The sequence below is a fragment of the Stutzerimonas sp. LR2 genome, from assembly GCF_055755175.1.
In genome coordinates this window covers 447,547-675,287 of record NZ_JBVTRR010000001.1, presented here as the reverse complement: position 1 = coordinate 675,287, position 227,741 = coordinate 447,547, and the positions used below count along the sequence as shown (strand labels likewise).

Below are 227,741 nucleotides of genomic sequence, written 5' to 3'. Positions count from 1 at the left end.
GGTCCAGCAGATCGGGTCCGGCAGGTAGCGGATGCGGTAGGGGATGCGCTTTTCGCGGTGATAACGGTGCAGCCGCACCACCAGTTCCATATCCTCGCCGACCGTATCGGTGCGATAGCCGCCGACCGCCATCACCCGCTCGCGATCGAACAGGCCGAAGGCGCCGGAGATGATCAGCACGGCATTGAGCGGCGACCAGCCGAGGCGGCCGAACAGAAAGGCGCGCAGGTACTCGACGATCTGGAAGCGCGCCAGCCAGTTGCGTGGCAGCCCGGCCTGGATCAGGAAGCCGCCACGCACTTGCGAGCCATTGGCGATGCGCACCGTGCCGCCCGCGGCAATGGTGCGCTCGTCCTCGAGGAAGGGCTGAACCACGCGCAACAGGCTGTCGCGCTGCAGGATGGAGTCGGCGTCGACGCCACAGAACAGGCCGTAGCGCGCGGCATTGATACCGGCATTCAACGCATCGGCCTTGCCGCCGTTGGCCTTGTCGACCACGCGCAGGTTGGCGTAGCGGCGCGAGCGATAGATGGCCTGCACCGGCTGGTGGGCGACGGCCTGGCGCAACGGCTCGGGGTGCGGCACCAGGTCGAATTCCTCGATCAGCACGGCCAGGGTGCGGTCCTTGGAACCGTCGTTGATCACCACGATCTCGAATTCGGGGTACTGCAGCTGCAGCATCGAGCGCACCGAGGTGCGGATCGTCGCCTCTTCGTTGAAGGCCGGCATGAGCACCGACACCGGCGGTTCGACGCCGAGATAAGGCGCCAGCTCGCCGGTTTCTGCGCGCTGGCGGATGTAACCCATCAGGCTGCCCATCGACAGCAGGTTGAGCAGCAGGTACATGCCGTTGAGCAGCAGGAAATAGAGGATGAAGGCGACCTGCAGCCACCACAGCCAGTCGACCGTCACCGGCGCACCTCCGCGATGGCCCGGCGCAGGGCGTCCCTGCCGTAGCGGTCGTGCACCTGCTCGAGCAGCTGCTGCAGCGCGTCCGGGGATGCGCCGGGCAACGTCGCCAGGCTATCGGCGGCGGCCTGGCGCACCCACCAGCTGCGGTCGGCGAGCAGCGGCAGGAACAGCTCGCTGTCTTCCCGGCGTGCCTGCTTGTGCAGCGCCAGCAGGGCGGCCAGGCGCACGCCCTCCTGCTCGTGGCCGAGGGCGCGCAGCAGGCGTGGGCGGTCGCGTGGGTCGCCAAGCTCGCTGAGGCAGCGCAGCGCCACCTGCAGCTGCTCGACAGGCGCCCCCTGGTCCAGCCGTGCCCGCGCCCAGGGCGCGGCATGGCGCGGGTCGCCATGCACCAGCAGGCCGACCAGTCGCTCGCGGCGCGGGTCTGGCGAGCTGGACAGCACGATCAGTAGCGGCGTGGTCACTGCCTGCTCACCGGCCTGCTGGCACAGGCTGACCAGGCGCGGCAACGCCCAGTCGGGGCGTTCCACCGCCGCCGGCAGGATCAGCTGCATGGCCTTTGCCGGGTCCATGGCCACCAGCGTCTGCGCGGCGGCCAGGGCGACGATGGCGTTGCGGCTGAGCAATAGCGGCTGCACCGCGTCCCAATGGGTGGGGTCGGCCAGATGGCGCAGGCAGGTGAGGCCGATCAGCTTGCTGCGCACCCGCCCCCGTAACAGGAGCAGCGCCTGACGATCCATCCCCAGGGCGACCAGTGCGCGGTTCATGCGCTCGCGGGCGGCGCCGCGCAACTGCAGCTGGGTGCGGTTCCACTGCAGCAGAAACCAGAGCTGATGCCGCCGCGGCAGCGACGCGTGGGATGTCGGCACGTCATCGCTGAGGCTGCAGAGGGCGAAGTAGGGGCGCCACTGTTCGTTGAACTGCTGCCGGCGCACCGCACGCCGGCGCGACAGTTCGCCGAGCAGCAGCACCTGCAGCAGCACCAGCAGCGTCAACGCCCCGAGGCCGAAGGCGCAGTACAGCGCCAGCTGCAACATGCGGTCCTCAGGCCAGACGTGCAGCCAGAGCCGGGCGGGCGCCTCGCACAGCCAGGGAGGGCAGCCGGTCAGCAGGTCAGAACGCATGGCGCAGGCCGATCTGCAGCCACTGTCGGTCGTAGTAGCTGCCCTGCTGGTGATAGCCGACTTCCCAGCTCAGCGCCCAGCGGCTGTCGAACCAGTGACGACCCTGCAGGCTGACGGCGCGCACGTCGCTGGTGATCAGCTGCTGCTCTTCCACCGCTTCTTCCTCGCCCACGGTCAGGCGCAGGCCGGCGTAGCTCAGCCCCCGGTAGTAGTAGTCCAGCGCCAGATCGTGGCCGATCGGCGTGCCGGCGTTGGCCACGTCGGTCACGTTCAGGGTGTAGCCGGCGCGCCAGGCGTTCCAGTAACGCTCGGCGCTCAGCGCGAGGCGGTCGACGCGGGTGGTCTCGTACTCGGTGCGGCGAACGCTGACGGCACCGAGGTAGCCGTCCGGCAGGCGCCGTTGCAGGCGCAGATCGGCATGCCACTCGGGCAGGAAATAGGGTGAAGGCTGATAGCCGACCTCCGGCTGCAGCGTCCAGTTGTCGTCGAGCGGAATCACCGCGCCGGCCTCGACGCCTTCGTCCCATTCGCCGAAGCGCTGCTCACGCAGCAGCGCACCGTACCAGCCAAGGCTTTCCGGCCGGGTCGAGGTGTAATCCAGGCGCTGGCTGCGCCAGTTGTCGAAGCCGCTGTCCAGCCAGTCCTGACGCGCCGAGATCTCCAGCTCGTGACGGCGCTTGGTCGCGGCGGCCGTCACGGGTAGCGGGGCGGTCGCCGTGGTGGGCACGGTCAGCGCGGCGCGTGCCTGCTGGATCACCTGCTGCACCTCGGCGTAGTCCGGCGCGATCCTGGCGGCCCGTTCCAACGACGCCAGCGCGCGTTGCGGGCGCCCGGCCCAGAGCAGTGCCTGGCCCTCGCCGAGCAGGTAGTCGGCATTGTCCGGCTGCTGGCGCAGCAAGCGCTGGTAGATCGGCAAGGCCTGTTCCGGCCGGCCCTGCCAGCTCAACACCCGGGCCAGCAGGAACTGCGCGTCGGCGTCTTCCGGGTGCTGCGCCAGGTGTGCGCGCAGGGTCGCTTCGGCAGCGTCCAGTTGCTGCGCCTGCACCTGGCGCTCGGCCGTGGCGATATCCGCCAAAGCCGTGGTGCAGGGTATCGCCAGGGCAAGCAGCAGCAGCGCGCGCTTCATCGGCGCCCCCTCAGCAGACGACGAATGCGTGCCAGCAGTTCCTCCGGCTGGAAGGGTTTGGTCACGTAGTCGTCGGCGCCCAGTTCCAGCGCGCGGACGATATCCACCTCGCGTGCCTTGGCGGTCAGCATCAGCACCGGCACGTTTTCCCAACCGGCCTGTGCCCGTAACCGTTCGATCAACTCCAGACCGTCGTGATAGGGCAGCATGATGTCCATCAGGGTCAGGTCCGGTGGGGCGGCCTGGGCGAAATGATCGAGCGCCTGGCGGCCATCGGCGGCATGGTCGACGACGAAACCGTGGCGTTCGAGCATGTAACGGATGAGGAAGGCGATGTCTTCTTCGTCTTCCACCATGAGGATGCGCTTGCTGGCGGATTCGCTCATGCATGAACCTCGTCAGAGTGAGTGTGGCCCGGTGGCCAGTGCTGCAACAGGTGCTGGATCAGCCTGGCCAGCTCGTCGCCGTCGTGACGGGACTTGACCAGCTGGCGCAGCGCCAGGCGGTTGTCCTGGATCGGGGTGTCGAGCGCGGAAAAGATGATCACCGGTGGGGGCGGAATGCTCTGCGCCAGCTGGTCGAACAGCTCGGTGCCGTCGCCGTCGGGCAGCATCAGGTCGATGATGGCGAGATCGAAGGGCTGCGCGCTGATCAGCTGACGCGCCTCCTGCAGGGTGGCGGCGCCGGCCAGGTCGACGTCGAGCATGGCGATCTGCTTGGCCAGCAGTACGCGCAGGTCGTCGTCGTCCTCCACGTGCAGGATGCGCGGTTTCGACCCGCCGAGCTGCAGGCAGGCGCGAATCACCTCCATGACGCGGGAGGGGTCGATCGGCTTGTGCAGCCAGTCGATCACGCCTACCGCACCGCCGCGCAGCAGGCCGTCATCCTCATCCCGGCGCTGCGGCTGCACGCTGACGATCAGCACCGGCAGGTTGCGGTAGTGGTGTTGGCTGCGCAGGCTCTGCAGGAAGGCCACGCTGTTCTCGTCGTCCAGTGCCGGGCTGAGGGTCAGCGCCTGGACACGGTGCTGGCCGAGCAGTTCGCGTGCTTCGGCGGCAGCATGGGCGATCAGCGTGGCATAGCCGTGCTGGTGCAGCGCCTCGGCCAGCTGCTCGGCGGCGTGGCAATCGGGTTCGAGGATCAGAATAAGGGGCGTCTGCTGCGGCGCCGAGCCGAGGCTGAGTGGCTGCGCCGGTGCCTGCGGCTGGAGCGGCTGGGCGTGTTCCTCCAGCGGCAGCTGCAGCCAGAAGCGCGTGCCCTGGTCCGGCTGGCAATCGAAGCCGATCTTGCCGTTCATCTGCTGGACCAGCGAGCGGGTAATGGCCAGCCCCAGCCCGGTACCGCCGCGCTGACGCGCATCGGACGAATCGGCCTGGGCGAAGCGCTCGAAGATGCGCGAGCGGAAGGCTTCTGGTATGCCGGGCCCGCGATCCTGCACCCCGATCTCGAGCCTTTCGCCGCTGCGTCGCAGGTCGACCGTCACGCGTCCGCCGGCGGGGGAATGCTTGATCGCGTTGGACAGTAGATTGGCCATCACCTGAGCGAAGCGGTCAGGGTCGAGGGTTGCTTCACTGGAGGCCAGCTCGGGGGCGTCGAGGAATTCCAGGGTGACGCCGTAGTCCTGCCCGTACGGCGTGATGTCCGACAGCGCCTGCTGGACGAGCGGCCGCACGTCGTGCCGGCCCAGGTTGAACGCCAGGCGGCCCGCTTCCAGCTTCTCGATATCGAGGATGTCGTTGATCAGGCGCACTAGCCGCTCGCTGTTCTTGTGGGCGATGGTCAGCAGCGGACGGGCCTCGTCGCTGAGCTGCCCGGCGATACCGCCGATCAGCATGCCGAGCGCGCCGCGAATGGCGGTCAGCGGGGTACGTAGCTCGTGGCTGACGGTGGAGATGAATTCGGTCTTCATCTGCTCCATGCGCCGGCGCAGGGAGACGTCCACCGCCACCGTGACCACATGGCAGGTGCGCGCGGAGATGCGCAGCGGTCGCTTGACCACCTGGAACCAATGCTCGGTGCCGTGGGCGTCGGTCAAGGCGACCTCGGTGGTGCGCAGCTCCCCGCTGCTGCTCGCCAGGGCCGCCAGTTCGTCGTCGCCCAGCAGCAGCGGTCGCAGCAGGCGAGCGGAAGGCACCTCGTCGGGGTGGCGCTGCTCGATATCCTGCGGTCGCACGTCGAGCAGGGCGGAAAGCGCGGTGTTGCAGAGCAGGAAGCGGCCCTGGGCGTCGCGGACGAAGATGAGGTTGTCGTCGGTGTCCACCACCCGGCGCAGGAACAACTGCTGGTCGTGCAGGCTGTCACGGCTGCGCTGCAGCTCGCTGATGTCCCGTGCAATCGCCAGGTGGTCGCCCAGCCCGGTGGGCATCAGGCGAACCTCGAAGGTGCGCCGGGTCTGCACCTCGCACCAGGTGTTCTGCCGCAGACCGCTGTCTTCGTGCTGCTGGAGCAGGTCGTGCAGCAGGGGTTCGATGGCCGCGGGCTGGGGCGCCCGGCGAGCCGTTCCCGCGGCCAGGCTGGATACCTGCTGTCGGTGGTCCACCGCATAGAGGTAATCCGGAATGGCCTGCAGCAGCGCTCCGAGCCGAGCCTCGCCTGCCTGCGCCGCGCCGGCCAGCTGCTGGCGGATGCGCAGATTACGGTGTACCGCCCAGAAGGCGATGAGAAGCAGCGCGACCACCACCAGGCTGCCGATGAGGGCCAGACGCTGGGCCCGCTCGGTCGTCTGGGCAACGGCGCTGCTGGCTGCTTTCAGCTCGCGCCGCTCCTGTTGTTCCACTGCGTTGAGCAGCGCCCGCAGGCGATCCATCAGCAGGTTGCCGCCGGCGCCGCGCAAGCGCTCGGCGGCCGCCTGCAGGCCGGCGTCGCGGCGCGCCTGGACATTGCCGGCAGCCACCTGCAGGCGTTCGGCAATGGTTGCATCCAGCGTGCGGAACCAGCGCTGGTCGGGATAGCTGCGGCCTTCGACCAGTTGTTCCAGGCTACGCCGATAGCCCTCCAGCTGATTCAGGCCGCGCTCGTAGGGTTCGAGGTAGCTGGCATCGCCGGTCAGGATGAAACCGCGCGAGCCGGTTTCGATGTCCTGCAGGGAGGAGAGGATGGCCTGGACCGAGGTGATGACCTCCAGGCTATGGCTGACGGCCCGATTGGTCTGCAGCAGCGTTTCCTGGGTTCGCTTGCCCTGCCAGCCGAGGGCGGCGAGCAGCGCGAACGCAGCCAGAAATGCGATTGAATGCCAACCGATCGCGAGTCTTGCGGGCAAACCGGACTCCTTCCGCGGGGGAGACTGCATGGAACCCTGGCCGCCGCGCGATAGCGGAAACACCGGGACTCCCGAATATAGTCAGACCCCACAGACGCGGAGCGGTTCGCGACGAACGGTAGCGCCCTCAGCGCTCGGCGACCTGCACCTGATTACGGCCCTGGTGCTTGGCCAGGTACAGCGCCTGGTCGGCGCGCTCCAGCAGGACGCTGGCGGCGCTGTGCTCATCGGTTTCGCAGATGCCGGCGCTGAAGGTGACGCGAAACTCCTGATGGTCGCCCGCATTGAACGTCAGGGCGGCGAAGCGCACGCGTATCTCGTCGAAGATGCGCCTGGCCTGCAGCGCGCTGCATTCCGGCAGTACCGCGACGAACTCCTCGCCGCCGTAGCGGCCGAGGCTATCGATGCGACGCAGGCGCTGGCGCAGCAGGTTGGCCAGGGCGCGGATCACGTTGTCGCCGGCGGCGTGCCCATAGGTGTCGTTGACCTGCTTGAAGTGGTCGAGGTCGAGCATCACCACGCTTGCCGGTTTGCCGCTGCGGCTGCTGCGCTGCACCTCCAGTGCCAGCTGTTCCTTGATGTCGGCGTGCTTGAGCAGGCCGGTCAGGCTGTCGCGGGCCAGCGCGGTGCTCAGCGAGCGGGCACGCTGGGCATGCGAATAGACACCGGCCACCAGCGCGCTGTCGCTGATCGGCTTGGTGATGAAATCGTCGCCGGCCTTGAGCAGGGCGGCCATCTGCCGGTGGGTGTCGGTTTCCGCCGACAGGTAGATGATCGTCACCCGCAGCCACTCGTCATGCAGGCGGATCATCTGCGCCAGCTCCGGGCCCGAGCATTCCGGCATGTTGACGTCCAGCAGCACGACCTCGGGGTTGAAGCTGCGCATGGCGTCCAGCACGCGGGTCGGTTCGGTGAGGGTCTGCACCTGCATCTGCGCGTTGCGCAGCACCAGGCTGTAGCGCGCCGCCAGCTCGGCGTCGTCGTCGACGATCAGCACACGGAAGGGCTCGCCCTGCTGGCGGTCGAGGCAGCGCTCCAGGCTGTTTTCCAGCTGAGTGATGTCCAGCGGGCGGACGAAGAAGCCCTGGGCACCGGCGCGCACCGCAGCCAGCTGGCTGGCGAAGTCGTTGCGATCGTGGATCACCAGCAGCGGCAGGGGTTGCTCCAGGCTCTGCTGCAGCGCGGCCAGTGCATCGAACTCGCCTTCATGTTCGATGCCGACGATCAGCGCATCGGGCAGCTCGTTGGCCAGGGCCTGCTCGAGTGCGGCGAAATCATGCCACTGGCTGACCATGTAGCCGAAGTTGCGCAGGGTCACCGCCATGCTGGTGGCGGCGATCGGGTCGCGCTTCATCAGGTAGATGCGGCAGCCCGGCGCCGGCTCTTCGTGGTGCACCGGCAGCGCCGCTGCGCCTTCGCGCTCCTGCCCGGGTGTCTCGCTGGCCAGTTGCAGCAGGGCGGCGGCGAAGGCATCGGCGGCGCGGCTGCCGGGCTTGGCCGAGTCCAGCCAGCGATCGGCGCGCTGTTCGAGCTGCCGGGCGTTGTCCCCGAGGCTGGCGAAACCGAAGGTCCCGGCCGCGCCAGCCAGGCGATGGAGTCGCTCGCGCACGCTCAGCATCAGCTGGCGGCGGCTGCCGGTGGCGCGGGTCTGCTGCAGGTCACGGGCGAGCGTTGCCAGTTCTGCCAGGTCCGCCTGCAGGCGTTCGCCAAACTGCTGCTCAAGCTGGGTGAGCTGTTCCTGCAGCGCCAGGCGGGCACGCTCATCCATGCTCGGCCTCCCACACCTGCTGTAGCTGGGAGGCCAGCTGCAGGGGGTCGAAGGGTTTGTTCAACACCTGGCGCACACCGAGCTGGCGCAGCTCCTGCAGCCGCTCGGGCTGCAGATGACCGGTGAGAAAGACCACCGGAATCTGCTGCAGGTCCACCAGATCGCCGAGTTGGCGGACCAGCTCGATGCCATCCATCTGCGGCAGCATCACATCGAGCAGGATCAGGTCGGGGGCGAAGGCCTGAACCTGGTCCAGGGCCGCCTGGCCGGACGGACAGCTGAGCACCTCGAAGCCGCCGATCTTTTCCAGGGCGATGCGCGTCACCACCTGAATGGAAGGAACGTCCTCGACGTGCAGGATGCGCTTGAGCTGTCTGTTCACGAACTCTCCTTGGTTTCGCCCCGGACGGGCAGCTCGAACCAGAAGCAGGCGCCCTGGCCGGGTGCGGATTCGAAGCCGATCTGTCCGCCCATGTGCTCGATCAGCTCCTTGCTGATCGCCAGACCGAGGCCGGTGCCGCCCTGCTGGCGGCTGTCGGACGAATCGGCCTGGGCGAACTTCTGGAATACCCGTTCACGGAATTCGTCGGAAATGCCTGGGCCCCGGTCTCGGACGCTGACCCGCACGTGGCCGTCACGCATGCGGGCCGACAGTTCGACCTGCTCGCCGGGCGGCGAAAACTTCGCGGCGTTCGACAGCAGGTTGCTCAGCACTTGCTGCAGGCGCATGGCGTCGATTTCCACCTGCACCGCCGGGCAGTCGCCCAGGCGCAGCTGCACGCCATGGCGTTCGGCGTAGCTGCCATTACTGCGCAGGGCCAGCTCCAGCTGCGGCAGTAGCGGCTGCTCGAGCAGGTCGAAGCGCATCTTGCCGGCGTGCAGCTTGTCCATGTCCAGCAGGTCGTCGATCAGTGCCCCGAGGCGCTGGCTGTTCTGCTGGGCGATGTCCAGCAGCTCGCGCATCTGCCCGGGAACCTCGCCCATGACATTGGAGCAGACCAGCGCCAGCGCGCCGGTGATGGAGGTCAGCGGCGTGCGCAGCTCGTGGCTGACCGTGGAGATGAATTCGCGCTGCAGACGCTCGATGCGCTTGCGCTCGGTGATGTCGTGCAGCACGGCGACAGCGCCCAGCAGCTGGCCATCGGAGGTGTACAGCGGATCGGCGTTGGACAGCACATGGCGCGGCGTGCCCTGGCTGAGCAGGACCATCTCGTGATCGATCACGTGTTCGCCGCCAAGGGCGCGGCGCAGCGGGATCTCTTCCGGCTGCAGCGGCGTGACGCCATCGGCCCGGTACAGCTGGTAATGGCTGGCCCATTCGTCCGGTGACACCGGCGCGGCATCGGCGCCGTGCCATTGCTTGGCCTTCTCGTTGAACAGGGTCAGATTGCCCTCGGCGTCGCAGGCGATCACCGCCTCGCTCAACGCTTCGAGCAGACGCCGGTTCATTTCCTGCTGCTTGTCCAGCTCCAGCTGCTCGGCCTTGCGTGCGGTGATGTCGGTGACGAAACCGTGCCAGAGCACCGAGCCATCGACCTGTCGCAGCGGTGTGGCGCGCGCCTCGACCCAGATCAGGCCCTTGCGTGGGTGGTCGACGCGGTGCTCGCTGTGCCACGGCGTGAGCTCGGCGGCGGCCTTGCGGATGCTGCTCAACAGGGTGCTGCGATCGAGTGCGTGCACGCGCCCGACGATGGGCGCGAAGCTGCTGGCCAGCTGCCCCGGGCTGAGGCCGTAGATCTGCTCGACCCCTTCGCTGACGTAGGGAAAGCAGGAGCTGCCGTTGCCGCGCCAGTGAAACTGGAAAAGCATGCCCGGCACCTGCGCGGCGATCTGCTGCAGGCGCAGCTGCAGTTGTTCCTGGTAGGCCAGGTCGTAGGCGTTGATCAGGTAGCCACGCAGCTGTTCCTGTTCATCGTGGATGGCGGTGACGCCCAGCAGCACCGGCACTTCGCTGCCGCTCTGGTGGCGCAGGCGCCACTCGGACATCTCCCGGCGGCCAAGGTGCAGCGGCGCGGTGAGCACTGCGAATCCCGCTTCCACCGGCATCTCGAGTTCGCTGGAGAGCAGCTTGGCGCGCCGCTCCAGCGCTTCGTGGCGAAAGAGGGCAGTGGTCAGCGGGTGGCCGGCCAGCGCCTGCTCGCTGTAGCCGAGCAGGCGTTCGGCGGTCGGGTTGACGCTGGTGACGATGCCGTCCGGGCGGGTGATCAGCACGGCGCTGGAGGCGCTGTCGAGGATCGCCTGCTGCAATGCCGCCTGCTCGGCATGCCGGTGCGCCAGCAGGTGCTGCTCGAACAGGCGGATCACCTGGCGGCCCAGGCGTTCTAGGGTTTCCCGCTGTTCGCTGCTCAGCCGCCGCGGCTTGCGGTCGATGACGCACAGCGTGCCGAGGTTGTGGCCGTCCGGCGAGGTCAGCGGCGTACCGGCGTAGAAGCGGATGTGCGGATCGCCCTGCACCAGCGGGTTGTCGCGAAAGCGCGGATCCTGCAGCGCGTCGGGTACCTCGAAGATCTGCTCGCCGGTGATGGTGTAGGTGCAGAAAGAGATGTCACGCGGGGTTTCGCTGACGTCCAGGCCGACCCGGCTCTTGAACCACTGGCGGCGGTCATCGACCAGCGAGATCAGTGCAATCGGGGTGTCGCACATCTGCGCGGCCAGCGCGGTGAAGTCGTCGAAGGCGCTTTCTTCGGGCGTATCGAGGATTTCGTAACGCAGCAGGGCCGCCAGGCGCGAGAGTTCGCGTGGCTGCGCGGCGGATGGCATCGGCGCCGGGATTGCTTGCGGTGACTCCATCGTCGGTGCCTTGCTGGTTCGGTGAGTGGCGCACGAGCGGACAGCGTGTCGCGTCCCGGCGGATGTGCTCAGGGCCTTAGTATCGGCCAGTCAGCCAAATGCTGCGAATCTGCCCGGCCAGCTGCATCGGGTCGAAAGGTTTGACAATCACGTCGCGCGCGCCGAGCTTGCGCAGGTGCTCGATCTCGCCCGGCTGAACCTTGGCCGTCATGAATGTTACCGGAATCCGCTCCAGGTCGATTCGCTCGCGCAGCTTGAGCAGCGTCTGCGGGCCGTCCATGCCGGGCATCATCACGTCCAGCAGGATGAAGTCGGGCGCAAACGCCTCGACTTCTTCCAGCGCCTGGGCGCCGGACGAGCAGGACAGCACCTCGTAGCCGCCGATGGCTTCCAGGGCCAGTTTGGTCACGGCCTGGATCGACGGGTCGTCTTCGACATGCAGGATGCGCCTGAGCTCTGCCATTGTGCCTCCGGGGGGTCGGTTTGCCTGTGCGTCGGTCGTCATGCGCGCATCAGGGTTGGTCGGTCGCAGCCGGTGCGAGCGGCAGTTCGCACCAGAAGCAGGCGCCATGGCCGGGCTCCGAGTCGAAGCCGATCCGGCCATGCATGTGTTCGATCAGCTCCTTGCTGATCGCCAGGCCCAGTCCCGTCCCGCCCTTCTGGCGCGTGTCCGAGGAATCGGCCTGGGAAAACTTCTGGAAAATCCGTGCGTGGAACTCGGGCGCGATGCCAGGCCCCTGGTCGCGCACCCAGATCCGCACCCAGGCGCCGCGTTGCTGCGCGCCGAGCGAGACTGTTCCTCCCTCGGGTGAAAATTTGACCGCGTTGGAGATCAGATTAGCCAATACCTGCTGCAGGCGATCGTCGTCGGCGATCAGCTGCAGAGTCGGCAGCGGCTCCAGCTGCAGGTATACGCCATGCTTGGCGGCGTAGCCCTGGTTTGCCTCGGTGGCCAGCTGCATCTGCCGGACCAGTGAATGGCCGTGCAGCTGCAGCGTCATCTTGCCGGCGACCAGCTTGTCCATGTCCAGCAGGTCGTCCACCAGGCGGCCCAGGCGCAGGCTGTTCTGGTGGGCGATGGTGAGCATCTGCAGCATGGTCGGCGACGGCTCGCCCAGGGCACCGCCGACGATCAGGCCGAGGGCACCGGAGATGGAGGTCAGCGGTGTGCGCAGCTCATGGCTGACGATGGACACCAGCTCGCTCTTCATCCGCTCGATGCGTTTGCGTTCGGTGATGTCGCGCACCAGGCCGATGAACCTGCGCTCGCCGTGGTGGCTGATCTGCGAGACGCGCAGTTCGATGGTGAAGGTCTCGCCGTTGCGCCGCAGAGCGGTGAGTTCGCGGTTCTGCTCCAGCGCGCGGGAGGTGCCGCGCCGCGTGTAGTGGTCCAGGTAGCCGTCATGGGCCGAACGGTCCGGTTCGGGCATCAGCATCGAGAGGTTGCGGCCGATCACCTCGTCGCTGCGGTAGCCGAAGATCTGCTCGGCGGCGTGGTTGAAGGTTTCGATGATGCCGCGACCGTCGATGATGATGATCGCGTCGATCACGTTGTCGATCAGCATGCTCAGGTAACGCTCGCGCTCTTCCATCTCCTGCTTGGCCAGCGCCTGGTCGGTGACATCCCAGATGAAGCCGTCGCACCAGCCCACGGGGTCGTCACGCTCGCGCAGCACACGGGCCTTTTCCCGTACGTAGACGGTGCGCCCCTCGGCATTGGTGATGCGGTAGATGCGCTCGAAGCTGTCCTGCGCCGGAGATTGCTCGGCCTGCGCCTGGTCGTCCGGGTGGATCAGGCTGCCGTAGCTGCGCACACGGTCGCCGACGAAATCGCTGGCCGGGTAGCCGGTCAGGCGTTCGATGCCTTCGCTGAGGTAGCTCATGCGCCGGCGGCCATCGTTGCGGCAGCGGTAGACCACTCCCGGCAGGTTGCCAACCATGGCGCGGAAGCGGCTCTCGCTCTTCTGCAGCGCGCGGGTGGCTTCCATCAGCTCGGTGATCTCGGTGACGAAGCCGTGCCAGAGCACTGTGCCGTCCGCCAGCCGTTCGGCACTGGCGCGGCCCTCGGCCCAGAGCAGGCCACGCTGCGGATGCTGGATGCGGAACTCGACCGCGCCGCTGCCCGGATGCACGGCCAGGCGCAGCAATGCGCGATGCAGGCGTGGCAAGTCCTGCGGGTGAACGTGGACCAGCGCCTGGGCGGCGTCCTCCAGCAGCCGTTGCGGCTCGATGCCGTACAGCTCGCGGGCGCCTTCGCTGGCGTAGAGAAACGCATAGCGGCCATTGGCGAAGCGCTTGAGCTGGAACACCATGCCCGGTAGCAGACTGGCGATTTTCTGGGCGCGGTCGAGCAGGCGCTGGCGTCGGCGGTTCTGCTGCTGCTGGGCGAACTGATACTGCTGTTGCACGCTGATGCGCCGTTGCAGGAGGAACGCGAGCACCAGCAGCAGCGCCTCGGCGACCAGCCAGGCCAGGCCCCACTTGATCAGCAGACGGCGTTCGGCCTGCAGGTGTTCGCCCTGCATGGCGCTGATGTCGCGCCAGGCCAGCGCTGCCGCCAGGGGTGGCGTGGACGGCTCGGTCTGCTGCTCATCGTGCAGGGGAATCTGGTTGAGTATGTAGCTGCGCCCGTCGGCATCGAGCAGTCGCGAATCCTTGCCGCTGCCCGGCTCCGGCAGCACGCCCGCCTGGGCCCAGTGCAGCACCTGCGTCGCCGAATGGCCGATCAGCAGCCAGTCACTGCCCTCGCTCAGCTGGACCCCGCTGGGAGGTGTCGTCTGGCTCGCCTGCAGCGCCTCGCGGTTGACGATAAGGGCCAGGCCGGCGGCCAGCTGCGCACTCAGGTCGGGCAGTTCCGGCAATACGTTGTAGCCCACCTCCAGCGCACCGATGACTTCGCTGTCCTGCCGGTCCACGGCGCGCAGCGGCACGATGGCCCGGCTGCTGGCGCCGAGGGCGTCGACTTCCAGGCCGAACTGTTCGATGCCGTCGCGCAGTACCCGTTGCAGCATCGGTCGCTGTGCGGCCTGAGTGTCGCCGAAGCGCTCCGGTTGCTGCATGCGCAGTACGGTGACCCCGGCGTCGCCCCAGAATAGCTGCAGCTGCAGCGCCTGATGGCGCTGCATCGAGCGCCAGGCTGGGGTCAGCGCCGCACGCAGCCGCTGGCGCGAGCGCTCAAGGCGGGGATCGTCGAGGGAGCGGCCATCACGTAGCGCGGCATCGATCAGGCGCATCTGGCGCAGCACCTCAGCGTTGCCGGCCAGGGCGGTGGCGACCATGTCCGCCTGGCGCCGCTGATTGAGCTGCGCGCTCTGCAGCGCCAGGCTCTGCAGCTCGCCGTGCGTCTCGATCTCCAGATGCCAGGCGACATCGCGGGCGCGGTAGTCATTGAACGCGAGGCTGCCGAACAGCAGCACGAGCAGCAGACTGCCGAGGCCGAAGATCCATCTGGGGGTGGAGAGGTCGGCGCTGTTCATCCGCGGGCCGGCCATGGGTGCGAGGTGCTGCGCTCGACGTACGACATAGGCATGAGCCGCAACTTTCCAGGGAAAAAAAGAAACAATGATAGCTCTATGCCAGCATCGCCGATAGCGCCTTTCCCGCTCGGTCGTCGGCGCTTCGGCTGCCCACCTCGAGCGTAGCGATTGCAGCCGAAGCTGGCTAAAAAAGCACCAGTTTTTAGACGGTCGGTCAGCCCTCGTTCTGGACTCGTGATGGGCTGATGTTAGTCTGCAGGCAGGTGAACGCCGGCGAAGGTCTCGTCAGCGCACCGTCATCATGAGGCACCCCGTTACCATGTGGCATACCGGCTTACTCGACCTGTCGATCTGGCAGCTCATCGCGACCACGCTGCTGCTGACTCACGTCACCATCGTCAGCGTCACGGTCTACCTGCATCGCTACTCGGCGCATCGCGCGCTGGAGCTGCACCCGGCGCTCAAGCACTTCTTCCGTTTCTGGCTGTGGCTGACCACGGCGATGAACACCCGCGAGTGGACCGCCATCCACCGCAAGCACCACGCCAAATGCGAAACCCCGGACGACCCGCACAGCCCGGTGCACAAGGGCCTGGCCACGGTGGTGCGCAAGGGCGCCGAGCTGTACATGGCCGAGGCGAAGAACGAGGAAACCCTGCGCATCTACGGCAAGAACTGCCCGGATGACTGGGTCGAGCGCAACCTCTATTCCCGCTTCCCCAACCTCGGCATCGTGCTGATGCTGGCCATCGACCTGGCCCTGTTCGGCGCCCTCGGCCTGACGGTGTGGGCGGTGCAGATGATCTGGATTCCGTTCTGGGCCGCCGGCGTGGTCAACGGCCTCGGCCATGCGGTCGGCTATCGCAACTTCGAATGCCGCGACGCCGCGACCAATCTGGTGCCCTGGGGCATCCTCATCGGTGGCGAGGAACTGCACAACAACCATCACACCTATCCCAACTCGGCCAAGCTCTCGGTACGCAAGTGGGAGTTCGACATGGGCTGGGCCTGGATTCGCCTGTTCAGCCTGCTCGGCCTGGCCAAGGTCAACCGCACCGCGCCCATCGCCCATCGCATCGAGGGCAAGCAGCAGCTGGACATGGACAGCGCCATGGCGATCCTCAACAACCGCTTCCAGATCATGGCGCAGTACCGCAAGCTGGTGATCGTGCCGCTGGTGCGCCAGGAGCTCAGCCGAGCCGACGCGACGCTGCGGCACCAGCTGCGCCGTGCCAAGCGCCTGCTGACCCGCGAGCCGAGCCTGCTGCAGCAGGAGCAGCAGGCGCATATCGATGTCATGCTCGCGCAAAGTCAGGCGCTCAAGGTGATCTACGAGAAGCGCCTGGCGCTGCAGCAGATCTGGAGCAAGACCAGCGCCAACGGCCACGACATGCTCGCCGCGATCAAGCAATGGGTGCACGAGGCCGAGGCCAGCGGCATCCAGTCCCTGCGCGATTTCGCCGAGCACCTGCGCACCTATTCCCTGCGACCGTCCGTCACCCCCGCCTGACCTCTGATCGGCTCCTTCGCCGGGCGCTGCGGCGCCCGGAACTTTGCGCCTTGGCGCCTCTCTGAACAGCATTCTTTAATCCATGCAGTACCGCTGCCACGCGCGGCGGTCGTTTCAGGAAGAAGGCTATGCGGCTTGCGAGCAAGCAGGGTGAGGCGGGAATGAGAATGTCGCCGGGCGGGGATGCGCAGACGTTGCTGGCGCTGATGCACGCGCGGGCAGAGGTCGCCCGGCTGGGTGAGCGCGAACAGCTGTTCAGCACGCTCATGGGCGGTGTGAATGCGGTGCTCTGGGCGTTCGACTGGCAGGCGCAGCGGATGATCTACGTCAGCCCGGCCTACGAACGTATTTTCGGCCGCTCACCGGCCCTGCTGCTGGCCGATTACGGCGAATGGCGCAACGCGATCTACCCCGACGACGTGGAGTACGCCCAGAAGAGCATGCTCGCCGTGCTCGACGAGGGCGCCGTGGAAACCCGCGAGTACCGCATCATTCGCGGTGACGGGCAGCTGCGCTGGCTGAGCGACAAGTGCTTCCTCGGCCGTCCGGGCGAGAACGGGCAGAGTCCGATCATCGTCGGCATTGCCGAGGACATTACCGAGAAGAAGCAGCTCGAGGGCGAGCTGCAGCGCCTGGCGACCACCGACGTGCTGACCCAGAGCAGCAACCGCCGGCACTTCTTCGAGTGCGCGCGAATCGAATTCGAACGCGCCCGGCAGTTCGCCTCGTCGCTGGCGTTCCTGCTGCTGGACATCGACGACTTCAAGCGCATCAACGATACCCACGGCCACCAGATGGGCGATCAGGTGCTGCAGAAGGTCGCCCGCTGCGGCGCCGCCGTGCTGCGCCAGAGCGACCTGTTCGGCCGTATCGGTGGCGAGGAGTTCGCCGCCGTGCTGCCGGGTTGTCAGCCGGACCTGGCCGAGCAGATCGCCGAGCGTCTGCAGCGCGAGATCGAACGGGTGGTGTTCACCGCCGAGAACGGCGAGCGCTTCCGCGTCACCGCCAGCCTGGGCCTGACCTACCTGAGGGCCAGCGACGCAGAACTCAGCGCCGTCTTCGCCCGTGCCGATGCGGCGATGTACACCGCCAAGCGCCTCGGCAAGAATCAGGTCATCGTCGGCTGAACCGCATCGCGCTCGACGGCTCTAGTCGAGCCGCTCGTCATAGCCGCGACCGAGAAACTGGATCAGGCAGAAGCCGTGACCAAAGGGGTCGGCCAGCAACGCCAGCCGGCCCCAGCTTTCGGTCGTGATGGGCTTCTCCAGCCGCGCACCCAGGGCCATCGCCTTCGCGGTGACGGACTCGATATCCTCGACGACGAAGTCCAGATGCACCGGCGTCCAGTGGCGTCCGTAATGGCGGTGCTGGTTGCCCTCGGGCGTCGCAGCGCTGCCGGCGTCCTTGTGCAGCAGGTAGATGGGCGCCGGCCCGCCGAGCAACTCCACGGCGAACCCGCCGAGTCGGCGCCCGACCTGCAGGCCGAACAGCGAGCTGTAGAAGTCCACGCCCCGCTCCAGGTCGTCGACGTCCAGGTTGACCAGAAAGTCCATCGGACCCTCCCTGCCTGGGCCAGCGCCCAGGCGCGTCGTTTCGCCCTCAGCGTACGAAGGGCGCCGGTTGCTGCTGGGTGATGCAGTGGATGTTGCCACCGCCCAGGAGAATCTCCCGGCCCGGTACCATGACCACGTCGTGCTCGGGGAACACCTCGCGCAGGATGCGCTCGGCTTCGCCGTCCAGCGGATCGCCGAAGGCCGGTGCGATGATGCCGCCGTTGACGATCAGGAAGTTCACGTAGCTGCCCGCCAGACGGATAGACGGATCGCGCAGCTGGCTGCCATCCAGCGCCACGACACCGGCGCACTCGGCGTCCGACGCATGCAGCGGGCCGGGGATCGGGATCTTGTGCACGATCAGCGCGCGACCCTTGGCGTCGCGTGCGCGCTGCAACACCGCCATGGCGGCCTGGCAGCGTGCGTAGTTCGGGTCGTTGGCGTCGTCGGTCCAGGCCAGCAGCACTTCGCCCGGGCGGACGAAGCAGCAGAAGTTGTCGACGTGGCCGTCGGTTTCGTCGTTGAACAGGCCGTGGGGCAGCCAGATGATGCTGTCGACCGCCAGGTGCTCGCGCAGGACCGCCTCGATCTGCTCGCGGGACAGATGCGGGTTGCGGTTGCGGTTGAGCAGGCACTCCTCGGTGGTGATCAGCGTGCCTTCGCCGTCGACGTGGATCGAGCCGCCCTCCAGCACGAAACCTTCGGTGCGATAGCGATCGCAGTACTCGATCTCGAGGATCTTGCGCGCCACCTCGTCGTCGCGTTGCCAGTCGGCGTAGAGCCCGCCGTCTTCGCCACCCCAGGCATTGAAGGTCCAGTCGACGCCGCGCAGGCCGCCGTTGTCGTCGATGACGAAGGTCGGCCCGGTGTCACGCACCCAGGCGTCGTCGGTGCTCATTTCCACCACGCGGATGCGCGGGTCATCCAGTGCGGCGCGCGCCGCCAGGTACTGCTCGGCGCTGGCGCAGACGGTCACCGGCTCGAAACGGGCGATCGCCTTGGCGACGGCGGCGAAGGCCGCCTGCGCCGGCGCCGCGTTGTCCCGCCAGTTGTCCGGGCGCTGCGGCCAGACCATCCAGGTCTGGCTGTGCGGCGCCCATTCGGCGGGCATGTAGTAACCATCTTGGCGAGGGGTGCTGGTCAGGGTGGTCATGGCGATGTCCGTGAAGGGTGGAAACGGCCGCGGGCCTTTCCACCGCCGAAGTCCGACGGTGGAAAGTGCGGCGCGCTTTCGAGCTATGAAGGTCTGCTGATCACTCGGACGGCAGCGAGCCGTCGAGGGTCTTGATCGAGCCGTACAGGTTCGGCCGGCGATCGCGGAACACGCCCCAGGCGCTGCGGATGTGCTCCAGCTGGTCGAGGTCGAAGCTGTGCACCAGCACGCCCTCGCTGGTTTCATCCATCTCCTCGACCTTGGCGCCGAACTGGTCGGCGATGAACGAGGAGCCGTAGAAGGTGATGTCGTAGCCGTCCTGCTCCTCGCGGCCGATGCGGTTGCTGGCGATCAGCGGCATCAGGTTGGCGCCAGCATGGCCCTGTTGCACGCGCTGCCAATGGTCGCGGGACGTGATGCTCGCATCGTGCGGCTCGCTGCCGATGGCGGTCGGGTAGAACAGCAGTTCTGCACCCATCAGCGCCATGCTGCGGGCGGTCTCGGGGAACCACTGGTCCCAGCAGATGGCCACGCCGATCCTGGCGTAGCGGGTGTTCCATACCTTGAAGCCGGTGTCGCCCGGGTTGAAATAGTACTTCTCGTGGTAGCCGGGGCCGTCCGGGATGTGGCTCTTGCGGTAGACGCCAAGCAACCTGCCGTCGGCATCGATGATGGCGATGGAGTTGAAGCGTGCCCGCCCGGCCAGCTCGAAGAAGCTGATCGGCAGCACCACCTGCAGTTCGGCGGCGAGCTTCTGGAAATGCTGGATCGCCGGGTTCTGCTCCACCGGGGTCGCCAGCTGCAGGTATTGCGGATTGGGCTTCTGGCAGAAGTACGGGGTCTCGAACAGCTCCTGGATCAGGATGATTTGCGCGCCCTTGGCGGCGGCCTCGCGCACCAGCCTGTCGGCATTGGCGATGTTGGCCTGGCGATCCCAGGAACAGGCCATCTGGGTGGCGGCTACGGTAACGACTCGGGACATGGAAACCTCGCGGCGTTGATGGGCGGCTATCGAAGGCGCAAATTTATTCGATAGTTATCCGGATTGATAGAGGCTTTGGAGCTCAGAAGATCAAATGAAGCGGCCGTTTATCGATATTTATCGGTCAGCGTTCCGCCTGTTCCCGCTTCGGCAACCAGGGCGGCAGGTACAGGCCGAGATAGGCATCGAACACCCGCATGCCTTCCTCGGCCATGCGCGGCGTCAGGCTGCCGTACAGCTGTATGGATCGAGCATAGACGCGGTCGCCAAGTTCCAGGGCCAGGGCGAATACATCGATGTCCTGCGGCAGCGGAGGCAGGGCGAAATGCCGCTCGAACACCGCCTGCATGGCCTGGCCGAGTTCCAGATCCAGGCGCTGGTCGGTCTGGGTGACTTCACCGAGACCGTGTTGCGCCAGAATCAGCTGGCGCGCGGCGCTGTCCTGCTGATAGATCGCCAGCATGCGCTGTTCGATCAGGCGAGAGAGGTCGTGCCAGCTGCCCAGGCTGTCATGCTCGATGGGCCGTTCCAGGCTGGCCCGGAAGGCGGCGTGCACGTCCGCCGTCAGTGCGGCCAGCAGCGCCGGCACACCGGAAAAGAAATGATAGACGGAAGAGGGGGGAATGCCGGCGTGCTCGGCCACGGCATACACCGATAGCGTCGCAGCGCCCTGCTCGGCGAGCAGTTCGCGGGCGCTGGCGAGGATCTGGCGAATGCGCGCCTGGCTGCTGGCGCGCGGTCGGCGACTGGCGGTCGCGGGGCTGGGCTTGGTCATCGGCCTATTTGAAGCCAGCCTGGCGGCGGATGCAAACCGCCATGGCGGTCGCTCCGCAGCACGCCGGCTCGCGGCTAGACGGTATGCAGATACCAGTTGTACTCGAGGTCCGAGATCGAATGCTCGAACTCGGCGAGTTCGCTCTCCTTGCAGGCGACGAAGATGTCGATGTAATCGGGGCTGATGTAGCGCGCCATGATCTCGCTGTCGTCCAGCTCGCGCAGGGCGTCGCGCAGGTTGGTCGGCAGGCTCTGCTCGACCTGCTCGTAGGAATTGCCTTCGATGGGGTCATCCGGCTCGATCTTGTTGGTCAGGCCGTGGTGCACCCCGGCGAGAATGCCGGCGAGCAGCAGGTAGGGGTTGGCGTCGGCACCGGCGACCCGGTGTTCGATGCGTACCGCGTCCGGGCTGTCGGTCGGCACGCGCAGTGCCACGGTGCGGTTGTCCATGCCCCAGCAAGGCGCGTTGGGCACGTAGAACTGAGCGCCGAAACGGCGATAGGAATTCACGTTGGGGCAGAGGAAGGCCATCGAGGCCGCCATGGTCTGCTGCAGGCCGCCGATGGCGTGGCGCAGCGGCTGGCTGTCCAGCGGATTGTCGGTGGCGAATATATTGTTGCCATTCTTGTCGAGCAGCGAGATGTGCACATGCAGACCGTTGCCGGCCTGGCCTGGGTAAGGCTTGGCCATGAAGGTCGTGTCCATCTCGTGGTCGTAGGCGATGTTCTTGATCAGCCGCTTCAGCAGCACCGCGTAGTCGCATGCCTTGATCGGGTCGGCGACGTGGTGGAGGTTGACCTCGAACTGCGCCGGGGCGCTTTCCTTCACGATGGCATCGGCCGGGATGCCCTGTTCCTTGGCGCCTTCGAGAATGTCCTGCAGGCAGTCGACGTACTCGTCCAGGTCGTCGATCAGATAGACCTGGGTCGAGTGCGGGCGCTTGCCGGAGATCGGCGAGCGCGGCGGCTGCGGCCGGCCGTTGATGTTCTCCTGGTCGATCAGATAGAACTCCAACTCGAATGCGGCGCAGATGGTCAGGCCCAGCTCGTCGAACTTGCTCACCACCTGGCGCAGCACCTCGCGTGGGTCGGCGAAGAACGGTGCGCCGTCGCGCTCGTGCATGGTCATCAGCAGCTGCGCGGTGGGGCGCTTCTGCCAGGGTTCCTTGGACAGGGTGTTGGGAATCGGGAAGCAGATGCGGTCGGAGTCGCCGATGTCCATGCCAAGGCCCGTGCTTTCCACGGTGATGCCGTTGATATCCAGGGCGAACAGCGAGGCGGGGAGGTTGATGCCCTTCTCGTAGACCTTGTGCAGGCTGGCGCGCTCGATGCGCTTGCCGCGCACGACTCCGTTCATGTCGGTGATCAGCAGATCGACGTACTGAACCTCCGGATGTTCCTTGAGAAATGCGTTAGCTTCGTTGAGCTGAACGGCACGCGGCGGGGCCATGATGAATTACCTTAATTGTTAAAAATTTCAATCATCAGATGCTTGTCTGGGAGTCAATCGAAAAGCCTGTTCACTGTCAATAGTAGCCGGCCGGCGCCCCATGAGTGCCCATGCTGGGCCTTTTTTGGGGCATCTGCCGTGTGTGTCGAGCGTGGCGCACGCGGCTGAAGTTCGGGCTATTGTCTATAAAAATGAACAAGACTACTCTCCGATATGCCCCATTCGAACGACGAGTATCCCATGTCGCGTAAGCCTCTGATCGGCGTATCGGCCTGTACCAAGCAGATCGGCCACCACAGCTTTCATATCGCCGGCGACAAGTACCTGCGTGCCGCGGCGATCGCCGGCGTGCCGCTGGTGATCCCGGCGCTGGACGAGCTGATCGATCCGGCAACGCTGCTGGAAAGCTTCGACGGCCTGCTGTTCACCGGCTCGCCGTCCAATGTCGAGCCGCATCACTATGGCGGCCCGGCGAGCGAGCCGGGCACCCATCATGATCCGTTTCGCGACCGCCTCACCCTGCCGCTGATTCGCGCGGCGGTGGATGCCGGCATTCCGGTGTTCGGCATCTGCCGAGGATTCCAGGAGATGAACGTGGCGTTTGGCGGCAGCCTGCACCAGAAGGTTCACGAAGCCGGGCTCTATCAGGACCACCGCGAGCGCCCGGACGATCCGCTGGAGGTGCAGTACGGCCTCAGCCATGCGCTGCACGTGCAGCCTGGTGGGCTGCTCGAGCGCCTTGGCTTGCCGGCGCAGATCCAGGTCAATTCGGTGCATGGGCAGGGTGTCGAGCGTCTCGGCGCTGGTCTGCGCATCGAGGCGCTGGCTCCCGACGGGCTGATCGAGGCATTTTCCGTCGAGGCTGCACAGAGCTTCGCCCTTGGCGTGCAATGGCATCCGGAATGGCAGGTCCAATCGCATCCACATTATCTGGCGCTGTTCCGCGGCTTCGCCGAGGCCTGCCAGGCACGCGCACGACAACGCTGAGGCCGACCCTGTACGGCCATTTCCCAGCAACCCGAGGTCAACATGAGTATCCAGCTCGACCAGCTCACCGGCTGGCTGAAAGAACGCAAGATCACCGAAGTGGAATGCCTGATCAGCGACCTGACCGGGATCGCCCGCGGCAAGATTTCACCGACCAACAAGTTTCTCGACGAGAAGGGCATGCGCCTGCCGGAAAGCGTGCTGCTGCAGACCGTGACCGGTGACTATGTCGAGGACGATATCTACTACGAGCTGCTCGACCCGGCGGACATCGACATGTTCTGCCGGCCCGACCCGAACGCGGTGTTCCTCGTGCCCTGGGCCATCGAGCCCACCGCGCAGGTGATCCACGACACCTACGACAAGATGGGCAACCCTATCGAGCTGTCGCCGCGCAACATCCTCAAGCGTGTGCTGAAGATGTATGCCGATCGTGGCTGGCAGCCCATCGTCGCGCCGGAGATGGAGTTCTACCTGACCAAGCGCTGCGAGGACCCGGACCTGCCGTTCCAGCCGCCGATCGGCCGTTCCGGTAGACAGGAGACCGGGCGTCAGTCGTTCTCCATCGACGCCGCCAACGAATTCGACCCGCTGTTCGAGGACATGTACGACTGGTGCGAGGCTCAAGGCCTGGATCTGGACACCCTGATCCACGAAGAAGGCACCGCGCAGATGGAGATCAACTTCCGTCACGGCGAGGCGCTGCACCTGGCCGACCAGATCTTGGTGTTCAAGCGCACCATGCGCGAGGCGGCGCTCAAGCACAACGTCGCCGCCACCTTCATGGCCAAGCCGATGACCGGTGAGCCGGGCAGCGCGATGCACCTGCACCAGAGCGTCATCGACCTCAACACCGGGCGTAACATCTTCTCCAACGACGACGGCTCCATGAGCCAGCTGTTCCTGCACCACGTCGGCGGCCTGCAGAAGTACATCCCCGAGCTGCTGCCGATGTTCGCGCCCAACGTCAACTCGTTCCGCCGCTTCCTGCCCGATACCTCGGCGCCCGTGAACGTGGAATGGGGCGAAGAGAACCGTACCGTGGGCCTGCGCGTGCCGGATTCCGATCCGCAGAACCGCCGTGTCGAGAACCGCCTGGCAGGCGCGGACGCGAACCCCTATCTGGCCATCGCCGCGAGCCTGCTGTGCGGCTACATCGGCATGGTCGAGCAGCTGCCACCGAGCCAGCCGGTCAAGGGCCGCGGCTACGAGCGGCGCAACCTGCGCCTGCCGCTGACCTTGGAAGCGGCGCTGGAGCGGATGGAAACCTGCCGCGAGCTGGAGAAGTACCTTAGCCCGAAATTTATCACTGGCTACGTCGCGGTCAAGCGCGCCGAGCAGGAGAACTACCACCGGGTGATCAGCTCCTGGGAGCGGGAATTCCTGATGCTCTCGGTGTAAGCAAGCGCAGGGTGGGCCGGCCCGTTGCCGGTCCACCGACCCCACAATACTGGCTAAGAGGTGACTGATGAGCGATTCGCAAACCCTGCACTGGCAAGCGCTGAGCCGTGACCACCACCTGCCGCCCTTCACCGACTACAAGGCGCTCAACGCCAAGGGCACGCGCATCATCACCCGGGCGTCCGGCGTCTACCTGTGGGACAGCGAGGGGCACAAGATCCTCGACGCCATGGCCGGGCTCTGGTGCGTCAACGTCGGTTATGGCCGCGAAGAGCTGATCGAGGCGGCGACCCGGCAGATGCGCGAGCTGCCTTACTACAACCTGTTCTTCCAGACCGCGCATCCGCCCGCCGTGGCCCTGGCCAAGGCCATCGCCGACATTGCCCCGGCCGGCATGAACCATGTGTTCTTCACCGGTTCCGGCTCCGAGTCCAACGACACGGTGCTGCGCATGGTGCGCCATTACTGGGCGGTCAAGGGTCAGCCGGAGAAGAAGGTGATCATCGGCCGCTGGAACGGCTACCACGGCTCCACCGTCGCCGGTGCCAGCCTCGGCGGCATGAAGGCCATGCACGAGCAGGGCGACTTCCCGATTCCCGGCATCGAGCACATCGACCAGCCCTACTGGTACGGCGAAGGCGGTGACATGAGTCCGGAGGAGTTCGGCGTGCGTGTCGCCGATCAGCTGGAGCAGAAGATTCTCGAAGTCGGCGAGGACAAGGTAGCTGCCTTCATCGCCGAGCCGATCCAGGGCGCGGGCGGCGTCATCATTCCGCCGGCCAGCTACTGGCCGCGAGTCAAGGAAATCCTCGCGCGCTACGACATCCTTTTCATCGCCGACGAGGTGATCTGCGGCTTCGGCCGTACCGGCGAGTGGTTCGGCAGCGATTATTACGGTCTCGCGCCCGATCTGATGCCCATCGCCAAGGGCCTGACGTCCGGCTACATCCCCATGGGCGGGGTCATCGTGCGCGACGAAGTGGTGCAGACGCTCAACGAGGGCGGCGAGTTCTATCACGGTTTCACCTATTCGGGGCACCCGGTGGCCGCCGCGGTGGCGCTGGAGAACATCCGCATCCTGCGCGAGGAGAAGATCGTCGAGCGGGTGAAGAGCAAGACGGCACCCTATTTGCAATCCCGCTGGCAGGAACTGGTCGAGCATCCGCTGGTGGGCGAAGCCCGCGGCGTCGGCCTGCTCGGCGCGCTGGAGCTGGTGAAGAACAAGAAGACCCGCGAACGCTTCGCTGATGCCGGCGTGGGCATGCGCTGCCGCGAGCACTGCTTCCGCAACGGCCTGGTGATGCGCGCGGTCGGCGACACCATGATCATCTCGCCGCCGCTAGTGATCAGCGAGGAGCAGATCGACGAGCTGATCGGCAAGGTGCGTCTGTGTCTGGATGCGACAGCCAAGGATGTGCTGGGCTGAGCGGTGCGGCCGGCGCTGGCTGGGCTAAGGTTGACGAATGCCGGCCGTGTGCGTTCGGGTTGTTGAAAAGACGGCCCCGACCTTGCCAGACTGCGCGCGTGCTGAAGGCTAGCCCTGCCCAGGGGTGTGTCGAGCCGGCACACCGCCAGGCCGCCGCGCGGTACATGGCCTGTTCCACTGCCCCGACATTAATGATGACAAACAGGAGCTGCACGGATGAATCTCTTCGCCAAGACCCTACTTGCCATGACGCTGGCCGGCACCGTTGCCGGGGCTGCGCAGGCCCAGGAAAAGGTGCTGCACGTCTATAACTGGTCCGACTATATCGCCGAAGACACCCTGGAGAATTTCACCAAGGAAACCGGCATCAAGGTCGTCTACGACGTCTTCGACAGCAACGAGGTGCTGGAAGCCAAGCTGCTGGCCGGTAGCTCCGGTTACGACGTGGTGGTGCCGTCCAACCCGTTCCTCGCCAAGCAGATCAAGGCCGGTGTGTTCCAGAAGCTGGACAAGTCCAAGCTGCCGAACTGGGAAAACCTCGACAAGGACCTGCTCAAGGCGCTGGATTCGAGCGACCCGGGCAACCAGTACTCGATTCCCTACATGTGGGGCACCATCGGCATCGGCTACAACGTCGACAAGGTCAAGGCCGCGCTGGGCGACAACGCGCCGGTGGACTCCTGGGACCTGGTGTTCAAGCCGGAGAACATCGAGAAGCTGAAGTCCTGTGGCGTCGCCTTCCTCGACTCGCCCACCGAGATGCTGCCGGCGGCGCTGCATTACCTCGGCTACGCGACCGACAGCGGCAAGGCCGATGAGCTGAAGAAGGCCGAAGACCTGTTCATGCAGATCCGTCCGCACGTCGCCTACTTCCATTCGTCCAAGTACATCTCGGATCTGGCCAACGGCAACATCTGCGTGGCGATCGGCTACTCCGGCGACATCTATCAGGGCAAGTCGCGCGCCGAGGAAGCGGCCAACGGCGTCAACGTCGGCTACAAGATTCCGAAAGAAGGTGCCGGCAGCTTCTTCGACATGCTGGCGGTGCCGGCCGACGCGAAGAACGTCGAGAACGCCCACGTCTTCCTCAACTACCTGATGAAGCCGGACGTGATGGCCTCCATCACCAACTACGTGCAGTTCCCCAACGGCAACGCCGCGGCCACTCCGCTGCTGGATGAAGCCATCCGTACCGACGAGGGCATCTACCCGAGCCAGGCGGTGCTGCAGAAGCTCTACACCTTCCCCGATCTGGATCCGAAGACCCAGCGCGCCATGACCCGCAGCTGGACCAAGATCAAGTCCGGACGTTGATACCGCCAGGCTTTCGCGCCGGGCTCGCGCCCGTCGTGAAAGCCGGCCAATCGACCGGCAGCGCCGGTGCCGTGAGGTTCGCACCGGCGCTGCCAATGCGAGGAACAACAATGACAACGACTTCCCCGCTGCCCGTCGCAAGCCCCTGCGTCTGCGCATGCATCGCGCCGACCGCTTTCGTCATCTCAAATTTGTTGATTTTCAGAGGTTTTTCCAATAAATAGCCCGCCTTTCCCGCCGGGATCATGCGCGGCCGCAAAAGAAGAGGACTCATCCCATGCGCTCGACCCTCAAGTCGCTGATCGTCGCCGCTGCCGTCGCCGGTGCGGCCACCGCCCAGGCCGCCTCGGTGCACGTCTACAACTGGTCGGATTACATCGGCGAAACGACGCTGGAAGAGTTCGAGAAGGAAACCGGTATCAAGCCGGTCTATGACGTCTTCGATTCCAACGAAACCCTGGAAGGCAAGTTGCTCGCCGGCCGCAGTGGCTATGACGTAGTGGTGCCTTCCAACCATTTCCTCGGCAAGCAGATCCGTGCCGGTGCATTCCAGCAGCTGGACAAGAGCAAGCTGCCGAACTGGGAAAACCTCGATCCGTCACTGCTCAAGCAGCTGCAGAAGAACGATCCCGGCAATGCCCATGCGGCGCCCTATCTGTGGGGCACCAACGGCATCGGCTACAACGTCGAAAAGGTCAAGGCCGCGCTTGGTGTCGACAAGATCGACTCCTGGTCGGTGCTGTTCGAGCCTGAAAATGCGCAGAAGCTTGCCAGTTGTGGCATCGCCTTTCTGGACTCGGCGGACGAGATGATTCCCGCCATGCTCAACTACCTGGGCCTGGACCCCAACAGCGAGAATGCCGCGGACTACCAGAAGGCCGAGGAGAAACTGCTGGCCGTGCGTCCGCATGTGCGCTATTTCCACTCGTCGAAGTACATTTCTGATCTCGCCAATGGCAATATCTGCGTCGCTGCCGGGTTCTCCGGTGACGTGTTCCAGGCCGCCGCCCGCGCCGAGGAAGCCGGCAAGGGCATCGAGATTGCCTACGCCATTCCCAAGGAGGGCGGCAACCTCTGGTTCGACATGCTGGCGATCCCCGCCGATGCCAGCAACGTCGAGGAAGCCCACGCATTCATCAACTACCTGCTGCGCCCCGAGGTGATTGCCGCGGTGAGCGACTACGTCGGTTACGCCAACCCCAACCTCAAGGCGAGCGAACTGATGGATCAGGAAGTCCGTGAGGATGCCTCGGTATATCCGCCGCAGGAAGTACTGGACCGTCTGTATGTCTCGGCCGAGCTGCCGCCCAAGATTCAACGTTTGATGACCCGCACCTGGACCAAGGTGAAATCCGGCAAGTGAACCCCGGAGCCCGACCCGTCGAGCGCCCCATGGCGGCCGTGACGCGGGAAGGACATTGAAGGGTGCGTCTGACGACGCGCCCGCAGCAACGACTCATAGATAGCCCGGCTCTGGCCGGCCAACTTTTTTCATTTCGGGAGTTCGCGCATGGCCGTTGCCTCCAGCGCCTACAAGAAGGCCCTCAGTGGCGAGAGCAAGAACAAGCAGGTGCTGCTGAAGATCGATCGCGTCACCAAGAAGTTCGACGAAACGGTGGCGGTCGATGACGTCTCGCTGAGCATTCATCAGGGCGAGATCTTCGCGCTGCTGGGCGGTTCCGGCTCGGGCAAGTCGACCCTGCTGCGCATGCTGGCGGGCTTCGAGCGACCCACCGAAGGGCGCATCTTCCTGGATGGCCAGGACATCACCGACATGCCGCCGTACGAGCGGCCGATCAACATGATGTTCCAGTCCTATGCCCTGTTCCCGCACATGACCGTTGAGCAGAACATCGCCTTCGGTCTCAAGCAGGACGGTCTGCCGAAGGCCGAGATCGAGGAGCGGGTCAAGGAAATGCTCGGTCTGGTGCAGATGACCCAGTACGCCAAGCGCAAACCGCATCAGCTCTCTGGTGGCCAGCGCCAGCGCGTCGCCCTGGCGCGCTCGCTGGCCAAGCGCCCGAAACTGCTGCTGCTCGACGAGCCGATGGGCGCCTTGGACAAGAAGCTGCGCTCGCAGATGCAACTGGAACTGGTACAGATCATCGAGCGCGTCGGCGTGACCTGCGTGATGGTGACCCACGACCAGGAAGAGGCCATGACCATGGCCGAGCGCATCGCCATCATGCATCAGGGCTGGATCGCCCAGGTCGGCAGCCCGATGGACATCTACGAGACGCCGGCCAGTCGCCTGGTCTGCGAGTTCATCGGCAACGTCAACCTGTTCGAGGGCGAGCTGGTGGAAGACATGGGCGACCACGCGATCATCGCCTCGCCCGGACTGGACAATCCGATCTACGTTGGCCACGGCATCAGCACCCGTGCGCAGGACAAGCACATCACCTACGCCCTGCGCCCGGAAAAGCTGCTGATCGGCACCGAGCTGCCGGAACTGGAGCGTCCGGGCTACAACTGGGCCAAGGGCGTCGTGCACGACATCGCCTACCTGGGCGGTCATTCGGTGTACTACATCAAGCTACCGTCCGGTGGTGTGCTGCAGGCCTTCATGGCCAACGCCGAGCGCCATGTGAAACTGCCGACCTGGGAGGAAGAGGTGTACGTCTACTGGTGGGATGACAGCGGCGTGGTGCTGCAGGCATGAGCCGCTCGCCCTTGAATACCGGACGCCGACTGGTCATCGGCGTGCCCTTCCTGTGGCTGTTCCTGTTTTTCCTGCTGCCGTTCGCCATCGTGCTGAAGATCAGCTTCGCCGAGGCCGACGTGGCGATTCCGCCGTACACGGAAATCTTCCGTTACGCCGAGCAGCAGCTGCAGGTACTGATCAACCTGGGCAACTACATCTTCCTCAGCGAGGACGAGCTGTACCTGGCCGCTTATCTGGGCTCGCTGAAGATCGCCTTCTTCAGCACGCTGCTCTGCCTGGTGATCGGTTACCCCATGGCCTATGCCATCGCCCGCGCGCGCAAGGATCTGCAGACCGTGTTGCTGCTGCTGATCATGATGCCGACCTGGACCGCCATCCTGATCCGCGTCTACGCCTGGATGGGCATCCTCAGCAGCAATGGCCTGCTCAACAGCCTGCTGCTGGGCATGGGCCTGATCGACCGGCCGCTGCAGATCCTCAACACCGACGTGGCGGTGTACATCGGTGTGGTCTATTCGTACCTGCCGTTCATGATCCTGCCGCTCTACGCCAACCTGGTGAAGCACGACCCGAGCCTGCTGGAGGCCGCCTCCGACCTGGGCGCGCGCAACCTCACCAGCTTCTGGAAGATCACCGTGCCCCTGTCGAAGAACGGCATCATTGCCGGCTGCATGCTGGTGTTCATCCCGGTGGTGGGCGAGTTCGTCATTCCCGAGCTGCTCGGCGGCCCGGAGACGCTGATGATCGGCAAGGTGCTGTGGCAGGAGTTCTTCAACAACCGCGACTGGCCGGTGGCCTCGGCACTGGCGGTGGTGATGCTGGCGATCCTGCTGGTACCGATCATCCTGTTCAACAGGAACCAGGCTAAGGCGCTGGAGGGCAAGCTATGAAACGCTGGAGCTTTTCCAACCTGATCCTGGTCCTTGGCCTGCTGTTCATCTACCTGCCGATGGTGATCCTGGTCATCTACTCGTTCAACGCCTCGCGGCTGGTGACGGTGTGGGGTGGCTGGTCGCTGAAGTGGTACACCGGCCTGCTCGACAACTCGCAGCTGATGGGCGCGGTGATGCGCTCGCTGGAGGTCGCCGCCTATACCGCAGTCGCCGCGGTGGCGCTGGGCACCATGGCCGCCTTCGTGCTGACGCGCATCCCGGTGTTCCGTGGCCGCACGCTGTTCGGCGGGCTGGTCACCGCGCCGCTGGTGATGCCCGAGGTGATCACCGGTCTGTCCCTGCTGCTGCTGTTCGTGGCCATGGCGCAACTGGTCGGCTGGCCGGCCCAGCGCGGCCTGGTGACCATCTGGATCGCGCACACCACGTTCTGCTCGGCCTACGTCGCGGTGGTGGTGATGGCGCGTCTGCGGGAGCTGGACCTGTCGATCGAGGAAGCAGCGATGGACCTCGGCGCGCGGCCGTGGAAGGTGTTCTTCCTGATCACCATGCCGATGATCGCGCCGTCGCTGGCCGCGGGCGGCATGCTCTCCTTCGCCCTGTCGCTGGACGACCTGGTGCTCGCAAGCTTCGTCTCCGGTCCCGGCTCGACCACCCTGCCAATGGAGATCTTCTCCGCCGTGCGCCTGGGCGTGAAGCCGGAAATCAATGCCGTGGCCAGCCTGATCCTGCTCAGCGTGTCGCTGGCGACCTTCCTTGCCTGGTACCTCACCCGGCGCGCCGAAAAACGCCGCATCCGCGCCATGCAGCAGGCGATGGATGAGACCGCTGGCAATCCCACCTGGCGCCAGGTGATCGACAGCCGCAAGGTGCTGGTACCGCCTTCGGCGCATACCTGATGATGGTTTGAGCAGCAAAACGAAAAGGGCGCATCGATGCGCCCTTTTCGTTTCAGATGGATTGTCCCCTGCCGCAGAGCGGTAGGGTGAATAACGCGAAGCTTATCCACCGCCGCGCCTTTTCCGTCCCCGAGCTCGCATTCACGGCTCGGTTGTCTGTTCGCCTGCAGCGAATGCCGCGTCCAGTTGCCGATCACCGCTCAGGTCCGGCAGCCCGACCCCGTGCTGTGTTCATCCATCGGCTCTTCACATCCGGTACCACCGTCCGGGCGCGGACGCAGCCAGATCGGTGCCATGTAGCGTAGCGCCAGGCCAAAGACTGTCAGCCAACCGAGCCCGGCGAGCATGTTCAGCAGCGGCACGGGAGCGCCCGGCAGCCCCGCGCTGGCACGCAGCAGCGCGGCGAGCACCAGCAGGCAGGTTGCGATCGGCACCCAGCGCCGCTGATCCAGTGCATAGCCACTGTGGGTACGCCCGGCGATGCACAGCACCGCGAGAATCGAGACGCCCATGGCCCCGACTGTCAGCAGATGGCGCCCGGCGCTGTTGGCAAAGCCGTCGGCTAGCAGCGAGACACCCAGTGCGCCATAGCCCAGCGCCATCAGCCAGTACACGCTGTAGAGCATCAACGACCAACGCTCCAGCAGCGCGCGGCCGATGTGCCAGTCGTTGAGCAGGTTGAACATCGCGGCGGCTGTGGCCAGGGCCAGCCAGCCGTTCAGCGGCGCCGGGAGGGCCAGCCATTCGGCGAGGGTGAACAGGCTGATGCAGAAGATCGCCAGGTTGCGTCGTGGCGGGCGCGCGCGGTAGTCCTCGTCCACGTCGTGCCCGGCATCCCGGCGTGCCTGAATGGCGTCGTTGAGAATGCGCATGGAGATTCGGCTCATGGCCACCACGATCAGCACCATCATCACGCCAATGCCAGCGTACAGCCAGCGCATCGGGTACTGGCCGGCGACGGCATCGACATGAAAGCCCACGGTCACCAGCGCCAGCGCGCTGAGCCCGCCGAAGAAGCCGTACTGCCGGCGCAGCGGGTCGCCCAGCAGGCGCGGTGTGAGCAGCACAACCAGGGCGATGGCGAAGGCACTGTTGAACAGCGCCGCCGGCCACGGCCCAATGACGCCGGAAAGCCAGAAGCTCAGCCTGGCGGCTAGCCACAGCAGTAGAAAGCCGAAACCTACCTGCCGACCGAGTGCCGCGGTAGAGGTAAATTCCGGCACCGCAGTGAGGACGAAGCCGGCGACTGCCGCCAGGCCGAAGCCGAACAGCATTTCGTGGGCATGCCAGACCAGCGGACCGCCCGGCACGCTTGGCAGCGGCAACCCGAACCCGAGAAAGCCCAGCCAGAGTGCGATGCCGGCCACGGCCAGCAGCACGGTAGCGAGAAACAGCGGACGGAAGCTGCACAGCAGCAGCGGCCAGTTGGCGAGTCGCGGTGATAAGGTTTTCAGCATCGTGAGCGTGCTCTGCTGGCGAGGGGTAAGGGTGCCGCCTCGCGAATGGCGACTTTGGCAGCGTTAGGCAAGGTCTGCGGCGCGCGGCTGGCCAGGCCGAAACTCTCTCTTACGGCCGGCAACTGCAGCAACTCGGCGGTGTGCTGGTAGATCCAGGTATCGCTGCGCTGCACGGCTGGCAGATCCAGCTCCAGGCGGCTGACGATGCGCCCCGGCGCCGCCGCCATGACCAGGATGCGGTCGGCCAGGCGCACGGCTTCCATCAGGTCGTGGGTGATCATCAGCACGCCCATGCCGCGTGCGGCCTGCTCGGCCAGCAGCAGGGCATAAAGGTCTTCCTTGAGGCCGATATCCAGCGCGGCGAAGGGTTCGTCGAGCAGCAGCAGATCCGGCTGCAGCACCAGCGCCCGCGCCAGGGAGACGCGGCTCTGCATGCCGCCGGAAAGCTGGTGCGGAAACTTGCCGAGATCGCCCGCGGCGAGGCCCAGGCGCAGCGCGAGGGAGCTGGCCTGCTGCATGCGTTGCTGCCGCGCCATGCCGGCCGCCTTGAGCCCTAGGGCGATGTTGTCGACAGTGGTCTTCCACGGCAGCAGCCGCGGTTGCTGGAACATGCTGGCGGGGTTGCCGAAACCGTTGTCGATGCGTCCTTGCTGTACGTCCAGCAGTCCGGCACAGAGGTGCAGCAGGGTGGTCTTGCCGCAGCCGGAGGGGCCGACCAGGGCGACCACTTCACCCGCTGTCAGGTTGAAGTCAATGCCGCTGAAGATCTCGTTGCGGCCGAAGGCGTGGGCCAGGCCGTGGATATGCAATTGCGTCATGAAGGTACCTCGCGCCAGCGCTCGACTTCGCGCTTGATCGGTTCCAGCAGCAGGTATTCCACCGCCAGCAGCAGGCCGACCACCGCGGTAATCCAGGCCATGGTCGCGCTGGTGTCCAGGTGCGAGCGTGACACCGCTAGGGCGGCGCCGACGCCATCCTGGGTGGCCAGCAGTTCGGCCATCACCACGATCTTCCAGGCCATGGCGAGCGCGGTGATCCACGCGGGGAACAGGTAGGAGACGACGTGCGGCAGATAGACATCGAGCAGCAGCATCCGCCGCGGCAGACGGAATGCCAGGGCCATGTCCTTGAGCTGGTTATCCAGCGTGCGGGTGCCTTGCAGTGCGCCGACGAACACCAGCGGAAAGCTGGCGATGAACACGGTGAACACCGGAGTGCCGTCGCTGGCGCCGAACCAGAGCATCGCCAGTACCAGCCAGGCGATTGGCGGCATGCCCATGAGCACGGTGACCAGCGGCCGCGCCATCATCGAGGCGGTCATGGAGACACCGGCGGCGAGCCCGAGCACGCTGCCGACTGCCACGGACAGGGCAAAGCCGAGCAGCCCCCGGCGACTGGTGGCCAGCAGCTCCGGCCAGGCGGCACCTTCATCGATCAGCTGGAGCAGGCGGGAAAAGGTCTCCAGCGGCGCCGGCAGCACCAGCGCGCCATAGTGACTGGCCACTGCCTCCCAAGCGGCCAGCAACAGAAACAGGCTGGCCAGCGCGCCCCAGCCACTCCACAGATAGCCGGGCAGGCTGGTCAGCCAGCTGCGCAGGAGGCTCATGGCTGATCGCTGACTGGCGAGTAGAAGTCATCGGCCGGCAGCTTGCCGCCGATCAGCGCCGGATTCTTTTGCAACAGCAGCTCGAACAGATACTCCACTTCTGCCCGCGCCTCGGCGGCGGGCACGGCCTCCATCTGCGCCACGGCCAGCGAATCGGTTACCGCTTCGGCGCTGAGCATCGGCAGATGCCTGGCGACCAGTTGGCCGCAGCGCTCGGCGTTGATGCTGCACCATTGCAGCGAGTCGGCGTAGGCCTGGGCGATCCGTGCGGCGATCTGCGGCTGGTCCTTCACGCTGGCCATCAGCGCGATACCGGCCTGTGGGATGCGTGCTTCGCGTTGCAACAGACGGCCCCATTCCTGTTGCAGGTCGACGCTGCGATACAGGTCCGGTGCCACCAGTCCCAGCGGCCCTTCGCTGGCCTTGCGCAGGGCCATGGAGATGGCCGGCTCAGCGAGCAGGGCGTGGTCGGTACGGCGCATCAGCAACAGCTGCATGGCGTCGATGGGCGTGGCGACGTAGCGCAAACGCAGGTCGTTGCGCACAACGATGCCGGCACGCTCGGCCAGCAGGCCGAAGAGGATGTCCGGCATGTCGCCGCGGAACGGCATGGCGATTTCCTTGCCGCGCAGGTCGTCGAGGGTGCTCATGCCCTGTTCGCGGGAGACCAGCCAGAGCAGACCCCAGGTCGAAACGTTGAGCATGCGCAGCTTGGCGCCGCGGTTGTACAGGTTGGCGGCGACGTTGACCGGCATGGCCAGCACGTCCGCCTGCTGGTTCAGCGCCAGCAGGCGCAGTTGGTCGGGATCGCGCCAGCTAACGAATTCCACCTTGTCCGCCAGGTCGTCCAGTGCTCCGGATTCGACCATGTGGATCAGCGGGTTCGATACCGACGAGGAAGGGCCGGCCAGGACCAGGCGCGGCAGCTTGTCCGCCAGCGCTGGTGCTCCAGCCGCCAGCAGAATGGCCATCAGCAGGTGGCGCAGCATCAGAAGCTCCCGCTCAGCGCGACGGTGATGCCGCGCCTGGGTGCTTGCAGCTCGTTGCCGCTGATGCCGTCAGCCAGATGCTCGTGGTAGGCCTTGTCGAACAGGTTGCTCAGGCGCGCGTCGAGGTTAGCGGTCTGCAGCACGCCGATCTTGCCGAAGCCCCAGCCGAGGCTGGCATCGGCAGTAACGAAGCCTGCGGTACGATCCTCGCCACCGCGGGTGAACTCGGTCGCTACACGATCCTGCTCGGCGACCGCACGCAGCTGCGCATGCCAGTAGAGGCCGCGCTCGGCTGGCTGGCCGATGCCTAGGGTCAACTCGTGGGCTGGCATCTGGTGCAGTGGTTCGTCGTCCTGTTTGTTCTCGCCGCGCAGCCAGGTGAAGCTGCCGTCCACCACGAAGGCGCCGACGCCCTTGCTGGCGCTGCCTTCGAGACCGTAGATCACCACCTTGTCGAGGTTCTCGGTGCGCTTGATCGGCAGTCCATTCGGGGCGTTGGTGCCGGTCACGCGGCCGGCGATGTAATCGTCGATGCGGGTGTGGAAGGCCGCCAGATGATAGGTGAAATCGCCATCGCTACCCTTGAGGCCGAGCTCGAAACTGGTGGAGCGCTCCGGGTCCAGCTGCGGGTTGCCGACGTGGAAGTAGCCGTCGCCGCGCGGCGCATCGTCGTAGCGCTCGCGCATGTCGGCGGCGCGGTAGGCCTGGCCGACGTTGGCGTAGAGGTTCAGGGTGTCAGTCAGCGGATGCAGCGCGCCCAGCGACCACGACAGGTTGTGGTCGGTGCTGTCCAGGCCGCTGGTTGTAAATGAAGGACCGTTTCCCTTGGCTCGGGCGTCGGCGCTGATGCGGTCGTAGCGGGCGCCGGCCGTCAGGCGTGTCTGGCCGAGGTCGAATTCGTCCTGCACGAACAGCCCGTAGGATTCGATCTCGGCATCCTTGAAGGGGTCGTTGCGCTGGTTGTTGTTGAAGGTCGGCGGGCCATCCACGTAGCGTTCCGGATCGCCGGTCATCTTCCAGCCGTCGACGCCCACCGTCAGCAGGTGATCGGCGACCGGCACCACCCAGCTCGAGCGCAGCCCGTGGGTAATGAAGCTGACGTTGTTGCGTACATAGTCGCGGTCGAGCCGCTCGGAGTAGGCACGTATCTCCCGGTACACCTCCTGACGATAGAGCTCGGTGGTCAGGGTGCCTTCACCGAGGCCGTTTTCCAGGCCGATCTGGAATAGCTCGCGTTGCTGTTCCGGCGAATGGATGGTCGCGGTGCCGAGCGGTACCGGGATGCCGGCACCGCCCGGCTGGCCACCGGTACGCGCCGAGCCCGGGTACCAGACGTCGCGGTCGGTGTGGCGCTGGACGTTCAGGTTGACGCTGACATCCTCGGCCAGGCGCTGCTTGTACTTGAGCAGCAGGGTATCGGAGCTATAGCCGGTGTTCTCTTCGTTACCGTTGGGGCTCTTGTAGTCGTTGACCTTGCGCCCGGCTACGCCCAGCACCAGCGCATGATCGCTGCTGGAGTCGCGCAGCAGCGTAGCGCCGGTAAAGCCCTTGTCGACGCTGCTGGCGCTGGTGGAGAAGCGTCCGCCGCGTTCGTCCTGCTCGGTGAAGCGTGCCTGTGGCGTGATCAGGTTGACCACCCCGCCCATGGCGCCGCTGCCGTACAGCACCGAGCCCGGACCCTTGACCACTTCGGCGCGTTCCAGCAGGCCGAGATCGAGCATGGAGGCCAGCGAGCCCTGCGGCTGGCCGGAATTGACCCGCACGCCGTCGACCATCAGCACCACGCTTTCCTTCTTCATGCCGCGCAACACCGGGTTCTGCCCCCAGGCGCCGTCGCTATGCACGGCGAGCCCGGGCTTGCCGCGGAACAGGCTGCCGGCCGGCGCTGCCGTTTCGGTTGGCTGAGCCTGCAGCACCTCGATGGCTTGCGGAATGTCCTGCGTCGCGGCCTCGTAGCCCTTGGCGGTGACGACGGTTTCCTGCAACTCCAGGGGCGCGGCGAGTACGGAAGAGGTGCTGACGGCCAGGCAGGCCAGGGCGAGCGGGTGAAGGCGGAAAATCATCGAACGGCTCCCGGATATTTCGTCGGCGGTGATGCCGACTTGGATGGGAGCAATTCTCGTTTAACTGATAATAGTTATCATTTGATTGCGATCAAGTTTACCTGTCGCAAGCGCGCTACTGCTGCCAGTCGCAGAAACAGGCCACCGCCAGCGAATGCGTGGCGCGCACCTTGCGCCCGGCGAGTACCGCATCGAGGATCGGCTCGACGAAGCTGTTGTCCGAGGTGCACACCGCGCCCTCGCTGTAAGGGCCGATGTAGACCAGTTCGCCGCTCTGGTCCCAGATGCCAACTGCCGGGCTGGCCGGTAGCTGCTCGGCGCCGATGAGCCCGTCGAGTGGCTTCAAGGCCGCCAGCGGTTGCGGCAGGCGACCCTTGCTGCCGGGCTTGCGCACCTCGTAGAAGTCCACGGGCTGACCGGCGAAGCGCTGCAGCAAATCCTGCAGGTGCTGCTGGTTGCCGACGTTGCACGGGCAGCCAGGGTCCCAGAAATGCACGAAGCGCACCGGCCCCGGGCCCTGCAGCGCGGCGGGTAGGCGCAGGGCGTCGCCGGAGAAGAGTTCGGCGCGCTCGCCCTCGAAGGTGCGCAGGTAGCGCGCCTCGAACCACCAGAACGCGGCGAGCATGGCGGCGCCCCAGAGCAGGGCGATCAGGGCGGCGATCAGGTATTTGCGACGTGCGCTCATGGCAGGTTCCTAGCTGGGTGCGCAAGCTTGCCATGACGCGCTGCAGAGCTGAATATCCGGAGTACCAGCCAGCCGAAGAAAGTCGATGTCCACGCTCATCCAGCCCGATCGATTGCGCAACAGCCTGCCCGCCCTGAGCGAGGCCACCGAGGCTTCGGCCGAGGCGCTGCACTATCAGGCCTACTACGGGCTGGACCTGCCACACCGGGGCAAGGTGCAGCGGCGTCTCGGACGCTTTCGCGTGCACGACTACGACGTCGTCGCCCAGGCCTGGTGGCCCGAGCAGCCGCACGCCAGTCTGCTGGTTCTGCATGGGTATTACGATCACATGGGGTTGTACCGGCACGTGGTCGACTGGGGCCTGGAGATGGGTTTTGCGGTGCTCGCCTGCGACCTGCCCGGCCATGGACTGTCCAGCGGGCCGCGCGCCAGCATCAACGAATTCGATGAGTACCAGGCGGTGCTTTCCGGACTCTTCGAGCAGGCCCGTCGGCTCGATCTGCCACGGCCTTGGCATCTGCTGGGCCAGAGCACCGGCGGCGCCATCGCGCTGGATCATCTGCTGCATCAGGAGCCGCTCGGCGACCTCGGGCGGACCATCCTGCTGGCGCCACTGGTTCGCCCGCGGGCCTGGCTGCGCTCGCGCATCAGCTACGAGCTGGTGCGGCGTTTCGTTCAGCAGATTCCGCGGACTTTCAGCGAGAACTCCAGCGACCCCGGCTTCCTCGAGTTCGTGCAGACCCAGGACCCGCTGCAGCCGGACATCCTGCCCACCGCCTGGGTCGGTGCGCTGTCGCGCTGGATTCCGCGCATCGAGCGGGCCGCGGACAGTGCTCAGGCTCCGCTGATCGTGCAGGGTGAGGCGGACATGACCGTGGATTGGCAGTACAACCTGCCGGTGCTGCAGCGCAAATTTGCCGGTGCCGAGGTGCTGCGTCTGCCGGAGGCACGGCACCATCTGGTGAACGAGCGCGAGGAGCTGCGCCGGGCCTACTTCGACTTTCTGCGCGAGCGCCTGAAATAGCCCGACGCGGCGGTCAGATACCCTGCTGCGGCTCCAGCTCGGCGCCGCTCATGCCCACCGCCAGGCCCGCACGCAGGGCTTGCAGCGCGGCCTGGTAATAGGCCTTGCCATCCTCGGACTGGGCGAACTGTACGTACTCCTCCAGCTCGGCGTCGGACAGCTCGCGATAGACGTAGAGCAGGGTATTGTCCAGATCGGCCTCGATCTGCTGGATCATTCGCTGACGCTGGCTGCTCAGCAGGTTCTGCGCCTGATTGCCGCCCAACAGGCCGGGAATCATCTGGCTAAGGCTGTCGGCGGCGACACCGGCCAGCGCCAGGCTGACTTCCGCACCCGCCTCGCTGGCCGGGATGTCCTGGGCCAGATGGCGAATCAGCAGCTGCCGGTTGCTTTCGGCCGTTACGCGCGGCAGGCCGTCGGTATGGCGCGCCAGCTGTTCCCGGCGTGCGGCCAGCACCTCGGCCGAGACGATCTTGCGCCCCAGCGGGGACTGGAAGAATTCCAGCGCCGGCTGCGGGTCGGCCAGATGCTCGCGCAGCGCGCGCTGCGCCCGCTGGTCGATGGCATGGGAGGCGAAGCGGCGATTGCTGTTGGTCACCAGGGCCTGGAATACCGCCGGTGGCAGGGTGTCCTTGTAGCGCTGCTGCGCGGCAGTCAGGGCATCGGCGAAATTGGCCCGCTGTTCGGTCCAGCCGGCGGTTTCGTAGAGCTCTTCATAGGTGTCGGCGAAGCTGGCGAGGCTGAAGGTCAGCAGTACACAGGTCAAGAGGGCGCGCATGGAAGCTCCTGTCTGGCGGGCGGTTCATTTTCCGTGCCCCGACGCGTGCTTGTCGAGGCGCGCGAGTTGCTGCTGCCATTTGGCGCAGCATCGCTGCTTGTGGCGGAGTCTCAACAGACCCTAGACTCGTTCGGTATCCCATCGGAGTCACTTCCTTGCAGTTCTCTTCGATCATCGACGACCTGGCCGAGCGCGGCTGGTCGCTGCAGAGTTCTTTCCTTCCCAGTGATGTGACCCACAAGCTGGCCGACGAGTGCCGCAAGCGCGAGGCCGAGGGCGCGCTGGCCCCCGCTGGCGTCGGCCGCGGCGACGCCCAGGCGGTGCGCGAAGGCATTCGCAGCGACCATATCCAGTGGCTGGAACCCGGCCAGTCGCCGGTCTGCGACGACTATCTCGAAGTCATGGATGGTCTGCGCCAGCAGCTTAACCGCGAGCTGTTCCTCGGACTCGAGGAGTTCGAGTGTCACTTCGCCTTCTATCCGCCGGGCGCCTTCTACCAGACCCATCTGGACCGTTTTCGTGATGACGACAGCCGCTCGGTGACCGCCGTGCTGTACCTGAATCCGGACTGGCAGCCTGCCCATGCCGGCGAACTGCGCATGCACATGCCGGACGGTTCGCAGCTGGACGTGCCGCCGCTGGCCGGCAATTTGGTGGTGTTTCTTTCCGGCGAGTTTCCCCACGAGGTGCTGGTCACCCAGGCCGATCGCCTGTCACTGACCGGCTGGTTCCGTCGTCGCCCGGCCGACCCGCTGGCAGTCTGACCCCCCGCCCGAGGTTTCTCCCGGCGAAAAAAAAGCCCGGCGCGAAGGCCGGGCTGAAAAGCAGGAAGGCTGTGCTGGCGGGCTACATGCCCAGCCAGTTCGGCAGGGCCAGGGAGATCGATGGCACGTAGGTGATGATCACCAGGAAGCTCAGCATCAGTGCCAGCCATGGCAGCACCGCGCGGATCACCTGGGTCACCGGCATGCCCGTCACCGCCGAGGCGACGAACAGGTTCAGCCCCACCGGTGGTGTGATCAATCCGATCTCCATGTTCACCACCATGATGATGCCCAGGTGGATCGGGTCGATGCCCAGCTGGACGGCGATCGGGAACAGGATCGGTGCCAGGATCAGGATGATCGCCGACGGCTCCATGAAGGCTCCGGCGACCAGCAGCACGATGTTCACCACCAGCAGGAACATCCACGGCTGCAGGCCGGCTTCGATCACCCAGGCAGTGATCGCCTGCGGGATCTGCTCGGTGGTCAGCACGTGGGCGAACAGCATGGCGTTGGCGATGATGAACATCAGCATGATCGACAGCTTGCCGGACTCCAGCAGCACTTTCGGGCAATCGCGCAGCGTGATGTCCTTGTAGACGAACAGCGCGACGAAGGCCGAATACACCGCCGCCACCGCCGCCGCTTCGGTCGGGGTGAACATGCCGGAGTAGATACCGCCGAGGATGATCACCATCAGCAGCAGGCCCCAGATCGCCTTGCGCGCGGCGCTCAGCCACTCGCGGAAGCTCGCCCGCGGCAGGGCCGGCAGGTTCTTCTTCACCGCGATGATGTAGATCGCCACCATCAGCGCCAGGCCGAGCATGATGCCCGGGACGACACCGGCCATGAACAGCTTGCCCACGGAGGTCTCGGTCGCGGCGGCGTAGACCACCATGACCACCGACGGCGGGATCAGGATGCCCAGGGTACCGGCGTTACAGACGATGCCGGCGCCGAAGGCCTGCGGGTAACCGGAGCGCACCATGCCGGCGATGGCAATGGAGCCGACCGCAGCCACGGTGGCCGGCGACGAACCGGACAGTGCGGCGAACAGCATGCACGCCAGCACCGCACCGATGGCCAGGCCGCCACGGATGTGGCCGACGCAGGCATTGGCGAAGTCGATCAGACGACGGGCCACGCCGCCGGTGGTCATGAAGGCGCCAGCCAGCAGGAAGAAGGGAATGGCCAGCAGGGTGTAGTGCTCGGAGGTCTCGAACAGCTTGATCGCCAGCGAGCGCACCGAGTCCTGGCTGAAGATCATGATGGTCAGCGAGCCGGCCAGGCCCAGGGAAACGGCCACCGGCACACCGATGAACATCAGTGCGAAGAGGGCGACGAACAGGAACAGGATGGTCATTGCTTGGGCTCCTCTTCGCCGTGCTTGAGCGCATCGGCCGCTTCATCGGCGAGGCCGAGGCCGGTCTGCTCGTTGCGCAGGATGCGCACGAAAATTTCGGCGAAACGGATGAACACCATGGCGAAACCGAACGGCACGATCAGGCCGATGTGCCACTGCTTGACGCCGATGTGGCCCAGGTCCTCGGCGCCGATGTTGGCGATGAACAGGGTCTGGATCCACTCGAAGCTGGCCACGGTCAGCAGACCGGCGTAGCCCAGGCAGAACAGGCAGGCGATGATGCCGATGACACGCTGGATATGACGCGGCGCCAGCTTGACCAGCGCGTCGACGCCGATATGGCCGGCGGTACGCACGCCATAGGCCAGGCCGGAGAAGATCAGCCAGGCGAACAGCGCCTTGGTCAGCGCGGTGCTCCAGGTCATGGACTGGGCCAGACCGATGATGAAGTCACCGATGGCGAACCAGAAGTCGGCGGTGCCTTCGAAGCGGTCGCCCAAGTCGTAGAACAGCGTGTAGAGGTTGTTGAGGATCACGTAGACGAAGGTCACCAGTGTCATGGCGGCCAGCAGAAAGGCGATGAAGCCTTCCTCGAAGTGGTCCCAGACGCGCCAGAGGGCGTTCATGGATGACATCTCCCGATGGACTGCGGTTGTATCGAAAGGCAGCACGGAGGTGCGCCGTGAACCAGCCGGGGCAGGCTGGGAGACAGAGCAATGAAAAACTCTTGTTGTGGCCAGTGAAGCGGCCCAGCCCGGGATCACCTCGGCATGGCCTTCCTGCCCTTGGTGCGGGCCTGGTCTTCGCTAGCGGCTTTGTTTTTTCACTGAGCTGTCGGGTATCGCTGGGTGGTACAGCCGAGGAGCGGGGTGGCCGCCCCTCGGCAAAGGCTTAGTTAGCCTGGTTGGCGGCTTCGGCGGCCTTGATCAGGTCGGCACCGATTTCGCCTTCGAACTTCTTCCAGACCGGCTTCATGGCTTCGCGCCACATTTCGCGCTGCTCCGGAGTCAGGTCGATGATCTCGGTGGTGCCGGCGTCGATGATGCGCTGCTTGTCGGCCTGGTTCAGCTCGTCAGCCTGCTTGTTCACCGCGACGGTCACTTCGTCCAGGATCTTTTCCAGCTCGCCGCGTACGTCAGCCGGCAGACCGTTCCAGAACTTGGTGTTGGTGATCACCATGTAGTCCAGCAGACCGTGGTTGGACTCGGTGATGTACTTCTGCACTTCGTGCATCTTCTGCGAGTAGATGTTCGAGTAGGGGTTCTCGGCACCGTTGACCACGCCAGTCTGCAGGCCCTGGTAGACCTCGGCGAAGCTCATCTTGCGCGGGTTGGCGCGCACGGCCTTGAACTGCTCGTCCAGCACGGCGGAAGCCTGTACGCGGAACTTCAGACCACGGGCGTCCTTCGGCTCGCGCAGCGGCTTGTTGGCCGACAGCTGCTTCATGCCGTTGTGCCAGTAGCCCAGGCCGGTGATGTTCTTGTCTTCCATCGAGCGCAGCAGGCTCTGGCCGGCTTCACCTTGCTGGAAGCGGTCGACCGCTGCGATGTCGTCGAACAGGAACGGCAGGTCGAAGACCTGAACGCCCTTGGAGTAGTGTTCGAACTTGGCCAGCGACGGCGCGATCAGCTGAACGTCGCCCAGCAGCAGGGCTTCCATTTCCTTGCCATCGCCGAACAGCGAGGAGTTCGGGTAAACCTGTACCTCGACCTTGCCGGCCAGACGCTCTTCCACCAGTTTCTTGAACATCAGGGCGCCCTGGCCTTTCGGCGTGTTCTCGGCGACCACGTGAGAGAACTTGATGGTGATCGGGTCAGCCGCGTGGGCCAGACCAGCGATGCTCAGCGACAGGGCGCATGCCAGCGCCTTGGCAGTCAGTTTGAACATTGATGTTTCCTCTTGTTGTGGGTGGGAGGCCTCGGGGCATCCCGGCAGTAACCAGCTGGGCAAGTCTAGGCGCAATGGCCTGGATGCGATGCACGATCGCGACTCGATCCATCCGGTTCATCGGGTTTCAGGAGCAATGCCTGTGCCAACCGCTGGCACAGGCACCTGAAGCCAGCGAGTTTACCCAGCAATAGATGAAGGTTTGAATGGCCAATTGCCAACAAGCGCGTCTAGGTCGCACCTTTGCGCGGGGTGAGCAGGCCATCCGCGGTTGGCATTGCAGGGAGGGCCGAAATTGGCAGTCGAGGCCCGATGCGGCGGTCAAGGATGGCGGATTTCCGCCATCTAGTCGTTTTCGTCGGGCGAGCTTCCGCCAGCATCGGTAAAGCTCAGGCCATGCTTGCGCAGCTTGTCATGCAGTGTCTTGCGCGGCAGGCCGAGGGCTTCGGCAACGCTGCGCAGCGATCCGTGGGGACGGTTCAGTTCAGCGGCGATCAGCGCGCGCTCGAAGGCTTCGACCTGTTCGCCCAGGCTGCCGCCGCCGGCCAGGCCGGCGCTCGGCTCGCTGCCTGGCCGCTCCAGGCCCAGGCCGAGCCCGAGGGCGAAGCGCTCCGCGGTGTTCTGCAGCTCGCGCACGTTGCCCGGCCAGGTGTGCTGCAGCAGCGTGGCACGCTGCTCGGGCTGCAGTTCGCGAACCGGCAGGCCGTGGCGCTGGGCGGCGGCCTCGGCGAAGTGCTGAAACAGCAGAAGGATGTCCTCGCTGCGTTCGCGCAGCGAAGGAATGCGCAAGGGTGCGACGTTTAGCCGGTAATAGAGGTCGGCGCGGAAGCGGCCCTGGTCGGCGGCGACGCGCAGGTCTTCCTTGGTTGCGGCGATGACACGGATATCCAGGGCGATCGACTGGTTGCCGCCGAGGCGTTCGACCACGCGCTCCTGCAGCAGGCGCAGCAGCTTGACTTGCACATCCAGGCTCATGCTCTCGATCTCGTCGAGAAACAGGGTGCCGCCGTTGGCGAACTCGAACTTGCCGATCCGGCGTTTCTGCGCGCCGGTGAACGCGCCGGGCTCGTGGCCGAACAGCTCGCTTTCCACCACCGACTCGGCCAGGGCACCGGCGTTGATCGCCACGAACGGGCCGTTGCGGCGGTTCGACAGGTCGTGCAGCGCGCGCGCCACCACCTCCTTGCCGGCCCCGGTCTCGCCAAGAATCAGCACGTCGGCCTGGGTTCCGGCCAATGCGCCGATCTGCTCGCGCAGGCGCAGCATCGCCCGGGACTGACCGAGCAGGCGTGCCGACAGCTGCTGGCGGTCGGCCAGGGCCAGGCGCAGCGAGCGGTTGTCCAGCACCAGCTGGCGCAGCGCCAGGGCACGCCGCACACTGTCCAGCAGCGCCTCGCTGGGGAAGGGCTTTTCCAGGAAATCGTAGGCACCGGCGCGCATGGCCTGCACCGCCAGCTGAATGTCGCCGTGACCGGTGATGAGGATCACCGGCAGCTCGCTGTCGCGTGTCCGTAACTGTTGCAGCAGCTCCAGTCCGTCGATGCCGGGCATGCGGATGTCGCTGACCACCACCCCCTGCCAGTCCGCCGGCAGACGTGCGGCCAGATCGCGGGCGTCGCCCAGGCTGGCCACCTTGAGCCCGGCCAGGTCGAGGGTCTGGCTCAGTGCCTGGCGCAGATGCGGATCGTCGTCGATCAGCACCACCTGGGCCTGGGTACTGATCGGGGTGTCGCTGCTCATTGGAAATGGTCCTCGGTGGGAAAGGCCACGCCGGGTTCGGCGCTACGTAGGAACAGACCGAGCTGGGCGCCGCCCTCGGCATGATTGCTCATGCGCAGCTCGCCGCCCAGGGCGCGGGTGAGGGTATCGCAGATCGCCAGGCCGAGGCCCAGCCCCTGGGTGCTGGTCTTGGTGGTGAAGAAGGGTTCGCGGGCGCGCTGCAGCGCCTCGGCGGAGAAGCCCGGACCGTTGTCGCGCAGGGTCAGCAGCACGCCGTCGCCCTCCAGCTCGGCGCGCAGCCAGATGCGCCGCGGCTGGGGCCGTTCACCGAGGGCGTCGAGAGCGTTGGCCAGGAGATTGGCGAGGATCTGCCGCAGCCGCGTTTCGCCAGCCTGCACCCACAGCGTCGCCTCCGGCAGGTCGCGGATCAGCTCGACGCCCATGGCCTGGCGGCGCTTGGCCAGCAGTGCCAGCGCATCGTCCAGCGCCGGCTGCAGCGCGACCCGTTCCGGTGCGTGCTGATCGCGACGGGCGAAGGCGCGCAGGTGGGCGATGATCGAGGCCATGCGCGCGGTCAGCTCGCTGATCAGCCGCAGATTGTCGCGCGCCTCGTCGACACGCTCATGGTCGAGCAGTACGCGGGCGTTGTCGGCATAGCTGCGGATCGCTGCCAGCGGCTGGTTGAGTTCGTGACTGATGCTCGCCGACATCGTGCCCAGCGCCGATAGCTTGCCGGCCTGCAGCAGTTCGTCTTGGGCGCGCACCAGCTCCTGCTGGGCCTGTTCGCGCTCGAGCACCTCGACCTTGAGTCGGCTGTTCAGCGCCTCCAGGTCGCGGGTGCGCTCGAGCACGCGCTGCTCCAGCTGTTGGCGTGCCTGGCTGTCCAGCGCCAGCCGTTCGAGGAAATGTCGGCGACGCTGCATCAGCAGGCCGAGCCAGAGCAGCAGCGCCAGCAGGGTGGCGGCGCCGATCGCGACCACGGTGCGCACCGGGCGCTCGACCAGGCTGACCGGCGCGAGGATGCGCACCGTCCAGCCGGTCTCCTTCAGCTCGCGGCTCTGGATCAGCCAGGCGTCGATGTTCAGCGTCAGGTCCTGCGGGTAGAGCGTCGGGTAGGGCTGATCGAAGGCGATCTGCTCGCGCTCGTCCACGCCCAGCCCGCGGGTGGCGCGGAAACGCCAGTCGGGCCGCGAGGTGAGGATCACCACGCCGAAATTGTCGGTCACCAGCAGCTGCTCCGGGGTGCTGCCCCACAGCGTCTCGGTGTGATCCAGATCGACCTTGACCACCAGCACGCCGAGCAACTGGTCGCCGTCGCGCACCGCCGCGCCGAAGTAATAGCCGCGCTTGCCGGAGGTGGTGCCGAGGCCGAAGAAGCGCCCAAGACGTCCCTCCATGGCCTGGCGGAAGTAGGGGCGGAAGGCGAAGTTGCGATCGACGAAGCTGTCTTCCTCGTCCCAGTTGGAAGCGGCCAGGGTGTTGCCGTCGGTCGCCATCAGGTAGATCACGTCGGCGCCGGTCTGGTTGCGCAGGCGCTTGAGCAGCCGGTTGGCGTTGTCGCGGACCTGGGGCGAGTCCTGCTGCAGCACGGCGCGCAGGGCGGGCAGGTCACCGAGGATGCGCGGCAGCACCTCGTAGCGGTTGAGCGTGCCGAGCAGGTTGGCGACGTACAGGTCCAGGGTCTGACGGTTCTGTTCGGTCAGCTCGTTGCGGTAGTAACGCTCGGCGAGCTGCTGCAGCGGCCAGAGCAATGGCGCCAGCAACAGGGCCAGCAGGGCGAGATTGCGCCAGCGGGGGCGGTGGGGAGCGAGAAGTGCGGTCATGCATGAGGCGCCTGGATGTCGGGCGCATTATGCACGCTGCGCGAGCCGACGTTCAGCGTCGCGGCTCGTGGCGACCCGATGGAGCGAGCCGCAGGCGCAGTCGGCTCAGCGGCCGACGGCGACCGGCTGGCGCGCGTTGTCGGCTTCGAGGTCGCGGGCCCGGGTGCAGCACTCGTGCAGGGCGGTTTCCCAGTCCGGCAGCTGGACGCCCCAGTCCTGCTGCAGCCGCGCGCAGTTGAGCCGCGAATTCAGCGGCCGCTGCGCCGCGGTCGGGTAGTCCTTGGACAGGATCGGGGTGATCTCGGCACGCAGGCGTCCTTCCTGGCGCAACCGCTCGGCGATGCTGCAGGCAAAGCCGTACCAGGAGGTCTCGCCGCTGGCGGTGAGGTGATACAGCCCGCTCGGCCCGGCCTGCCCGGTGTTGCGCTTGCGCACCAGTTCGGCGGTGACGCGGGCGATGGTCGCGGCCCAGGTCGGCGCACCGACCTCGTCGCTGACCACCGACAGCGCATCGCGCTCCTGCAGCAGGCGCTGCATGGTCAGCAGGAAGTTCTTGCCATGTTGCGAGTAGACCCAGCTGGTGCGCAGGATCAGGTGTTCGCCGCCGACGGCCTGGATCGCCTGCTCGCCGGCCAGCTTGCTGGCGCCATAAACGCCCAGCGGGTTCGGCGTGTCGTGCTCGTCGTAGGGTTCGGTCTTGCGGCCGTCGAACACGTAGTCGGTGGAGTAATGGATCAGCGGCACGCCGAGGCGCGCGGCTTCTTCGGCGAGCACCTGCGGGCCACGGGCATTGACCGCGAAGGCCTGCTCGCGGTGGGTTTCCGCCGGGTCGACGGCGGTATAGGCCGCCGCGTTGATGATCAGGTCCGGCCGCAACAGGCGTACCTGCTCGCGAATCTGCTCAGGTACGGCGAGGTCCAGCGCATTGTGCCCGAGGGCGAGCAGTTTGCCGGTACCCGCCAACTCCGACTGCAGCTCGCGGGCCAGCTGGCCCGTGCTGCCGGTGATCAGGATTTTCATGGAAACAGCTCCGCATCGCGCAGCAGCTTGCCGGCCTGGTCCTTGGCGGACAGTTGTGGCGCCTCGTCGAACGGCCATTGGATGCCGAGCTCGGGGTCGTTCCACAGCAGGCTGCGCTCATGCTCAGGCGCGTAGTAGTCGGTGGTCTTGTAGAGGAACTCGGCGCTTTCGCTGAGCACCACGAAGCCGTGTGCGAAGCCTTCGGGTATCCACAGCTGGCGCTGGTTCTGCGCGCTCAGGTGGGTGCCGAACCAGCGGCCGAAGCTCGGCGAGCTCTTGCGCAGGTCGACGGCGACGTCGAATACCTCGCCGGCCACTACCCGCACCAGTTTTCCCTGCGGCTGCTGGATCTGGTAGTGCAGCCCGCGCAGCACGCCGCGTTGGGACTTGGAGTGGTTGTCCTGGACGAACTGACGCTTGAGCCCCGTGGCCGCTTCGAAAGCGGCCGCGTTGAAGCTCTCGTAGAAGAAACCGCGTTCGTCGCCGAAGACCTTGGGCTCGATGATCAGTACGTCGGGAATGCTGGTTTCGACGACCTTCATGCGTCTTCACCCGCCAGCTTGAACAGGTACTGGCCGTAGCCGGTCTTGCCCAGGGCGTCGGCGCGGCGCAACAGCTGCTCGCGGTCGATCCACTTGTTCTGGTAGGCGATCTCCTCCAGGCAGGCCACCTTCAGGCCTTGGCGGTGCTCGATGGTCTGCACGTACTGCGAGGCTTCCAGCAGGCTGTCGTGGGTACCGGTGTCGAGCCAGGCGAAGCCACGGCCGAAGCGTTCTACATTGAGATCGCCGCGCTGGAGGTAGGCCATGTTGACGTCGGTGATCTCCAGTTCGCCGCGTGGCGAGGGCTTGATCGACTTGGCGATCTCGATGACGTCGTTGTCGTAGAAGTACAGGCCGGTCACTGCGTAGCTGGACTTGGGCTTCTTCGGCTTCTCTTCGATGGACAGCGCCTTGCCGTTCTCGTCGAAGTCGATCACGCCGAAGCGCTCCGGATCCTTGACCCAGTAGCCGAACACCGTGGCGCCCTTCTCCTGACGCGCGGCGCGCTGCAGCTTCTCGGTGAAGTGCTGGCCGTGGAAGATGTTGTCGCCGAGGATCAGGCACACCGAATCGTCGCCGATGAACTCTTCACCGATCAGAAAGGCCTGGGCCAGGCCGTCCGGCGAAGGTTGTTCGGCGTAGCTGAAGTTGACCCCGAACTGGCTGCCGTCGCCCAGCAGGTTCTGGTACTGCGGCAGATCCTGCGGTGTCGAGATGACCAGAATGTCGCGGATGCCGGCGAGCATCAGCACCGAGATCGGGTAGTAGGCCATCGGCTTGTCGTAGATCGGCAGGAGCTGCTTGGATACGCCAAGGGTGATGGGGTGCAGACGGGTGCCGGAGCCTCCGGCGAGGATGATTCCTTTCATGCGTTCTCCAGGGCGCCGAGGCGCTCGCGTTGATAGCTGCCGTCCTGGACGCGACGGCACCATTCGAGGTTGTTCAGGTACCACTGCACGGTCTTGCGCAGGCCGGTCTGGAAGGTTTCCTGCGGCACCCAGCCGAGCTCGCGCTCGATCTTGCTGGCGTCGATGGCGTAGCGCAGGTCGTGGCCCGGGCGATCCTTGACGAAGGTGATCAGGTCTTCATAGCGGGCCAGGCCGGCGGGCTTGCTCGGCGCCAGCTCTTCCAGCAGCGCGCAGATACCGCGCACCACCTCGATGTTCTTCTGCTCGTTGTGGCCGCCGATGTTGTAGGTCTCGCCGACCTTGCCCTCGCTGACCACCTTGAACAGCGCGCGGGCGTGGTCCTCGACGAACAGCCAGTCGCGGATCTGCGAGCCGTCGCCGTATACCGGCAGCGGTTTGCCATCCAGCGCGTTGAGAATCACCAGCGGGATCAGCTTCTCGGGGAAGTGGAACGGCCCGTAGTTGTTCGAGCAGTTGGTGATCAGCACCGGCAGGCCGTAGGTACGCTGCCAGGCCCGGACCAGGTGGTCCGACGAGGCCTTGCTGGCCGAGTAGGGCGAGCTGGGCGCGTAGGGGGTGGTCTCGGTGAACAGGTCGTCGACGCCGTGCAGGTCGCCGTACACCTCGTCGGTGGAGATGTGGTGGAAGCGGAACGCCGCGCGACGCTCGGCCGGCAGCGTCTGCCAGTAGGCGCGGGCGGCCTCCAGCAGCTGGTAGGTGCCGACGATGTTGGTCTGAATGAATTCGGCCGGGCCGTCGATGGAGCGATCGACGTGGGATTCGGCGGCCAGATGCATGATGGCGTCCGGCTGGAAGTCCAGCAGCGCCTCGCTGACCCGCTCACGATCGGCGATGTCGGCCTGAAGGAACTGATAGCGCGGGTTGCCTTCCACGCTGGCCAGCGACTCGAGGTTGCCGGCGTAGGTCAGTTTGTCCAGGTTGAGCACGCTGTGCTCGGTATCGAGGATGAGGTGACGGATCAGTGCGGAACCGATGAATCCGGCACCGCCAGTAACGAGAATGCGCATAGTGATAGGGCTTCCTTGGCGCGCTGTCGAGCATCAGGCTCTTAGCATGTCGGCACGATAGACCGGCCTTCGATACAAAAATTCCCGAAGGGTGCCGGCGGCCGGGTAACGGCTTGGTTACAGAGGTAAACACGGGCTGCTGGCCCGCCGCCAGCCCCCGTGCTGCAGGGGCCGCACGGCGCGGCGTTGTTGCCGGCTAGCGCAACGACACGCGCAGCCGCGACAGCGCACCGACGAAGAACACCGCGCCGATCACCGCCAGCGCCAGCAGCTGCGGCCAGACGATGGCGGCGTCGGCATTGCGGAACAGGATCGACTGGGCCAGTTCGACGAAATGCGTGGTCGGCGCCACCAGCATGATGTTCTGCACCAGCTCCGGCATGCTCTCGCGCGGCGTCACCCCGCCGGAGAGGATCTGCAGCGGGATCAGCGTGAGGATCACCAGCAGGCCCAGCTGCGGCATGGAACGCGCCACCGTGCCGAAGAAGATGCCCATCGAGGTGGCGGCGAACAGGTGCAGCGCCGCACCGCCGGCAAACAGCCACAGCGAGCCCTGGATCGGGATATCGAGCCAGCCCTCGACGACGAAGCGCAGGGCGAACGCCGCAGCCGCCAGCACCACTAGACCCATCGCCCAGACCTTGCCGACCATGATCTCGAACGGCGTCACCGGCATCACCAGGAGGTGCTCGATGGTGCCGTGCTCGCGCTCGCGGATCAGCGCCGCACCGGTGAGGATGATCGCCAGCATGGTGATCTGGTTGATCACCTCGTTCACCGCGCCGAACCAGGCGCGGCTGAGGTTGGGGTTGAACGCGGTGCGCACCACCGCTTCGACCGGCAGCGCGTCTTCGCTGCGGTAGCGACGAACGAACTCGGCGGTCTCGCTGGCGATGATCTGCTGGATGTGCCCGGCGCCGGTGAACGCCTGGCTGACCTGGGTGGCATCGACGTTGAGCTGGATGGTCGGCTGGCGGCCGGCGAGCAGGTCCTCCTGGAAGCGCGGCGGGATGTTCAGGGTGAAGGTGTAGAGGCCGTCGTCCATGCCGCTGTCCATCTCTTCGTGCGTGATGGCTTTCGGCTCGATGAAGTAGGGCAGCTGGAAGGCATTGACGATGCGCAGCGAGGCCTGCGAGCGGTCCTCGTCGACCACCGCGATGCTGGCCCGGTGCGGCGCCTCGGGAATCGCCGTGGCACCTTCGTAGATCGCCACGGTGAACGAATAGATGATCAGCACCAGCATCGCCGGGTCGCGGTAGAGGCTGCGCAGCTCCTTGAGGCCGAGCTGGAAGATGTTGCCGAGCTTGCGTCGCAGGCCGCCCATGTCATTTCTCCTGCTTGCGCAGGCCGGCGACGCTGAGCAGGGTCAGCAGCGGAATGGCCAGCAGCATGGGAATGAAATAGGGATACAGCTCGGCCAGCCCGAGCGCCTTGGAGAATACCCCGCGGCTGATGATCAGGAAGTGGCTGGTCGGGTAGAGCTTGCCGATGAAGGCGCCGGCGCCCTCCATCGCCGAGACCGGGTGGATCAGTCCGGAGAACTGGATGGCCGGCAACAGGGTGACGATGGTGGTGCCGAAGATCGCCGCGATCTGGCTGTTGAGGATCGATGACATCAGCAGCCCCAGGCCGGTCGCGCAGGTGACGTAGAGCAGCGCGCCGAGGCAGAGCGTGAGGATGCTGCCCTTGATCGGAATGCCGAAGACGAACACCGCCAGCAGCGCCAGGGTAGCGAAGTTGAACATCCCCAGCGCGATGTAGGGCAGCTGCTTGCCGAGCAGGAATTCCAGGCGGGTGGTCGGCGTGACGTAGAAGTTGGTGATCGAGCCCAGTTCCTTTTCGCGCACCACGCCGAGGGCGGTGAGCATCGCCGGGATCATCATCAGCAGCAGCGGGATCATCGCCGGCGCCATGGCCGGCAGGCTCTGCACGTCAGGGTTGTAGCGGTAGCGGATGGCGACATCGGCCGGTGCCAGCTGCCCTTCGACACCGGCCTCGCGGGCCAGCTGCTGCAGGTAGTTGAGGTGGATGCCCTGCACATAGCCCTTGATGGTGTCGGCGCGCATCGGCATGGCGCCATCGATCCAGAACGCGACTTGCGGCACGGCGCCTCGCTTGAGGTCGCGGCCGAAGTTCGGCGGAATCTCCACGGCCAGACTGATGTCGTTGCTGCGCATGCGCTGGTCCAGCTCGGCATGGTTGGCCAGCGGAGCCTTCTCGATGAAGTAGCGCGAGCCGGCCATGTTCAGCAGGTAGTGCTGGCTGGTGGTGGTCTGGTCGCGGTCGAGCACGGCGTAGGTCAGGTTCTCGACGTCGAAGCTGACCCCGTAACCCATGATGAACATCAGCAGCACGCTGCCGAGCATTGCCAGCGTCGCGCGGATCGGGTCGCGGCGCAGCTCCATGGCTTCGCGGCGGGTGTAGCTGAGCAGACGGCGCAAGCTGAAGCGGGCCTGGCGTCCGTTGTTGCCTGTGGCCTGGGAGGGCTTGCTCGGTGCGGCGGGCGGCGTTGCCGGCTGCTCCCCGGCATGTGCGGCGGCGGCTTCCTCCAGGTAGGCAATAAAGGTCTGTTCAAGCGTCGGCAGCCCGCGCTTGGCCATCAGCGCCTGCGGCGTGTCGCTGTCGAGCACTCGCCCGGCGTGCATCAGCGAGATGCGGTCGCAGCGCAGCGCCTCGTTCATGAAGTGGGTGGAGATGAAGATGGTCACGCCGTCCTCGCGCGACAGCTGCACCAGGAGTTCCCAGAAGCCGTCACGGGCGACCGGGTCGACCCCGGAGGTGGGTTCGTCGAGGATCAGGATCTCCGGGTTGTGGATCACCGCCACCGCCAGCGACAGACGCTGGCGCACGCCCAGCGGCAGGCTGCTGGGCAGGCTCTCGGCATCGCCGGTGAGGTCGAAGCGTTCGAGCATTTCCTGGATGCGCGCGTCGCGCCGCTCTGCCGGCAGGTGGAACAGCCGCGCGTGCAGGTCGAGGTTCTGCCGCACGCTCAGCTCGCTGTACAGCGAGAAGGCCTGGGACATGTAGCCGACGCGCTGACGGGTCTGCATGTCGTGCGGGTCCACCGGCTTGCCGAACAGCAGCGCCTCGCCCTCGCTGGCGGGCAGCAGGCCGGTGAGCATCTTCATGGTGGTGGTCTTGCCGCAGCCGTTGGAGCCGAGGAAACCGAAGATCTCGCCGCGGGCGATGCGGAAATTGACCCGGTCCACCGCGACGAAATCGCCGAAGCGCATGGTCAGCCCGTGGGCCTCGATGGCGATGCTGTCGCTCGCCGGCTGCGGCGGGATGATCAGCTCGCGGTGCTGGCTGCGTTTGGCTTCCGGCAGCAGGCGGATGAAGGCCTGCTCCAGGGAGTCGCTGCCGGTGCGCGCCAGGAGTTCGGCCGGCGTGCCGGTGGCCAGCACCTGGCCGGCGTCCATCGCCACCAGATGGTCGAAGCGCTGCGCCTCGTCCATATAGGCAGTGGCCACCAGCACACTCATCTGCGGGCGTTCGCCACGGATGCGCTCGATCAGCTCCCAGAACTGCGCACGCGACAGCGGGTCGACGCCGGTGGTGGGTTCGTCGAGGATCAGCAGGTCGGGGTCGTGGATCAGCGCGCAGCAGAGGCCGAGCTTCTGCTTCATGCCACCGGAGAGCTTGCCCGCCGGGCGCTCGACGAAGGGCGCCAGGCCCGTGCTGCGGGTCAGCTCGGCGATGCGCCAGCGGCGCTCGGCGGCGTCCTGGCCGAACAGCCGGCCGAAGAACTCGAGGTTCTCGAACACCGTCAGCGTCGGGTAGAGGTTCTTGCCCAGGCCCTGGGGCATGTAGGCGATGCGCGGGCAGACCGCGCGGCGGTGGCCGGCATCGCCCATGTCGCCGTCGAGCACCTGCACATGGCCCTGCTGCAGCTTGCGCGCACCGGCGATCAGCGCCAGCAGGCTGGACTTGCCGACACCGTCCGGGCCGATCAGGCCAACCATGCAGCGTGCCGGCAGGCTCAGGCTGAGGTCATCCAGCGCGCGGGTCTTGCCGTATTGCAGGCTGACGCCGCTGATTTCGGCGACCGGGGCAGATGACGGGTTCATTGGCCGACATTGATCTGCAGGTGGGCCGGCCATTCGGCGTCCGCATCCAGCTTGAGGTAGGCGACGCCCGGCAGGCCGGTCTTGACCTGCTCCATGTGCTTTCTCAGCAAATCGGGATCGATCCGCGCCTTGACCCGGAACATCAGCTTCTCGCGCTCGCTTTCGGTTTCCACCGTCTTCGGTGTGAACTGCGCGACGCTGGCGACGTAGGTGATCCGGGCGGGAATCACGTACTGCGGTGCGGCATCGATCACCAGGCGCGCCTCCGAACCCATGGCGACACGGCCGGCCTGGCGCTCGGGCAGGAAGAAGGTCATGTAGACGTCGGCCAGGTCGACCAGATTGAGCAGCTTGCCGCCGGCGCCGAGCACCTCGCCCGGTTGCGCCACGCGGTACTGCACACGGGCCACGCGGTCGGTCTTCAGCTCGCTATCCGTGATGTCCGCCTGCAGTCGCACCACGCTGGCCTGGGCAGCCTCCAGCGCCGACTGCGCCTCGATCACCTGCGACCTGGCCGCCGCGATACCGGCATCGGCGGACAAGACCTGGGCGCGCGAAGCGGCCAGCGCAGCCTGGGCGCTCTGCATGGCGGCGAGGTCGTCATCCAGCTGCTGGCGCGGCATGGCGTTACGGCCGACCAGCGTCTCGGTGCGCTGATGGCGCTTCTGCGCGGCGGTCAGTTCCGCGCGGCGCTGAAGGACCACGGCCTCGGCGGTGGCCTTCTCGCTCTCGCGCTGGGTAACCAGGGCCTGGGCAGTGAGGATGGCGTTCTCCGCCTGGCGTACCTGGGCGCGGGCCTGGTTGAGCTGGGCCTCCAGCACTTCGGTGTCCATGCGCGCGATGACCTGGCCGGGCTGGACGAAGTCGCCTTCGTCGACGCTGATCTCGCGGATGCGCCCGCCGAGCTTGGTCGCCACGTCGATCTCGGTAGCCTCGATGCGCCCGTTGCCGCTGGCGAATCCGTCGCCCAGGCCATCGGTGCGCAGCTCGGACCAGGCCAGCAGGCCGATGACGACCAGCGCGACGAGTGCGAACAGCACCCGGCGAAGGGTTTTCTGGGCTGGGGCTTTCATGGGCGTTCCCTTATCGTGAAGCAATGTTGGCATGCTAAGCGATGGGCTGGGCGCTTGCGCTTAGCCTGAATCAATAAAACTGCTGTTTAGCGCGTTTACATGACCGTTTCGCCGGACTTCACTGCGCAGACTGGCTTTTTGCTATCTCGATCGTCCAGCGCTGCAGCTGGCGGCTCAGCTCGTCGCTGGCCTCGCCGAAGGCTGCCACCACGCTTTCCAGCTGCGGACTCGCGCTGGGCTGACGAATCTCGAAGCGGCGGCTGGCGAGGATGCGCTGATCGGTTGCCGAGGCCAGCTGGGCATCCAAGCGGACCAGTACCTGCGGCTGGCCATCGATGTACTCGCTCTGGAAGGCGCGCAGTTCGCTGAACAGCTCCAGCTCGGCGAACAGATTGCTGTCCTCGTTGCTCACCGCCACCGGCCCGCTCTGGCGGAACTGTTCGATCAGCCGGTCGCGCAGCAGGGTCGGCGCTGCATCGCTCCAGCGTGCGCCCTGATAGCTGCTGATCTGGTTGCCATCGGGCACCACGGCGATGCGCGGCCCGGCAAGGATGCGGCTGGCATGCGGGGTGTGGATGCGCAGTGCCTGCTGCAGTCGCTCCCCTTGCTGACCGGTCGCCTCAGCGGTGGGCAGCAGGTACACGCGGATCGGCTCGGCCTCGGGCAGCAGGGTGCAGGCCGCGAGCGTGCCGAGCACGCACGCGAGGGCGAGGGGGCGGAACAGCGCAAGGCGGCTCATGGGTTGAACTCCTGAATCTTCTCGCGGCCAAGCAGGAAGCCGCTGGGATTGTCTTCGAGGCGCTGGGTGACGCGACGCAGCGCACCGAGGGTGCCGCGCAGTTCATTGATCGCCGGGCCCAGATCGCTGAAGCCCTGCAGGCCATTGTTCAGCGCGCCCTGGTTGTCGCTCAGCAGCGTGTCCAGGCGCGACGTGGCACGCTCCAGCGCGGCCATGGAATCCCCGGCGCGGCTCAGCAGCTGGCGACCTTCGTCATCGATCAGACCGTTGGCGTTCTGCGTAAGGCGGGTGATTTCCGCCAGCGCGCTGTTGGTCTGCTGACCCAGCTGACCGAGCTGGGTCAGCGCCTGGCTGAGGTCGCCGCGCTGTTCGGCCAACACGCTGGTCGCCTGCTCGAGATTGGCCAGGGTGCGGCCGATGCGCCCGGCATTGTCCTCGGAGAGCATCAGGTTGGCGCTGCGCAGCAGGTTGTTGATGTTGGTCATCAGGTCCTCGCCATTCTCCAGCAGTGCACTCAGCGGGGACGGGTCGGCGATGATCAGCGGCGGCTCGCCACGCTTGCCTTCCAGCGGCGGGCTCTGCGGCGTGCCGCTGTGCAGCTGGATGATCATGCTGCCAGTGATGTTGGCCAGCGCCAGACGTGCGCGGGTGTCCTGCTTGATCGGCGTGCCGGCATACACGCGGATGCGCGCGCGCACCTTGCGCGGATCGTCCGGCTCAAGCCACAGCGCTTCGACGTCACCGACCTTGATGCCGCTGTACTCCACCGAGCTGCCATTGGACAGCCCGCTGACCGCACGATTGAAGCTGATCTCGTAATAGTTGTACTCGCGATCCATGCTCGACTTGCCCAGCCAGAGCGCGAACAGCAGCGCGCCGCCGACGGCAAGCACCGTGAACAGGCCGATCAGTACGTGGTGGGCGCGGGTTTCCATGTCAGTTCTCCTGCAAGTCGGCAGCCTGTTGCGCCGCCCGGCCACGCGGGCCATGGAAGTAGTCGCGGATCCAGGCGTCGTCGGTGGCTTCCACCACCTCCAGGCGATCGGCCACCAGCACCCGCTTGCGCGACAGCACGGCGACCCGGTCACAGATGGTATAGAGCGTATCCAGATCGTGGGTTACCAGAAACACGCTGAGGCCCAGCGCGTCGCGCAGGGTCAGGATCAGCTGGTCGAAGGCTGCCGCGCCGATGGGGTCGAGGCCGGCGGTGGGCTCGTCGAGGAACAGCACCTCCGGGTCCAGCGCCAGCGCGCGGGCCAGGGCGGCGCGCTTGACCATGCCCCCGGATAGCTCGTCGGGATACTTGCAGGCGGCATCCGCCGGGAGACCGGCCAGCGCCAGCTTCAGCCGCGCCAGGTGCTCGGCGTCGCGGCGCTCGAGGCCGGCGTGCTCGATCAGCGGCAGCGCGACGTTCTCCTGCAGGTTCAGCGAGGTGAACAGCGCGCCCCGCTGGAACAGTACGCCGAAACGTCGTTCCACCTGCGAGCGGCGCTCGGCCGACAGTTCCAGCAGATTTTCGCCGAACACGCTGACGCTGCCGGCATTTGGTCGGCGCAGGCCGACAATGCTGCGCAGGAGCACCGACTTGCCGGTGCCCGATCCGCCGACCACACCGAGAATCTCGCCGCGACGGATGTCCAGGTCGAGACCGTCGTGCACGGTCTGGCTGCCGAAGCGGTTGACCAGTCCGCGTACCTGGATCAGTGCGTCGTCGCTCGTCACCAGCCCATCTCCATGAAGAACAGCGCGGCGATAGCATCCAGCAGGATCACCATGAAGATCGCCTGGACCACGCTGGAGGTGGTGTGCTCGCCCACCGACTGCGCGCTGCCGCTGACCTTGAAGCCTTCCAGACAGCCGATCACCGCGATGACGAAGGCGAATACCGGCGCCTTGCCCAGCCCGACCAGAAAATGGCTGACGGCGATGTCGCGCGCCATGATGTTGAAGAACATCGTCGGCGAGATGTCCAGCGCCAGCACGCAGACCACCAGGCCGCCGGCGATGCCGCTGAGCATGCCGACGAAGGTCAGGATCGGCAGGGTGATCAGCATCGCCAGCACGCGCGGCAGCACCAATAGCTCGATCGGGCTCAGGCCTAGGGTGCGGATCGCGTCGACTTCCTCGTTGGATCTCATCGAGCCGATCTGCGCGGCGAAGGCGCTGGCGCTGCGCCCGGCGAGCAGGATCGCCGCCAGCAGCACGCCGAATTCGCGCAGGAAGGAAAAACCCACCAGGTTGACGGTGTAGATGGTCGCGCCGAAGTCGGCGAGCACCGTCGCGCCAAGAAAGGCCACCACCGCGCCGACCAGAAAGGTCAGCAGCGCGACGATCGGCACCGCGTCCAGCCCGGTCTGCTCGATATGTACGGCCAGTGAGGTCAGCCGCCAGCGCCGCGGCCGCGGTAGCGTCAGCAGCAGCGTCTGCAGGGTCAGGCCAATGAAGCCGAGCAGCGCGCGCTGCTGCTTCCAAACCGCCGCGACCGTGCGGCCGATATGGGCCAGCACATCGCCGAATTCATAAGCACGTGGCGGCTCGGCGGCGTCCCCCTGATCCAGTGCGGTGGCGACCGTGCGCAGCAGCGCCAGGCGTTCGGCTGGCAACTGCGGCGCCCAGGCTTCGATGGCGGCGATCCGCTCGGGCCCTAGCAGCTCCACCAGCAGGCCGGCGCCCGCCGTATCCAGCGCACCGAGCCCGCTCAGCTCGATCTGGCTGCGCTCGTCGATCCGCGCCCTGAGCCGCTGCACCTCTCGGCGCAGTGCCGCGTAATGGGCGAGGGTCCAGTCACCGACGATGCGCGCCCGCAATGGCGAAGCCCCTTGATCGAGGGTCACCGAACCGGGAGACGAGGACAGGGTGGCGCTCATCTTCTGCAAACGGGTGCCTATGTCGGGCGATGGAGTCCTGATTGATGCTAGCAGGGCTCCGCCCGGCAAGACAGGACCGGGTGGCCCGTGGTCGGCAACAGGCGGCGCGCGTCGGCTGCTGATCCATGGACCACCACGGTGGCGTCAAAGTGCGCCGTTACGCTCGAGCCGGTAGCTGCTGATCGCCTCGTACACTGCCTTGCGCAGCCGGTTGATGCCGCCGATGGGGCGATGCTCCGGCAGTGCATGCCAGGGGTTGAAGCTGAGGTTGTCGCAGGCGAGGTTCTGCTCGGGGCTGTCGAAGTCCTGCGGCGGCAGGCGGATGTCGGCGACCGTCTCGAATGGCGCGATGGCCTCGTCCCACTCGATGCTGGTGTCCTCGATGGGCATGTAGTACTCGGTGTTCTGCCGCTGCACCTGCAGGGCGAAGCAGGCGGGTGCGCGGTCGAGGGACAGCTGTTGGTAGAGCGCGCTGCGCAGGAAGTTCGGCAGGTCGCGGTTCTGCTCGGGCAATTGGTAGGTCGGGCAGTTTTCTGGCGTCGGGATAACCCGGTACTTGATGTTGTGCGGGCCGAGCTTGTATGGCGCCACCGAGCTGTAAGTGGTCGCGACCGGGCTTTCCGGTGCCGGCGCCAAGGTCTGCAGCGCGATGAACAGGTGGCGCAGCTCCCAGCTGCGCGGATCGATGCTGGGGAAGAACGCCAGCGCCTTCTTGCCCTGCGCCTGAGCAGCGAAGTTGCTGCGATATTCGGCAACGTCACGGACGAAGAACACCGGGTGGTTGAACATCACGAAGTCCTGCTCGCCAGCGTGGTGCGGGTCACGCGTGAGCTTTTCCCCGGGCACGTCGAGTAGCTTGATCGCCATGCCGCGGGCGTCCCGGATGCGGTCGAACTGCGGGTAGGCGTTGCCGTTGGATAGCCTTACCCAGGCCTGCCAGGCCTTGCCCGGCTCGCTGAATACGCCCTGGCGCAGTGCGGGTCGCAGGTCGGCGCGCACACTGACTTCGGCGCGCACGCAACCGTGGGCCTTGGCGTGGGCGTCGCGCAGCACGCGGGTATTCTCGCTGTGCTGTTCCACCACGGCGATGGCGTCGGCGATGATCGCCTGGGTGTCGCCCGCTTCGCTCGGCGCGACGACCTCTTCGCTGGATACGGGGCCACGATGGGTGAAGTGAGCGTGCACGGCGGCAATCGCCCAACCTGCCAGGCCCACGGCGGTGACGGCGAGCAGCAGCCGGCCCAGCAGGCGGCCGATCCAGAGCCAGAGTCTTGTCAGCATGAGGCAGATCCTTGTGCGAAGGGCAGTTCAGGGGCAGCGTGGGCCGGGGTTGTGGGGGCGCGCCGGCAGTTCCTCGAGGCGTGGTTCGAAGCGGGGGTCGCCGAGCACCTTGAGGTACTCGACCAGCGCCCAGCGCTCGAGCGGCGCCAATGCCCGGCCGATCACGCCATTGCCGCGACAGCCGGCGCGGAATTCATGGCCGCGGTTGCTGTTGCCGGTGATTGCGGTATTCAGCAGAAAGCCGCCGTCGAAGCGCTCGGTGCGAATGCCCAGGTGCTGCGGATCGTACTCGCGGCTGCCGACCCAGAACTGCTTCTGCCGTTCGGCCACCGGCGACAGCAGCTGGAACAGTGTCGGCACCGAGCCGTTGTGCAGGAAGGGCGGCGTCGCCCAGATGCCGTCCAGCGGGCGTGCCTTGTAGCCGCGCAGTTCCTGCACGCCGATCGGCAGGCCGAAGCCGTCGAATTCCGCGCGCTCGGCCTCGCCGATGCCGGCGTCACGGTAGGCGCGCTCCTCGACATAGGCGGTGATATAGGCCAGCCCCTTGGCGCTGGACAAGCTGGCGAGATCGAGCGGGCCGGATGACGCGCCATACAGCTGCACATCCAGGCGATCCAGCTCATCCTGGGTCCAGCCCAGGCGGGTCAGGTCGAAGCGGTGGTCGGCAATATTGTCGGCTGTGGTTGGATCGGTACCGACGAAGGAGGTGGGGATCACCTTCATGCGCCACTCGGGGTCGCGTTCGGCAGCGAAACGCTTGTCGACCGGCTTGGGCCTGGCGTCGTGGCAATGCGCACAGTTTTCCTTGTACAGCGCGCGACCGAGGCTGGCCTGCTCTAGATCGATCGCGCCCAGCACGTCTTCGGGCCAGCGAGGCGGGGTCAGCTGCATGAGCGTGGTTTCCAGCCTGTGCAGGTCGCGTACGCGAACGCCCGATGCGTAGCGCTCGGCTTCGGCGACGGGCTGGCCGTTCTCGTGTAGCAGCCGCAGTGTGGCGCCAACACCCAGCGCCTCGCCGATATTGCGTGCCATCGGCTGCATGGCCGAGCCGTTCCACTGCACCCAGTCGAACTTCCAGATATCCCACAGATGCGGGTAGCTCACCGGCGCGTTGGCCACGCGGTAGTTCGCCGGATCGATGGCATCGCCGAACACGCTGTTGGCGATGCGACCGAACGCATCGGTACGGCCGAAGCCTTCTTCGGTGGGGTAGAGGCCGCGGTGCCAGTCGTTGTAGGCGGTGCCGAGCAGACGGTCGAGCACCTGCTTGAAGTCGTGGCGCAACTGCGCGCGGTCCTGCTCGTAGCGCTCGCCCAGCACCTGCTCGGCGAAGCGACGGAACTTGAGCGGGTTGTAATAGGTGAAGGCCATGCTCATGCCCAGCGCCTGGCCAAAGGCGCCCCCGCGCAGGGTCGGTACGGTGGACGCCAGCGAATGCATCGCCGCGCCACCGTCGATACGAATGGCCTGACCCCCGTAGCGCAACTCGCCGGTGTGGCAGGCCGCGCAGGTCACATCCAGATAGGCGCGACCGGTCTCATCATCCTCGTGGCGGGCAAAGCCGACCGGCAGGTTGCCGGGGTTCAGCACAGTGGCTTGTTGCGCGGGATCGACCAGAAAGCCGAAGCGGGCAAGGTAGTCGGGCGTGGCGAACTTATCCCGGCTGAAGGGCAGTTCCAGCGCACGGAACCAGTCGTACTCCAGCCCCTTAACCTGAGTGCCCTGCGGCGTGTAGTAGTAGGTCTGTCGCTGCGTGGCGTCCCACTGCTCCAGATAATGCAGCGCTTCGGGCGCTTCATACTCTGGAAGGTTCGGGTAGGCCACAAAATACAGCCCGACCCCCACGGCCAGCACGGCCAACAACAACACAGCCCCCAGGGCTCGGCGCAGCAATCGCATCGGTACATCCTTGTAGCGTCATGGCGAGTGCGCGTTTATGGCAGGGTTGTGGGGTGATGGCAAATAAATGGACCAAGGAGCACTTATTGATTGCCGGGAAGATATCAAGGATGCGTCTAAAACGAGCGTGAGGTCAGGTTGAGGCGGCCCGGTGATGCTGCGCGGCGGGTTTAACTTGCGCCGACCGGCCGTTTGCTGGCAGGCGATCCGGTTAGGCGGACGGACCTGCAGAAACGCAAAAGCCCGCAGCGAGCGGGCTTTTGCGGAGCGCTTCGAAGGGGCTCGAAACGACTATCTAATATGGCGCATCCGGCGGGATTCGAACCCACGACCCCTGCCTTCGGAGGGCAGTACTCTATCCAGCTGAGCTACGGATGCGTTGCGGGGGGCAATCATACGCATGTCGTTGACGGGCGTCCATGCTGGTGCGGCTGGGCGGATATGCCCGGGTGCGGCTTTTTCGCAGCTGCCAGTGGCCGGGCCGGCTGGTACCCTTGCGTGTCGCGGCCGGGGGCCGTGGGTGTTCGATGGCAAGGGGATGGAGATGTCAGGCCATATCAAACTCTGGGACGCGCCGCTGCGGCTGTTTCACTGGCTGTTCGCCGGGGCGGTGATCGCGGCCATCGTCACGGGCTGGGTCGGCGGCAGTCTGATGCCCTGGCATGGCCGGCTCGGCCTGCTGGTGCTGGGGCTGCTGGTGTTCCGTCTGATCTGGGGCTTCGTCGGTTCGACGTATGCCCGCTGGCCGCGCATCTTCGCCGCGACGTTCGGTGTGAAGGACTATCTGCAAGGCAACTGGCGCGAAGCTGGGCACAACCCGCTCGGCGCATTCTCGGTACTGGCCATGTTGCTGCTGGTGAGCTTCCAGGTCGCCAGCGGCTTGATGGCGACCGACGACATTGCCTTCCAGGGGCCGCTCCATGCGCTGGTCAGCAGCGAAACCGGCAGCGCGCTGAGCGGCCTGCATCGGCAGGCGAAGTGGTTGCTGCTGGTGCTGATCGGCATGCACATCGCAGCCATCATCTATTACACGCTGGTAATGCGCCGGCCATTGGTGCGGGCGATGATCGCGGGAAGGACGCAGCGCGAGCATCCGTCCCAGCAGGATGCGCGGGGCGGCTCGCTGCCCGCCGCGGTTCTGGCGATCGCTCTGGGTGCGGCTTGCGTCTGGGGCGTGCAGGCGGTGGGGGACTGGCTGCGGCCTGAGCCGGCGGCGGTGGCGCCCAGCCTGGACTGGTAAGCCAGCCGACGGCAGGTGTCGGCTGGCTGCGCGCGATCAGTCGGCGCGGAACTTGTCGTGGCAGGACTTGCAGCTGCCGCCGACGTCGCCGAAGGCCTTCTTGATCGCGGCCTGATCGCCTTCTGCAGCGACCTTGGCAAGCTGGTTGGCGGCGGCGGTGAAGTTGCGGCCGATCTGACCGGCTTCGTCGAGGTTCTGGAAGAACTCAGGCTTCAGACGAGTCGCCTTGCCCAGCTGTTCGGTCGTGGTATCCGGGCTGTAGAGGCTGCCCATGCCGGAATTGGCGATGGCGGCGATGGCGTTGGCGGCGGCGGCCACCTTGGCCTGGTCGTACGGCTCCTTGCCGTCGACTACCTGGGCCTTGATCTTGCCCATGTTCCACGACATGAACTGATAGCCGGCTTGGCGGGTTTCGACCATCTCTTCCGGTTTCATCTGCGCCTGGACGGCAGTGCTGGCCAGCAGGACGGCGGCCACGGCGCCTGTCATCAATGCTTTCACGGTAACTCCTTATCGATCCTTGGATGTCGGCGGCTGGCGCCGCCCGCGCGGAACTATACCCCGACCCGTACCCGGGTTTGGGTAACAAGGCGTGACAGGCCGCGCAGGCATCAGGCTGGTCAATGGCACGACAATGCCGAGCGCCATGAGCTTGCCGGCCGGCCGGCTGCGGTCCTAGCATGGTCGTTCGCAGTGCAATGCGGCGGCAGGAACCGGGCGGCGAAGGACGGTTCAGATGATCGTCGCGTTCGCCAAACTTTCCGCAGCGGGCCTGCCGCTACGATGCCCGAGGAGACTGCCATGCAACTCAAAGACACCGCGCTGTTCCGCCAGCAGGCCTATATCGATGGCGCCTGGCTGGATGCTGACAGTGGCCAGACCATCAGCGTGAACAACCCGGCCACCGGCGAGATTCTCGGTACGGTGCCGAAGATGGGCGCCGCCGAAACCCGCCGCGCCATCGACGCCGCCGAGCGGGCGCTGCCGGCCTGGCGTGATCTGACCGCCAAGGAGCGCTCGCAGAAGCTGCGTCGCTGGTTCGAGCTGCTGATGGAGAACCAGGACGACCTGGGCCGATTGATGACGCTGGAGCAGGGCAAGCCGTTGGCCGAAGCCAAGGGCGAGATCGCCTATGCGGCCTCCTTTATCGAGTGGTTCGCCGAGGAAGCCAAGCGCATCTACGGCGACACCATCCCCGGTCACCAGAAGGACAAGCGCATCCTCGTCATCAAGCAGCCGATCGGCGTGACCGCGGCGATCACCCCGTGGAATTTCCCGGCGGCGATGATCACCCGCAAGGCCGGCCCGGCGCTGGCGGCTGGCTGCACCATGGTCATCAAGCCGGCATCGCAGACGCCGTTCTCGGCGCTGGCGATGGTCGAGCTGGCCGAGCGCGCCGGAATTCCCAAGGGCGTGCTCAGCGTCGTGACCGGCTCGGCCGGCGACATCGGCAACGAGCTGACCGCCAACCCCAAGGTCCGCAAGATTTCCTTCACCGGCTCCACCGAAGTGGGCGCCAAGCTGATGGAGCAGTGCGCGCCGGGAATCAAGAAGGTGTCCCTGGAGCTGGGCGGCAACGCGCCATTTATCGTCTTCGATGACGCCGACCTGGACGAGGCGGTGAAGGGCGCCATGCAGTCCAAGTACCGCAACGCCGGGCAGACCTGTGTGTGCGTCAACCGCATCTACGTGCAGGACGGCGTTTACGACGCCTTTGCCGAGAAATTCCAGGCGGCGGTGGCCAAGCTGCGGGTTGGCAACGGCCTGGAGGAGGGCACTGACATTGGCCCGCTGATCGATGATCGCGCCGCCGCCAAGGTCCGCGAGCACATCGAGGATGCCGTCGCCCAGGGCGCAAGGCTGGTAGCCGGTGGCCAGGCGCACCAGATGGGTGGCAGTTATTTCGAGCCCACCGTGCTGGTGGACGTGCCGGACAGTGCCAAGGTGGCCAAGGAGGAAACCTTCGGCCCGCTGGCGCCGCTGTTCCGCTTCAAGGACGAGGCCGAAGCGATCGCCAAGGCCAATGACACCGAGTTCGGTCTGGCGTCCTATTTCTATGCCCGCGATCTGGGCCGGGTGTTCCGCGTCGCCGAGGCGCTGGAGTACGGCATGGTCGGCATCAACACCGGGCTGATCTCCACCGAGGTGGCGCCGTTCGGAGGGGTCAAGTCGTCCGGCCTGGGCCGTGAGGGCTCCAAGTACGGCATCGAGGACTACCTGGAAATCAAGTACCTCTGCATGGGCATCTGACGCCCCCTGCGACAGTCGGTCTCAGGGGCTGGCTGTCGCGTTCTCCTGCGGTCAGAATCGCGCCCCCAGCGGCGTGCCCATTTCTTGCGGAGCAGTCGTCGCCCTGGCCATCTGGCCAGGCTGTAGTGACCTGTTCAGCGAGTAATGCAGTGAGCGTCTCGGCCCAAGTCTCCTTCGTACTGGTCGCCTACAACGAACCGTGGCGGGCGGACCAGCTTTGTCAGCTGGTACGCGAGCTACGTCCCGGCATGCGCGTGCAACCGGCAGCCGATGGCCATGCCGCCCTGGCGGCGTGCCAGCGCCAGGTGCCCAGCCTGCTGATCGTCGATGGCGAACTGGACGGGCTTGACGGTCGGCAGCTCCTGCGCGAGCTGCGTCGCCATGGTCCGACCCAGCGCCTGCCCTGCGTGCTGATCAGTGCCCGTACCGATACCGCCAGCGTGCGCACCGTGCTGCCGCTCGCACCGGCCGCCTATCTCGGCAAACCCTACGATCTGGCTGACCTGCGCGAGCGCCTGGACAAGCTGCTGCCGCGTTCGGCGGGTCACGCCGGCGCGCCGCGCCGCGCCGCGGTCGATGACCTCGACAGCTTTCTCGAACGCATGCGTCCGCACAATCGCGGCGCGCCGCTGCTGGAGACCGTGCTGAGTGCGCTGCAACGCCTGCAGGGCGGCGATCAGGACTATGCCCAGCTCGAGGAGCTGCTGGCTCGCGATCCGCAGGTGACGGCGCGGCTGATCAGCGTCGCCAGCAGCGCGACACAGCCGCCGAAGCCCTGTCTGAGCCTGGCGCAGGCGCAACGGCAGCTGGGCTTGGCGCGCAGTCTGCAACTGGTGACCGAGCTGGCTCTGCAGCACAACGCCCGGCTGGTCGAACCGCGCCTCGCCGAGCTGGCGGCGCAGCTCAGCGCCCAGGCCCTGCGCACGGCGCGTCTGGCGAGCTGGTTGGCACGCCAGCTGAAGCTGGATGTCGAGCTCTGTTTCAGCGCCGGATTGCTGCAGAACATCGGCGAGCTGGCGCTCCTGCGCAGCCTGCAGGAATGGCTCGACAGCGGCGGCGCGCTGGATGAGGCGCAGCTGCAACGCTGCCTGCGTGAGCGTGCAGCCGGCTTCGGCTCGGCGCTGCGGGCGCAGTGGGCGCTGCCCTTGGAGCTGCGTCAGGTGATCAGCGCCTACTACGCCCTGGGGGCTGGTGTGCTGCGCCGCGAAGCGCTGGTGCTCAATGTCACGCGGTTGCTGGTCGAGCTGCCCGAGGGCGCCGAACCTGCCTCGCTGGCCAACGAGCGTACGGTACGTTTGCTGCGCATCGATCCCGATCTTCTCGCCCGCGCCCCTCGCCACGCTGTCGGCGGCTAGCCGGCTTCTGGTCCGATATTCCCTGCATTGATAGCGGCCACCGGTCGCCTCGAGGTTGCCCGCCAGCCCTTGCGTGGCGCGGTGCTGCGCGTTCTTTTCGCGCGAACGCCCTGGCCGTGTAGTGCTATCGACACGCGGAAATGAGTCATTTATTCTGCAGTGCGAAACATGGTTCCGTGAAATAACAATTCCAATCAGCATTTCACAGAAAGGGAGGCCTGCATGACGGATGTCATTCGGCTCGAACGCCGGGGCGATATCGCTCTGATCCTGGTCAACAACCCGCCGGTCAACGCCCTTGGCCATGCCGTACGAAAAGGCCTGTTGGATGCCTTTCAACAGGCTGACGAGGCGCCCGAGGTGACGGCCGTGGTGCTGGTCTGCGAAGGCCCGACCTTCATGGCCGGCGCCGATATCAAGGAGTTCGGCAAACCGCCGCAGGCACCGAGCCTGCCGGAGGTGATCGAGGTGATCGAGGGCTGCCGCAAGCCGAGCGTCGCGGTGATCCACGGCACCGCCCTGGGTGGTGGGCTGGAGGTCGCGCTGGGCTGCCATTACCGTATCGCCCGGTCGGACGCCAAGGTCGGCCTGCCGGAGGTGAAACTGGGCCTGCTGCCCGGCGCCGGCGGTACCCAGCGCTTGCCCCGGCTGGCCGGTGTCGAGAAGGCGCTGGAGATGATCGTCAGCGGCCAGCCCATCGGTGCGGCGGATGCGCTGGAGCACCATATCGTCGACGAGCTGTTCGAAGGCGATCTGATCGAGGCCGGTCTGACCTATGCGCGTCGCCTTGTCGAGGAGGGGCGCGGCCCGCGCCGCAGCGGCGAGCAGACCCGCGGTCTGGAAGGTGTCGACAACGAGGCGCTGATTCGCGCCAAGCACGCCGAGGTGGCCAAGCGCATGCCGGGGCTGTTCTCGCCGCTGCGCTGCATTGCTGCGGTGGAAGCCGCCACCAGGCTGCCGCTGGCCGAAGGCCTCAAGCGCGAGCGCGAGCTGTTCACCGAGTGCCTGAATTCGCCGCAGCGCGGCGCGCTGATCCATTCGTTCTTCGCCGAGCGTCAGGCCGGCAAGATCGACGACCTACCATCCGACGTCACCCCCCGCCCGATCAGGACCGCCGCGGTGATCGGCGGCGGCACCATGGGCGTCGGCATCGCCTTGAGCTTCGCCAACGCCGGGGTGCCGGTGAAGCTGCTGGAAATCAATGACGAGGCGTTGCAACGCGGCCTGCAGCGTGCCCGCGAAACCTACGCGGCGAGCGTCAAGCGCGGCAGCCTGACCGAGGATGCGATGGAGCAGCGCCTCGCGCTGATCGCTGGCGTCACCGACTACGGCGCCCTGGCTGATGCCGACGTGGTGGTCGAGGCCGTGTTCGAAGAGATGGGCGTCAAGCAGCAGGTCTTCGAGCAACTGGATGCGGTGTGCAAGCCGGGTGCGATCCTCGCCTCCAACACCTCGTCGCTGGACCTGAACGCCATCGCCGGCTTCACCAGGCGCCCCGGGGATGTGGTCGGCCTGCACTTCTTCAGCCCGGCCAATATCATGCGCCTGCTGGAAGTGGTGCGTGGCGAGCGGACCAGCGATGAAGTGCTCGCCACCGCGATGGCGATCGGCAAGCAGCTGAAGAAGGTCTCGGTGGTGGTCGGCGTCTGCGACGGCTTCGTCGGCAACCGCATGGTCTTCCAGTACGGCCGCGAGGCGGAGTTCCTGCTGGAGGAAGGCGCCACGCCACAACAGGTCGACGCTGCCCTGCGCAATTTCGGCATGGCCATGGGACCGTTCGCCATGCGCGATCTGTCCGGTCTCGACATCGGCCAGGCGATCCGCAAGCGCCAGCGCGCGACGCTGCCGGCGCACCTGGATTTCCCCACCGTCTCGGACAAGCTCTGCGCCGCCGGCATGCTCGGGCAGAAGACCGGTGCCGGCTACTACCGCTACGAACCCGGCAACCGCACCCCGCAGGAGAATCCCGACCTCGCGCCCATGCTGGAAGCCGCGTCGCGGGAAAAGGGCATCGAGCGGCAGGCGCTGGACGAGCAGTACATCGTCGAGCGCTGCATCTTCGCGCTGGTCAACGAGGGCGCGAAGATTCTCGAGGAAGGCATTGCCCAGCGCTCCAGCGACATCGACGTCATCTACCTCAACGGCTACGGCTTCCCGGCCTTCCGCGGCGGGCCGATGTACTACGCCGACAGCGTCGGCCTGGACAAGGTGCTGGCGCGAGTAAAAGAACTGCACGCGCGTTGCGGCGACTGGTGGAAGCCGGCGCCGCTGCTGGAAAAACTGGCCGCCGAAGGCCGCACCTTCACCGAATGGCAGGCCGGGCAGTGAGCCCCGCCGACCTGCATTCCGAACGCACCATGAGGACCTTCCCATGAACGTCAACTACACGGCCGAAGAGCTCGCCTTCCGCGACGAAGTACGCGCCTTTCTGAAAAGCGAGCTGCCGGCGGACATCGCCGCCAAGGTCAAGCTCGGCAAGCACATGTCCAAGGAAGATCACCAGCGCTGGCAGCAGATCCTGGTCAAGCGCGGCTGGTATGCGCCGGGCTGGCCGGTGGAGCTGGGCGGCACCACCTGGGGCCCGGTGGAAAAGCACATCTTCGACGAGGAGTGCTCCGCCTTCGGCGCACCGCGTACCGTGCCCTTCGGCGTCAACATGGTCGCTCCGGTGATCATCAAGTTCGGCACCCAGCAGCAGATCGACCATTACCTGCCGCGCATCCTCTCCGGTGAGGACTGGTGGTGCCAGGGCTATTCCGAGCCCGGTGCCGGTTCCGACCTGGCCAGCCTCAAGACCCGCGCCGTGCGTGACGGCGACCACTACGTGGTCAACGGCCAGAAGACCTGGACCACCCTTGGTCAGCACGCGAACATGATCTTCTGTCTGGTGCGCACCGACCCCGAGGCCCAGCAGCAGCGCGGCATCAGCTTCCTGCTTATCGACATGAAGAGCCCGGGCATCAGTGTGCGGCCGATCATCACCCTGGACGGCGACCACGAGGTCAACGAGGTCTTCTTCGACAATGTCCGCGTGCCGGTGGAAAACCTTGTCGGTGAGGAAAACCAGGGTTGGACCTGCGCCAAGTACCTGCTGACCCACGAACGCACGGGCCTGGCCGGCATTGGCTCGTCCAAGGCGGTGCTGGCGCACCTCAAGCGCATCGCCATGAAGGAGGTCTGCGACGGCAAGCCGATGCTCGAAGACCCGCTGTTCCGCGCTCAGGTCGCCGAGGTCGAGATGCAGCTGATGGCCGTCGAGATGAGCACCCTGCGCATCCTCGCGGCGGCGAAGGAGGGCGGCGTACCCGGCGCCGAGTCCTCGATCCTCAAGATCAAGGGCACCGAGATTCGCCAGGCGATCACTCACCTCTTGCGCAAGGTCATCGGCCCCTACGCGCTGCCGTTCCTCGAAGAGGAGCTGCAGCTGGACTACGAAGGCGAGCTCTTGCATGCCGACTACAGCGCGTCGCTGGCCGGCGATTACTTCAACATGCGCAAGCTGTCGATCTTCGGCGGCTCCAACGAAATCCAGAAGAACATCGTCTCGAAGATGATTCTCGAGCTGTAAGGGGACAACGCCATGGACTTCAAACTGACCGAAGAGCAGCAGATGCTGCAAGACACCGCGGCGCGCCTGGTGCGCGACGCCTATCCGTTCGAACAGCGCGAGAAGTTCAGCGAGTCCGAGCTGGGCTTTTCCGCCGAATTCTGGTCGCAGCTGGGCGAACTGGGCCTGACCGCGGTGCCGTTCTCCGAGGAGATCGGCGGCTTTGGTGGTAGCGGCGTGGAAACCATGCTGGTCATGACCGAGCTGGGCCGCGGCCTGACGCTGGAGCCGTATCTGCAATCGGTGATCCTCGCGGGTGGCCTGATCAACCAGCTCGGTTCCGACGCGCAGAAGCAGGACCTGCTGCCGCAGATCGCCGCCGGTTCGCTGCAACTGGCGGTCGCGTTCGACGAACCGCAGAGCCACTACAACCTCCACGACGTACAGACCCGCGCCGAAGCGGTCGACGGCGGCTATCGGCTCTCCGGACGCAAGGCCGTGGTCATCGGCGGGCACAGTGCCGGGCAGATCATCGTTTCCGCGCGCACGTCCGGCGACAGCCGCGACGAGGCCGGCATCAGCCTTTTCCTCATCGACCCGAACGCCCAGGGCGTCAGCCGTCGCGTCTACCCGACCATCGACGGGCGCAAGGGCTGCGACTTGTTCCTCGACAACGTGCAGGTGGGTGCCGAGGCGCTGCTTGGCAAGCTGGGCAATGCCTTGCCCGCGATGCGCTACCAGCAGGGCCGCGCGATCGCCGCGCAGTGCGCCGATGCCCTCGGCAGCATGGATGAAGCCTGCAAGCTGACCCTCGACTACCTGAAGACACGCAAGCAGTTCGGCGTGCCGATCGGCAAGTTCCAGGTCCTGCAGCACCGCATGGTGGACATGCAGACCGAGCTGGAGCAGGCGACCAGCATGGCGATCCTCGCCGCGACCTTTGCCGATGGCGAAGACAACGACGAGCGCAGCCGTATCATCGCCGCCGCCAAATACATCTGCGCCCGGGCCGCGCGCAAGGTGGCCGAGGAAGCCATCCAGCTGCACGGCGGCATCGGCATGACCTGGGAATACAACCTTGCCCATCACGCCAAGCGGCTGGTGATGATCGCCCACCAATTCGGTGACGACGACCACCACCTGAAGGCCTATGCGAAGCTGATGCAGGTGGCCTGATCGCCCCGCCTGCAGCATGAAAAAACCCGCTCTCAGGAGCGGGTTTTTTATGGCCCGATGGTTGTGTGTGGTTCGAGAGTGCAGAGGGTGGAGCGTGGGCGGGGTCGGGTCGGTGTCCCTGGGTGGATCGATAAGGCGTAATCCACTCCAGGGGCATGTCGGATCAGACCGGTTTGGGCTGCGCGTCGCTCCCCGCTGCGCTCTGCGGCTTCCATTCCTGCAAGCGATCCAGGCTGCCACGGTAGTGCTTGAGCCCCATGCCGAGCAGGATCATCGCGCCGACAAGGGCGATGCCGGTGACGATCAGCAGCGAATAGCGCAGGGCGTTGTCGTCGCCGAAGACGAAATCGGTGCCCAGCGCCACCGCGGTCGGACCGATGCCCAGGCCGACCATGGTGATGACGAACAGGTATACCGCCGACGCCTGGCCGCGCATGGAGTTGGGCATGATCTCCTGGATCGCCGCCGGGCCCACGCCGAAGGGCATGGCGATGGTGAAGACATGCAGGGCGATCAGCGCCAGCGCCAGTTCGCCGGTGCCGGCCAGGTAGGCGAGATTGAGCGGCAGAGTCAGGGCGGCGGAGATGATGCCCACGCGCAGTGGCGCGTCGCGATAACCGCGCCGGTGCAGCAGGTCCGACACTCGCCCGCCGGCGATGATGCCGATCGAGCCGGCCACCGCGACGACCGAGCCGTAGAGCACGCCGACGTCGCTGGCCGACCAGCCGTAGGTGCGGATAAAGAAGGTCGGAATCCATGCCGAGCTGCCATAGGCGGCGAATGCCAGGCAGGCGAAGCCGAAGTTGTGGCAGAGCACGGTACGGCGGTTCTGGCGGATGTAGCCGGCCACTTCGCTCAACGGCACCTCGACGCCGGCGCCGACGCCCTTGCGCGATGGCTCGCGAATCAGCAGCAGGACGGCGGCGAAGAGCACACCGGCCGCGCCGAGCACGAGAAAGATCAGCTGCCACGGGCGCACCATGCCGAGCACCGGCAGTTCGACGTCGCCCTGTGCCGAGGCGAACTTGACCACCAGCCCGCCGAGCAGGAACGCCAGACCCGAGCCGATGTAGATGCCCATGGAGTAAACGCTCATCGCGGTACCGCGCAGCTTCGGCGGGAAGCTGTCGGCGATCAGCGAGTAGGCCGAGGGCGAGAGCGCCGCCTCGCCGACCCCGACGCCGATGCGGAACACGAGAAAGTGCCAGAAGGTCTTGGCCGTGCCGCACAGCGCGGTCATCAGACTCCAGACCAGCACGCCGATGGCGATGATGCCGCGGCGGCTCTTGCGGTCGGCCAGGCGCCCGATGGGCACGCCGCAGATGGTGTAGAACACTGCGAAGGAAAAGCCCATGAGCAGGCTCATGTGAGTGTCGGTGATATCCAGATCGCGGCGGATCGGCTCCACCAGCAGGTTGAGAATCTGCCGGTCGACGAAGGACAGCACGTAGGCGAGCATCAGGATCGCGACCGTCATCCAGGCGCGGGTGCTCGAGGGATAGCCGTTATTGTTGTTGTGCATGGCAAGCTCCGATTAGCGAGGGGGCTGCAGCCCATCCTCACTTTTGTCGGAGATCGCCGATCCGGCAAGCGGAATAACTCTCACATATGTTTCGAAATATGCTTGATATGTTCCGCTCTGCGAAACTGCATCTGTGCCTATTACGCAACAGCGCCCTGCTTGTCTGCCACCAGTTCCGGTAGAAGATGCCGCGTCCAGAGGCTGTCGGCGAATTGCCGGCGGAAGAAGCCGAAGTGGCCTATGCGTGTGGCGCCGATTTCTGCCGGGGCGATGCGCTGCATGGTCTTTGGCGCCGAGCTGTAGAACCCGTGGAGGGATTCGGTGTTTCGTGCCGACATCATCTCGTCGTCGCTGAAGGACAGTGAGGTCAGCGGAGTCCGCACTGCGGCGAAGGCCTGACGCACGGGCTCGCCCTCGACACCGACCAGGTATTGCGGGTGCAGGCACCAGCGCCGCCACTGGCGAATCACCCCGGCGGGCAGGTCGCCGACGGCGCCGATGCGACCGCCTGGGAAGTAACCTGCCACCGCGGTCAGCACGGGCGCCAGGCCATGCCAGAGCAGCCAGGCCTTGTTGCGGATCTGCGGGCTGTTCTCGCGCCAGTAGCCGCTGCCGGCCGCGATGGTGACGATGCGGGTCAGGCGTTCGTGGCCGTCGACCAGTGGCAGGATCTGCGCACCGACGCTGTGTCCGATCCAGTACAGAGGCAACCCGCCGGCGACCTCGGCCGCCGCGGCGAGCACGGCGCTGCAGTCGTGACGGCCCCAGTCGAGGATGTCCACGTTCAGCTGCCGCAGCGGCATCCGACGCGAGCGCCCCATGCCCAGGTAATCGAAGGTCACCGCCAGGTAGCCCCGGTCGGCCAGCCAGTTGGCGAAATCGGTATAGAAGCGCTGCGGTACGCCCATTGCCGGGGCGATCAGCACGACGCCGGCTGGCTCCTGGCCGGGCTGGTACCAGCAGCTGGACAGGACATGGCCGTTGCCGTTGTCGATGAAGCGTTCTTCAACCTGTATCGTCGCCATCTTGTTGTTCTCCGCGCTGTTGCGATTGCCACGTCGGTGCAGTATACGAGCGGTAGAAGATAATTCTAGAAAAATATTCTAGTCAGACGGGAGGCCGGATGGCCCGCAGTAGCCGCAAGCAGGAAATCCTTCAGGCCGCGCTCGCTTGTTTCACCGAATTCGGGGTCGAGGCGACGACCATCGAGATGATTCGTGATCGCTCCGGCGCCAGCATCGGCAGCCTCTATCACCACTTCGGCAATCGCGAGCGGATCATCGCCGCGCTGTATCTGGAGGGCATTGGCGAGTACGCCGCGCTGCTCGAAGCCGGGCTGATCGAGACGCTGGATGCCGAGGCCTGCGTCCGGCTGTTCGTCACCAGCTATATCGACTGGGTGGTGGCGAATCCGGACTGGGCGCGTTTCGTCCTGCACAACCGCGGGCGGGTCGAGGCGGGGGAAATGGGCGAGCAGCTACGCGAGGTCAACCGCGTGCATGGCGAACGGGTCGGAGCGATCCTGCGTCGGCATCGCGAAAGCGGGGCATTCAGACGCATGCCGGGCGACTGCTTTCTGGCAGTGGTGATCGGCCCCTGCCACGACATGGCGCGCAACTGGCTGGCCGGACGTTCGCGCACCTCACTGGCCGACTGCCGCGAGCTGCTGGCGGATATCGCCTGGGTCAGCGTCAGGGCCTAATCAGACGGGCAGGCTAGACGCCCAGGCTCTCGATATCGCGGGCCAGCATCTCCAGCTGATGCGCCAGCGAGCCCTTGAGAGTCTCCTCGCTGAGCTGGAACGACGGGGCACCGCAGGTCAGCGCCATGATGCTGCCATCGGCCAGGTGCAGCGGCACGCCGGCGGCCATCACGTTGCGGTCCCAGTCACCCAGTGACAGGCAGAAGCCGTGCCGGGCGAACTCCTCGAACGAGGCCTGCAGGGAGTCGCGGATCGCCACCCAGCCCTCTCCATATTTGGCCGCCAGCGCCGCCATCAGGTGCTCACGCTCCTTTTCCGGGGTGGCGGCGAGAAAGGCGCGGCCGGCTGCGGTGGTGGCCAGCGGCAGACGCACGCCGGCGTCCATGCGCAGGGTGGTGACCTCGGCCGGGCGGCAGTTCTCCACATAGATCATCGACAGCCGGTCGCGGCAGGTCAGACCCACCGTGGTGTTGGTACGGCGGGCGAAGTCGTCCATGTAGGGCTTGGCCAGCTGGCGCACCCGCAGATTGGACACATAGGCATAACCCAGCGCCAGCACGCCGGAGTCGAGCTGGTATTTCTCCAGCTGCTGGGAGTAGCTGAGGTAGCCGAGCTTGGTCAGGGTATAGGTCATGCGCGACACCGTGGGCTTGGGCAGCCCGGTGATGCGTGCGATGTCCTGGTTGCCCATCACCACCGAGCCGTGGGTGAAGGCGCGTAGCACGTCCAGCCCGCGGGCCAGGGCCTCGACGAACTTGCGATCCTTGGGAGTGCCGGTGTCTTCGATGTCGTCGCTCATGGTTTCGGTCTTTCTGGCTAGTGGGCAGCGGTGGCGAACGATAGCAGATCGCCCGACCGCGAGCAGTGCGGCCAATGGCGATCATTGCGAGGAGAAAATCGATCGTCTAGTATCGAATTCGACATCCAGTTTCGCACAGTAAAACAATAATTCATTTTGGAGAATGTCGATGTCCGCTCCCGTGCAAGGCTACGTGGCCGCCGAACTGGCCCGTGGCGGCTATCAGAACGTCCATGACCTCTTGACCCTGGCCTGCGCCAAGCACCCGCACCGCACGGCATTCTCCTGTGGCGATGACCGCCTCAGCTACGCCGACCTGGCCCGGCAGGCCGACGCCTTCGCCCGGTACCTGCGCCATCATGCGGGGCTGCAACCCGGTGATCGCCTGGCGCTGCAGCTGCCCAACTCGTTGCAGTACCCCATCGCCACCTTCGGCGCGCTCAAGGCGGGGCTGGTGATCGTCAACACCAATCCGCAATACACCGCCGCCGAAGCGCGCCACCAGTTCCGCGACTCCGGTGCCAGGGCGATTCTCGTGCTCGACCGGCTGTTGCCGCTGGTGCGGGCGGTGCAGGCCGACACCGCACTGGAACGGATCATCCTCACCAGCGTCGAGGATCTGCAGGCGCCGGTCTATGACAGCCTGGAGCCGGCAACAGAGCGCTTCATGCAGGCGCTGCGGCTGGGTGAACAGAGCCCGGCGCTGGACTGCGTGGTCGGGCTCGAGCGGCTGGCGCTGCTGCAATACACCGGCGGCACCACCGGTGTGTCCAAGGGCGCGATGCTCAGTCACCGCAACCTGCTGGCCAACGTGCTGCAGACCATCGAGCTGTTCGACAAGCCGGGCCTGCTGGAGCCGGAGAAGGATGTGCGCATCGCGCCGTTGCCGCTGTATCACATCATGGCTTTCGCCACGAACTGCCTGAGCTCGGTGGGCATGGGGCTGCACACCGTGTTCATTCGCGACGGGCGCAATCTGGACGAAACCATCGGCGCCATGCAGCGTCACCCATTCAGCCTGCTCAGCGGCATCAACACGCTGTTCGTCGGTCTGATGAACCACCCGCAATTTCGCAGCATCGATTTCTCGCACCTCAAATGGACGACCTCCGGCGGTGCGCCGCTCAACAGTGAGGTCGGGCGTCGCTGGCAGGTGTTGACCGGCGCGCCGATCCGCGAGGGCTTCGGTCTCACCGAGGCGTCACCGGTGGTAGCCACCGGGACCGCGCTGAGCCCCTACCGCGAGGGTTACATCGGCCAGGCACTGATCGACACCGAGCTGCGCACCGTGGACGACGACGGCAATGACGTGCCGGCAGAAAGCCCGGGCGAGCTCTGGTTACGCGGCCCGCAGGTGATGCAGGGCTATTGGCAGCGGCCGGAGGAGACGGCCAAGGTGATCACCGCGGACGGCTGGCTCAAGACCGGTGACATCGCGCTGCTGGATGCCGAGGGTTTCGTGAAGATCGTCGATCGCAAGAAGGACATGATCCTGGTGTCTGGCTTCAACGTGTTCCCTAACGAGATCGAGGATGTGCTGATGCAGCACCCGTCGGTACGCGAATGCGTGGCGGTGGGGATCCCTGATGCGCGCAAGGGCGAGGCGGTGAAGGTCTTTGTCAGCCTGCGGGAGGCAGCCGATGATCAGGCTCTGCTCGAGCATTGCCGCCAGTTCCTGACCGGCTACAAGCTGCCGAGCGCCATCGAGATCCGCGACGAGCTGCCGAAGACGGCGGTGGGCAAGCTGCTGCGCCGTCAGCTGCGTGACGAGGCGCGGGCAACGGGCTGATCGCTGTCTATATATATGTTGCGAGGCGACGAGCGGGGCTGTTGCAGCGGGCGCCCCGGCGGGGCTCGGCGAGCCCAGCGCAGCCGGGCGGAAAAATCAATCCGCGCTTGTTGCTCCGGGGCCTTTCTGATATAAAGCAGCGCTCTTTTCTAGGGGCCCGGTATCTTCGCTCGCAGCGTGACCGGTAAGACCCCCATGAATCGTGGCGCTGAGCGCCGAACTGACAAGTGAATTCAAGCGGCCAACCCATGCCGGGTTGGGCATGTGGTTTTAGAGGGCTGAGGCATGTCGAGAGTCTGTCAAGTTACCGGTAAGGGTCCGGTAACCGGGAACAACATTTCCCACGCGAACAACAAAACCCGTCGTCGTTTCCTGCCGAACCTGCAGCATCATCGCTTCTGGGTCGAGTCCGAGAAGCGCTTCGTGCGTCTGCGCGTCTCCGCCAAGGGCATGCGCGTTATCGATAAGCGTGGCATCGACGTCGTTCTGGCCGAGCTGCGCGCCCGTGGCGAAAAGGTTTAAGGAGAGCAATCATGCGTGACCTGATCCGTTTGGTGTCCAGCGCCGGTACCGGCCACTTCTACACCACCGACAAGAACAAGCGCACCACCCCCGACAAGATCGAAATCAAGAAATTCGATCCGGTCGTTCGCAAGCACGTGATCTACAAGGAAGCCAAGATCAAGTAATTGATCGGCCCTTGAAGGAAGAACCCGCCTCACGGCGGGTTTTTTCGTTTATGGGCCGGCACCTGGCGCCCCGTTCGTCAGCGCTCCGGGTAATTTGACAAGAGTCATATGCTCCCCACGGAAATTCGCTATCGTACGAGCTTCCCTTTCTCCCACTTTTCGGCACGAGGATGCGCAGCGCATGGCGAAGACGGACGGGCCCATCGCGGCAGACAGCAAGAGCACTTCCAGCATCGCCCTGCAGGCGGCTTCCGAGGACATCTGGTCGCAGAAATACCGCCTGAGCAGCAAGGACGGCACGCCCATCGACCAGACCGTCGATGACACCTGGCAGCGAGTCGCCCGTGCCCTGGCCGACGTCGAACCGGCCAAGCAGCGCGAGCACTGGTACGAGCGCTTCCTCTGGGCGCTGCGCAATGGCGCGATCCCGGCCGGGCGGATCATTTCCAACGCCGGCGCGCAGGACTACAAGCCGGCCACCTCGACCATCAACTGCACCGTCTCCGGCTCGATCACCGACTCGATGGACGACATTCTCGGCAAGGTCCACGAGGCCGGGCTGACGCTCAAGGCCGGCTGCGGCATCGGCTACGAGTTCAGCACCTTGCGTCCGCGCGGCTCATTCGTTTCCGGCGCCGGCGCGCACACCAGCGGCCCGCTGTCGTTCATGGATATCTTCGACAAGATGTGCTTCACCGTGAGTTCGGCCGGCGGCCGCCGCGGCGCGCAGATGGGTACCTTCGACGTCGGCCATCCGGACGTGCGCGAGTTCATCCGCGCCAAGCGCGAGGACGGCCGCCTGCGTCAGTTCAACCTGAGCCTGCTGATCACCGACGAGTTCATGCAGACCGTCGAGGCCGACGGCGAGTGGCCGCTGATCTTCCCGGTGCATGCCAAGGAAGCCGCCGAGCTGGATCTGGCCGACGATGCCCAGGTGATCTGGCGCGAATGGCCGGTGCACGACGGCTACATCGTGCGCGACGATGGCCTGGTGGCCTGCAAGATCTACGGGCGGGTCAAGGCTCGGCATCTGTGGGACATGATCATGGTCTCCACCTACGACTACGCCGAGCCAGGCTTCATCCTCATCGACCGGGTCAACCAGCTGAACAACAACTGGTGGTGCGAGGCGATCCGCGCGACCAACCCCTGCGGTGAGCAGCCGCTGCCGCCATACGGCTCCTGCCTGCTGGGCTCGATCAACCTGACCCACTTCGTCATCGACCCGTTCGGCGTCGAAGCGCGCTTCGACTGGGACAAGTACCGCGAAGTGGTGCGCGTCTTCACCCGCATGCTGGACAACGTCGTCGAGATCAACGGCCTGCCGCTGGAGCAGCAGCGCCACGAGATCGAGAGCAAGCGCCGCCATGGCATGGGCTTCCTCGGTCTCGGCTCGACCCTGACCCTGCTCAAGCTGCGCTATGGCAGCCCGGAAGCCTGCGTGTTCACCGAGGAAGTTTCCCGCGAGATGGCGCTGGTCGGCTGGGAGCAGGCGCTGGAGCTGTCGAAGGAGAAGGGCCCGGCGCCGCTGTTGAGCCAGACCTTCGAGGTTACCGCAGAGATGCTGCGCAAGCGTCCGGAGATGGCCAAGGACGGCTACAAGGTTGGCGACCAGATTGCCGGTCGTGTGCTGCACGCCAAATACTCGCGGTATATGCAGAAGATCGCCGAATACGCGCCCGATCTGATCGAGGCACTGGCCGAGCAGGGCGCGCGCTTCACCCACCACAGCTCCATCGCGCCCACCGGCACCATCAGCCTCAGCCTGGCCAACAACGCCTCCAACGGCATCGAGCCGAGCTTCGCCCATCACTACTCGCGCAACCTGATCCGTCCGGGCCGCAAGGCCAAGGAGAAGATCGAGGTGTTCAGCTACGAGCTGCTGGCCTATCGCACGCTGATCAACGCGCGCGCCAAGCCCGGCTCCGACGAGCCGGGCGAGAAGCTGCCGGACTACTTCATCACCGCCGATGACGTCAGCCCGACCCAGCATGTGGACATCCAGGCCGCGGCGCAGAAGTGGGTCGACTCATCGATCTCCAAGACTGCCAACGTGCCGACCGACTACCCGTTCGAAGCGTTCAAGGACATCTATCGCTACGCCTGGCGCCAGGGCCTCAAGGGCTGCACCACCTTCCGCTTCAACCCGGCGGCATTCCAGGGCGTGCTGGTCAAGGAGGCCGACCTGGAGAAGACCCTGTACCGCTTCACCCTCGAAGACGGCAGCGTGGTCGAGCTCAAGGGCAACCAGGAAGTCGAGTACGACGGCGAGGTGAACACCGCCGCCAACCTCTTCGACGCCCTCAAAGAAGGCTACTACGGCAAGTACTGATTCCGCCTGAACCGCTTGTACGCCGGGCCGTTCATGGCCCGGCAGGAGAGATTGCACAATGACCGTAAAGATCACCCAGCGCATCAAGGGCTTCAAGGTCGTCGACGAGACCCTCGAGCGTCCCGCGACCGCCACCAGCGGCAGCGATGGCACGGCGAGCAAGGCCGTCAACGTGGTGGAGATGGACGAGAGCCTGCAGCGCCCGGAAACCCTGATCGGCATGACCTACAAGATCAAGTCGCCGCTGTTCGAACATGCGCTGTACGTCACCGTGAACGACATCGTGCTCAACGCCGGCACGCCGCACGAGCAGCGCCGGCCGTTCGAGATCTTCATCAACTCGAAGAACATGGACCACTTCCAGTGGATCGTCGCGCTCACCCGGATCATGTCCGCAGTGTTCCGCAAGGGCGGTGACTGCACCTTCCTCGTCGAGGAGCTCAAGGCGGTGTTCGATCCGCGTGGCGGCTACCTGAAGAAAGGTGGCGTCTACATGCCCTCGATCGTTGCCGAAATCGGCGCGGTGCTGGAGCGCCATCTGATTGCCATCGGCATGCTCGAAGGCCATGCCCTGGACGAAACCCAGCTCAAATACCTGGCCGAGAAGCGCGCCGCCTACGAGGCCAGCCAGGGTGCGGTGGCGGTGGAGCCGGGTGAAGGCTTCCCGGCCGGCGCGCAGCTGTGCAACAAGTGCAACGCCCAGGCCGTGGTGCAGATGGATGGCTGCGCCACCTGCCTGAACTGCGGCAACTCCAAATGTGGCTGACCGCTCACGCGGTAGGATGAAAAAAAAGGCCCGGGCTGATGCCTCGGGCCTTTTTCGTTGGCGCGAGGCGAGGCGCGCTCAGGTCACCACGCGATAGCAGGGCGTGTACGGCACGCCTCCCGGCAGTTTCATGCGGTGCTGCTCGACGAAGGCCTGCAAAAGCTTGTCCAGCGGCTGCATGATCGCCGCGTCGCCATGGATCTCGTAACGGCCGTACTGCTCGATGCGGCGAATGCCCTTGTCCTTGACGTTGCCGGCGACGATGCCGGAGAACGCCCGGCGCAGATTGGCGGCCAGCTCGTGGGCCGGCAGGTCGCGACGCAGCTGCAGGTTGGCCATCGCCTCGTGGGTGGGATCGAAGGGCCGCTGGAAGCCTTCCTCGATCTTCAACAACCAGTTGAAATGGAACGCGTCGTTGCGTTCGCGGCGGAAGCGGCGCACCTCGCGCAGGCCCTCGGTCATCTGCCGCGCCACCTCGGTGGGGTCGTTGAAGATGATCTGATAGCGCTGCTGCGCTTCTTCGCCGAGGGTGGCGCCGACGAAATCGTGCAGCTGCTGCAGATAGTCCGCTGCGTCGCTCGGGCCGGTGAGGATGACCGGGAAAGGCACGTCGCGATTGGCCGGGTGCAGCAGGATGCCGAGCAGGTAGAGGAACTCTTCGGCGGTGCCGACCCCGCCGGGAAAGATGATGATGCCATGGCCGACCCGGACGAAGGCTTCCAGGCGCTTCTCGATGTCCGGCAGGATCACCAGCTCGTTGACGATCGGGTTTGGCGCCTCGGCGGCGATGATGCCCGGCTCGGTCAGCCCCAGGTAGCGGCTGCCGACGCGGCGCTGCTTGGCATGGCCGATGGTGGCGCCCTTCATCGGACCCTTCATCACGCCGGGGCCGCAGCCGGTGCAGACATCCAGGCTGCGCAGCCCCAGTTCATGGCCGACGCGCTTGCTGTACTTGTATTCCTCGGTGCTGATCGAGTGGCCGCCCCAGCACACCACCATGTTTGGCTCGACACCCGGGCGCAGCGTGCGGGCATTGCGCAGCAGGTGGAAGACGTAGTCGGTGATGCCCTGCGAGCTGTCCAGGTCGATGCGTGCACTGCTCAGCTCGCTCTCGGTGTAGACGATGTCGCGCAGGGCACTGAACAGCATCTCGCGGGTGCTGGCAATCATCTCGCCGTCGACGAAGGCGTCGGCCGGTGCGTTGAACAGCTCCAGACGTACGCCACGGTCCTGCTGCAGGATGCGCACCTCGAAGTCCTCATAGGCTTCGAGAATGGTCTTGGCGTTATCGATGCGGGTGCCGGTGTTGAGGATGGCCAGCGCACACTGGCGGAAGAGTTTGTGCGTGCGTCCCGAGCCGACTTCACTCAGCTGTTGCACTTCGCGCTGGGACAGGGTTTCCAGGCTGCCCTTGGGGCTAACCGAGGCGTTGATTACATAGCGTTGGGTCATTCGTCGTTCCCTGAAATGCCACCGGATCGGCTGCATTGCGATGGTGAGCCCGGGGGCTGCAAGACTACGGGGTCGCCGGTTCATGGCGTGTCGAGGCACTCGCATGGCGAGCGGCCGTGAACACGGCAGGAAAAAGGTGCGCCATCTTACCTGTGATGCGCGGCATTGCGGGTTGGCGCTTGGTCGAGCCATCGACCAGGCACTGCCTGGTCAGGTGGCTTCGCCCCTTCAGGCCGCGGCGTCAGAACGCAAAAGGTAAGACACTCTGAGGGCGCTGGCGTGCGGCGAGCAGGCGATGAAATTCGCCGGGGTCTTTCACCTGCACGTCCGCCTTGCCTTCGTGACGCTGCGCCGCGATCAGCCGCGACAACCAGAAGCGCACGCAGGCGACCCGCAGCATCGGCTGCCAGAGTTCGGCTTCGGCCGGGGTGAAGCGGCGCAGGGCCGAATAGGCCGCCAGCAGCGGCTCGCTGCGTTCACCGTCGATCTCGCCGTTGGGGTGCGAGCACCAGTCGTTCACAGCAATCGCCAGGTCGTAGAGCATCGGCCCGGAGCAGGCGTTGTAGAAGTCGATCACCCCGGTCAGGTGGCTGCCTTCGAACAGCACATTGTCGCGGAACAGGTCGGCGTGCAGGTTGGCGCGGGGCAGGGCGAGGAGTTTCGGTCGCAGCTCGGCGATTTCCGCCAGGCCGTCGCGCAGCAGCGGCAGCTGATCCTCGGGCAGGCTCAGCGCCAGGCTCGGCCCCTGCTCCTGCATCCAATCCAGGCCGCGGTCGCTGGCGCGTTCGAGGATGTGGTCGCGGGTGGCCAGATGCAGACGCGCCAGCAGCCGACCGACTTCGGCGCAATGGTGCGGGTTGGGCTCGACCACGTGCTTGCCGGGCAGTCGCGGCTGCAGCAGCGCGGGCTTCTCCGCCAGCTCGCGCAGGGCCTCGCCCTGTTCGGTGCGCAGCGCATAGGGCACCGGCAGGCCGGCGCGGTGCAGCACGTCGAGCAGTTCGATGAAGAACGGCAGGTCCTGGCGCGGGCCGCGCTCGATCAGGGTCAGCACGTATTCGCCCTGCTCCAGGCTGATGAAGAAGTTGCTGTTCTCGCTGCCTGCGGCGATGCCCTGGAAGTCGCGCAGCCGGCCGAGCCGGTAGGGCGCCAGAAAGGCCTCCAGTTCATCGCGTTGCAGGGGCGTGAATACCGACATGTTGTCCTCCGGCGGATATCTGGATTACCAGCTGAAGATCTTCCACGCGGGGATCAGCATGTCCGGCTGGTCGGAGCGCACGAAGTTGCCGTCATTTCCATCCGCCCGCACCAGGAAGTAGGGCTTGCCGTGCTTGGGCGTGACTTTCACGGCGTAGAGGAAGCCGTTGACGCGATATTCCTCGACGGTGCGATCGCCTTCCTGACGGATGGTTACGTCCGGCTCACCTTCGACCGACTCCTGGGCGAAGCCGGCCAGAGGGGTGCATGCCAGCAGGCTGGCCAGCATCAGGTGTTTGAGAGCGCGCATGGTAACCTTGTCCCTTTGTCGATAAGTGGTCCTTCGCATTCTAGCTCCGGGCCCGCCGAAAAGGTTGATTCCGCTCATGAGCCAAGCCCCCCTCGTCCTGGTGGACGGTTCGTCCTACCTGTACCGCGCCTTCCACGCGCTGCCTCCGCTGACCACCTCTACCGGCAAGCCGACCGGTGCGGTCAAGGGTGTGCTGAATATGTTACTGAGCCTGCGCAAACAGTATCCGGACAGCCCGTTCGCCGTGGTTTTCGACGCCAAGGGTCCGACCTTTCGCGACGCGCTGTTCGAGAACTACAAGTCGCACCGCCCGCCGATGCCCGATGACCTGCGCGTGCAGGTCGAGCCGCTGCATGCCAGCGTCCGTGCACTGGGGCTGCCGCTGTTGTGTGTGGAAGGGGTCGAGGCCGACGACGTTATCGGCACCCTGGCGCGGCAATGCGCGGCGCTGGGCCGTGATGTGGTGATCTCCACCGGCGACAAGGACATGGCCCAGCTGGTCTGCCCGCACGTCACCCTGGTCAACACCATGACCGGCAGCGTCTATGACATCGAGGGCGTGAAGGCCAAGTTCGGCGTCGGCCCGGAACTGATCATCGACTTCCTCGCGCTGATGGGCGACAAGGTCGACAACATTCCTGGCGTGCCAGGCGTGGGCGAGAAGACGGCATGTGGCCTGCTCAACGGCATCCCAGGCGGGCTCAAGGGGCTCTACGAGCACCTCGACCAGGTCGCCGGGCTGCCTATTCGCGGTGCCAAGTCGTTGGGCGCCAAGCTGGAGGAGCATCGCGATGCCGCCTTCATGTCCTACGAGCTGGCGACGATCAAGATCGACGTGGCGCTGGACGTCGAGGTCGGTGACCTGATGCCCGGGGAGCCGCACCGCGAGGCGCTGATTGCCCTTTATCGCGAACTGGAATTCAAGCAGTGGCTAGACGAGCTGCTGCGCGAGGCCAAGGCGGCGGGGGAGAACTGCGAGGTGCAGCCAGAAGGCTGTTCGATCCAGGCCGAGGCCCAGTACGAGACCCTACTGGAGCAGGCCGATTTCGAGCGCTGGCTGGCGCGTCTGAAGGTGGCCGAATGTTTTGCCTTCGATACCGAAACCACCAGCCTTGATGCGCAGCGCGCCGAGCTGGTCGGCGTGTCTTTCGCCGTGGAGCCGGGCCAGGCGGCTTACGTGCCGCTGCGCCATTCCTACATGGGCGTTCCGCAGCAGCTCGAGCTGGATGCCGTGCTCGGCGCGCTCAAGCCGCTGCTGGAAGATCCGGCCAAGACCAAGATCTGCCAGCACGGCAAATACGACATGAACGTGCTGATGCACTACGGCATCGAGATGCGCGGCATGGCTTTCGACACCATGCTCGAATCCTACGTGCTGGACGCCACCGCCACTCGCCACGACATGGACAGTCTGGCGCTCAAGTACCTCGGCCGCGGCACCATCCGTTTCGAAGACATTGCCGGCAAGGGCGCCAAGCAGCTGACCTTCGACCAGATCGCCATCGAGCAGGCCGGCCCGTACGCCGCCGAGGACGCCGACGTCACCCTGCGCCTGCACCAGACCCTGCTCGGCAAGCTGGAGCAGACGCCATCGCTGCTCAGGGTGCTGACCGAGATCGAGATGCCGCTGGTGCCGGTGCTGGCGCGCATCGAGCGCAACGGCGCGCTGGTCGATGCACAGTTGCTTGGCCAGCAGAGCGTCGAGCTGGGCGACAAGCTGGTGCAGCTGGAACGCGAGGCCTTCGACATCGCTGGCGAGGAGTTCAACCTCGGCTCGCCCAAGCAGCTCTGCGCGATTCTCTACGACAAGCTCGGCTGCCCGGTGATCTCCAAGACCGCCGGCGGCCAGCCGTCCACGGCCGAGAGCGTGCTGGCCGAACTGGCCGAGCAGGATTACCCGCTGCCAAAGGTCATCATGCAGCACCGCAGCCTGAGCAAGCTCAAGGGCACCTACACCGACAAGCTGCCGCAGCAGATCAACCCGCGCACCGGGCGCATCCACACCAGCTACCACCAGGCGGTGACCGCCACCGGCCGGCTGTCCTCCAGCGACCCGAACCTGCAGAACATCCCGATCCGCACCGCCGAGGGGCGGCGCATTCGCCAGGCCTTCGTCGCGGCGCCGGGCTACAAGCTGCTGGCGGCGGACTACTCGCAGATCGAGCTGCGCATCATGGCCCACCTGGCGCAGGATGCCGGCCTCTTGCACGCGTTCCAGAACGACCTGGATGTGCACCGCGCCACGGCCGCCGAGGTGTTCGGCGTACCGCTGGAGCAGGTCAGCAACGACCAGCGCCGCAGCGCCAAGGCCATCAACTTCGGCCTGATCTACGGCATGAGCGCCTTCGGCCTGGCCAAGCAGATCGACGTCGGCCGCAAGGAAGCGCAGGAGTACATCGACCGCTATTTCGCCCGCTACCCCGGCGTGCTCGCCTACATGGAGCGCACCCGCACCCAGGCCGCCGAGCAGGGCTATGTCGAGACACTGTTCGGTCGCCGGCTGTACCTGCCGGAGATCAATTCGAAGAACGGCGCCATGCGCAAGGGCGCCGAGCGCACCGCGATCAACGCGCCGATGCAGGGCACCGCAGCGGACATCATCAAGCGCGCCATGATCGCCGTGGACGGCTGGCTGCAGGACAGCGGGCTGGATGCACGGGTGATCCTGCAGGTCCACGATGAATTGGTGCTGGAAGTGCGCGAAGACCTGGTCGAGCAGGTCCGCGAAGCCATCTGCCCGCTCATGAGTGGGGCCGCCCAGCTGGACGTGCCGCTGCTGGTCGAGGCGGGCGTTGGCAACAACTGGGACGAGGCGCACTGATCGAGCTGCCGAAAAATGTCGGTAGTCGACGAAATTTTTTTCGTTCGCGTTGAACTTACGGCGCAACGCTCCGGTCAGAGCATGCGAAGGGTGTAAAAGCCCTTCGATGCTCCTTGTTGTGTTAAGTGTTGGCAGATCTCTGGACCCCGCCCTAGCGGTCCGGATTCGACCTCGAACTTCCCCCTCCCCCAATGAAGTTCGAGGTTTTTTTTGCCTGGAGAAAAGTTTGCGAGCCGGATCCCCTGCTCGCGATGCGTCCTTGCTCGCACGCCTGAAGCGCCAAATTATGGCAGCTCCAACCCACCCCCAGCCTTATGCAACCCGCGCAGTCGCTCGCCTATCTGCGCCAGGTTCACTTCGATCGCTTCGAGTTCCTCCCGTCGCTCATCGCCCAGCAGCACCCGGACTTCCTGGTCCAGTTCTTCGGTCAGCTGATTCAGGCGCAGTTGGCGTTGTTCGCTTTCGCGTTCCAGGCGGGTCCATTCGCGGGTTTGGGGCAGGCCGTAGCCGTCGCCGTCGAGCAGTTCGGCCGGGCGGCTGAGGTAGCCGCTGCTGGCGAGGATTTCCTGCAGCGCGCCGTCAGCCCTATTCAGGCTGTCGTCGCGGCCGCGGCCGCCGAGGTAGCGGTTCTTCAGCTCGTCCTGGGCCAGGAGCAGCTGGCGGCGCAGGGCGGCCTGTTCGACCAGCAGCAGGGCGGCGGCGGCACGCAGGTCGGCGCGGTCGATCCATGGCTGGCGTTCGGCAGCGTCGAGCTCGAGCCACTGCTCGACACTGTGCTGGGGTAGGCCCAGGCGTTCCTTGAGCACGGCGAACATGGCCTGGTAGCGGTCGCGGTAGGAGTCGAAGCGGTAGCCCAGACGCAGCGCCTCGCTGGCGTCGTCGAGCACGCTGGCGTCGGCCAGGCCGCGGTAGATCAGCACTTCCAGCAGTCCGTTGGGCATGATGCTGTCCAGTGCGACCAGATCACTGCGTGCCGTGCCGCTGCGCAGCAGTTTCAGGGTTTCCACCGCGCAGTTGTTGGACAGGAAGTAGTAGTCGCCGTCGTAGCTCCAGTGCAGTTCGGCGCTGCGCTCGACCAGCTGGCGAATCTCTTCGGGGTGCAGTCTCAAGGGCACCGAGGCCAGCCCGCGCAGCTCCACCTTGGTGTATTCGTCGATCACCTGGCCCAGCGGCAGAATGAACAGCCGCGAGGGGTAGACGCCGGTGAGGCCGTCCCAGCTGGAGAGCTGAACGTCATCGACGAAGGCGCGGAAGGACAACACCAGATGGTGGTCCAGATCCAGTCGACAAGCGGGGCCGGGCTCGCGGCCGGGCGCGCAGATGACCAGGCGCAGCATGCTATGGCCCCAGCGGCTGACCCAGGCGTCGTTGGCTTCGGCGAACAGGTAGTCGACCTCGTAGACACGCGCAGGGTCAAGGCTCAGCAGGGGCGTACGGCCGAACTCGCGACCGGCGTTGAGAAAGGGGTAGCCCGGCGTGCAGTCCGCAGGCTCCGGTGCCCAGCCGAAGTGCTCGCTGAAATAGCGGTGCAGGGATGGGCGGCGGCAGGCGTAGCTGGGGTCGAGCAGGAAGTATTCGAGGTTCACCGCGACGAACTCCAGCGGGCTGGTCAGCTCGTACGGGTCGGGAGTGCGCGCCAGCTGCGCGTTGTCCTGTTCGCGCAGGCCGCGCTTGCCAACCCGTTGCGGCCAGCCGGCCAGATCGAGCAGGCGCGGGTCATCGCTGAGGGTGAAGCGGCGGTCGGTCTGCCCGCGGCAGTCGTCCGGCAGTCCGATTTGCCCGAGATTGCTGGCGCGCTGACGGCAATGACCCTGCAGCAGGTGTTGATCCGGCGACCACAGGCGCGCGCGATCGTACAGATGCGCCACTTCATGAATGACGGTGGCGAGCAGCTCGCGGCGCACCGTGCCGTGGGGACGATTGGTCTTTTCCTCGGCAGCGCTGCCGTCGGTGAGCGCCGGCAGCAAGCGGCGGTTGAGTTCCAGGCGCTTGCCGCCGGCGCGGCCATAAGCCTGTTCCGGCAGGTTGTCGCGCCATTGCACGCGCACCTCGCGATCGAGGCTCTGCACCAGGCGCGGGGGCAGGGCGGCCATGGCTTCGTCCAGCAGCGCCTGGCTGGCGGCGCGTTGCTCGGCGTCCAGCGTGCGTGCGTCGAGAACCAGGCGCAGCTCGGCATGAGCCGCGATGCTGGCCAGGCTCAGGCCGCTCGCCAGCAGCCAGGCGCCGAGGCGGGTCACAGCGCGAGGATGGCTTCGGCCAGTTGCAGATCGCTGGCGTTGCGCGCCGCGGGGAACTCGCTGCGCAGGGAGCCGATCGCCGCTTCCAGATGGGCACCGCGGATCTCGCCGGCGCTGGCGACGAAGCTGGCGGCGTCTTCGCGGGCCTCGACGACGACCTTCATGTCACTGATGCGGCTGGTCACGTCGGACGTGAAGTTGATGCTGCGGTCCAGGGCACGCACGACGATGTTGCTGGTGGCCACGAGGGTCTGCGCCTGGGCTGTGCCCGCGGCGACGGCCAGCGCCAGCGGGGCGGCGAGCAATAGCTTGTTCATCGATGAATCTCTCACGGGTCTGGGCACCGGCAGGCGGTGCGGTTATTGGACGAGGATGGCTTCGGCCAGTTCCAGGTCGCTGGCGGCAAGCTCCGGATGTTCCTGGCGCAGACGCGACAGGGCGGCCTGCAGGCGTGCCGCAACGAGCTGCCCCTCGCTGGCTACGAAGCCCGCCGCATCTTCACGGGCCTCGGCGATCAGCTTGTTGTCGAAGGGAGCGCTGGTGAGCTGGCTGCTGACGTAGCTGGTACGCACGACGGCGGCGGTGGTGACATCGAACGCCATGGCAGAGCCGGCGCTGCAGCCGAACAGCAGAAGGGCGATGGAAAACGAACGCATGAGCAACCTGTAGCCGGGAAAAACGGCGCCAAGGCTAGCGAAACGCCTGCCCCAGAGCCAGTGCCCGGTTGCATCCGCAGGTTTCGGCAGCGTCCGCTGCCGGGCTCGTCAAAGGGCGAGTATCGCCTCGGCCAGCTGCAGATCGCTGGCCTGCAATTGCGGCTGCTGGCTGCGAATGTGCTGCAGCGCCGCCTCGAGATGGGCGCCGCGCAGATCGCCACGGCTGGCGACAAAGCGTGCGGCGTCGTCACGGGCGTCGAGCACCAGCTTGTCGTCACGCAGGGATGAAGTGAGGTCCGAGGTGGCATCGACGGTATTGATCAGGCCTCCGACCACCACGTCGGTGGTGGCGGTAAAGCTGGCCGCCGAAGCAGCGCCACTCAGCAGCAGGCCGGCGGCGAGGAAGGGAAGCAGGATTCGGGACATGGCAGATCTCCAGTAATGAGGCTCTAGACCGTGCCATGGGCGTTGCGTTCCGCCGCCAGGGCCGTGCCGGTCAGCCTAGGCGACAGACTCTAGAGCGCGAACCGCTTCAGCGCCAGAACGGCTTGTCCAGTTCGGCGGCGCGCTCGCTGTGACTGATGCCGACATCGGCGAGCTGGCGGTCATCGAGCTGCGCCAGTTGCTGGCGGGTACGGTAGTTGCGTTGCCAGCGCTGCAGCAGCCGCAACAGTTGCTGCCAGCTGCGGCTCTGGAGGGTGGCCTGATATGGACGGGTCAGCGAGCGGTCCATGAGCGCGTTCCTTCCCGGCAAGCCGGGTGCGGGTTATGGGCAGACAGGATCGCGCGCGGCCAGCGGCTGTTACAGCCACAGGGGGTGTCAATTGTGCCGGTGCAGTTTTATTGTGGGCGTAACTGTACTGCTCGCGCGATGAGCAACTGTTTGCTTACGGGCGCGGTGACCTTGCCAACGCACCCGGCGTAGTGCCGAACTGTTGGCCGAATGCGGCGATGAACGCCGAGGTGGAGTCGTAGCCGCAGGCCAGAGCGACGTCGGTTACCGGTTGGCCCCGCTCCAGCAACGGCAGCGCGCTGAGCAGGCGCAAACGCTGGCGCCAGGCGCGAAAACTGAGGCCGGTGTCGCGCTGGAACTGGCGGGTCAGGGTCTTCTCGGATATGTGCAGTTGCTCGCTCCACTGCGCCAGGCTGAAGGACAGGTCCGGCTGTTCATACAGTGCCTCGCAGATGCCGCGCAGGCGTACGTCATCGGGCCAGGGCAGCGAGTAGCCGAGCTCCGGGGCGGCGCGTAACTGGTCGAGGATGACGGCGGCCAGACGGCCGTCTGCGCCCTGTTCGTCGTAGTCCACCGGCAACGTGCCGAATGCTCGGATCAGTTCGCGCAGCAACGGACTCACCGCCAGCACCTGGCAATGCGCAGGCGCCCAGGGCATGGCGCGCTGGTCGATGTACAGGCTGCGCATCTCGGTCTGCGGCGAACTGATTACCTCATGCAGCAGGCCCGGCGGAATCAGGATGGCGCGCTGCGGCGGGGCGAGAAAACGCCCGCGCTCGGTATGCACGCGCAGCACGCCGCTGATGGCGTAGGACAGCTGTGCCCAGGGATGGCTGTGGCGCGGTGTGGTGGTCCGTTCGGTGAGGGATTCACTGCGTGCGAACAGCGGTCGCGGCAGCGCATCCATGACCGGGATGCTGCGCTGGGCGAGGCTGGCCTGTCCTTTTCTCGACATTTGTCTGGCCAATGGCGTTAGTCGGATGTTCAAGCCGACAGTAGACTCCAGAGCCATTCGCTGCAAGCCACACGCATCAGGAGCACCCATGGCCAGACCCCGCCTGCTACCGGACAATTTCACCCTCGCGCTGCTCGGCGCAGTGGCCATCGCCACGCTGCTGCCGGCGCGCGGGCAGGGCGTGGTGGTGTTCGAGTGGATCACCAATCTGGCCATTGGCCTGCTGTTCTTCATGCATGGCGCCAAGCTGTCGGGCAGCGCGATTCTCGCCGGCATGGGGCACTGGCGCCTGCATCTTTTGGTGTTCAGCTGCACGTTCGTGCTGTTCCCGCTGCTCGGCCTGGCGCTGCGCCCGCTGCTGACGCCGATGATCGGCGCCGAGCTCTACCTGGGCATGCTCTACCTATGCGCGCTGCCGGCCACGGTGCAGTCGGCCATCGCCTTCACATCGCTGGCGCGCGGCAATATCCCGGCGGCGGTATGCAGCGCGGCGGCTTCGAGCCTCATTGGCATCTTCCTCACGCCGCTGCTGGTGCTGCTGCTGATGGGCGCCCAGGGCGAAGGCGGCTCGACGCTGGAGGCCATCGGCAAGATCGTCGTGCAGCTGCTGCTGCCGTTCATAGCCGGGCAGATCGCGCGGCGCTGGATTGGTGACTGGGTGGCGCGCAACAAGGGCTGGCTGAAGAACGTCGATCAGAGTTCCATCCTGCTGGTGGTCTATACCGCCTTCAGCCATGCGGTGGTCGAGGGCATCTGGCAGCAGGTGCCGCTGCCGCAGCTGCTGGGCCTGGTGCTGGCCTGCTGTCTGCTGCTGGCGCTGGCGTTGCTCAGCACCTGGTTGATCGCCCGCTGGCTGGGCTTCGACCTGGAAGACCGCATCACCATCCTCTTCGCCGGCTCGAAGAAGAGCCTCGCCACCGGCATCCCCATGGCGCAGGTGCTGTTCGCCGGCGGCGCGCTGGGCACGCTGATCCTGCCGTTGATGCTGTTCCACCAGATCCAGCTGATGGTCTGCGCGGTACTAGCGCAGCGCTATGCATCGCGACCGGAGACAGCAACGGTCGCAAAAGCCGGCTGAACCCGAAGCAAATCAGTGACAGATTCGTGACCGGTCAGCAAAGATGATTTGCCTGTCAGGGGCTGGGTGCGGTGCGCAGGCGTGGCTAAGCTGCGCGCCATTCTGTTGCTGAGGCGTTCCCATGAAGAAGATTCTGCTACTCAACGGCGGCAAGGCCTTCGCCCATTCCGCCGGCCAGTACAACGCAACGCTGCACCAGGCAGCCATCGAAACCCTCATGGCTGCCGGCTTCGAGGTGCGCACCACCGAGATCGATGCCGGTTACGACGTGCAGCAGGAGGTCGAAAAGATCCTCTGGGCCGACGCGCTGATCTATCAGATGCCCGGCTGGTGGATGGGCGCACCCTGGACGGTGAAGAAATACCTGGACGAGGTGTTCACCGCCGGCCACGGCAGTCTTTACGCCAACGACGGCCGCACCCGCTCCGACGCCTCGCAGAAGTACGGCAGCGGCGGTCTGCTTCAGGGCAAACGCTACATGATCTCCGCCACCTGGAATGCGCCGCAGCAGGCCTTCGACGACCCCAGCGATTTCTTCGCCGGCAAGGGCGTGGATTCCGTCTACCTGCCGTTTCACAAGGCCAACGAGTTTCTCGGCATGCAGGGCCTGCCGACCTTCCTCTGTGTCGACGTGATGAAGCGGCCGCAGGTCGAGGCGGATGTCGAGCGCTATCGCCGGCATCTGGGTGAGGTGTTCGGCTTCAGCGTCTGACCTTCGACCGGCAAAGAAAAACCCCTCGCGGCATGGCCGGGAGGGGTTTTTTCGTTTTCAGTACGAGGTGATCAGTCCACGGCCTTGACCATGTCCTCGACGACCTTCTTGGCGTCGCCGAAGACCATCATGGTCTTGTCCATGTAGAACAGCTCGTTGTCCAGGCCGGCGTAGCCGCTGGCCATGGAGCGCTTGTTTACGATGACTGTCTTGGCCTTGTACGCCTCGAGGATCGGCATGCCGGCGATCGGCGATTTCGGATCGGTCTTGGCCGCCGGGTTGACCACGTCGTTGGCGCCGAGCACCAGCACCACGTCGGCCTGGCCGAACTCGGAGTTGATGTCCTCCATTTCGAACACCTGCTCATAAGGCACTTCGGCTTCGGCCAGCAGCACGTTCATGTGCCCCGGCATGCGGCCGGCGACCGGGTGAATCGCGTACTTCACGGTCACGCCCATGTGCGTCAGCTTCTCCGCCAGTTCCATCAGCGCGTGCTGTGCGCGGGCCACCGCCAGGCCGTAGCCGGGCACGATGATCACGGTGTCGGCGTTGGTCAGCAGGAAGGCGGCGTCGTCGGCCGAACCGGACTTCACGTTGCGCTCCAGCTGTGCGCCCGCCGGGCCGCCGGCATCCGCGTCGGCGCCAAATCCGCCGAGGATGACATTGAAGAACGAGCGGTTCATCGCCTTGCACATGATGTACGAGAGGATCGCGCCGCTCGAGCCTACCAGCGAGCCGGCGATGATCAGCATCGAGTTGTTCAGCGAGAAGCCGATACCGGCGGCCGCCCAGCCCGAATACGAGTTGAGCATCGACACCACCACCGGCATGTCGGCACCGCCGATGGGGATGATGATCAGCACGCCGATGACGAAGGCCAGCGCCACCAGGATGGCGAAGGCACCGAGGTTGCCGGTGAAGGTGTAGACCAGGCCCAGGCCGACGATCGCCAGGCCCACGGCCAGGTTGACCATGTGCTGGCCCTTGAACACCACCGGAGCGCCCTGGAACAGGCGGAACTTGTACTTGCCGGACAGCTTGCCGAAGGCGATCACCGAACCGGAGAAGGTGATGGCGCCGATGGCCGCACCGAGGAACAGCTCCAGGCGGTTGCCCACCGGAATGGCGTAGCCCATGTGCTCGACGATGCCCAGCGACTGCGGTTCGACCACCGCGGCAATCGCGATGAACACCGCGGCCAGGCCGATCATGCTGTGCATGAAGGCGACCAGTTCGGGCATCTTGGTCATTTCGACGCGCTTGGCCATGACGGTGCCGACGCTGCCGCCGATCAGCAGGCCGACGATCACATAGCCGATGCCGGCGGTGGCCAGCTCGCTGCCGAGCTTGAAGATCAGGCCGACCGTGGTGAGCACCGCGATGCCCATGCCGATCATGCCGAACAGGTTGCCGCGGCGTGAGGTGGTGGGGTGGGAGAGGCCCTTCAGCGCCTGGATGAAGCACACCGAGGCGACCAGATAGAGCAGGGTGATCAGGTTCATGCTCATGGCTTACTTGCCCTCCGTCTTGGCCGCGCTGCGGTCCTTCTTCTTGAACATTTCCAGCATGCGACGGGTGACCAGGAAGCCCCCGAACACGTTGACCGCGGCCAGCGCCACGGCGAGCGTGCCCATGGCCTTGCCCAGCGGGGTAACGGTGAGCGCGGCGGCCAGCATGGCGCCGACGATGACGATTGCCGAGATCGCGTTGGTGACCGCCATCAGCGGCGTGTGCAGGGCCGGGGTGACGTTCCAGACCACGTGGTAGCCGACGTAGATCGCCAGCACGAAGATGATCAGGTTGTAGATGCCGTCCGAAATCAGATCCATGTTCGCGTCTCCCTTAACCGTTGGTCCGCACGACCTGGCCGTCGCGGCACATCAGGCACGCGGCGACGATGTCGTCTTCGAGGTTGAGCTGGAACTGGCCGTCCTTGTCGATGACCAGCTTGAGGAAATCCAGCAGGTTGCGGGCGTACAGCGCCGAGGCGTCAGCCGGCACCAGCGTCGCCAGGTTGGCGTGGCCGACGATGGTCACGCCGTGGCGCACCACCACCTGGTCAATCTCGGTCAGTGGGCAGTTACCGCCATGCCCGGCCGCCAGGTCGACGATCACCGAGCCGGGCTTCATCTGCTCGACGGTGGCTTCTTGCAGCAGCGTCGGCGCCTTGCGGCCCGGGATCAGCGCGGTGGTGATGACGATGTCCGACTGCAGCGCGCGCTCGTGCACCGCCTGCGCCTGACGCGCCATCCACGAGGCCGGCATCGGCCGCGCATAGCCACCGACGCCTTCGGCGCATTCACGCTCCTCGTCGGTCTCCAGCGGCACGTCGACGAACTTGGCGCCGAGCGATTCGATCTGCTCCTTCACCGCCGGGCGCACGTCCGAAGCCTCGACCACCGCACCCAGGCGCTTGGCCGTGGCGATGGCCTGCAGCCCGGCGACGCCGGCGCCGAGGATCAGCACGCGCGCGGCCTTCACCGTACCGGCGGCGGTCATCAGCATCGGCATGAAGCGCGGGTAGTGATGGGCACCGACCAGCACCGCCTTGTAGCCGGCGATGTTGGCCTGTGACGAGAGCACGTCCAGGCTCTGTGCGCGGGACGTACGCGGCGCGGCCTCCAGGGCGAAGGCGGTGATACCGCGGGCAGCCATGCGCGCGATGCAGTCATTGTCGAACGGGTTGAGCATGCCCAGCAGCACGCTGCCGGACTGCATCTGCGCCAGTTCGGCCTCGTCCGGCGCATTGACCTTCAGCACCAGCTCGGCGGCAAAGGCCGCGGCCGCATCGCCGATGGTTGCGCCGACCGCTTCATAGGCGCTGTCCGGCACGCTGGAAAGCAACCCGGCGCCGCTTTGCAGCGTCACCCGGTGCCCTTGGCCGATCAGTTTCTTGACGGTTTCCGGGGTCGCGGCGACGCGCGTTTCCCCGGAGTGGGTTTCGAGAGGAACACCGATGTGCATTGTTGTTGTTCTCCTGCGTGATCATGACCGGTGCTGCGGCGGACCGCGCACCGACGTGCTTTTCGCCCGCCCGCTGCTCTGGCGGACGGGGTTGGAACGGATGGAGCAGGCCGGACGGCTCGAAAACGAACTGCCCGGCGCGGCATTCTGCAAGCCCTGAAAAAATCAAACAACTGTTTCAATCAAACGATTGTATTTGACGCATCGGTCGCAGGATGACTGCCTGTTTTCCGCGCTTCGCTGCAGATTGCGTCCTGTTTGGCTCTGCGCAGCCTTGGTCAGTCTCTGTCAGGCAGACGAAGCGGCCGCATCATGAATGACGCGCCATTGACGTGGTATTCGTCAGCGGTGCCGGGCGTCTGCGACCTTGGTGCCGGGTTAAGTCGGCTAATCAGGAAAAACGCACGCACGTTGAAATGTCATCCAATCCTTGTAGTCCAACTAGGCTGGTTGGACCCGATTGGAGTGTTTCGAGCGCGGCGACGTCGGGTCGTTGCGTATCGCCGGTGGAGCTGCACGATGCCCGAACTCGATGTAAACGACGTGACCACGCTGCTCGAGCAGCCCGCTCAACGCCGCCTGCCGTTCGCCTTCGCTCGTCGCCACGGCGTGCTGCTGCTCGAGCGCGGCGGCGAGCTGCGCCTCGGCCTGCGCGAGGGCGCCGCACTGACGGCGGTGCAGGAGGCGCAGCGGGTGGTCGGCATGCGCCTGCCCATGCAGTGGCTGGCCCAGGCGGATTTCGACCAGGCGCTCGGTGCGGCGTACCAGCATGATTCGTCGGCGGCAATGCTGATGGTCGAGGGGCTGGGCAACGACCTGGACCTGGCCAGCCTGGCCGACCAGATCCAGGAAACCGAGGACCTGCTGGAGCAGGAGGACGACGCGCCGATCATCCGCCTGATCAACGCGATCCTCGGCGAGGCGATTGCCGAGAACGCCTCGGATATCCATATCGAAACCTTCGAGAAGCGCCTGGTGATCCGCTTTCGCGTCGACGGCATCCTCCGCGAAGTGGTGCAGCCCAAGCGCGAGCTAGCGGCGCTGCTGGTCTCGCGGATCAAGGTCATGGCCAAGCTGGACATCGCCGAGAAGCGCATCCCGCAGGACGGACGTATCTCGCTGCGGGTCGGCGGTCGCGAGGTGGACATCCGCGTTTCCACGCTGCCCTCGGCCAATGGCGAGCGGGTAGTACTGCGTCTGCTGGACAAGCAGGCCGGGCGCCTGACCCTGCGTCATCTCGGCATGAACGAGCAGGACCGCCGCCAGCTGGAGCAGGCGGTGAAGAAGCCCCACGGCATCATCCTGGTCACCGGCCCAACCGGTTCAGGCAAGACCACCACGCTCTATGCCGCGCTGACGACCCTCAACGACCGTACGCGCAACATCCTCACCGTCGAGGATCCCATCGAGTACCACCTCGAAGGCATCGGCCAGACCCAGGTCAACACCAAGGTCGACATGACCTTCGCCCGCGGCCTGCGTGCCATCCTGCGTCAGGACCCGGACGTGGTGATGGTCGGCGAGATCCGCGACCAGGAAACCGCCGACATGGCCGTGCAGGCCTCGCTCACCGGCCACCTGGTGCTCTCCACGCTGCACACCAACAGCGCCATTGGCGCCGTCACGCGCCTGGTGGACATGGGCGTCGAGCCGTTTCTGATCTCCTCGTCGCTGCTCGGCGTGCTGGCCCAGCGCCTCGTGCGGGTGCTGTGTAATGACTGTAAACGCGCCTACATCGCCGATGCCGCCGAGTGCGAGCTGCTCGGCGTCAGTCCGGCCGAGGCGCCGACGCTGTACCACGCCGAAGGCTGCGAGCAATGCCGTGGCCTCGGGTACCGCGGGCGTACCGGCATCTATGAGCTGGTGCTGTTCGACGACACCCTGCGCACCATGGTGCACACCCGCGCCAGCGAGCAGGACATGCTGCGCCATGCCCGTGAGCTGGGCCCGAGCATCCGCGAGGACGGGCTGCGCAAGGTGCGCGAGGGGGTGACCACCATCGAGGAAGTGCTGAGGGTGACGCGTGAGGAGTGAGGGGATGAGGTTGATTCCGACGCGCCTGCAGAGGCATCCGCAGCCTGACCGACACCGTATGGTGGCGCCATTCGCGGCCGCTCGCTCGGCTGTACGGAATCTGTGTAGAGGCGCTCTCGACCGCGGATCGCCGCTGTTGGAGACCGCCTGATGGCTGCCTTCGAATACCTCGCCCTCGACCCCCGTGGCCGTGAGCAGAAGGGCCTGATCGAGGCCGACAGCCCGCGTCAGGCGCGGCAGTTGCTGCGCGAGAAGCAGTGGGCGCCGCTGGAGGTGAAGCAGGCCAAGTCCAAGGAAGACGTCAGCCGTGGCGGCTTCAGTTTCGGCCGCGGCCTGTCGGCGCGTGATCTGGCATTGGTCACCCGGCAGCTGGCGACGCTGGTGCAGGCCGCGCTGCCCATCGAGGAAGCTCTGCGCGCGGCGGCCGCGCAGTCCACCTCGGCGAAGATCAAGTCGATGCTGCTGGCGGTGCGCGCGCGGGTGATGGAAGGCCACAGCCTGGCCGCGGCGCTGCGCGAATATCCGTCGGCCTTTCCCGAGCTTTACCGCGCCACCGTGGCGGCCGGGGAGCACGCCGGCCATCTCGGGCTGGTGCTCGACCAGCTGGCCGACTACACCGACCAGCGTCAGCAATCGCGGCAGAAGATCCAGCTGGCGCTGCTCTATCCGGTGATCCTGATGGTCGCCTCGCTGGCCATCGTCGTGCTGCTGCTCGGCTACGTGGTGCCGGACGTGGTCAAGGTATTCGTCAACACCGGGCAGGAACTGCCGGCGCTGACCCGCGGGCTGATCGCCACCAGCGACGTGGTGAAGAACTGGGGCTGGCTGATCGTGCTCGGCCTTGTCGGCGCGTTCCTGGCCATGCGTGCGGCCCTGCGCGACCCGGCGCTGCGCCTGCGCTGGCATGCGTTCATCCTGCGGATACCGCTGATCGGTCGGCTGAGCCGGGCGACCAATACCGCGCGCTTCGCCTCCACCCTGGCGATCCTGACGCGCAGCGGCGTGCCGCTGGTGGAAGCGCTGTCCATCGCCGCTGCGGTGATCGCCAACCTGCGCATCCGCGAGCGGGTGGTGGAGGCGGCGCAGAAGGTGCGCGAGGGCAGCAGCCTGACCCGTGCGCTGGATGCCACCGGGGAATTCCCGCCGATGATGCTGCACATGATCGCCAGCGGGGAGAAATCCGGTGAACTGGATCAGATGCTGGCGCGAACCGCGCGCAATCAGGAGAACGACCTGGCCGCCCAGGTGTCTCTGCTGGTCGGCCTGTTCGAGCCGTTCATGCTGGTGTTCATGGGGGCGGTGGTGCTGGTCATCGTGCTGGCCATCCTGATGCCGATCCTCTCTCTCAACCAACTGGTGGGTTAACGACCATGACAACAAGACTGCAGCGCCGCACCCAGGGCGGTTTCACCCTTATCGAGATCATGGTGGTGGTGGTCATCCTCGGCATCCTCGCCGCGCTGGTGGTGCCGCAGGTGATGAGCCGGCCGGACCAGGCCAAGGTCACCGTGGCCAAGGGCGACATCAAGGCCATCGCCGCCGCGCTGGACATGTACAAGCTGGACAATTTCGCCTACCCGAGCACCCAGCAGGGGCTGGATGCATTGGTGAAGAAGCCTTCCGGCAACCCGCAGCCGAAGAACTGGAACCGCGACGGTTACCTCAAGCGTCTGCCGAAGGACCCATGGGGCAACGACTACCAGTACCTGTCGCCGGGCACCCAGGGTCAGTTCGACCTGTATTCCTTCGGTGCCGACGGCAAGCCCGGCGGCAGCGATCTCAACGCCGATATCGGGAACTGGGACCTGTAATCGATGCGGCAGCGCGCCCGCGCCTTCACGCTGATCGAGCTGCTGGTGGTGATCGTCCTGCTGGGCATTCTGGTCAGCGTGGCGGTGCTCAGCGTCGGTGGCTCCAGTACCTCGCGCGAGCTGCGTGACGAGGCGCGGCGGCTGGCGGCGCTGATCGGCGTGATGAGCGACGAGGCGGTGCTCGACAGCCGCGAGTACGGTCTGCTGATCAACAGCGAGGGGTATCGCGTGCTGCGCTATGACGAGACGGCCATGCGCTGGTTGGAGGTCGAGCGGCGCAAGACGCACAAGGTGCCGGCGTGGATGCGTCTGGATCTGGAACTGGACGGCACGCCACTTGAACTGGTGGCGCCGACCCGGCGTGAGGACGACCGTGCAGGGCTGTCGCGCGAGGGCGAGCGGACTGAACGGCGCGCACCGCAACTGGAGCCTCAGTTGCTGATACTGTCCAGCGGCGAGCTGTCGCCGTTCAGTCTGCGCCTGTCCGAGCGCAAGCCGGGCGGTGGCACCTGGCTGATCGCCAGCGACGGCTTCCGCCTGCCCGAGGCCGAGCCGCTCGGAGAGCGGCGATGAGAGCCTCTCTGGCCAGGGCCGGCCGCGGTTTTACCTTGCTCGAAGTGCTGGTGGCGTTGGCAATCTTCGCCAGCGTATCGGCCGTGGTGCTCACCGCCGCCGGGCGCAGCCTGAGCAATGCCGGGCGACTGGAAGAACTGACCCTGGCCGGCTGGATCGCCGACAACCGCATCAGCGAGCTGCAGTTGCAACAGGTTCCGCCTGCCATCGGCCGCGAGACGCGGGAACTGGAGTTCGGCGGCCGCCAGTGGCAGACCCTCAGCGAAGTCGAGGCCAGCGCCGACCCGGGCCTGCTGCGCGTCACCGTTTGGGTCGCGCTGCAGACACCACGCGCTCGCAGCGGCTCGCTGGCCGAGCGCGCGGTCACCAGCCTGACCGGCTTCATCGGCGTCGAGCCGGGAGCCGCGCCCTGATGATCGATCGCATGCGCGCCGACGCCGGCTTCACCCTGCTGGAACTGCTGATCGCCATCGCCCTGTTCGCGCTGCTGGGGCTGGGCACCTATCGCATGCTCGAAGCGGTGTTGCAGAGCGACGAGGCGGTGCGTGCGCAGGAACTGCAGCTGCGTGAGCTGAGCCGGGCGGTGTGGGCCTTCGAACGTGACCTGCAGCAGGTGGTCGGGCGGCCGATCCGCGACGGTTTCGGCGACGAGCGCAGTGCCTTGATCGGCCAGCTGGGTGGTGAGGATGGCGCGCCGGTACTGGAGTTGACCCGCGCCGGCTGGCGCAACCCCACCGGCCTGCGCCGTGCCAATCTGCAGCGGGTGCGCTGGCGACTGGCCGGCGACAACCTCGAGCGCGTCTACTGGGTGGTGCTGGACCGCGACATCGACAGCGAACCGCGCGTGCAGCGCGTGCTGGACAACGTCCAGGGCCTGCAGCTGCGCTACCTCGACGAGGAGGCCGTGTGGCACGAGGAATGGCCGCCGTTCGATTTCGGCCGCGGCAGCCCGGAGAACGCCGCCGAACGCCTGCCGGTCGCCGTGGAGCTGAGTGTCGATCACGCCCGCTACGGCCGCATCACCCGTCTGCTGCGCCTGCCCGATGCCGCCGAGCAGACGATGCAGCAGGCATTGCCCGGCGCCGAGGGTGTGCCCGAGCCGTTCGAAGGGGAGCTGCCACAATGAGTCGCCAGCGCGGCGTGGCGCTGATCACCGTGCTGCTGGTGGTGGCCATCGTCACCGTGGTCAGCGCGGCAATGGTGGCGCGCCAGCAGCTGAGCATCCGCGCTACCAGCAATCAGTTGCAGGCGCGTCAGGCCTGGCATTACGCGCTGGGCGGCGAGGCGCTGGCGCAGGCCATCCTGGCCCGTGACCTGCGGTCCGCCGCCGGTGCTGACCCGGGCGCCGGTGGTGAGGCAGCGGCCGTCGATCATTTGCTGGAACCCTGGGGCCAGCCGCTGCCGGCGTTCGAGATCGACCAGGGCGAGATCCTCGTGCGCATCGAGGATATGGCCGGACGCTTCAACCTCAACGACCTGCTGCGCGATCAGCAGCCCAATCCCGCCGCCGTCGAGCAGTTCCGCCGGCTGCTGCTGCGCCTGCAGATCAGCGCGCCCTATCCGGAGCGCCTGCTCGACTGGCTCGACCCCGACCAGCAGCCCAGTGGCGAGCTGGGCGCCGAAGACAACGCCTACCTCAGCCTCGACCCGCCGTATCGCAGCGCCGGACGCCGGCTCCACGACCTCTCCGAGCTGCGCCTGCTGCTGGACATGCGCGAGGAGGATTTCCAGCGTCTGGCGCCCTACGTGGCCGCGCTGCCGAGTGGCGTGCCACTGAACGTCAACACCGCCAGCGCGATGGTGCTCTCCAGCCTCAGCGACAACCTCAGCCTGGGTGCCGCCGAGTCGCTGGTCGAGCTGCGGCGCAGCGCGCCGTTTCGCAACAGTGCCGCCTTCCTCGCGCAGCCGGCCATGGCCGGAACCACGCTGCAGGGCACTGCGCTGGCGGTTGGCAGTCAATTCTTCCAGGCCACCAGCGAAGTGCGCCTGGGCGACCGCCGGCTGGCGCTGGTCAGCCTGCTGCAACGCGAGCAGGACGGCAGCGTCCGCGTGCTCGCGCGAAACCTCGGTCAGCCCGCCCGGCTGGCCTCACCGAACCGGAGCAGACCCTAACCATGGATTGCCTTTTCCTGCCCGCCAATTGCCCGGCCCGGCTCGACGCCGAGACCCGCGTGTACTGGCTGCCCAAGGAAGAGCCCGGGCGCTGGCAAGCGCTGGGCGACTGCAGCGCGGCCGGCGCCATCAGCCTGATCCTGCCGACGGAGGTCTGCAGCTTCTTCGCCATCAGTCTGCCGACCCGCAAGGCGCGCTGGATGCAGCAGGCGCTGGCCTATGCCGCCGAGGAACTGTTGGCCGAGAACGTCGACGAGCTGCATCTGGCCGTGGGCGAGACGCTGCCGGATGGCCGCCAGCGCGTCGTGGCGATCCGCCGCCAGCTGCTGGCCGGCTGGCTGGAGCAGCTGCGCGAACTGGGGCTGCTGATCGTGGCGATCCATGTCGACGCCGACCTGTTGCCGCGCGAGGCGACACAGTTGCTATTCATCGGCGAGCGCGGCCTGCTCGGTGGCGAAGGCGAGACCCGGCTGGCCTTCGCCGCCGCGGACTGGCCGCAGCTCGCCACGCTCTGCCCGGCACCCTGGCACGCCCAGGGCAACGTGGCCGAGCCGCCGCTGGCACTGGACGACTATCGCCAGCTGGACGACCCCTATGGCTTTCTCGCCGCGCAGCGCGCGGCGGCACTCAACCTCGCCCAGGGCGATTTCGCGGTGGAGGTCGGCAATACCGGCCTCGGTTACTGGAAACCGCTGTTCGCCGTCGCCGGGCTGATCCTGCTGGTGCAGCTGGGCTTCAACCTGGGCCAGGCCTGGTACTTCCAGCGCCAGGGCGACGCCTACGCCGAGGCCAGCCTGGCGCTGTACCGCGAGCTGTTCCCGGAGGACATCCGCATCGTCAACATGCGCGCCCAGTTCGATGATCATCTGGCTCGCGGCAGCGGTGGGCAGGCGGGCTTTCTGCGCCTGCTCGATCACGCCGCCGCGGCACTGGAAGACGGCATTCCGGTGACCATCGGCCAGCTCGACTACAACCAGGACCGCGGCGATCTGGCGCTGCAGGTGCAGGCGATGGACTTCGCCACCCTGGAAACCCTGCGCCGGCGCCTGGGCGATGCGGGGCAGAGTGTGCAGCTGGGCTCGGCCAGCCGCGAAGGTGATGGCGTCAGTGCGCGCGTGGTGATCGGAGGCTGATGATGAATCTCAAGCAGCAACTGGCCGTACGTCTTGCCGACTCGCCGCTGTGGCAGCGCTGGCAACGCCTGGCGCCGCGCGAGCGCACCTCGCTGAGCCTGCTCGGCGCCTTTCTGCTCGCCGTGCTGTTCTACCTCTGGCTGTGGCTGCCGGCGCAGCGCCAGGCGGCCGAGGCGCGCGACTACTATCAGGCGCAGCGCGAGCTGCACGCCTACATGGAGCAGAACACCGAACTGGCGCGGCAGATGGAGCGCAGCAATCAGGTCGAACTGGCGCCCGAGCAGCTGCAGGGCGTGATCACCGAAAGCGCGCAGCAGGGCAACCTGTCCATCGAGAGCTTCGACAACGGCAGCGACGGCAGCCTGCAGGTGAGCCTGCCCGGGGCCTCCTATGCCCTGCTGCTGCGCTGGTTCGACACCCTGCAGGGGCAGGGGGTGAGCGTCACCGAGGTCAGCCTGGAGCGCGCCGGCGAGGGGCTGGTCAACGCGCGGGTGAGCTTTCGTGCCGGCAACGGCTGACGCCGCGGGGCAGCGGCGCCTGCGCGCCGGTAGCCGGTCAGTGCGAGGGGTTGAACTGCATGGCCAGCGCGCGTAGTGCGGCTTCGGCGGCGAGCACCTTGGCGATGGCGTCGTTGGCCTTCTCGCGGGTGATACCCAGGCGATCGAACAGCTGCTGCGGCACCTCGGCGTCCGGCCCGCTACCGATACCGCGGTTGCGCAGCATGCGCACCGCCAGGCAGACCAGGTTCGGATAGGCCGCATCCTCGCCGTCATAGCCCGGGTCGTTCTGGAAGCGCAGGGCGGCCGCCAGTTCTTCGGGCATGCCCCACAGGCGCATCAGCCAGGCGCCGATCTGTTCGCGGGTGATGCCCAGCAGATGCTGCTCGACATGGCCGTGCGAAAGGTGCGGATTGGCTTCCAGGTGGCGGCAGATCAGCGAGAAATGCGGCGGGAAGACGTGCGCCAGCACCAGATAGCCGAAGTTGTGCAGCAGCCCGGCGAGGTAGCTCAGGCCCGGCTCTGGACGCTGCTCGCGGGGGATGGCGCGGGTCAGCCCTTCGATCACCGCGGCGGTGTAGATCGCCTGTTGCCAGTAGGGCGTGGCGTCCTGCGGCTTGTCGTTCGGCAGGCTGATGGTCTTGCCCAGCGCCAGGCCGAGGGCGAGGTTGATCACCAGGTCGAAGCCGAGCACGCGGACAATGGCGTCTTCCACCGAGCGGATGCGCCCGGGCGCGGCGTAGTAGGGCGAGGCGGCCCAGCTGATCACCTGCGCCGCCAATGCCGGGTCGGTTTCCACCACGCCGGTGATGTCGTCGACGGTGGCTTCCGGGTTGACTCGCAGCTTGATGATCTTTTGCGCCGTATGCGGCAGCGGCGGAATCTCGATGGTTTCTTCCAGACGCTTCTGGATGCGCCGCGCAGTGAAGCTCTGCACGGCCTGAGTGATTTCCGCACGGTCGTCGTGCGGGCGGTCCAGGTTCGGCCGGATGTCGCTCAGCGGCACGGCGAAGTTGCCGGCGCTGGCCTTGCTCAGCAAGCGCTTGAAGTCGGCGCCGGCGACTTCCACCAGCAGGCCGGGCTGACCGGACTCGACCAGCAGCCGCGGCTGCTGCAGCAGGCGTTCTTCGTACAGGCAGGGCGAGCTGGTCAGCGGCGGCAGGCCGGGCAGGCGGCTCAGCTCGTGCTTGGCGAGCATGCGCGCCAGTCGCTCCGGCTTGACCGCCGCCAGCTCGCGGCCGGTGAGCTCGGTCAGGCGCGTGAGATCGAGCAGATGGTCCTGGGGGAACAGCACCAGCATGGCGCCGATGCTGTCATCCAGCAGCACTGCCTGGACCCGCTGGGCCGCCGGAATATTGGGGCGGTCGCGCTGGATCTGGTAGTCCACACCGAGGTCTTTCAACAGCTTGGTGATCAGCAGGGGCAGTTCGGAGCAGCTTTCGGTGTCGACAGCAGTATTCATAAGCGGACCTGTTGTAGTGACCTGCCGGAGTATAGCGAAGCCGTCACGCGTGGACGCTGCGGCGACGGATGGTTGTCATACCTGGCCGTATTCCTGGCCGTGACGCAGCCAGCGCTCGAGCAGTGGGCTGACGTGCTGCGGCCAGCGTGCCAGCAGTGTCTGGGCGGCGTCGCGCACCGCCGGTAGCAGCTCGGCGTCGCGCATCAGGTCGGCGACCTTGAACTGCAGGAGGCCGGTCTGACGAGTACCGAGCATCTCGCCGGGGCCGCGCAGCTCCAGGTCCTTTTCGGCAATCAGGAAGCCGTCGCAGGTTTCGCGCATGATCGCCAGGCGTTCGCGGCCCAGCTGCGACAGCGGCGGGTGGTAGAGCAGCACGCAGTGGCTCGCCGCGCTGCCGCGGCCGACCCGTCCGCGCAGCTGATGCAGCTGCGCCAGGCCCAGGCGTTCGGGGTTCTCGATGATCATCAGGCTGGCGTTGGGCACGTCGACGCCCACCTCGATGACGGTGGTGGCCACCAGCAGCTGCAGTTCGCCGCGCTTGAACTGCTCCATCACCGCGGCCTTCTCGGCCGGCTTCATGCGCCCGTGGATCAGCCCCACGCGCAGCCCGACGAGCGCCGCGGAAAGGTCCTCGAACGTGGTTTCCGCGGCCTGGCAGGTGAGTTCCTCGGATTCCTCGATCAGCGTGCATACCCAGTAGGCCTGGCGGCCCTCGTTGCAGGCGATGCGTACCCGCTCGATGACTTCCAGGCGCCGGCTGTCGGCGATCACCAGGGTGTTCACCGGCGTACGTCCCGGCGGCAGCTCGTCGAGGATCGAGGTATCGAGGTCGGCATAGGCGCTCATCGCCAGGGTGCGAGGAATAGGCGTGGCGGTCATGATCAGCTGATGCGGGCAGAGCCGGCCGTCGATGCCCTTCTGGCGCAGGGCCAGGCGCTGCTGCACGCCGAAGCGGTGCTGCTCGTCGATGATCACCAGGGCCAGGCGCTTGAAGACCACCTCGTCCTGGAACAGCGCATGGGTGCCTACCACCATCGGGCAGCCGCCGGCGATCTGCTCCAGCGCCGCGGCGCGGGCCTTGCCCTTGAGCTTGCCGGCCAGCCAGGCGACCTCGATGCCAAGCGGTTCCAGCCACTTGCTGAAGTTGAGAAAGTGCTGCTCGGCGAGGATTTCCGTGGGCGCCATCAGCGCCACCTGATAGCCGGCTTCCAGTGCCTGCAGCGCAGCAAGGGCGGCGACCACGGTCTTGCCGGCACCGACGTCGCCCTGCACCAGGCGCAGCATGGGTTCGTCCTGGGCCAGGTCATAGGCGATCTCGGCGCCGACGCGCTGCTGCGCGCCAGTGGGGCTGAAGCCGAGGTTGGCGAGAAAGCGCTGCGGCAGCCTTTTCGCCGGCGGCAGTTGTGGTGCCTGCTGGGCGCGTACCCGCTCGCGCAGGCGCTGCAGCGACAGCTGATGGGTCAGCAGCTCTTCGAAGGCCAGGCGATGCTGGGCCCAGTGGCGGCCCTCGGCGAGCTCCGCCAGATCGGCGTCCGGTGGCGGCCGGTGCAGGTAGCGCAGGGCCTGATCCAGCGGGCCGAGCCGGTACTCGCGGGCCAGCTCCGCCGGCAGCCAGTCCGGCAGACTGTGCGGGCCGAGTCGGCTCAGCGCCTGCTCGCTGAGGTTACGCAGGCGCTGTTGGGTCAGGCCCTCGGTGGTCGGGTAGATCGGCGTCAGGGTCTGTTCCACCGGCGCCGGCTCGCCGGTCAGCGCGCGGTATTCGGGATGGTAGATCTCCAGTCCCGAAGCCCCGGGACGGGCTTCGCCGTAGCAGCGCAGCTGGGTGCCGCGCTTCATCGCTTCTTTTTGCGCCTGGCTGAAGTGATAGAAGCGCAGGCTCAGCGTGCCGCTGCCGTCCTGCAGGCGCACCAGCAGGCTGCGCCGACGGCCCATGACGATATCCGCGCCGGCGACGATGCCTTCGATCACCGCGTCCTGCCCCGGTCTCAGCGAGCCGATGGGCACCACGCGGGTGCGGTCCTGGTAGCGCAGCGGCAGGTGGAAAAGCACGTCCTGCAGGGTTTCCAGGCCGACCCTGGCCAGCTTTTCTGCCAGCGCGGCGCCGACGCCCTTGAGTGCGGTGACCGGAATGGTCGCCAGTTCGCTCATGGCCTCAGGCTTTCGCCGACGGCGGCTTGCCTACCGAACACAGGCGGATCGAGTCGGCGAGGATCTCGATGGCCTTGGGCCGCGGGAAGCTGGCACGCCAGGCGATCGCCACGGTGCGGAACGGCACCGGCGGCGTCAGCGGGCGGATCTCCAGCACGCCGGGGGAGTAGTGATGGCTCTCTACCGCCGACAGCGGCAGGATCGACACACCCAGGCCCGAGGCGACCATGTGGCGGATGGTTTCCAGCGAGCTGGATTCCACCGTGGTATGGCTGGCCGCTTCGCCCTTGCGCACGGTCGGGCAGGCCTCGAGCACCTGGTCGCGGAAGCAGTGCCCCTCGCCGAGCAGCAGCAGGCTCTTGTCGTTGAGCATCTCCGCGTCGATGGTTTCCTTGGCGGTCCAGGGATGGTCGGCGGGCATCAGCACGTAGAACGGCTCGTCATACAGCGGCTTGGTCAGCACATCGGCTTCCTGGAACGGCAGCGCGATGATGATCGCGTCCAGCTCGCCGGTGCGCAGCTTGTCGCGCAGGACGTGGGTGAAGTTCTCTTCGATGTACAGCGGCATGTCCGGCGCCACCCGATGCAGCTGCGGGATCAGGTGCGGGAACATGTAGGGGCCGACGGTATAGATGGCACCGACCTTGAGCGGTGCGGCCAGCTGGTTCTTGCCGACCTGGGCCAGCTCGCGAATGCTCTGCGCCTGCTCCAGCACCTTCTGCGCCTGGGTGACGATGCCTTCGCCCACGGGGGTCAGGCGCACGGCGCTCTTGGTGCGTTCGAAGATCAGTACCCCCAGCTCGTCCTCGAGCTTCTTCACGCCAACCGAAAGGGTCGGCTGACTGACGTGGCAGCGCTCGGCGGCACGGCCGAAGTGCTGTTCCTGGGCGAGGGTGACGATGTAGCGCAGTTCGGTCAGAGTCATAGTCAGCATCCATCAGATTGCCGGCAAGCATAGCCTTTTGCGTAGCCCTTAACCAACCAGTGGCATGCGTGGAAAGCCGGTACACTCCAATGCATACGGCCCGCGTTCGGGTACCACTGAGGGAGCAGAAGATGGGCAAGCGCCTTAGCGTATTGATCGCCGGTTGCGGCGACGTGGGCAGTCGTCTGGGCCTGCAGCTCGGCCGTGACGGCTGGCGGGTGTACGGTCTGCGGCGCAACGCCGCCGAGCTGCCGGTGCCGATCCTGCCGGTCAAGGGCGACCTGACCGATCCCACCTGTCCGCGCTGCTGGCCCAACGGCGGGCTGGATTATCTGGTCTATGCCGCGTCCGCCACCGAGCATGATGAGGCCGGCTATCGCCAGGCCTATGTCGAGGGGCTGCGCAACGTGCTTCGCTGGCTGCGACAGCATGAACAGCAGCCGCGCCGTCTGCTGTTCGTTTCCAGCACCGGCGTCTATGCCCAGCGCGACGGCGAATGGATCGACGAGGATTCGCCCACCGAGCCGACCGGCTTCACCGGGCAGGTAATGCTCGAGGCCGAGCAACTGGCCCTCGGCTGCGGCCTGCCGGTCACCTGCGTGCGCATGGGCGGGCTGTACGACCCGAGTCGCCCCTGGCTGCAGAACCAGGTGCGTGCCGGCCTGCGGGTCGAGCGCGATCCGCCGCAGTACAGCAACCGCATTCACCGCGACGATGCCGCCGCGCTGCTGGCCTTCCTGCTGCAGGCGGACGCCAGCGGCACCGCGTTGCAGCCCTGCTACCTGGGGGTCGACGACGAGCCGGCGCCGCTGCACGAGGTGGTCGACTGGCTGCGCGAGCGGCTGGGTGTCACCCACTGGGCCGAGCAGAGCATGACCCGACGCGCCGGCAGCAAGCGCTGCAGCAACGCCCGCGCCCGCGCGCTGGGCTGGAAGCCGAGGTTCGCCAGTTACCGCGACGGCTATGCCTCGCTCGGGCGCAATCGGCACTAGTCAGCCGCCGTTGCGCTCGTGTTCTGGCGGTGCGGCGGGCATGCATCCCGTCGGTAACCGGGCACTCTCGTGCGGCGCTGCTTACTAAAACCTTGACAGCACGCCGCACCGACAGAGGAGCAACAGCGAGGCAGAAGGAGAATCACCGAGACGGCGTTTCCGAAACCCGACAGGAGATTGTCCATGAGAGCCCTTCGCTGGCACGGCAAGCACGACATCCGCTGCGACAACCACGTCCCCGATCCCTCCATCGAGGACCCGCGCGACGCCATCATCAAGGTCAGTTCCTGCGCCATCTGCGGCTCCGACCTGCACCTGTACGACGGCTTCATGCCCGGCATGCAGCACGGCGACATCATGGGCCACGAGTTCATGGGCGAAGTGATGGAGGTCGGCTCGGCGAACAAGAAGCTGAAGGTCGGCGACCGCGTGGTGGTGCCCTTCACCATCGTCTGCGGCGAATGCGACCAGTGTCGGCGCGGCAATTTCTCGGTCTGCGAGCGTACCAACCGCAACAAGGACATCGCCGACAAGGTGTTCGGCCATACCACCGCCGGGCTCTATGGCTATACCCATCTCACCGGCGGCTATGCCGGCGGCCAGGCCGAATATGTGCGCGTGCCCTACGCCGATGTCGGCCCGGTGGTGATCCCCAACGGCCTGACCGACGAGCAGGTGCTGTTTCTCGGCGACATCCTGCCCACCGGCTGGCAGGCCGCGGCGCAGTGCGATATCCAGCCCACCGACACGGTGGCGATATGGGGCGCCGGCCCGGTCGGCCAGTTCGCCATCCGCAGCGCGATCATGATGGGCGCCGAGCAGGTCATCTGCATCGACAACGTGCCCGAGCGGCTGTCCATGGCCCGCGCCGGCGGCGCCATCACCATCAACTTCGACGAGGAAAGCGTGCTCGAGCGGCTCAAGGAGCTGACCCGCGGCAAGGGTCCGGAGAAGTGCATCGACTCGGTGGGCATGGAGGCGCACGCTGCGCGTTCGATCGATTCGATGTACGACCGCGCCAAGCAGGCGCTGATGCTCGAGAGCGACCGGCCGCACGTGCTGCGCGAAATGATCTACGTCTGCCGCCCGGCCGGGATCATCTCGATTCCCGGCGTCTACGGCGGGCTGATCGACAAGATTCCGTTCGGTGCCGCGATGAACAAGGGCCTGACCTTCCGCATGGGCCAGACCCATGTCAACCGCTGGACCGACGACCTGCTCAACCGCATCCAGGAGGGGCAGATCGATCCGAGCTTCGTCATCACCCACAGCGTCAGCCTCGAGCAGGGCCCGGAGATGTACAAGACCTTCCGCGACAAGCATGACGGCTGCATCAAGGTGGTCCTGAAGCCATGAACCGGTCGCCGATCCTGCAGTAGGGATCGGCCGAGCCACGATATCGAGCGAGGAGTCTTATGAGCATTCCACGTCAAGTCACCCGGCCCAACCATTCGGCGCGCTCGCTGGCGCGGGGACTGGGCTGGTTCAGCATCGGCCTGGGCGTCGTCCAGCTGGTGGCGCCGCGTCAGGTCGCGCGTTTCATCGGCATGCCCGGCAGCGATGGAGTGATCCGTGCCTGCGGTCTGCGCGAAATCGCCACCGGCGTCGGCATTCTGCTGGCGGATGATCCCAAGCCCTGGATCTACGGCCGTATCGGCGGTGACGCGCTGGACCTGGCCGGCCTCGGCTGGAGCATCGAACACGGCAACGAGCCGGCTAATGCGGCCATTGCCGCCGGGGCGGTGGCCGGCATCACCGCACTGGACCTGAGCTGCGCCAAGGGTCTGGATGCCGAACGGGTGCCAGCGGTCGAGTGGGACTACAGCGATCGCAGCGGTTTTCCCGCAGGCACGCAGCAGGCTCGCGGCTGCGTCGAGGCGGAATTCGCTGCGGCCCGCGCCGAACCCAACGGCTACTCGCCCTCGCTGCACTGACGTACTGCGCCGAGCCGGGGCGCCTGCGCTCTCGGTTCGGCGAAGTTTTTGTTAAGGTGGCCGGCCGTTCCGGTCGTCCGCCCGCTGGGCTCAGCGACGACGCTTCAGATGAGAGCCCATGTCTTCGGTCATCAACGTTGTCCTGCCCGTCTTCGCCCTGATCCTGCTCGGCTACCTGTGCCGCCGCAGTGGGCGCATGGGGCCGACCGGCGCTTCGGAACTCAACCGTTTCGTGGTCTGGCTGGGCCTGCCGGCGCTGCTGTTCAGCGTCGTCGCCACCTCCACCTGGGAGCAGCTCTGGCAACCGGGGTTCATCGCCGCCTTCGCCATCGGCTGCCTCGGCGTGTTCGCCTTCACTCTTGCGTATCGCCTGCTGCAGAAGCAGCCGCTGGTCGATGCCAGCCTGGATGCGCTGGGCGCGTCCTATGCCAATACCGGCTATGTCGGGATTCCGCTATGCATGCTGGTGCTCGGCGACGAGGCACTGCAGCCGGCGATGGTCGCTTCGATCATTGTCGTCTGCGTGCTGTTCGCCATCGCCCTGGCCTGCGTGGAGACCGGGCTGCACGCAGGCCAGGGCCTGCTGCGCACGCTGGGCAAGGTGAGCGGGGCGCTGGTGCGCAACCCCCTGGTGATCGCGCCCATGCTCGGCGCGCTATGGGCTGCCGGCGGTGTACAGCTGCCGGTGCCGCTGGCCACCCTGCTCAAGTTGTTGGGCGCAGCGGCGGCGCCCTGCGCGCTGGTCTCGCTGGGCCTGTTCCTCGCCCAGCCGCAGCCGGCCGGTCGGGTGCAGGGCGTCTGGCCGCTGGTGGGGTTGAAGCTGGTGGTACAGCCGCTGATCACCTGGTACCTGGCGTTTCAGGTGTTCGAACTACCGACCCTGTGGGCCTATTCGGCGCTGCTGCTGAGTGCGCTGCCGACCGGCACCGGGCCGTACATGCTTGCCGAGTTCTATGGCCGCGAGGGCTCGCGGGTATCGCGGGTGGTGCTGTACTCGACGCTCGGCTCGCTGCTGACCCTGTCGCTGATCCTGTTGCTGTTGCCGGTCTGAACTGCGTGCGCTTGCTTGTTGCGTGGATAAGCCTGGCGGGGTTATCCACGGGCCACCCTTCGCCCTGCTGTCAGCTCGCGGGTCGCGTCACTTCCAGCACCACGGCGGCGATGCGGTCGCATTTGACGTAGGCGCCACCGAGCAACTCCTCGCCGAACACGTCCGGGTCCAGCTCGCGATAGGTCCAGCTGAAGGCGCCGCCCTGCAGGCGTCGGCGCACCTCCGCGAGGAACGGGTCCTGGTTGTCCAGCATCGCCACGCCGGTATACAGCAGCAGCGTTCCGCCCGGCGCCAGGCGCTGCAGCGCCGCATCGAGGATCGCCAGCGACAGCCCGGCGCCCAGCGGTCCACCGCCGTGGCGATAGGCGCGCTGGTCGGCGTCGACCAGATAGGGCGGGTTGGCCAGGATCAGATCGAATTCGCCGTCCACCGCGCTCAGCAGGTCGCTGTGCAGGGCGCGCAGGTTGTCGGCACCCGCCAGCGCCGCGTTGATGTGCGTCAGGCGCAGCGCCTCTGGATTGATGTCCACCGCCAGCACCTCGGCCTGCGGCCGCGCCAGCGCGGTGAGAATCGCCCCGGCGCCGGAGCCGCAGCCGATGTCCACGGCGCGGCGGATCATCCCGGTGTGCTGGTTCAGATGGCAGCGGATGGCGTTGGCGAAACGGTAGGTGTCCGGGCCGAAGAACACCGCGTCGCTGGCGGTGGTGGGAAATGCCGAGTGCAGGAACAGCTGGCCGTCGAGGCTCGACAGCCGCACCTTCGAACGCCAGCGCGAGCCGCAGGCTTCCAGGACCTGCGCCTGATCCATCAGGCTGAACAGCGGGCCCGGCAGCAGCTCGTGCTGGAAGGGCCGGCTCCAGCCGAACACCCCGTGCAGGTCGTCGGCCAGCGCATTCTCCGGCCGCTGGTTGACCCGTTCGTGGGTCAGCGGGGTGGGCGTGATGAAGTGATAGCCGCGATCGCGCAGGGCCTGGCCCAGATGCAGCAATGCGCGGTCCTGCGCAGTGTCCATGGTCATGGTGCTTTCCTTGATCGATCCTTTCAGTTGAACAGGCCGTTGAACAGCCGCGTGGCCAGCAGACCGGCGGCGCTGTGATGACGTTGCGGCGCCAGCAGCGGCAGCAGCAGGCGCATGCGGGCAGCGCGGTCGGGCAGGCGGGCGACCTGCTGTTCGAGCAGCTGCAGCTCCTCATCGAAATCGTTGCCACTGACGTGTTCGGCGGGTTGCGGCATGGCCGGCGCCGAGGCGGTGCGGCGCCCGTTGAATAGCGCCTGGCGCTGCAGCAACGCACCGCGCGGGCTGCGCTTGCCATCGGCCTGCCAGTCGTCGGCGATCCAGTCATGGATCATCTGCTGCTCGTAGGCGCTGAATACTCCGAACATGGGCGCCTGTTCGCCGACGATGAGTTGCCAGAAACGACTTTCCTGCGGGTCGTGGCCGCGCTTGATCCAGCCGCGCTTGTCCAGCACCGCGAGGAACTGCTCGACGTCTTCACCGAGCCACTGGTTGACCGTGCGGCCTTCGAAGCGACAGTAGTCGGAATGAACGAACTGGCCGACCGCGGCCTTCTTCTCGAAGATGCGCTGCACCTCGCGGCCGAGGTCGAAGTTGCCGATCACCGAGACGGTGCTGGCGCCCAGGTCGTTGAGGCGATAGCCATCGCGCACGCGGCGATAGAACTCGGCGCTGTCGCCCACCTGCGGCCAGGCATCCAGCAAACCTTGCACGGCTTTCTTCGCGTGGCCGTTGTCGGCGTTGTCGACAGTGACGTGCAGGGTGAAGTAGTAGGGGTCGACGCCCAGTTCGGTCAGCTCATAGGAGGTGATCAGCAGGTGCAGTGGCAGCTGCTCGTAACCGAGGTTGAAGCCGATGATTTCCGGCAGGAACTGCTCGGCGTGCTCGGCCAGCGCCAGCTGGATGGCACCCTGGACGAAGTGTTCGTCGTCCAGCTCCTGCCAGTCGTCGCAACCCTGACTCGCCAGCAGCTTGCGGTAGAGCACCACGTGGTTCTTCTCCGGCAGCCCGTCGCCGAGCTCCTCCAGGTAGGTCTGGATCAGCGCGGTGAAACGCGCATCGTCCCACCGCTGCAACAGGCCGTAGAGCCAGGCACCGTCCACCAGCTTGGTCGGCGCCACGCCACGCAGAAAGTGCAGCGCATGGGCCTTGCTCGGGAAATAGCGGCGCGGCCCGCCGACCCGGCGCTGTTCCAGGTAGGCCTGGTACTGATGGCCGACCGCCTCGGTACGCTGCAGCACCCAGGCGTCCAGATCGGCGGGGTCCGCCGGCAGGTCGCAGGGCAGGGCAGCGGCCGCTTCGAGCTGCGTGCGCAGGTAATCGGCGGCGTTCTCCCGCGCGTGCTCGTCGACCTCGCGGACGAGGGCGAAATACAGCGCCCGTGACGGCTGATCCGGCTCCGGGGTGATGGCAGGGGTGATCGGCAGGCTGCGGGAAGTCAGTTGCATGATTCTGTTCTATGGCAGTTCCAGTTGAGTTTTGGCTGCCCCGCCACTGGATTAGTTCAGCTGCGCCGCCGAGCGGCCATTGGTCCAGAAATGGCCTCACGGCCCTGCACCTTCTGCCGGCCCCGCCATCCTAAAAACCATGGCGCTCCGGATCGGCCGGGGTGCGGCGACGAACGAGGAACTGCTGATGAGCCAGAGCGAACCGGGCCGCGAGAGCATCGAGTCCATCGATCAGAGCGGCGATGCCCACAAACAGAATCCCGAAACCACCACCACTCATGGCGATGTCGCCGGCGGCAGCGAAAGCGACGTGCCGGGCGGCGCCTACAACGTGCCGCCGGGTATGGCCGAGGAGGTGAGCGACGAAGAGGCACTGCCCGATGGCGAGCAGTCGGAGCGCTGAACGCGCGCGGGGTGATCGACGTCACGCTCGATGCATTTGCCGGGCGTTGATGCCACCATCGGCTTAATTCAGGGCGCGATCGGGTCGCCTGCTGGCTCTACACCCTGCCAGCGGGACGCGATGCGCCGCATCCGTGTCGTGGCGGACGAACCCTCTGCCCGGGCAACGGACATGCGCCAACACAGCCGTTTCAGCTTTCGCCATATCAGCAGCATCCAGGTCAGCAATCGCCTGAGCGGCGAACCCATGGGCTATGTCGCCGATCTCTCGCTAGGTGGCCTGCGCCTGGTCGCCAGCCAGCCGCTGGCGGTTGGCGGCTGCTACGAGATGGTGTTGCACGTGCCGGAGCACGGCGAGCGCGTGCGGCAGATCGAGGTGGTGGTGATCTGCCAGTGGTCGCGCAAGGACTCGCGGCGCGACAGCTTCGAGATGGGCTTCGCCCTCGACCGGCCGTCGGCCGAGTTCACCGCCATGGTGGCGCAGCAGGCACCGCGGCGGCGCAAGCTCTACTGAGGCACGCGGAAGGTATCAGCCCAGCGTGCCGAGAATGTTCACCCCGACCCGGTCGGGAATCTCGTTCTGCGACAGCACGTGGAGTCCCGGGCTGAACACCCGTGCATAGCGCGCCAAAAGCGGGCGCAGCTGCGGCATTACGGTCAGGATCGGCGGGTGGCCATCCTTGCGCAGCTTTTCCTTCACCACCGGCATGCTGTTCTGCAGTTGATTGAGCAGGCTGGGCTCCACCGGGATGTTGTCCAGGCTCACCGGCCCGGCCTGCTGGGCGATGGCCAGGGCATTGAGCAGGGTGTTCTCCAAAGCGTTCTCCAGCACGAACACGCCCAGCTCGCGGCGGTCGCCAGCGACCATCGAAACGATGCTGCGGCGCAATGCGAAGCGCACGTCGGCGGCCAGCAGCACCGGGTCCTTGGTGGTCTCGCTGCATTCGAGCAGGGTGCTGGCGATGGTCTCGATGTCGCGCAGCGGCACCTCTTCCTGCAGCAGCTGGCGGTATACGCGCATCTGCTGGGTGTAGCTCAAGGCACTCTTCAGGCTCTCGGCGAGTTTCGGCGCCTGCACGGTCAGGCGCTGCATCAGGTGTTCGACGTCGTCGTGCTTGAACAGGTCCGGCAGGTGCTCGCGGATCACCTTGTTCAGGTGGGTGGCGATGACGCTGGCGCAATCGATCACCTGATAGCCGAGGTTCAGCGCGCGGGACTTGTCGCCCGGCTGAATCCACACCACCTGCATGCGATAGGCCGGGTCGGTGCCGAGGATGCCGTCGATTTCGCCGTACAGCTCCGGCGACGGGATTGCCATCAGGCGGTCGGCGTGCAGCTCGGCGCCGTCGATCTTTTCGCCGTTGATGTAGATGTCGTACTGCGAGGCCTTGAGCCGAAGGCTGTCGCGGATCTGCACTTCCGGCAGCAGAAAGCCGAGGTGCTCGGACAGCGTCTGGCGCACGCCGCGCACCCGCGCCGGCAGCGGCGCACCGGACGCCTCGTTGACCAGCCCGACCAGCTTGTAGCCGAGCGACACCGACAGCCGCTCGACCAGCGGAATATCTTCCCAGGCCAGCGACTGGGCCTTTTCCTTGTCCATCGCCTGGCCGAGCTGCTGGATCTCCTTGAGGTCGGCACCGGCGGCCGGCGGCTCGTGCAGCGAGACGCGCCAGGCGATGAAGCCGATCAGTGCGGCGAAGCCGATGAACGCCAGGTGCGGCATGCCCGGTACCAGGCCGAGCACGAAGAGGATGCCGGCCACGGTGTACAGCGAGGCCGGGTTGGCCAGCAGCTGGCGCTGCACCTGGCTGGTGATATCGCTGGATTCGTTGATCCGGGTGACGATGATCGCCGCTGCGGTGGACAGGAGCAGCGCCGGAATCTGCGCCACCAGGCCGTCACCGATGGTGAGCAGGGCGTACTGCTTGAAGGCATCGCCGGCGCCCAGGTCATGGACGAACACGCCGATGGCGAAACCGCCGAACAGATTGATCAGGAGGATCAGGATGCCGGCGATGGCGTCGCCGCGGACGAACTTCGAGGCGCCGTCCATGGCCCCGTAGAAGTCCGCTTCCTTGGCCACTTCCTGGCGCCGCGCCTTGGCTTCTTCCTGGGTGACGAGGCCGGCGTTGAGGTCGGCATCGATGGCCATCTGCTTGCCCGGCAGGGCGTCCAGGGTGAAGCGCGCGGTCACCTCGGAGATGCGCTCGCCGCCTTTGGTGATGACGATGAAGTTGATGATCATCAGGATCACGAACACCACCAGGCCGACGATGAAGTTACCGCCGATGACCACTTCGCCGAAGGCCTCGATCACCTTGCCCGCCGCGCCGGTGCCGGTATGGCCCTCGAGCAGCACCACCCGCGTCGAGGCGACGTTGAGGGTCAGGCGCATCAGCGTGGTGATCAGGATCACCGTGGGGAACAGCGAGAAATCCAGTGGGCTCTTCGACGACACGCTGACCAGCAGCACCAGCACCGCCATGGCGATGTTGAAGGTGAACAGGATGTCCAGCAGCTGCGGCGGCAGCGGCAGGATGATCATCGCCAGGATCGACAGGATGATCAGCGGAATGCCGATCCGACCGCTGCGGAAGGTGGGCGTGAGTTTCTGCATCAGGTTCATGAGCGTGCTCGGTTGAACAGTTCTTCGGGGATGTGGACGTTGCTGGCCAGTGCCGGCTTGCCCTGGCGACGGCCCTGTTTCCAGGCCTTGAGCTGGAGGATGTAGGTCAGCACGTGGGCCACCGCGGTATAGAGCGGTGCCGGAATCTGCTGGTTGACCTGGGTGCTGTAGTAGATGGCGCGGGCCAATGGCGGCAGCTCGACCACCTCACGCCCGTTGGCCTGGGCCATCTTGCGGATGTACAGCGCCATCTCGTCGACGCCGCGGGCGATGACGAAGGGCGTCTCGGCCTTCTTCGGGTCGTACCTGAGCGCCACGGCGTAGTGGGTCGGGTTGACGATCACCACGTCGGCATCCTTGATCACCTTGGCAATCTGCCGCTGCGCCAGCGCGCGCTGCAGCTGCTTGATGCGTGCCTTCACTTCGGGGCGGCCTTCCTGGTTCTTGTGCTCTTCCTTGCGCTCCTGCTTGGTCATGCGCATTTTCTTGAGGAAGAAGAAGCGCTGCAGCGGGATGTCGATGAAGGAAAACAGCACGAACACCAGCAGCAGCGAGATTGCCAGGTCGAAGGTCAGCGAGAAGGCGCCGCCGATGGCGTTGAAGATGTCGGTGCGCTGCAGCGCGACCAGTCGTGGCGCGGCGTAGTACAGCTGCCAGGCTGCGATGCCGAGCAGTGCGGAGATCTTCAACAGCGACTTGGCCAGCTCGCTCCAGTTCTGCGCGCCGACCATCCGGCCCAGGCCGGTGATGGGGTTGAGCTTGCTGAACTTCGGCGCGAAGTTCTTCGAGGCGAACACCCAGCCGCCCGGCACCAGGGCAAAGGCGATCACCAGGATCGGCGTCAGCAAAAGCGGCAGCAGCACGCTGATAAATACCAGCAGGTTGTGCGTGAGGATCACCTGCAGGTCATCGATGCCGATCTCGCTCTGCTGGAAGTTGATGTACGAGTAGCTGAAGCTCTGCTGCATGCCATCGAGAAACAGCCCGGCGCTGAGCTTGAGCAGCAGCAGCGTGGCGAGCAGCGAAACGGTGGTGGCGACATCCTTGGAGCGGGTGACCTGGCCATCGTCGCGACTCTTCTTGAGTTTCTGCTCGGAGGCCTCTTCGGTCTTTTCCTGACTGCTGTTCTGCTCAGACATGGCCGCCGCTCCTGAGCAGAACGCCGATCTTGTCCAGCAAGTCGCGGGTCAGGTGCAGGTAGGCCTCGGCCAGGTTCGGCAGGGTCAGGTAGATCAGCGACAGGCCGGCGATGATCGCCATGGGAAAACCGAGCGAGAACAGGTTCATCGCCGGTGAGATGCGGTTGAGCAGGCCGAAGCAGAACTGCACCAGCGTCATGCAGAAGACGATCGGTAGGGCGATCAGCAACGCCGCCGAAATCACCCAGGCCATGGACCAGGCGATGGTCTGCAGGCCGTCGTAGAACAGCCCGCTGCCGATCGGCCAGTAGACGAAGCTCTGGTAGATGATGCTCACCGTGACCAGATGGCCGTCGATGGCGAAGAACAGCAGCGCCAGCAGGATGAAATACAGCTGGTAGATGATCGAGGCCGAGGACACACCGTTCATGGGGTCATTGAATACCGCCATGGACAGGCCAAGCTGGGTCGAGACCACGTCACCGATCAGGGTGAACACGGTGAACACCAGCAGCAGCGCCAGGCCCAGCAGCAGGCCCATGGCGATCTGCTCGATGGTGGCCAGCATGCCTGCCAGCGACAGCGGATCGAGTGTCGGCGGTGTCGGCAAGGCGGCTCCCAGCACCAGGGTCAGCGCCAGCGCCAGGAGGATGCGCACACGCACGCTGATCGCCTTGTGACTGAACATCGGCGCCAGACTGAACACGGCCATGATCCGGCAGAACGGCCACCAGTAGGCGAGCAGCGATTGCAGATAGTGGCCGGCGTGCATGAGGGGATCGTTGGGCATGATTCAGCCGACCAGGCGACCCGCCTGCTGGAAGGTTTCGATGAACAGATCGCTCAGTGTGCGCAGGATCCAGTGTCCGGCGAACACCAGCATGCCGAGGGTGATCAGCAGGCGCGGGAGGAAGCTCAGCATCTGTTCGTTGATCTGGGTGGCGGCCTGGAAAATGCTGATCAGGAGGCCGCCGAGCAGGCTCGGGACGATCAGCACGCAGACCACCAGGACGATCACGTGGATGGCGTTGGAGACGATATGGACGGCGGTGTCGGGGGTTAGCATTGGGGCACCTTTGAGGTGACGGTGAATGCTCCGCTCGGCCAGGCGGCGAACTGCAGCTTTGGCTTTGCTTGTTGTGGGAGCGGCCTTGGCCACGAAGCGTTTGGGCTTGGGTTTCTGAGGTTAATGCCTATTGGCCGGGTTGGCAGACGCATTGGTTTCGCCCTGCTGGGCGAGTCCCTTTTGGCAGTCGCCCCAAAAGGAACCAAAAGGTCTTGCCCCTGCATCCGGGTCTCGCTGCGCTCGACTTCCCTCACTCCATCGCTGCTCCGAGGGTCGCCGCGCAAGGGCCATCCATGGCCCTTCACGGCTCTCGCGGCATCCATGCCGCTCGCCCCTCTGCGCAGCGATTCCATTCGGCCTTCTGAAAGGGGCGTTTGGTGTCGCCTGTCGGGCCGTGCGCGTAGGAACAAGCGAAGCGATTTTTTGCTTTCGTTGCTTGGACACTTCCAGGCACCTCGGTCTCTAATCCCCTTCAGGAGGCCGAGCTTAGGCGTGGGGCGCGCGAGGCATGGATGCCGAGCGAGGAGCGATGGGCCAGGGATGGCCCTTCGTGAGGGGGCGCCTAGTCCGGCCCCCGAAGCCGCGCCGAAGCGAGGGAAGTTTTGCGCAGCAAACCGGGGGCGCCCAGTCCGGATGTAGGGGTGGCCTTCTTTTTGGTTACTTTTTCTTGGCCAGACAAGAAAAAGTGACGCGCCGTGCGAGGCGCAACCTGTAGTCCCAGCCGAGGAAAGCGTGGCGCCGAATGCCGGTGTTTGGGCCGACAAAGGTAGGGCATCGCAGCCAAGGTCGCTCTCACAAACGCGCCCTGCCTCCCCATTCTCCAAACCCCACCGCACGGCCAACGCCTTCATCCCCATCACCTAAAACGGCTGAATACTGGTGGTCAACGTCCCCATCAACAGCGCCCAGCCATCAACCAGCACAAACACCATCAGCTTGAACGGCAAGGAAATCATCATCGGCGAAAGCATCATCATGCCCATCGCCATCAGCACGCTGGCCACCACCAGGTCGATCACCAGGAACGGCACGAAGATCATGAAGCCCAGCTGAAACGCGGTCTTCAGCTCGCTCAGCACGAACGCCGGCAGCAGCAGCGAGAAATCCAGCTCGTCGAGGTCCTCCGGCAGTTGTTCGCCGGCTAGCGCCACCATGGTTTCCAGGGAGTTCTTGTTGGTCTGCGCCAGCATGAAACCGGCCAGGCTGCCCTTGGCCGAGTCCAGCGCCTGTTCGAGGGTGATCTCGTCGTTCTGGAACGGCCCGTAGGCCTGGCTGTGGATTTCCTGCCAGACCGGGCGCATCACCAGCAGGGTGACGATCAGCGCGATGCCGATCAGCACCTGGTTCGGCGGGCTCTGCTGCAGGCCGATGGCCTGGCGCAGGATGGCCAGCACGATGATGAAGCGGGTAAAGCAGGTCATCATCATCAGCATCGCCGGCAGGAAGCCGAGCAGGGTCATGATGATCAGGATCTGCAGCTTCACCGAGAACTCCTGACCGTTCTCGGTATCGTTCAGGTTGAACAGCGTGATCTCGCCGCCGGCGGCCTGGGCTGCCAGGGGCATCAGCCCGATCAGCAGCAGGCCGAGCAGGCTCAGGCCGCGACGCAGGCTCATGGGGCGAAGGCGTCCAGGCTGGTGCCGGACAGTTCGACGATGCGCAGGCCGTAGTTGCCGTTCATCACCACCACCTCGGCCTTGGCGAACAGGGTGCCGTTGACCTTCACGTCCAGCGGTTCGCCGGCCAGCTTGTCGAGCACGATCACGCTGCTGGTGTCGCACTCCATCAGCTCCTTGAGGGAGATTTCCGCGGAGGCGACTTCCAGGGTGACGTTCACCGGAATCTTGCCGAAGAAGCTCAGGTCCTGGCGTGGCGCTGGCGCGGCCGCCGGGGCCGGTACAGCCGGCTCGTCGACCGCATCCAGGCTCAGGTCGCCTTCGTTGATGAGGTTCTCGAATTCGTTGTCGGAAAGATGGCCGTTCATTGGGGGTTCACGCTTTCAAGTGAAGTGAGGAACAGGGCGCCATCCTCTTCGAAGATGGTGCCGCGAAAGAGCTTCTGCTGGTTGATGCGCACTTCGTAACGGTCCAGCGGGCGCAGCATGAGGATGTCGTCGAGCTGCAGGGCGAGCACCCGTGCCAGCGGCATCTGCGCCGCGGCCACCACGCAATCGAGGCGTACCGGCAGGTGTTTGATGTGATCGATGGGATTGCCGGGCAGGCGCGGCACGGGCGGGCCGGCCAGGCGGCTGGTCAGCTCGTCGACCAGCTCGGTGTCCAGATAGAGGTAGATCGAGGAACGGCTGCCGGTGATATGGCTGATGTACTCGTACTCGGCCACGTACTCCCAGCTGGTTTCCTCGTAGTCGTTGCGATAACTGTCGAGTTTGCCGAAGGTCTCGCCGGACAATATCGAGCGGGCGAATATATCGGTGATATCCATGCCCAGCCGATTGCGCATGCGCTGTTCCGACGTACTGATCGGTGGTGTGTCCTGGCTGGCAATGACAGTGCCGCCGTAATAGCACTCCAGTGCTTCGGTCAACAACGCACGGTCGATGGAAAACCCAACTTTGCCCATGGCCGAGCGATAGATGCAGTCCGGCTCTTCGCCGCGCTCTTCCTGAACATCGATGCGATTCAGTTCGAGATTGATGCGGTAATTACGCAGGAAATAATCACCGATCAGCCGCGGATTCTTGTTGGTACTTTCCTTGATGTACTGCGGAATCTTGTGGTGATGCCGTCCCAGCTTCTGCGGTTTCAATACAGTCAGGCTTTGGGCGGGCACGCCATGGTGGACTTTTGCATTGCCAGTCATGTTGTGAACTGTATGTCCTGAGGTCGGTGAACACGGCGGTGATGCCGCTGGCCATTGGTGCAGACAAGTGGGCTGGCTGGCGCGGGTGTTTTTCCGGGCACGGCTCTAGCGTGCCGCCATCCTAGGCATGGGCGCGTGAGAGGGTTAAATCAAGAGATATCAAATGACCTCTTTTGAGCTCATCTGGCATCGGTTGATTTCAATTAAGCAGAACTGATTGGGCGACGGTGCTGGCGCGCTGATAGCGTGCGCGCACTTGTTCGGGAAGTACCTTTGCGAGCGTGCTGGTTCGATTGCGAGTCAGTGGGCAAAGACGGCAAAGACTTCCGAAAAATTAAATCGATTTTTTATCTTCCCGCATCTCCGCCGATTCGTTGCGCACGAGCGCGGCGCCTCCCGGAGGGCAAGGTGGTCACATTGAAAAGTGTCAGTCAGGCAATGAACTACGCATGCGACGAGCTATTCGATGAATTGCCGGCGAAGAAAGTCGCCATTATCGGAAGTGTCCAGGCCGAAGCCTGCGAATTTCTGCAGGCCGGTTTGCGCAGGCAGGGTTGCGAAGTTGCGCGTTTCAATGATTTCGCCGAACTCGACAAGGCTCGGCTCGATCGCCTGGCATTGATCTTCGTGGTGGTTGCAAGTTTGCCGGTGCGCTCCTTGTATGCGCAGGTGGAAAGTCTTGTGCGGCGTGCAGGTAGCGTCTGCCTGATTCCGGTAGTCGAGTACGCCGACCAGGAAAAGGCCGCCACGCTGCTGGAACTGGGTTGCGTCGACTACCTGCTATCACCGTTCAGCGAGACCCAGCTGGGTGCGTTGCTGCGCCGCCAGGTCTGTGCCGAGACCGCCCAGGAAAGCTTCGTTTCCTGCTCCCAGGCCGGTCGCCGCCTGCTGGCCATGGCCCAGCGCGTGTCCCTGACCCGCGCGCCGATCCTGATCACTGGCGAGACCGGCACCGGCAAGGAGCTGATGGCGCGCTACATCCATCGCTTTTCCGCCAGCCCGGACGCACCCTTCGTCGCGGTGAACTGCGCGGCGATCCCCGAGCAGATGCTCGAATCCATTCTCTTCGGCCATGAGAAGGGCGCCTTCACCGGCGCGGTGAGCGCCCAGCCCGGCAAGTTCGAGTTGGCCAATGGCGGCACCCTGCTGCTCGACGAGATCGGCGAACTGCCGCTGGGGCTGCAGGCCAAGCTGTTGCGCGTGCTGCAGGAGCAGCGCGTGGAGCGCCTCGGCGGGCGCCGCGAGATCGAGCTGAACGTGCGCATCATCGCCGCGACCAACCGCGACCTGCAGCAGGAAGTGGCCGAGGGCCGCTTCCGCGCTGACCTGATGTTCCGCCTCGACGTGCTGCCGCTGCATATCAGCCCGCTGCGCGAGCGCAAGGAAGACGTGCTGCCGCTGGCCCGCCGCTTCATCAGCAAATACGCGCCGCAGGAAGCCCACGACGAGCTGCTCACCGAGGATGCCTGCCGCGCGCTGCTGCAGCACGACTGGCCGGGCAACGCCCGTGAGCTGGAGAACACCGTGCAGCGTGCGCTGGTGCTGCGCAACGGGCTCTTCATCCAGCCCCAGGACCTGGGCCTGGCGGTGCCGACAGGCGTACCGGTACGCAGCGAGCGCCCGCTGGTGCTTGCCGCGGAGAACGGCAAGGCGGCGCTGCGCGCGAGCGGCAAGTGGGCCGAATACCAGCACGTGATCGACACCATCCGCCGCTTCGACGGCCACAAGGCCAAGGCTGCCGCCAGCCTGGGCATGACCTCGCGCGCGCTGCGCTACCGCCTCAACGCCATGCGCGAGCAGGGCATCGAGCTGAATTTCTGAACCATCGGGGAAGCACGACCATGAGTTCCATCAATCAGGTACAGCAGGATCTGCTGGGTCGCATGCAGCAGCTGGCCAGCGTTGCCGAGGGCCAGCCGATCCGTCCGTCGAGCATGGCGGCCAACGCCATCAGCGGTTCGTTCGAAGCCGCCCTGCGTTCGGTGGACGCCGAGCAGCACAAGGCCAGCGCGGCGATGGCGGCGGTGGACAGCGGCAAGAGCGACGATCTGGTCGGCGCGATGATCGACAGCCAGAAGGCCAGCGTGTCGTTCTCGGCGCTGCTACAGGTGCGCAACAAACTGACCACGGCGTTCGACGACGTCATGCGAATGCCGCTTTGATCGGCCCAGAGAGCTAAGACGTGCTGCAGAAACTCAAATCCCGGTTGCCCGAAGGCGGGCTGCAACTCGATCCGCGCGTGACGCTGGCGGGCATGGCGGTGATCGCCGCCGCGCTGGCGGTGGCCGTGGCCTTCTACCTGTGGCGCGACAATGGCTCGTTCCGCCCGCTGCATGGCGCCGGCGAGTCGTTTCCCGCCGCCGAGGTGATGCAGGTGCTCGACGGCGAGGCGCTGCAGTACCGCATCCATCCGCAGAGCGGCCAGATTCTGGTGCGCGAGGACCAGCTGGCGCGGGCGCGGCTGCTGCTCAACGCCAAGGGCGTGAAGGTTGCGCAGCCGGCTGGCTACGAGCTGTTCGACAAGGAAGAGCCGCTGGGCACCAGCCAGTTCGTTCAGGATGTGCGCCTCAAGCGCAGCCTGGAAGGCGAGCTGGCGCGCACGGTGATGGCGCTCAAGGGCGTGCAGCAGGCGCGGGTGCATCTGGCCCAGGAGGAGAACAGTTCCTTCGTGGTCAGCAAGCGCGCGCCGAGCAAGGCGTCGGTGATGTTGCAGCTGGAGCCCGGCTACAAGCTGAGCAGCGACCAGGTCGGTGCCATCGTCAATCTGGTCGCCAACAGCGTGCCCAATCTGAAGCCGGAAGATGTCGGTGTGGTCGACCAGTACGGCGCGCTGCTCTCGCGCGGGCTCAACGTCGGCGGCGGGCCGGCGCAGAACTGGCAGGCCGTGGAGGACTACCAGCAGAAGGCTGCGGCCAATATCGAGCAGGTACTGGCACCGGTGCTGGGCCTGGGCAACTTCCGCATCAGCGTGGCGGCGGACATCGACTTCAGCCAGAAGGAAGAAACCTTCCAGTCCTACGGCGACACGCCGCGCCTGCGCAACGAGGTGCTGCGCAACGAGAGCGCGCTGGATCGTCTGGCGCTGGGCGTGCCTGGCTCGTTGAGCAACCGGCCGGTACCGCCGGCGCCCGAAGGCGAAGAAGCCCAGCAGCCGGCCACCGAGAACAAGGGCGCCACCTCGCTGCGCGAGGAATCGACCCGCCAGATGGATTACGACCAAAGCGTGGTGCACGTCAGACATGCCGGCTTCGCCCTGCGCCAGCAGAGCGTGGCGGTGGTGCTCAACTCCGCGGCGGCGCCGGAGGGTGGCTGGACAGACGAGGCCCGCGCCGAGCTGGAGGCCATGGTGCGCAGTGCGGTCGGCTTCAAGCAGGAGCGCGGCGATCTCCTGAGTCTCAGCGTGTTGCCGTTCGCTGCCGTGGAGCCGATCGAGCAGGTCGTGCCCTGGTGGGAGAACAGTCAGGTCCATGCGCTGGCCAAGGTCGGCGTGGCCGGGCTGATCGCCCTGCTGTTGCTGCTGATCGTGGTGCGCCCGGCGGTACGCAATCTCACCCAGCGCAACGTCGCGGCACTGCCGCAGCGCGAGGGGCTGGAAGGCAGCCTGGTCGAGCCGAGCGCACCGGCCGCGCTGGAAGGCGACAGCCGGCCGGCACTGGCCAGCCCGCGCGAACCCGGCGGACCGCACATCTTCGGTGAGCTCAACCCGCTTTCGGAGATCCGCCTGCCGGCACCGGGCTCGGGTCTTGAGCTGCAGATCGAGCACCTGCAGATGCTCGCCAAGAACGACCCCGAGCGGGTCTCGGAAGTCATCAAGCATTGGATAGGGCGCAATGAAAGAGACCTCAACCCAGCCGGCTGAAGACAGCCAGGCGTCGTCCCGCGAGATCAAGCCGCGGCCGGTGCAGCTGCGCTCGGTCAGTTCGCTGGATCAGGCGGCAATCCTCATGCTGAGCATGGGCGACGAGATATCCGCTGGCATTCTGCGCAACTTCTCCCGCGAGGAAATCATCAGCATCAGCCAGGCCATGGCGCGGCTGTCCAACGTCAAGCAGCCGATGGTTTCCGATGTGATCAGCCGCTTCTTCGACGACTACAAGGAGCAGAGCAGCATCAAGGGGGCCTCGCGCTCCTACCTGGCCGGCATGCTCTCCAAGGCGCTGGGCGGCGACATCACCCGCTCGCTGCTCGATTCCATCTACGGCGAGGAGATCCGCGCCAAGATGGCCAAGATGGAGTGGCTCGATCCCAAGCAGTTCGCCGCGCTGATCGCCAAGGAGCACGCGCAGATGCAGGCGGTGTTCCTTGCCTTCCTGCCGCCGGGCATGGCCACCGAGGTGCTCGAGTGCATGCCGGCCGAGCGCCAGGACGAGCTGCTCTACCGCATCGCCAACCTCTCGGAGGTCAACAGCGACGTCATCGCCGAGCTGGAGCAGCTGATCGATCGCAGCCTCAAGGTGCTCAGCACCCAGGGCTCGCAGGTGCGCGGGGTGAAGCAGGCGGCGGACATCATGAACCGCTTCAAGGGCAACCGCGACCAGATGTTCGAGCTGCTGCGCGCGCATAACGAGGAGCTGGTGAGCAAGATCGAAGACGAGATGTACGACTTCTTCATCCTCTCGCGGCAGAACCAGGACGTGCTGCAGACGCTGCTGGAAGTCATCCCGCTGGACGAGTGGGTGGTCGCGCTCAAGGGCGCCGAGCCGGAGCTGGTCAAGGCGATCCAGGGCGCCATGCCCAAGCGCCAGGCGCAGCAGATGGAGTCGATCAACCGGCGCCAGGGCCCGGTGCCGCTGAGCCGTGTCGAGCAGGTGCGCAAGGACATCATGGCCGTGGTGCGCGAGATGTCCGCCGATGGCGAGCTGCAGGTGCAGCTGTTCCGCGAACAGACGGTGGAGTGAGATGACGGTCAAGGTGATCAAGGGTGCCGACCGCAGTTGGCGGCCGTTCCGCTTTCCGCCCCGGGTGAAGCCGCAAGGCCCCGCCGCGGAAACCCTGGCCGGCGATCCGGCAGCCCTGCAGCGGGCGGTGGCCGATGGCTTTCAGGAGGGCATCGACAAGGGCTATCGCGAAGGCCTGGAGCAGGGCCGCGAGGCCGGGCATCGCGAGGGCTTCCAGCGTGGTGTCGAGGACGGCAAGGCGCTGGGCCTGGAGGATGGCCGTCTGCAAGGGCGACGGGCGTTCGACGAGGCCGGCCGGCCGCTGGACCGGCTGATCGAGTCATTCGAGCGCTTTCGTGCCGAGTACGAACAGGCGCGTCGCGAGGAACTGCTGGAGCTGGTGCAGAAGGTGGCGCGCCAGGTGATCCGTTGCGAACTGACCCTGCATCCCACGCAACTGCTGACCCTGGCCGAGGAGGCGCTGACCGCCATGCCCGGCGATCAGGAAGACGTGCGTATCCACCTCAATCCTGAAGAGTGCGCGCGCATCCGCGAGCTGGCACCGGAACGTGCCGCTGCCTGGCGTCTGGTGCCGGACGAGAAGCTCGCGCTCGGCGAATGCCGTGTGCTCACCGCCCAGGCCGAAGCCGACATCGGCTGCCAGCAGCGGCTGGACTCGTGCATGGAAACCCTCGCCGAACACATCACGGCGCAGGGTTGAGCCATGGCCCTGCGCGACAGTTTCCGCCTCGACGAGGCCCTGCGCTCGCTGGACAACGTGCAGCTGGCCAAGGTCAGCGGGCGGCTGGTGCGGGTCTCCGGGATGCTGCTGGAAAGCCTCGGCTGCCAGCGCATGACCGGCCAGCGCTGCTATGTCGAGCAGGGCGACGGCAGCATGCTGGAGGCGCAGGTGGTGGGCTTCAATCGCGATATCACCTACCTGATGCCGTTCAAGAAACCGGTCGGCCTGACCGCCGGTTCGCGGGTATTCCCGGCGCCGGATGACGCCAAGCTGCATATCGACGAATCCTGGCTGGGTCGCGTGGTCAACGGCCTCGGCGAACCGCTGGACGAACTGGGCAAGCTCGGCGGGCGCGACCCGTTGCCGACCGAGCTGCCCTCGGTCAATCCGCTCAAGCGCAAGCCGGTCAGCGAAGCGCTGGATGTCGGCGTGCGCGCCATCAATGCCACCCTGACCCTGGGCAAGGGCCAGCGGGTCGGCCTGTTTGCCGGCTCGGGCGTGGGCAAGAGCGTGCTGCTCGGCATGATCACCCGGCAGACCAAGGCCGATGTGGTGGTGGTCGGGCTGATCGGCGAGCGTGGCCGTGAGGTGCAGGAGTTCCTCCTGCATTCGCTGGGCGAAGAGGGCCTGAAGAAGGCCGTGGTGGTGGTCGCACCGGCCAACGAATCGCCGCTGATGCGCCTCAAGGCCACCGAGCTCTGTCACAGCATCGCCGCCTATTTCCGCGACCAGGGCCATGACGTGCTGCTGCTGGTGGATTCGCTGACCCGCTATGCCATGGCTCAGCGCGAGATCGCCCTGGCCCTCGGCGAGCCGCCGGCGACCAAGGGCTACCCGCCGTCGGTGTTCGGCATGCTGCCGGAGCTGGTGGAAAGCGCCGGCAATGGCGCCAGCGACAATGGCAGCCTGAGCGCCATCTACACGGTGCTGGCCGAAGGCGATGACCAGCAGGACCCCATCGTCGACTGCGCGCGGGCGATTCTCGACGGCCACATCGTGCTCTCGCGACGCCTGGCCGAAGCCGGGCATTACCCGGCCATCGACGTCTGCGCGTCGGTCAGCCGCTGCATGAGCCAGGTCGGCCAGCCGGCGCACCTGGGCGCGGCGCGCCAGCTCAAGGAGTGCTACAGCACCTTCGAGAAGATCAAGGAGCTGATCCCGCTCGGCGGTTACACACCGGGGGCGGACATCAAGACCGATCGCGCGGTGCAGCTGGCACCGACCATCGAGCGCTTCCTGCGCCAGGACGTCGGCGAAGCCGCCGAGCTGGAAACCAGCGTCGCCACCTTGCAGAACATCCTCGGGAAACCGCGATGAAACAGCAGATCGAGACCCTCGGCCGCCTGGCCAGCCTGCGCAGCCACCGGGTGCGGCAGATGCTCGGCCGCGTGCAGTACCAGCAGAACCTCTGCCAGCGCTACCGCAACAACATCACCGGCCTGAGCCGCCTGTGCGGCTTTTCCGTGCCGATGAGCACACCGCTGCAGCGCGACAACCAGCAGCGCTACAAGGCCACCCTGTACAAGATGGTGGAGCTGCAGCGTCGCGAGCTGGCGGTGGCCGAGCAGGCGCTGGAGCGCATTCAGCGCGAGCTCCTGCAGGCCATGCGCAGCGAGAAGGTGGTCGAGCATGTGATCGAGGGCAAGCTGCAGCAATGGCAGCAGCTGCTCGCCCAGCAGGAGCAGAAAATCCAGGACGGGCTGGCCGCCCAGGCCCACTGGCGTGCCACCCATTGAGTGCCTCCCATCGAGCTGCTGCGACGGCCGTGGAGACCGCTCGCGGCGGTCGGTAGACTAGCCGCGCCCGGGCTGTGAACAGGCATTTAAGTTTCGTGCCCGGGCGGTCGCCTGTTTGGCTGTAACCACCGAGTTGGAAAGAAATCATGGAAATCAGCCGGCACTTCAAGCCCGCCCTGACACCGGCCACCGAGGCCAGCTCCACCCGCCAGCCCGCCGCGCGCCCGGCGGCGGAAAGCGCCATGCGCCAGCCGGAAAGCCTGCCGCTGGAGCAGATGCACGACGCCCTGCGCGCCATGCCGGACATCGACCTTGAGCGGGTTGCGGCCATCAAGCAGGCGCTGCAGCGCGGCGAGATCTCCACCGATCCTGCCGAGTTGGCCGGCAGCATGCTCGCCTATCACCGCGGAAGCGATGCGTGAACCAGCGCGACAAGCTGCTCGCGGTCGTCGCTGACGACCTGGAGCAGGACTGCGAGGATTACCTGGCCCTGCGCGACCTGATGCAGGCGCTCTATGCGTTCCTGCTCGAGCGTGACAGCCCGGAAATCGACCGTCTCAATCTGCAGATCACCACGCGCGTCGAAGCCCTCGCCGTGCGGGCCCAGCGCCGGGCCAAGGTGCTCGGCGCCTTCCGCCTGCAGGCCGATGCCGAAGGCATGCAGCGGCTGCTCGGCTGCTATCCCGAAGACCAGGCGACGCGCCTGCGCACGCTCTGGCAGAAGCTCGGGGCGATGGCCAGCCAGTGCCAGCAGATCAATGAGCGCAACGGCAAGTTGCTCGCCATGCATCACGAAATCCTCGGCCAGCTGCTGGCCGGCAGCCACGATGCGCGGCTGTACCAGCCGCAGATGTACTGAAGCGCGGCTGCGATCTCAGGCCCCTGCGGCGGCCTTGCCCTCACCCTGGCTCTCGGTCTCGATATTCCGCAACAGCCTTCCTCGTTCCGAATGTTTGGCCCGGCAGACGCCGCTGTCAGCCATCCCTCGCGCATTTTCTCGTTGTGCCTTAAGTCCTGCCCCCTTGTCCGTCGCCTTTAACCGGAGAGATTCCGCCGTCGGCCAGGCGGAAACGGCATTTCCCCGTTTCCTCCGAAGGCCACTGTGCGGAAGCGTTTCTTCTGCGGACATCAGAACAAAACGCTTGTAAATCAATGGTTTGCTAATTGGCATTCAACTTGCTCTAGAGAGCGCAGGAAGGGGATCGGTATGGCGATAGATTCGGATTACATAAAGCAGATGTCGACGCAGCTGGCGACCTACGAAGTTCAGTCTTCGCTGGACCGGCTCAATCGCAACGAAAGCAACTACAAGACCCAGCGTGATGCGCTGAGCAAGTTGCGCACCGCCCTGACCACCTTCAAGTCGGCCGCCTCCGCCCTGAAGACCGGCAAGGCGACGATGCTGGTCAACAGCGCCTCGTTCAGCCAGGAGGGCTACGCCACGGCCACGGTCGGCAGCAAGGCGCAGCCGGGCAGCTACCAGTTTTATGTGGAGCAGCTGGCCAGCAAGCAGCAGGTCGCCGTGCAGGGCCTGGCAGACGGCAGCCTGAGCGGCACGCTGACGCTCAAGGGGCAGGATTTCGATCTGAGCGGCTACACCACCCTCGAAGAAGCGGCCAAGGCCATCAACGCCACTGCCGACCTCGGCGTGCAGGCCACGCTGGTACGCAGCAATGGCCAGGTCAACCTGGTGCTGACCAGTGCCGAAAGCGGCGCCGCCAATGCGTTCGCCGTATCGCTGGCCGGCAATGCCGCCGCCACCGCCACCACGCTTTCCGAGGCGGCCGATGCGCGCATTCGCATGGGCGGCAGTTTCGGTGCCGGCGGTATCGAGCTGACCAGCTCGAGCAACACGTTCGACAACGTCATCGATGGCGTCAGCCTGTCGGTCAGCAAGCTGCACAAGGACGGCGACGCGGCGCTGACGCTGACCGTCGGCCAGGACCAGAGCGCCACCAAGGCCAAGGCGAAGAGCTTCGTCGACGCCTTCAATGCGCTGATGACCAGCTTCGATTCCCTGACCGCCAGCGGCAGCGAAAGCAGCGCCCGTGGCGCCCTCGCCGGGGATTCCAGCGTGCGTGCCATCGAGGGGCGGCTGAATACGCTGCTGCGCACCGACTTCGCCGGCAACAGCCTGATCAACTTCGGCATCAGCGCCGATCGCAACGGCAAGCTGACCATCGACAGTGCGCGTTTCGAGGCGGCGGTGGCCAAGGACCCGGCTGGCTTCGAGGCGCTGTTCACCGGCAAGGACAACCTGCTCGACAGCATCGACAAGACGGTCGCCGCCTACACCAGCAGCGCCAACGGCATGTTGAAGAACCGCATGGACACGCTGGACCTGAACCTGCGACGCACCAACGAACAGTTCGACAAGCTGCAGCAGCAGTACGACAGCTACTACTCCCGCTACCTCAAGCAGTTCACCTCCATGATGCAGACCATGCAGAGCATGGAGCAGACCTTCGGAATGTTCTGATGACCTACCTTCCCAACGACAGTTACGACAGCTACCGCTCGGTGGACCTGGAGGCCCGTGCCGCGTCGGCCTCACCCTACGAGCTGGTGCTGGTGCTGATGGACGGCCTGCTCGACGAGCTGGCCCGTGCCCGCGGCCATATCGAACACAAGCGCTACCAGCAGAAGGGCGCTTCGCTGGAAAAGTGCATGAACATCCTCAACGGCCTGAACGGTGCCCTCGATGAGGAGAACGGCGGTGAGGTCGTGCAGGGCCTGGCGCGGCTTTACGAGTACTGCATCTACCGACTCTCCGACGTCAGCGTGACGCTGTCGCTCGACGGCCTGGACGAGGTGGTCAACCTGCTCGGCACGCTGCGCGAAGGGTGGGAGGGCGTCAGTGCCGCCCGCAAGTGACGCGCAGCGTCTGCTGGTGCTGCACCAGCGCCTGGCGGCGGCGCTGCACGGCGGCGACTGGCGCGCTGTGGGCGACGTGGACGGGGCGATCCGCCAGTGCCTGGAGCAACTGCCGCGGGACGCTCATCCCTCCGTGCAGGCGGCCCGGCAACAGCTCAAGCAGCTGCATGGCCAGGCGCTCAAGGCCTGCGCCGACGAGTGCGAGCGTCTGCGCCTGCTGCTGGTGAATCATCTGGAGTACGCCGAAGGGCGTGCGGCCTATCAACGTATCGACCTGTACCAGGCGAGGGACGGCAGCTGATGCAGTTGATCTCGGGTTCGACCACCGCGGCCGGCGCGGCGGACGCAGTCATGCAACCGGTGCGACCGGTATCGCTGAGCGGCCATGCGGCGGCCCGTGCGGACGGCAATCCCGTCGTTGGCCGCACGGATTTTCGTGCGCGCCTGCTGAGTGCGGCGGTGGAGCTGGAGCTGACGGCGCAGCCGCAGGCACCGGCTGCCGAGCTGCCCGTGTCGGCGCAGCCCCAGACGCTGGCCGAGAATGTCAGCGAAGCCGCCGGCGAGGAGACTGCCGAGCAGGGCACGGCCGAGCAGTGGCTGCTGGGCATGCTCGATCAGCAGCAGGTCCAGGTGCAGGCCCGCGACAGCGTCGAGGTCGCTCTGCAGGCGGGCTGGCCGCTGGCAGCCGCTCAGGCTGACGGCGTGCAGGACGGCCTGGCCGATGAGGTCGTCGAGGCTGAGCTGCTGGGTCGGGTGGCTCCGCCGCCTGCCCAGGGGCAGCCCGAGCGCCTGCTGGCCAATGCCGCGTCGGTGCGACCGGTGGTTGAGACCGGCGCCGCGCTGAGCCTGCTTGCACCTGCTGTCGGCGCCACGGAGCTCGTCGCCGAGTTGCCGGTCGAGTCGCTGAAGAGCCCTGGCGCCGCCGAGGAGGTTCGCGAGGCGTCACCGCTGCTCGGCGAGCGTCCGGCGAGCAGCGTGGCCCCGGCTGCCGAGCGCCTACTCAAGCTGCAGGCGCCGGAGGCCAAGTGGGGCGAGCAGATGCTGCATGCGCTGCGCGAGCACGTCGAGGTTCAGCTGCAGCAGCGTCAGCAGAGCGCCAGCATCCGCCTGGACCCGCCGGAGCTGGGCAGCCTGGAAATCCACCTCAGCCACGAGTCCGGGCGCCTGACGGTGCAGCTCAGCGCCGCCAACGCCGACGTCGCGCGTCTGCTGCAGCAGACCAGCGACCGGCTGCGGCAGGAGCTGGTGGCTCAGCAGTTCGTCCAGGTCAACGTGCAGGTCGGCGCCGATGGTCGCTCCGGTCGCCATGGCCAGTCGCAGCAGGGGCATGACGACGAGGCGGTACTCGCCGCCGCGCCGACCAGCGCAGCGACGGTTGGCAGTGGCGCCGGTCGCTCGAGCGACCGCGGCAAGGATGTGCTGGTCACGGTCTGACCGGCTCTATTTCAACTACAGGATCTGAATTGGTTATGTCGACGCCTCGTCTCGTTCTTCTGATGCTGCTGCTCAATGTCGTCACCGTGGCCGGTGGCGTCGGTGCCGCCTACTGGCTGCTCAAGCCGGGCATGCCTGGCGGTGAAGTGGTGGCCGAAACCATCGAGCCGGTGGAATACCAGTTCTACCCAGTGAGCAAGGTCATCGTCAGCCTGCGGGGCGACGGCCGCGAACGTTACTTCGTGCTCGACCTCGCGCTGCAGGCCGAGGCTTCGGACGAGCCGAAGAATTTCGAGCAGATCGAACCGCTGGTGCGCAACTCGGTGGTCAGCTACCTCTCCGGGCTGGAGTTTGCCGACCTGCGGGCGATGCCCATCGGCGAGCTGCAGACGCGCCTGGAAGAGGCGCTGTTCGCCGACTTCGCCAGCAAGAAGGCGGTGGTGCCGTTCCACCACGTGCTGGTCAACAAGATGATCGTTCAATAAAGGCCCGCGCCATGAACGCCACCTGTTCCGTCGACTACTACGCCGCCAGCCCGGCCGGCCATGCGCTGTTCGCGCCGGGCGCCGAGCAGCGCTGGCTGATGCAGTATCTGCCGCTGGTCAAGCGCATCGTGCGCCAGCTGTCGTTGCAGGCGAATCAGGTGCTCGACCGCGAAGACATGGAGCAGATCGGCATGATCGGGCTGCTCGAAGGCCTGCGTCGGTACGGCGAGCCGGACGAGCAGTTCGGCCGCTTCGCCGCGCTGCGCATCCGCGGCGCCATTCTCGATGAGCTGCGCCGCCAGGACTGGCGGCCACGCCAGGTCCGGCAGCAGGCGCACAAGGTGCGCGACGCGATCCGCGAGCTCACCCGCCAGCTCGGCCACACGCCGAGCGACGAGGAGATCAAGGCATTCACCGGGCTGGATGAAAAGGATTACCAGGCCTTCCTCTGGGCCGATTCGTCGGAGGCCATCGAGAGCCTCGACGAGTTGCTGCAGAGCGGCCACGAGCACTTTCCCGATGCGGCCGAGCTGTTCGAGGAGCGGCTGCTCAAGGAGCGTTTGCTGGAGCAGGCGTTGAGCCGGCTGGACGAGCGTGAGCGGCTGGTGCTGACGCTGTATTACCAGCACGAGTTGAGCCTCAAGGAAATCGCCCTGGTGCTGGAAGTCAGCGACGCCAGGGTCTGTCAGTTGAGTAAGCAGGCGATCGGCAAGGCCTGTCGCTTTCTGGGATCCGCCGACGCGTCGTCCGCAGTTGCGGCGAAGCGCCAGTCGGTCCTTTAACCGAGAGAAGTCAGTAACGTCATGCAGAAAGTATTAGGTGCGTTCATCATCATCGGTTGCGTCCTGGGTGGCTACGCTATGGCCAACGGCGACATGCGGGTGCTCTGGCAGCCAGCGGAAGTGGTGATCATCCTCGGCGCCGCCCTGGGCAGCCTGGTGGTCGGCAACCCCAAGGAAGTGCTGATCGAGATGCTGCACCAGATCAAGGGAGTGTTCGCCTACCAGCGTCGCGGCGAGGAGTTTCAGCGCCAGTTGCTGATGCTGCTCTACGAGCTGCTGGAAATGGTCGATGTGGGTGGCCTCAAGGTGCTCGATTCGCACATCGAAGAACCGGAGCAGAGCGACCTGTTCGTGCGCTACCCGCTGATCCTGCAGGAAAAGAACCTGATGGCCTTCATCGCCGACAACTTCCGCCTGATGGCCATGGGCAAGATCACCGCCCACGAGCTCGAGGGCTTCCTCGAGCAGGAGCTTGAGGCGATGGAACATGCGCTGATGCAGCCGTCGCGCTCGCTGTTCAAGATCGGTGAGGCGATGCCGGGCTTCGGCATCCTCGCGGCGATCATGGGCATCATCATCACCATGGGCAGCATCGGTGGCAGCGTCGCCGAGATCGGCGCCCACGTGGCCGCCGCGCTGGTGGGTACCTTTCTCGGCATCTTCTTCTGCTACTGCCTGATGGAGCCGCTCTCCAACGCCATGGGCCAGCGGGTCAAGACCGAGCTGTCGGCCCTTGAATGCGTGCGCACCACGCTGGTCGCGCATCTGGCAGGCAAACCGACGCTGCTGGCGGTCGACGCCGGACGCAAGCTGATCGAGCAGGACGTCAAGCCGGCCTTCCGTCAACTCGAGGTCTGGGTCAACCAGTACGAGGAAGAAAGGGACGCGGCATGAAGAGCCGAGACAAGGGCAAGGCCGGCGAGCGCGAGGTCATCGTTCGCCGCCGGACCAAGAAAGGCCACGGCGACGAGCACGGCGGCGCCTGGAAGGTGGCTTTCGCCGACTTCACCCTGGCCATGATGGCGCTGTTCATGGTGCTGTGGATCATCCAGCCGCAGATGAACCTGACCAACCCGGCCTTCGGCGAGCAGGAAAGCAATCCGCTGGTCGATGGCGGTGCCGGCATTTTCGATGGCACCAGTACTTCACCGCTGGAGCTGGACGGCGTACCGCTGCGCCCGGCACCGGACGAGCCCCAGCGCCCGCGCGAGGAGACGGCTCGCGGTGAAGGCGAAACGCCCGCGGATGGCACTCGCCGCTATGCCTCGACCGCCGAGCTGCAGGCGCTGGCGGCACTGATGCAGGAGGTCGCCGGGCAGGTCGATGCACTGGCCAACCTGGAGGTGGATGTGGTGCCTCAGGGTCTGCGCATCCTGATCAAGGACGACCAGCAGCGCTTCATGTTCCAGCGTGGCAGCGCCGTACTCAACCCGCACTTCGCCAAGCTGCTCGCCGTGCTCGCCGGGGTGCTGAGCAAGGTCGAGAACAAGCTGATCATCAGCGGGCATACCGACGCCACGCCCTATCGCCTGCAGTCGGGGTACGACAACTGGAACCTGTCCGGTGACCGCGCCCTGCGGGCGCGTAACGTGCTGGTGGATGCCGGCCTGCCGGGACGCTCGGTGCTGCAGGTGACAGCTCAGGCGGACGTGATGCCGCTGCGCCCCGAGGCGCCGGAAGACGGCGCCAACCGGCGGGTGGAGATTCTGCTGCTGACCGATTCGGCGGAGTCGCTGTACAAGGAGCTGTTCGGCGACAGCTACGGCAAGGTGCGTTTCTCGGAGAGTGGCGCGCAGTACAGCGGCCAGGGCGGAGCCGGGAGCTGAGCGCATCCGGCGCCGGCTGCCCCGAGCGGGCAGCCGGTGCGCCTGCTCAGCGCTGCGCCACCAGGTGGTCGGCGCAATACACCTGCTGTGTTTCCACGCCGTACAGACACGCGCCCACCTGTTCGAGCGTGATCCGCGCGCCTTTGTGCTTGCCGTAGAACAGGTTGAAGATCAGTTCGTCGTCGAGTTCGCTGGCGGCTGCCAGGCCGCTGATCTCGCCTTCCTCGACGATCAACCGCGAGCGGCCGAGAAAATCGGTTTCTACCCGGCCGGAGGCTTCGACGATGGCATTGCTGTTACGCGTCATCGAGTAGAAGCGGCCGTCGCTGAACACCAGGCTCTGACTGACCGGCGCCAGCTGCCCGTTGCTGAGCAGGATCTGACCGGTGGAGGCGTAGCGGCCGTCCAGGCTGGCGCTGTAATTGGTGGTGCCCATGGCGACCAGCGCCCAGAGTGCCATGGCCGTCGGTACCATTACTCGCAGCAGACGCTTGCTTGCGGCGCCGCTCTCGGAATGCACAGTCATCGCAGACATCCTTGCAGTGTTTCATTCGAAATGCTGTTCACCTGGCTGCGATGGATCTTCAGCCAGTTCACCTGGCCGTCCCCGCGCAGACAGCGCAGCTCGTAGAAGCCAGGCGACATGTTGACGATCAGCCGACTCGGGTGGGTATTCAGGCCGGCGATACTGGAAACCAGCAGGCGGGTCTCCTGCATCATGCGTTCGAGCATCTGCTGGCTTTTCTCCACGTAGAGCACTTCGAGCTGGCCGATGGAGTGACTGTGGGTCAGCGAACCCTTGGGCGCATGCATGAAGCGATAGCCGAGGGCGACCACCGCCAGCAGCAGCGCCACCGCAGTGCCGAGCACGGTCGGTGCGAGCCAGGGCGACGGACGTGGAATCGCCGCGGCCGCGGGCACATGTGGTTCGATGATCGTCGCCGGCTGCGCGGCGGCAGCACTCGGCTGTACCGGCGCTGTCTCGCTGGCTTCGAGCAGGTGGTTCGGATTGAACAGGTAACCCCGCCGCGGCAGGGTCTGGATGATCTGGCTGGAGCTGTCGGACAGCAGCTGGCGCAGGGTGTAGATCTGCTGGTTCAGGCTGCCCTGGCCGACCACGCGGTCTTCCCACGCGTGGCGCAGCAGCTCTTCGCGCGAAACCACCTCGCCGGGCGTCTGCAGCAGCCGCTCCAGAACCCGGCTACCGGAAAAGCCGAGATCGACCTTTTCCACGTCCTCGCCACTGATCAGCATGAGCTGGTAGAGCGAGCGGTCGAAGCGCGCCACGCGGCCGTCCCGCCCGCACTTCAGGAGCGGACATGCGGTGCCATCGGTGGCCTTGGTGGTCAGAGATGAAATCATGGTGCCCTGAAAAGCGATCAGAAATGTCTGTGATCTGGAACAAAGGTTTACCGTGAACTGGTCGGCAATATATTGGCGCCGTTTTTTTGAACTTACAAGGGAACTAATCAGGGTTATAGCTGTCATGCATGATGGCTATGTGACATCACCGCGCAGATTGTGTGACTTGTCGGTCGGGAAGGGGGCGTTACAGGGCGCGCCATTGCTGGCTTCGGAGCAAGATGAGCGGGCGTGGACGTTGCTCTGCGCGGCGTCTGGCCATTGGTCGGATAGACGGTCGACGGTGGTTCCGCAGAAACAAAAACGCCCCGGCCGAGTCGGGGCGTTTTTGGTTGTAGCGAGCGGTCGGCCAGGGCTGGCCGACCGAGGATCATCAGCCCAGCAGGCCCATGACCATGCTTGGCATCTGGCCGGCTTGCTTGAGCATGGAGATGCCGGACTGCATCAGCATGCTGTTCTTGGTCATGTTGGCGCTTTCCGAGGCGAAGTCGGCATCCATGATGCGACCCTTTGCCATCTCGGTGTTGTCCTTCATGTTGGCCAGGTTGTTGGCGGTGTGGTTCAGGCGGTTGATGGTGGCGCCGAACTGGGAGCGCAGGCTGCCGATGGCGTCAAGGGCAGTGCTGACCAGATCGATAGTAGCGTTGGCTGCGCCGGTAATTTCGGTGCCCGCGGTAGCGGCATCGCCAGCTGTGTAGGTTGTGGAAATCCCGTCCAGAGCGTCGGTCAGGGTCTGGACTGCGTCCGAACCAGCGGCAGTCAGATCCATTGTCAGCGTTTCTGCGGCAGTGGCACCGATCTGGAAAGTCACGGCGGCGGCGAATTTGCCTGCGCTGTTGTCTTTGCTGAACAGGGCTTCGCCAGCGTAGGAGGTGTTGTCCATGATGTTGGCGATTTCGACGCCCAGCTGGTCGTATTCGGCCTGCAGCGCTTCGAGATCATCTGCGCTGTTGGTGCCGTTGGCGCCCTGAGTCGCCAGGTCCTTCATGCGCTGCAGGATGTCGGTCATTTCGTTGAACGCGCCTTCGGCGGTCTGCAGCAGCGAAACGGCATCGTTGGTGTTGCGCATGGCAACGCCCATGCCACGGCTCTGGGCATTCAGGCGGGTGGCGATCTGCAGACCGGCGGCGTCGTCGGCGGCGCTGTTGATGCGCAGGCCGGTGCCCAGGCGCTGCTGGTTGGTGCCCAGGGCGTTGTTGGTCTTGCTCAGGTTGGTCTGGGTAACCAGCGAGGAGTAATTGGTATGAATGGACAGGGCCATGGTGGATTCCTTCGTGCTAAATGGGCTGTAGGAGCTGGCTTGACTGCCTGCTGAAGGGGTAAGGCGACAGCCCGCGAAGAAGGATTAAATCCTGGCGCCAAAATTTTTTAGACCATTACCTACTGATTCTCCGCGTCCCATTTGTAGCCAGCCGTCTGTTTAGAACGTACTGGTCACCACACCTTCCTCCACCACCTTGGCATCGATCACCTTGCCGCTGCGCACGTTGCGCACGCGGATCACTTCGCCCGGCTGCCCGTCGCCCAGTGCTTCGCCGTTGGTGGAGGCTTCGATGCCGTCGTGGCTGGCGACGATCTTCACCGGCTGCCCGCGCCTGACTGCCAAGGGCTGCGCCAGCAGCGACGGGGTAAGGGTCTGCCCGGCGCGGATGCGTCGTTTCGCGGCCATGCCCTGCACCTCCTCCAGGCGATGAAAATAGCCGCGCTGGGCCTTGCCGATATTGATCGGCTCGAGCCTGAGGTCGTCGCGTCCGAGCGTCTGCCCGCGTTCGATGATGCCCTGGGCATGCACGGCCGGTAGCCACACGCTGGGCTGGCTGGTGACCTCCAGCGTCCAGCCGTCACTCTGCGGGCAGCTGACCGTCAACCGTTGCCGCTCCAGCAGCGACGGGGCGCCCCCGGCATCGCGAACCTGCAGCGGCTGATCACAGCGGGGCAGCCGCGCGGCACTGGCTGGCAGGCTGGTGTCGTGTCTCAGGCGCGCGCCCTGCCAACCCTGGCGCCTGGCTTCGCGTTGCAGCGCCGCGTTCAGGTGATGCTCCACGGCCTGGTGTATCTGGCGGTCGGTGCCGTCTTGCGCCACGGCCGGTCCCGCCAGCATCAGCAACAGCGCGATCGACCAAGCGGAAGCGGGTTTTCCGCTTCCGCCTTCACGGCGTCCCGGATGCGGAAGCAGAGCGCGGAAACGGTGTCGTTCCGTTTCGATTTTGTCTAACGAAATCAATGCATTGCCTTTGTTTTGGCGGGCCGGCATGAATGCTGCAAAAGCGAGCGACGGTTGACTCATGCTTCAAGGGTAGCGGCGAATGAGTATACGGATTGAAGACGCAATCGGCGTTCACGAACGCGCGCTGGGTTTGCGCATGCAGCGCAGCGAGATCCTCGCGGCGAATCTGGCCAACGAAGACACCCCGGGCTTCCAGGCCCGCGACATCGACTTCGGCGCCGAGATGCAGCGCCTGGACGATGGCGCCTCGTCGCGCCTGAGCATCGCCCGCAGCGATCCGCGCATGCTCTATCGCGTACCGACCCAGGCTTCGCAGGACGGCAACACCGTCGAGCTGTCGGTCGAGCAGGCCCAGTTCTCGCGCAACTCCATGGATTTCCAGACCAGCCTGACCTTCCTGACCATGAAATTCCGTGGCCTGAAGCAGGCCATCGAGGGCCGCTGATGTCATTCGATTCCATCTACCGCATCGCCGGTTCGTCGATGAACGCGCAAACCGTGCGGCTGAACACCGTGGCCAGCAACCTGGCCAACACCGACTCGGCGGCGGCCAACCCGGCGGACGTCTACCAGGCGCGCAAACCGATGTTCGCCGCGGTGTACGAAAACAACTCGCTGACCCGCGGCGTCGGTCTGGGCGGCGCCCATGTGCAGGTGCTCGACGTGGTCACCTCCGGGGCCGAACCCAAGCGCCGCTACGAGCCGGGCAATCCGCTGGCCGACGGCGAGGGCTACGTCTACTACCCCGACATCAACGAGATCGAGGAGATGACCGACATGATGTCGGCCACCCGCAGCTTCGAGACCGGTGTCGAGGTGCTCAACCGCGTCAAGAGCATGCAGCAGAGCCTGCTGCGCCTGGGAGAAGTCTGATGAGTAGCGTCAATTCCGCGCTGGACGCCAGCCTGGCCGGCAACAGCATCGATCAGGTCAAGCGCGCCGTGAATGTCAGCGACGCCACCACGATGGAGAACAACTTCATCAGCCTGATGGTCGCGCAGATCAAGTATCAGGACCCGACCAAGCCGGTCGACAGCACCGAGTTCCTCAACCAGTTCTCGGCGATGTCCCAGGTCAAGAGCATGGAGAACATGACCAGCCTGGCGCAGAACAACCTGGTACTGATGGACAACCTGCAGACGCTGACCGCCGCCGGCCTGGTCGGCCAGCAGGTGCGGGTGGCGGTGGACAGCCTGCAGCTGGGCAAGCAGCCGCTGCAGGGGCAGTTCACCCTGGCCCACGCCTCCAACCGCACGGCCGTGGTACTGACCGATTCCAACGGCCTGAAGACCACCATTGAGCTCGGCGCCCGTGCGCCCGGCCAGGTGCCGTTCGACATCGACCCGCAGCGCCTCGGCCTGCCGGCCGGCCAGTACAGCGTGGCGATCGAATCGGACAACGGCGAGTACCCGCAGGTGGAAGTCGCCGGTCTGGTCGGCAACGTGCGCGTCAGCGCCGAAGGCCCGGTGCTGCAGATCGACGGCGTCGGCTCGGTGCCGTTCTACAACATTCTCGAGTTCGGTGCCGGCCGCGCCTGAGCGCTGCAGCCAGCCACTGAGCCTCCATCCAGCAGAGTCGAGACGCAACCATGAGCTTCAATATCGCCCTGACCGGCCTGTCCGCCGTCAACGAGCAACTCAACACCATCGGCAACAACATCGCCAACTCCGGCACCGTGGGGTTCAAGTCCTCGCGCACCAATTTCGGCAGCCTGTATGCCGAAACCCAGGCCATGGGCGTGGAAGTGATCGGCACCACCCAGAGCATCAGCCAGGGCGGCGCGCTGACCTCGACCAACCGCACTCTGGACCTGGCCATTTCCGGCGGCGGCTTCTTCGTCACCCGCGCCAGCAACGGTGACGTCGGCTACACCCGTGCCGGCATCTTCGGCACCGACAAGGACAGCTACATCACCAACAGCCTCGGCCAGCGCCTGCAGGGCTATCCGGCCGACGCCACCGGCAACCTGCAGACCGGTACCGTCGGTGACCTGCAGTTGCGTTCCGGCGGCATCCCGGCCCGCGCCACCGATGCGCTGAGCTTCGTCGCCAACCTGGACGCCAATCAGGAAGTCCCGACCGTGGCCTTCGACCCGCTGGCGGCGGACAGCTACAACTCCACCTACACCACCAAGCTGTACGACTCCCAGGGCAAGGAACACACCCTGACCCAGTACTTCGTCAAGACCGGCGACAACAGCTGGAATGCGCACTACTACGTCGACGGTACCGCCCTCGCTGGTGCGCCGCAGGCACTCACCTTCGACAGCGCCGGCGTGCTCGCCGCGCCGATCGGCAGCGTCGCCCTGGCCGCTCCGCTGACCGGTGGCGTGGCACCCCTGGCCATCCAGCTCGACTACAGCGGCACCAGCCAGTACGGCTCCGAATTCAGCGTCACCAACAACCGTGCCACCGGCTACGCAGCTGGCGAGCAGACCGGCATGAGCGTGGAGAAGGACGGCAAGGTCTACGCCACCTACTCCAACGGCGAACGCATGCTCCAGGGGCAGGTGGTGCTGGCCAGCTTCGTCAACGCCGAAGGCCTGAAGAACATCAGCGGTACTGCCTGGACCGAAACCGCTGCCTCCGGCGCGGCGATGCTTGGCGCCCCGGGCGTCGGCCAGTACGGCACCCTGGCTTCCGGCGCGCTGGAGAGCTCCAACGTCGACCTCACGCAGCAGCTGGTAGGCCTGATGGAAGGCCAGCGTAACTACCAGGCCAACACCCAGGTCATTTCCACCAACAAGGAACTGACCCAGGTCCTGTTCAACGCAATCTGAGGCTGACCCATGGATCGCTTGGGATACACCGCGATGACGGCCGCCAGCCGCACGATGATGTCGCTGCAGGTGCGCTCGAACAACCTGGCCAACGTCAACACCCCCGGCTTTCGCGCCGACCTCGAACGCGCCCAGGCCGTGGCGGTGGAAGGCTACGGTTACGACAGCCGGCACATGGCGCTGATCGAGAACAACGGCGTCAGCCTGGCTGCCGGACCGATGGTGGCCACCGGTCGCGAGCTGGACTTCGCAGTCAAGGGCAACGGCCTGATCGTGCTGGAAGACGGCGAGGGCGAGGCCTACACCCGCCAGGGCAGTATGCAGGTGGACGCCGAAGGGCGCCTGACGCTCAACGGTCGTGCGGTCCTCGGCGAGGGTGGCCCCATCGTCCTGCCCGAGTACGACCGCATGGAGATCGGCAATGACGGCGCCGTGTCGATCATGGCCCCCGGCGACTGGATGATGGCCGAGGTCGATCGCATCCGTCTGGTGGACGTGCCGGCGGCCAATCTGATGAAGAACCAGGCCGGCCTGCTGGTGACCCGCGACGGCGAGCCGGCGCAGCCCAGCGAGGACGTGCGGCTGGCCAGCGGCTTTCTCGAGTCGAGCAACGTCTCGGCGATCGACGAGCTGGCCTCGACCATGAGCCTGAACCGCCTGTTCGAAACCCAGGTGAAGATGATGAAAGCCGCCGAGGACCTTTCCGACGCCGGCAACCGAATGATCCGCGGCAGCTGATCGGGAGAAAACGCATGAATTCTGCACTTTGGGTCAGCAAGACCGGCCTGGCCGCTCAGGACAAGGCCATGGCGACCGTCGCCAACAACCTGGCCAACGTCAACACCAACGGCTTCAAGAGCGACCGCGCGGTCTTCGAGGACCTGTTCTACGTCATCGAGAAGCAGCCGGGTGCCCAGGCCGACGAGATCAACACCGTGCCGTCCGGCATCCAGCTGGGCAGCGGCGTGCGCGTCGCCGGCACGCAGAAGGTGTTCACCGAGGGCAGCATCCAGACCACTGGCCAGCCGATGGATCTGGCCATCGTCGGCCGCGGCTTCTTCCAGGTCGAGGCGCCCAACGGCGATATCTTCTACACCGAGAACGGCCAGTTCCAGCTCAACGCCGAAGGCATGATGGTCAACGCCCAGGGCCTGCCGCTGAATCCCGCCATCGAAGTGCCCGAAGGCAGCACCGGCTTCACCGTCGGCAGCGACGGCATCGTCACCGCCGTGCTGGCCGGCGACACCCTGCCGTCCGAGCTGGGGCAGATCACCCTGGTCAACTTCACCAACCCCGGCGGACTGGAAGCGCTGGGCGGCAACCTGTACCGCGAAACCGTCGCCAGCGGCGAGCCGGTGGAAGGCGTGCCGGGCGAGGAAGGCCTCGGCCAGCTCAAGCAGGGCGTGCTGGAAGGCTCCAACGTGCAGGTGGTGGAAGCCATGGTGGCGATGATCGCCATCCAGCGCGCTTACGAGGCCAACGCCAAGGTTCTCGATGCCGCCAGCGGCATGCAGCAGTTCCTCAATCAGACCGTGTGATGCCGATGAAGCCGATCGCCCTCCTGTTCGCCTTTCTGCTGCTCGGCGGCTGCGCCAGTTTCGACGAGCTGCTGCCGGACGAGGATTCCAGCGAGTACGAGCCGCTGGAGCTCGACTACAGCCTGCCGCCGACCACCGGCGGCGGCCTGTTCCGCTCCGGCTACGGCGGCTCGCTGGTGAGCGACAAGCGCGCGGTGCGGGTCGGCGACATCCTCACCATCGTGCTGGACGAATCGACCCAGTCAAGCAAGAGCGCCGGCACCAGCTTCGGCAAGCAGTCCAGCATCGGCGTCGGCGTGCCCACCGTGCTCGGCAAGACCTACCCGGACGTCGAAACCGCGGCTTCGGCGGAGCGCGACTTCAGCGGCTCGGCCAAGAGTTCGCAGCAGAACACCCTGCGCGGCTCGATCGCCGTCACCGTGCACCGCGTGTTGCCCAACGGCACGCTGCTGGTCAAGGGCGAGAAGGCGCTGCGGCTGAACCAGGGCGACGAGTACATCCGCCTCGCCGGCCTGGTGCGCATGGACGACATCAACCGCTTCAACCAGGTGTCGTCGCAGAACGTCGCCAACGCACGCATCTCCTACGCCGGCCGCGGCGTGCTCAACGACAGCAACTCAGCCGGCTGGCTGACGCGCTTCTTCGCCCACCCGCTGTTCCCCCTCTAAGTGGAAGTTTTTCCGATGCGTGTGAAGCTGTTTCTCGCCGCCGTCGCGCTGTGCTGGCAACTGCCGGCGCAGGCCGTGCCGCTGATGGATCTGGTGGATATCGAGGGCATCCGCGGCAACCAGCTGATCGGTTATGGCCTGGTGGTCGGCCTCGATGGCACCGGTGACAAGAACCAGGTGAAGTTCACCAGCCACTCGGTGGCCAACATGATCAAGCAGTTCGGCATCAACCTGCCGCCGAACGTCGACCCGAAGCTGAAGAACGTCGCTGCAGTGACGGTTACCGCCACGGTGCCGCCGTCCTACAGTCCGGGGCAGAGCGTCGATGTCACCGTGTCCTCGCTGGGCGACGCCAAGAGCCTGCGCGGCGGCCAGCTGCTGATGACTCCGCTGCAGGGTGTCGACGGCGAGGTCTATGCCGTGGCCCAGGGCGCGCTGGTAGTCGGCGGGGTGAATGCCGAGGGTGCCAGTGGTTCCAAGGTGGCGATCAACACCTCCAACAGCGGGCTGATCCCCAACGGCGCGACGGTGGAGCGGATGATTCCCACCGACTTCACCGAGCGCCCGGAGGTGATGCTCAACGTGCGTCAACCGAGCTTCCAGACCGTCACCCGCGTGGTCGATGCGGTCGATGGCTATTTCGGCAAGGGCACCGCCACTGCGCTCAATGCCACCAAGGTTTCGATTCGTGCGCCGGTCACCAGCACCCAGCGCATGAGCTTCATGGCCATGCTCGAACGCCTGGATGTGGAAGAAGGTCGTGTGCGGCCGAAGGTGGTGTTCAACAGCCGCACCGGTACCGTGGTGGTCGGCGAGGGCGTGCGCGTGAAGGCCGCCGCGGTGGCCCATGGCTCGCTCACCGTGACCATCAGCGAGCGGCCCCAGGTCAGCCAGCCCGGCCCCTTCTCCCAGGGTCAGACCGCCGTGGTGCCGCAATCGGACGTGTCGGTCGAACAGGATCGCAAGGCCATGTTCAAGTGGCCGGAAGGCGCCAGCCTGGAAAGCATCATCAACACCATCAACAGTCTGGGCGCGACCCCGGATGACGTGATGAGCATCCTCCAGTCGCTGGAACGCGCCGGCGCACTGAACGCCGAACTGATCGTGATGTAAGGCCGCCCATGAGCATCGTTTCCCTACCGCACCACCTCAATGCCATGCGCGCGCGCCACGATGGTCCGAGCGCCGCGCGCCGTCAGCAGCTGGAGATGGTTTCCGAGCAGTTCGAGGCCATGTTCCTGCAGCAGATCCTCAAGCAGATGCGCAAGGCCGGCGACGTGCTGTCAGCCGGCAACCCGATGCGCAGCCGCGAGCTGGACACCATGCGCGACTTCTACGACGAAGTGCTGGCCGAAACCCTGGCCGGCAAGCGCCAGACCGGCATCGCCGACATGCTGGTGCAGCAGCTCTCCGGCGGCCTTGACGGCACGGCGCCGGCGCCTGCCGCGCTCGGTCTGGCCAGTGTCGGGCAGGGCGGCCAGCATGCGCTGCGCGGCACCTGGCAGCGTGGCGTCGAAGCGCTGGACAGCGCCTGGGCGGCGGGCAAGGCGGGCTTTCGCGCACTGGTAGACAGCGTCATCAAACACGAGTCCAGCGGCAACATCGCCGCCGTCTCGCCCCAGGGTGCCCGCGGGCTGATGCAGCTGATGCCCGGCACTGCACGCGACATGGCCGCCGAGCTTGGTCTGCCCTTCGACGAAGCGCGGCTGACCAGCGATGCCGAGTACAACAAGCGCCTGGGCAGCGCCTACCTGAGCAAGATGCTCGAGCGCTACGACGGTCACCAGGCGCTGGCGCTGGCGGCGTACAACGCCGGCCCCGGCAAGGTCGACGAGTGGCTGAAGAACCATGGCGACCCGCGCCGCGGCGAGATCGATGCGGCCAGCTGGATCCAGAAGATCCCCTTCCAGGAAACCCGCGACTACACGCGCAACATCCTCAAGGATTTGCAGGCGGCCAACAGCCAGCCGCGCGAGCCGCAGACCGCCGTGCAGGCGTCCGGCTGGTCGCCGGCGGCGCAGGGGAGCATTGCCACCGCCGAGCGCCTGTCCCGGGGTCAGTTGCTCGCAGCCGTGGAGGGCAAGCTCATCGGCGCGCAACAGCCGGCGCCCGTCGCGCTTAATGAGGCGCCCCTGGCTGTCGCCTTGGATAGACAACAGCCGGTTGTCGCTCGCCATCTCTCCGTGGCGTTCGCCCAACCGATCCGCATCGATTCGAAGGAAGCCCTGTCGTGAGTGTCTTGAGTCAGATTGGCTACAGCGGCGTACGCGCCTCGCAGATCGCCCTAACCGCGACCGGGCAGAACATCGCCAACGTCAACACGCCCGGCTTCAGCCGTCTGGCGCCGGAGATGCATTCGGTCGGCGGCCAGACCGCCACCAGCATCGGCGGCGGTGTGCAGGTCAGCAGCATCCGCCGGCTGTCCAACGATTTCCAGAACCAGCAGCTCTGGCGCGCCAGCACCGACAAGAACTACTACGGCACCAGCCAGCAGTACCTGACCGCGCTGGAAGGCTTGATCCACAGCGAAGGCTCCAGCGTCAGCGTCGGCCTGGACAACTTCTTCGCCGCGCTCAGCGAGGCCAGCTCCACGCCGGAATCCATCGGCCTGCGCCAGCAGATCATCGGCGAGGCCAAGCAGCTGGCGCAGCGCTTCAACGGCCTGAACGGCAACATCGGCACCCAGCTCAACGCCCTGCAGGGCCAGCGTGTGGCGATGGTCGCCGAGATCAACGGGCTGTCCGGCAACATCGCCGAGCTGAACGCGGAAATTCTCAAGATGGAGTCGGCCGGGCGCGATACCGCCACCCTGCGCGACTACCGCGAGAACCTGATCAAGGACCTCAGCCAGTACGCCGGTATCCGCGTGCAGGAAGTCGCCGACGGTACGCTGACTGTGTCCCTGGCCAACGGTCAGCCGCTGGTGGCCGGTACCACTGCCGGCCAGCTGCGGGTCGAGCAGAACCTGGCCGGCGAACAGGAGCTGACCCTGGTGTTCGCCAAGACCACCTTCCCGCTGGTGCAGGACGGCCTCGGCGGCTCGCTGGGCGCGCTCTACGACATGGAATATGGCGCGCTGCGTCCGGCCCAGGCCGACCTGCACGACATGGCCGCCGCCCTGGCACAGATGGTCAACGACACCCTCGCCGGCGGCTTCGACCTCAATGGCAATCCGGGCCAGCCGCTGTTTGTCCACACCCCTGGCAGCACCAGCGGCATGCTCGCGGTGACCGCGCTGACCCCGGAGCAGCTGGCCTTTTCCTCCGCCGGGCAGAGCGGCACCGGCGAAGTCGGCAACAACCAGAACCTGCTGGCGCTGCTGGAACTCAAGTCGGCCAAGGTCAACGTGGCCGGTAGCGATGTACCGCTCAACGACGCCTACGCCGGCCTCGTCGGCCGTGTCGGCAGTGCCAGTCGGCAGAACAAGGCCGACCTTGCCGCCGCCACCGTCGTCGCCGAGCAGGCCCAGGCCCAGCGCGACAGCGTCAGCGCGGTGAACCTGGACGAGGAAGCGGTGAACCTGATGGCCTACGAGCAGGCCTATCAGGCCAACATGAAGGTCATCAGCACCTCCAACGACCTGTTCAACGCCGTACTGGCGATGTTCTGAGCCGACTGACGAGAAGACACCATGCGCATTTCCAACGCCCAGATCACCGCCATGATGCACGGCTCACTGAACAACAGCTCCGAGAAGCTCGGCAAGCTGATGCAGCAGATGGCCAGCGGCCAGCGCATGCTGGTGCCATCCGACGACCCGATCTCGGCGGTCCGCGTGCTGCGCATCCAGCGTGAGGAAGCCAGCCTGACGCAGTACCGCACCAACATCGCCAACGTCTCAGGCAACCTGTCCAAGCAGGAAGCCAATCTGAAAGCCGCCTCCGACAGCATGCTGAGCATCCGCGACCTGCTGCTGTGGGCGGCCAACGGCAGCAACACCGGCGAGGATCTGTCGGCCATTGCCAACGAGCTGGAGTCGCTGGAAAACACCGTGCTCAGCTTCGCCAACGTGCGTGACGAGGAAGGTCGTTACCTGTTCTCCGGCACCCGTTCCAACCAGCCGGCAATCGCCCTGGTCGGCGGTGCCTACGTGCTGCAGGGCAACGACCAGCATCGCCAGGCCGCAGTGGCCAACGGCGTGCTGGTGGAGGAGAACGTCACCGCGGCGCAGATCTTCGGCGCCGGCGTCGGCGTGCTCAACGAGCTGCGCAGCCTGGTACAGACACTCAAGGACCCGGCGCTGGATTCCACCGACCCGGCCGTGCGCGCACAGATCACCGCGACCATGGACAGCCTGGACGACACCCACGGCAGGCTGCTCGGCGCGGTCACCGATCTTGGCGGTCGGCAGAACACGCTGACGCTGCTCAGCAGCAGCAACGAGGACGTCTCGCTGGTGAACCAGAAGATCGAGGGCGAGCTGTCGCGGCTGGACTACGCCGGTGCCAGCATCGACCTGAACAACTACCAGCTCTCGCTGCAGGCCACCCAGAAGACTTATCTGAAAATCAACGGCCTGACCCTGTTCGGCATGCTCTGAGGCGAGGAAGCGTGATGAAGATTGGCAAGCAGCTGCCGGCTGTCTCCGCGATCAATCCCCAGGAGCGTCGCCAGCCGCTACCGTCGGACGCCCCGGCCATCACGCGGCGCGCGCCGCTGGCAGGAGAGGGCGGGCATGCCGAGGCCGTCAACAAGAAGAGCACCAGCTTCAGCCTGCAGCTCAACCAGCAACTGTCATCAATGCAGTCGGCAGAAAGCTATCTGAACGACCTGCACGGCCGTCTTTCCCAGCTCAAGCTGAGCCTCAGCCGCGAAATCAGTTCGCCCACCTCCAGTTCCGGCGCGGATGCCATTCGCCACGCCATGCAGGACGTGGAACAGCTGTTGCGCGAACGCAGCAAGCGCTCGGCCAACTCCCTGGACGCGACGCTGAAGCTGCGCCTGAGCGAGCCGGTGCGCAGCCGCTTCAGCCTACAGGGGCTCGATTCCCTCGAAGCCATCCGCCAGTCCGGCCGCGAGACGTTGCTGTTCAGCGGTGGCCGCCAGCTGGCCGAGCCGGTGGCGGTGGTGCTCGACGACGACATGAGCGATGAGCAGATCCTGCGTCGTTTCAACGGTAGCCTGGGCCAATCCGGCATCCGCGCCGAACTCGACGACAACGGCCGGCTGCGCTTCTCTGCCCGCGAAAGCGACTGGCAGCAGCTCAAGGATCAGCTGGCGGTGCAGGGTGAGGACAAGCTTTTCGCCAAGGGCCGCTTTCAGCGTCTGCCGAGCCAGGAAGAGCAGCTGTTGAGGCTTCCCGAGGAACCGGCCTTCGACTCGCTGCGCGAACTGCGGCGCATGCTCGACACCGTTGTGGCTGCGCTGGAGAAGGTCGGCGCGCTGCGCGAGCAGCTCGGTCAGCGCCAGCGCGAGATACGCGAATTTCTCGCGCAGCAGGCCGATGTCGACGAGCAGCAGTGGGCCAAGGATTTTTCCCATTCGGTGTTCAACCTGATGCAGCGCAGCCCCTCCAGCTACGCCGCGGTCACCCAGACGGTGGTGGCACAGGCCAACATCAGCCGCTTCGCGGTGGTCAGCCTGCTGTCCTGAAACGTCGCGGATCAGTTCGGCGTGAGCAGCTTGATATCCGACGGCCGCCCGACCGCCAGGGTCTGCAACGTCTCGCCGAGCTTCCCGCTCTCCGGGTCGCGGCGGATCACCACCAGCGCATCGCTAAGCTGATTGGCTATCAGCATGAAGCGACCGTCCGGCGTGATGGCGAACTCCCGCGGTTCGCGGCCTTCGCTCGGGCGGCGCTGGATTTCGCGCAGCGTGCCGTCGGCCTCGATGGCGAAGACGATGATGTGGTTGTAGTCGCCGCGGTCGCTGACATAGAGAAAGCGGCCATCGGCCGAGGTGTGGATCGCGCCGGGTGAATGACGCACTTCGCTATCGGACTCTTTGAGGTCCAGCAGTTGCCGGCGGGTCAAGGTGCCATTGGTGTAATCGAAGCCAGCCACCTGGGCGCTCAGTTCGAGGGCGAGGTAGGCGTGTTTGCCATTGGGATGGAACACCAGATGGCGCGGGCCGCCACCCGCGGGCAGCTCGATGCTGGCTGGCTCATCCGGCCGCAGCGGGCGTTCGGCATGGCTCGGGTCGTAGCGGTAGACGAACACCCGGTCGGCGCCCAGGTCGCTGACCAGAAGGCGCGTGCCGTCCGGGCTGGGCACCGCCGAATGCACGTGAGGCGATGCCTGGCGTTCGGGGTGCACGCCGCTGGCCTGATGCGCAGCGATCTGCGTGACCGGCAAGGGGCGGCCATCCTCGTCCAGCGGCAGCACCGCCAGGCTGCCGCCGGGGTTGGGTCGCGAGCCATAGTTGCTGACGAACAGGTAGCGGCCATCGGCGCTCAGGCTGGCGTGGGTGGGCTCATCGCCGAGGCTGATGGCCTGGCCGATGGGCTGGTAGTCGCCCTTGGCGTCGCGCTGCCAGGCGCCGACGCGACCGACCGGATCGGCATGGGCCGGGCCGTTCTCATGGGTGGCATAGAGCCGCCCGCGTCGCTCGTCCAGCACCAGCCAGGAGGGGTTGTGGCTCGTCAGCGCCTGCAGCGGCTCCGGCTCGAGCCGTCCCTGCGAGGGGTCGAAGCGCAGGCGCAGCACGCCGGGGCTGTCGCTGTCATGCGTGTAGCTGCCGATCAGGATCTGCATGTCGTTGCTCTCGGCCTGGGCGCCATTGGCCAGCAATGCCCCGGTCAGCAGAGCCAGTGCGAGTCGAAGGCGCATGGGCCGCTTGCCCTTTGTCGAAGAAGTCATGCCACTATGACCGCCAATCTCACGTGGCGCTCCCCACATGGAGCCGCCGCGTTCGAACAAGATCCGACCAAAACGGTCAGATATTCGGCTGGGTGGATGCCGGCCTCCCCAAGATTCCAGGAAGACTCATGGACCATTTGCTCCCCGTTCAGCTGGTCGAATTGCAGAGCATCGCCACCGATCTGGCAGAAAATGTCATCGCGCCCCTGGCCGCCGAGGTCGACGCCGAGTGTCGCTGGCCGGCCCATTCCATGCGCGCGCTCGCCGAGGCCGGCCTGCTCGGCCTGCAGGTTCCGGTGGATCAGGGCGGGCTGGGTCAGGGGCTGCTGGGCCTGTGCGTGCTCACCGAAGCCATTGCCCGTGCCTGTCCGTCCTCTGCCTTGTGCTATGGCATGCATTGCGTGGCCACTGCGGTGATCGCCGCCAAGGCCACCGACCATCAGCGCGAGCACTACCTGAAGGAAATTGCCGCGGGCCGGCATGTCACCACCCTGGCGCTGTCCGAGCAGGGCACCGGTGCGCATTTCTATCTGCCGGAGACCCGCCTGGATGCCGACGGCGAGGATTTCATCGTCGAGGGCACCAAGCAGTTCGTCACCAATGGCGGGCATGCCGATTCCTACGTGGTATCCACCGTGGCGGCCGGCGCCGAAGCCGGGGATTTCAGCTGCCTGATCGTCGACAAGGGCGGGGAGGGTATGCACTGGCTGGATGCCTGGGCCGGTTTCGGAATGCGCGGCAACTCGTCGCGACCGCTGCAGCTCGATCGGGTACGGGTGCCGGCGCGCAACCTGCTGGGCGAGCCGGGCGACCAGGTCTGGTATGTCTTCGAGGTGGTGGCACCGTTCTTTCTCATGGCCATGGCCGGCACCTACCTGGGTATCGCCCAGGCGGCGCTGGACGAGGCGAGTGTGCATCTGCGTTCGCGCCGCTACAGCCATTCCGGCGAGGCCCTGCGCGACGTGGAAAGCCTGCAGGTGCGGTACGGCGAACTCTGGACCGCCCTGGTCAAGAGCCGCGCGCTGGTGCGCGAAGCGGCACGGCGCGGCGATGGCGCGCATCCCGAGGCGCTGTCGTTCATCCTGGCGTGCAAGGCGGACGCGGCGGAAACCGCAGTGCAGCTGGCCAACGAGGCGATGACGCTGTGCGGTGGGGCGGCCTATCGGGAAAACAGCCGTGCTGCCCGGTTGCTGCGGGATGCCCGCGCCGGCCACGTGATGACGCCCACCACCGGGCTGCTCAAACTCTGGACAGGCCGCAGTCTGCTGGGGGTGCCGCTGCTATGAGCGCCCTGCTGCTCGATCGGGTCGCGCTGCTGGAGGCCGATGACAGCGGCCTGCATGAGCAGGTCGCCCGGTGGGCGGCGGCGCACGGCCTGCAGCTGAGCCGCCTGGATGCCGGTGCATTGCCGCCGGACGACGAACAGCCGGCGCTGGTGCTGTTGGCGGCCGCTCTGCCGCGCCCGGTGACCCTGGCGCGACAGCTGCGCAACCACTGGAAAACGGCGCAGATCCTCTTTCTCAGCGAGGATGGCGAAGCCGACGCGCTGCACCGCGCGCTGGGCCCGGCGCCCCTGCTCGGGCCCCACTGGTCCATCGTCAACCTGGGTGCCAATCCACAACAGCAGCTCGATCAGGCGCTGGCCAGCGTGCGGCGACGGGCGCGTCTGCGGACCACGCTGGACCGGGCCAATGCCACGGTGCACGGCAGTCAGTCGAGCAGGCGGCCGCTGCCAACGGCGGAGCTCTATCTGCATCACTTCATCGATGCCGCGCGCGATGCGATCGTCGGCCTCGACCGGGCCGGCGCGGTGCTCTACTGGAGTGCCGGCGCGGCCGAGCTGTTCGGCCTTGCGCGCGCCGAGGTGCTGGGTCGTACCGCGAGTGGTCTGCCGTTCTGGAGCCCGGAGCTGGGCCAGGCGCTGGCACGCGCGCTGGACTGCGACACGACGCAGACGCTGCAGCACGAGGACGCCGTCAGCGGCCGCGCCCTGGAGATCGTCGTGGCCGCGGTCTGTGCGGCGGATGGTGCCGTGGTGGGCGCTGCCCTGACCCTGCGCGATGTGTCGGCACTGGTGGCCGAGCGCCGCGCCAGCGAGCTGCACGGGCGCCGACTCGACGAGGAGCGCGCGCATCTGCAGCGGCTGTTCGACCAGGCACCGGGCTTCATCGCCATCACCGAAGGGCCGCGCCACGAACTGAAGATCGCCAACCGCGCCTTCCATCAGCTGGTTGGTGCCCGCGAACTGCTCGGCCGCCCGGCATTCAAGGCCTTTCCGCAGCTGGAGAGCCGTGCGCTGTCCGAGCTGCTGCAGCAGGTCTACGTTACCGGGCGGCCCTATCTCGGCCGTGACCTCGCCGTGCGCGTGCGCCCGCAGACCGGTGGCAAGGCCGAGCGACGCTACCTCAACTTCGTTTTCCAGCCGGTATTCAGCGAGGACGAGCGGGTCACCGGTATTTTCTGCCAGGGTCATGACGTCACCGCCCAGGTGCTGGCGCAGCAGGCCTTGCAGCGCTCCAGCGAGCGGCTGCAGGAACTGGTCGAGGAACGCACTCGCGAACTGGAGCTGAGCCGGCAGGCGCTGTACCAGTCGCAGAAGCTCGAGGCCATCGGCAAGCTCACGGGCGGCGTGGCCCATGATTTCAACAACGTGCTGCAGGTAATCGCCGGCAATCTGCAGTTGCTGCAGCCGCTGGTGGAGGAGCACCGCAGCGCGGCCAAGCGCGTCGATGCTGCCAGCTCGGCAGTCGAACGCGGTGCCAAGCTGGCGCGCCAGCTGCTGGCCTTTGCCCGCCGCCAGCCGCTGCGGCCGCAGCCGACCAACCTCGGCCGGCTGTTGCGCGATCTCGACGAGCTGCTGCGCCAGGCCATCGGCGAGCACATCGAGATCGAAACCGTGGTCGCCGGCGGCCTGTGGACCACCATGGTCGATCCGCATCAGCTCGAGCAGGTGGTGCTCAACCTGGCGATCAATGCCCGCGATGCCATGCCCGAGGGCGGCAAGCTGACCCTGGAATTGGGCAACGCCATGCTCGACGAACTCTATGCGGGCACCCAGGCCGATGTGACGCCCGGTCAGTACGTGCTGCTGGCGGTGTCCGACACTGGCATCGGCATGCCTGCCGAGATCATCGAGCAGGCCTTCGAACCCTTTTTCACCACCAAGCCGGAAGGCCACGGTACCGGCCTGGGCCTGAGCATGGCTTACGGTTTCGCCAAGCAGAGTGGCGGGCATATCCGCCTCTACAGCGAGCCGGGCTCGGGTACCACGGTCAAGCTCTACCTGCCGCGTACCGAGCAGCCCGAAGTACAGGCGCTGCCAGCCACCGTCGGCCCGGTGGTGGGCGGCAGCGAAACCATTCTGGTGGTGGAGGACGACCTGCCCGTACAGGCCACGGTGATCGAACTGCTCACTGGTCTCGGCTATTCGGTGTTGCGTGCCAACGATGCGCAGAGCGCCCTGAGCATCCTGCAGAGCGGCATCGGTATCGACCTGCTGTTCACCGATGTGGTCATGCCCGGGCCGCTGAGCAGCACCGAACTGGCGCGCCAGGCACGGCTGCTGCAGCCGGACGTCGCGGTGCTGTTCACGTCCGGCTACACGCGCAATGCGGTGGTTCATGGCGGGCGCCTGGACCCGGGCGTGGAGCTGCTGAGCAAGCCCTACCGGCAGGAAGACCTGGCGCGCAAGGTGCGTCAGCTGCTGGGTGCCCAGCTTGGGGACGACAAGACCGCGCCGCGGCAGTGGGTGATGGTCGTGGAGGACCAGCCGCAGCTGCTGACGCTGACCTGCGAGATGGTCGAGGAGCTGGGTTACGGCGTGCGCGGCTATCCGGACGCGGAAACGGCGGCAAAGGCGCTGCATGAGCAGCGTTTCGACCAGCTGCTGCTGGACGTCAACCTGCCCGGTCGCTCGGGCCCGGAATTCGCTGCCGAGGCGCTGAAGACCCAGCCGTGGCTGCGACTGGTCTTCGTCTCCGGCGAGGGCCGTATCGACAGCCGGCTGCCGGCGCGTTCGTTACCCAAGCCGTTCAGCTTCGATCAGCTCGCCGAGGTGCTTCGCCCCTGAAATCGTCGCTGCGCGCCTGAGCCCGGGCGCTGCAGCGGGTCAGGCCATGCACGCCGACGGCGACCGGTGCTGCCAGGGCCAGCCAGCTCAGCCAGTCGCCGGCGCCTTCGGAAACCAGGCCGGCGATCAGTCCGGCGGCGGACAACACGGCGATCACCACCGGCCACAACCAGATGCGCATCATGTCCGCACCTCGGTCGCGCCGCGCTTGAGCCAGAGGTACAGGCCGCTGCCCAGCACGACGATGGTGAGGATATCCAGCAGCGCCCAGAGCACCTTCAGCGGCAGGCCACCGTAGTCGCCGAAGTGCAGCGGCTCGGACAGCTGCAGCGCGGTGACGTACCAGGGCCGCGCGCTGGCCTCCAGCACCTCGCCGTTGGCGGGGTCGACCAGCAGCGCCTGGCTCAGGCGCGAGGTCAGCGGTGTGTCGCCATGCAGCATCACTGCGACATGCTCCGGCGTGGCGCGCAGGGTACCGGGGTAGGCGATCATTGCCACCGCCATGCCCGGCGCGGCGGCCAGCACGCGATCCACCGCGGTCTGCAGCGAGCCGTCCGCGGCCGGTGCATCACTGGCGTCCTTCGGCAGCAACACGCGGGTCTTGCCGGCCTGCAGGGCGGCGACCTGTTCGGCCTGCCAGGCCTGGAAGATCAGGTCCGCCCAGGTGTTGATCACCCCGGTGAAGCCCACCGCCAGCGCCCAGACCAGGGTGACGATGCCGAGAAGGTTGTGCAGGTCCAGCCAGCGGGTGCGGGCAGTGCGTTCCTGACGCACTTCGCCGAAGCGCAGCTTGCGCATGAAGGGCGCGTAGAGCACCACGCCGGAGATGATCGCCACCATCAGCAGCAGGCCCATGAAGCCGAGGAACAGCTTGCCCGCCAGCCCCGCGTAGAGGTCGACGTGCAGGCGGTACATGATGCTCATGAACCCCTCGTCGAAGTTCGGCGCGCCCAGTACCTCGGCCGTGCGGGCGTCGGAGAGGATCAGCGTCGACCCGCTTTCATCGGTATCGACGCGGGTATCGAGTTTGACGTACCAGACATCCGGATCGTCTTCTTCGGCGAAGAAATACAGCGGCACCAGCCCCGGATAGGCCTCGACCGCCTTGGCAGCCACCTGATCGACCGGAGCGCGCGGCGTGCCTTCTGGCATCGCCGGCGCCTCGATCTCGTTGCCGGTCAGGTGATCGATCTCATGCGAGAAGATCAACGGCAGGCCGGTCAGGCACAGCATCAGGATAAACAGCGTGCAGACCAGGCTGGACCACTTGTGGACCCAGCCCCAGCGACGAAGCGTGGCTGCCTGCATCAGAAGTCGACCGTGGCGCTGACCGACAGCGTGCGCGGGGCGCCGAGGACGAGGTAACCCTGGTCGGGGTAACCGCCGGCCGAGGCCCAGTAGTCGCGGCCGGTGACATTCTCCAGGTTGGCGCGCAGAACTACGTCCCGCTGCTCCACCACCATGCGGTAGCGTGCGCCCAGATCCCAGCGCGTCCAAGATGGGATCTTTAGGTCATTCGCGGCGTCGGCGTACTGGCTGCTGGTGTAGATGACGCCGCTGGTCAAGGTCAGTCCGTTCATACCCGGCAGATCCCACTCGCCACCGATGTTGGCCTGAGTACGTGGCACGCCAATGGCGCGGTTGCCTTCATTGAGGCCGTTCTCGGTGCTGGTCAGCTCGGCGTCGAGCAGGGTCAAGCCGCCGAGCACACGCACGCCATAGACGGGCTCGCCGAATACGGATAGCTCAATACCGCGATTGCGCTGCTCACCACCGTCGGTAAAGACACCGTTCTCGATCGTGCTGAACGGCCGGTCAGTCGTGAACAACGCCAGGCTGCCGCCGACATTTCCGCCGTCGTACTTGATGCCCACTTCGGTCTGTTTCGAGACGTACGGAGCCAGTGCCGCGCCGGCATTAGTGACAGGGGCGCCACCACTGCTGGCCGGTGCGATGTCTCCTTTGACCAATGCTTCGATGTAGTTGGCGTACAGCGACAAATTGTCGGTCAGCTTGTAGACGACACCCGCTGAGGGCGTGGTCTCGTAGCTGTTATAGGACGAGGCGCGCAGTCCCGAATTATAGTCGTAGGTCTTGGCTTCGATGCCCTGGCGACGGGCGCCGAGGGTAACCAGCAGGCGATCATTCAGGAAGCCCAGGGTATCGGCGATGGCCAGGCTCTGAGTGTGGGTTCGCTCGGTGACGTGCGGGTTGGACATCGAGCCGCCGACGAAGAAGTCGGCCGCTGGCATGGCGGTGTCGTAGGGGTCGTAGAGATCATTGTCGAAGCCCGCAAAGTCGGAGAAGGCATAGGCGTTGCGCGCTTCCACGTCGAACATCGCCGCCGAGACGACCCATTGGTGCGATACCGCACCGGTCTGTGCGAGACCACGCAGGCCAACTTCGCTCGTGAACACTTCTTCCTCGCGCACATTGTCGAAGCGGTACGCGGTGAGGTTGCCGTTCGCATCGGAGCGCGGATTGGCCAAACGATTCTTTTCCTCGCCCTCACGCACGCCGGCTGCGAGCCAGCCGGTTACGGCATCGGAGAAGTCATATTCGGCGCGGAAGGTGCCGAAAGTCTGCTTTTCCTTCGAATAGGTCCAAGGCTGGGCAAAGTTGTCGTCGGCATCCGGCGCGCTGGGAATGCCACCGCTCGGCGTGACGCTCGGTCGTGGCTGGTCGATGAAGTGGTACTGGTGACCGATGTCACCGGAGAGGCGGAAGTTGTCGCCCTGGTAATCGAGGCCAAGGGCGAACATGTCGAGGGTGCGATCCTCGTCTTCGACCGTGGTCTCGCCGGCACGCTTGGCCGCGTTCAGGCGCACACCGAAGCGCTCCTCTTCGCCGAAGCGGCGGGCGATATCGGCGTGGGTCATGGCCTGGCCACCGTTTTCGGCACCGACGGTCAGTCGCGTCAGCGGCTCGTTCGGCGCGCGCTTGGGCAGGATGTTGATCGCCCCGCCAATGCCGCTGCCACCTGGGGCTGCGCCGTTGAGGAAGGTGTTGGCGCCGCGGAACACTTCCACCCGCTCGATGAACTCGGCGGCTACATACTGGCGCGGCAGCAGGCCATAAAGGCCGTTGTAGGAAATGTCATCGGAGTACACCGGGAAACCGCGCACCACGTACAGCTCCTGGAAGTTGCCGAAGCCGCGGGCAACGCGCACCGAGGGGTCGTTCTGCAGCACGTCCGACACGCTGCGAGCCTGCTGATCCTGGATCAGCTGCGAGGTATAGGACGTCGAGGTGAACGGCGTTTCCATGTAATCGCGGTTGCCGAGAATACCCACGCGCCCACCGCGGGCGACCTGTTCGCCGGCGTAGGGTTGGGTCAGCCCGTCTGCAGAGGCGTCCGCGCTGGCGGTGATTTCCACCGATTGCAGCTCGACCGGCTCGGCCGCACTGCTCTGTGCTCCCTCTTCGAGTTGTTCCTGGGCCATGAGCGGCGAGCCAGCGAAGCTGGCGGCAAGGCAAACGGGCAGCAGTGCGGTTTTACGCGAGAAGCGAAGAGTGGGCATGACGGACCTGACCGGGCATTGGACTGTAGGTGGCGGAGGACGGCTCGGCTGGCGATGCGAGCCTGTGCCATCTGAGAGCCACTATCGTATATAAAGGATAACAATTCGCAACTGTATTCCGCCTGGCGGTGCCGTGCCATGGCGGCGCGCTAGGCATGCCAAGGCGTCTGGCCCGCGGCCCGTCGCCTGTCGGTCTTCTGAAAAAAAAAGATTCGCCCGGCCTGTCGATCCATGGGCGCGCCGAACGACTACTGGCTGAACCCACCCGTTCAACCCGATCACAGGAGACGGACATGAGCACCGAAACCCGCCAGGATGAAACCGCCATTCGCCAGCTGCACGAAGACTTCGAGCAGGCCATTGGCGCCAAGGATCTCGACCGGATCATGGCGCAGTACGCGCCGGAGGTGGTCGCCTTCGATGCCGTGGGCGCGTTGCAGTTCAAGGGCGTGCCCGAGTACCGCGCGCACTGGCAGCGCTGCTTCGAGTTCTGCCAGGGCGAAGGCTTCTTCGAGACCCACGAGCTGCACGTGGACGTCGGCGGCGAGCTGGCCTGCAGCCGCATGCTCAGCCACTGCGGCGGCCCCAACGCCGAAGGCGAGATGCAGAGCGCGTGGATGCGCGGCACCCGTGTCTGGGCGCGGCGCGGCGGCGACTGGAAGGTCATCCATGAGCACTTCTCGATGCCCTTCGACATGGAGACCGGCCAGGTATGCATGTCGTCGACACCTTCGGCGGTGCAGCAGGCCGGTTGAGCGCTGCGGAGCTTCGTCGTTCGATCGGGCAGGCTTTGCTCCCGGCTGCTAGCTTTTCTGCGTCCCCAGCAGCCGGAGCCACGCCATGAAATACCTGTGCCTGATCTATTACGACGAGCAGCGCGTGGATGCGCTGACCGATGAACAGTGGCAGGCGCTGGTTGCGCGCTGCCTGAGCTGTGGCGAGGAGCTGCGTGCCAGCGGGCATATGCTCGCCGGGGAACCGCTGCAGTCGGTGCGCACGGCTCGCACGGTGCGCGTGCGCGATGGCATCACTTCGGTGGTCGATGGTCCTTTTGCCGAAACCCGCGAGCAGCTGGCCGGCTTCTACCTGATCGAGGCGGCTGACCAGCGGGAGGCAGAGGCCATCGCGGCGAAGATTCCGCCAGCCAGCCTCGGTTGTGTCGAGGTCCGGCCTTTGCGCCAGCTGCCGCAGCGCTGAGCATGCCGCTCACTGGAGCCATTGCGGCGGCGCAGGTCGAGGCGGTCTACCGCCGCGAATCGCGTCGGGTCCTGGCCACGCTGATCCGCCTGCTGGGTGATTTCGATCGTGCCGAGGAAGCGCTGCAAGACGCCTTCGCCGCCGCGCTGCAGCAATGGCCACGCGATGGCGTTCCGGACAACCCGCGCGCCTGGCTGGTGTCCACCGGTCGCTTCAAGGCCATCGATGCCCTGCGCCGGCGGGCGCGCTTCGATGCCTCGCTGCGGTTGCTGGCCGAGCAGCTGGAAGACGCAGCCGAGGCGGCGGAGGTGGACGAGATGGAAGACGACCGTCTGCGGCTGATCTTCACCTGCTGCCATCCGGCCTTGCCGGCCGATGGTCGCGTGGCGCTGACCCTGCGTGAGGTCTGCGATCTGACCACCGAGGAGATCGCCCGGGCCTTTCTGGCGCCGCCCAGCACCATCGCCCAGCGCATCGTGCGAGCCAAGGCGAAGATCCGCGATGCCCAGCTGCCCTATCGGGTGCCGGAGCGCGCGGAACTGCCGGCACGCCTGGAGAGCGTGCTGCGGGTGATCTACCTGGTGTTCAACGAAGGGTATTCGGCATCGGCCGGGGCATCGTTGACCCGCGCCGACCTCTGCGCCGAGGCCATTCGGCTGGGTCGCCTGCTCTACGAGCTGCTGCCCGACGTGGAGGTCGCCGGGCTGCTGGCGCTGATGCTGCTGCATGATGCCCGGCGCGCCGCACGCACGGATGCCTCCGGCGAGCTGGTGCGGCTGGACGAGCAGGATCGCAGCCTGTGGGATCGGCAGCAGATCGCCGAAGGCGCATTGCTGGTGCAGCGTGCCCTGAGCACGCGTGCCTTCGGCCCCTACGCATTGCAGGCAGCCATCGTTGCCGTGCATGCCGAGGCGCCGAGCGCCGCGCAGACGGACTGGACGCAGATCGTGCGGCTCTACGATGTGTTGCTGCAGTTCAGTCCGTCAGCCGTGGTGGAGCTGAACCGCGCGGTGGCCGTAGCCATGCGCGACGGCGCCGAAGCGGGATTACTGCTGGTGGATGCGCTGTTGGCCCAGGGGCACCTGCAGGACTATCACCTCAGCCACGCCACCCGCGCCGACCTGCTGCGCCAGCTGGCGCGCCTCGACGAGGCTCGCGAGGCGTACCGCAACGCCTTGCGGCTGGTGCAGCTGGAGCCGGAGCGCCGTTTTCTGCAGAGGCAGCTGGATGGGCTGGACAGTTGACTCGACGGGCTCGACGCTTGCGGATGCGTGCGTCAACGCCCCGCGAGGCTCCCATTCGGAGTTGACGACCCTGCTACATGGCGTCGCGCTGCGACGGTTTGCAGAGGCGACGAGGGCGGCGCCGTGATCAGTTGTCGCAACTTCCGGCCGGCAAATAGTCACTGCGGCTCAAGCCGTGGCGCTGCATCTTTTCGTTGAGGGTTCGGCGCGGCAGCTGCAGCAGGGTCATCACCTCGGCAATGTTGCCTTTGCATTGCTGCAACGCATTGTGCAGGCACTGCGCCTCGAAGGCTTCCATCTGCTCGGCCAGCGACTGTCCGCCGCTGCTGGCCGGGGCCGGCGCGCTGAGGCCGAGGGCGTGGCGTTCGGCGGCGTTGATCAGTTCGCGCACGTTGCCCGGCCAGTCGTGGGCGAGCAGCTGCGCCAGTTCGCCGGGCGTCACCGGTGGTGCGGCACGGCCGTGGCGCTGTGCGGCCTGGCTGGCAAAGTGTTCGAACAGCAGCGGAATGTCCTCGCGCCTCTCGCGCAGCGGCGGGATATGCAGCTCGGCGACGTTCAGCCGGTACAGCAGGTCCTCGCGGAAGCGCCCACCACGCACCTCTTCCAGCAAATCCGGCTTGGCCGCGCTGATCACCCGCAGATCGACCTCGATGCTGCGGTTGGAGCCCAGCCGCTCCAGGGTCTTCTCCTGCAGCACGCGTAGCAGCTTGACCTGCTGCGCCAGCGGCATGCTTTCGATCTCGTCGAGAAACAGCGTGCCGCCGGCGGCGTGTTCGATGCGGCCGATGCGCTTGCCCTGGGCGCCGGTAAAGGCGCCGCTTTCATGGCCGAACAGCTCGCTCTCGAAGATGGTTTCCGGGATCGCCGCGCAGTTCAGCGCCACGAACGGCCCGCCCGCACGGGGGCTGAAGTCGTGCAGGCAGCGCGCCACCTGCTCCTTGCCGCTGCCGGTTTCGCCGCGGATCAGCACGTTGACGTCGGTCCCGGCCAGCTCCAGCACCTGGCGTCGCAGGTTATCCATGGCGCGGGACACGCCCAGCAGCTGCGATTCGATACGCCCCTTGCGGGCGAACTGCTCGCGCAGCTGACGGTTCTCGCAGACCAGCCGGCGCTTGTCCATCGCGCGGCGCACGCTGTCCAGCAGGCGCTCGGGGGTAAAGGGCTTCTCGATGAAGTCGTAGGCGCCCTGACGCAGCGCCTGCACGGCCATGGGCACGTCACCGTGGCCGGTGACCATGATCACCGGCAGGTCGGCATCCAGTTCGATCAGCCGTTCGAGCAGGCCGAGGCCGTCGAGGTCGGGCATGCGCACGTCGCTGATCAGCACACCGGGAAAGTCGCGATCCAGTACCGACAGCGCTTCCCGCGCGCGGGAAAAGGTGCGCACCTGGAAGCCGGAGAGCTCCAGCCATTGCTGCACGGCCTGACGGATCGCCGCCTCGTCATCGATGAAGATTACCTGCCCGCTCATTGCCAGCTCCTCGCGCTCGCGTCGCCGCAGTTTACTCGGCGGCGTGCACTTCGGCAGCCGGCAGCGTCAGGGTGAACACCGCGCCCTGTTCGTCGTTGCTCACCTCCAGGGTGCCGCCCATGTCGCGCACGATGCCGTAGGACACCGCCAGGCCCAGGCCCAGGCCCTGACCGACCGGCTTGGTGGTGAAGAAGGGCTCGAACACCTGATCCAGATGCTCGCTGGCAATGCCGCCGCCATTGTCGGCAACGCTGAGCTGCCAGGCGTCGCCGACGCGCCGACAGAGGATGCGCAGGCGCCGTTGCGGTCGCTCGGCCATGGCGTCCAGCGCGTTGTGTAGCAGATTGATCAGCACCTGCTCCAGGCGGATCGCATCGCCACGCACCGTGGCCTCGGCCGGCACCTGGCGGAATACCTCCACCTGCTCGCTGCGAATGCGCGGCGACAGCAGCTGCAGCGCCTGTTCCAGCACATCGGCCAGCGCCAGGTGCTGTTGCAGGCCGGCAGGGCTCTTGCGGGCAAAGGTCTTCAGATGGCCAGTCAACGCGGCCATGCGCTCGAGCAGGCCTTCCACGTGCCCGAGCCCTTCGCGCACTTCGCCCTCGCGGCCGTTGTCGAGCAGCAGGCGCAGGCTGGCCAGCTGCATTCGCAGGGCGGTAAGCGGCTGGTTGATTTCGTGGGCCAGCGCGGCGGACATCTGCCCCAGTGCCGCCATGCGCGCAGCATGCACCAGCTCGTCCTGGGCGGTGTGCAGCTCGCGGGTGCGTTCCTGCACCAGGCGCTCCAGCTCACTGCGGCTGCGCAGTTCGAGGCGGCGGGTCTTGCGTCGCTGTGCCAGGTAGAGCAACAGGAACGCCAGCGTCATCCATACGCCGGCCGCGGCCAGACGATAGCTGCGCACACTGGCGGCGATCGACTGCGGGTCATGCAGCAGGTGCAGGGTCCAGTCTTCCTCGGGCAACGCCAGGCGCTGCCAGAGGTACTCGCGGCGCCCATCCGGGCCGTCCACCAGGCGGCGCTCGCTGCCCTCGTCGAGCTGCTGCACCCGGCTGCTCTGCAGCGGCTGCAGGGTCTGCTCGGCATAGCGGCGCACATCCACCAACCGGCTGCGCACCTCGTCGCTCAGCGGGCGCAGGTAGCGAAAGCGCCAGGCCGGGCGGTTGGTGAGGATGACGATGTCCAGCGAGTCGGCGATCAGCAGGATACCCGGCTGGCCGACCCAGTCGCGCTGCATGTCCTCCAGTTCGAGCTTGACCACCAGTACGCCGAGCAGCTCGCCGGCAGCGTTCTTCACCGAACTTGAAAGGAAATAGCCGGGAATGCCGGTGGTCACGCCGACCGCGAAGTAACGCCCGCTGCCGTTGGCCACGGCGTCGCGGAAATAGGGGCGAAAGGCATAGTTGTTGCCGACGAAGCTGCTCCAGTCACGCCAGTTGCTGGCTGCGATGGTCTCGCCGTTACGATCCAGCAGGTACAGCACCGAGGAGCCCGCGGCGTGGTTCTGCTGCTCCAGGCGCTGGTTGAGCTGGCCGCGCAGCTGGCGGTTGCCCGGGTCGGCGAGTAATGCCTGGATGTCGCTATCCAGCGCCAGCAACGCCGGCACCGAGCGGAAGCGCTCGACCTGGGTGTGGATGGCCTGCGCATAGAGCTCCAGCTGCCCCTGCGATTCCTGCCCGCGCTCGGCCCAGGCGCGCTGCTCGGCCAGCCGCCCGGCCCAGTACATGCTGAGTAGCAGACCGACGAGGATCAACGCCACGATCAGGCTGACGCGGCTGCGGTTGGAGATGACAGGCATTGGCGACGCTCGCGAAAGGACGCGACGATGGTAAGCGAAAGCCGTAGCGCCTGTAGACCGACCGGCGAGCCGATCGACACCAAAGTCTTGATCCAGGCATGTAGAGGCAAAGTGCCATCACGCATATACTGTGGGGAGTTCTTGTAGTGGCGAGCATGGAACGCTTGCGCGGCTACCAGCGCCGCTCACGAATCGAGGTGCGCCTTGCTCAGAAAAATCCTTGTCAGTCAGCTTCGCTTCGGCATGTACGTACACGCTCTGGAGGGCAGCTGGTTCGACCATCCGTTCTGGCGCAGCAAGTTCCTGCTGACCGATCCCGCCGACCTGCAGACGTTGCGCAGCAGTGGCGTCAAGGCGCTGTGGATCGACGTGGAGAAGGGCGTGGATGTCGAAACGGCAACGCCGGCCGCCGCCGATGCGCCACCGCTGGTGCAACCACCGGAGCCCTCCAGCCTGCCGTCGGACGCCACCGCCTCGACGCAGCAGTGCAGCGTGGATGACGAGTTGCAGCGCGCGAGCCGGCTGCTCAAGCGCTCCAAGGAGCAGGTGACCTCGATGTTCAACGAGGCTCGTCTGGGCAAAGCCGTCGATCCGCAACAGTGCCAGCCCCTGGTGGAGCAGATATCCGCCTCGCTGGCGCGCAACGGTTCGGCGCTGCTGAGCCTGGCGCGCCTGAAGACCAAGGACGAATACACCTACATGCATTCGGTGGCGGTGTGCGCGCTGATGGTCGCGCTCGCCCGTCAGCTGGACCTGCCCGAGGATCAGGTGCACGAAGCCGGGATGGCCGGGTTGCTGCACGACATCGGCAAGATGGCCATGCCGCTGGATGTGCTCAACAAGCCGGGCAAGCTGAGCGACGACGAGTACGCCATCATGCGCAGCCACCCGGAGCGCGGCCATGCCATGCTGCTCGCCGCGCAGACGGCCGTATCCGACGCGGTGCTGGACGTCTGCCTGCATCACCATGAAAAGGTCGACGGCACCGGCTACCCGCACCGGCTGGCGGGCGAAGAGATCAGCCTGCTGGCTCGCATGGGTGCGATCTGCGATGTGTACGACGCCATCACTTCGAACCGCCCGTACAAGACGGCCTGGGATGCCTCGGGCTCGCTGGCACGCATGGCCCAGTGGCAAGGGCATTTCGATACGCAGCTGCTGCACGCCTTCGTCCGTACCGTGGGCATTTATCCGCTGGGCTCGCTGGTGCGGCTGCAGTCGGGTCGGCTCGGCGTGGTCATCGAGCATCATCCGCAGCAACTGACCGCGCCGCGGCTGAAGCTGTTCTATTCGGTGCGCACCCGGGCGGCGATTCCCGCCCAGGAGCTGGATCTCTCCAACCCTCAATGCGGCGACCGCATCGTCGGTCGGGAAGATCCCGCCGCCTGGGGGTTCAACAACCTGGACGAGCTCTGGACCTAGCTCGGCAGCCCGGCTCGCCAGTCGGGCCTTCGTCGTTCCCGATGGCCAGACGACTGCCGTCCTGGCGGTGGTCATCCCCTGCGCCCTGGCCTACCGTGTTCGGGTAGACGAGCCGTTGGTGAGCAGGCAGCAACGACCGCCGCGACGGCACCGATGCCCGGGTGCCGGGTCTCAACAAGCGAGCGCGACGATCGCCTTGGCGTGCATGGCGAACCCGCGGCCATCGACCCGATCGTGAGCCACTGACCAGGAGAAGCACCATGACCCATGTAATGGCTTGTATCGACGGCTCTCCGCAGGCCGCGGCGGTCTGTGATTGCGCGGCCTGGGCCAGCCGGCGGCTGGGCGCGCCGCTGACGCTGCTGCACGTGCTGGATCGCCAGCAGTACCCGATGTCGGGCGACCTCAGCGGCATCATCGGGCTCGGCAGCCGCGAGTTCCTGCTGCAGGAACTGGCGACGCTGGACGAAAAGCGCGCCAAGCTCGCCCTTGAGGAGGGCCGCATGATGCTCGATGCGGCGCGCCAGCGGGCGATTGCCGCCGGTGTCGCCCAGCCGGAATGCCGGCAGCGTCATGGCGACCTGGTCGAAGCCCTGCGCGATCTGCAGAACGAAACGCGCCTGCTGGTGATCGGCCGCCAGGGTGAGGACAGCGACGATGCCCTCCAGCACATCGGCAGCCAGCTGGAGAATGTCATCCGCACCATGCAGCGACCGATCCTGGTGGTACCCGGCGAATTCAGTGCGCCGCAGAGCGTGATGCTCGCCTTCGACGGCAGTGCCACCAGTCGCAAGGGCATGGAAATGCTGGCCGGCAGCCCGCTGTTCAAAGGCATGCCGATCCACCTGGTGATGGTTGGGCAGGATGGCGCCGAGCACCGCGCGCAACTGGAAGATGCGCGCGCCTTACTGGCGTCGGCCGGTTTCGCGGCGCAGATCGCCATCCGCGACGGTGAGGTCGAGCCGACCCTGCATGCCTATCAGGCCGAACACGGCATCGATCTGCTGGTGATGGGCGCCTACGGCCATTCGCGCATTCGCCAGTTCTTCGTCGGCAGCACCACCACCAACATGATCCGCACCACCCGCACGCCGCTGCTGTTGCTGCGTTGACGGCAGCACGCTGCGCCCGTCGACGTCGGGCGCAGCGGCCAGCCTCTTCAGCGGTACAGATCGGCGCGCGTCCAGGGCAGCTCGTGGGAGCCGTCCGGCAGCGGCTTGGTCGCCAGAATCTGATGCAGGTCGATCCAGTCGCGGCGGAAACCATAGGCGCAACCCGCCAGATACAGCCGCCAGATACGCAGCGCCCGCTCGGGCACCAGCGCCTGGGCCTCGGCGAGCCGGGCTTCCAGTCGCTCGCTCCACAGCTGCAGCGTACGTGCGTAATGCAGGCGCAGGCTTTCCACGTCGACGATCTCCAGCCCCGCTTCGCTGATGCAGCCGCTGATGTTCACCAGGTGCGGCAGCTCGCCATGGGGGAACACGTAGCGATCGATGAACTCACCGGCGCCATGGCCTACCGGCCGGCCATCGAGATGGCGCGAGGTGATGCCGTGGTTCAGTACCAAGCCACCCGGACGCACCGCGCCGAACAGCCGCTGGCAGTACAGCGGCAGATTGGCGTGGCCGACGTGCTCGAACATGCCGACGCTGACCACCTTGTCGAAGCGCTCGTCCTGCGGCAGGTCGCGGTAATCCATCAGCTCCAGCTGTACCTGATCCTGCAGCCCCTCGGCCGCCACGCGCTCGCGGGCCAGCGCCAGCTGCTCGCGGCTGAGGGTGATGCCAAACACCCGAGCGCCGAACTCGCGGGCGGCGAAGCGGGCCAATCCGCCCCAACCGCATCCGACATCCAGCAGGCGGTCGCCGGGCTTGAGCCGCAGCTTGCGGCAGATCAGGCGCAGCTTGGCCTGCTGCGCCTGGTCGATAGCCTCTTCGCCGGTCTCGAAGTAGGCACAGGAATAGACCATGTCGCGGTCCAGCCAGAGCTGGTAGAAGTCGTTGGACAGGTCATAGTGGTAGGAGATGGCCTCGGCATCGGTCGCCTTGTCATGGGCCTCGCGTGCCGGTGTCGAGAAATCGTCCTGGCTCATTGCCCGACTGATCACGTCGCCGATACGGATGACCTCATCCACCGGCCCGTGCAGGTCGATCTGACCTTCGACATAGGCGGCGCCAAGCACATCCAGACTGGGACTGGCCAACTGAGTGACGAGGCTGGGGTCCCTGATGACCAGCGTGACGGAAGGGGCGGGGCCGATGTCGATCTCCTTGCCATCCCACAGCTGCAGTTTCAGTGGCACGGCGAGTTCTTTCAGGGCCGGTAGCAGTGTCGCCAGCATGCTCGATCTCCTATCTGTGCATCCGTGAAAAATCCTAGACCATGAAATCGAGACTGTAGGCTATGGTGATGATAGTTTCATGCAATGGCCCGAACGGCGGCGAACGTGCGCTTGACGGCTTAACTCGTCGGCCTGGTCCAGAAGAGGCGTTATGCAGCAGTCTCCCTCACCACGCGTGCTGATCCTGGTAGCCAGCGGCCCCAGTACCCCCGCCCGTTGCGCCGCGCCATTCCACATCGCGACGCTGCTCGCCTGCATGGATGCCGAGGTCACGCTCTACCTCACCGGAGAGGCCACGCAGCTGGCGCAACCCGAGGTCGCCGCAACGCTGCGCGCGGTGGACGGGGGCGAGCCGTTGCTGCACTTTATTCGCAATGCCAAAGCGGCGGGCGCGCGGCTGCTGATGTGCCGCCAGCCCGGCGCCCAGTTGGAAGCCACCGCGCTGATCGCCGAGCTGGACGACATCTCCAGCGGTGGCGAGCTGGCGCAGATGATCCTGGAGTACGAGCGGGTGCTGACCCTATGAATGTACAGGGCCTGGAATTTCCCGACACGCTGCGTTACGCGCCGGAGCACAGCCTGTGGCTGCGCGAGGAAGCCGACGGCAGCGTCACCCTCGGCCTGACTGCCTACGGTTGCGCGCTCTACGGCCAGATATTCGCCTTTACTCCCAAGCGCGTCGGCGCCCGCATCGAGCGCGACCGCAGCTTCGGCGTGGTGGAATTCGCCAAGGCCGCGTCCTCGGCACGCTGTCCGCTTAGCGGCACACTGTTGGCGGTGAACGAAGCGCTGCTGAAGCGCCCCGGGCTGATCAACCAGGACTGTTACGGCGAAGGCTGGATGGTCCGCCTGCAACCCGAGAACTGGGCTGCTGTGCGCGACGCCTTCCCAAAGGGTGAAGCAGCCCAGCCGGCAATCGCCGAACGCATGCGCCTGGACAACTTCGACCCGGCCAACGCCCATGTGCAGGCGTTGCAGTGGAAGTAACGGTGCTGCAGGCTGCTCGGTACGGTGGGCTTCAGCCCACCCTCAACAACATGCCCAGGCGCAATCTCAGGATTTATCGGGCGTCGAACAGCCCAGTACCTTGTCGCAGCTTTCCTTGATCGCCTGATCGAGCTGGCGGATGCAGAGCTCGATCGCCATATCGCGGGTGCGCTTGTTCGACCATTCCAGTTCTGCCAGCGTCTCAACAAGGTCCTGATGGCCATTCTCGTTGACCAGCATTCCATGCCGTACCGTCAACGTGCGGCCCTGCAGACTCAGCTGCACCGGGTCCCGGCCCACCAGCGAAGCACCTGCAGTCAACAGGCAATCGATATGGTCTCGCAGTGCATGAAACGCACGCCGTTCATCGATCCGATCGTTCACAAGGGTCTCTCCCATCCCTGGAAAGAAAAACGACGATTGTGACGCGCTTCGCACGATAAATCGATGGCTTTTTGATATCGCCCATAGGTCAGACTGTTGCACATCGACCTGGCGGCTAAGGGGAGGGCGGTAGAGGAGAAGGAGATTGGCGGAAGGCAGTGAGAGTCGAACTCACCCGGGAGCGGCTGCCGCCCCCAACCGGGTTTGAAGCCCGGCCGCACCACCGGGTGCGATTGCCTTCCTTATCTGGTCTTGATGTGGGAAAGGAAGCGGCGACCAGCCTACCCCAGGGCTGACTGGATCGCCAAGGCGCTGTCCTGGCGGACTTTGCGTTCGTTGCCGAAGCGGCGGGTGAGGCCGATGCGGTCGAAGTGTTCGAGCAGCTGGATGCTGCGTTTGCGGCCGAGCTGGATGCGGTCGCGGAAGGCGGCGGCGCGGATTACGCCGCTTTGCGCTTCCAGTTGCAGTACATGCCCCGCGAGTTGGCGAATGGTGAACTCGGGGTAGAACAAATCTTTCACCACCTGTTGCAGCAGGCCGAGACGGGCGAGCTTGCGTAGCAGGTTGCGCATCTGCATTTCGTCGACGCCGAGGTCGCGGGCCAGGTCGCGGACCCAGGGTGGGTCGAAATGGCCGGCTTCGAGCAATGGCCACAGGCGCGCTTTCAAATCTTCTTCCGCATCGCTCAGGCGCACCCGGTGATCGGGGCGGTGCAGCCACGGGCCGCTGGTTTCGATGCGGCCGGCGGCCAGTGCCTGTTCCAGCAGGGCGATGAACACCGGCCGCTCCAGCTGCGGCAGGGCGTAGCGACGCAGGCGGTCGCGGTCGGGGCCAAGTTCGTCGGGTTGTTCTTCGTGAAAACGCTGGAGCGAGTCGAGCAGCGCGGTTTCGAGTTCGCGCCAGCGGGCCTGGTCGAACAGCCGTGGGCCGAGTCGGGTGCCGATTTCCAATACGCCGTGCGGGAGCTGCCAGCCTTCGCGCGGGCGGTTGAACTGGCGTTCCAGGCCTTGCGGGTCGATGCCATTGGTGGCGCTGGCGAGCAGTGGCGGCAATGCCTGCTCCAGGCTCGGCTGGTTTAGGGCGCGAAGTTGCTCCAGCCGCGCGGCACGACGGCGATTGCGTGGCGGTGCAAAGGGGTCGAGCACACGGCCACCGCCAAGGGTGCGCTGGGCGGACTGGTCGCGCAGGACGATGCGGTCGCCATGTACCGCGTGGCTCGGTGCGTTGAGCAGTAGCTGGGCGAAAGCGCGTTCGCCCGGCGCCAGGCTCGTGCCTTCGAGCAGGGCGACGCGGGCGGTGACGTCCTGGGCGCCGAGGTGCACGTGCACGGGCGTCCAGTGCTTGAGTTCGTGGGCTTCGCCCGGCAGCAGCTGGAAGTCGACGTCGATGCGTTGGGTCGGTGCGTGCAGCAGTGGGTGCAGCAGCCAGTCGCCGCGATGGATCTGCTCCACGGCCAGCCGCTCGCCGGCAAGATTCAGGGCCACGCGCTGGCCGGCATGGGCTTCGTCCGCTTCGCGGTTCTGCGCGTGCAGGCCGCGGACGCGCACGCGTTTGCCGGCGGGGCCGAGCAACAGTTCGTCGCCGACTCGCACGCGCCCGGCAAAGGCGGTGCCGGTGACCACTACGCCTGCGCCGGTGACGCTGAAGGCGCGGTCGATGGCCAGGCGGAAGTGGCCGCTGTCGCTGCGGGCGGCGGTGCGGGCGGCCTCGTCGATCAGCGCGGCGCGCAGGGCGTCGATGCCATCGCCGCGGATGCTGGAAACCGGAAAGATCGGCGCTCCGGCCAGTGCTCCGGCGGCCAGCAGGTTTTCGATCTGTTGCTCGACTTCGGCGATGCGCGCCGGCTCGACGCGATCGATCTTGGTCAGCGCCACCAGTGCCCGGCGGATGCCGAGCAACTCGACGATGGCCAGGTGTTCACGGGTCTGCGGCATCACGCCGTCATCGGCGGCTACCACCAGCAGCACGCAGTCGATGCCGCTGGCGCCGGCCAGCATGTTGTGCACGAAGCGCTCGTGGCCCGGCACGTCGATAAAACCGGTGAGGCTGCCTTCGCCGAGGTCGGCGTAGAGGTAGCCGAGGTCGATGGTGATGCCACGCTCGCGCTCCTCGCGACGGCGGTCGCCCTGTTGCCCGGTGAGGGCGTGGAGCAGTGCGGTCTTGCCATGGTCGATATGGCCGGCGGTCCCGACGATCAACGGGCCAGCTCCTCTTGCAGGTGCGCCAGTTGCTGGAGGAAGGCCGGCTCGTCGTCCAGTTGGCGCAGGTCGAGCCAGAGGGCGTCGTCGTCGATGCGCCCGAGGACCGGAATCGGCAGGCAGCGCAGCGCTTCTTCAAGCTGGCGCAGGCTGCGGCCGCGCAGGCGCTTGGGCTGCTGCGGGCGGAGGCACAGGGCGGCGCTGGGCAGACGGGCTACCGGCTGCGCGCCGCTGCCGATCATGCCCAGGGCATCGGTTACTGCGACATGCCAGCTCTCGCCGAGCACGGCGGTCAGCGCCGGGGCGACGCGTTCGGCCTGGGTGCGGATCTCCGTCTGCGGGCGGCTGAGCAGGCGCAGGCTGGTGAGGCGTTCGGCCAGGCGGTCGGGGTCGCGATAGAGGTTGAGCACCGCTTCCAGCGCCGCAAGGGTCAGCTTGTCGACGCGCAGGGCGCGCTTGAGCGGGTTCTTCTTAATCTTCTGGATCAGCGCCTTGCTGCCGACGATCAGCCCGGCCTGCGGGCCGCCGAGCAGCTTGTCGCCGCTGAAGGTGACGATGTCGGCGCCGTCGCGCAGCGCTTCCTGCACCGTCGGCTCCTTGGGCAGGCCCCAGCGCGAGAGGTCGAGCAGGCTGCCGCTGCCCAGATCTTCCAGCAACGGCAGATCGTGGGCATGGGCGATGCGCGCCAGCTCGGCGGTGGCGACGCTGGCAGTGAAACCCTGCACGCTGTAGTTGCTGGTGTGCACGCGCATCAACAGCCCTGAGCGCGGGTTGATGGCCGCTTCGTAATCCTTGGCGTGGGTGCGGTTGGTGGTACCGACTTCATGCAGCTTCACGCCGGCGCGGGCCATGATGTCCGGGATGCGGAAGGCACCACCGATCTCGATCAGCTCGCCACGGGAAATGATGCCTTCCTTGCGTGCGCCGAGGCTGTTCAAGGCCAGCAGCACGGCGGCGGCGTTGTTGTTGACCACGGTGACCGCCTCGGCGCCGGTCAGCTCGCGGATCAGTCCTTCGATGAGGTCGTCGCGATCGCCGCGCTTGCCGGTGGCGAGATCGAATTCCAGGTTGAGTGGATAGCGCGCCGCAAGGGTGATCGCCTCGATGGCCTCATCCGGCAACAGGGCGCGACCGAGGTTGGTGTGCAGCACCGTGCCGGTGAGGTTGAACACTCGGCGCACGCGGCTCTTGTGCTGGCTGGCCAGGCGTTCGCCGGCGCGCCCGGCGAGCACCGCTTCGGACAGTTCCTGCGCGGCCAGCTGGCCACGGCGAGCCGGTTCGCGCAGTTCGTCGAGCAGGTCGCGCAGCGTCGCCAGCAGCGCCTGACGACCATAGCGCTGCTGCAGTGGCTGGCAGGCCGGATCGCGCAGCAGCTTGTCGACCGAGGGCAGATGGCTGCTGCTCATGCCTCGTTACCCGGTGCCAGCAGCAGGTTGGGTGCCTGGCGGTTGTAGCCCTGATCGGCCAGCAGCAGGTCGAGGTCCAGCGTCGCCAGGTCGGCGGACAGGCTTTCGCCGTCCGGTGCCAGCTCCAGATAGAGCTGCTTGAGGTAGCCGTTGCATTCGGGGCAGGCCTCGGCCTTGATGCCGTTGGGCGAGCCTTCGAAGTGCAGGTAGTCGAGCTTCTTGGTGCTGCGGCAGTGGCTGCATTTCAGGCGCACGTAGTGCCATTCGCAGGCGCACAGGGAGCAGACCAGGTAGCGCAGGCCGTTGAGCTGCCCGCGGTGGCGAATCACCCCGGCCATGGGCGGTGCGCCGCAGCAGGGGCAGAGGGTCTGGTCTTCGCGTTCGCGCAGGTCGGAGAGGTCGAGCTGGAGCAGCCAGTGGGTCCAGGCCAGTTGCAGCGCGGCGCCGAGAAAGGGCACCAGCGCCGGCGGCAGGCTGTCGTACTGGCCACTGACCAGCGCCACGGCCCAGGCCTTGCGCTGGCCGCTGTCGGCGCGGCGCAGCTGGTCGATGGCAGCGATCACCGACAGGTTGTCCGGCACCGCGAAGGCATCCAGCCAGGCATCGAGCAGCGGCAGCCACGCCCCTTCGCGCACCAGGGTGTCGGCGGCCAGCGGCGGCATGGCGTGCTTGAAGCATTCGCGGGTGCGCGCAGGGTCGAGCGGTGCGCTGGCAGGCGGGTTGTCCAGCACCTGCTGCTGAGCCTGGCATACGCCGGCGAGCAGGCGCAGGTAGTCGGCCAGCGGATGATCTTCGGCGAGCTTGGCGAGGCGCTCGCTGCGCAGGGCGAACAGATCGCGCGGCGGCAGGTTGGTGAAGGGTGGTTTGCTGGCAGCGGCTTCGATCTGCCCGGGCTCGAGAATGGTGCCTGCCACGCAGGACTCCTTTTCTTGTGGTTATGCCGAACAGCATAGTCCGTCACGGTTATAGCTCGGCTTTCGATGGCATGCACGGGCGAAGATTCCCGCGGCGGCGGGAATCTCCGGCGTGCTTGGCGGCGCTTACTTGCGCTGGTTGATCTCCCGGTACCAGGCCGGATGGTGCTTGCGCGCCCAGGCCCGGCTGACGGTGCCGTAGAGCATCGAGCCCATCGACCCCTTGATCCAGATGGCTGCGTAGATGTGCACGATGATGCTGACGATCAGCACGAAGGCGGCGGCCGCATGCAGCAGGCTGGCCCAGCGCAGCGAGACGATGCCGAAGAAGCTGCTGAAGTACTCGCGCCAGATGACGATGCCGCTGAGCAGCAGCACCAGCATGCTGAGGATCAGCACCCAGAACAGCACCTTCTGCCCTGCGTTGTAGCGGCCGACTTCCGGCAGCTTGTCCTCGCGGTTGTGCACCACGTCGTTGATCTGCCGAAGCCACTGGCGATCCCGCGCCTCGATGCGGTTGTGTCCGGCGAAACGGATCGCCAGCCAGAGGAAGAAGACGAACATCGCGACCCCGATGAAGGGGTGCAGGATGCGCGTCCAGGTGCCGCCGCCGAACAGCCCCGAGAGGCCGAACAGCGCCGGATGGAACAGTGCCAGGCCGGACAGCGCGGCGAGCACGAAGAGAATCGCGACGATCCAGTGGTTGGTCCGTTGCGAGGGGTTGTAGCGTTCGATCTCGTTGTTGTTCATCGTTGACTCCTTGAGCGAGCGGACACCGAAGGCGGCCCCGCGAACGGGGCCGCGCGGTCAGGGTCGCGGCTCCTTGGGATCGACCACATGCACCGAAGGATCGACCTGATGCACCACGGGCTCGCTGAGCTCGGCCTTGTCGTCCTCTTCCTCGACGCGAATCGGGCCGACCCGCGTGTAGTGGAAGAAGCCGGCCAGCACCGCCGCGCCCATGCCCAGCAGGGCGAGGGGCTTGGTCATGCCCTTCCACAGGCTGACCAGCGGGCTGATGGTGGGCTCGTTCGGCAGGTCGTTGTACAGCGAGGGCTGATCGGCATGATGCAGCACGTACATTACGTGCGTACCGCCGACGCCATCGGGGTCGTACAAGCCGGCCTGGTCGAAACCCCGCTCCTTGAGGTCGGCGATGCGCCCGGCGGCGTGCTCCTTCATGTCCTCCTTGCTGCCGAATACGATGGCGCCGGTGGGGCAGGTCTTCACGCAGGCCGGCTCCAGCCCGACCGACACGCGGTCGGAACAGAGCGTGCACTTGTAGGCCTTCTTGTCCTTCTCGGAGATGCGCGGGATGTCGAACGGGCAACCGGTGATGCAATAGCCGCAGCCGATGCAGTGGTCCTGGTTGAAGTCGACGATACCGTTGGCGTACTTCACGATCGCCCCCGGCGCCGGGCAGGCCTTGAGGCAACCCGGGTCGGCGCAATGCATGCAGCCGTCCTTGCGGATCAGCCATTCGAGGTTGCCGCTGCCGGGGTTCTCGTACTCTGCGAACTTCATCACCGTCCAGGATTCAGCGGTGAGGTCGATCGGGTTGTCGTAGGTCCCGTGGCTGGTGCCGACCTCGTCGCGCAGGTCGTTCCATTCCGAACACGCCACCTGGCAGGCCTTGCAGCCGATGCACTTGGAGGTGTCGATCAGTTTCGCCACTTCGCCGATCTCGCGGATCGACGGCCGCTCGGTGGTCGTGGCGGAGCGGGCAATCACGTCTTGAGTAGCCATCATGCCTTCTCCACGTTGACCAGGAACGACTTGAACTCCGGCGTCTGGGTGTTGGCGTCACCGACGAACGGCGTCAGCGTGTTGGTCAGGTAACCGTTGCGCGCCACGCCGGCGAAGCCCCAGTGCAGCGGGATGCCGATCTGGTGCACGGTCTTGCCGTCCACCGTCAGCGGCTTGATGCGCTTGGTCACCACCGCCACCGCCTTGATATAGCCGCGGTTGGACGACACCTTGACCCGCTCGCCGGCGGCGATGCCGAGCTCCTTGGCCAGCACCTCGCCGATCTCGACGAACTGCTCGGGCTGGGTGATCGCGTTGAGCCGGCAGTGCTTGGTCCAGAAGTGGAAATGCTCGGTGAGGCGGTAAGTGGTCGCTGCGTAGGGGAACTCGTCGGCGCTGCCGAACAACTCCATGTCGTTCTTGAACACCCGTGCGGCGGGGTTGCTGATCGCCTGGCGATTGTCCGGATGCAGCGGGTTGCGCCCGATCGGCGTCTCGAACGGCTCGTAGTGCTCGGGGAATGGCCCCTCGTTCATCTTGTCCACGGCGAACAGCCGTGCCACCCCTTCGGGGTTCATGATGAAGGGGTTCATGCCATCTTCCGGACGTGAATCGACCTTGAAGTCCGGCACGTCGGTACCGCCCCACTTGCCGCCATCCCACCAGACCAGACGCTTCTTCTGCGCATCCCATGGATTGCCGGCCGGATCGGCCGAGGCGCGGTTGTAGAGGATGCGCCGGTTGGCCGGCCAGGCCCAGGCCCAGCCAAGCGTCTGGCCCATGCCGTAAGGGTCGGCGTTGTCGCGACGGGCCATCTGGTTGCCAGCCTGGGTCCAGGAGCCGCAGAAGATCCAGCAGCCACTCGAGGTGGTGCCGTCGGCGCGCAGCAGGCCGAAGCCCGGCAGCAACTCGCCGGCCTTGGCCAGCTGGGCGCCGGTCTGCAGGTCGAAGACGTCGGCCAGTGCCTTGCCGTTGTACTCCTGGGCAATTTCCTCTGCGGTCGGTTCTTCCGGCTGGCGATAGGCCCAGTCGATGTTCAGCAGCGGTTCGGCATAGGCACCGCCTTCCTTGCTGTAGAGCTCGCGCAGGCGATGGAACAGCCCGCCCATGATCACCACGTCGGTCTTCGCCTGGCCTGGCGGCTCGGCGGCCTTCCAGTGCCATTGCAGCCAGCGGCCGCTGTTCACCAGCGAGCCGTCCTCCTCGGCGAAGCAGGTGGTCGGCAGGCGGAACACCGTGGTCTGGATGCTGGCGGTGTCGACGTCGTTGTACTCGCCGGCGTTGCGCCAGAACTCCGAGGTCTCGGTGGCCAGCGGGTCCATGATCACCAGGTACTTGAGCTTGGCCAGCGCCGCGCTCACCTTGGCCTTGTTGGGGAACGAGGCGATGGGGTTGAAGCCCTGGCAGAAATAGCCGTTGACCTGCCCCTGGTACATCATGTCGAACACCTTGAGCACGTCGTAGCCGGGGATATCCAGCTTCGGCAGCCAGTCGTAGCCCCAGTTGTTCTCCGCCGTGGCGTTCTTGCCATACCAGGCCTTCATCAGGCTGACATGGAATTTCTCGTAGTGCTGCCAGTAGGACAGCTGCCCCGGGCGCAGTGGCTTGGCGGTGCGTTTGGCGATGTACGCGGTGTAGTCCTGCTCGGCCTCCAGCGGCAGGGTCATGTAGCCCGGCAACAGGTTGGAGAGCAGCCCCAGGTCGGTCAGGCCCTGGATGTTGGAGTGCCCGCGCAGGGCATTCATACCGCCACCGGGCATGCCGATGTTGCCGAGCAGCAGCTGCACCATGGCGCCGGTGCGGATCATCTGCGAGCCCACCGAGTGCTGCGTCCAGCCCAGGGCATACATGATGGTCATGACCTTGCCCGGGGCCGAGGTCTCGGCGATGGTTTCCCATATCTGCAGCATCTTGTCCTGCGGCGTGCCGCAGATGTTGCTGACCACCTCCGGTGTATAGCGGCTGTAGTGCTGCTTGAGCAGGTTATAGACGCAGCGCGGATGGGTGAGGCTCTTGTCGACGCGGGCGAAGCCGTCCTCGTCCAGCTCGTAGCTCCAGGTGGATTTGTCCGGGTAGCTGCGCTTCTCGGCGTCATAGCCATTGAACAGACCGTCCTCGAAACCGAAGCCTTCCTTCACGATGAACGAGACGTCGGTGTAGTTGACCACGTACTCGTGCTGGATCTTGTCGTTTTCCAGCAGGTAGTTGATCAGTCCGCCGAGGAAGGCGATATCGGTACCGGTGCGGATCGGCGCATACATGTCAGCCACCGAGGCCGAACGGGTGAAGCGTGGATCGACCACGATCAGCCGCGCCTTGTTGCGCGCCTTGGCTTCGGTGACCCATTTGAAGCCGCACGGGTGCGCTTCGGCGGCGTTACCGCCCATGATCAGGATCAGATCGGCGTTCTGGATATCGCTCCAGTGATTGGTCATGGCGCCGCGGCCAAACGTCGGGGCAAGACTTGCCACCGTCGGGCCGTGTCAGACACGTGCCTGGTTGTCGAATCCCAGCATGCCGAGCGAGCGCACCACCTTGTGGGTGATGTAACCGGCCTCGTTGGAGGACGCCGAAGCGGCGAGGAAGCCCGTGCTCAGCCAGCGGTTGACGGTCTGGCCCTTGTCGTTGCGCTCGATGAAGTTGGCGTCGCGGTCGTCCTTCATCAGTCGGGCGATACGGTCGAGGGCTTCGCTCCACTCGATGCGCTTCCACTCGTTGCTGCCGGCTTCGCGGACTTCCGGATGGGTCAGGCGGTTGGGGCTGTGAACGAAGTCCAGCAGGCCGGCGCCCTTCGGGCAGAGCGTGCCGCGGTTGACCGGGTGATCGGAGTCGCCTTCGATGTGGATGATGTTCTGTGCGACGTTCTTGCCGCCGCTGCCCTGGCTGTAGAGGATCAGCCCGCAGCCGACGGAGCAGTAGGGGCAGGTGTTGCGGGTTTCACGGGTGTTGGTCAGTTTGAAATGCCGGATCGACTCGGCATACGCCGTCGGCGGGGCCATGCCCAATGCCGCCATGCTCGACGCCCCAAGGCCCACACCGCAGACCTTGAAGAACTGTCGACGGTTCATGTCCATCGGAGGTTCTCCTTCTTATCAGGCTGAAACGCCGATGCTTTGCCGGCGTCTGCTAAAGCAGCTTAGTCAAGCTTTCGGAAAGTGAAGGATTAATTCCGGGTGCCGCCGCTGCCCTTGCAGCCAGCCGATCGGTCACATGGCGGCTTCAGGCGCCGGTCGAGGCGGCAAGCTGGTTTTTCCATTCCCGCGGCGATTGTCCGGCTTGAGCTTTGAATGCGCGCGAAAGCGCCGCTTCGCTGCCATAGCCGACCTCGGTGGCGATCACCTTCAGCGGCCGCCCGCGCTGCAGCGCCTTCTGCGCCAGGCGGACGCGCCAGCCCTGCAGATACTGGCCGGGCGTCTGCCCGAGCGTTTCGCGGAAGCTGGTGGCGAAGGCGCTACGCGACATTCCGGCGACGCCGGCGAGGTTGTCGAGCGTCCAGTCCTGTGCGGGCGCTTCGTGCATGGCCACCAGCGCGTTGCGCAGACGCGGATGGGCGAGGCCGGAGAGCAGGCCGCCGCTGACCTCGTCGCTTTCCATCAGCTGACGCAGGATCTGGATCATCACCACCTCCACCAGCCGCTCCACCAGCGCCATGCGCCCGCAGCGCTGTTCGAAGGCTTCTTCGAACAGCAGTGAGAGCACCGGCTCGGCGCCCCACACGCCATCCAGCGGCAGGCAGACCAGATCGGCCAGGGCAGAGGCGATCGGGTTGGCCCTGCCCCCCTCGAACGTCAGGTTCGCGCAGACCATGTCCACCTCGCAGTCCGGCGCGGTGATGAAGCGATGCGTCAGCGGTCGCGGGAACAGCAGCAGGCTCGGCTGCGTGACGTGCAGTGTCTCCCGGCCGTAGCGGACCTCCACCGCACCGCGGCGAATCAGGTGCAGTTGTCCGTGCACGCCATCGCTCTGCAACGTGTTGATGCCGCACAGCGGCCCGGTGTTGAACACCTGGGCGCGCATCGGGAAGTGCGTCATCAGTGCAGCGAGGCGGTCAGCCATCTTTGTACTCCTGATCAATTTTCAAAGACTTTACGTCACCAATAGTTTTTCGTGCTGAGGAGAATAGCGCTTACCGGGCAACACCGCTCCGGCAACCCGAAACAGGAGTCACCACCATGTCCATCGAGAAGATTCTCTACACCGCTATTGCCACCGCCACCGGCGGCCGCGAAGGCCGCGCCAGCTCCTCCGACCAGGCGCTTGACGTGCAGCTGTCCACGCCGCGCGAGCTGGGCGGCGCCGGTGGTGCCGGGACCAATCCCGAGCAGCTGTTCGCCGCCGGTTACTCGGCCTGCTTTCTCGGGGCGCTGAAATTCGTCGCCGGCAAGCAGAAGGTCACTCTGCCGGTGGATACGCGCATCACTGGGAAGGTCGGCATCGGCCAGATCCCCACCGGCTTCGGCATCGAGGCCGAGCTGACCATCAGTGCCCCCGGCGTTGCCCGCGACCTGCTGCAGAACCTGGTCGAGCAGGCCCACATCGTCTGCCCCTATTCCAACGCTACCCGCGGAAACATCGACGTCACGCTGGTCATCGCCGACTGAGCCGGACCGCCACCCTTTCGAACAGGAGACCCATGCCATGAATCCGATCACCCGTACCCTCGCCATGCCGCTGCTGGCCATCGCGCTGCAGCCCTCCTTCGCCGCCCAGGCCGCACAACCGGCGAAGCCCGGCAGCGCCGCTGTTGTCGCACATACAGCCGGCACCATCACTACCGCCGATGGCGTGCAGCTCTACTACAAGGACTGGGGCCCGAAGGACGGCCCGGTGGTGACCTTCAGCCACGGCTGGCCGCTGAGTTCCGACAGCTGGGAATCGCAGATGCTGTTTCTCGCATCCGAGGGCTATCGCGTGGTCGCCCATGACCGCCGCGGCCATGGCCGGTCCAGCCAGCCCTGGGAAGGCAACGACATGGATCATTACGCCGACGACCTGGCGGCGGTGATCGACGCGCTCGACCTGCAGGACGTGACCCTGGTGGGTTTCTCCACCGGTGGTGGTGAGGTGGCGCGCTACATCGGTCGCCACGGCACCGGGCGGGTGAAGAAGGCCGTGCTGGTCAGCGCCGTGCCGCCGATGATGCTGCGCACCGAGGACAATCCTGACGGCCTTCCGCTGGAGGTGTTCGACGGCATTCGCAAGGCCTCGCTGGAAGATCGTGCGCAGCTCTACCTGGACCTTGCCTCCGGCCCGTTCTACGGCTTCAACCGGCCGGGCGCCAAGGTTTCCCAGGGGCTGATCGACAACTGGCGAGCGCAGGGCATGCAGGCCGGGCACAAGAACACCTATGACTCCATCGCCGCCTTCTCGGCCACCGACTTCCGCGAGGACCTGAAGAAGTTCGACGTGCCGACCCTGGTGATCCATGGCGACGACGACCAGATCGTGCCGCTGGACATCTCCGGCAAGGCATCCGCAGCGCAGATCAAGGATGCGAAGCTGATCGTCTACCCCGGTGCGCCGCACGGCCTGACCGACACCCACAAGGCGCGCTTCAATCAGGACCTGCTGGACTTCCTCAGGAAATGATCGGATGCGTCGCTGTGCCGGCCGCGGTTTGCTCCGCGGCCGGTTTTTTTTGCGCAGCAAAAGGTCGAGGAGGGCGCGGCAGAAACGAAAAACCCCGCCGGAGCGGGGTTATCGTGGCCTGTCCGGAGGCAGGCCGGTGTGGGTTCCGGAACGGTGCCGATCAGGCGTTCTGACGGATACCGGCCACCAGCCAGGGCTGGTTCTCGCCCTGCACACGCTCCATGCGCCAGCTCTCGCTGAAGGGTTCGCCCTGGTCGAAGCGCGAGGTCTTGGCCACGCCGCTGAAGGTCAGCGTTGCGGTGGTCTTCTCGGCATTGTCGTCGACGCCGTCGAGCTGGATCTGCAGATCGTCGATGTAGGTCGACTGATAGGCATCACCGATCTCGGCGCGCTCCTGCTTGAGGAAACCCAGCAGCTGCGGGGTAACGAACTCGGCGATCTTGTCCATCTCGTTGGCGTCCCAGTGCTGCTGCAGCGAGAGGAAGTGCTCGCGCGCGGCCGCAACGAAGTTCTGCTCGTTGAACCAGGCCGGGGCATTGATCACCGGAGCGGCGGCGACCGGGGCGGCGCTGCCACCGAAGATGGAGGTCGCTGGTTGCTGCGGCATCTCGCGCTGCATTGGCGCGTGACCGGCCATGGCTGGTTGCTGCTGGCGGCGTCGGGCGGCGAGGAAGCGGAACAGCAGGAAGGCGATCAGGCCGAAGATCAGGATATCCATGAACTGGATGCCCTCGAAGCCGTCGCCCATGAACATCGAGGCGAGCAGGCCGCCGGCGGCCAGACCGGCCAGCGGGCCGAGCCAGCGCGAGGCACCACTGGGCGCAGCCGCAGCCTGCTTGCCGGCCTGGGACGGTGCGGCCTGGGTCTGCTGGGGCGCCTGGCGGGTCTGGTGGCTCGGTGCCGAGCCGAAGCTCTTGCCGCCGCCAAAGCGCTTGGCGTGGGCATCCAGCGCGAAGGTCAGGCTGATACACAGCGCCATGAAAATGCTAAGCACACGTTGCATTGAGTGTTCCCGCTTGAATTAAGTGGAGGTACGCGCGCCATCCTGCCGAGCCGGGCAGGGGTTGGCGAGGGGCAGTATGTTACGAGCTTTTGCTTGCGACCGTTGGTCGCGTCCGGCGGTGCCGGCAGACGCTTGCGCTGGTCCTGGAAAGCGAACGGAGCCCGGTGCTCCGTTCGTCAGGGCAGTCAACGCCAGTTGTACAGTTCCTTCTCGGAAATCTCGTGCATCGGCTTGACCTGCTCTTGGAAGGCTTTCATCGAGGCCCAGATGCGGCCGTTCAGCTCGCTCTGCGCGGCCAGCTCGCCGAGCACCAGCTCCGACTGCTCCTGCATGGCGTCCAGCACTTCGTCGGGGAAGCGCTTGAGCTCCACACCCTGCTGCTTGAGCTGATCGAGCGCCAGTGCGTTGTTGTAGACATAGTCATCCATCATGTCGCGGCTGGCGGCACGGGTCGCCTCGGTGAGGATGGCCTGCAGGTCCTCGGGCAGGGTATCGAGCGCCTTCTGGTTGACCAGCAGTTCCAGCACCGCCTGCGGCTCCTGCCAGCCCGGGTAGTAGTAGTACTTCGCGGCCTTGTGCAGGCCGAAAGCCAGGTCGTTGTACGGGCTGACCCAGTCGGTGGCGTCGATGGCACCGGTCTGCAGCGCGGTGAACACCTCGCCGCCGGGCAGGTTCACGGTGGTCGCGCCGAGACGCGCCAGCACTTCGCCGCCCAGGCCCGGCATGCGGATCTTCAGGCCGCGCAGGTCGCCCAGCGAATTGATCTCCTTGTTGTACCAGCCGCCCATCTGCATGCCGGTGTTGCCGACCACCATGGGCTTCACGCCGAACGGGGCATAGGCCTCATCCCAGAATTTCTGGCCTTCGCCCTTGCTCAGCCAGGCGTTCATCTCGATGGCCGACAGACCGAACGGCACGGAGGTGAAGAATTGCGCGGTGGGCACCTTGCCCTTCCAGTAATAGGCAGCGCCATGGCCCAGTTCGGCGGTGCCGCGGGAGACGGCATCGAACACTTCCAGCGCCGGCACCAGTTCGCCGGCGGCGTAGACCTTGATGGTCAGGCGGCCGTCGCTCATCACCTTGACGCGCTCGGCCAGGCGTTCGGCGGCGGTGCCCAGCCCCGGGTAGTTCTTCGGCCAGGCGGTGACCATCTTCCAGGTGTAAGTCTTGGCGGGTTCGCTGGCGGCCTGCTGGCCTGTGGTTTCGACTTTCTTGTCATCGTTGCAACCGGCGAGGCCGAGGGTGGCAAGCAAGGCAGCGGCAGCACCGAACAGATGGCGGCGTTTCATGGGTCGGTATCCTTGGAAGATTCTTCTTATAGGAATGACTGGTTGGTATGACGGGTTGACGTTAGCGTCAACCTCACAGGGCTTCAAGTTTTGCGTAGCTGAGCATCAGCCATTTGCTGCCCTCGTCCTCGAAATTCACCTGCACCCGAGCCTGGGCGCCGGAGCCTTCGAAGTTGAGGATGGTGCCTTCGCCGAACAGCGAATGGCGCACGCGTTGGCCGAGGTTGAACGGTGTTTCCGGCACGCCGGCGCCGTCGAACAGCGACGAGCCGCTCATACTCTTGCCGCTGAACGAGCGCGTCACCGTGTTGCTCAGCCGCACTTCCTGCACCAGCGCCGGTGGAATTTCGCGGACGAAGCGCGAGACCTTGTTGTAGGTCTCGCTGCCGTACAGCCGGCGCGTTTCGGCGTAGGTGATCACCAGCTGCTGCATGGCGCGGGTGATGCCCACGTAAGCCAGGCGGCGTTCCTCTTCCAGACGGCCGGACTCCTCCAGGCTCATCTTGTGCGGGAACAGGCCTTCTTCCATGCCGACCAGGAACACCAGCGGAAACTCCAGACCCTTGGCGCTGTGCAGGGTCATCAGCTGCACGCTGTCCTCGTGGTCGCCGGCCTGCTGTTCGCCGGCCTCCAGCGAGGCGTGGTCGAGGAAGGCGGCCAGGGGCGACTGGATGTCGTCTTCCTCTTCGCTGTAACTGTCGAAAGCGCGGGCGGCGGACACCAGTTCCTCAAGGTTTTCCACTCGCGCCTGGGCCTTCTCGCCCTTCTCGTCGCGGTGGTAGGCCAGCAGCCCGGATTCCTCGATGACCAGTTGCGCCATGCTGTGCAGCGGCAGTTTCTCGACCTTCAGCGCCAGGGTGTCGACCAGTTCGACGAAGCCGTTCAGCGCGCTGGCGGCGCGCCCGGAAACCGCCTTGGTGCCGACCGCCTGATGCAGCGCAGCCCACATCGACAGGCCCTGTTCACGGGCCAGCTGACGCAGGCATTCGACGGTCTTTTCGCCGATGCCGCGGGCCGGCACGTTGATCACCCGCTCCAGCGCCGCGTCGTTGTCGCGGGTCTGGATCAGGCGCAGGTAGGCCATGGCGTTCTTGATCTCGGCACGCTCGAAGAAGCGCTGGCCGCCGTAGATGCGGTAGGGGATCTTCTCGCGCAGCAGCGCCTCTTCCAGTACCCGCGACTGGGCGTTGGAGCGGTAGAGGATGGCGATCTCGCTGCGGCTCATGCCGTCGCGGATGGCTTTCTCGATGCTCTCGACCACGTAACGCGCTTCGTCGTGCTCGTTGAACGCAGCGTACAGGCTGATCGGCTCGCCCTCGCAGCCGGAGGTCCAGAGTTCCTTGCCGAGGCGACCCTGGTTGTTGGCGATCAGCGCGTTGGCGGCCTTGAGGATGCAGGCGGTGGAGCGGTAGTTCTGTTCCAGGCGGATGGTTTCGGCATCCGGGAAGTCGGCGCTGAACTGGTGCAGGTTCTCGATGCGCGCGCCGCGCCAGCCGTAGATCGACTGGTCGTCGTCGCCGACCACCATCAGGCTCTCGCCACCCTTGGCCAGCAGCCGCAGCCAGGCGTACTGGACGGCGTTGGTGTCCTGGAACTCATCCACCAGCACATGGCGGAAGCGCCGCTGGTAGTGCTCGAGCAGGCCGGGGTGGTCGCGCCACAGATCCAGCGCACGCAGCAGCAGCTCGGAGAAGTCGATGACGCCGGCGCGGGCGCAGGCCTCTTCATAGGCTTCGTAGATCTTCAGCTGTGTGGCGAGGAACAGATCACCGCCGGGCTGGATGTTGCGTGGACGCAGTCCTTCGTCCTTCTGCGCGTTGATCCACCACTGCGCCTGGCGCGCCGGCCAGCGCTGCTCGTCGAGGCCGAGCTCGCGGATCACCCGCTTGACCAGGCGCTGCTGGTCGTCGGAGTCGAGGATCTGGAAGTTCTGCGCCAGCTTGGCTTCCTGCCAGTGCGCGCGCAACAGGCGGTGGGCCAGGCCGTGAAAGGTGCCCACCCACATGCCCTGCGGGTTGACGTGCAGCAGCTGCTCGATACGCTGGCGCATCTCCGCGGCGGCCTTGTTGGTAAAGGTCACCGACAGGATTGAGTGCAATGATGCGCGCTCGACCTGGTGCAGCCAGGCGATGCGGTGCACCAGTACACGGGTCTTGCCCGAGCCGGCGCCGGCCAGCACCAGTTGCCGGCCCAGCGGCGCGGCCACGGCCTGGCGCTGGGCATCGTTGAGGGAATTCAGGAGAAGGGAGAGATCGTCATGCATCGCGGCATTCTATTGGAAATGCCCGCGCTGCGCTCGCCCTGTGGTCCGTTCGGGCGCGGCATTTGCGGCAATCCGGCGCAGCCGCAGCACAGGCGGCATCACGTCTGGTGCCGACGATCCGCTGGTCGGTTCGGACGGAGATCATGGCATTTCCGACGCAGCGCGATATGACGTGAGGCTAGCAACGTGCCATTATCGGCCGTGTTGTGGTTCCGCCGGAACCTGATTCGGGTGCAGTTACTACTAGAACAATATTCATGACCGATTCCATTCGAGCCGCCTGCCCGGCGTCAACGCAGCATGTCACTGACGAGGCTTCGGCGGTCGAGCAGGCTGCCGAGCACACGCGGTTGCTGTATCGCGGTTCGCGCGCTCCCGCCCTGCTGTTGCTGCTCACCACGCTGATCTGCGGGGTGGTGCTCTGGCCCGAACAGGGCGGTATCGAACTCGGCGTCTGGCTGGGCTGGATGGCCACGCTCGGGCTGTTGCGCCTGCAGCAGGTCGGAGCCTTCAATCGAGCCAGCCCCGAGGCGCAGGCGGCGCCGCACTGGCGCTGGCGCTTCCTGCTGGGCAGCAGTGCCTCGGCGTTGAGCCTGTCCTACGCCATGGTGGCGCTGGTGCCGGCCGATACCTTTGTCACCCAGGCCTTGCTCTACGGCTTGATGGGCTCCGTGGTGCTGGCCGCCAGTGTCGCCTATGGCGTCAGCCTGCCGGCCTTTTTCAGTTTCGCCGTGCCCTGTCTGTTGCCGGCGGGACTGCTGCTGATGACCAGCGGCGAGCCGCTGCAGCAGGGCTGGGGCGTGCTGGCGATGATCGTGCTGGCGACGCTCAGTCTGATCGCCTGGCAGATCAGCCGGCTGGTCACCGACAGCATCGAACAACGCCTGCACCGGCAGCGGCTGATCGAGCGGCTGGAGAAGGCCCGCCGCGAAGCCGACCTGCTCAATGGCCGCCTGGCCACCGAGGTCGAGCAGCGCCGGCATGCCGAACAGCAGCTGCGCAGCGCCTACGACGGCCTCGAACAGCGCGTCGCCGAGCGCACCGCTGAACTCGGCGAGAGCGAGGCGCGGCTGACCCTGGCGCTGGAGGCCAGTGACCTCGGCCTGTGGGATTGGGATCTGCAGAACAACCGTGTACATCACTCGCGCATGCAGGTGGTGTTCGGCATCGGCCTGGAAAATCGCTACGGCAAAGACGGTTCGCGACTGCCGGATATCCATCCCGACGACCTGCAGCGTGTGCGTGCCACCCTGATCGCCCATCTGAAGGGCGAAACCGAATCCTTCGTCATCGAGTACCGTGCCCTGTGCGCCGATGGCAGCGAGCTATGCCTGGAAGACCGCGGGCGGGTGATCCAGCGTGACGCCAATGGCCGTGCGCTGCGCATGATCGGCACGCGCCGTGACATCAGCGAGCTGCGCAGTCAGGCCGAGCAGCAGCGCCTGGCCGCCACGGTGTTCGAGGCCGCCAGCGAAGGCATCGTGATCATGAACGATCGCTACCGTGTCCTGGCGGTGAATGACGCCTGCTGCACGCTGTCCGGCTACAGCCGCGAGGAACTGCTCGGCCACAGCGTGGCGCGTATCGCCGGCTCGCCGGAGAGCCAGCGGCAGTACGAGACCATGCGCGAGGCGCTGGAGCGGCACGGTCACTGGCAGGGCGAGCTGATCGAGACGCGCAAGAGCGGTGAGGTCTATCCGCAGTGGGTGCAGCTGCGCGAGGTGCGTGATGCCAACGGCAGCGTCACCCATGTGGTCGCCTTCGTCTCCGACCTCAGCGTGCGGCGCAAGATCGAGGAGCGTTTGCGCTACCTGACCCATTACGACGATCTCACCGGGCTGGCCAACCGCGGCCTGCTGAAGGAGCGGCTGCAGGAAGCCTGTCAGCGGGTGCGCCGCAACGGCCGCAACATGGCGGTGCTGTATATCGATCTGGACCGTTTCAAGCTGCTCAATGAAAGCCTCGGCCACGAGGCGGCTGATGCGTTGCTGCGCGAGGTGTCTCGACGGCTGAGCCAGACCCTCGGTGAGGCCGACACCATCGCCCGCCTGTCCGGCGACGAATTCGTCGTGCTGCTCGACGCCTACGGCAGCCTCAGCGGTCTGGCGCACCTGGGCAGTCGTCTGCTGCAGCGCATCCGCAAGCCGATCGTCATCGGCGAACAGGAGCTGGTGATCAGCGCTTCCATCGGTGTCAGCCTGCTGCCGGACAACAGCCGCGATGCCGAGGTCCTGCTGCGCCAGGCCAGCACCGCCATGCAGCAGGCCAAGCACCTGGGCGGCAACACCCTGCAGTTCTTCACCGACCGCCCGCAGGCATCCGGCATGCACTACCTGCAACTGGAAAACCAGCTGCGCAAGGCGCTGGAAGTCGGCCAGTTGGAAGTCTTCTACCAGCCGCGTCTGAGTCTGGCCGACGACAGCCTGGAGGCCGCCGAGGCATTGGTGCGCTGGCGCCACCCGCAGCGCGGACTGGTCACGCCGGCGGACTTCATTCCGCTGGCCGAGGAAACCGGGCTGATCATTCCGCTGGGCGAGTTCGTCCTGCGCGAGGCCTGCCGCCAGGCACGCCGCTGGCAGCAGGAAGGGCTGGCGGACATCCGCGTGTCGGTGAACCTCTCCGTGAAGCAGCTGCGTCAGGGCAACTTCGTCAGTCTGGTGCGCCAGGTGCTGGAAGAGACCGGGCTGCCGCCAGCGATGCTGGAACTGGAACTGACCGAGAGTCAGCTGCTGGACGACATCGATAACGCCATCAGCATCAGCGAGCAATTGCGTGCCCTGGGCGTGAAGTTGGCGATCGACGACTTCGGCACCGGTTTCTCGTCGCTGAGCTACCTCAAGCGCTTCCCGGTGGACTACGTGAAGATCGACCGCTCGTTCATCAGCGAGGTGGAGCATTCCACCCAGGATGCGGCGATCACCCGTGCCATCATCGCCATGGTTCACAGCCTGGAACGGCGAGTGGTGGCCGAGGGCGTGGAGACCCAGGCGCAGATGGACTTCCTCAAGGCCAACCTGTGCGACGAAATCCAGGGCTACCTGCTCAGCCCGCCGGTGCCGGCCGAGCAGTTCGCCGAGCTGCTGCGCTAGCGGGGGGATGCCCGCCCAGCTTCAGCCGCGGGTGCTGCTGCCGCCCTCCAGCTCGCGCATCAGCAGGCCGAAGTGCAGGTCCACGTCCTGCGGGACCGGCAGATAGACGGTGTGGCCGTCGCCCGGCGCAACCTCGATGGCCTCGCCGCGGCTGCTTTCCAGGGCCTCCAGGCGCAGGTTGAGATTGCCCTGCGGTGTCATCAGCTCCAGCCTGTCGCCGACCGCGAAGCGGTTTTTCACTTTCACCTCGGCCAGGCCGTTGCGCCGCTCGCCGGTCAGCTCGCCGACGAACTGCTGGCGCTCGGAGAGCGAGAAGCCGCGTTCGTAGTTCTGGTATTCGTCGTGCACGTGACGGCGCAGGAAACCCTCGGTATAGCCGCGGTGGGCCAGGGATTCGAGGGTGTCCATCAACGACTTGTCGAACGGCCGGCCGGCCAGTGCATCATCGATGGCCTTGCGGTAGACCTGCGCGGTACGCGCCACGTAGTAGTGGCTCTTGGTGCGGCCTTCGATCTTCAGCGAGTGCACGCCCATCTGCACCAGCCGCTCGACATGCTGCACGGCGCGCAGGTCCTTGGAGTTCATGATGTAGGTGCCGTGCTCGTCCTCGGTCGCCTCCATGAACTCGCCGGGCCGCGAGACATCCTCGAGCAGGAACACCTTGTCGGTGGGCGCTCCGACGCCCAGGGTCGGGTTGCCCTGCGCCTCGACCTGCTGCACGGCGATGGGCTCGTAGAGGTGCACCGAGTTGCCCAGTTCGTCCTCCTTGGCCTCGTGGGTCTTGTATTCCCAGCGGCAGGCATTGGTGCAGGTGCCCTGGTTGGGGTCGCGCTTGTTGATGTAGCCCGACAGCAGGCAGCGACCGGAATAGGCCATGCACAGCGCACCATGGACGAACACTTCCAGCTCCATGCCCGGCACCTGCTCGCGTATCTCGCCGATCTCCTCCAGCGACAGCTCGCGGGAAAGGATCACCCGGGAGACGCCCTGGCTTTCCCAGAACTTCACCGTCGCCCAGTTCACCGTATTGGCCTGTACCGAGAGGTGGATGGTCTGCTGCGGAAAATGCTGGCGCACCAGCATGATCAGGCCCGGGTCGGACATGATCAGCGCGTCCGGGCCCATCGCCACCACCGGCTCCAGGTCCTTGATGAAGGTCTTGAGCTTGGCGTTGTGCGGGGCGATGTTGACCACCACGTAGAACTGCTTGCCCAGCGCGTGGGCCTCGTCGATGCCGACCTTCAGGTTGGCGTGGTCGAACTCGTTGTTGCGTACGCGCAGGCTATAGCGTGGCTGCCCGGCGTACACCGCATCGGCGCCGTAGGCGAAGGCGTAGCGCATGGATTTCAGCGTGCCGGCAGGCGACAGCAGCTCGGTGCGGTTGGGGGTGTTCATGGCGCGGGACTCGCAGGGGTATCGAAAGCGCGGCATTTTACTGCGCTTGCCCGGCGATTGCGCGTCGAGCGTTGTCCGCAATGACGCGGCAGGCAGCGCCCCGCGAGCGGGGCGCGCAGAGGGTCAGGCGACGGATGCCTCCTTGAGCATGTCGTAGAGGCGATCCTTGAGCTGCAGCTTCTGCTTCTTCAGGTTTTCCACCTCGCTGTCGGTGCCCGGCACGATGTGCGCCTCGATGTTCTTCACCCGCTGGTCGAGGTCGTTGTGCTCGTCGAACAGGCGGGCAAAGGTCTTGTTTTCAGCCTTGAGACGGGTGATCAGATCGCGGTACTCGGGGAACATGGCAACTCCTGCTTCATGGGGGAGCGATGGGGCGCCTCGCGCGTCTTGCGACCGGCAGGCGCCGCTTGCAGCCATGGTCCTCCCGCCCCGAGCGGGCGGTATTGATCGGCGTCATACGGGATGGGCGGCCGTGCAGACAGCAAAACGCCGGGACGAGCCCGGCGTTTTGTGTTGCAAGCCCGAATCAGGCTGCGGCGATCACGTCGCCATGGTTTTCCGGCTCGATCAGTGCGCGGTGCAGCGCGGCGATGGCGGCGTCGTAGTCTTCCTCGTTGACCACGCACTGCATCTCCACCTGACGGATCGACTGGTGGATCGCCTGGATGCTGATGCCGGCCTCGGCCAGAGCGGCCACGGTCTTGGCCAGAATGCCCTTGACCTTGAGGTCGGAGCCGATGGCCGAAACGATGGCCAGGTTGTGCACGGTGACCTCGGCGGCCGGGTACTGCTCCTCGATCAGCCGCGCGGCGCGGTTGATCAGCTTGCGCGAACCGGAGGCGTAGTAGGTGATGCTGTTGGCGTCGGAATCCTTGTTCACCACATAGAGCTTGAGCTGCTTGAGCAGCTTGCTGATCTCCATGTCGTAGCCGATGTCGCCGAGCATGTCCTGGTCGAACACCTCGATGCCGAAGACGTCCTTGCGCCCGGCGATGATCTCGACGCAGGGCTTCTCGGACTTGTAGTCCTGGCTGATCAGCGTGCCGCCATGCTCGGGCTCGAAGGCATTCTTGATGCGCAGTTCGACGCCGGCGCGACGCAGGGTCTTGGCGGCGCGCGGGTGGATCGCCTCCATGCCGAGGTTCGACAGCTGGTCGGCGACGTCGTAGTTGGTGCGGCCGATGGTGACCACTTTGTCGGCACCCACCAGATTCGGGTCGGCCGAGGAGAGGTGAAATTCCTTGTGGATGATGGCCTCGCGTGCGCCGGTGGCGGCGGCGATCTGGGCGAAGGTGATCTCGCTGTAGCCGCGATCGAAGGTGTTCATCAGGCCTTCGGCGCAATGGGTGTAACCGGTGGCGACCACCAGTTCGCGGCTGAAGTCGAAGCCGGCGAAGTGGCTGGAAATCATCTCCTCGAACGGCAGCGGTGCTTCCTGCTGCCAGCCGGTGAGGTCGGCCAGGCGCGCGTTGACGCCGCGCTGCTTGAGCGCCAGCACCGAGTTGAAGGCGCTGTGGGCTTCGCCGAGGGAAGCGAGCATCTCGCGCACCTTCATCAGGTGTTCGGAGAGCTGGAAGTGGCCGTAGGCGCACAGCTTCTGCAGGCTGTGCATGCACTCGCTGGCATCGTCGATGCGCGAGTTGATGAACTGGTTGGCGGCGTGCAGTTCGTATTCGGAACTGAACAGCTCGGCGTTCTTGGCGAGCATGCGCTGGCGCACACCCTCCAGCGCTTCGCGCCAGGCACCTTCGCTCTGCGCATCGGCGAAGCGTTGGTAGACGCCGGGCTCGCCGGTCTTCTTGTGCTCCAGCAGCAGGTTGGTCATGCCGCTGTAGGCCGAGACGACGAAGATACGCTGGTACAGCGCTGCGCCTTCCCGGCGGCCGATGAAGATATTGTCGAGAACTTCCTCGAAGCGGCTCATCGACGTGCCGCCGATCTTTTCCACGGTATGCATCTTTTTATAGCGTCCGAATCTGGCAGGCCGTTGACGGGCCCGGCGCGCAGCTGGCGCACCTGTCGATCAACGAGCTGGAGTGAATTTCCCTGGGCCGGTAGCGATCGGCCAAGCCGGGGGAAGGGGCCCGTCATCAGACGCGCCCCATCGCCTCAGAGATACTGTTGCGGCCGAATGTCCAGCGGCTTGAAATTCTCGCGTTCGGCGACAAAGGCCGGGCGCGGTTTCTGCTCGCAGAACGGAGCCTGCACGGCATTATCCACGTGGTTGTAGACGTAGAACAGATTGCTCCGCGCGCTGGGCGTGATGTTGCCGTTGGAGCCGTGCATGGTGTTGCAGTCGAAGAACACCACGCTGCCGGCGGGGCCGGTGGCGCAGTCGATGCCGAAGCGGCTGGCCAGCTCGCTCAGGCTGTTCTGGTCGGGGATGCCGATCTCCTGCTTGCGCAGGGACTTCTCGTAGTGATTTTCCGGTGTGGCTCCGACACAGCGCACGTAGTGCTTGTGCGAGCCGGGCATCAGCATCAGCGGGCCGTTGTGCGGCTCGTTGTCGGTCAAGAGGATCGAGCAGGACAGGCAGCGCATGCGCGGCATGCCGTCCTCGATGTGCCAGGTCTCGAAATCCGAGTGCCAGTAGAACTCCTTGCCGGTGAAGCCGGGCTTGAAGTTCATTCGCGACTGATGCACGTACAGGTCGCCGCCAAGGATGAAGCGGGCGATGCCGGCGGTGCGCTCGTCGGCTGCGACGCGGGCGAACAGCTCGTTGTCCTTGTGGATGGCGAACACCGAGCGGATCGCACCGCTGTCGGGTTCCTTGATGGTCTTGCCGGAACCGGCGACGGCCGGGTCCTGGCGCATGCGCTCGAGTTCGGCGCGAAACAGCGCGACTTCGTCGGCGCTGAACAGATTGGGGATGACCAGGTAGCCGTCGCGTTCGAAGCGTTCGACCAGCTCTGCCGCGATCGGCGCATTCTCCAGGTCGCTGCGGTAGACGACCGGATCCAGGCGTTCCTGCCAGCTGGGCTGGTCTTCCTGGCGCGAGGGATACAGGTCGGCTTGCATAGGGTTCACGCTTACCTCCTTTCTTGTAATGGCGGGGCGGCGCGGTGGCCGCCCCGGTTGAACCGGTATCAGACGGTTTCGGCCTCCAGCGGATAGACGCCGCTTTCGTCATGCACTTCGCGCCCGTTGAGCGGCGGGTTGAAGACGCAGGCCAGCTTCATGTCTTCGCTGCCACCGCGCAGCAGGTGCTCGTCATGCTTGTCCAGCACGTACAGCGTGCCCGGCTCGATCTTGTAGATCTTGCCGTCGGCGATGGTTTCGATCTCGCCATTGCCGCTGATGCAGTACACCGACTCGAAGTGGTTCTGGTAGTGGATGTGCGTCTCGCTGCCGGCGTAGATGGTGGTGATGTGGAAGGAGAATCCCACCTTGTCGTCCTTGAGCAGCATGCGCGTGCTGTCCCAGGTGCCGGTCTGGCTGTGGACCTTGCGGTCGGTCTTTTCGCACTCGGCGAGGGTTCTGACGATCATTGCGGATACCTCAGGAAGCTTGGTTCTCGGTCTGCTCGCTCATCACGGCGGCAAAGGCCTTGTCGAGGATGGAAAGTGCCTTGTCGATCTGCTCATCGCTGATGATCAGCGGGCAGAGGCACTTGACCACTTCGCTGTGGGCGCCGCTGGTCTCGATCACCAGGCCGTTTTCGAAGGCGTGGCGGCACACTGCGGCGGCAATCTCGCCATCGGGGCAGCTGATGCCGATCATCATCCCGCGGCCCTTGAGGAACAGCGAATCCGGGCCGTGGCGACGGATGATGCGCTGCATGCCGTCGGCGATGCGCTTGCCCTTGGCCTTCACGCTGTTGGCGAACGCGTCGTTCTGCCAGAAGTGCTCGACCGCCGCGGCCGCCGTGACGAATGCATGGTTGTTGCCGCGGAAGGTGCCGTTGTGTTCGCCGGGCTTCCACTGGTCCAGCTCCTGGCGCAGCAACACCATGGCGAACGGCAGGCCGTAGCCGGACAGCGACTTGGACAGCGTGACGATATCCGGCTGGATGCCCATCTCTTCGAAGCTGAAGAAAGTCCCGGTGCGGCCGCAGCCGGCCTGGATGTCATCGACGATCAGCAGCATCTCGTGCTTGCGGCAGAGCTTCTCGAGCTTGCGCATCCACTCGGCCGATGCTGTGTTCAGACCGCCTTCGCCCTGGACCACCTCGACGATCACCGCCGCCGGCTTGTCGATACCGCTGGATGGGTCGGACAAGAGCTTGTCCATCATGCCGATGGTGTTGGTCTTGTCGCCAAAGTAATTGGCGTACGGCATGCGGCTGACATCGGTGAGGCTGATGCCCGAACCACCGCGGTGATGCTGGTTGCCGGTGGCGGCCAGCGCGCCAATGCTGCAGCCGTGGAAGCCATTGGTGAAGCTGATGATGTTGTTGCGTCCGGTGACCTTGCGCGCCAGCTTCATCGCCGCCTCGACCGCGTTGGTGCCGGTCGGGCCGGTGAACTGCATGCGGTAGTCGCCCATGCCGCGCGGCTCGAGGATCAGCCGGTTGAAGGTTTCGAGGAAACGCTCCTTGGCTTCGGTGTACATGTCCAGGCCGTGGGTGATGCCGTCGCTCTCGATGTACTCGAGCAGCGCCTGCTTGAGCACCGGGTGGTTGTGCCCGTAGTTGAGCGTGCCGGCACCAGCGAGGAAGTCGATGTAGCGCTTGCCGTCCTGGGTGACCAGTTCGGCGCCCTGGGCCTGCTTGAAGACCACGGGGAAGGAACGGCAGTAGCTGCGAACCCTGGATTCATTCAGTTCAAAAGTTTTCATGCGTGCTCCTTGAGCTCTTCTTCTAGATGGGAAACGGTGAACGGGCCGGCGCGGTAGAGCACCTCGTCCTCGTGCTGACCGGCGAAATGCGTGTCGCGGGCGAACAGCGTGCGCGTCGTGCAGTTGGCATCGAGGCGGTCGAAGGCCCGCTTGAACAGCGCCTGTGACGCCCCGTTGTCCGGCGAGATGGTGGTTTCCATGTAACGCACGCCGTACTCGCGAGCGACCCGGGCGGTCAGTGCCAGCAGCATGCGCAGGGCCAGCCCCTGACCGCGCATCGAGCTGTCGACGGCGACCTGCCAGACGAACAGCGTGTCCGGCCGCGAAGGGGGGCGGTAACCCGAGATGAAACCGACCAGCTCGCCTTGGGCGTTCTCTGCGGCGATGGCGGTATCAGCGAAATCGGAACACTGCAGCAGGTTGCAGTAGACCGAATTGGTATCGAGGGGCTGGCAGCGCGCCACCAGCTGATGAAGGTTGTAACCGTCGCCGTCGGTTGGGCGACGGAGCATTACGGTGGGGAAACTCAAAACAATGCCTTTGGGGTTGTTGATTGAATTCCTTTTTAGGGTAGGCATATCCGCACAAGTTTCTCAACCCATGTAACGGAATATGGGAAGTGTGCGTCGCTGTATATGCCGCTGAAACCCGCATGATAACTGCGCTGGCGCGCAGAATGTTTCTGTGTATTGCGATGGTCAGCTTGCCGGGCAACTTAGCTGTCACCGAAATGCAATTTGAATTCAGGCTGGAAGTTCGAGCGCAAAGCGCGTCAGAAGTTCTCTGACTGGCGGTCTGTCTGGCTGAAAGCCGCGCCGGGCGAGGGCTGTGGCGGTACTTGGCGCGGCGGATTGGTAGCTTGCGCGGGGCGTCTGGGAAAAACGAAGGGGCTGGGCGGATAAGGCCGCGCTGGGCGATTCGATATTCGTAAGACTTCTGTGATCGAGTCCGGAATATATGGCGCTAGTGTGACGCCCATATATTCCGCAGTTTTCCCGGCTCCCGCTCTTAATTGTTTGAGTCACGCTTCGTAGTCGCCGCAAAGTTCTCGCTGCCCTCTGGCGCGCATTATTCGGGCGCTCCGGGCTAATTCGCGAGAGAGTAATTGCGGGCATCTCATCCGGTAACTTTCTGGTCACGAAAAAGGCTCATTGCCACCAGCTGTGGCCTTGCCGTTCGATGAACTGGTGTGCCTGTTCCGGACCGTCCTCGCCGGCCGGGTAGGGTCGCGGTTTGCGGTAGTAGCTGCTCCAGCCGCGCAGGATCGGATCGACCCAGTTCCAGGCGGCTTCCACCTCGTCGCGGCGCATGAACAGCGTCGAATCGCCTTCGATGACATCCAGCAGCAGGCGCTCGTAGGCCTCCCAGCGGCGGGTGCTGCTGAAGGCATGGGCCAGGTTGAGGTCCAGTTCCACCGGCTCGAGCTGCATGCCCTTGCCGGGTGCCTTGGCCATCAGTTGCAGGCTGATGCTTTCCTCCGGCTGCAGGCTGATGACCAGCCGGTTGACCTCGCCCTTGGCAAACAGCAGGTGCGGCACCTGCTTGAAGGTGATGATGATCTCCGAGCGCTTGCGCGCCATGCGCTTGCCGGTGCGCAGGTAGAAGGGCACGCCGGCCCAGCGCCAGTTGTCGATCTCGGCCTTCACCGCGACGAAGGTTTCGGTGTCGCTGTCGTTGTCGATGTTGGGCTCGAAGTAGTAGGCCGGCACGTCGTGACCGCCGATGCGCCCGGCGCCGTATTGGCCGCGTACGGTCTTGTCCAGCACGTCGTTGCCGGTGATCGGCTTGAGCGCTTCGAGCACCTTCACCTTCTCGCCGCGGATGTGCTTGGCATCGAAACGCACCGGCGCCTCCATCGCCACCAGGCAGAGCAGCTGCAGCAGGTGGTTCTGCAGCATGTCGCGCATGGCGCCGGCATTGTCGTAGTAGCCGCCGCGGTTCTCCACGCCAAGGGTTTCGGCCACGGTGATCTGCACGTGATCGATATGCCCGGCGCGCCAGATCGGTTCGAACAGGGCGTTGGCGAAGCGCAGCGCCATGAGGTTCTGCACCGTTTCCTTGCCCAGGTAGTGGTCGATCCGGTAGATGCGCGCTTCGGGGAACACCGCGCCGATGGCTTCGTTGATCTCCAGCGCCGAATCCAGCGAATGGCCGATGGGCTTCTCCAGCACGATGCGCGCATCGTCACCGGCAAGCCCTGCGCTTTCCAGGTTGGCGGCGATGGGTTCGAACAGATCGGGCGCAGTGGCCAGGTAGTAGACCCGCACGCGGCCGTTGGCTTGGCCGAGGTGCTGGGCCAGACGCAGGTAGTCGCTGCGCTGGGAGGCGTCCATGGCGAAGTAGTCGACGCGCTGGGCGAAGGTCTGCCAGGTGTCCGGGCTGAAGTCGCCGCGGGCGACCTGCGCGCGACAGTGGCGCTCGGCCAGGGCCAGGTAGCCGTCGCGGTCGAGCTTCTTGCGCGCCAGGGCGAGAATCCGCACGTCGGCATGCAGGCGGCCGTCGCGGTGCAGGTGATACAGCGCCGGAAGCAGTTTGTGCAGCGTCAGGTCACCGGTCCCGCCGAACACGAGCATGTCACAGGAAATCGACATCGAATCTCTCCCAGGGGCAAAAAATGGGCGTCATGGCGAGGCTTGTAGTATAACTACCGCCCCACTACAACCCGCTGATGGCCGAGCGGTGCCTGTCGCGCCCGAACGAGCCCTCAGTCGTGAGCATAGCGAGCCCGCCACGTGAATCTGCTGCAACACATCGCCCAGTCGAGAAGCCTGCTACGGAAGTCGGAGTTGAAGGTGGCCGACCATGTCCTGCTCGATCCGGCCTCGGTGATGCACAGTTCCATGGCCGACCTGGCGCACACCGTCGGCGTCAGCGAGCCGACCATCGTGCGCTTCTGCCGGGCCATCGGCTGCCTCGGCTTCCAGGACCTCAAGCTCAAGCTGGCGCAGAGCCTGGCCGCCGGCGCCAGCTTCGGCCAGTTCGCCATCAGCGAGAACGACTCGGTGGCTGACTTCGCGCTGAAGATCTTCGACACCACGCTGCACACCCTGATGGAGGTGCGTGAGCGCCTCGATCCGGATGCCCTGCAGCGCGCCATCACCGCCATGGCCAAGGCCGAGCGGGTCGAGTTCTACGGCTTCGGCGCGTCCGGTGCGGTGGCCACCGATGCGCAGCACAAGTTCTTCCGTCTGCTGCTGTCGGCCGCGGCCTATTCCGATCCGCACATGCAGGCGATGTCGGCGGTCACGCTCAAGCCCACCGATGTGGCGATCTGCATTTCCCAGTCCGGTCGCTCCAAGGACCTGCTGATCACCGCCAACGTGGTGCGTGAGTCGGGCGCTACCCTGATAACCCTGTGCCCGAGCCAGACGCCGCTGGCCGAGCTGGCCACCATCAACCTGGCCATCGACGTGCAGGAAGACACCGAGATCTATACCCCGTTGACCTCGCGCATCGCCCACCTGGTGGTGATCGACGTGCTGGCGATGGGGGTGGCCATGGCTCGCGGGCCGAGCCTGGTCAACCACCTCAAGAGCGTCAAGCGCAGCCTGCGCAGCCTGCGTCTGTCGCCGAAGACGGTGAAGACGCACGAGGAGTGAGCCGCGGCGTCTTCATGGACGCGTCATCGCGCTGACTTCAGGCTGTCATCCGCAGCGCCGATGCTGGTCTCCCGTTACCTGATCTGGGAGACCGCCCATGCTCCGGCACAACGACGTCACCGCGCCACTCGACAGCAAGGCTCGCCGCAAGCAGCAGGATGAGCGCCGCATGCGTTTCCGCCGCGCCATCGAAAGCTACACCGAGCAGCGCCAGCTGCACGCCGAACTGGACGACTATGCCGATACGCTGGTGTTCAACTCGCTGATCGAGTCGTCAGCGGGCCGGCGAAGCGCTCCGCCAGCGCACTGATCTGCGCGCGTTCTTCACGGAGGAAGGCGAAGAACGCCTGGGCCACCGGGCTCAGGCGCTTGCCGCGCGGATGCACCACACACCAGCTGCGATACAGTGGCAGTTCCGCTACCGGCAATTCCCGCAGCAGGCCGGCGGCCAGCTCCAGATGCACCGCGTGACGTGGCAGCAGTGCTAGCCCGAGGCCGGCCACCACGCATTCGCGCAGCGCATCCAGCGAGGCGACCTGAATGGTCTGGGTGAAATGCGCGCGTTTCTGCCGCAGGTAGTCCTCGGCGGCCTTGCGCGTGCCGGAGCCCGGTTCGCGTACCAGCAGCGGATAACTCGTCAGGTCCTGCAGCGACAGCGTCGCCGCGTGGCACAGCGGGTGCTCGGCGGGCGCCACGGCGATGATCGGATTGTTGAGGAAGGGCATGAACTCCAGGTCCATGTCGGTGGGTACCTGGGACATGATCAGCAGGTCGTCACGGCTGACCGACAGGCGTTTCACCGCCTGGGCATGATTGACCACCACCAGCTGCAGGCTGACTTCCGGATGCAGGCGCTTGAACGCGGCGAACAGATGCGGCGTGACGTACTTGGCGCTGGACTCCACGGCGAGGTTGAGCTGGCCCTGCAGCGAGCCCTGCAAGTCGGAGAGCTGCATGTCGAGGCTGTCCAGCCGACCGAAGATGTCGGTGCTGGCGCGCTGCAGCGCCTCGGCCGCGTCGGTGAGGTAGAGCTTCTTGCCGACATACTCGAATAGCGGCTGGCCGACCAGTTCTTCCAACTGGCGGATCTGCAGACTCACCGCCGGTTGGGTCAGCGCCATCTCCTCCGCTGCGCGGCTGTAGGAAAGCGTCTCGCAGACCGCGCGGAACACTTGAAGCTGGCGCAATGTCATGCGCATCAATGATTTTCGCATCGTTTTACCAGTAGTTCGCCTGCATTTGGCGGAACAGTCAAACCTGCGGCGTTTCTGTCTAAGTGGTCAAGAAACAGTCATTCCTGACACACATATAAGTAAATACTTATCCCAAAGAAAACAATTATTCATTTTCAGTAATCCCCCTCACGGGCGTAGGGTGAAACGAATCGCCAGCAAGGCGAGTGATCCTGACCCGCTCGCGGGTCGCCTGCTCAACGATCCGAGGGAAGACAGCGTGATCAAGAAGCTGCTGATCGCCAACCGCGGGGAAATCGCGGTGCGCATCGTCCGCGCCTGTGCCGAAATGGGCGTCCGCTCGGTGGCGGTGTTCTCCGAAGCCGACCGCCATGCGCTGCACGTCAAGCGCGCCGACGAGGCCTATTTCATCGGCGAGGACCCGCTGGCCGGCTACCTGAACCCGCGCAAGCTGGTAAACCTGGCGGTAGAGACCGGCTGCGATGCCCTGCATCCCGGCTATGGATTCCTCTCCGAGAACGCCGAACTGGCGGAAATCTGCGCCGAGCGCGGGATCAAGTTCGTCGGGCCTTCGGCAGACGTGATTCGCCGCATGGGCGACAAGACCGAAGCCCGTCGCAGCATGATCAAGGCCGGCGTGCCGGTCACGCCGGGCACCGAAGGCAACGTCAAGGACCTCGCCGAGGCGCTGCGCGAAGCCGAGCGCATCGGTTATCCGGTGATGCTCAAGGCCACCTCCGGTGGTGGTGGCCGCGGCATTCGTCGCTGCAACTCGCAGGCAGAGCTCGAGTCGGCTTACCCGCGGGTGATCTCCGAAGCGACCAAGGCCTTCGGCAGTGCCGAGGTGTTCCTGGAAAAGTGCATCGTCGAGCCCAAGCACATCGAGGCGCAGGTGCTGGCTGACAGTTTCGGCAACACCGTGCACCTGTTCGAGCGTGACTGCTCGATCCAGCGGCGCAACCAGAAGCTCATCGAGATCGCCCCCAGCCCGCAGCTCACCCCCGAGCAGCGCGCCTATATCGGCGACCTGGCGGTGCGTGCCGCCAAGGCGGTGGGTTACGAGAATGCCGGTACCGTGGAGTTCCTGCTCGCCGATGGCGAGGTGTACTTCATGGAGATGAACACCCGGGTGCAGGTGGAGCACACCATCACCGAGGAAATCACCGGCATCGACATCGTCCGCGAGCAGATCCGCATCGCTTCGGGCCAGCCGCTGTCGGTCAAGCAGGAAGACATCCAGCATCGCGGCTTCTCCCTGCAGTTCCGCATCAACGCCGAGGACCCGCGCAACAACTTCCTTCCCTGCTTCGGCAAGATCACCCGCTACTACGCCCCCGGCGGGCCGGGCGTGCGCACCGACACGGCGATCTACACCGGTTACACCATTCCACCGTATTACGACTCCATGTGCCTGAAGCTGGTGGTCTGGGCGCTGACCTGGGAAGAGGCGCTGGCCCGTGGCTCGCGCGCGCTGGACGACATGCGCGTGCAGGGCGTGAAGACCACTGCCACCTACTACCAGCAGATTCTCGCCAATCCGGATTTCCGCAGCGGCCAGTTCAATACCAGCTTCGTCGACAACCATCCGGAACTGCTGAACTACTCGATCAAACGCAAGCCGGGCGAGCTGGCCCTGGCCATTGCCGCCGCCATCGCCGCCCACGCAGGCCTGTGAGGAACGCACCATGACTGCCCAGAAGAAAATCACCGTCACCGACACCATCCTGCGTGACGCCCATCAGTCGCTGCTGGCCACCCGCATGCGCACCGAAGACATGCTGCCGATCTGCGACAAGCTCGACCGCGTCGGCTACTGGTCGCTGGAAGTCTGGGGTGGCGCCACCTTCGACGCCTGCGTGCGCTTCCTCAAGGAGGACCCATGGGAGCGCCTGCGCCAGCTCAAGGCAGCGCTGCCCAATACCCGCCTGCAGATGCTGCTGCGTGGCCAGAACCTGCTGGGCTACCGTCACTACAGCGATGACGTGGTGGAGGCGTTCTGTGCCCGTGCGGCGGAGAACGGCATCGACGTGTTCCGCATCTTCGATGCAATGAATGACGTACGGAACCTGGAAACCGCGATCCGTGCGGTGAAGAAGAGCGGCAAGCACGCCCAGGGCACCATCGCCTACACCACCAGCCCGGTGCACACCGTCGAGCTGTTCGTTGAACAGGCGCGGGCCATGCGCGACATGGGCGTCGACTCCATCGCCATCAAGGACATGGCTGGCCTGCTCACCCCGTTCGCCACTGGCGATCTGGTCCGCGCGCTGAAGGCCGAGATCGACCTTCCGGTGTTCATCCATTCCCACGACACCGCTGGCGTGGCCAGCATGTGCCAGCTCAAGGCCATTGAGAATGGTGCCGACCACATCGACACCGCCATTTCTTCCATGGCCTGGGGCACCAGCCATCCGGGCACCGAGTCCATGGTCGCCGCGCTCAAGGGCACGCCGTACGACACCGGCCTCGACCTCGAGCTGCTGCAGGAGATCGGCCTGTACTTCTACGCCGTGCGCAAGAAGTATCACCAGTTCGAAAGCGAGTTCACCGGCGTCGACACCCGCGTGCAGGTCAACCAGGTTCCTGGCGGGATGATTTCCAACCTCGCCAACCAGCTCAAGGAGCAGGGTGCGCTGCACCGCATGGACGAAGTGCTGGCGGAGATTCCCAAGGTGCGCAAGGACCTCGGCTACCCGCCGCTGGTCACGCCGACCTCGCAGATCGTCGGCACCCAGGCGTTCTTCAACGTGCTCGCCGGTGAGCGCTACAAGACCATCACCACCGAGGTGAAGTACTACCTGCAGGGCCGTTACGGCAAGGCGCCGGCACCGGTCTGCGAGCACCTGCGCTTCCAGGCCATCGGCAGCGAGGAGGTCATCGAGTGCCGCCCGGCTGACCTGCTGGCGCCGGAACTGGACAAGCTGCGCAAGGACATCGGCGAGCTGGCCAAGAGCGAGGAAGACGTGCTGACCTTCGCCATGTTCCCGGACATCGGCCGCAAGTTCCTCGAGGAGCGCGAGGCCGGCACGCTGCAGCCCGAGGTGCTGCTGCCGATCCCCGACGGCAAGGCCGCGGCCGCCAGCGTCGAGGGCACGCCGACCGAATTCGTCATCGATGTGCACGGCGAGACCTACCGCGTCGACATCACCGGCGTCGGCGTCAAGGGCGAGGGCAAGCGGCACTTCTATCTCTCCATCGACGGCATGCCCGAGGAAGTGGTGTTCGAGCCGTTGAACGCCTTCGTCGGCGGTGGCGGCAGCCAGCGCAAGCAGGCCAGCGCGCCGGGCGACGTCAGCACCACCATGCCGGGCAACGTGGTCGACGTGCTGGTCGCTGTCGGCGACGTGGTGAAGGCCGGGCAGACCGTACTGGTCAGCGAGGCGATGAAGATGGAGACCGAGATCCAGGCGCCCATCGCCGGCACGGTGAAAGCCGTTCACGTCGCCAAAGGTGACCGGGTGAACCCGGGAGAAGTCTTGATAGAGATCGAGGGCTGAGTGAAGGGTGGCGTGGCGATTCGATCGCGCCACGCCAGCGTCGTTTCGATCCATCTGCTCGCGCTGTGCAGCGGGCGGCGGAACGCAAGGCGCTGGCAATGTGTCCCCTTTGGGAGCCCCAGCGGCTCCTTTTTTTCGAGCCAGTGTCTGCCAGGGAGCGGTTCAATTTCCGAGCTGTGGAGAATCTAGATGGGTATCGACCCGGTAGTGCTGTTCTTCGTCTTCGGCCTGTTCGCCGGACTGGTGAAGAGCGAGTTGAAGTTGCCACCAGCGCTCTACGAGACGCTGTCGATCGTGCTGCTGCTGGCGATCGGTCTGCATGGCGGGGTGGAGCTGGCCGAGCAGGCCAGTGCCGCGTTGCTCGGCCAGTCGCTGCTGGTGCTGGCGCTGGGCGTGCTGCTGCCGATCCTGGCGTTCGTCCTGCTGCGCAGCCTGCGCTTCGACCGGGTCAACGCCGCGGCGGTGGCGGCGCACTACGGTTCGGTGAGTGCCGGTACCTTCGCCGTGGTGGTGGCGTACCTGGCGGCGCGCGAGGTGTTCTTCGAAAGCTACATGCCGCTGTTCGTGGCGATCCTCGAGATCCCGGCGATCCTGGTGGGCATCCTGCTGGCCAAGGGTGTGTCGAAGGACACCGACTGGAAGGAGCTGGGCCGCGAGATCTTCCTCGGCAAGAGCATCATGCTGCTGCTCGGCGGCCTGCTGATCGGCGCCATTGCCGGCAAGGAGGCGATCAAGCCCCTCGAACCGCTGTACACCAGCATGTTCAAACCGGTACTGGCGTTCTTCCTGCTGGAGATGGGCCTGATCGCCTCCGGCCAGCTCGGCTCGCTCAAGCGTTACGGCGTCAAGCTTGCCGCCTTCGCCCTGGTAATGCCGCTGATCGGTGCGCTGATCGGCGCGCTGCTGGCGCGCTTCATGGGGCTTTCGCTGGGCGGCACGGCAATGCTCGCCACGCTGGCGGCGAGTGCGTCCTACATCGCGGTGCCGGCGGCGATGCGTCTGGCGGTGCCGGAGGCCAATCCGTCGCTGTCGCTGACCGCATCGCTGGGCATCACCTTTCCGTTCAACATCCTGATCGGCATTCCGCTCTACCTGGCCCTGGCCGAGCGGCTGATCGCCTGGGGGTTCTGACATGAACGCGCACAACCGAACACTGCTGACCGTGATCTGCGAGGCGGCTCTGGAACACAAGCTGGAAGCCGACCTGAAAACCCTGGGTGCCCCGGGCTGGACCCTGTCCGACGCCCGCGGCAGCGGCAGCCGCGGGGTACGCAGCGCCGGCTGGGACACCGATGGCAACATCCGCCTGGAAGTGATCTGCAACCGCGAGCTGGCCGAGCGGATCGCCGAGCACCTGCAGGCGCGCTACTACGCGAACTTCGCCATGGTCTGCTACCTGGCCGAGGTGGAAGTGCTGCGCCCGGAGAAGTTCTGAGCCGCGCTGTGATGCCATGGCCCGCGCGGGCGTCCATCCTCCACCAGGACCGATGGAGCTGACGATGCACGCGCTGTTGCAGGAGATTCTCGACGAGGTGCGCCCGCTGCTCGGGCAGGGCCGTGTGGCCAGCTACATCCCGGCGTTGGCCGACGTGGCGCCCGATCAGCTGGGCATCGCCGTGTGCAGCGCCGACGGCGAGCTGTTCCACGCCGGCGACGCGCAGACGCCGTTCTCGATCCAGAGCATTTCCAAGGTGTTCAGCCTGGTGCAGGCCATCGGCCATCGCGGCGAATCGCTGTGGGAGCGCCTCGGCCACGAACCCTCCGGGCAACCGTTCAATTCGCTCGTGCAGCTGGAATTCGAACGCGGCCGGCCGCGCAATCCGTTCATCAACGCCGGCGCGCTGGTGATCTGCGACGTCAACCAGTCGCGCTTCGCCACGCCCGAACTGTCGATGCGCGACTTCGTCCGGCACCTGTCCGGCAACCCGCTGGTCATCTCCGACACCCGGGTGGCCGAGTCCGAGTACCAGCACCGCGCATGCAATGCCGCCATGGCCTACCTGATGCAGTCGTTCGGCAACTTCCACAACGACGTCGAGGCGGTACTGCGCAGCTACTTCCACCACTGCGCGCTGCGTATGAGCTGCGTCGATCTGGCCCGTGCGTTCGGCTTCCTCGCCCGCGACGGCGTCTGCCCGCAGGGCGGCGAGGCCGTGCTCACGCCGCGCCAGGCCAAGCAGGTCAACGCCATCATGGCCACCAGCGGCCTCTACGACGAGGCCGGCAACTTCGCCTACCGGGTCGGGCTGCCCGGCAAGAGCGGTGTCGGCGGCGGCATCGTCGCGGTGGTGCCGGGGCGCTTCACCGTCTGCGTCTGGTCGCCCGAACTGAACGCCGCCGGCAATTCGCTGATCGGCATGGCCGCGCTGGAGGCGCTGTCGCAGCGCATTGGCTGGTCCGTATTCTGACGCGCCGTGATGGCGCCTACCCTTGCAACTGGAGAGAAGTGAACATGAGCGACGACAAGACGGGCGAAACCGCCCAGGAGGCCCTCGACCACATCGTCTCAGGCGTCAAGCGCTTCCGCGAAGAGGTGTATCCGCAGCAGCGCGAACTGTTCGAGAAGCTCGCCTACGAGCAGAAACCCCGGGCGATGTTCATCACCTGTGCCGACTCACGGATCATCCCGGAGCTGATCACCCAGAGTTCGCCCGGCGACCTGTTCGTCACCCGCAACGTCGGCAACGTGGTCCCGCCGTACGGGCAGATGAACGGCGGCGTGTCGACCGCCATCGAATTCGCCGTGATGGCCCTCGGCGTACAGCACATCATCGTCTGCGGCCATTCCGACTGCGGTGCCATGAAGGCGGTGCTCAATCCGGCGCAGCTGGAGCGGATGCCGACGGTCAAGGGCTGGCTGCGACATGCCGAGGTGGCCAAGATCGTCGTGGAGCAGAACTGCGGCTGTGCCGACCACAACACCCTGGGCATCCTCACCGAGGAGAACGTGGTCGCGCAGCTCGACCACCTGCGCACCCATCCTTCGGTGGCGGCGCGGTTGGCCAGCGGTCAGCTGTTCATCCATGGCTGGATCTACAACATCGGCACCAGCGAGATCCGCGCCTACGACGCCGAGAAAGGCGAGTTCCGCATGATCGGCGACGGCCCACTGCCAATGGCCACGCCACGCGCCCGCTATCAGGCGAGCTGAGGGCTCAGCGGCTGCCGGCCAGCGTCTTGCCGCGGTTCTGGATCAGGTAGCAGAGGTCCGGTGTCTTGCTGCAGCCGGCGTAACCTTCGGCGATCACCTCGTCGAGGGCTTTCTGCAGACGGTTCACCACGGCATCGGGGGTATCCGGACTCAGCGCCAGGTACAGCGGTTCGCTGCGAAAGCTCAGCGCCACCTGCAGCTGGCCTTCCTCGACGCCCTGCTGTCGGGCGAAGTAGCGCCACACCGGATCGGCCACGGCCCAGAGGTCGATGCGCCCGGTCAGCAACTTGCGCAGGTTTTCGGCGTCGTTGAGGCTGTTGCTGGTGCGGATGCCCTGACTCTCCAGAAACAGGCTGACGGTGCCATTGGCATGTCCACCGATCTGGTAGCCCTGGGCCTGGGCCAGGCTGTCGAGCCTCAGGCCCTTGCCGGCCGGCGCCAGCAGTACGCTGTCATGGTGTGCCAGCGGCCCGACCCATTTGAACTGACCGGCGTTCTGCGGCGTGCGCGCCACCGAGAACAGACCGTGGGCGGGCTGCTGCTGGGTCTGTTCGTAGAGCCGGCTCCAGGGGCCACGCAGGGTCAGGTTGTAGGAGACGCCGGCGCGCCGGAAGATGTCGCGCACCGTATCGGCAGCGATTCCCTGCACGTCGTCGCCGCGGGCGAAGCCCTTGCTGTTGGGCCCCATGTTGAAAGGCGGGAAGCTGTCGGTCTGCAGGGTGATCGGGTAGTTGGCGGGCAGTTCGGCCCGGACGCTGAACGCAGCACTGACGAGCAGGGCGAACAGCGCCCGGGCAGTTCGGGATCTGGCCATGGCATCGGCTCCTTGACGCTTTTTTTGTAGTTGTTGGCGCATCAGAGAGTAGCGGTGCCGGGCGGGTCTCGCCAGTCGCCAGTGCGGCTGCCGATCGGCGCCGCAGGCGTTTCACCGGGGGCTGGCGTCAGCCCGCCATTTCGCCGCACAGGTCACGGCAGAACCAGTGTTCCACCTGAGCCTGGTCGAGGCCGGCGGCGAGCAGGGCGAACAGCTTGCCCAGAGCCGCTTCGCGGGTCATGCCACCGCCGGAGAGCAGCCCGGCATCACGCAGCGCGCTGCCGGCGGCATAGACCCCGAAATCCACATGGCCGCCCGGGCACTGGCTGATCGCCGCCAGCACCACGCCCTGGCGGTGTGCCTGGCGCAGCGCCGCGACGAACTCGGCGTCGTCCGCCGGCCCGGTGCCGCTGCCGTAGCATTCCAGCAGCAGCGCCTGGGCGCCGCTGGCCACCAGCGCCTGGACCTGTTCCGCGCCGACGCCGGGATACAGCGGCAGCACCATGACCTGTGCCGGGCGCCGGGGCAGCAAGGCCGGCGGCCGCTCGGCGGTGGCGTTCGCCAGGCGCTGGCGCGGCGCTTCGGCGAAGGCATCAAAGGCGTCGCTGCGCAGCTTGCTGACCCGCGCGCCGTGCAGCAGCGCACCGTTGAAATACAGCTGCACACCGCTCACCCGGCCGGCCTGCAGGGCGCGCATGGCACCGAACAGATTGGGCCAGGCATCACTGCCCTCGCTACCGGCCGGCAGCATGGCGCCGGTGAGCAGTACCGGTACGGGCAGGTCGAGCAGCAGGAACGACAGCGCGGCGGCACTGTAGGCCAGGGTGTCGGTGCCATGCAGCAGCAGGACGGCATCGCAGCCCCCCGCCGTCACCGCGCTGCGGATGCGCTCGGCCATTTGCTGCCAGTGGCGTGGATGCATGTTGGCGCTGTCCAGCAGCGGCTGCAGCTCGTCGAAGGTCCAGTCCGGCAGCGGCCAGGCCTCGTGCGCCTGCTGTTCGCGCATGCGGGCTTCGAAGCCGGAGGCCGGCATCAGCCCGGCGGCGCTTTGCTGCATGCCGATGGTGCCGCCGGTGTAGAGGACCAGCAGGCGTTGGATAGATGGGTTCACGCGCGCTCCTCGCTGATCGGCGCAGGTCGTCGGGAAATCGGGCGGGTGGGCTGGCCACCCGCCGTCGCATGTTAACGGAGCGGCGGGTGACCGGCCTGTCGCGTCGCGGTCAGCGCCGCGCGGAGGCGTCCGTCGTGGCAGAGGCATTGGCCTGCCACACGGCCGGATCGAGGTCCAGATCGGCGTAGTTCTTCGGATCGAGCACGGGCTGCTCGATGCCGGCGCGGATCTGGCTGTCGTAGTCGCGCATCAGGCGCAGGCCGACCTTGAACAGCAGGGCCACGGCGATCAGGTTGGCGATGGCCAGCAGGCCCATGGTGACGTCGGCGAAGGCGAACACGGTGCCCAGGTCCTGCACTGACCCCCAGAGCACGAGGATGATCACCAGCACGCGGTAGATCACCACCGGGGTGCGCTTCTCGGTGAAGAAGCCCAGCGCGTTTTCGCCCAGGTAGTAGTTGTAGATCAGCGTGGTGAACACGAACAGCAGCAGTGCGACGCTGACGAACACCCGGCCCCACTCGCCAACGACGGCAGCGACGGCGGTCTGGGTCAGCACCACGCCGGCTTGGTCCATGCCCGGCTCGTAGACGCCGGAGAGCAGGATGATCAGCGCGGTGCAGCTGCACAGGATGATGGTGTCGATGAATACCGACAGCGACTGCACGATACCCTGCGCCACCGGGTGCTTGACCTCGGCCACCGCAGCGACGTTCGGCGCACTGCCCAGGCCCGCCTCGTTGGAGAACAGGCCGCGCTTGACGCCCATCAGAATGGCCGCGCCGATACCGCCGGCGAAGGCCTGCTCGAGGCCGAAGGCGCTACGGAAGATCAGGCCGAAGGTTTCCGGAATCGCGCTGAAGTTACTGCCGATGACGAACAGCGCCATGCCCAGGTAGGAAAACGCCATGACCGGCACCAGCACGTCGGCCCACTTGGCAATGCGACGGATGCCGCCGAAGATGATGCCGCCGATCACCAGGGTCAGGGCGATGCCGCTGGCCACGGTGGGTACGCCGAAGGTGTCGTGCAGCGAGCTGGCGACGGTGAACGACTGCACGGCGTTGAAGCCGAAGCCGAAGGTCATCAGCAGCAGGATCGACACCAGGATGCCCAGCCAGCGCTGGCCGAGGCCGTGCTGGATGTAGAACGCCGGGCCGCCGCGATAGGTGCCGTCGGGCTCGCGACGCTTGTACAGCTGTGCCAGCGAGCATTCGAAATAGCTGGTGGCCATGCCCACCAGCGCCACCACCCACATCCAGAAGATCGCGCCCGGGCCGCCGAGCATGATCGCCACGGAGACGCCGGCGATGTTGCCCGCGCCGACCCGGCCGGCCACCGAGAGCATCAGCGCCTGGAAGGAGGAGAGCTGCCCCGGCTGCCGCTCGAAGGCGTGGCCGAAGATCGTGAACATGTTGCCGAAATAGCGGAACTGGACGAAGCCGGAGCGGATGGTGAAGAGCAGACCCAGGCCGATCAGCATGACGATCAGCAGTTTGCTCCAGATAAGGTCGTTGAGAAGGTCGAGCATGGCGATGTTCACCTTGTTGTCGTTGTTAGGGCGTCCGGCGCGTGCCGCTGCGCCGTGCAAGCGGGGGATGTTTCAACAGCAGGGCGTGCGGAGCAATTTCGCGGCTGGCCGCGATGTGGCGCGACCTGATGCTAGAATGGCGACACTCGCGCCAGATCAGGGCCATCTCCTGTGACCTCCCACCTTGCTGAAAATCTCAAGCTGCTGTGCAGCCACTATCGGTCCATCGCCGAGGTGTGCCGCAAGCTCGCCATCAATCGCGCCCAGTTCAACAAGTACCTGGGCGGGCAGAGCCGGCCGACGCCGTTCAACCTCAAGCGCATCGGCGACTTCTTCGGGGTCGAAGGCTACGAGCTGGAAATGCCGCCGGAGCAGTTCGCCCGGCTGATCGGTGCGCGCCACCCCGAGGCCCAGGCAATGCCGCGCAGCGACCCGCTGCTGAGTCTGCTGCAGCCGTTGCGCGAGCACGCCGCCAGCCTGTCGCGCTACTGCGGCTACTACTTCGAATACGCCAACTGCATGTCGGTACCGGGCAGCGTGCTGATCTCCCTGGTGCACCTGCGCGAGGAGGACGGCCTGTACCTGTTCGAGCGCCAGGAGCGCCAGGAGCGCGCCAGCCCGACGCTCGGCCAGGCCGAGGACTGGGTTCGCTGTCGCTACCTGGGTGCTGCGTTCGGCCTGCAGGACCGCCTGTTCCTGATCGATTACGAGTCGCTGACGCTCAACGAGATGAGCCAGACCATCCTCATTCCCAGCTTCAAGAGCCGCATCACCCGCCTCAATGGGCTGAAGACCGGCGTCTCCTCCGGTGACCGCCGTACCCCGGCCAGCACGCCGGTGGTGTGGGAATATCTGGGCAGCGAGATCAACCGCGTCAGTGCCTACCGCCAGGTGATGCTCTACAGCCCGGACGACCCGCGCATCGACCCGGACATCCGCGAGCGTCTGGCGACGCCGCGTGTGGAGAACGGGCTGTTCGGCATCGAGTGAGTCGTGCGTCCTCACTCCTTGTTGCTGCTGTCGTAGATCGCGCGGTCGAGCTCTTGCTCGCTGCGACCGACCAGGGTGGTGGTCATCAGGTCGCCGGCGACGTTCACCGTGGTGCGCGCCATGTCGAGGATGCGGTCGATTCCGGCGATCAGCGCCACGCCTTCGAGCGGCAGGCCGGCGGCGGTGAGCACCAGCCCGAGCATGATCAGCCCGGCGCCGGGAATGCCGGCGGTGCCGATGGAGGCCAGCGTCGCGGTGAGGATGATCATCGCGTACTGCCCGGCACCCAGGTCGATGCCGAAGGCCTGGGCGATGAACAGTGCGAGCACGCCCTGGTAGATCGCCGTGCCGTCCATGTTGATGGTCGCGCCCACCGGCAGTACGAAACCGGCCACACCCTCGGACACGCCGAGGTTCTTGCGTGCGCATTCGATGGACACCGGCAGCGTGCCGGAGCTGCTGGACGTACTGAAAGCCACTGCCAGCGCCGGGGCGATGCCCTGGAAGAAACGCAGCGGGTTGAGCCGCCCCAGAAGGCCGAGCAGCCCGCCGTAAACCAGCAGCACATGGGCGATGCTGGCCAGGTAGATCACGCCGATCACGCCCGCCAGCGGCAGCAGCACTTCGGCGCCATGGCTGCCGACCACGCCGGCGGTCAGCGCGAAGACGCCGATCGGCGCGACGCGCATCACCAGGTCGGTGAGCTTGTAGAAGGTCTCGGCCAGCGCATCGAACAGGCGCACCGCCGGCGCGCCGCGCTCGCCGATCAGGTTGATGCTCACACCCAGAGCGATGGCGAAAACGATGATCTGCAGAATGTTGCCTTCGGCAAAGGCGGTGACCGGGTTGGATGGCACCAGGCCGACCAGGATCGACACCAGCGAGGGCGCCTGCTTGGCCTCCTGGGTGCCGCTGGCGACCATGTTCATCCCTTCGCCGGGGCTGAACAGCGCGCCGAACAGCAGGCCGATGCTCACCGCAAAGGCGGTGGTCACCAGATAGATGGCGATGGTCTTGAGGCTGATGCGCCCGAGCTTGGCGCTGTCCTGCATCGAGGTGATGCCAGCCACCAGCGAAACGAACACCAGCGGCACGATGAGCATCTTGATCGCGTTGAGAAACAGCGTGCCGACGGGGGCCAGCAGCTGCGCATCCGCGCCGAAGGCCATGCCGGCGGCGACGCCGAGGGCCAGGCCGATGAGAATCTGCTGCCAGAGCGGCAGGCGGACGAGCAGGCGCAGGGGAGCGGAGAGGGTCGTACTCTGAGTCATGGGTCTTCCTGTTGTTTTTATTGTGCGAACGGGCCGGGCTGGCGGCCCGTAAAGCAAGCGCCCGGCTATATGCCGGGCGCAGGGAGCGATCACACCGCCAGCGGGGCCAGGCGTGGCGCGATCATGTTTTCAGGGCGCAGGATCTCGGCCAGCATGGCCTCGTCCAGCAGCCGCTCTTCGCGCACCAGCTCCAGCACGCTGCGGCCGCCGAGCAGGGCCTCACGGGCCAGGCGAGTGCTGTTGTCGTAGCCGATGTAGGGATTGAGCGCGGTGATCAGGCCGATGGAGCTTTCCATCAGCTCGCGGCAGCGCGCTTCGTTGGCGGTGATGCCTTCGATGCAATGCTCGCGCAGCATGTCCATGGCGCGCTGCAGCAGGCGGATCGAATCGAACAGCTTGTAGGCGATCAACGGTTCCATGACGTTGAGCTGCAGCTGCCCGCCTTCGGCTGCCATGGTCAGCGCCAAGTCGTTGCCGATCACTTCGAAAGCGACCTGGTTGACCGCCTCGGGGATCACCGGGTTGACCTTGCCCGGCATGATCGAGCTGCCCGGCTGGCGCGGTGGCAGGTTGATCTCGTTGAAGCCGGTGCGCGGGCCGCTGGAGAGCAGGCGCAGGTCGTTGCAGATCTTCGACAGCTTCACCGCCAGGCGCTTGAGCATGCCGGAGAACAGCACGAACGAACCCATGTCCGAGGTGGCCTCGATCAGGTCGGCGGCCTGGCGCAGCGGTTGGCCGCTGATCTGGGCCAGGTGTTGCACGGCGATGGCCTGGTAGCGCGGATCGGCATTGATGCCGGTGCCGATGGCGGTGCCGCCGAGGTTCACTTCCAGCAGCAGCTCCGGGGCGAAGCGGCGCAGGTGCTGCAGGTCTTCGCCCAGGGTGGTGGCGAAGGCATGGAATTCCTGACCGAGGGTCATCGGCACCGCGTCCTGCAGCTGGGTGCGGCCCATCTTCAGCACATGGGCAAAGGCGTGGCCCTTGCCGGTCAGCGCCTCGCAAAGGCTCTCCAGGCTGGCCAGCAGCGTATCGTGGCCGAGCAACAGGCCCAGGCGAATGGCGGTGGGATAGGCGTCGTTGGTCGACTGCGCCATGTTCACGTCGTTGTTCGGGTGCAGGTACTGGTATTCACCCTTGGCGTGGCCCATGGCCTCAAGACCGAGGTTGGCGATCACCTCGTTGGCATTCATGTTGGTCGAAGTACCGGCACCGCCCTGGATCATGTCCACCACGAACTGCTCGTGGAACTCGCCACGAATCAGTCGCGCACAGCCCTGGCTGATGGCCACGTGCTTGGCCTCGGGCAGGTAGCCCAGCTCGCGGTTGGCATCCGCGGCCGCCTGCTTGACCATCGCCAGGGCGACGATCAGCTTCGGGTAGTGCGACAGCGGCACGCCGGACAGGCGGAAGTTGTGCAGTGCGCGCAGGGTCTGGATGCCGTAATAGGCCTCGGAGGGAACGGGGAGGGTGCCAAGCAGGTCTTTTTCGATTCGCGATGATGCAACTTCGGACATGATGGTAACGTGGCTCGGATAGGCGCAGGTAGTGCTGCAGTGGCCCTAAAATAAGGCCTGCGGGGCGTGTGCGGCCAATGCCGTTGCTGGCTGTCCCATGCCGAAACGGCATAATGAGCGTGTGACTTCCCGTTCGTCGCCATCGTATCGAGGAGCTTCATATTGAATCTGGAAACCAAGTGGCTGGAAGACTTCGTCGCCCTCGCGGCAACCCGCAGCTTCTCCCAGGCGGCGCAGCGCCGCTTCGTCACCCAACCGGCGTTCAGTCGGCGCATCCGTTCGCTGGAAGAGGCCCTGGGCCTGCAACTGATCAACCGTTCGCGCACGCCCATCGAACTGACCGAGGCCGGCCAGCTGTTTCTGGTCAGTGCGCGCAACATGGTCGAGCAGCTCGGCGAGGTGGTGCGTCACCTGCACCATGTCGAAGGCCAGCAGGGCGAGGTGCTGCAGATTTCCGCGGCGCACTCGTTGGCGCTGGGCTTCTTTCCGGCGTGGATCGCCGGGCTGCGCCACGAGGGCCTGAACCTGGCCACCCGGCTCATCGCCACCAACGTCGGCGAGGCGGTGCATGTGCTGCGCGAGGGAGGTTGCGACCTGATCCTGGCCTACTACGATCCGGATGCCGCGCTGCAGCTCGACCCGGAACTGTTTCCCTCGCTGCACCTGGGGCGCACCGAGATGCTGCCGGTCTGCGCGGTGGGGCCGGACGGCACGCCACTGTATGACGTCGACAGTGGCCAGACCGTGCCCTTGCTGGCCTACAGCGCTGGTGCCTTTCTTGGCCGTTCGGTGAACCTGCTGCTGCGCCAGCGCGCGTTGCGCTCGACTACCGTCTACGAGACAGCCATGGCCGACAGCCTGAAAAGCATGGCGCTGCAGGGGCTGGGGATCGCCTGGGTGCCGCGGTTGAGCGTGGAGCCGGAACTCGAGCGCGGCGAGCTGGCGATCTGTGGCGGCGAGCAGTGGCGAGTGCCGCTGGAAATTCGCCTGTATCGCTGCTCGCTGATGCGCAAGGGGGCGGTGCGCCTGCTTTGGCGACGACTGGAGAGCCGCGCCATCGCTACCGAGTGAGTTGCCGCCGGAGCGCAGGCTAAAGCCCTTCGGTGGCGCCGTCGGGATCGGGGCTGACGGTAAATTGGCGAATTGTGCAGCCAACGGCAAAGTTTTGTTGCTTAACAAGCGGCAACTTTTTTGAGGGGTGCTGTCTTAGGTCTGCAATCCGCGCCATGGCCAGGCCGGACCCTAGCCAAGGAAAGACAGCCGTGAACCACGACTTCGACGCCGCCGTGCCCCAATCGGGGTCGGCTTTCCCTGCGCCCGACTCCGACTCTGTCAGCGCCGAGCCCACAACCCTGTACGCGGCGTTCGCCCAGCTGGCGAGCCGCGTACCGGAGCAGCCCGCCGTGCTCTCCACGCGCTACGCAGCGCTGGATCACCGCGGCCTGCAACAGGTGATCGAGCAGACCCGCCGACAGCTGCGCCAGGCCGGTTTCGGCCGCGATGCGCGCATCGGTGTAATGCTGCCGGAAGCGCCGCAGGCCGCGGTCGCCATCATCGCCGTCGCCTGTTCGGCGGTCGCCGTACCGCTCGATCCGCGCCTCGGCACGGTCGAGCTGGACCAGTTCCTCCAGCAGCTTCCGCTCGATGCGCTGCTGATTGCCAGCGATGGCGACCAGCAGGGGCGCCGCGCCGCCGAACGCCACGGCCTGCCATTGATCAGCGCCGAGGCGGCGGAAGACGGCTCGCCGGCGCTGCAACTCGCGATGCCGGTCGCGGCACGGCCTGCACCGGATGAGCTGCCGGAACCGGACGCCCCGGCGTTCATCCTGCGCAGCTCGGGCACCACCGCGCTGCCCAAGCTGATTCCCTTCACCCATCGCAACATGCTGACCGCCGCGCGCAAGTGGCAGCGCTGGTTCGGCCTGAATGACGGCGATCGTTGCCTGTGCGTTTCGGCGCCTTACTACTCCCACGGCCTGAAGGTCACCATCCTCACGCCGCTGCTCGGCGGCGGCAGCGTGGCCTTTCCGCTCAGTCCGGCGGTGGTGGACGTGCATGAATGGTTCGAGACGCTGCGGCCGAGCTGGTATTCCGCCGGGCCGGCGTTGCACCTGGCGATCCTCGAGGCGGCCCGCGCGCATCCCGAGGGCCTGGGGCGGCAGCGGCCGCGTTTCGCTTCTTCCGGCGGCGCCCCGCTGGGGCAGGAGATCATCGACAGCTTCGAGCGCACCCTGGGCTTCCCGCTGCTGGAACACTACGGCTCCAGCGAGGCCGCGCAGATCGCCGCCAACACCCCGGACGCGCGCAAGCCCGGCACGGTCGGGCGTCCCTGGCCGGAGACCCTGAGCATCGTCGGCGAGGACGGTCAGCCGGTCGCCCCTGGCGAGCGCGGCGAGATCCGCGTGCGCGGCGCCACGGTGATGCCTGGCTACCTCGGCGACGAGACACTCAACCACGAGGCGCTGCGCGACGGCTGGTTCCACACCGGCGACATCGGCAGCCTCGATGAAGAAGGCTTCCTGCACCTGCACGGGCGTCTGCGCGAGGTGATCAACCGCGGTGGCGAGAAGGTCAGCCTCTCGGAAGTCGATGCCGCGCTGCTGCGCCATCCGGCCGTGGCCGAAGCCGCGGCGTTCGGCGTACCCCATCAGCGCCTCGGCCAGGACGTCGCCGCGGCAGTGGTACTGCGTCCGGCAATGGCGGTGACGGGCGCCGAGCTGCAGCGTTTCCTGCGCGACGAGCTGGTCTACTTCAAGGTGCCGCGGCGTGTGCAGATCGTCGAGGCATTGCCGCGCGGGCTGACCGGCAAGGTGTTGCGCCATCGCCTGGCCGACGACTACGTCCAGCAGCGCAGCGAGCGTGCCCGGCTGGCGACCGGCGCGGTCGCGGCTTCGCAGCTGGAACAGGACGTGCTGGCCATCTGGAGGCGCCTGCTGAAGACCGATGCGGTCGGCCCTGAGGACAACTTTCTCGACAGCGGTGGTGATTCGCTGCTGGCCACCGAGATGCTCACCGAACTGGAACAGATGCTCGGTCGGGTGATTCCCGAGTCGGTGCTGGTGGAAGCCGAGACGGCCCGCGAGCTGGCGCTGCGCCTGGAAAACCTGGCTTCGCACGTCATCCCGGTGATCGACTTCAACGCCCAGGCCGGACGGCAGTCGCTGTTCTGGTTCCACGGCGATTTCGCCCACGGTGGCTATTACATCCGGCGCCTGGCGCGCCTGCTCGGGCCGCGGCAGCCGTTGACCGCCATCGCGCCGCATGGCATGGGCGACGAGGCGATCCCCGAGTCGGTGCAGCAGATGGCCCGCGAGCGCCTGCCACTGATCCTCGAACGCCAACCGCAGGGGCCATATCGCATCGGTGGCTACTGCAACGGCGCGCTGGTGGCCTTCGAGGCCGCGCGCATGCTTCGCGAGGCCGGCCACAGCGTGGAGATCGTCGCGCTGATCGATCCGCCGACGGCCAACGTGCGGCCCTGGTCGCGGGTGATCCTGCGCAGCCTCGATCGCGTCCTGCCGGACATGTACCTGGCGCGGGCCTACGAGGCCCTCAGCCGCTTCGGTGAAACCAGCAAGTGGCCCTATCCCAAGCGCATCGCCAACCTGGCCTGGAAGGTCGCGCGGCGCAGCGTGCGCATGGTGCGCGAGCGCCTGGCCGGCCATGTGCCGACGCCGCCCACCGCGCGTGACCGCGAGGTGCGCGCGCGCTTCCTGCGTTACTCGCTGGTGATGGCGCGCTACCTGCCCGAGCGCATCGACGCACCGGTGGTGTACTTCTCCGCCGATTACACCAGCCGCGCCTGGCGCAACATGGGCACCAGCTTCGAGAGCTACGACGTGCTCGGCGGCCACCACCGCTGCGTGAAGGACTACACCGCCTCCATCGCCACGCCGTTGCGGGCGCTGCTGGAAGACTCGGCCGCCGCGATGCCCGGCCAGAGCGGCCTGATCCTGCCGCTGACCGAGCCGGCCAAGCGTGATGGCATGGCGCCCTGAGCATGGTCGCGGCAATCACAGGCCGGTGGCCGGCAGGGCCCCGACACCCCGGTAACAGGAGTAACCGCATGAAGCACTCGATCGCCACCGTATCCCTCAGCGGGACCCTGCCGGAGAAGCTCGAGGCCGCGGCGGCCGCCGGCTTCGACGGCATCGAACTGTTCGAGAACGACCTGCTCTACCACTCCGGCAGCCCGCAGGACATCCGCCGGCGCTGCGAGGATCTGGGCCTGGCGGTCACGCTGTTCCAGCCGTTCCGCGACTTCGAGGGCTGCCCGCGCGAGCGCCTGCAGCGCAACCTCGACCGCGCCGAGCGCAAGTTCGATCTGATGCAGGAGCTCGGCGCCGAACTCATGCTGCTGTGCAGCAACGTGCAGGCCGACGCGCTGGGCGACCGCGAAACGCTACTCGGCGACCTCGCCCTCATCGCCGAGCGCGCCGGCGCTCGCGGGCTGCGGGTCGGCTACGAAGCGCTGGCCTGGGGCCGCCACGTGAAGACCTGGCGCGATGTCTGGACGCTGGTGCGGCAGGTCGATCATCCGGCGCTGGGGGTGATTCTCGACAGTTTCCATACCCTGGCCCTGGGCGACGATCCGAGCGGCATCGTCGAGATTCCCGGCGAGCGGATCTTCTTCGTGCAGCTGGCCGATGCGCCCGTGCTGGCCATGGACGTGCTGGAGTGGAGCCGGCACTTCCGCTGTTTCCCCGGTCAGGGCGAGTTCGACCTGGCAGGGTTCCTCGCGCCGGTGCTGCAGGCCGGCTACAGCGGGCCGCTGTCGCTGGAGGTGTTCAACGACGGGTTTCGCGCCGCGCCGCCCAGGGGCATCGCCGCCGATGGTCTGCGCGCGCTGTTGCACCTGGAGGAGCTGACCGGCCAGCGTCTGGCGACCAGCGCCAGCTCGGCGCCAGCCGCCCAGGCGCTGTTCGCACCGCCACCCGCGCCCCGTTACGAGGGCATCGACTTTCTCGAGTTCGCCGTCGACGAGCCTCATGCCGCGCGCCTGGGCAACTGGCTGCAGCAGCTGGGCTTCGCCCACGTCGGCCAGCACCGCTCGAAGGAGGTGCAGCTGTACCGCCAGGGCGAGATCAACATCGTGCTCAACGCCGAGCCGTATTCCTTCGCGCACAACTACTTCGAGGCGCACGGCCCCTCGGTGTGCGCCATGGCGCTGAAGATCGATGACGAGGCCTCGGCCCTGGCGCGCGCCTGCGCCTTCGGTGGTCAGCCCTATCGTGGGCTGATCGGGCCGAACGAGCGGCAGATTCCGGCCGTGCGGGCGCCGGATGGCAGCCTGATCTACCTGCTCGAATCCGGCGCGCCGGGCCAGAGCAACTACGACATCGATTTCCGCCTGCATGCCGTGGCGCCAGTGGGCGCGGGCCTGCAACGCATCGACCACATGGCCACGGCGCTGCCGGCCGAGAGCCTGGCCAGCTGGGTGCTGTTCTACCGCAGCCTGTTCGACTTCGAGGCCGATGACGAGCTGCTGCTGCCCGACCCCTACGGGCTGATGCGCTGCCGTGCCGTGCGCAGTCCCTGCGGACGGGTGCGGCTGCCGCTCAACACCTCGCAGGACCGCGACACGGTGATCGCCCAGGCGCTGTCCAGTTACCGCGGCGCCGGCGTGCATCACGTGGCCTTCGCCTGTGACGACATCTTCGCCGAGGTGGCTCGGGCGCAGGCGGCCGGGGTGCCGCTGCTGGAGATTCCGCGCAACTACTACGACGACCTGGCCGCCCGTTTCGACTTCGACGATCGGCTGCTCGCCGAACTGGCGCGCTACAACGTGCTGTACGACCGCGACGCCGAGGGCGGCGAGCTGTTCCACGTCTACACCGAGCCCTTCGAGGGACGCTTCTTCTTCGAAATCCTGCAGCGCTGCAATGGTTACGCTGGCTACGGTACGGCCAACGTGGCGGTGCGGCTGGCGGCGATGGCCAAGCAGTGTCGACGCAGCGCGAGCCCGGCCGCGAGTCTGGCCAGCGCGTCCTGATCCTGCGCCGGGCATGCGGCCAAGGCCGTAGTCCGCCGCTGCGGTGGCGATGTTATGATCGCCGCCGGCCGCCCCTCTGCTGATTGCCTGCCCTGCGCGGCCGCTGGAGCCCAGTCGTGCCCACCGCTAACCCAATCGGCCTGCGTCAGTGGATCTGGCGGGCCTTCGTCCGCAGCGCGCTGATTCCGCTGGTTCTGGTGGAAACCGCGCTGATCGCGATCTATCTGCTGACCAACAACGCGATTCGCGATGCGCAGATCGAGTACCTGCGCGACACCGCGCTCAATGATCTGCAGGCAGCGGTCAGCCTCGAATCGCGCCTGGTCAGCGAGCAGCTCAGCCAGATCGGCGCGCTCACGCAGGTGTATCGCAACCTCACTGCCCAGGCGCTGCACAGCGGCGAGCCGGCGGCACTGCCGGAGCTGGCGCTGAGCGCCGATGGCGTGCGCTACAGCCCGGAAAACAATGGCGGTGCCGCGGTCTTCTACTCCGGAGCGACGCCCGCCGAGCGCCACGATCTGGAGAAGATCGCGCGGCTGCGACAGCTCGAGCCGCTGATGAAGGAGATCGAGGCGCGCAATCCGCTGATCGCCAGCCTCTACTTCAACAGCTGGGACAGCTTCAACCATATCTACCCGTGGTTCTTCACCCTCGACCAGTACCCGGCGGACATGGACATCCCCAAGTACAACTTCTATTACCTCGCCGATGCCGAGCACAACCCGGAGCGCGGCGTGGTCTGGACCGATGTGTACCTCGACCCGGCCGGACACGGCTGGATGATGTCGGCGATCGCACCGGTCTACCGCGACGATTTCCTCGAAGGGGTGGTGGGCATCGACATCACCGTCAGCGGCATCCTCGAACAGATCGGCCAGCTGCAGGTGCCCTGGGGCGGCTATGCCATGCTGGTCAGCGACGACCTCACGATCATGGCCCTGCCGGAGCCCGGGGAGACGGATTTCGGCCTGGCCGAGCTGACCAACCATTCCTACCTGGATGCGATCCGCAGCGAGATGTTCAAGCCCGAGGACTTTCGCCTCGATCGACGTCCCGAAACGGCCGAGCTGGCCGCGGCGATATCCGGCGCCGCCAGCGGCGTGCAGCAGGTGATGCTCGGCGGCAGGCCGCAGCTGGTGGCCTGGACCACCGTGGCGCAGACCGGCTGGCATCTGCTGACGGTGGTCGACGAGGCCGCGGTGTTTCGTCAGACCAATGCCCTGGCCAGCCGCTATCGGCAGATCGGCTACCTGCTGATCGCCGGCCTGGTGCTGTTCTACATCGGCTTCTTCGCCCTCATGTGGCTGCGTGCGCGCCAGCTCAGCCAGGCGCTGCTGACGCCCATCGCCGGCATCTCGCGGATGCTCGGCGAGATCGGCCTGGGTCGCTGGCGGCCCGAGCCGCTGCAGGCGCAGATCCGTGAACTCGACGAGATGTCGCGGCACACCCAGGAGATTGGCAGCCGCCTGGCCTACAGCGAGTCCGAGCGCTGGGAAGCGCAGCGGCGCCTGGAACTGGTGCTGGAAAGCGCCACCGAGAGCCTCTGGGAGTACGACATGGCGAACCATTCGCTGCGCGTTCGTGGCGCGATGGTGGCGCGCTTCGGCCTACCGTCCGGGCAGCTCAGCGACAGCGATTTCCGTCAGCGCATCCACCCGGACGACCTGCCCCAGGCGCTGGCGCAGATCGAGCGGGTGCGCGAGGGGCTGCAGCAGCGCTACGAGGCCAAGTACCGCTTCGCCGACAGCATGGGTGGATACCACTGGCTGCTCAGTCGCGGGCGCGTGCTCGAGCATGATCCGGACACCGGCGCGGCGCGCGTGCTGGCCGGCACCCATGTGGACATCGACGCCCTCAAGCGGGTCGAGGAGGAGCTGCGCGAGGCAACGCTGCAGGCCCAGGCTGCCAGCGAAGCCAAGGGCCGGCTGCTGTCGGGCATCAGCCATGAGCTGCGCACGCCGCTCAACGCCATCCTCGGCTTCGCCCAGCTGATGCGCATGGACTGCGACGATGAAAGCCAGGCCGAGGCGGCGGAGTACCTCGACGAGATCCTGCTGGCCAGCCGGCACCTCAATCAGCTGCTGGGGGAAATCCTCGAATGGTCGAGCCTGCAGAACGAGCCGGCGCAGCTCGAGCTGCAGCCGGTGAACGTCTGCGAGCTGATGCGCGAATGCGCCGAGCTGGTCTCGCTGGACATCCAGCAGCGTGGGCTGCGGCTCGACCTGAGCCTGCCGGACGAGCGCCTGCTGGTGCTCGCCGAGCCGCGGCGGCTGCGCCAGGTGCTGTTGAATCTGTTGTCCAACGCCATGAAGTACAACGTGCCCGAGGGGCACATCAGCCTGCGTGCCGAGACCAGCCCGAGCCATGTACGCCTGCTGGTGGAGGACACCGGTCTGGGCATCGACCCCGCGCAGCAGGCGCAGGTGTTCGAGCCCTTCCAGCGGCTCGGACGGGAGAACAGCATGATCCAGGGCACCGGTATCGGCCTGTCGCTGTGCCTGGAGTTCGCCAGGCTGATGAACGGCCAGATGGGTCTGCACAGCGAGCCGGGCGTCGGCAGCCGTTTCTGGATCGAGCTGCCACGGTTGGCGCCGGCCGCATCGAGCTAGCGGCCCGACCATGCGGGGTACTGGCCGGTCACGCCTTGCGCTATACTGCGCGGCTTTCGCGCGGGCGGCCTGTGGCCGGTTCGCGCCCATCCAGGCCACGCTCTTTTGCGTGGTTTGTTGTTATTGACGCGCCCGCGGGCGCCCGACGAGAGGCACGACGATGAGCGCACTGGTAGGCGTGATCATGGGCTCCAAGTCCGACTGGTCCACCCTGAGCCACACCGCCGACATGCTGGAAAAGCTGGGCATTCCCCATGAAGTGACGGTGGTGTCCGCCCACCGCACCCCGGATCTGCTCTTCCAGTACGCCGAACAGGCCGAAGCGCGCGGCCTGCGCGTGATCATCGCCGGTGCCGGCGGTGCCGCCCACCTGCCGGGCATGTGCGCCGCCAAGACCCATCTGCCGGTGCTCGGCGTGCCGGTGCAGTCGTCGATGCTCTCCGGGGTCGATTCGCTGCTGTCCATCGTGCAGATGCCGGCCGGCGTGCCGGTCGCCACCCTGGCCATCGGCAAGGCTGGCGCGATCAACGCCGCGCTGCTCTCGGCGAGCATCCTCGGCCACGAATTCCCCGAGTATCACCAGGCGCTGAAGAAATTCCGTGACGAGCAGACCCAGACCGTGCTCGACAATCCGGACCCGCGCGGTTGAGCCGGGACTAAACTCTGCTTCCCAGCGACGCGCGCGTCGCGCGCTGAATCTGCCGCCTAGAAGGGCCGTTGATATGAAAATTGGTGTGATCGGTGGCGGCCAGCTGGGCCGCATGCTGGCCCTGGCGGGCACTCCGCTGGGCATGAGCTTCGCCTTCCTCGACCCCGCGCCGGACGCCTGCGCGCAGGCCCTCGGCGAGCACATCCGCGCCGACTACGATGACAAGGACCACCTGCGCCGGCTGGCCGACGAAGTGGACCTGGTCACTTTCGAGTTCGAGAGCGTGCCGGCCGAGACGGTGGCCTTTCTCTCGCAGTTCGTGCCGGTCTACCCGAGCGCCGAATCGCTGCGCATCGCCCGCGATCGCTGGTTCGAGAAATCCATGTTCAAGGAGCTCGGCATTCCCACCCCGGCGTTCGCCGACATCCAGTCCCAGGCCGACCTCGACGCCGCGGTAGCCGGCATCGGCCTGCCCGCCGTGCTCAAGACCCGTACCCTGGGCTATGACGGCAAGGGCCAGAAGCTGCTGCGCAAGCCGGCCGATGTTGCCGGTGCATTCGCCGAGCTGGGCAGCGTCCCGTGCATCCTGGAAGGTTTCGTGCCGTTCACCGGCGAAGTCTCGCTGATCGCCGTGCGTGGCCGGGATGGCGAAACCTGCTTCTACCCGCTGGTGCACAACAGCCACGAGAGCGGCATCCTGCGGTTGTCGGTGGCCAGCAGCAACCATCCGTTGCAGGCGCTGGCCGAGGACTATGTCGGTCGCGTGCTCGCGAAGCTCGACTACGTCGGCGTGCTGGCCTTCGAATTCTTCGAGGTGGACGGCGGCCTGAAGGCCAACGAAATCGCTCCGCGCGTGCACAACTCCGGCCACTGGACCATCGAAGGTGCCGAGTGCAGCCAGTTCGAGAACCACCTGCGTGCCGTCGCCGGCCTGCCGCTGGGCTCGACCGCCAAGCTGGGCGAGAGCGCCATGCTCAACTTCATCGGCGAAGTGCCGCCGGTGGACAAGGTGATCGCCATCGAGGATTGCCACCTGCACCACTACGGCAAGGCCTTCAAGGCCGGGCGCAAGGTCGGCCACGCCACGCTG

General features: G+C 66.0%; 204 protein-coding genes and 2 tRNA genes (2 of these 206 only partly in view). 99 read left to right on the top strand and 107 right to left on the bottom strand.

The window, feature by feature from the left end; translation table 11 throughout:
* From ACVRRC_RS03115 to ACVRRC_RS03070, 10 genes are all read right to left on the bottom strand, one after another.
* Positions 1–912, bottom strand: the 5' portion of a protein-coding gene (locus ACVRRC_RS03115) for a glycosyltransferase family 2 protein (RefSeq protein ID WP_011911299.1). 492 nt of this gene lie to the left of the window's left edge; the window shows 912 of its 1,404 coding nt (coding positions 1–912); the start codon lies at positions 910–912; its stop codon lies beyond the left edge, outside the window.
* Positions 909–2,033, bottom strand: coding sequence for a HEAT repeat domain-containing protein (locus tag ACVRRC_RS03110; RefSeq protein ID WP_017245987.1), 1,125 nt, complete (start codon positions 2,031–2,033; stop codon positions 909–911). The genes ACVRRC_RS03115 and ACVRRC_RS03110 overlap by 4 nt, the downstream gene beginning before the upstream one ends.
* The gene (locus ACVRRC_RS03105; RefSeq protein ID WP_003282393.1) at positions 2,023–3,159 is read right to left on the bottom strand and encodes a YaiO family outer membrane beta-barrel protein; all 1,137 of its coding nucleotides are present in this window, start codon (positions 3,157–3,159) and stop codon (positions 2,023–2,025) included. The genes ACVRRC_RS03110 and ACVRRC_RS03105 overlap by 11 nt, the downstream gene beginning before the upstream one ends.
* Complete coding sequence (locus tag ACVRRC_RS03100; RefSeq protein WP_019407346.1) at positions 3,156–3,545, bottom strand: response regulator transcription factor; 390 nt, start codon at positions 3,543–3,545, stop codon at positions 3,156–3,158. The genes ACVRRC_RS03105 and ACVRRC_RS03100 overlap by 4 nt, the downstream gene beginning before the upstream one ends.
* Entirely contained in the window at positions 3,542–6,418 is a 2,877-nt protein-coding gene (locus ACVRRC_RS03095) for a CHASE3 domain-containing protein (protein ID WP_472996614.1), read from the bottom strand. Before ACVRRC_RS03095 ends, ACVRRC_RS03100 begins: the two co-directional genes overlap by 4 nt.
* 127 nt (positions 6,419–6,545) lie before the next feature.
* Complete coding sequence (locus ACVRRC_RS03090; RefSeq protein WP_011911303.1) at positions 6,546–8,186, bottom strand: diguanylate cyclase; 1,641 nt, start codon at positions 8,184–8,186, stop codon at positions 6,546–6,548.
* A complete protein-coding gene (locus tag ACVRRC_RS03085) occupies positions 8,179–8,568 on the bottom strand; it encodes a response regulator (protein WP_003282388.1) in 390 nt (129 codons plus the stop codon). Before ACVRRC_RS03085 ends, ACVRRC_RS03090 begins: the two co-directional genes overlap by 8 nt.
* Positions 8,565–10,976 carry a PAS domain S-box protein gene (locus tag ACVRRC_RS03080; RefSeq protein ID WP_013981223.1) on the bottom strand — a complete coding sequence of 804 codons (2,412 nt, stop codon included), beginning with the start codon at positions 10,974–10,976 and terminating at the stop codon, positions 8,565–8,567. Before ACVRRC_RS03080 ends, ACVRRC_RS03085 begins: the two co-directional genes overlap by 4 nt.
* A 76-nt stretch (positions 10,977–11,052) precedes the next feature.
* Positions 11,053–11,439, bottom strand: a complete 387-nt coding sequence (locus ACVRRC_RS03075) for a response regulator (RefSeq protein ID WP_011911305.1) — start codon at positions 11,437–11,439, stop codon at positions 11,053–11,055.
* A 49-nt stretch (positions 11,440–11,488) separates the two neighbouring features.
* Positions 11,489–14,467: a PAS domain S-box protein gene (locus ACVRRC_RS03070; RefSeq protein ID WP_472996613.1), complete on the bottom strand. Its 2,979-nt coding sequence runs from the start codon at positions 14,465–14,467 to the stop codon at positions 11,489–11,491.
* Between the two features lie 304 nt (positions 14,468–14,771).
* On the opposite strand from ACVRRC_RS03070, the gene desA reads away from it, so the two are divergent.
* Positions 14,772–15,962 carry a delta-9 fatty acid desaturase DesA gene (gene desA / locus ACVRRC_RS03065; RefSeq protein WP_014595344.1) on the top strand — a complete coding sequence of 397 codons (1,191 nt, stop codon included), beginning with the start codon at positions 14,772–14,774 and terminating at the stop codon, positions 15,960–15,962.
* A 128-nt stretch (positions 15,963–16,090) separates the two neighbouring features.
* Positions 16,091–17,089, top strand: a complete 999-nt coding sequence (locus ACVRRC_RS03060) for a GGDEF domain-containing protein (protein WP_013981226.1) — start codon at positions 16,091–16,093, stop codon at positions 17,087–17,089.
* A gap of 21 nt (positions 17,090–17,110) precedes the next feature.
* Here the strand turns inward: ACVRRC_RS03060 and ACVRRC_RS03055 are convergent, their stop codons facing one another.
* The 5 genes from ACVRRC_RS03055 to ACVRRC_RS03035 all read right to left on the bottom strand — a co-directional run bounded on the left by ACVRRC_RS03055 (position 17,111) and on the right by ACVRRC_RS03035 (position 21,873).
* On the bottom strand, positions 17,111–17,515 hold the full coding sequence (locus ACVRRC_RS03055) for a VOC family protein (RefSeq protein WP_048328062.1): 405 nt from the start codon (positions 17,513–17,515) through the stop codon (positions 17,111–17,113).
* Positions 17,516–17,561: 46 nt separating this feature from the next.
* Positions 17,562–18,668 carry an agmatine deiminase gene (aguA, locus tag ACVRRC_RS03050; protein ID WP_472996612.1) on the bottom strand — a complete coding sequence of 369 codons (1,107 nt, stop codon included), beginning with the start codon at positions 18,666–18,668 and terminating at the stop codon, positions 17,562–17,564.
* Between the two features lie 100 nt (positions 18,669–18,768).
* Entirely contained in the window at positions 18,769–19,650 is an 882-nt protein-coding gene (gene aguB, locus ACVRRC_RS03045) for an N-carbamoylputrescine amidase (protein ID WP_013981229.1), read from the bottom strand.
* A 124-nt stretch (positions 19,651–19,774) separates the two neighbouring features.
* A complete protein-coding gene (locus ACVRRC_RS03040; protein WP_011911312.1) occupies positions 19,775–20,425 on the bottom strand; it encodes a TetR/AcrR family transcriptional regulator in 651 nt (216 codons plus the stop codon).
* 74 nt (positions 20,426–20,499) lie between these two features.
* Positions 20,500–21,873 carry a glutamine synthetase family protein gene (locus tag ACVRRC_RS03035; RefSeq protein ID WP_011911313.1) on the bottom strand — a complete coding sequence of 458 codons (1,374 nt, stop codon included), beginning with the start codon at positions 21,871–21,873 and terminating at the stop codon, positions 20,500–20,502.
* Between the two features lie 240 nt (positions 21,874–22,113).
* On the opposite strand from ACVRRC_RS03035, the gene ACVRRC_RS03030 reads away from it, so the two are divergent.
* The 4 genes from ACVRRC_RS03030 (at position 22,114) to ACVRRC_RS03015 (ending at position 27,001) form a co-directional block, all read left to right on the top strand.
* Entirely contained in the window at positions 22,114–22,860 is a 747-nt protein-coding gene (locus ACVRRC_RS03030; RefSeq protein WP_011911314.1) for a gamma-glutamyl-gamma-aminobutyrate hydrolase family protein, read from the top strand.
* A gap of 42 nt (positions 22,861–22,902) precedes the next feature.
* On the top strand, positions 22,903–24,261 hold the full coding sequence (locus ACVRRC_RS03025) for a glutamine synthetase family protein (protein ID WP_011911315.1): 1,359 nt from the start codon (positions 22,903–22,905) through the stop codon (positions 24,259–24,261).
* Positions 24,262–24,328: 67 nt separating this feature from the next.
* Complete coding sequence (locus ACVRRC_RS03020) at positions 24,329–25,687, top strand: aspartate aminotransferase family protein (RefSeq protein WP_011911316.1); 1,359 nt, start codon at positions 24,329–24,331, stop codon at positions 25,685–25,687.
* 216 nt (positions 25,688–25,903) lie between these two features.
* Positions 25,904–27,001, top strand: coding sequence for a polyamine ABC transporter substrate-binding protein (locus ACVRRC_RS03015; protein WP_181091985.1), 1,098 nt, complete (start codon positions 25,904–25,906; stop codon positions 26,999–27,001).
* Here ACVRRC_RS03015 and ACVRRC_RS03010 read toward each other — a convergent pair.
* Positions 26,985–27,275, bottom strand: a complete 291-nt coding sequence (locus ACVRRC_RS03010) for a hypothetical protein (protein WP_020308588.1) — start codon at positions 27,273–27,275, stop codon at positions 26,985–26,987. The two genes, ACVRRC_RS03015 and ACVRRC_RS03010, sit on opposite strands and share 17 nt — an antisense overlap.
* Before the next feature lie 3 nt (positions 27,276–27,278).
* Here ACVRRC_RS03010 and ACVRRC_RS03005 point away from each other — a divergent pair, with 3 nt between their 5' ends.
* The 4 genes from ACVRRC_RS03005 to ACVRRC_RS02990 all read left to right on the top strand — a co-directional run bounded on the left by ACVRRC_RS03005 (position 27,279) and on the right by ACVRRC_RS02990 (position 31,455).
* Positions 27,279–28,364, top strand: coding sequence for a polyamine ABC transporter substrate-binding protein (locus tag ACVRRC_RS03005; protein ID WP_011911318.1), 1,086 nt, complete (start codon positions 27,279–27,281; stop codon positions 28,362–28,364).
* Between the two features lie 147 nt (positions 28,365–28,511).
* Complete coding sequence (gene potA, locus ACVRRC_RS03000) at positions 28,512–29,663, top strand: polyamine ABC transporter ATP-binding protein (protein WP_011911319.1); 1,152 nt, start codon at positions 28,512–28,514, stop codon at positions 29,661–29,663.
* Between the two features lie 11 nt (positions 29,664–29,674).
* Positions 29,675–30,556, top strand: a complete 882-nt coding sequence (locus ACVRRC_RS02995; protein ID WP_169917855.1) for an ABC transporter permease subunit — start codon at positions 29,675–29,677, stop codon at positions 30,554–30,556.
* The gene (locus ACVRRC_RS02990) at positions 30,553–31,455 is read left to right on the top strand and encodes an ABC transporter permease subunit (protein ID WP_014595350.1); all 903 of its coding nucleotides are present in this window, start codon (positions 30,553–30,555) and stop codon (positions 31,453–31,455) included. The genes ACVRRC_RS02995 and ACVRRC_RS02990 overlap by 4 nt, the downstream gene beginning before the upstream one ends.
* Before the next feature lie 200 nt (positions 31,456–31,655).
* Here the strand turns inward: ACVRRC_RS02990 and ACVRRC_RS02985 are convergent, their stop codons facing one another.
* The 6 genes from ACVRRC_RS02985 to ACVRRC_RS02960 form a co-directional block, all read right to left on the bottom strand.
* Positions 31,656–32,912, bottom strand: a complete 1,257-nt coding sequence (locus ACVRRC_RS02985) for an NnrS family protein (RefSeq protein WP_014595351.1) — start codon at positions 32,910–32,912, stop codon at positions 31,656–31,658.
* Complete coding sequence (locus ACVRRC_RS02980; RefSeq protein WP_014595352.1) at positions 32,906–33,730, bottom strand: ABC transporter ATP-binding protein; 825 nt, start codon at positions 33,728–33,730, stop codon at positions 32,906–32,908. The genes ACVRRC_RS02985 and ACVRRC_RS02980 overlap by 7 nt, the downstream gene beginning before the upstream one ends.
* Positions 33,727–34,518 carry an ABC transporter permease gene (locus ACVRRC_RS02975; RefSeq protein ID WP_014595353.1) on the bottom strand — a complete coding sequence of 264 codons (792 nt, stop codon included), beginning with the start codon at positions 34,516–34,518 and terminating at the stop codon, positions 33,727–33,729. The genes ACVRRC_RS02980 and ACVRRC_RS02975 overlap by 4 nt, the downstream gene beginning before the upstream one ends.
* Entirely contained in the window at positions 34,515–35,507 is a 993-nt protein-coding gene (locus ACVRRC_RS02970) for an ABC transporter substrate-binding protein (protein WP_014595354.1), read from the bottom strand. The genes ACVRRC_RS02975 and ACVRRC_RS02970 overlap by 4 nt, the downstream gene beginning before the upstream one ends.
* Positions 35,507–37,570, bottom strand: coding sequence for a TonB-dependent receptor plug domain-containing protein (locus ACVRRC_RS02965; RefSeq protein ID WP_313288513.1), 2,064 nt, complete (start codon positions 37,568–37,570; stop codon positions 35,507–35,509). The genes ACVRRC_RS02970 and ACVRRC_RS02965 overlap by 1 nt, the downstream gene beginning before the upstream one ends.
* A 115-nt stretch (positions 37,571–37,685) precedes the next feature.
* Positions 37,686–38,255, bottom strand: a complete 570-nt coding sequence (locus ACVRRC_RS02960) for a DUF6436 domain-containing protein (protein ID WP_472996611.1) — start codon at positions 38,253–38,255, stop codon at positions 37,686–37,688.
* Positions 38,256–38,340: 85 nt separating this feature from the next.
* Here ACVRRC_RS02960 and bipL point away from each other — a divergent pair, with 85 nt between their 5' ends.
* Positions 38,341–39,279: a phospholipase BipL gene (bipL, locus tag ACVRRC_RS02955; protein ID WP_013981237.1), complete on the top strand. Its 939-nt coding sequence runs from the start codon at positions 38,341–38,343 to the stop codon at positions 39,277–39,279.
* Between the two features lie 13 nt (positions 39,280–39,292).
* Here the strand turns inward: bipL and ACVRRC_RS02950 are convergent, their stop codons facing one another.
* Positions 39,293–40,057, bottom strand: a complete 765-nt coding sequence (locus ACVRRC_RS02950) for a hypothetical protein (protein ID WP_472996610.1) — start codon at positions 40,055–40,057, stop codon at positions 39,293–39,295.
* A 155-nt stretch (positions 40,058–40,212) separates the two neighbouring features.
* On the opposite strand from ACVRRC_RS02950, the gene ACVRRC_RS02945 reads away from it, so the two are divergent.
* Complete coding sequence (locus ACVRRC_RS02945) at positions 40,213–40,821, top strand: 2OG-Fe(II) oxygenase (protein ID WP_017246005.1); 609 nt, start codon at positions 40,213–40,215, stop codon at positions 40,819–40,821.
* Between the two features lie 82 nt (positions 40,822–40,903).
* On the opposite strand, the gene dctM is transcribed toward ACVRRC_RS02945, so the two are convergent.
* The 19 genes from dctM to ACVRRC_RS02850 all read right to left on the bottom strand — a co-directional run bounded on the left by dctM (position 40,904) and on the right by ACVRRC_RS02850 (position 63,415).
* Positions 40,904–42,184, bottom strand: coding sequence for a C4-dicarboxylate TRAP transporter large permease protein DctM (dctM, locus tag ACVRRC_RS02940; RefSeq protein WP_011911326.1), 1,281 nt, complete (start codon positions 42,182–42,184; stop codon positions 40,904–40,906).
* Positions 42,181–42,810: a TRAP transporter small permease gene (locus tag ACVRRC_RS02935; RefSeq protein WP_011911327.1), complete on the bottom strand. Its 630-nt coding sequence runs from the start codon at positions 42,808–42,810 to the stop codon at positions 42,181–42,183. Before ACVRRC_RS02935 ends, dctM begins: the two co-directional genes overlap by 4 nt.
* A 265-nt stretch (positions 42,811–43,075) precedes the next feature.
* Entirely contained in the window at positions 43,076–44,071 is a 996-nt protein-coding gene (dctP, locus tag ACVRRC_RS02930; protein ID WP_013981241.1) for a C4-dicarboxylate TRAP substrate-binding protein DctP, read from the bottom strand.
* Positions 44,072–44,416: 345 nt separating this feature from the next.
* A complete protein-coding gene (locus ACVRRC_RS02925) occupies positions 44,417–45,811 on the bottom strand; it encodes a sigma-54-dependent transcriptional regulator (protein WP_472996609.1) in 1,395 nt (464 codons plus the stop codon).
* A complete protein-coding gene (locus ACVRRC_RS02920; RefSeq protein ID WP_472996608.1) occupies positions 45,808–47,613 on the bottom strand; it encodes a sensor histidine kinase in 1,806 nt (601 codons plus the stop codon). Before ACVRRC_RS02920 ends, ACVRRC_RS02925 begins: the two co-directional genes overlap by 4 nt.
* A gap of 105 nt (positions 47,614–47,718) precedes the next feature.
* A complete protein-coding gene (gene rfbD / locus ACVRRC_RS02915) occupies positions 47,719–48,633 on the bottom strand; it encodes a dTDP-4-dehydrorhamnose reductase (protein ID WP_017246007.1) in 915 nt (304 codons plus the stop codon).
* Positions 48,630–49,175, bottom strand: a complete 546-nt coding sequence (gene rfbC / locus ACVRRC_RS02910; RefSeq protein ID WP_014595362.1) for a dTDP-4-dehydrorhamnose 3,5-epimerase — start codon at positions 49,173–49,175, stop codon at positions 48,630–48,632. The genes rfbD and rfbC overlap by 4 nt, the downstream gene beginning before the upstream one ends.
* On the bottom strand, positions 49,172–50,044 hold the full coding sequence (gene rfbA, locus ACVRRC_RS02905) for a glucose-1-phosphate thymidylyltransferase RfbA (RefSeq protein WP_011911333.1): 873 nt from the start codon (positions 50,042–50,044) through the stop codon (positions 49,172–49,174). Before rfbA ends, rfbC begins: the two co-directional genes overlap by 4 nt.
* Positions 50,041–51,111 (bottom strand): dTDP-glucose 4,6-dehydratase, encoded by a 1,071-nt coding sequence (gene rfbB / locus ACVRRC_RS02900; RefSeq protein WP_048328073.1) that lies wholly within the window; start codon positions 51,109–51,111, stop codon positions 50,041–50,043. Before rfbB ends, rfbA begins: the two co-directional genes overlap by 4 nt.
* A gap of 196 nt (positions 51,112–51,307) precedes the next feature.
* Positions 51,308–52,435: an ABC transporter permease gene (locus ACVRRC_RS02895; protein WP_125852844.1), complete on the bottom strand. Its 1,128-nt coding sequence runs from the start codon at positions 52,433–52,435 to the stop codon at positions 51,308–51,310.
* 1 nt (position 52,436) lies between these two features.
* On the bottom strand, positions 52,437–55,178 hold the full coding sequence (rbbA, locus tag ACVRRC_RS02890) for a ribosome-associated ATPase/putative transporter RbbA (RefSeq protein WP_386414226.1): 2,742 nt from the start codon (positions 55,176–55,178) through the stop codon (positions 52,437–52,439).
* On the bottom strand, positions 55,175–56,251 hold the full coding sequence (locus ACVRRC_RS02885; protein WP_014595366.1) for an HlyD family secretion protein: 1,077 nt from the start codon (positions 56,249–56,251) through the stop codon (positions 55,175–55,177). Before ACVRRC_RS02885 ends, rbbA begins: the two co-directional genes overlap by 4 nt.
* Positions 56,252–56,369: 118 nt before the next feature.
* On the bottom strand, positions 56,370–56,990 hold the full coding sequence (locus tag ACVRRC_RS02880; RefSeq protein ID WP_170799692.1) for an ABC-type transport auxiliary lipoprotein family protein: 621 nt from the start codon (positions 56,988–56,990) through the stop codon (positions 56,370–56,372).
* Positions 56,987–57,925, bottom strand: coding sequence for an MlaD family protein (locus ACVRRC_RS02875; RefSeq protein WP_014595368.1), 939 nt, complete (start codon positions 57,923–57,925; stop codon positions 56,987–56,989). The genes ACVRRC_RS02880 and ACVRRC_RS02875 overlap by 4 nt, the downstream gene beginning before the upstream one ends.
* A gap of 1 nt (position 57,926) precedes the next feature.
* The gene (locus ACVRRC_RS02870; RefSeq protein ID WP_061374488.1) at positions 57,927–58,712 is read right to left on the bottom strand and encodes an ABC transporter ATP-binding protein; all 786 of its coding nucleotides are present in this window, start codon (positions 58,710–58,712) and stop codon (positions 57,927–57,929) included.
* Positions 58,709–59,857 (bottom strand): ABC transporter permease, encoded by a 1,149-nt coding sequence (locus tag ACVRRC_RS02865; protein ID WP_279646113.1) that lies wholly within the window; start codon positions 59,855–59,857, stop codon positions 58,709–58,711. Before ACVRRC_RS02865 ends, ACVRRC_RS02870 begins: the two co-directional genes overlap by 4 nt.
* Positions 59,858–60,001: 144 nt before the next feature.
* Positions 60,002–61,138: a catalase family protein gene (locus ACVRRC_RS02860; RefSeq protein ID WP_472996607.1), complete on the bottom strand. Its 1,137-nt coding sequence runs from the start codon at positions 61,136–61,138 to the stop codon at positions 60,002–60,004.
* A gap of 27 nt (positions 61,139–61,165) precedes the next feature.
* Positions 61,166–63,037 (bottom strand): di-heme-cytochrome C peroxidase, encoded by a 1,872-nt coding sequence (locus tag ACVRRC_RS02855; protein WP_472996606.1) that lies wholly within the window; start codon positions 63,035–63,037, stop codon positions 61,166–61,168.
* A 301-nt stretch (positions 63,038–63,338) separates the two neighbouring features.
* Positions 63,339–63,415: transfer RNA gene (locus ACVRRC_RS02850), tRNA-Arg, on the bottom strand.
* 160 nt (positions 63,416–63,575) lie between these two features.
* Between ACVRRC_RS02850 and ACVRRC_RS02845 the strand changes: the two genes are divergently transcribed.
* Positions 63,576–64,277, top strand: coding sequence for a cytochrome b/b6 domain-containing protein (locus ACVRRC_RS02845; protein ID WP_019407370.1), 702 nt, complete (start codon positions 63,576–63,578; stop codon positions 64,275–64,277).
* Positions 64,278–64,313: 36 nt separating this feature from the next.
* Here ACVRRC_RS02845 and ACVRRC_RS02840 read toward each other — a convergent pair whose 3' ends face one another.
* A complete protein-coding gene (locus tag ACVRRC_RS02840) occupies positions 64,314–64,766 on the bottom strand; it encodes a c-type cytochrome (RefSeq protein ID WP_011911346.1) in 453 nt (150 codons plus the stop codon).
* 312 nt (positions 64,767–65,078) lie between these two features.
* Between ACVRRC_RS02840 and gabD the strand changes: the two genes are divergently transcribed.
* The 5 genes from gabD to ACVRRC_RS02815 all read left to right on the top strand — a co-directional run bounded on the left by gabD (position 65,079) and on the right by ACVRRC_RS02815 (position 72,605).
* Positions 65,079–66,527: an NADP-dependent succinate-semialdehyde dehydrogenase gene (gene gabD / locus ACVRRC_RS02835; RefSeq protein ID WP_045158843.1), complete on the top strand. Its 1,449-nt coding sequence runs from the start codon at positions 65,079–65,081 to the stop codon at positions 66,525–66,527.
* Positions 66,528–66,676: 149 nt separating this feature from the next.
* Positions 66,677–67,882 carry an HDOD domain-containing protein gene (locus ACVRRC_RS02830; RefSeq protein WP_472996605.1) on the top strand — a complete coding sequence of 402 codons (1,206 nt, stop codon included), beginning with the start codon at positions 66,677–66,679 and terminating at the stop codon, positions 67,880–67,882.
* Between the two features lie 222 nt (positions 67,883–68,104).
* Positions 68,105–70,210: a 3-hydroxyacyl-CoA dehydrogenase NAD-binding domain-containing protein gene (locus ACVRRC_RS02825; RefSeq protein WP_472996604.1), complete on the top strand. Its 2,106-nt coding sequence runs from the start codon at positions 68,105–68,107 to the stop codon at positions 70,208–70,210.
* Positions 70,211–70,253: 43 nt separating this feature from the next.
* Positions 70,254–71,450 carry an acyl-CoA dehydrogenase family protein gene (locus ACVRRC_RS02820; protein ID WP_019407374.1) on the top strand — a complete coding sequence of 399 codons (1,197 nt, stop codon included), beginning with the start codon at positions 70,254–70,256 and terminating at the stop codon, positions 71,448–71,450.
* Positions 71,451–71,462: 12 nt separating this feature from the next.
* Positions 71,463–72,605: an acyl-CoA dehydrogenase family protein gene (locus tag ACVRRC_RS02815; protein ID WP_472996603.1), complete on the top strand. Its 1,143-nt coding sequence runs from the start codon at positions 71,463–71,465 to the stop codon at positions 72,603–72,605.
* A gap of 163 nt (positions 72,606–72,768) precedes the next feature.
* Here the strand turns inward: ACVRRC_RS02815 and ACVRRC_RS02810 are convergent, their stop codons facing one another.
* Positions 72,769–74,127 (bottom strand): spinster family MFS transporter, encoded by a 1,359-nt coding sequence (locus ACVRRC_RS02810; RefSeq protein WP_472996602.1) that lies wholly within the window; start codon positions 74,125–74,127, stop codon positions 72,769–72,771.
* Between the two features lie 140 nt (positions 74,128–74,267).
* Positions 74,268–75,152, bottom strand: a complete 885-nt coding sequence (locus ACVRRC_RS02805) for an alpha/beta hydrolase family protein (protein WP_472996601.1) — start codon at positions 75,150–75,152, stop codon at positions 74,268–74,270.
* 98 nt (positions 75,153–75,250) lie between these two features.
* Between ACVRRC_RS02805 and ACVRRC_RS02800 the strand changes: the two genes are divergently transcribed.
* Positions 75,251–75,829, top strand: a complete 579-nt coding sequence (locus tag ACVRRC_RS02800) for a TetR/AcrR family transcriptional regulator (RefSeq protein WP_011911353.1) — start codon at positions 75,251–75,253, stop codon at positions 75,827–75,829.
* Between the two features lie 13 nt (positions 75,830–75,842).
* Here the strand turns inward: ACVRRC_RS02800 and ACVRRC_RS02795 are convergent, their stop codons facing one another.
* A complete protein-coding gene (locus ACVRRC_RS02795; protein ID WP_014595394.1) occupies positions 75,843–76,628 on the bottom strand; it encodes an IclR family transcriptional regulator in 786 nt (261 codons plus the stop codon).
* 169 nt (positions 76,629–76,797) lie between these two features.
* Between ACVRRC_RS02795 and ACVRRC_RS02790 the strand changes: the two genes are divergently transcribed.
* The 5 genes from ACVRRC_RS02790 (at position 76,798) to ACVRRC_RS02770 (ending at position 82,204) form a co-directional block, all read left to right on the top strand.
* Entirely contained in the window at positions 76,798–78,417 is a 1,620-nt protein-coding gene (locus tag ACVRRC_RS02790; RefSeq protein ID WP_472996600.1) for an AMP-binding protein, read from the top strand.
* 285 nt (positions 78,418–78,702) lie between these two features.
* On the top strand, positions 78,703–78,939 hold the full coding sequence (gene rpmB / locus ACVRRC_RS02785) for a 50S ribosomal protein L28 (protein ID WP_003242523.1): 237 nt from the start codon (positions 78,703–78,705) through the stop codon (positions 78,937–78,939).
* 11 nt (positions 78,940–78,950) lie between these two features.
* Complete coding sequence (gene rpmG, locus ACVRRC_RS02780) at positions 78,951–79,106, top strand: 50S ribosomal protein L33 (protein WP_003284185.1); 156 nt, start codon at positions 78,951–78,953, stop codon at positions 79,104–79,106.
* Between the two features lie 181 nt (positions 79,107–79,287).
* Entirely contained in the window at positions 79,288–81,438 is a 2,151-nt protein-coding gene (locus ACVRRC_RS02775; RefSeq protein WP_063541787.1) for an adenosylcobalamin-dependent ribonucleoside-diphosphate reductase, read from the top strand.
* Between the two features lie 58 nt (positions 81,439–81,496).
* The gene (locus tag ACVRRC_RS02770) at positions 81,497–82,204 is read left to right on the top strand and encodes a TSCPD domain-containing protein (RefSeq protein WP_472996599.1); all 708 of its coding nucleotides are present in this window, start codon (positions 81,497–81,499) and stop codon (positions 82,202–82,204) included.
* A 78-nt stretch (positions 82,205–82,282) separates the two neighbouring features.
* Here ACVRRC_RS02770 and ppnN read toward each other — a convergent pair whose 3' ends face one another.
* The 3 genes from ppnN to ACVRRC_RS02755 form a co-directional block, all read right to left on the bottom strand.
* Positions 82,283–83,656: a nucleotide 5'-monophosphate nucleosidase PpnN gene (ppnN, locus tag ACVRRC_RS02765; RefSeq protein ID WP_013981310.1), complete on the bottom strand. Its 1,374-nt coding sequence runs from the start codon at positions 83,654–83,656 to the stop codon at positions 82,283–82,285.
* A 241-nt stretch (positions 83,657–83,897) separates the two neighbouring features.
* A complete protein-coding gene (locus ACVRRC_RS02760; protein WP_011911359.1) occupies positions 83,898–84,851 on the bottom strand; it encodes a homoserine kinase in 954 nt (317 codons plus the stop codon).
* Positions 84,852–84,875: 24 nt separating this feature from the next.
* Positions 84,876–85,160, bottom strand: coding sequence for a DUF2782 domain-containing protein (locus ACVRRC_RS02755; protein ID WP_045633148.1), 285 nt, complete (start codon positions 85,158–85,160; stop codon positions 84,876–84,878).
* Positions 85,161–85,236: 76 nt separating this feature from the next.
* On the opposite strand from ACVRRC_RS02755, the gene polA reads away from it, so the two are divergent.
* A complete protein-coding gene (gene polA / locus ACVRRC_RS02750; RefSeq protein ID WP_472996598.1) occupies positions 85,237–87,981 on the top strand; it encodes a DNA polymerase I in 2,745 nt (914 codons plus the stop codon).
* A gap of 284 nt (positions 87,982–88,265) precedes the next feature.
* On the opposite strand, the gene ACVRRC_RS02745 is transcribed toward polA, so the two are convergent.
* From ACVRRC_RS02745 to ACVRRC_RS02720, 6 genes are all read right to left on the bottom strand, one after another.
* Entirely contained in the window at positions 88,266–90,218 is a 1,953-nt protein-coding gene (locus ACVRRC_RS02745) for a DUF7844 domain-containing protein (protein WP_472996597.1), read from the bottom strand.
* Entirely contained in the window at positions 90,215–90,535 is a 321-nt protein-coding gene (locus tag ACVRRC_RS02740; RefSeq protein WP_020308018.1) for a DUF2388 domain-containing protein, read from the bottom strand. The genes ACVRRC_RS02745 and ACVRRC_RS02740 overlap by 4 nt, the downstream gene beginning before the upstream one ends.
* A 42-nt stretch (positions 90,536–90,577) precedes the next feature.
* Positions 90,578–90,874, bottom strand: coding sequence for a DUF2388 domain-containing protein (locus ACVRRC_RS02735; protein WP_011911364.1), 297 nt, complete (start codon positions 90,872–90,874; stop codon positions 90,578–90,580).
* Between the two features lie 108 nt (positions 90,875–90,982).
* Positions 90,983–91,300, bottom strand: a complete 318-nt coding sequence (locus ACVRRC_RS02730; RefSeq protein WP_011911365.1) for a DUF2388 domain-containing protein — start codon at positions 91,298–91,300, stop codon at positions 90,983–90,985.
* A 106-nt stretch (positions 91,301–91,406) separates the two neighbouring features.
* Complete coding sequence (locus ACVRRC_RS02725) at positions 91,407–91,607, bottom strand: DUF1127 domain-containing protein (protein WP_049340746.1); 201 nt, start codon at positions 91,605–91,607, stop codon at positions 91,407–91,409.
* Between the two features lie 154 nt (positions 91,608–91,761).
* Positions 91,762–92,562 (bottom strand): AraC family transcriptional regulator, encoded by an 801-nt coding sequence (locus ACVRRC_RS02720; RefSeq protein WP_472996596.1) that lies wholly within the window; start codon positions 92,560–92,562, stop codon positions 91,762–91,764.
* Positions 92,563–92,650: 88 nt separating this feature from the next.
* On the opposite strand from ACVRRC_RS02720, the gene ACVRRC_RS02715 reads away from it, so the two are divergent.
* Together ACVRRC_RS02715 and mdaB are read left to right on the top strand one after the other, a co-directional pair.
* Entirely contained in the window at positions 92,651–93,640 is a 990-nt protein-coding gene (locus tag ACVRRC_RS02715) for a bile acid:sodium symporter family protein (protein WP_125852955.1), read from the top strand.
* Positions 93,641–93,761: 121 nt separating this feature from the next.
* Positions 93,762–94,352: an NADPH:quinone oxidoreductase MdaB gene (gene mdaB, locus ACVRRC_RS02710; protein ID WP_011911368.1), complete on the top strand. Its 591-nt coding sequence runs from the start codon at positions 93,762–93,764 to the stop codon at positions 94,350–94,352.
* Positions 94,353–94,423: 71 nt separating this feature from the next.
* Here the strand turns inward: mdaB and ACVRRC_RS02705 are convergent, their stop codons facing one another.
* From ACVRRC_RS02705 to ACVRRC_RS02695, 3 genes are read right to left on the bottom strand one after another with little or no spacing between them, the layout of a single operon-like run.
* Positions 94,424–95,860 (bottom strand): NAD(P)(+) transhydrogenase (Re/Si-specific) subunit beta, encoded by a 1,437-nt coding sequence (locus tag ACVRRC_RS02705; RefSeq protein WP_017245878.1) that lies wholly within the window; start codon positions 95,858–95,860, stop codon positions 94,424–94,426.
* A gap of 3 nt (positions 95,861–95,863) precedes the next feature.
* Complete coding sequence (locus ACVRRC_RS02700; protein WP_472996595.1) at positions 95,864–96,181, bottom strand: NAD(P) transhydrogenase subunit alpha part 2; 318 nt, start codon at positions 96,179–96,181, stop codon at positions 95,864–95,866.
* Positions 96,182–96,194: 13 nt separating this feature from the next.
* Positions 96,195–97,316: a Re/Si-specific NAD(P)(+) transhydrogenase subunit alpha gene (locus tag ACVRRC_RS02695; RefSeq protein WP_014595403.1), complete on the bottom strand. Its 1,122-nt coding sequence runs from the start codon at positions 97,314–97,316 to the stop codon at positions 96,195–96,197.
* Here ACVRRC_RS02695 and ACVRRC_RS02690 point away from each other — a divergent pair.
* The 10 genes from ACVRRC_RS02690 (at position 97,309) to ACVRRC_RS02645 (ending at position 105,497) form a co-directional block, all read left to right on the top strand.
* On the top strand, positions 97,309–97,476 hold the full coding sequence (locus ACVRRC_RS02690) for a hypothetical protein (RefSeq protein ID WP_279639687.1): 168 nt from the start codon (positions 97,309–97,311) through the stop codon (positions 97,474–97,476). The two genes, ACVRRC_RS02695 and ACVRRC_RS02690, sit on opposite strands and share 8 nt — an antisense overlap.
* A gap of 359 nt (positions 97,477–97,835) precedes the next feature.
* The gene (gspE, locus tag ACVRRC_RS02685; protein WP_017245879.1) at positions 97,836–99,350 is read left to right on the top strand and encodes a type II secretion system ATPase GspE; all 1,515 of its coding nucleotides are present in this window, start codon (positions 97,836–97,838) and stop codon (positions 99,348–99,350) included.
* Between the two features lie 150 nt (positions 99,351–99,500).
* A complete protein-coding gene (xcpS, locus tag ACVRRC_RS02680; protein ID WP_013981326.1) occupies positions 99,501–100,715 on the top strand; it encodes a GspF family T2SS innner membrane protein variant XcpS in 1,215 nt (404 codons plus the stop codon).
* Positions 100,716–100,720: 5 nt separating this feature from the next.
* Positions 100,721–101,161 carry a type II secretion system major pseudopilin GspG gene (gene gspG / locus ACVRRC_RS02675; RefSeq protein ID WP_011911373.1) on the top strand — a complete coding sequence of 147 codons (441 nt, stop codon included), beginning with the start codon at positions 100,721–100,723 and terminating at the stop codon, positions 101,159–101,161.
* Positions 101,162–101,164: 3 nt separating this feature from the next.
* Complete coding sequence (gene gspH / locus ACVRRC_RS02670; RefSeq protein WP_011911374.1) at positions 101,165–101,734, top strand: type II secretion system minor pseudopilin GspH; 570 nt, start codon at positions 101,165–101,167, stop codon at positions 101,732–101,734.
* The gene (gene gspI, locus ACVRRC_RS02665; protein WP_045158147.1) at positions 101,731–102,147 is read left to right on the top strand and encodes a type II secretion system minor pseudopilin GspI; all 417 of its coding nucleotides are present in this window, start codon (positions 101,731–101,733) and stop codon (positions 102,145–102,147) included. The genes gspH and gspI overlap by 4 nt, the downstream gene beginning before the upstream one ends.
* A complete protein-coding gene (gspJ, locus tag ACVRRC_RS02660) occupies positions 102,147–102,860 on the top strand; it encodes a type II secretion system minor pseudopilin GspJ (protein WP_045158146.1) in 714 nt (237 codons plus the stop codon). The genes gspI and gspJ overlap by 1 nt, the downstream gene beginning before the upstream one ends.
* A complete protein-coding gene (gspK, locus tag ACVRRC_RS02655) occupies positions 102,857–103,846 on the top strand; it encodes a type II secretion system minor pseudopilin GspK (RefSeq protein ID WP_106442610.1) in 990 nt (329 codons plus the stop codon). The genes gspJ and gspK overlap by 4 nt, the downstream gene beginning before the upstream one ends.
* A gap of 2 nt (positions 103,847–103,848) precedes the next feature.
* Entirely contained in the window at positions 103,849–104,979 is a 1,131-nt protein-coding gene (gspL, locus tag ACVRRC_RS02650; protein WP_053527975.1) for a type II secretion system protein GspL, read from the top strand.
* Positions 104,979–105,497 carry a type II secretion system protein M gene (locus ACVRRC_RS02645; RefSeq protein WP_014595407.1) on the top strand — a complete coding sequence of 173 codons (519 nt, stop codon included), beginning with the start codon at positions 104,979–104,981 and terminating at the stop codon, positions 105,495–105,497. Before gspL ends, ACVRRC_RS02645 begins: the two co-directional genes overlap by 1 nt.
* 37 nt (positions 105,498–105,534) lie before the next feature.
* Here the strand turns inward: ACVRRC_RS02645 and ACVRRC_RS02640 are convergent, their stop codons facing one another.
* From ACVRRC_RS02640 to ACVRRC_RS02630, 3 genes are all read right to left on the bottom strand, one after another.
* Positions 105,535–106,938 carry an aminoacyl-tRNA deacylase and HDOD domain-containing protein gene (locus ACVRRC_RS02640; RefSeq protein ID WP_011911380.1) on the bottom strand — a complete coding sequence of 468 codons (1,404 nt, stop codon included), beginning with the start codon at positions 106,936–106,938 and terminating at the stop codon, positions 105,535–105,537.
* 75 nt (positions 106,939–107,013) lie between these two features.
* Positions 107,014–109,086 carry an ATP-dependent DNA helicase RecG gene (gene recG, locus ACVRRC_RS02635; RefSeq protein WP_472996594.1) on the bottom strand — a complete coding sequence of 691 codons (2,073 nt, stop codon included), beginning with the start codon at positions 109,084–109,086 and terminating at the stop codon, positions 107,014–107,016.
* A 4-nt stretch (positions 109,087–109,090) separates the two neighbouring features.
* Positions 109,091–110,011 (bottom strand): hydrogen peroxide-inducible genes activator, encoded by a 921-nt coding sequence (locus tag ACVRRC_RS02630; RefSeq protein WP_013981335.1) that lies wholly within the window; start codon positions 110,009–110,011, stop codon positions 109,091–109,093.
* A 131-nt stretch (positions 110,012–110,142) separates the two neighbouring features.
* Between ACVRRC_RS02630 and ACVRRC_RS02625 the strand changes: the two genes are divergently transcribed.
* The 4 genes from ACVRRC_RS02625 (at position 110,143) to ACVRRC_RS02610 (ending at position 113,988) form a co-directional block, all read left to right on the top strand.
* Positions 110,143–111,003, top strand: a complete 861-nt coding sequence (locus ACVRRC_RS02625; RefSeq protein WP_019407389.1) for an NAD-dependent epimerase/dehydratase family protein — start codon at positions 110,143–110,145, stop codon at positions 111,001–111,003.
* A 183-nt stretch (positions 111,004–111,186) separates the two neighbouring features.
* Positions 111,187–112,359, top strand: a complete 1,173-nt coding sequence (locus tag ACVRRC_RS02620) for a zinc-dependent alcohol dehydrogenase (protein ID WP_011911384.1) — start codon at positions 111,187–111,189, stop codon at positions 112,357–112,359.
* A gap of 59 nt (positions 112,360–112,418) precedes the next feature.
* Entirely contained in the window at positions 112,419–112,937 is a 519-nt protein-coding gene (locus tag ACVRRC_RS02615; protein WP_013981338.1) for a hypothetical protein, read from the top strand.
* Between the two features lie 118 nt (positions 112,938–113,055).
* Positions 113,056–113,988: an AEC family transporter gene (locus ACVRRC_RS02610; protein WP_011911386.1), complete on the top strand. Its 933-nt coding sequence runs from the start codon at positions 113,056–113,058 to the stop codon at positions 113,986–113,988.
* Between the two features lie 70 nt (positions 113,989–114,058).
* Here ACVRRC_RS02610 and ACVRRC_RS02605 read toward each other — a convergent pair whose 3' ends face one another.
* Both ACVRRC_RS02605 and ACVRRC_RS02600 read right to left on the bottom strand, forming a co-directional pair.
* Positions 114,059–115,006 carry a methyltransferase gene (locus ACVRRC_RS02605; protein WP_014595409.1) on the bottom strand — a complete coding sequence of 316 codons (948 nt, stop codon included), beginning with the start codon at positions 115,004–115,006 and terminating at the stop codon, positions 114,059–114,061.
* Positions 115,007–115,029: 23 nt separating this feature from the next.
* Entirely contained in the window at positions 115,030–116,451 is a 1,422-nt protein-coding gene (locus tag ACVRRC_RS02600) for an iron-containing redox enzyme family protein (protein ID WP_020308005.1), read from the bottom strand.
* A gap of 187 nt (positions 116,452–116,638) precedes the next feature.
* Between ACVRRC_RS02600 and ACVRRC_RS02595 the strand changes: the two genes are divergently transcribed.
* Entirely contained in the window at positions 116,639–116,854 is a 216-nt protein-coding gene (locus tag ACVRRC_RS02595; RefSeq protein ID WP_041755196.1) for a hypothetical protein, read from the top strand.
* A 171-nt stretch (positions 116,855–117,025) separates the two neighbouring features.
* Entirely contained in the window at positions 117,026–117,367 is a 342-nt protein-coding gene (locus tag ACVRRC_RS02590) for a PilZ domain-containing protein (RefSeq protein WP_017245891.1), read from the top strand.
* 15 nt (positions 117,368–117,382) lie between these two features.
* Here ACVRRC_RS02590 and flhA read toward each other — a convergent pair whose 3' ends face one another.
* From flhA to ACVRRC_RS02555, 7 genes are all read right to left on the bottom strand, one after another.
* Positions 117,383–119,479, bottom strand: coding sequence for a flagellar biosynthesis protein FlhA (gene flhA, locus ACVRRC_RS02585; protein WP_061373712.1), 2,097 nt, complete (start codon positions 119,477–119,479; stop codon positions 117,383–117,385).
* Entirely contained in the window at positions 119,476–120,618 is a 1,143-nt protein-coding gene (flhB, locus tag ACVRRC_RS02580; protein ID WP_243363674.1) for a flagellar type III secretion system protein FlhB, read from the bottom strand. The genes flhA and flhB overlap by 4 nt, the downstream gene beginning before the upstream one ends.
* Complete coding sequence (gene fliR / locus ACVRRC_RS02575) at positions 120,611–121,390, bottom strand: flagellar biosynthetic protein FliR (protein WP_125852550.1); 780 nt, start codon at positions 121,388–121,390, stop codon at positions 120,611–120,613. The genes flhB and fliR overlap by 8 nt, the downstream gene beginning before the upstream one ends.
* 21 nt (positions 121,391–121,411) lie before the next feature.
* Complete coding sequence (locus tag ACVRRC_RS02570) at positions 121,412–121,684, bottom strand: flagellar biosynthetic protein FliQ (RefSeq protein WP_014595416.1); 273 nt, start codon at positions 121,682–121,684, stop codon at positions 121,412–121,414.
* Between the two features lie 860 nt (positions 121,685–122,544).
* Entirely contained in the window at positions 122,545–123,300 is a 756-nt protein-coding gene (gene fliP, locus ACVRRC_RS02565; RefSeq protein WP_472996593.1) for a flagellar type III secretion system pore protein FliP, read from the bottom strand.
* The gene (gene fliN, locus ACVRRC_RS02560) at positions 123,297–123,668 is read right to left on the bottom strand and encodes a flagellar motor switch protein FliN (protein ID WP_014595418.1); all 372 of its coding nucleotides are present in this window, start codon (positions 123,666–123,668) and stop codon (positions 123,297–123,299) included. Before fliN ends, fliP begins: the two co-directional genes overlap by 4 nt.
* Positions 123,665–124,504, bottom strand: coding sequence for a FliM/FliN family flagellar motor switch protein (locus ACVRRC_RS02555; RefSeq protein ID WP_472996592.1), 840 nt, complete (start codon positions 124,502–124,504; stop codon positions 123,665–123,667). Before ACVRRC_RS02555 ends, fliN begins: the two co-directional genes overlap by 4 nt.
* 438 nt (positions 124,505–124,942) lie before the next feature.
* On the opposite strand from ACVRRC_RS02555, the gene ACVRRC_RS02550 reads away from it, so the two are divergent.
* From ACVRRC_RS02550 to ACVRRC_RS02470, 17 genes are all read left to right on the top strand, one after another.
* Positions 124,943–126,325: a sigma 54-interacting transcriptional regulator gene (locus ACVRRC_RS02550; protein ID WP_472996591.1), complete on the top strand. Its 1,383-nt coding sequence runs from the start codon at positions 124,943–124,945 to the stop codon at positions 126,323–126,325.
* A 20-nt stretch (positions 126,326–126,345) separates the two neighbouring features.
* The gene (gene fliE, locus ACVRRC_RS02545) at positions 126,346–126,666 is read left to right on the top strand and encodes a flagellar hook-basal body complex protein FliE (protein ID WP_014595421.1); all 321 of its coding nucleotides are present in this window, start codon (positions 126,346–126,348) and stop codon (positions 126,664–126,666) included.
* Positions 126,667–126,686: 20 nt separating this feature from the next.
* Complete coding sequence (fliF, locus tag ACVRRC_RS02540; RefSeq protein WP_019407399.1) at positions 126,687–128,363, top strand: flagellar basal-body MS-ring/collar protein FliF; 1,677 nt, start codon at positions 126,687–126,689, stop codon at positions 128,361–128,363.
* Positions 128,335–129,402: a FliG C-terminal domain-containing protein gene (locus ACVRRC_RS02535; protein ID WP_014595423.1), complete on the top strand. Its 1,068-nt coding sequence runs from the start codon at positions 128,335–128,337 to the stop codon at positions 129,400–129,402. Before fliF ends, ACVRRC_RS02535 begins: the two co-directional genes overlap by 29 nt.
* A 1-nt stretch (position 129,403) precedes the next feature.
* On the top strand, positions 129,404–130,102 hold the full coding sequence (fliH, locus tag ACVRRC_RS02530) for a flagellar assembly protein FliH (protein ID WP_017245897.1): 699 nt from the start codon (positions 129,404–129,406) through the stop codon (positions 130,100–130,102).
* Positions 130,103–130,105: 3 nt separating this feature from the next.
* Complete coding sequence (gene fliI / locus ACVRRC_RS02525) at positions 130,106–131,440, top strand: flagellar protein export ATPase FliI (RefSeq protein ID WP_014595425.1); 1,335 nt, start codon at positions 130,106–130,108, stop codon at positions 131,438–131,440.
* Positions 131,437–131,859, top strand: coding sequence for a flagellar FliJ family protein (locus ACVRRC_RS02520; RefSeq protein ID WP_014595426.1), 423 nt, complete (start codon positions 131,437–131,439; stop codon positions 131,857–131,859). Before fliI ends, ACVRRC_RS02520 begins: the two co-directional genes overlap by 4 nt.
* 146 nt (positions 131,860–132,005) lie before the next feature.
* Positions 132,006–132,281: a flagellar biosynthesis anti-sigma factor FlgM gene (flgM, locus tag ACVRRC_RS02515; RefSeq protein ID WP_019407400.1), complete on the top strand. Its 276-nt coding sequence runs from the start codon at positions 132,006–132,008 to the stop codon at positions 132,279–132,281.
* A complete protein-coding gene (gene flgN / locus ACVRRC_RS02510; RefSeq protein ID WP_014595428.1) occupies positions 132,278–132,718 on the top strand; it encodes a flagellar protein FlgN in 441 nt (146 codons plus the stop codon). Before flgM ends, flgN begins: the two co-directional genes overlap by 4 nt.
* 348 nt (positions 132,719–133,066) lie before the next feature.
* Complete coding sequence (gene fliD / locus ACVRRC_RS02505) at positions 133,067–134,338, top strand: flagellar filament capping protein FliD (protein WP_017245899.1); 1,272 nt, start codon at positions 133,067–133,069, stop codon at positions 134,336–134,338.
* Positions 134,338–134,733, top strand: coding sequence for a flagellar export chaperone FliS (gene fliS, locus ACVRRC_RS02500; RefSeq protein ID WP_014595430.1), 396 nt, complete (start codon positions 134,338–134,340; stop codon positions 134,731–134,733). Before fliD ends, fliS begins: the two co-directional genes overlap by 1 nt.
* The gene (locus ACVRRC_RS02495; RefSeq protein WP_014595431.1) at positions 134,717–135,034 is read left to right on the top strand and encodes a hypothetical protein; all 318 of its coding nucleotides are present in this window, start codon (positions 134,717–134,719) and stop codon (positions 135,032–135,034) included. Before fliS ends, ACVRRC_RS02495 begins: the two co-directional genes overlap by 17 nt.
* Complete coding sequence (locus tag ACVRRC_RS02490) at positions 135,034–136,167, top strand: flagellar hook-length control protein FliK (RefSeq protein ID WP_472996590.1); 1,134 nt, start codon at positions 135,034–135,036, stop codon at positions 136,165–136,167. Before ACVRRC_RS02495 ends, ACVRRC_RS02490 begins: the two co-directional genes overlap by 1 nt.
* A 35-nt stretch (positions 136,168–136,202) precedes the next feature.
* Complete coding sequence (locus tag ACVRRC_RS02485; RefSeq protein WP_017245902.1) at positions 136,203–136,652, top strand: flagellar basal body-associated FliL family protein; 450 nt, start codon at positions 136,203–136,205, stop codon at positions 136,650–136,652.
* A gap of 11 nt (positions 136,653–136,663) precedes the next feature.
* Positions 136,664–137,434, top strand: coding sequence for a FliA/WhiG family RNA polymerase sigma factor (locus ACVRRC_RS02480; RefSeq protein ID WP_472996589.1), 771 nt, complete (start codon positions 136,664–136,666; stop codon positions 137,432–137,434).
* Between the two features lie 21 nt (positions 137,435–137,455).
* Positions 137,456–138,328: a flagellar motor stator protein MotA gene (gene motA / locus ACVRRC_RS02475; protein ID WP_014595435.1), complete on the top strand. Its 873-nt coding sequence runs from the start codon at positions 137,456–137,458 to the stop codon at positions 138,326–138,328.
* Positions 138,325–139,260 carry an OmpA family protein gene (locus ACVRRC_RS02470; protein ID WP_014595436.1) on the top strand — a complete coding sequence of 312 codons (936 nt, stop codon included), beginning with the start codon at positions 138,325–138,327 and terminating at the stop codon, positions 139,258–139,260. The genes motA and ACVRRC_RS02470 overlap by 4 nt, the downstream gene beginning before the upstream one ends.
* A gap of 46 nt (positions 139,261–139,306) precedes the next feature.
* On the opposite strand, the gene ACVRRC_RS02465 is transcribed toward ACVRRC_RS02470, so the two are convergent.
* From ACVRRC_RS02465 to flgA, 4 genes are all read right to left on the bottom strand, one after another.
* Positions 139,307–139,786, bottom strand: coding sequence for a hypothetical protein (locus tag ACVRRC_RS02465; protein ID WP_017245904.1), 480 nt, complete (start codon positions 139,784–139,786; stop codon positions 139,307–139,309).
* The gene (locus tag ACVRRC_RS02460) at positions 139,783–140,622 is read right to left on the bottom strand and encodes a winged helix-turn-helix domain-containing protein (RefSeq protein ID WP_045158128.1); all 840 of its coding nucleotides are present in this window, start codon (positions 140,620–140,622) and stop codon (positions 139,783–139,785) included. The genes ACVRRC_RS02465 and ACVRRC_RS02460 overlap by 4 nt, the downstream gene beginning before the upstream one ends.
* Before the next feature lie 373 nt (positions 140,623–140,995).
* Positions 140,996–141,883, bottom strand: coding sequence for a lateral flagellin LafA (gene lafA, locus ACVRRC_RS02455; RefSeq protein ID WP_019407404.1), 888 nt, complete (start codon positions 141,881–141,883; stop codon positions 140,996–140,998).
* A gap of 159 nt (positions 141,884–142,042) precedes the next feature.
* Positions 142,043–142,846: a flagellar basal body P-ring formation chaperone FlgA gene (flgA, locus tag ACVRRC_RS02450; protein ID WP_472996588.1), complete on the bottom strand. Its 804-nt coding sequence runs from the start codon at positions 142,844–142,846 to the stop codon at positions 142,043–142,045.
* A gap of 82 nt (positions 142,847–142,928) precedes the next feature.
* Between flgA and flgB the strand changes: the two genes are divergently transcribed.
* Genes flgB through ACVRRC_RS02390 form a run of 12 tightly spaced genes read left to right on the top strand, consistent with a single transcriptional unit; the run spans position 142,929 to position 153,426 of the window.
* Positions 142,929–143,294 carry a flagellar basal body rod protein FlgB gene (gene flgB, locus ACVRRC_RS02445; protein ID WP_472996587.1) on the top strand — a complete coding sequence of 122 codons (366 nt, stop codon included), beginning with the start codon at positions 142,929–142,931 and terminating at the stop codon, positions 143,292–143,294.
* Positions 143,294–143,722 carry a flagellar basal body rod protein FlgC gene (gene flgC, locus ACVRRC_RS02440; protein WP_014595442.1) on the top strand — a complete coding sequence of 143 codons (429 nt, stop codon included), beginning with the start codon at positions 143,294–143,296 and terminating at the stop codon, positions 143,720–143,722. Before flgB ends, flgC begins: the two co-directional genes overlap by 1 nt.
* A complete protein-coding gene (locus ACVRRC_RS02435) occupies positions 143,722–144,387 on the top strand; it encodes a flagellar hook capping FlgD N-terminal domain-containing protein (protein ID WP_017245909.1) in 666 nt (221 codons plus the stop codon). Before flgC ends, ACVRRC_RS02435 begins: the two co-directional genes overlap by 1 nt.
* Before the next feature lie 50 nt (positions 144,388–144,437).
* Positions 144,438–145,628 (top strand): flagellar hook protein FlgE, encoded by a 1,191-nt coding sequence (flgE, locus tag ACVRRC_RS02430; protein WP_045158127.1) that lies wholly within the window; start codon positions 144,438–144,440, stop codon positions 145,626–145,628.
* Positions 145,629–145,637: 9 nt separating this feature from the next.
* The gene (locus ACVRRC_RS02425; RefSeq protein WP_472996586.1) at positions 145,638–146,366 is read left to right on the top strand and encodes a flagellar basal body rod protein FlgF; all 729 of its coding nucleotides are present in this window, start codon (positions 145,638–145,640) and stop codon (positions 146,364–146,366) included.
* Positions 146,367–146,380: 14 nt separating this feature from the next.
* A complete protein-coding gene (gene flgG / locus ACVRRC_RS02420) occupies positions 146,381–147,166 on the top strand; it encodes a flagellar basal-body rod protein FlgG (protein WP_014595446.1) in 786 nt (261 codons plus the stop codon).
* A complete protein-coding gene (gene flgH / locus ACVRRC_RS02415) occupies positions 147,166–147,834 on the top strand; it encodes a flagellar basal body L-ring protein FlgH (RefSeq protein WP_014595447.1) in 669 nt (222 codons plus the stop codon). The genes flgG and flgH overlap by 1 nt, the downstream gene beginning before the upstream one ends.
* Before the next feature lie 15 nt (positions 147,835–147,849).
* A complete protein-coding gene (locus tag ACVRRC_RS02410; protein WP_068506044.1) occupies positions 147,850–148,947 on the top strand; it encodes a flagellar basal body P-ring protein FlgI in 1,098 nt (365 codons plus the stop codon).
* An 8-nt stretch (positions 148,948–148,955) separates the two neighbouring features.
* Positions 148,956–150,068 carry a lytic transglycosylase domain-containing protein gene (locus ACVRRC_RS02405; RefSeq protein WP_472996585.1) on the top strand — a complete coding sequence of 371 codons (1,113 nt, stop codon included), beginning with the start codon at positions 148,956–148,958 and terminating at the stop codon, positions 150,066–150,068.
* On the top strand, positions 150,065–151,444 hold the full coding sequence (flgK, locus tag ACVRRC_RS02400) for a flagellar hook-associated protein FlgK (protein ID WP_045158124.1): 1,380 nt from the start codon (positions 150,065–150,067) through the stop codon (positions 151,442–151,444). The genes ACVRRC_RS02405 and flgK overlap by 4 nt, the downstream gene beginning before the upstream one ends.
* Positions 151,445–151,465: 21 nt before the next feature.
* On the top strand, positions 151,466–152,374 hold the full coding sequence (gene flgL, locus ACVRRC_RS02395) for a flagellar hook-associated protein FlgL (RefSeq protein ID WP_048328187.1): 909 nt from the start codon (positions 151,466–151,468) through the stop codon (positions 152,372–152,374).
* Positions 152,375–152,388: 14 nt separating this feature from the next.
* On the top strand, positions 152,389–153,426 hold the full coding sequence (locus tag ACVRRC_RS02390; RefSeq protein ID WP_048328189.1) for a hypothetical protein: 1,038 nt from the start codon (positions 152,389–152,391) through the stop codon (positions 153,424–153,426).
* 11 nt (positions 153,427–153,437) lie between these two features.
* Here the strand turns inward: ACVRRC_RS02390 and ACVRRC_RS02385 are convergent, their stop codons facing one another.
* Positions 153,438–154,601, bottom strand: coding sequence for a lactonase family protein (locus ACVRRC_RS02385; protein ID WP_472996584.1), 1,164 nt, complete (start codon positions 154,599–154,601; stop codon positions 153,438–153,440).
* Between the two features lie 158 nt (positions 154,602–154,759).
* Between ACVRRC_RS02385 and ACVRRC_RS02380 the strand changes: the two genes are divergently transcribed.
* Both ACVRRC_RS02380 and ACVRRC_RS02375 read left to right on the top strand, forming a co-directional pair.
* Positions 154,760–155,917, top strand: coding sequence for an acyl-CoA dehydrogenase family protein (locus ACVRRC_RS02380; RefSeq protein WP_013981343.1), 1,158 nt, complete (start codon positions 154,760–154,762; stop codon positions 155,915–155,917).
* Positions 155,914–158,700, top strand: a complete 2,787-nt coding sequence (locus ACVRRC_RS02375; RefSeq protein ID WP_020308003.1) for a response regulator — start codon at positions 155,914–155,916, stop codon at positions 158,698–158,700. Before ACVRRC_RS02380 ends, ACVRRC_RS02375 begins: the two co-directional genes overlap by 4 nt.
* Here the strand turns inward: ACVRRC_RS02375 and ACVRRC_RS02370 are convergent.
* From ACVRRC_RS02370 to ACVRRC_RS02360, 3 genes are read right to left on the bottom strand one after another with little or no spacing between them, the layout of a single operon-like run.
* Entirely contained in the window at positions 158,663–158,884 is a 222-nt protein-coding gene (locus ACVRRC_RS02370) for a hypothetical protein (protein WP_472996583.1), read from the bottom strand. The genes ACVRRC_RS02375 and ACVRRC_RS02370 overlap by 38 nt on opposite strands.
* Positions 158,881–160,008: a PepSY-associated TM helix domain-containing protein gene (locus tag ACVRRC_RS02365; RefSeq protein ID WP_181090436.1), complete on the bottom strand. Its 1,128-nt coding sequence runs from the start codon at positions 160,006–160,008 to the stop codon at positions 158,881–158,883. Before ACVRRC_RS02365 ends, ACVRRC_RS02370 begins: the two co-directional genes overlap by 4 nt.
* The gene (locus ACVRRC_RS02360; RefSeq protein ID WP_108241260.1) at positions 160,008–162,221 is read right to left on the bottom strand and encodes a TonB-dependent receptor; all 2,214 of its coding nucleotides are present in this window, start codon (positions 162,219–162,221) and stop codon (positions 160,008–160,010) included. Before ACVRRC_RS02360 ends, ACVRRC_RS02365 begins: the two co-directional genes overlap by 1 nt.
* Before the next feature lie 293 nt (positions 162,222–162,514).
* Between ACVRRC_RS02360 and ACVRRC_RS02355 the strand changes: the two genes are divergently transcribed.
* The 3 genes from ACVRRC_RS02355 to ACVRRC_RS02345 all read left to right on the top strand — a co-directional run bounded on the left by ACVRRC_RS02355 (position 162,515) and on the right by ACVRRC_RS02345 (position 164,662).
* Positions 162,515–162,976 (top strand): YybH family protein, encoded by a 462-nt coding sequence (locus ACVRRC_RS02355; protein ID WP_013981348.1) that lies wholly within the window; start codon positions 162,515–162,517, stop codon positions 162,974–162,976.
* Between the two features lie 85 nt (positions 162,977–163,061).
* Positions 163,062–163,418 (top strand): YciI family protein, encoded by a 357-nt coding sequence (locus ACVRRC_RS02350; RefSeq protein ID WP_011911395.1) that lies wholly within the window; start codon positions 163,062–163,064, stop codon positions 163,416–163,418.
* Between the two features lie 2 nt (positions 163,419–163,420).
* Positions 163,421–164,662: an RNA polymerase sigma factor gene (locus ACVRRC_RS02345; protein ID WP_019407413.1), complete on the top strand. Its 1,242-nt coding sequence runs from the start codon at positions 163,421–163,423 to the stop codon at positions 164,660–164,662.
* Between the two features lie 127 nt (positions 164,663–164,789).
* Here ACVRRC_RS02345 and ACVRRC_RS02340 read toward each other — a convergent pair whose 3' ends face one another.
* Both ACVRRC_RS02340 and ACVRRC_RS02335 read right to left on the bottom strand, forming a co-directional pair.
* Positions 164,790–166,133: a sigma-54-dependent transcriptional regulator gene (locus ACVRRC_RS02340; RefSeq protein ID WP_014595458.1), complete on the bottom strand. Its 1,344-nt coding sequence runs from the start codon at positions 166,131–166,133 to the stop codon at positions 164,790–164,792.
* Between the two features lie 31 nt (positions 166,134–166,164).
* Positions 166,165–167,928 carry a sensor histidine kinase gene (locus tag ACVRRC_RS02335; RefSeq protein WP_049325344.1) on the bottom strand — a complete coding sequence of 588 codons (1,764 nt, stop codon included), beginning with the start codon at positions 167,926–167,928 and terminating at the stop codon, positions 166,165–166,167.
* A 204-nt stretch (positions 167,929–168,132) separates the two neighbouring features.
* Here ACVRRC_RS02335 and ACVRRC_RS02330 point away from each other — a divergent pair, with 204 nt between their 5' ends.
* Positions 168,133–169,350, top strand: a complete 1,218-nt coding sequence (locus ACVRRC_RS02330; RefSeq protein ID WP_080558849.1) for an HD-GYP domain-containing protein — start codon at positions 168,133–168,135, stop codon at positions 169,348–169,350.
* A gap of 260 nt (positions 169,351–169,610) precedes the next feature.
* Positions 169,611–170,462 (top strand): universal stress protein, encoded by an 852-nt coding sequence (locus ACVRRC_RS02325; RefSeq protein ID WP_045158117.1) that lies wholly within the window; start codon positions 169,611–169,613, stop codon positions 170,460–170,462.
* Between the two features lie 47 nt (positions 170,463–170,509).
* Here the strand turns inward: ACVRRC_RS02325 and cfaB are convergent, their stop codons facing one another.
* Positions 170,510–171,691, bottom strand: a complete 1,182-nt coding sequence (cfaB, locus tag ACVRRC_RS02320; RefSeq protein WP_045158116.1) for a C17 cyclopropane fatty acid synthase CfaB — start codon at positions 171,689–171,691, stop codon at positions 170,510–170,512.
* 151 nt (positions 171,692–171,842) lie between these two features.
* Here cfaB and ACVRRC_RS02315 point away from each other — a divergent pair, with 151 nt between their 5' ends.
* Positions 171,843–172,217: a DsrE family protein gene (locus ACVRRC_RS02315; RefSeq protein ID WP_061373728.1), complete on the top strand. Its 375-nt coding sequence runs from the start codon at positions 171,843–171,845 to the stop codon at positions 172,215–172,217.
* Positions 172,214–172,678, top strand: coding sequence for a glycine cleavage system protein H (locus ACVRRC_RS02310; RefSeq protein ID WP_061373729.1), 465 nt, complete (start codon positions 172,214–172,216; stop codon positions 172,676–172,678). Before ACVRRC_RS02315 ends, ACVRRC_RS02310 begins: the two co-directional genes overlap by 4 nt.
* A 66-nt stretch (positions 172,679–172,744) precedes the next feature.
* On the opposite strand, the gene ACVRRC_RS02305 is transcribed toward ACVRRC_RS02310, so the two are convergent.
* From ACVRRC_RS02305 to ACVRRC_RS02265, 9 genes are all read right to left on the bottom strand, one after another.
* Positions 172,745–173,062 (bottom strand): hypothetical protein, encoded by a 318-nt coding sequence (locus ACVRRC_RS02305; protein ID WP_061373730.1) that lies wholly within the window; start codon positions 173,060–173,062, stop codon positions 172,745–172,747.
* A 146-nt stretch (positions 173,063–173,208) separates the two neighbouring features.
* Positions 173,209–173,304, bottom strand: a tRNA-Sec gene (locus ACVRRC_RS02300).
* 39 nt (positions 173,305–173,343) lie between these two features.
* Positions 173,344–175,260 (bottom strand): selenocysteine-specific translation elongation factor, encoded by a 1,917-nt coding sequence (gene selB / locus ACVRRC_RS02295; protein WP_095461216.1) that lies wholly within the window; start codon positions 175,258–175,260, stop codon positions 173,344–173,346.
* Complete coding sequence (selA, locus tag ACVRRC_RS02290) at positions 175,257–176,666, bottom strand: L-seryl-tRNA(Sec) selenium transferase (protein ID WP_472996582.1); 1,410 nt, start codon at positions 176,664–176,666, stop codon at positions 175,257–175,259. Before selA ends, selB begins: the two co-directional genes overlap by 4 nt.
* Positions 176,663–177,580 carry a formate dehydrogenase accessory protein FdhE gene (gene fdhE, locus ACVRRC_RS02285; RefSeq protein ID WP_048328215.1) on the bottom strand — a complete coding sequence of 306 codons (918 nt, stop codon included), beginning with the start codon at positions 177,578–177,580 and terminating at the stop codon, positions 176,663–176,665. The genes selA and fdhE overlap by 4 nt, the downstream gene beginning before the upstream one ends.
* A gap of 126 nt (positions 177,581–177,706) precedes the next feature.
* Positions 177,707–178,330 carry a formate dehydrogenase subunit gamma gene (locus tag ACVRRC_RS02280; RefSeq protein WP_014595468.1) on the bottom strand — a complete coding sequence of 208 codons (624 nt, stop codon included), beginning with the start codon at positions 178,328–178,330 and terminating at the stop codon, positions 177,707–177,709.
* A gap of 57 nt (positions 178,331–178,387) precedes the next feature.
* Positions 178,388–179,326, bottom strand: coding sequence for a formate dehydrogenase subunit beta (fdxH, locus tag ACVRRC_RS02275; RefSeq protein ID WP_472996757.1), 939 nt, complete (start codon positions 179,324–179,326; stop codon positions 178,388–178,390).
* Positions 179,326–182,400, bottom strand: coding sequence for a formate dehydrogenase-N subunit alpha (gene fdnG, locus ACVRRC_RS02270; RefSeq protein ID WP_108241268.1), 3,075 nt, complete (start codon positions 182,398–182,400; stop codon positions 179,326–179,328). Before fdnG ends, fdxH begins: the two co-directional genes overlap by 1 nt.
* Positions 182,401–182,545: 145 nt before the next feature.
* Positions 182,546–183,382, bottom strand: coding sequence for an AraC family transcriptional regulator (locus ACVRRC_RS02265; protein ID WP_079329272.1), 837 nt, complete (start codon positions 183,380–183,382; stop codon positions 182,546–182,548).
* Positions 183,383–183,498: 116 nt separating this feature from the next.
* On the opposite strand from ACVRRC_RS02265, the gene ACVRRC_RS02260 reads away from it, so the two are divergent.
* Both ACVRRC_RS02260 and ACVRRC_RS02255 read left to right on the top strand, forming a co-directional pair.
* Positions 183,499–183,927: an organic hydroperoxide resistance protein gene (locus ACVRRC_RS02260; RefSeq protein ID WP_125864956.1), complete on the top strand. Its 429-nt coding sequence runs from the start codon at positions 183,499–183,501 to the stop codon at positions 183,925–183,927.
* 37 nt (positions 183,928–183,964) lie between these two features.
* A complete protein-coding gene (locus ACVRRC_RS02255) occupies positions 183,965–184,915 on the top strand; it encodes an alpha/beta fold hydrolase (protein WP_170801092.1) in 951 nt (316 codons plus the stop codon).
* 160 nt (positions 184,916–185,075) lie between these two features.
* On the opposite strand, the gene ACVRRC_RS02250 is transcribed toward ACVRRC_RS02255, so the two are convergent.
* The 3 genes from ACVRRC_RS02250 to uvrD all read right to left on the bottom strand — a co-directional run bounded on the left by ACVRRC_RS02250 (position 185,076) and on the right by uvrD (position 189,470).
* Positions 185,076–185,918, bottom strand: a complete 843-nt coding sequence (locus ACVRRC_RS02250; protein WP_011911417.1) for a Tim44 domain-containing protein — start codon at positions 185,916–185,918, stop codon at positions 185,076–185,078.
* A 185-nt stretch (positions 185,919–186,103) separates the two neighbouring features.
* Entirely contained in the window at positions 186,104–187,207 is a 1,104-nt protein-coding gene (locus ACVRRC_RS02245; protein ID WP_013981372.1) for a TRAP transporter substrate-binding protein, read from the bottom strand.
* 73 nt (positions 187,208–187,280) lie between these two features.
* Positions 187,281–189,470, bottom strand: coding sequence for a DNA helicase II (gene uvrD, locus ACVRRC_RS02240; protein ID WP_472996581.1), 2,190 nt, complete (start codon positions 189,468–189,470; stop codon positions 187,281–187,283).
* 257 nt (positions 189,471–189,727) lie between these two features.
* On the opposite strand from uvrD, the gene ACVRRC_RS02235 reads away from it, so the two are divergent.
* Positions 189,728–192,559 carry a putative bifunctional diguanylate cyclase/phosphodiesterase gene (locus tag ACVRRC_RS02235; protein WP_125885825.1) on the top strand — a complete coding sequence of 944 codons (2,832 nt, stop codon included), beginning with the start codon at positions 189,728–189,730 and terminating at the stop codon, positions 192,557–192,559.
* Positions 192,560–192,580: 21 nt separating this feature from the next.
* On the opposite strand, the gene trhP is transcribed toward ACVRRC_RS02235, so the two are convergent.
* From trhP to zwf, 8 genes are all read right to left on the bottom strand, one after another.
* The gene (gene trhP, locus ACVRRC_RS02230; RefSeq protein ID WP_048330370.1) at positions 192,581–193,954 is read right to left on the bottom strand and encodes a prephenate-dependent tRNA uridine(34) hydroxylase TrhP; all 1,374 of its coding nucleotides are present in this window, start codon (positions 193,952–193,954) and stop codon (positions 192,581–192,583) included.
* 123 nt (positions 193,955–194,077) lie between these two features.
* Positions 194,078–194,296 carry an HP1242/YdcH family protein gene (locus tag ACVRRC_RS02225; RefSeq protein ID WP_011911422.1) on the bottom strand — a complete coding sequence of 73 codons (219 nt, stop codon included), beginning with the start codon at positions 194,294–194,296 and terminating at the stop codon, positions 194,078–194,080.
* Positions 194,297–194,480: 184 nt separating this feature from the next.
* A complete protein-coding gene (locus tag ACVRRC_RS02220) occupies positions 194,481–195,911 on the bottom strand; it encodes an aspartate kinase (RefSeq protein WP_013981377.1) in 1,431 nt (476 codons plus the stop codon).
* Between the two features lie 152 nt (positions 195,912–196,063).
* Positions 196,064–196,972, bottom strand: a complete 909-nt coding sequence (thpD, locus tag ACVRRC_RS02215) for an ectoine hydroxylase (RefSeq protein ID WP_011911424.1) — start codon at positions 196,970–196,972, stop codon at positions 196,064–196,066.
* A gap of 68 nt (positions 196,973–197,040) precedes the next feature.
* On the bottom strand, positions 197,041–197,442 hold the full coding sequence (locus ACVRRC_RS02210) for an ectoine synthase (RefSeq protein WP_013981379.1): 402 nt from the start codon (positions 197,440–197,442) through the stop codon (positions 197,041–197,043).
* A 10-nt stretch (positions 197,443–197,452) separates the two neighbouring features.
* Positions 197,453–198,730 carry a diaminobutyrate--2-oxoglutarate transaminase gene (gene ectB, locus ACVRRC_RS02205; RefSeq protein WP_013981380.1) on the bottom strand — a complete coding sequence of 426 codons (1,278 nt, stop codon included), beginning with the start codon at positions 198,728–198,730 and terminating at the stop codon, positions 197,453–197,455.
* Positions 198,727–199,242 carry a diaminobutyrate acetyltransferase gene (gene ectA / locus ACVRRC_RS02200; RefSeq protein WP_013981381.1) on the bottom strand — a complete coding sequence of 172 codons (516 nt, stop codon included), beginning with the start codon at positions 199,240–199,242 and terminating at the stop codon, positions 198,727–198,729. Before ectA ends, ectB begins: the two co-directional genes overlap by 4 nt.
* Before the next feature lie 636 nt (positions 199,243–199,878).
* Positions 199,879–201,321, bottom strand: a complete 1,443-nt coding sequence (zwf, locus tag ACVRRC_RS02195) for a glucose-6-phosphate dehydrogenase (protein WP_011911428.1) — start codon at positions 201,319–201,321, stop codon at positions 199,879–199,881.
* Between the two features lie 141 nt (positions 201,322–201,462).
* On the opposite strand from zwf, the gene hexR reads away from it, so the two are divergent.
* Complete coding sequence (gene hexR, locus ACVRRC_RS02190) at positions 201,463–202,329, top strand: transcriptional regulator HexR (RefSeq protein ID WP_013981383.1); 867 nt, start codon at positions 201,463–201,465, stop codon at positions 202,327–202,329.
* 97 nt (positions 202,330–202,426) lie between these two features.
* Entirely contained in the window at positions 202,427–202,639 is a 213-nt protein-coding gene (locus ACVRRC_RS02185; protein WP_011911430.1) for a PA3496 family putative envelope integrity protein, read from the top strand.
* Here the strand turns inward: ACVRRC_RS02185 and ACVRRC_RS02180 are convergent.
* The gene (locus ACVRRC_RS02180; RefSeq protein ID WP_049326121.1) at positions 202,584–203,543 is read right to left on the bottom strand and encodes a LysR family transcriptional regulator; all 960 of its coding nucleotides are present in this window, start codon (positions 203,541–203,543) and stop codon (positions 202,584–202,586) included. The two genes, ACVRRC_RS02185 and ACVRRC_RS02180, sit on opposite strands and share 56 nt — an antisense overlap.
* A gap of 238 nt (positions 203,544–203,781) precedes the next feature.
* On the opposite strand from ACVRRC_RS02180, the gene ACVRRC_RS02175 reads away from it, so the two are divergent.
* From ACVRRC_RS02175 to ACVRRC_RS02150, 6 genes are all read left to right on the top strand, one after another.
* The gene (locus tag ACVRRC_RS02175; RefSeq protein ID WP_014595480.1) at positions 203,782–205,197 is read left to right on the top strand and encodes an acetyl-CoA carboxylase biotin carboxylase subunit; all 1,416 of its coding nucleotides are present in this window, start codon (positions 203,782–203,784) and stop codon (positions 205,195–205,197) included.
* Between the two features lie 10 nt (positions 205,198–205,207).
* A complete protein-coding gene (gene oadA / locus ACVRRC_RS02170; protein ID WP_019407435.1) occupies positions 205,208–207,019 on the top strand; it encodes a sodium-extruding oxaloacetate decarboxylase subunit alpha in 1,812 nt (603 codons plus the stop codon).
* Between the two features lie 189 nt (positions 207,020–207,208).
* The gene (locus ACVRRC_RS02165) at positions 207,209–208,150 is read left to right on the top strand and encodes a sodium-dependent bicarbonate transport family permease (RefSeq protein WP_017245951.1); all 942 of its coding nucleotides are present in this window, start codon (positions 207,209–207,211) and stop codon (positions 208,148–208,150) included.
* Between the two features lies 1 nt (position 208,151).
* Entirely contained in the window at positions 208,152–208,454 is a 303-nt protein-coding gene (locus tag ACVRRC_RS02160) for a P-II family nitrogen regulator (protein ID WP_014595482.1), read from the top strand.
* Between the two features lie 64 nt (positions 208,455–208,518).
* Positions 208,519–209,427: a glutaminase B gene (gene glsB / locus ACVRRC_RS02155; RefSeq protein ID WP_472996580.1), complete on the top strand. Its 909-nt coding sequence runs from the start codon at positions 208,519–208,521 to the stop codon at positions 209,425–209,427.
* Between the two features lie 44 nt (positions 209,428–209,471).
* The gene (locus tag ACVRRC_RS02150; protein WP_011911437.1) at positions 209,472–210,170 is read left to right on the top strand and encodes a carbonic anhydrase; all 699 of its coding nucleotides are present in this window, start codon (positions 209,472–209,474) and stop codon (positions 210,168–210,170) included.
* A 4-nt stretch (positions 210,171–210,174) separates the two neighbouring features.
* On the opposite strand, the gene ACVRRC_RS02145 is transcribed toward ACVRRC_RS02150, so the two are convergent.
* The 3 genes from ACVRRC_RS02145 to ACVRRC_RS02135 form a co-directional block, all read right to left on the bottom strand.
* Entirely contained in the window at positions 210,175–210,984 is an 810-nt protein-coding gene (locus ACVRRC_RS02145; protein ID WP_340065475.1) for a substrate-binding periplasmic protein, read from the bottom strand.
* Between the two features lie 127 nt (positions 210,985–211,111).
* A complete protein-coding gene (locus tag ACVRRC_RS02140; protein ID WP_048328231.1) occupies positions 211,112–212,095 on the bottom strand; it encodes an asparaginase in 984 nt (327 codons plus the stop codon).
* 109 nt (positions 212,096–212,204) lie between these two features.
* Complete coding sequence (locus ACVRRC_RS02135; RefSeq protein WP_020307965.1) at positions 212,205–213,626, bottom strand: alanine/glycine:cation symporter family protein; 1,422 nt, start codon at positions 213,624–213,626, stop codon at positions 212,205–212,207.
* A 171-nt stretch (positions 213,627–213,797) separates the two neighbouring features.
* Between ACVRRC_RS02135 and ACVRRC_RS02130 the strand changes: the two genes are divergently transcribed.
* Positions 213,798–214,616, top strand: a complete 819-nt coding sequence (locus ACVRRC_RS02130) for a helix-turn-helix domain-containing protein (RefSeq protein WP_048328233.1) — start codon at positions 213,798–213,800, stop codon at positions 214,614–214,616.
* A gap of 11 nt (positions 214,617–214,627) precedes the next feature.
* Here the strand turns inward: ACVRRC_RS02130 and ACVRRC_RS02125 are convergent, their stop codons facing one another.
* Both ACVRRC_RS02125 and ACVRRC_RS02120 read right to left on the bottom strand, forming a co-directional pair.
* Positions 214,628–215,887 carry a dicarboxylate/amino acid:cation symporter gene (locus ACVRRC_RS02125; RefSeq protein WP_394389409.1) on the bottom strand — a complete coding sequence of 420 codons (1,260 nt, stop codon included), beginning with the start codon at positions 215,885–215,887 and terminating at the stop codon, positions 214,628–214,630.
* A gap of 89 nt (positions 215,888–215,976) precedes the next feature.
* Complete coding sequence (locus tag ACVRRC_RS02120; protein WP_472996579.1) at positions 215,977–217,401, bottom strand: aspartate ammonia-lyase; 1,425 nt, start codon at positions 217,399–217,401, stop codon at positions 215,977–215,979.
* A gap of 162 nt (positions 217,402–217,563) precedes the next feature.
* Between ACVRRC_RS02120 and ACVRRC_RS02115 the strand changes: the two genes are divergently transcribed.
* The 6 genes from ACVRRC_RS02115 to ACVRRC_RS02090 form a co-directional block, all read left to right on the top strand.
* Entirely contained in the window at positions 217,564–218,472 is a 909-nt protein-coding gene (locus ACVRRC_RS02115) for a LysR substrate-binding domain-containing protein (protein WP_014595489.1), read from the top strand.
* Between the two features lie 191 nt (positions 218,473–218,663).
* On the top strand, positions 218,664–221,399 hold the full coding sequence (locus ACVRRC_RS02110) for an AMP-binding protein (RefSeq protein WP_472996578.1): 2,736 nt from the start codon (positions 218,664–218,666) through the stop codon (positions 221,397–221,399).
* Positions 221,400–221,467: 68 nt separating this feature from the next.
* The gene (locus ACVRRC_RS02105; protein WP_472996577.1) at positions 221,468–223,393 is read left to right on the top strand and encodes a bifunctional sugar phosphate isomerase/epimerase/4-hydroxyphenylpyruvate dioxygenase family protein; all 1,926 of its coding nucleotides are present in this window, start codon (positions 221,468–221,470) and stop codon (positions 223,391–223,393) included.
* A 116-nt stretch (positions 223,394–223,509) separates the two neighbouring features.
* Positions 223,510–226,002, top strand: a complete 2,493-nt coding sequence (locus tag ACVRRC_RS02100) for an ATP-binding protein (protein ID WP_020307958.1) — start codon at positions 223,510–223,512, stop codon at positions 226,000–226,002.
* 160 nt (positions 226,003–226,162) lie between these two features.
* Positions 226,163–226,651 (top strand): 5-(carboxyamino)imidazole ribonucleotide mutase, encoded by a 489-nt coding sequence (gene purE / locus ACVRRC_RS02095; RefSeq protein ID WP_013981400.1) that lies wholly within the window; start codon positions 226,163–226,165, stop codon positions 226,649–226,651.
* A gap of 73 nt (positions 226,652–226,724) precedes the next feature.
* Positions 226,725–227,741 carry the 5' portion of a 5-(carboxyamino)imidazole ribonucleotide synthase gene (locus ACVRRC_RS02090; RefSeq protein ID WP_043942081.1) on the top strand. The gene runs 69 nt beyond the window's last position, so only the first 1,017 of its 1,086 coding nucleotides appear in the window; it begins with the start codon at positions 226,725–226,727; its stop codon lies beyond the right edge, outside the window.

Coding starts and splice junctions, on each gene's coding strand:
- ACVRRC_RS02470 (WP_014595436.1), top strand. CDS start 138,325: ATGAAGAGCCGAGACAAGGGCAAGGCCGGCGAGCGCGAGGTCATCGTT.
- ACVRRC_RS02135 (WP_020307965.1), bottom strand. CDS start 213,626: ATGCTCGACCTTCTCAACGACCTTATCTGGAGCAAACTGCTGATCGTC.
- gspH (WP_011911374.1), top strand. CDS start 101,165: ATGCGGCAGCGCGCCCGCGCCTTCACGCTGATCGAGCTGCTGGTGGTG.
- ACVRRC_RS03020 (WP_011911316.1), top strand. CDS start 24,329: ATGAGCGATTCGCAAACCCTGCACTGGCAAGCGCTGAGCCGTGACCAC.
- ACVRRC_RS02210 (WP_013981379.1), bottom strand. CDS start 197,442: ATGATCGTCAGAACCCTCGCCGAGTGCGAAAAGACCGACCGCAAGGTC.
- ACVRRC_RS02535 (WP_014595423.1), top strand. CDS start 128,335: ATGAAAGAGACCTCAACCCAGCCGGCTGAAGACAGCCAGGCGTCGTCC.
- ACVRRC_RS02425 (WP_472996586.1), top strand. CDS start 145,638: ATGGATCGCTTGGGATACACCGCGATGACGGCCGCCAGCCGCACGATG.
- flgC (WP_014595442.1), top strand. CDS start 143,294: ATGTCATTCGATTCCATCTACCGCATCGCCGGTTCGTCGATGAACGCG.
- aguB (WP_013981229.1), bottom strand. CDS start 19,650: ATGTCCCGAGTCGTTACCGTAGCCGCCACCCAGATGGCCTGTTCCTGG.
- rpmB (WP_003242523.1), top strand. CDS start 78,703: ATGTCGAGAGTCTGTCAAGTTACCGGTAAGGGTCCGGTAACCGGGAAC.
- fliP (WP_472996593.1), bottom strand. CDS start 123,300: ATGAGCCTGCGTCGCGGCCTGAGCCTGCTCGGCCTGCTGCTGATCGGG.
- ACVRRC_RS02160 (WP_014595482.1), top strand. CDS start 208,152: ATGAACGCGCACAACCGAACACTGCTGACCGTGATCTGCGAGGCGGCT.
- ACVRRC_RS02315 (WP_061373728.1), top strand. CDS start 171,843: ATGCAGCAGTCTCCCTCACCACGCGTGCTGATCCTGGTAGCCAGCGGC.
- rfbB (WP_048328073.1), bottom strand. CDS start 51,111: ATGCGCATTCTCGTTACTGGCGGTGCCGGATTCATCGGTTCCGCACTG.
- ACVRRC_RS02250 (WP_011911417.1), bottom strand. CDS start 185,918: ATGCAACGTGTGCTTAGCATTTTCATGGCGCTGTGTATCAGCCTGACC.
- ACVRRC_RS03035 (WP_011911313.1), bottom strand. CDS start 21,873: ATGGCCCCGCCGCGTGCCGTTCAGCTCAACGAAGCTAACGCATTTCTC.
- ACVRRC_RS02405 (WP_472996585.1), top strand. CDS start 148,956: ATGAGCATCGTTTCCCTACCGCACCACCTCAATGCCATGCGCGCGCGC.
- ACVRRC_RS02235 (WP_125885825.1), top strand. CDS start 189,728: ATGACCGATTCCATTCGAGCCGCCTGCCCGGCGTCAACGCAGCATGTC.
- potA (WP_011911319.1), top strand. CDS start 28,512: ATGGCCGTTGCCTCCAGCGCCTACAAGAAGGCCCTCAGTGGCGAGAGC.
- ACVRRC_RS02255 (WP_170801092.1), top strand. CDS start 183,965: ATGAATCCGATCACCCGTACCCTCGCCATGCCGCTGCTGGCCATCGCG.
- ACVRRC_RS03030 (WP_011911314.1), top strand. CDS start 22,114: ATGTCGCGTAAGCCTCTGATCGGCGTATCGGCCTGTACCAAGCAGATC.
- ACVRRC_RS02920 (WP_472996608.1), bottom strand. CDS start 47,613: ATGACCGCACTTCTCGCTCCCCACCGCCCCCGCTGGCGCAATCTCGCC.
- ACVRRC_RS02625 (WP_019407389.1), top strand. CDS start 110,143: ATGGGCAAGCGCCTTAGCGTATTGATCGCCGGTTGCGGCGACGTGGGC.
- dctM (WP_011911326.1), bottom strand. CDS start 42,184: ATGACCATCCTGTTCCTGTTCGTCGCCCTCTTCGCACTGATGTTCATC.
- uvrD (WP_472996581.1), bottom strand. CDS start 189,470: ATGCATGACGATCTCTCCCTTCTCCTGAATTCCCTCAACGATGCCCAG.
- gspE (WP_017245879.1), top strand. CDS start 97,836: ATGCCCGAACTCGATGTAAACGACGTGACCACGCTGCTCGAGCAGCCC.
- cfaB (WP_045158116.1), bottom strand. CDS start 171,691: ATGCTGGCGACACTGCTACCGGCCCTGAAAGAACTCGCCGTGCCACTG.
- ACVRRC_RS02980 (WP_014595352.1), bottom strand. CDS start 33,730: ATGACGCAATTGCATATCCACGGCCTGGCCCACGCCTTCGGCCGCAAC.
- oadA (WP_019407435.1), top strand. CDS start 205,208: ATGACTGCCCAGAAGAAAATCACCGTCACCGACACCATCCTGCGTGAC.
- ACVRRC_RS02840 (WP_011911346.1), bottom strand. CDS start 64,766: ATGACAGGCGCCGTGGCCGCCGTCCTGCTGGCCAGCACTGCCGTCCAG.
- rfbD (WP_017246007.1), bottom strand. CDS start 48,633: ATGAAAATCCTGATCACCGGCAGCACGGGCCAGCTGGCCCGCGAGCTG.
- ACVRRC_RS03110 (WP_017245987.1), bottom strand. CDS start 2,033: ATGCGTTCTGACCTGCTGACCGGCTGCCCTCCCTGGCTGTGCGAGGCG.
- ACVRRC_RS02340 (WP_014595458.1), bottom strand. CDS start 166,133: ATGAGCGGGCAGGTAATCTTCATCGATGACGAGGCGGCGATCCGTCAG.
- ACVRRC_RS02150 (WP_011911437.1), top strand. CDS start 209,472: ATGAGCGACGACAAGACGGGCGAAACCGCCCAGGAGGCCCTCGACCAC.
- ACVRRC_RS02990 (WP_014595350.1), top strand. CDS start 30,553: ATGAAACGCTGGAGCTTTTCCAACCTGATCCTGGTCCTTGGCCTGCTG.
- aguA (WP_472996612.1), bottom strand. CDS start 18,668: ATGACCACCCTGACCAGCACCCCTCGCCAAGATGGTTACTACATGCCC.
- ACVRRC_RS02615 (WP_013981338.1), top strand. CDS start 112,419: ATGAGCATTCCACGTCAAGTCACCCGGCCCAACCATTCGGCGCGCTCG.
- ACVRRC_RS03025 (WP_011911315.1), top strand. CDS start 22,903: ATGAGTATCCAGCTCGACCAGCTCACCGGCTGGCTGAAAGAACGCAAG.
- ACVRRC_RS02550 (WP_472996591.1), top strand. CDS start 124,943: ATGAACTACGCATGCGACGAGCTATTCGATGAATTGCCGGCGAAGAAA.
- ACVRRC_RS02105 (WP_472996577.1), top strand. CDS start 221,468: ATGAAGCACTCGATCGCCACCGTATCCCTCAGCGGGACCCTGCCGGAG.
- ACVRRC_RS02265 (WP_079329272.1), bottom strand. CDS start 183,382: ATGGCTGACCGCCTCGCTGCACTGATGACGCACTTCCCGATGCGCGCC.
- lafA (WP_019407404.1), bottom strand. CDS start 141,883: ATGGCCCTGTCCATTCATACCAATTACTCCTCGCTGGTTACCCAGACC.
- rfbA (WP_011911333.1), bottom strand. CDS start 50,044: ATGAAAGGAATCATCCTCGCCGGAGGCTCCGGCACCCGTCTGCACCCC.
- recG (WP_472996594.1), bottom strand. CDS start 109,086: ATGAGCGAACTGGCGACCATTCCGGTCACCGCACTCAAGGGCGTCGGC.
- ACVRRC_RS02875 (WP_014595368.1), bottom strand. CDS start 57,925: ATGGAAACCCGCGCCCACCACGTACTGATCGGCCTGTTCACGGTGCTT.
- ACVRRC_RS03010 (WP_020308588.1), bottom strand. CDS start 27,275: ATGAGTCCTCTTCTTTTGCGGCCGCGCATGATCCCGGCGGGAAAGGCG.
- ACVRRC_RS02880 (WP_170799692.1), bottom strand. CDS start 56,990: ATGAGCCGCCTTGCGCTGTTCCGCCCCCTCGCCCTCGCGTGCGTGCTC.
- ACVRRC_RS02355 (WP_013981348.1), top strand. CDS start 162,515: ATGAGCACCGAAACCCGCCAGGATGAAACCGCCATTCGCCAGCTGCAC.
- ACVRRC_RS02810 (WP_472996602.1), bottom strand. CDS start 74,127: ATGCACAACAACAATAACGGCTATCCCTCGAGCACCCGCGCCTGGATG.
- fliN (WP_014595418.1), bottom strand. CDS start 123,668: ATGAACGGCCATCTTTCCGACAACGAATTCGAGAACCTCATCAACGAA.
- ACVRRC_RS02465 (WP_017245904.1), bottom strand. CDS start 139,786: ATGACTGTGCATTCCGAGAGCGGCGCCGCAAGCAAGCGTCTGCTGCGA.
- ACVRRC_RS02490 (WP_472996590.1), top strand. CDS start 135,034: ATGCAGTTGATCTCGGGTTCGACCACCGCGGCCGGCGCGGCGGACGCA.
- ACVRRC_RS02595 (WP_041755196.1), top strand. CDS start 116,639: ATGAGCCAGAGCGAACCGGGCCGCGAGAGCATCGAGTCCATCGATCAG.
- ACVRRC_RS02805 (WP_472996601.1), bottom strand. CDS start 75,152: ATGGCGACGATACAGGTTGAAGAACGCTTCATCGACAACGGCAACGGC.
- ACVRRC_RS02435 (WP_017245909.1), top strand. CDS start 143,722: ATGAGTAGCGTCAATTCCGCGCTGGACGCCAGCCTGGCCGGCAACAGC.
- ACVRRC_RS02245 (WP_013981372.1), bottom strand. CDS start 187,207: ATGAAACGCCGCCATCTGTTCGGTGCTGCCGCTGCCTTGCTTGCCACC.
- rfbC (WP_014595362.1), bottom strand. CDS start 49,175: ATGAAGGTCGTCGAAACCAGCATTCCCGACGTACTGATCATCGAGCCC.
- gspG (WP_011911373.1), top strand. CDS start 100,721: ATGACAACAAGACTGCAGCGCCGCACCCAGGGCGGTTTCACCCTTATC.
- ACVRRC_RS02570 (WP_014595416.1), bottom strand. CDS start 121,684: ATGCTAACCCCCGACACCGCCGTCCATATCGTCTCCAACGCCATCCAC.
- ACVRRC_RS03005 (WP_011911318.1), top strand. CDS start 27,279: ATGCGCTCGACCCTCAAGTCGCTGATCGTCGCCGCTGCCGTCGCCGGT.
- ACVRRC_RS02720 (WP_472996596.1), bottom strand. CDS start 92,562: ATGTCGAGAAAAGGACAGGCCAGCCTCGCCCAGCGCAGCATCCCGGTC.
- ACVRRC_RS02895 (WP_125852844.1), bottom strand. CDS start 52,435: ATGGGCGGCCTGCGACGCAAGCTCGGCAACATCTTCCAGCTCGGCCTC.
- flgB (WP_472996587.1), top strand. CDS start 142,929: ATGAGTATACGGATTGAAGACGCAATCGGCGTTCACGAACGCGCGCTG.
- ACVRRC_RS02335 (WP_049325344.1), bottom strand. CDS start 167,928: ATGCCTGTCATCTCCAACCGCAGCCGCGTCAGCCTGATCGTGGCGTTG.
- ACVRRC_RS02605 (WP_014595409.1), bottom strand. CDS start 115,006: ATGACCATGGACACTGCGCAGGACCGCGCATTGCTGCATCTGGGCCAG.
- ACVRRC_RS02690 (WP_279639687.1), top strand. CDS start 97,309: ATGTGCATTGTTGTTGTTCTCCTGCGTGATCATGACCGGTGCTGCGGC.
- ACVRRC_RS02620 (WP_011911384.1), top strand. CDS start 111,187: ATGAGAGCCCTTCGCTGGCACGGCAAGCACGACATCCGCTGCGACAAC.
- ACVRRC_RS02280 (WP_014595468.1), bottom strand. CDS start 178,330: ATGAACAACAACGAGATCGAACGCTACAACCCCTCGCAACGGACCAAC.
- ACVRRC_RS02185 (WP_011911430.1), top strand. CDS start 202,427: ATGCTCCGGCACAACGACGTCACCGCGCCACTCGACAGCAAGGCTCGC.
- ACVRRC_RS02600 (WP_020308005.1), bottom strand. CDS start 116,451: ATGCAACTGACTTCCCGCAGCCTGCCGATCACCCCTGCCATCACCCCG.
- ACVRRC_RS02885 (WP_014595366.1), bottom strand. CDS start 56,251: ATGAAAGCCCCAGCCCAGAAAACCCTTCGCCGGGTGCTGTTCGCACTC.
- ACVRRC_RS02460 (WP_045158128.1), bottom strand. CDS start 140,622: ATGATTTCATCTCTGACCACCAAGGCCACCGATGGCACCGCATGTCCG.
- ACVRRC_RS02725 (WP_049340746.1), bottom strand. CDS start 91,607: ATGGACCGCTCGCTGACCCGTCCATATCAGGCCACCCTCCAGAGCCGC.
- ppnN (WP_013981310.1), bottom strand. CDS start 83,656: ATGACCCAACGCTATGTAATCAACGCCTCGGTTAGCCCCAAGGGCAGC.
- purE (WP_013981400.1), top strand. CDS start 226,163: ATGAGCGCACTGGTAGGCGTGATCATGGGCTCCAAGTCCGACTGGTCC.
- ACVRRC_RS02325 (WP_045158117.1), top strand. CDS start 169,611: ATGACCCATGTAATGGCTTGTATCGACGGCTCTCCGCAGGCCGCGGCG.
- ACVRRC_RS02790 (WP_472996600.1), top strand. CDS start 76,798: ATGTCCGCTCCCGTGCAAGGCTACGTGGCCGCCGAACTGGCCCGTGGC.
- ACVRRC_RS02120 (WP_472996579.1), bottom strand. CDS start 217,401: ATGTCCGAAGTTGCATCATCGCGAATCGAAAAAGACCTGCTTGGCACC.
- ACVRRC_RS02845 (WP_019407370.1), top strand. CDS start 63,576: ATGGAGATGTCAGGCCATATCAAACTCTGGGACGCGCCGCTGCGGCTG.
- ACVRRC_RS03060 (WP_013981226.1), top strand. CDS start 16,091: ATGCGGCTTGCGAGCAAGCAGGGTGAGGCGGGAATGAGAATGTCGCCG.
- ACVRRC_RS03105 (WP_003282393.1), bottom strand. CDS start 3,159: ATGAAGCGCGCGCTGCTGCTGCTTGCCCTGGCGATACCCTGCACCACG.
- flhA (WP_061373712.1), bottom strand. CDS start 119,479: ATGAACCTGATGCAGAAACTCACGCCCACCTTCCGCAGCGGTCGGATC.
- glsB (WP_472996580.1), top strand. CDS start 208,519: ATGCACGCGCTGTTGCAGGAGATTCTCGACGAGGTGCGCCCGCTGCTC.
- ACVRRC_RS02970 (WP_014595354.1), bottom strand. CDS start 35,507: ATGCTGCGCCACCTGCTGATGGCCATTCTGCTGGCGGCTGGAGCACCA.
- selA (WP_472996582.1), bottom strand. CDS start 176,666: ATGAGCAGCAGCCATCTGCCCTCGGTCGACAAGCTGCTGCGCGATCCG.
- ACVRRC_RS02815 (WP_472996603.1), top strand. CDS start 71,463: ATGGACTTCAAACTGACCGAAGAGCAGCAGATGCTGCAAGACACCGCG.
- flgM (WP_019407400.1), top strand. CDS start 132,006: ATGGAAATCAGCCGGCACTTCAAGCCCGCCCTGACACCGGCCACCGAG.
- ACVRRC_RS02965 (WP_313288513.1), bottom strand. CDS start 37,570: ATGATTTTCCGCCTTCACCCGCTCGCCCTGGCCTGCCTGGCCGTCAGC.
- ACVRRC_RS02820 (WP_019407374.1), top strand. CDS start 70,254: ATGAACGTCAACTACACGGCCGAAGAGCTCGCCTTCCGCGACGAAGTA.
- ectB (WP_013981380.1), bottom strand. CDS start 198,730: ATGAAAACTTTTGAACTGAATGAATCCAGGGTTCGCAGCTACTGCCGT.
- rbbA (WP_386414226.1), bottom strand. CDS start 55,178: ATGAACCCGTCATCTGCCCCGGTCGCCGAAATCAGCGGCGTCAGCCTG.
- zwf (WP_011911428.1), bottom strand. CDS start 201,321: ATGTCGATTTCCTGTGACATGCTCGTGTTCGGCGGGACCGGTGACCTG.
- ACVRRC_RS03040 (WP_011911312.1), bottom strand. CDS start 20,425: ATGACCAAGCCCAGCCCCGCGACCGCCAGTCGCCGACCGCGCGCCAGC.
- xcpS (WP_013981326.1), top strand. CDS start 99,501: ATGGCTGCCTTCGAATACCTCGCCCTCGACCCCCGTGGCCGTGAGCAG.
- ACVRRC_RS02775 (WP_063541787.1), top strand. CDS start 79,288: ATGGCGAAGACGGACGGGCCCATCGCGGCAGACAGCAAGAGCACTTCC.
- dctP (WP_013981241.1), bottom strand. CDS start 44,071: ATGTTCAAACTGACTGCCAAGGCGCTGGCATGCGCCCTGTCGCTGAGC.
- gspK (WP_106442610.1), top strand. CDS start 102,857: ATGAGTCGCCAGCGCGGCGTGGCGCTGATCACCGTGCTGCTGGTGGTG.
- ACVRRC_RS02950 (WP_472996610.1), bottom strand. CDS start 40,057: ATGCGCGCCCTCTTGACCTGTGTACTGCTGACCTTCAGCCTCGCCAGC.
- ACVRRC_RS02855 (WP_472996606.1), bottom strand. CDS start 63,037: ATGCGATTGCTGCGCCGAGCCCTGGGGGCTGTGTTGTTGTTGGCCGTG.
- fliD (WP_017245899.1), top strand. CDS start 133,067: ATGGCGATAGATTCGGATTACATAAAGCAGATGTCGACGCAGCTGGCG.
- ACVRRC_RS02740 (WP_020308018.1), bottom strand. CDS start 90,535: ATGAACAAGCTATTGCTCGCCGCCCCGCTGGCGCTGGCCGTCGCCGCG.
- ACVRRC_RS02310 (WP_061373729.1), top strand. CDS start 172,214: ATGAATGTACAGGGCCTGGAATTTCCCGACACGCTGCGTTACGCGCCG.
- fliS (WP_014595430.1), top strand. CDS start 134,338: ATGACCTACCTTCCCAACGACAGTTACGACAGCTACCGCTCGGTGGAC.
- ACVRRC_RS03055 (WP_048328062.1), bottom strand. CDS start 17,515: ATGGACTTTCTGGTCAACCTGGACGTCGACGACCTGGAGCGGGGCGTG.
- ACVRRC_RS03080 (WP_013981223.1), bottom strand. CDS start 10,976: ATGGAGTCACCGCAAGCAATCCCGGCGCCGATGCCATCCGCCGCGCAG.
- ACVRRC_RS02145 (WP_340065475.1), bottom strand. CDS start 210,984: ATGGCCAGATCCCGAACTGCCCGGGCGCTGTTCGCCCTGCTCGTCAGT.
- ACVRRC_RS02770 (WP_472996599.1), top strand. CDS start 81,497: ATGACCGTAAAGATCACCCAGCGCATCAAGGGCTTCAAGGTCGTCGAC.
- ACVRRC_RS02385 (WP_472996584.1), bottom strand. CDS start 154,601: ATGCGCCTTCGACTCGCACTGGCTCTGCTGACCGGGGCATTGCTGGCC.
- ACVRRC_RS02365 (WP_181090436.1), bottom strand. CDS start 160,008: ATGCAGGCAGCCACGCTTCGTCGCTGGGGCTGGGTCCACAAGTGGTCC.
- rpmG (WP_003284185.1), top strand. CDS start 78,951: ATGCGTGACCTGATCCGTTTGGTGTCCAGCGCCGGTACCGGCCACTTC.
- ACVRRC_RS02795 (WP_014595394.1), bottom strand. CDS start 76,628: ATGAGCGACGACATCGAAGACACCGGCACTCCCAAGGATCGCAAGTTC.
- ACVRRC_RS02360 (WP_108241260.1), bottom strand. CDS start 162,221: ATGCCCACTCTTCGCTTCTCGCGTAAAACCGCACTGCTGCCCGTTTGC.
- ACVRRC_RS02645 (WP_014595407.1), top strand. CDS start 104,979: ATGATGAATCTCAAGCAGCAACTGGCCGTACGTCTTGCCGACTCGCCG.
- ACVRRC_RS02935 (WP_011911327.1), bottom strand. CDS start 42,810: ATGAACGCCCTCTGGCGCGTCTGGGACCACTTCGAGGAAGGCTTCATC.
- ACVRRC_RS02975 (WP_014595353.1), bottom strand. CDS start 34,518: ATGAGCCTCCTGCGCAGCTGGCTGACCAGCCTGCCCGGCTATCTGTGG.
- ACVRRC_RS02865 (WP_279646113.1), bottom strand. CDS start 59,857: ATGAGCGCCACCCTGTCCTCGTCTCCCGGTTCGGTGACCCTCGATCAA.
- flhB (WP_243363674.1), bottom strand. CDS start 120,618: ATGTCTGAGCAGAACAGCAGTCAGGAAAAGACCGAAGAGGCCTCCGAG.
- mdaB (WP_011911368.1), top strand. CDS start 93,762: ATGAAGAAGATTCTGCTACTCAACGGCGGCAAGGCCTTCGCCCATTCC.
- flgG (WP_014595446.1), top strand. CDS start 146,381: ATGAATTCTGCACTTTGGGTCAGCAAGACCGGCCTGGCCGCTCAGGAC.
- trhP (WP_048330370.1), bottom strand. CDS start 193,954: ATGAACACCCCCAACCGCACCGAGCTGCTGTCGCCTGCCGGCACGCTG.
- flgE (WP_045158127.1), top strand. CDS start 144,438: ATGAGCTTCAATATCGCCCTGACCGGCCTGTCCGCCGTCAACGAGCAA.
- ACVRRC_RS02825 (WP_472996604.1), top strand. CDS start 68,105: ATGACGGATGTCATTCGGCTCGAACGCCGGGGCGATATCGCTCTGATC.
- gspJ (WP_045158146.1), top strand. CDS start 102,147: ATGATCGATCGCATGCGCGCCGACGCCGGCTTCACCCTGCTGGAACTG.
- gspI (WP_045158147.1), top strand. CDS start 101,731: ATGAGAGCCTCTCTGGCCAGGGCCGGCCGCGGTTTTACCTTGCTCGAA.
- ACVRRC_RS02410 (WP_068506044.1), top strand. CDS start 147,850: ATGCGTGTGAAGCTGTTTCTCGCCGCCGTCGCGCTGTGCTGGCAACTG.
- ACVRRC_RS03075 (WP_011911305.1), bottom strand. CDS start 11,439: ATGGCAGAGCTCAGGCGCATCCTGCATGTCGAAGACGACCCGTCGATC.
- motA (WP_014595435.1), top strand. CDS start 137,456: ATGCAGAAAGTATTAGGTGCGTTCATCATCATCGGTTGCGTCCTGGGT.
- ACVRRC_RS02960 (WP_472996611.1), bottom strand. CDS start 38,255: ATGAGCGCACGTCGCAAATACCTGATCGCCGCCCTGATCGCCCTGCTC.
- ACVRRC_RS02715 (WP_125852955.1), top strand. CDS start 92,651: ATGGCCAGACCCCGCCTGCTACCGGACAATTTCACCCTCGCGCTGCTC.
- ACVRRC_RS02350 (WP_011911395.1), top strand. CDS start 163,062: ATGAAATACCTGTGCCTGATCTATTACGACGAGCAGCGCGTGGATGCG.
- gabD (WP_045158843.1), top strand. CDS start 65,079: ATGCAACTCAAAGACACCGCGCTGTTCCGCCAGCAGGCCTATATCGAT.
- flgH (WP_014595447.1), top strand. CDS start 147,166: ATGCCGATGAAGCCGATCGCCCTCCTGTTCGCCTTTCTGCTGCTCGGC.
- flgL (WP_048328187.1), top strand. CDS start 151,466: ATGCGCATTTCCAACGCCCAGATCACCGCCATGATGCACGGCTCACTG.
- ACVRRC_RS03100 (WP_019407346.1), bottom strand. CDS start 3,545: ATGAGCGAATCCGCCAGCAAGCGCATCCTCATGGTGGAAGACGAAGAA.
- ACVRRC_RS02165 (WP_017245951.1), top strand. CDS start 207,209: ATGGGTATCGACCCGGTAGTGCTGTTCTTCGTCTTCGGCCTGTTCGCC.
- ACVRRC_RS02555 (WP_472996592.1), bottom strand. CDS start 124,504: ATGACTGGCAATGCAAAAGTCCACCATGGCGTGCCCGCCCAAAGCCTG.
- ACVRRC_RS03070 (WP_472996613.1), bottom strand. CDS start 14,467: ATGGCCGGCCCGCGGATGAACAGCGCCGACCTCTCCACCCCCAGATGG.
- ACVRRC_RS02180 (WP_049326121.1), bottom strand. CDS start 203,543: ATGCGAAAATCATTGATGCGCATGACATTGCGCCAGCTTCAAGTGTTC.
- fliR (WP_125852550.1), bottom strand. CDS start 121,390: ATGCACGCCGGCCACTATCTGCAATCGCTGCTCGCCTACTGGTGGCCG.
- ACVRRC_RS02375 (WP_020308003.1), top strand. CDS start 155,914: ATGAGCGCCCTGCTGCTCGATCGGGTCGCGCTGCTGGAGGCCGATGAC.
- ACVRRC_RS02480 (WP_472996589.1), top strand. CDS start 136,664: ATGAACGCCACCTGTTCCGTCGACTACTACGCCGCCAGCCCGGCCGGC.
- ACVRRC_RS02705 (WP_017245878.1), bottom strand. CDS start 95,860: ATGAGCATGAACCTGATCACCCTGCTCTATCTGGTCGCCTCGGTGTGC.
- ACVRRC_RS02610 (WP_011911386.1), top strand. CDS start 113,056: ATGTCTTCGGTCATCAACGTTGTCCTGCCCGTCTTCGCCCTGATCCTG.
- ACVRRC_RS03015 (WP_181091985.1), top strand. CDS start 25,904: ATGAATCTCTTCGCCAAGACCCTACTTGCCATGACGCTGGCCGGCACC.
- desA (WP_014595344.1), top strand. CDS start 14,772: ATGTGGCATACCGGCTTACTCGACCTGTCGATCTGGCAGCTCATCGCG.
- ACVRRC_RS02520 (WP_014595426.1), top strand. CDS start 131,437: ATGAAACAGCAGATCGAGACCCTCGGCCGCCTGGCCAGCCTGCGCAGC.
- ectA (WP_013981381.1), bottom strand. CDS start 199,242: ATGCTCCGTCGCCCAACCGACGGCGACGGTTACAACCTTCATCAGCTG.
- ACVRRC_RS02380 (WP_013981343.1), top strand. CDS start 154,760: ATGGACCATTTGCTCCCCGTTCAGCTGGTCGAATTGCAGAGCATCGCC.
- ACVRRC_RS02630 (WP_013981335.1), bottom strand. CDS start 110,011: ATGACTCTGACCGAACTGCGCTACATCGTCACCCTCGCCCAGGAACAG.
- ACVRRC_RS02735 (WP_011911364.1), bottom strand. CDS start 90,874: ATGCGTTCGTTTTCCATCGCCCTTCTGCTGTTCGGCTGCAGCGCCGGC.
- ACVRRC_RS02640 (WP_011911380.1), bottom strand. CDS start 106,938: ATGAATACTGCTGTCGACACCGAAAGCTGCTCCGAACTGCCCCTGCTG.
- ACVRRC_RS02125 (WP_394389409.1), bottom strand. CDS start 215,887: ATGACTCAGAGTACGACCCTCTCCGCTCCCCTGCGCCTGCTCGTCCGC.
- ACVRRC_RS02390 (WP_048328189.1), top strand. CDS start 152,389: ATGAAGATTGGCAAGCAGCTGCCGGCTGTCTCCGCGATCAATCCCCAG.
- ACVRRC_RS02760 (WP_011911359.1), bottom strand. CDS start 84,851: ATGTCGGTATTCACGCCCCTGCAACGCGATGAACTGGAGGCCTTTCTG.
- ACVRRC_RS02590 (WP_017245891.1), top strand. CDS start 117,026: ATGCGCCAACACAGCCGTTTCAGCTTTCGCCATATCAGCAGCATCCAG.
- ACVRRC_RS02370 (WP_472996583.1), bottom strand. CDS start 158,884: ATGATGCGCATCTGGTTGTGGCCGGTGGTGATCGCCGTGTTGTCCGCC.
- ACVRRC_RS02860 (WP_472996607.1), bottom strand. CDS start 61,138: ATGCTGACAAGACTCTGGCTCTGGATCGGCCGCCTGCTGGGCCGGCTG.
- ACVRRC_RS02695 (WP_014595403.1), bottom strand. CDS start 97,316: ATGCACATCGGTGTTCCTCTCGAAACCCACTCCGGGGAAACGCGCGTC.
- polA (WP_472996598.1), top strand. CDS start 85,237: ATGAGCCAAGCCCCCCTCGTCCTGGTGGACGGTTCGTCCTACCTGTAC.
- fdxH (WP_472996757.1), bottom strand. CDS start 179,326: ATGGCTACTCAAGACGTGATTGCCCGCTCCGCCACGACCACCGAGCGG.
- ACVRRC_RS02800 (WP_011911353.1), top strand. CDS start 75,251: ATGGCCCGCAGTAGCCGCAAGCAGGAAATCCTTCAGGCCGCGCTCGCT.
- ACVRRC_RS02220 (WP_013981377.1), bottom strand. CDS start 195,911: ATGCATACCGTGGAAAAGATCGGCGGCACGTCGATGAGCCGCTTCGAG.
- ACVRRC_RS02755 (WP_045633148.1), bottom strand. CDS start 85,160: ATGCGCGCTCTCAAACACCTGATGCTGGCCAGCCTGCTGGCATGCACC.
- ACVRRC_RS02225 (WP_011911422.1), bottom strand. CDS start 194,296: ATGTTCCCCGAGTACCGCGATCTGATCACCCGTCTCAAGGCTGAAAAC.
- ACVRRC_RS02700 (WP_472996595.1), bottom strand. CDS start 96,181: ATGGATCTGATTTCGGACGGCATCTACAACCTGATCATCTTCGTGCTG.
- ACVRRC_RS02345 (WP_019407413.1), top strand. CDS start 163,421: ATGCCGCTCACTGGAGCCATTGCGGCGGCGCAGGTCGAGGCGGTCTAC.
- thpD (WP_011911424.1), bottom strand. CDS start 196,972: ATGCAAGCCGACCTGTATCCCTCGCGCCAGGAAGACCAGCCCAGCTGG.
- gspL (WP_053527975.1), top strand. CDS start 103,849: ATGGATTGCCTTTTCCTGCCCGCCAATTGCCCGGCCCGGCTCGACGCC.
- bipL (WP_013981237.1), top strand. CDS start 38,341: ATGTCCACGCTCATCCAGCCCGATCGATTGCGCAACAGCCTGCCCGCC.
- ACVRRC_RS02485 (WP_017245902.1), top strand. CDS start 136,203: ATGTCGACGCCTCGTCTCGTTCTTCTGATGCTGCTGCTCAATGTCGTC.
- fliE (WP_014595421.1), top strand. CDS start 126,346: ATGAGTTCCATCAATCAGGTACAGCAGGATCTGCTGGGTCGCATGCAG.
- ACVRRC_RS02730 (WP_011911365.1), bottom strand. CDS start 91,300: ATGTCCCGAATCCTGCTTCCCTTCCTCGCCGCCGGCCTGCTGCTGAGT.
- fliI (WP_014595425.1), top strand. CDS start 130,106: ATGGCCCTGCGCGACAGTTTCCGCCTCGACGAGGCCCTGCGCTCGCTG.
- ACVRRC_RS02925 (WP_472996609.1), bottom strand. CDS start 45,811: ATGAGCAGCGACACCCCGATCAGTACCCAGGCCCAGGTGGTGCTGATC.
- fliH (WP_017245897.1), top strand. CDS start 129,404: ATGACGGTCAAGGTGATCAAGGGTGCCGACCGCAGTTGGCGGCCGTTC.
- ACVRRC_RS02260 (WP_125864956.1), top strand. CDS start 183,499: ATGTCCATCGAGAAGATTCTCTACACCGCTATTGCCACCGCCACCGGC.
- ACVRRC_RS02985 (WP_014595351.1), bottom strand. CDS start 32,912: ATGCTGAAAACCTTATCACCGCGACTCGCCAACTGGCCGCTGCTGCTG.
- ACVRRC_RS03090 (WP_011911303.1), bottom strand. CDS start 8,186: ATGGATGAGCGTGCCCGCCTGGCGCTGCAGGAACAGCTCACCCAGCTT.